This is a genomic window from Bacillus sp. OTU2372, assembly GCF_038440275.1.
Taxonomy (GTDB): domain Bacteria; phylum Bacillota; class Bacilli; order Bacillales; family Cytobacillaceae; genus Neobacillus; species Neobacillus bataviensis_B.
Map to the genome: position 1 here is coordinate 1 of NZ_JASATK010000003.1, position 230686 is coordinate 230686.

The 230686-nt window shown below is 39.3% G+C and carries 211 protein-coding genes, 1 tRNA gene, 1 pseudogene, 1 riboswitch and 1 other annotated feature (1 of these 215 cut by a window edge); of the genes and pseudogenes, 155 read left to right on the top strand and 58 right to left on the bottom strand.

What is annotated here, in order from left to right:
- The first annotated feature begins 298 nt into the window (after nucleotides 1-298).
- The 3 genes from AAHB15_RS07815 to AAHB15_RS07825 all read left to right on the top strand — a co-directional run bounded on the left by AAHB15_RS07815 (nucleotide 299) and on the right by AAHB15_RS07825 (nucleotide 3094).
- On the top strand, nucleotides 299-1339 hold the full coding sequence (locus AAHB15_RS07815) for a hypothetical protein (RefSeq protein WP_342042135.1): 1041 nt from the start codon (nucleotides 299-301) through the stop codon (nucleotides 1337-1339).
- Nucleotides 1340-1722: 383 nt separating this feature from the next.
- The gene (locus AAHB15_RS07820; RefSeq protein ID WP_335574284.1) at nucleotides 1723-2256 is read left to right on the top strand and encodes a DUF1572 family protein; all 534 of its coding nucleotides are present in this window, start codon (nucleotides 1723-1725) and stop codon (nucleotides 2254-2256) included.
- 7 nt (nucleotides 2257-2263) lie between these two features.
- Nucleotides 2264-3094, top strand: a complete 831-nt coding sequence (locus tag AAHB15_RS07825; RefSeq protein WP_335574285.1) for a sensor histidine kinase — start codon at nucleotides 2264-2266, stop codon at nucleotides 3092-3094.
- A 166-nt stretch (nucleotides 3095-3260) separates the two neighbouring features.
- On the opposite strand, the gene AAHB15_RS07830 is transcribed toward AAHB15_RS07825, so the two are convergent.
- The 3 genes from AAHB15_RS07830 to AAHB15_RS07840 all read right to left on the bottom strand — a co-directional run bounded on the left by AAHB15_RS07830 (nucleotide 3261) and on the right by AAHB15_RS07840 (nucleotide 5059).
- A complete protein-coding gene (locus AAHB15_RS07830; RefSeq protein ID WP_335574286.1) occupies nucleotides 3261-3809 on the bottom strand; it encodes a DUF3231 family protein in 549 nt (182 codons plus the stop codon).
- Between the two features lie 10 nt (nucleotides 3810-3819).
- Nucleotides 3820-4374 (bottom strand): DUF3231 family protein, encoded by a 555-nt coding sequence (locus AAHB15_RS07835; protein ID WP_335574287.1) that lies wholly within the window; start codon nucleotides 4372-4374, stop codon nucleotides 3820-3822.
- A gap of 103 nt (nucleotides 4375-4477) precedes the next feature.
- Nucleotides 4478-5059, bottom strand: coding sequence for a TetR/AcrR family transcriptional regulator (locus AAHB15_RS07840; protein WP_335574288.1), 582 nt, complete (start codon nucleotides 5057-5059; stop codon nucleotides 4478-4480).
- Between the two features lie 277 nt (nucleotides 5060-5336).
- Here AAHB15_RS07840 and AAHB15_RS07845 point away from each other — a divergent pair, with 277 nt between their 5' ends.
- A complete protein-coding gene (locus tag AAHB15_RS07845; RefSeq protein WP_342042136.1) occupies nucleotides 5337-6791 on the top strand; it encodes a DHA2 family efflux MFS transporter permease subunit in 1455 nt (484 codons plus the stop codon).
- Nucleotides 6792-6989: 198 nt separating this feature from the next.
- Here the strand turns inward: AAHB15_RS07845 and AAHB15_RS07850 are convergent, their stop codons facing one another.
- The gene (locus AAHB15_RS07850) at nucleotides 6990-7535 is read right to left on the bottom strand and encodes a TetR/AcrR family transcriptional regulator (RefSeq protein ID WP_335571608.1); all 546 of its coding nucleotides are present in this window, start codon (nucleotides 7533-7535) and stop codon (nucleotides 6990-6992) included.
- A 241-nt stretch (nucleotides 7536-7776) separates the two neighbouring features.
- On the opposite strand from AAHB15_RS07850, the gene AAHB15_RS07855 reads away from it, so the two are divergent.
- Nucleotides 7777-10860, top strand: a complete 3084-nt coding sequence (locus AAHB15_RS07855) for an MMPL family transporter (protein WP_335571607.1) — start codon at nucleotides 7777-7779, stop codon at nucleotides 10858-10860.
- Nucleotides 10861-11042: 182 nt separating this feature from the next.
- On the opposite strand, the gene AAHB15_RS07860 is transcribed toward AAHB15_RS07855, so the two are convergent.
- Nucleotides 11043-11189 (bottom strand): BH0509 family protein, encoded by a 147-nt coding sequence (locus tag AAHB15_RS07860; RefSeq protein ID WP_141561112.1) that lies wholly within the window; start codon nucleotides 11187-11189, stop codon nucleotides 11043-11045.
- A gap of 333 nt (nucleotides 11190-11522) precedes the next feature.
- Here AAHB15_RS07860 and AAHB15_RS07865 point away from each other — a divergent pair, with 333 nt between their 5' ends.
- Both AAHB15_RS07865 and trhA read left to right on the top strand, forming a co-directional pair.
- Complete coding sequence (locus AAHB15_RS07865; RefSeq protein WP_335571606.1) at nucleotides 11523-12623, top strand: AI-2E family transporter; 1101 nt, start codon at nucleotides 11523-11525, stop codon at nucleotides 12621-12623.
- A gap of 355 nt (nucleotides 12624-12978) precedes the next feature.
- On the top strand, nucleotides 12979-13617 hold the full coding sequence (gene trhA, locus AAHB15_RS07870; RefSeq protein WP_335571605.1) for a PAQR family membrane homeostasis protein TrhA: 639 nt from the start codon (nucleotides 12979-12981) through the stop codon (nucleotides 13615-13617).
- Nucleotides 13618-13816: 199 nt separating this feature from the next.
- On the opposite strand, the gene AAHB15_RS07875 is transcribed toward trhA, so the two are convergent.
- Nucleotides 13817-14203 (bottom strand): hypothetical protein, encoded by a 387-nt coding sequence (locus tag AAHB15_RS07875; protein ID WP_342042137.1) that lies wholly within the window; start codon nucleotides 14201-14203, stop codon nucleotides 13817-13819.
- A gap of 334 nt (nucleotides 14204-14537) precedes the next feature.
- Here AAHB15_RS07875 and AAHB15_RS07880 point away from each other — a divergent pair, with 334 nt between their 5' ends.
- Entirely contained in the window at nucleotides 14538-15428 is an 891-nt protein-coding gene (locus AAHB15_RS07880) for a diacylglycerol/lipid kinase family protein (RefSeq protein WP_335571603.1), read from the top strand.
- A gap of 395 nt (nucleotides 15429-15823) precedes the next feature.
- On the opposite strand, the gene madM is transcribed toward AAHB15_RS07880, so the two are convergent.
- Nucleotides 15824-16588 (bottom strand): malonate transporter subunit MadM, encoded by a 765-nt coding sequence (gene madM / locus AAHB15_RS07885; protein ID WP_335571602.1) that lies wholly within the window; start codon nucleotides 16586-16588, stop codon nucleotides 15824-15826.
- Nucleotides 16569-16979: a malonate transporter subunit MadL gene (gene madL / locus AAHB15_RS07890; protein ID WP_335571601.1), complete on the bottom strand. Its 411-nt coding sequence runs from the start codon at nucleotides 16977-16979 to the stop codon at nucleotides 16569-16571. The genes madM and madL overlap by 20 nt, the downstream gene beginning before the upstream one ends.
- Before the next feature lie 280 nt (nucleotides 16980-17259).
- Between madL and AAHB15_RS07895 the strand changes: the two genes are divergently transcribed.
- From AAHB15_RS07895 to AAHB15_RS07925, 7 genes are read left to right on the top strand one after another with little or no spacing between them, the layout of a single operon-like run.
- Complete coding sequence (locus AAHB15_RS07895) at nucleotides 17260-17919, top strand: GntR family transcriptional regulator (RefSeq protein WP_335571600.1); 660 nt, start codon at nucleotides 17260-17262, stop codon at nucleotides 17917-17919.
- Nucleotides 17920-17975: 56 nt separating this feature from the next.
- Nucleotides 17976-18911: an ACP S-malonyltransferase gene (locus AAHB15_RS07900; RefSeq protein WP_335571599.1), complete on the top strand. Its 936-nt coding sequence runs from the start codon at nucleotides 17976-17978 to the stop codon at nucleotides 18909-18911.
- A 37-nt stretch (nucleotides 18912-18948) separates the two neighbouring features.
- On the top strand, nucleotides 18949-20595 hold the full coding sequence (gene mdcA, locus AAHB15_RS07905) for a malonate decarboxylase subunit alpha (protein WP_335571598.1): 1647 nt from the start codon (nucleotides 18949-18951) through the stop codon (nucleotides 20593-20595).
- Nucleotides 20596-20610: 15 nt separating this feature from the next.
- Nucleotides 20611-21486 (top strand): triphosphoribosyl-dephospho-CoA synthase, encoded by an 876-nt coding sequence (locus AAHB15_RS07910; protein ID WP_335571597.1) that lies wholly within the window; start codon nucleotides 20611-20613, stop codon nucleotides 21484-21486.
- Between the two features lie 13 nt (nucleotides 21487-21499).
- Complete coding sequence (locus AAHB15_RS07915) at nucleotides 21500-21811, top strand: malonate decarboxylase subunit delta (protein ID WP_335571596.1); 312 nt, start codon at nucleotides 21500-21502, stop codon at nucleotides 21809-21811.
- Nucleotides 21789-23480: a biotin-independent malonate decarboxylase subunit beta gene (gene mdcD / locus AAHB15_RS07920; protein WP_335571595.1), complete on the top strand. Its 1692-nt coding sequence runs from the start codon at nucleotides 21789-21791 to the stop codon at nucleotides 23478-23480. Before AAHB15_RS07915 ends, mdcD begins: the two co-directional genes overlap by 23 nt.
- The gene (locus tag AAHB15_RS07925) at nucleotides 23471-24103 is read left to right on the top strand and encodes a malonate decarboxylase holo-ACP synthase (protein WP_335571594.1); all 633 of its coding nucleotides are present in this window, start codon (nucleotides 23471-23473) and stop codon (nucleotides 24101-24103) included. Before mdcD ends, AAHB15_RS07925 begins: the two co-directional genes overlap by 10 nt.
- 255 nt (nucleotides 24104-24358) lie before the next feature.
- Here the strand turns inward: AAHB15_RS07925 and AAHB15_RS07930 are convergent, their stop codons facing one another.
- The 3 genes from AAHB15_RS07930 to AAHB15_RS07940 form a co-directional block, all read right to left on the bottom strand.
- Nucleotides 24359-24556: an H-type small acid-soluble spore protein gene (locus tag AAHB15_RS07930; RefSeq protein ID WP_335571593.1), complete on the bottom strand. Its 198-nt coding sequence runs from the start codon at nucleotides 24554-24556 to the stop codon at nucleotides 24359-24361.
- 191 nt (nucleotides 24557-24747) lie between these two features.
- Nucleotides 24748-25482 (bottom strand): SH3 domain-containing protein, encoded by a 735-nt coding sequence (locus AAHB15_RS07935; protein ID WP_335571592.1) that lies wholly within the window; start codon nucleotides 25480-25482, stop codon nucleotides 24748-24750.
- A 5-nt stretch (nucleotides 25483-25487) separates the two neighbouring features.
- Nucleotides 25488-26408 carry a hypothetical protein gene (locus AAHB15_RS07940; RefSeq protein WP_335571591.1) on the bottom strand — a complete coding sequence of 307 codons (921 nt, stop codon included), beginning with the start codon at nucleotides 26406-26408 and terminating at the stop codon, nucleotides 25488-25490.
- A 126-nt stretch (nucleotides 26409-26534) separates the two neighbouring features.
- Between AAHB15_RS07940 and AAHB15_RS07945 the strand changes: the two genes are divergently transcribed.
- Complete coding sequence (locus tag AAHB15_RS07945; protein ID WP_335571590.1) at nucleotides 26535-26714, top strand: hypothetical protein; 180 nt, start codon at nucleotides 26535-26537, stop codon at nucleotides 26712-26714.
- 617 nt (nucleotides 26715-27331) lie between these two features.
- Here AAHB15_RS07945 and purF read toward each other — a convergent pair.
- Nucleotides 27332-28711 carry an amidophosphoribosyltransferase gene (gene purF / locus AAHB15_RS07950; RefSeq protein ID WP_335571589.1) on the bottom strand — a complete coding sequence of 460 codons (1380 nt, stop codon included), beginning with the start codon at nucleotides 28709-28711 and terminating at the stop codon, nucleotides 27332-27334.
- 209 nt (nucleotides 28712-28920) lie between these two features.
- Here purF and purK point away from each other — a divergent pair, with 209 nt between their 5' ends.
- The 8 genes from purK to AAHB15_RS07990 all read left to right on the top strand — a co-directional run bounded on the left by purK (nucleotide 28921) and on the right by AAHB15_RS07990 (nucleotide 37794).
- Nucleotides 28921-30048 (top strand): 5-(carboxyamino)imidazole ribonucleotide synthase, encoded by a 1128-nt coding sequence (purK, locus tag AAHB15_RS07955; RefSeq protein WP_335571588.1) that lies wholly within the window; start codon nucleotides 28921-28923, stop codon nucleotides 30046-30048.
- Between the two features lie 72 nt (nucleotides 30049-30120).
- Nucleotides 30121-30840 (top strand): phosphoribosylaminoimidazolesuccinocarboxamide synthase, encoded by a 720-nt coding sequence (purC, locus tag AAHB15_RS07960; RefSeq protein WP_335571587.1) that lies wholly within the window; start codon nucleotides 30121-30123, stop codon nucleotides 30838-30840.
- Nucleotides 30833-31087, top strand: coding sequence for a phosphoribosylformylglycinamidine synthase subunit PurS (gene purS, locus AAHB15_RS07965; protein WP_335571586.1), 255 nt, complete (start codon nucleotides 30833-30835; stop codon nucleotides 31085-31087). Before purC ends, purS begins: the two co-directional genes overlap by 8 nt.
- 11 nt (nucleotides 31088-31098) lie before the next feature.
- Nucleotides 31099-31782, top strand: coding sequence for a phosphoribosylformylglycinamidine synthase subunit PurQ (purQ, locus tag AAHB15_RS07970; protein ID WP_335571585.1), 684 nt, complete (start codon nucleotides 31099-31101; stop codon nucleotides 31780-31782).
- Nucleotides 31769-34057 (top strand): phosphoribosylformylglycinamidine synthase subunit PurL, encoded by a 2289-nt coding sequence (gene purL, locus AAHB15_RS07975; protein ID WP_335571584.1) that lies wholly within the window; start codon nucleotides 31769-31771, stop codon nucleotides 34055-34057. The genes purQ and purL overlap by 14 nt, the downstream gene beginning before the upstream one ends.
- Before the next feature lie 13 nt (nucleotides 34058-34070).
- Entirely contained in the window at nucleotides 34071-35105 is a 1035-nt protein-coding gene (gene purM, locus AAHB15_RS07980; protein WP_335571583.1) for a phosphoribosylformylglycinamidine cyclo-ligase, read from the top strand.
- 2 nt (nucleotides 35106-35107) lie between these two features.
- Nucleotides 35108-35683 (top strand): phosphoribosylglycinamide formyltransferase, encoded by a 576-nt coding sequence (purN, locus tag AAHB15_RS07985; RefSeq protein WP_335571582.1) that lies wholly within the window; start codon nucleotides 35108-35110, stop codon nucleotides 35681-35683.
- Between the two features lie 170 nt (nucleotides 35684-35853).
- On the top strand, nucleotides 35854-37794 hold the full coding sequence (locus AAHB15_RS07990; protein WP_342042256.1) for a bifunctional 2',3'-cyclic-nucleotide 2'-phosphodiesterase/3'-nucleotidase: 1941 nt from the start codon (nucleotides 35854-35856) through the stop codon (nucleotides 37792-37794).
- A gap of 137 nt (nucleotides 37795-37931) precedes the next feature.
- Here the strand turns inward: AAHB15_RS07990 and AAHB15_RS07995 are convergent, their stop codons facing one another.
- Nucleotides 37932-38714, bottom strand: a complete 783-nt coding sequence (locus AAHB15_RS07995; protein ID WP_342042138.1) for a helix-turn-helix domain-containing protein — start codon at nucleotides 38712-38714, stop codon at nucleotides 37932-37934.
- A gap of 237 nt (nucleotides 38715-38951) precedes the next feature.
- Between AAHB15_RS07995 and AAHB15_RS08000 the strand changes: the two genes are divergently transcribed.
- The 5 genes from AAHB15_RS08000 (at nucleotide 38952) to AAHB15_RS08020 (ending at nucleotide 44371) form a co-directional block, all read left to right on the top strand.
- A complete protein-coding gene (locus AAHB15_RS08000; protein WP_335571580.1) occupies nucleotides 38952-40112 on the top strand; it encodes a Gfo/Idh/MocA family protein in 1161 nt (386 codons plus the stop codon).
- 28 nt (nucleotides 40113-40140) lie between these two features.
- Nucleotides 40141-40878, top strand: coding sequence for a ThuA domain-containing protein (locus AAHB15_RS08005; RefSeq protein WP_342042139.1), 738 nt, complete (start codon nucleotides 40141-40143; stop codon nucleotides 40876-40878).
- Between the two features lie 37 nt (nucleotides 40879-40915).
- Nucleotides 40916-42010 carry a Gfo/Idh/MocA family protein gene (locus AAHB15_RS08010; RefSeq protein ID WP_342042140.1) on the top strand — a complete coding sequence of 365 codons (1095 nt, stop codon included), beginning with the start codon at nucleotides 40916-40918 and terminating at the stop codon, nucleotides 42008-42010.
- A gap of 385 nt (nucleotides 42011-42395) precedes the next feature.
- Nucleotides 42396-43412, top strand: coding sequence for a Gfo/Idh/MocA family protein (locus AAHB15_RS08015; RefSeq protein ID WP_335571578.1), 1017 nt, complete (start codon nucleotides 42396-42398; stop codon nucleotides 43410-43412).
- Entirely contained in the window at nucleotides 43409-44371 is a 963-nt protein-coding gene (locus tag AAHB15_RS08020) for a sugar phosphate isomerase/epimerase family protein (RefSeq protein WP_342042141.1), read from the top strand. The genes AAHB15_RS08015 and AAHB15_RS08020 overlap by 4 nt, the downstream gene beginning before the upstream one ends.
- Nucleotides 44372-44675: 304 nt before the next feature.
- Here the strand turns inward: AAHB15_RS08020 and AAHB15_RS08025 are convergent, their stop codons facing one another.
- Genes AAHB15_RS08025 through AAHB15_RS08040 form a run of 4 tightly spaced genes read right to left on the bottom strand, consistent with a single transcriptional unit; the run spans nucleotide 44676 to nucleotide 48695 of the window.
- Nucleotides 44676-45887, bottom strand: a complete 1212-nt coding sequence (locus tag AAHB15_RS08025; protein WP_335571575.1) for a Ger(x)C family spore germination protein — start codon at nucleotides 45885-45887, stop codon at nucleotides 44676-44678.
- Nucleotides 45871-46995, bottom strand: coding sequence for a spore germination protein (locus AAHB15_RS08030; protein WP_342042142.1), 1125 nt, complete (start codon nucleotides 46993-46995; stop codon nucleotides 45871-45873). The genes AAHB15_RS08025 and AAHB15_RS08030 overlap by 17 nt, the downstream gene beginning before the upstream one ends.
- A 6-nt stretch (nucleotides 46996-47001) precedes the next feature.
- Nucleotides 47002-48564, bottom strand: coding sequence for a spore germination protein (locus tag AAHB15_RS08035; RefSeq protein WP_335571573.1), 1563 nt, complete (start codon nucleotides 48562-48564; stop codon nucleotides 47002-47004).
- 5 nt (nucleotides 48565-48569) lie between these two features.
- The gene (locus AAHB15_RS08040) at nucleotides 48570-48695 is read right to left on the bottom strand and encodes a hypothetical protein (protein ID WP_335571572.1); all 126 of its coding nucleotides are present in this window, start codon (nucleotides 48693-48695) and stop codon (nucleotides 48570-48572) included.
- A 209-nt stretch (nucleotides 48696-48904) separates the two neighbouring features.
- On the opposite strand from AAHB15_RS08040, the pseudogene AAHB15_RS08045 reads away from it, so the two are divergent.
- The 40 genes and pseudogenes from AAHB15_RS08045 to pdxR all read left to right on the top strand — a co-directional run.
- Nucleotides 48905-49061: pseudogene (locus AAHB15_RS08045) on the top strand (YdbC family protein); the annotation flags it as partial.
- 310 nt (nucleotides 49062-49371) lie between these two features.
- Nucleotides 49372-50163, top strand: coding sequence for a hypothetical protein (locus AAHB15_RS08050; RefSeq protein WP_335571230.1), 792 nt, complete (start codon nucleotides 49372-49374; stop codon nucleotides 50161-50163).
- A gap of 23 nt (nucleotides 50164-50186) precedes the next feature.
- The gene (locus AAHB15_RS08055; RefSeq protein ID WP_335571229.1) at nucleotides 50187-50744 is read left to right on the top strand and encodes a class I SAM-dependent methyltransferase; all 558 of its coding nucleotides are present in this window, start codon (nucleotides 50187-50189) and stop codon (nucleotides 50742-50744) included.
- A 218-nt stretch (nucleotides 50745-50962) separates the two neighbouring features.
- The gene (locus tag AAHB15_RS08060) at nucleotides 50963-51901 is read left to right on the top strand and encodes an ABC transporter permease (RefSeq protein ID WP_335571232.1); all 939 of its coding nucleotides are present in this window, start codon (nucleotides 50963-50965) and stop codon (nucleotides 51899-51901) included.
- Between the two features lie 14 nt (nucleotides 51902-51915).
- Nucleotides 51916-52830: a carbohydrate ABC transporter permease gene (locus AAHB15_RS08065; protein ID WP_335571228.1), complete on the top strand. Its 915-nt coding sequence runs from the start codon at nucleotides 51916-51918 to the stop codon at nucleotides 52828-52830.
- A 79-nt stretch (nucleotides 52831-52909) separates the two neighbouring features.
- The gene (locus tag AAHB15_RS08070) at nucleotides 52910-54568 is read left to right on the top strand and encodes an ABC transporter substrate-binding protein (RefSeq protein WP_335571227.1); all 1659 of its coding nucleotides are present in this window, start codon (nucleotides 52910-52912) and stop codon (nucleotides 54566-54568) included.
- A 69-nt stretch (nucleotides 54569-54637) separates the two neighbouring features.
- On the top strand, nucleotides 54638-56959 hold the full coding sequence (yicI, locus tag AAHB15_RS08075; protein ID WP_335571226.1) for an alpha-xylosidase: 2322 nt from the start codon (nucleotides 54638-54640) through the stop codon (nucleotides 56957-56959).
- A 142-nt stretch (nucleotides 56960-57101) separates the two neighbouring features.
- Nucleotides 57102-59438: a glycoside hydrolase family 95 protein gene (locus tag AAHB15_RS08080; protein ID WP_335571225.1), complete on the top strand. Its 2337-nt coding sequence runs from the start codon at nucleotides 57102-57104 to the stop codon at nucleotides 59436-59438.
- Between the two features lie 203 nt (nucleotides 59439-59641).
- A complete protein-coding gene (locus AAHB15_RS08085; RefSeq protein WP_342042143.1) occupies nucleotides 59642-61432 on the top strand; it encodes a sensor histidine kinase in 1791 nt (596 codons plus the stop codon).
- Nucleotides 61425-62996, top strand: coding sequence for a response regulator transcription factor (locus AAHB15_RS08090; RefSeq protein WP_335571223.1), 1572 nt, complete (start codon nucleotides 61425-61427; stop codon nucleotides 62994-62996). Before AAHB15_RS08085 ends, AAHB15_RS08090 begins: the two co-directional genes overlap by 8 nt.
- A gap of 553 nt (nucleotides 62997-63549) precedes the next feature.
- Nucleotides 63550-64221 (top strand): ribose-5-phosphate isomerase RpiA, encoded by a 672-nt coding sequence (rpiA, locus tag AAHB15_RS08095; RefSeq protein ID WP_342042144.1) that lies wholly within the window; start codon nucleotides 63550-63552, stop codon nucleotides 64219-64221.
- 76 nt (nucleotides 64222-64297) lie between these two features.
- Nucleotides 64298-65809 carry a glucose-6-phosphate dehydrogenase gene (gene zwf / locus AAHB15_RS08100; protein WP_342042145.1) on the top strand — a complete coding sequence of 504 codons (1512 nt, stop codon included), beginning with the start codon at nucleotides 64298-64300 and terminating at the stop codon, nucleotides 65807-65809.
- Between the two features lie 23 nt (nucleotides 65810-65832).
- Nucleotides 65833-67827 carry a transketolase gene (gene tkt / locus AAHB15_RS08105; RefSeq protein WP_335571219.1) on the top strand — a complete coding sequence of 665 codons (1995 nt, stop codon included), beginning with the start codon at nucleotides 65833-65835 and terminating at the stop codon, nucleotides 67825-67827.
- Nucleotides 67828-67848: 21 nt separating this feature from the next.
- Nucleotides 67849-68748: a phosphogluconate dehydrogenase (NAD(+)-dependent, decarboxylating) gene (gnd, locus tag AAHB15_RS08110; protein ID WP_342042146.1), complete on the top strand. Its 900-nt coding sequence runs from the start codon at nucleotides 67849-67851 to the stop codon at nucleotides 68746-68748.
- 30 nt (nucleotides 68749-68778) lie between these two features.
- Complete coding sequence (gene fsa, locus AAHB15_RS08115) at nucleotides 68779-69441, top strand: fructose-6-phosphate aldolase (RefSeq protein WP_098531475.1); 663 nt, start codon at nucleotides 68779-68781, stop codon at nucleotides 69439-69441.
- A 254-nt stretch (nucleotides 69442-69695) separates the two neighbouring features.
- A complete protein-coding gene (locus AAHB15_RS08120) occupies nucleotides 69696-70688 on the top strand; it encodes a thiamine pyrophosphate-dependent dehydrogenase E1 component subunit alpha (protein ID WP_342042147.1) in 993 nt (330 codons plus the stop codon).
- Nucleotides 70689-70758: 70 nt separating this feature from the next.
- The gene (locus AAHB15_RS08125; protein WP_342042148.1) at nucleotides 70759-71787 is read left to right on the top strand and encodes an alpha-ketoacid dehydrogenase subunit beta; all 1029 of its coding nucleotides are present in this window, start codon (nucleotides 70759-70761) and stop codon (nucleotides 71785-71787) included.
- Nucleotides 71788-71806: 19 nt separating this feature from the next.
- Nucleotides 71807-73030, top strand: a complete 1224-nt coding sequence (locus AAHB15_RS08130; protein WP_342042149.1) for a dihydrolipoamide acetyltransferase family protein — start codon at nucleotides 71807-71809, stop codon at nucleotides 73028-73030.
- A gap of 15 nt (nucleotides 73031-73045) precedes the next feature.
- Nucleotides 73046-74425, top strand: a complete 1380-nt coding sequence (gene lpdA / locus AAHB15_RS08135; protein ID WP_342042150.1) for a dihydrolipoyl dehydrogenase — start codon at nucleotides 73046-73048, stop codon at nucleotides 74423-74425.
- Nucleotides 74426-74678: 253 nt separating this feature from the next.
- On the top strand, nucleotides 74679-76559 hold the full coding sequence (locus AAHB15_RS08140; protein WP_342042151.1) for a sigma-54-dependent Fis family transcriptional regulator: 1881 nt from the start codon (nucleotides 74679-74681) through the stop codon (nucleotides 76557-76559).
- Nucleotides 76560-76680: 121 nt separating this feature from the next.
- Nucleotides 76681-77748 (top strand): NAD(P)H-dependent flavin oxidoreductase, encoded by a 1068-nt coding sequence (locus AAHB15_RS08145; protein ID WP_342042257.1) that lies wholly within the window; start codon nucleotides 76681-76683, stop codon nucleotides 77746-77748.
- A gap of 458 nt (nucleotides 77749-78206) precedes the next feature.
- Complete coding sequence (locus tag AAHB15_RS08150; RefSeq protein WP_342042152.1) at nucleotides 78207-78851, top strand: VC0807 family protein; 645 nt, start codon at nucleotides 78207-78209, stop codon at nucleotides 78849-78851.
- 31 nt (nucleotides 78852-78882) lie between these two features.
- Nucleotides 78883-79482, top strand: a complete 600-nt coding sequence (locus tag AAHB15_RS08155) for a TetR/AcrR family transcriptional regulator (RefSeq protein ID WP_342042153.1) — start codon at nucleotides 78883-78885, stop codon at nucleotides 79480-79482.
- A gap of 73 nt (nucleotides 79483-79555) precedes the next feature.
- Complete coding sequence (locus tag AAHB15_RS08160) at nucleotides 79556-80065, top strand: GNAT family N-acetyltransferase (RefSeq protein WP_342042154.1); 510 nt, start codon at nucleotides 79556-79558, stop codon at nucleotides 80063-80065.
- Nucleotides 80066-80068: 3 nt separating this feature from the next.
- Entirely contained in the window at nucleotides 80069-80725 is a 657-nt protein-coding gene (locus tag AAHB15_RS08165) for a DUF2306 domain-containing protein (RefSeq protein ID WP_342042155.1), read from the top strand.
- Between the two features lie 794 nt (nucleotides 80726-81519).
- Nucleotides 81520-83175 (top strand): ABC transporter substrate-binding protein, encoded by a 1656-nt coding sequence (locus AAHB15_RS08170; protein WP_342042156.1) that lies wholly within the window; start codon nucleotides 81520-81522, stop codon nucleotides 83173-83175.
- A 17-nt stretch (nucleotides 83176-83192) separates the two neighbouring features.
- Nucleotides 83193-84131, top strand: a complete 939-nt coding sequence (locus AAHB15_RS08175) for an ABC transporter permease (RefSeq protein ID WP_098531487.1) — start codon at nucleotides 83193-83195, stop codon at nucleotides 84129-84131.
- A gap of 68 nt (nucleotides 84132-84199) precedes the next feature.
- Complete coding sequence (locus AAHB15_RS08180; RefSeq protein ID WP_342042157.1) at nucleotides 84200-85084, top strand: ABC transporter permease; 885 nt, start codon at nucleotides 84200-84202, stop codon at nucleotides 85082-85084.
- A 19-nt stretch (nucleotides 85085-85103) separates the two neighbouring features.
- On the top strand, nucleotides 85104-86093 hold the full coding sequence (locus AAHB15_RS08185; RefSeq protein ID WP_342042158.1) for an ABC transporter ATP-binding protein: 990 nt from the start codon (nucleotides 85104-85106) through the stop codon (nucleotides 86091-86093).
- Nucleotides 86093-87088: an ABC transporter ATP-binding protein gene (locus AAHB15_RS08190; RefSeq protein WP_342042159.1), complete on the top strand. Its 996-nt coding sequence runs from the start codon at nucleotides 86093-86095 to the stop codon at nucleotides 87086-87088. Before AAHB15_RS08185 ends, AAHB15_RS08190 begins: the two co-directional genes overlap by 1 nt.
- A 143-nt stretch (nucleotides 87089-87231) precedes the next feature.
- Nucleotides 87232-88470, top strand: a complete 1239-nt coding sequence (locus AAHB15_RS08195) for an MFS transporter (RefSeq protein WP_342042258.1) — start codon at nucleotides 87232-87234, stop codon at nucleotides 88468-88470.
- Nucleotides 88448-89293, top strand: a complete 846-nt coding sequence (dat, locus tag AAHB15_RS08200) for a D-amino-acid transaminase (protein WP_342042160.1) — start codon at nucleotides 88448-88450, stop codon at nucleotides 89291-89293. The genes AAHB15_RS08195 and dat overlap by 23 nt, the downstream gene beginning before the upstream one ends.
- A gap of 60 nt (nucleotides 89294-89353) precedes the next feature.
- The gene (locus tag AAHB15_RS08205) at nucleotides 89354-90577 is read left to right on the top strand and encodes an aminotransferase-like domain-containing protein (RefSeq protein ID WP_342042161.1); all 1224 of its coding nucleotides are present in this window, start codon (nucleotides 89354-89356) and stop codon (nucleotides 90575-90577) included.
- Nucleotides 90574-91569: a D-2-hydroxyacid dehydrogenase gene (locus AAHB15_RS08210; RefSeq protein ID WP_342042162.1), complete on the top strand. Its 996-nt coding sequence runs from the start codon at nucleotides 90574-90576 to the stop codon at nucleotides 91567-91569. Before AAHB15_RS08205 ends, AAHB15_RS08210 begins: the two co-directional genes overlap by 4 nt.
- Nucleotides 91570-91722: 153 nt before the next feature.
- Nucleotides 91723-92622: a formyltetrahydrofolate deformylase gene (gene purU / locus AAHB15_RS08215; protein ID WP_335575434.1), complete on the top strand. Its 900-nt coding sequence runs from the start codon at nucleotides 91723-91725 to the stop codon at nucleotides 92620-92622.
- Nucleotides 92623-92777: 155 nt separating this feature from the next.
- Nucleotides 92778-93833 (top strand): acyltransferase family protein, encoded by a 1056-nt coding sequence (locus AAHB15_RS08220; protein WP_342042163.1) that lies wholly within the window; start codon nucleotides 92778-92780, stop codon nucleotides 93831-93833.
- Nucleotides 93834-93921: 88 nt separating this feature from the next.
- On the top strand, nucleotides 93922-94668 hold the full coding sequence (locus tag AAHB15_RS08225) for a hypothetical protein (RefSeq protein ID WP_342042164.1): 747 nt from the start codon (nucleotides 93922-93924) through the stop codon (nucleotides 94666-94668).
- A 167-nt stretch (nucleotides 94669-94835) separates the two neighbouring features.
- A complete protein-coding gene (locus AAHB15_RS08230; protein ID WP_342042165.1) occupies nucleotides 94836-95231 on the top strand; it encodes a VOC family protein in 396 nt (131 codons plus the stop codon).
- 422 nt (nucleotides 95232-95653) lie between these two features.
- Nucleotides 95654-97156 (top strand): malate:quinone oxidoreductase, encoded by a 1503-nt coding sequence (locus AAHB15_RS08235; protein WP_342042166.1) that lies wholly within the window; start codon nucleotides 95654-95656, stop codon nucleotides 97154-97156.
- Nucleotides 97157-97352: 196 nt separating this feature from the next.
- On the top strand, nucleotides 97353-98795 hold the full coding sequence (pdxR, locus tag AAHB15_RS08240; protein ID WP_342042167.1) for a MocR-like pyridoxine biosynthesis transcription factor PdxR: 1443 nt from the start codon (nucleotides 97353-97355) through the stop codon (nucleotides 98793-98795).
- A gap of 35 nt (nucleotides 98796-98830) precedes the next feature.
- On the opposite strand, the gene hemG is transcribed toward pdxR, so the two are convergent.
- Both hemG and AAHB15_RS08250 read right to left on the bottom strand, forming a co-directional pair.
- The gene (hemG, locus tag AAHB15_RS08245; protein WP_342042168.1) at nucleotides 98831-100213 is read right to left on the bottom strand and encodes a protoporphyrinogen oxidase; all 1383 of its coding nucleotides are present in this window, start codon (nucleotides 100211-100213) and stop codon (nucleotides 98831-98833) included.
- Nucleotides 100214-100392: 179 nt separating this feature from the next.
- On the bottom strand, nucleotides 100393-100818 hold the full coding sequence (locus tag AAHB15_RS08250; protein ID WP_335575441.1) for a YfmQ family protein: 426 nt from the start codon (nucleotides 100816-100818) through the stop codon (nucleotides 100393-100395).
- A 543-nt stretch (nucleotides 100819-101361) separates the two neighbouring features.
- On the opposite strand from AAHB15_RS08250, the gene AAHB15_RS08255 reads away from it, so the two are divergent.
- A complete protein-coding gene (locus AAHB15_RS08255) occupies nucleotides 101362-102357 on the top strand; it encodes a hypothetical protein (protein ID WP_335575442.1) in 996 nt (331 codons plus the stop codon).
- A 61-nt stretch (nucleotides 102358-102418) separates the two neighbouring features.
- Here AAHB15_RS08255 and AAHB15_RS08260 read toward each other — a convergent pair whose 3' ends face one another.
- Complete coding sequence (locus AAHB15_RS08260; protein WP_335575443.1) at nucleotides 102419-102889, bottom strand: divergent PAP2 family protein; 471 nt, start codon at nucleotides 102887-102889, stop codon at nucleotides 102419-102421.
- 382 nt (nucleotides 102890-103271) lie between these two features.
- Between AAHB15_RS08260 and AAHB15_RS08265 the strand changes: the two genes are divergently transcribed.
- Together AAHB15_RS08265 and AAHB15_RS08270 are read left to right on the top strand one after the other, a co-directional pair.
- Nucleotides 103272-104666 (top strand): MATE family efflux transporter, encoded by a 1395-nt coding sequence (locus tag AAHB15_RS08265; protein WP_335575444.1) that lies wholly within the window; start codon nucleotides 103272-103274, stop codon nucleotides 104664-104666.
- A gap of 107 nt (nucleotides 104667-104773) precedes the next feature.
- A complete protein-coding gene (locus AAHB15_RS08270; RefSeq protein WP_342042169.1) occupies nucleotides 104774-105484 on the top strand; it encodes a DNA alkylation repair protein in 711 nt (236 codons plus the stop codon).
- A gap of 90 nt (nucleotides 105485-105574) precedes the next feature.
- Here AAHB15_RS08270 and AAHB15_RS08275 read toward each other — a convergent pair whose 3' ends face one another.
- A complete protein-coding gene (locus tag AAHB15_RS08275; RefSeq protein WP_342042170.1) occupies nucleotides 105575-106057 on the bottom strand; it encodes a DUF2798 domain-containing protein in 483 nt (160 codons plus the stop codon).
- Nucleotides 106058-106235: 178 nt separating this feature from the next.
- Here AAHB15_RS08275 and AAHB15_RS08280 point away from each other — a divergent pair, with 178 nt between their 5' ends.
- The 4 genes from AAHB15_RS08280 (at nucleotide 106236) to AAHB15_RS08295 (ending at nucleotide 111046) form a co-directional block, all read left to right on the top strand.
- Entirely contained in the window at nucleotides 106236-107501 is a 1266-nt protein-coding gene (locus AAHB15_RS08280) for a flavin-dependent oxidoreductase (RefSeq protein ID WP_335575447.1), read from the top strand.
- On the top strand, nucleotides 107498-107791 hold the full coding sequence (locus AAHB15_RS08285; RefSeq protein WP_342042171.1) for a Dabb family protein: 294 nt from the start codon (nucleotides 107498-107500) through the stop codon (nucleotides 107789-107791). The genes AAHB15_RS08280 and AAHB15_RS08285 overlap by 4 nt, the downstream gene beginning before the upstream one ends.
- A gap of 344 nt (nucleotides 107792-108135) precedes the next feature.
- Complete coding sequence (locus tag AAHB15_RS08290) at nucleotides 108136-109698, top strand: acyl-CoA synthetase (RefSeq protein ID WP_342042172.1); 1563 nt, start codon at nucleotides 108136-108138, stop codon at nucleotides 109696-109698.
- A gap of 265 nt (nucleotides 109699-109963) precedes the next feature.
- Complete coding sequence (locus AAHB15_RS08295; RefSeq protein ID WP_144565187.1) at nucleotides 109964-111046, top strand: inorganic phosphate transporter; 1083 nt, start codon at nucleotides 109964-109966, stop codon at nucleotides 111044-111046.
- A 77-nt stretch (nucleotides 111047-111123) separates the two neighbouring features.
- On the opposite strand, the gene AAHB15_RS08300 is transcribed toward AAHB15_RS08295, so the two are convergent.
- Nucleotides 111124-111210 (bottom strand) — tRNA-OTHER (locus AAHB15_RS08300).
- 223 nt (nucleotides 111211-111433) lie between these two features.
- Between AAHB15_RS08300 and AAHB15_RS08305 the strand changes: the two genes are divergently transcribed.
- The gene (locus AAHB15_RS08305; RefSeq protein WP_342042173.1) at nucleotides 111434-113584 is read left to right on the top strand and encodes a sensor domain-containing protein; all 2151 of its coding nucleotides are present in this window, start codon (nucleotides 111434-111436) and stop codon (nucleotides 113582-113584) included.
- Nucleotides 113585-113636: 52 nt separating this feature from the next.
- Here AAHB15_RS08305 and AAHB15_RS08310 read toward each other — a convergent pair whose 3' ends face one another.
- Nucleotides 113637-113789, bottom strand: a complete 153-nt coding sequence (locus tag AAHB15_RS08310) for a hypothetical protein (protein ID WP_342042174.1) — start codon at nucleotides 113787-113789, stop codon at nucleotides 113637-113639.
- 165 nt (nucleotides 113790-113954) lie between these two features.
- Here AAHB15_RS08310 and AAHB15_RS08315 point away from each other — a divergent pair, with 165 nt between their 5' ends.
- Both AAHB15_RS08315 and AAHB15_RS08320 read left to right on the top strand, forming a co-directional pair.
- The gene (locus AAHB15_RS08315; protein ID WP_335572163.1) at nucleotides 113955-114455 is read left to right on the top strand and encodes a hypothetical protein; all 501 of its coding nucleotides are present in this window, start codon (nucleotides 113955-113957) and stop codon (nucleotides 114453-114455) included.
- Nucleotides 114456-114468: 13 nt separating this feature from the next.
- Nucleotides 114469-115368: a TIGR01777 family oxidoreductase gene (locus AAHB15_RS08320; RefSeq protein ID WP_342042175.1), complete on the top strand. Its 900-nt coding sequence runs from the start codon at nucleotides 114469-114471 to the stop codon at nucleotides 115366-115368.
- Between the two features lie 22 nt (nucleotides 115369-115390).
- Here AAHB15_RS08320 and AAHB15_RS08325 read toward each other — a convergent pair whose 3' ends face one another.
- Nucleotides 115391-116443: a DUF3231 family protein gene (locus tag AAHB15_RS08325; protein WP_342042176.1), complete on the bottom strand. Its 1053-nt coding sequence runs from the start codon at nucleotides 116441-116443 to the stop codon at nucleotides 115391-115393.
- A 144-nt stretch (nucleotides 116444-116587) separates the two neighbouring features.
- On the opposite strand from AAHB15_RS08325, the gene AAHB15_RS08330 reads away from it, so the two are divergent.
- On the top strand, nucleotides 116588-116950 hold the full coding sequence (locus tag AAHB15_RS08330) for a group I truncated hemoglobin (protein WP_342042177.1): 363 nt from the start codon (nucleotides 116588-116590) through the stop codon (nucleotides 116948-116950).
- A gap of 48 nt (nucleotides 116951-116998) precedes the next feature.
- Here the strand turns inward: AAHB15_RS08330 and AAHB15_RS08335 are convergent, their stop codons facing one another.
- On the bottom strand, nucleotides 116999-117373 hold the full coding sequence (locus AAHB15_RS08335) for an SET domain-containing protein (protein ID WP_335572166.1): 375 nt from the start codon (nucleotides 117371-117373) through the stop codon (nucleotides 116999-117001).
- A 157-nt stretch (nucleotides 117374-117530) separates the two neighbouring features.
- Between AAHB15_RS08335 and AAHB15_RS08340 the strand changes: the two genes are divergently transcribed.
- The 7 genes from AAHB15_RS08340 (at nucleotide 117531) to AAHB15_RS08370 (ending at nucleotide 125066) form a co-directional block, all read left to right on the top strand.
- Nucleotides 117531-117938, top strand: coding sequence for a hypothetical protein (locus AAHB15_RS08340; protein WP_342042178.1), 408 nt, complete (start codon nucleotides 117531-117533; stop codon nucleotides 117936-117938).
- Nucleotides 117939-118033: 95 nt separating this feature from the next.
- Nucleotides 118034-119245, top strand: coding sequence for a threonine ammonia-lyase (gene ilvA, locus AAHB15_RS08345; protein ID WP_144565172.1), 1212 nt, complete (start codon nucleotides 118034-118036; stop codon nucleotides 119243-119245).
- A gap of 296 nt (nucleotides 119246-119541) precedes the next feature.
- Entirely contained in the window at nucleotides 119542-120039 is a 498-nt protein-coding gene (locus tag AAHB15_RS08350) for a TRAP transporter small permease (RefSeq protein WP_342042179.1), read from the top strand.
- A gap of 1 nt (nucleotide 120040) precedes the next feature.
- Entirely contained in the window at nucleotides 120041-121336 is a 1296-nt protein-coding gene (locus tag AAHB15_RS08355; protein WP_098531523.1) for a TRAP transporter large permease, read from the top strand.
- Between the two features lie 52 nt (nucleotides 121337-121388).
- Nucleotides 121389-122414 (top strand): TRAP transporter substrate-binding protein, encoded by a 1026-nt coding sequence (locus tag AAHB15_RS08360; protein WP_342042180.1) that lies wholly within the window; start codon nucleotides 121389-121391, stop codon nucleotides 122412-122414.
- A gap of 97 nt (nucleotides 122415-122511) precedes the next feature.
- Nucleotides 122512-124338: a sensor histidine kinase gene (locus tag AAHB15_RS08365; RefSeq protein ID WP_342042181.1), complete on the top strand. Its 1827-nt coding sequence runs from the start codon at nucleotides 122512-122514 to the stop codon at nucleotides 124336-124338.
- Nucleotides 124335-125066 carry a response regulator transcription factor gene (locus AAHB15_RS08370; protein WP_335572171.1) on the top strand — a complete coding sequence of 244 codons (732 nt, stop codon included), beginning with the start codon at nucleotides 124335-124337 and terminating at the stop codon, nucleotides 125064-125066. The genes AAHB15_RS08365 and AAHB15_RS08370 overlap by 4 nt, the downstream gene beginning before the upstream one ends.
- Nucleotides 125067-125128: 62 nt before the next feature.
- Here the strand turns inward: AAHB15_RS08370 and AAHB15_RS08375 are convergent, their stop codons facing one another.
- Nucleotides 125129-125854 (bottom strand): MurR/RpiR family transcriptional regulator, encoded by a 726-nt coding sequence (locus tag AAHB15_RS08375; protein WP_335572172.1) that lies wholly within the window; start codon nucleotides 125852-125854, stop codon nucleotides 125129-125131.
- Nucleotides 125855-126092: 238 nt separating this feature from the next.
- Between AAHB15_RS08375 and AAHB15_RS08380 the strand changes: the two genes are divergently transcribed.
- Both AAHB15_RS08380 and AAHB15_RS08385 read left to right on the top strand, forming a co-directional pair.
- Nucleotides 126093-127529: a glycoside hydrolase family 1 protein gene (locus AAHB15_RS08380; RefSeq protein ID WP_335572173.1), complete on the top strand. Its 1437-nt coding sequence runs from the start codon at nucleotides 126093-126095 to the stop codon at nucleotides 127527-127529.
- A 293-nt stretch (nucleotides 127530-127822) separates the two neighbouring features.
- Nucleotides 127823-129844: a glycoside hydrolase family 3 protein gene (locus tag AAHB15_RS08385; RefSeq protein WP_342042182.1), complete on the top strand. Its 2022-nt coding sequence runs from the start codon at nucleotides 127823-127825 to the stop codon at nucleotides 129842-129844.
- A gap of 77 nt (nucleotides 129845-129921) precedes the next feature.
- Here AAHB15_RS08385 and AAHB15_RS08390 read toward each other — a convergent pair whose 3' ends face one another.
- Nucleotides 129922-131097: a sulfite reductase subunit alpha gene (locus AAHB15_RS08390; protein WP_342042183.1), complete on the bottom strand. Its 1176-nt coding sequence runs from the start codon at nucleotides 131095-131097 to the stop codon at nucleotides 129922-129924.
- Between the two features lie 445 nt (nucleotides 131098-131542).
- Between AAHB15_RS08390 and AAHB15_RS08395 the strand changes: the two genes are divergently transcribed.
- From AAHB15_RS08395 to AAHB15_RS08410, 4 genes are read left to right on the top strand one after another with little or no spacing between them, the layout of a single operon-like run.
- Nucleotides 131543-132742, top strand: a complete 1200-nt coding sequence (locus AAHB15_RS08395; protein WP_342042184.1) for an amidase — start codon at nucleotides 131543-131545, stop codon at nucleotides 132740-132742.
- A 25-nt stretch (nucleotides 132743-132767) separates the two neighbouring features.
- A complete protein-coding gene (gene ggt, locus AAHB15_RS08400; RefSeq protein ID WP_342042185.1) occupies nucleotides 132768-134423 on the top strand; it encodes a gamma-glutamyltransferase in 1656 nt (551 codons plus the stop codon).
- A 44-nt stretch (nucleotides 134424-134467) separates the two neighbouring features.
- Nucleotides 134468-135049: a chromate transporter gene (locus tag AAHB15_RS08405; RefSeq protein WP_335572177.1), complete on the top strand. Its 582-nt coding sequence runs from the start codon at nucleotides 134468-134470 to the stop codon at nucleotides 135047-135049.
- Nucleotides 135046-135576, top strand: a complete 531-nt coding sequence (locus AAHB15_RS08410) for a chromate transporter (protein ID WP_251570564.1) — start codon at nucleotides 135046-135048, stop codon at nucleotides 135574-135576. The genes AAHB15_RS08405 and AAHB15_RS08410 overlap by 4 nt, the downstream gene beginning before the upstream one ends.
- 54 nt (nucleotides 135577-135630) lie before the next feature.
- Here AAHB15_RS08410 and uraH read toward each other — a convergent pair whose 3' ends face one another.
- From uraH to AAHB15_RS08435, 5 genes are all read right to left on the bottom strand, one after another.
- On the bottom strand, nucleotides 135631-135984 hold the full coding sequence (gene uraH / locus AAHB15_RS08415; protein ID WP_342042186.1) for a hydroxyisourate hydrolase: 354 nt from the start codon (nucleotides 135982-135984) through the stop codon (nucleotides 135631-135633).
- Between the two features lie 53 nt (nucleotides 135985-136037).
- On the bottom strand, nucleotides 136038-137453 hold the full coding sequence (locus tag AAHB15_RS08420; RefSeq protein WP_335572179.1) for an NAD(P)/FAD-dependent oxidoreductase: 1416 nt from the start codon (nucleotides 137451-137453) through the stop codon (nucleotides 136038-136040).
- A gap of 55 nt (nucleotides 137454-137508) precedes the next feature.
- A complete protein-coding gene (gene uraD, locus AAHB15_RS08425; protein WP_335572180.1) occupies nucleotides 137509-138018 on the bottom strand; it encodes a 2-oxo-4-hydroxy-4-carboxy-5-ureidoimidazoline decarboxylase in 510 nt (169 codons plus the stop codon).
- Between the two features lie 18 nt (nucleotides 138019-138036).
- The gene (locus AAHB15_RS08430; protein ID WP_335572181.1) at nucleotides 138037-139362 is read right to left on the bottom strand and encodes a nucleobase:cation symporter-2 family protein; all 1326 of its coding nucleotides are present in this window, start codon (nucleotides 139360-139362) and stop codon (nucleotides 138037-138039) included.
- A gap of 211 nt (nucleotides 139363-139573) precedes the next feature.
- A complete protein-coding gene (locus AAHB15_RS08435) occupies nucleotides 139574-141175 on the bottom strand; it encodes a PucR family transcriptional regulator (protein ID WP_342042187.1) in 1602 nt (533 codons plus the stop codon).
- Between the two features lie 199 nt (nucleotides 141176-141374).
- Between AAHB15_RS08435 and allC the strand changes: the two genes are divergently transcribed.
- The 9 genes from allC to queE all read left to right on the top strand — a co-directional run bounded on the left by allC (nucleotide 141375) and on the right by queE (nucleotide 150143).
- Complete coding sequence (gene allC, locus AAHB15_RS08440; protein WP_342042188.1) at nucleotides 141375-142622, top strand: allantoate deiminase; 1248 nt, start codon at nucleotides 141375-141377, stop codon at nucleotides 142620-142622.
- 15 nt (nucleotides 142623-142637) lie between these two features.
- Entirely contained in the window at nucleotides 142638-143900 is a 1263-nt protein-coding gene (locus AAHB15_RS08445) for a pyridoxal-phosphate-dependent aminotransferase family protein (protein WP_342042189.1), read from the top strand.
- Nucleotides 143901-143994: 94 nt separating this feature from the next.
- On the top strand, nucleotides 143995-144825 hold the full coding sequence (locus AAHB15_RS08450) for a spore coat protein (protein WP_335572185.1): 831 nt from the start codon (nucleotides 143995-143997) through the stop codon (nucleotides 144823-144825).
- Between the two features lie 125 nt (nucleotides 144826-144950).
- On the top strand, nucleotides 144951-145748 hold the full coding sequence (locus AAHB15_RS08455) for a hypothetical protein (protein WP_335572186.1): 798 nt from the start codon (nucleotides 144951-144953) through the stop codon (nucleotides 145746-145748).
- Nucleotides 145749-145933: 185 nt separating this feature from the next.
- Entirely contained in the window at nucleotides 145934-147121 is a 1188-nt protein-coding gene (locus tag AAHB15_RS08460) for a MalY/PatB family protein (protein ID WP_335572187.1), read from the top strand.
- 79 nt (nucleotides 147122-147200) lie between these two features.
- Nucleotides 147201-148139, top strand: coding sequence for a carbohydrate kinase family protein (locus AAHB15_RS08465; RefSeq protein WP_342042190.1), 939 nt, complete (start codon nucleotides 147201-147203; stop codon nucleotides 148137-148139).
- Between the two features lie 146 nt (nucleotides 148140-148285).
- Nucleotides 148286-148948, top strand: coding sequence for a 7-cyano-7-deazaguanine synthase QueC (gene queC, locus AAHB15_RS08470; RefSeq protein ID WP_335572189.1), 663 nt, complete (start codon nucleotides 148286-148288; stop codon nucleotides 148946-148948).
- A 3-nt stretch (nucleotides 148949-148951) separates the two neighbouring features.
- Nucleotides 148952-149434: a 6-carboxytetrahydropterin synthase QueD gene (gene queD / locus AAHB15_RS08475; protein ID WP_342042191.1), complete on the top strand. Its 483-nt coding sequence runs from the start codon at nucleotides 148952-148954 to the stop codon at nucleotides 149432-149434.
- Nucleotides 149427-150143 (top strand): 7-carboxy-7-deazaguanine synthase QueE, encoded by a 717-nt coding sequence (gene queE, locus AAHB15_RS08480; RefSeq protein ID WP_335572191.1) that lies wholly within the window; start codon nucleotides 149427-149429, stop codon nucleotides 150141-150143. The genes queD and queE overlap by 8 nt, the downstream gene beginning before the upstream one ends.
- A gap of 43 nt (nucleotides 150144-150186) precedes the next feature.
- Here the strand turns inward: queE and AAHB15_RS08485 are convergent, their stop codons facing one another.
- From AAHB15_RS08485 to AAHB15_RS08495, 3 genes are read right to left on the bottom strand one after another with little or no spacing between them, the layout of a single operon-like run.
- The gene (locus AAHB15_RS08485; RefSeq protein WP_335572192.1) at nucleotides 150187-150417 is read right to left on the bottom strand and encodes a hypothetical protein; all 231 of its coding nucleotides are present in this window, start codon (nucleotides 150415-150417) and stop codon (nucleotides 150187-150189) included.
- Between the two features lie 55 nt (nucleotides 150418-150472).
- Entirely contained in the window at nucleotides 150473-151042 is a 570-nt protein-coding gene (locus AAHB15_RS08490; protein ID WP_342042259.1) for an FUSC family protein, read from the bottom strand.
- Entirely contained in the window at nucleotides 150976-151140 is a 165-nt protein-coding gene (locus AAHB15_RS08495) for a hypothetical protein (RefSeq protein WP_342042264.1), read from the bottom strand. Before AAHB15_RS08495 ends, AAHB15_RS08490 begins: the two co-directional genes overlap by 67 nt.
- A 164-nt stretch (nucleotides 151141-151304) precedes the next feature.
- On the opposite strand from AAHB15_RS08495, the gene AAHB15_RS08500 reads away from it, so the two are divergent.
- The gene (locus AAHB15_RS08500) at nucleotides 151305-152429 is read left to right on the top strand and encodes an NAD(P)/FAD-dependent oxidoreductase (RefSeq protein ID WP_342042192.1); all 1125 of its coding nucleotides are present in this window, start codon (nucleotides 151305-151307) and stop codon (nucleotides 152427-152429) included.
- 179 nt (nucleotides 152430-152608) lie between these two features.
- Nucleotides 152609-153133: a CBO0543 family protein gene (locus AAHB15_RS08505; RefSeq protein ID WP_342042193.1), complete on the top strand. Its 525-nt coding sequence runs from the start codon at nucleotides 152609-152611 to the stop codon at nucleotides 153131-153133.
- A 73-nt stretch (nucleotides 153134-153206) separates the two neighbouring features.
- On the opposite strand, the gene AAHB15_RS08510 is transcribed toward AAHB15_RS08505, so the two are convergent.
- Both AAHB15_RS08510 and AAHB15_RS08515 read right to left on the bottom strand, forming a co-directional pair.
- The gene (locus AAHB15_RS08510; RefSeq protein ID WP_342042194.1) at nucleotides 153207-154691 is read right to left on the bottom strand and encodes a sodium:solute symporter family protein; all 1485 of its coding nucleotides are present in this window, start codon (nucleotides 154689-154691) and stop codon (nucleotides 153207-153209) included.
- Nucleotides 154691-154894 (bottom strand): DUF3311 domain-containing protein, encoded by a 204-nt coding sequence (locus tag AAHB15_RS08515; protein WP_342042195.1) that lies wholly within the window; start codon nucleotides 154892-154894, stop codon nucleotides 154691-154693. Before AAHB15_RS08515 ends, AAHB15_RS08510 begins: the two co-directional genes overlap by 1 nt.
- A 253-nt stretch (nucleotides 154895-155147) precedes the next feature.
- Here AAHB15_RS08515 and AAHB15_RS08520 point away from each other — a divergent pair, with 253 nt between their 5' ends.
- From AAHB15_RS08520 to AAHB15_RS08535, 4 genes are all read left to right on the top strand, one after another.
- On the top strand, nucleotides 155148-155759 hold the full coding sequence (locus AAHB15_RS08520) for a TetR/AcrR family transcriptional regulator (RefSeq protein WP_335572198.1): 612 nt from the start codon (nucleotides 155148-155150) through the stop codon (nucleotides 155757-155759).
- A 13-nt stretch (nucleotides 155760-155772) separates the two neighbouring features.
- Nucleotides 155773-157587 (top strand): ATP-dependent zinc metalloprotease FtsH, encoded by a 1815-nt coding sequence (gene ftsH / locus AAHB15_RS08525; RefSeq protein ID WP_342042196.1) that lies wholly within the window; start codon nucleotides 155773-155775, stop codon nucleotides 157585-157587.
- Between the two features lie 262 nt (nucleotides 157588-157849).
- On the top strand, nucleotides 157850-162928 hold the full coding sequence (locus tag AAHB15_RS08530) for a rhamnogalacturonan lyase family protein (protein WP_446715850.1): 5079 nt from the start codon (nucleotides 157850-157852) through the stop codon (nucleotides 162926-162928).
- 163 nt (nucleotides 162929-163091) lie between these two features.
- Entirely contained in the window at nucleotides 163092-164042 is a 951-nt protein-coding gene (locus AAHB15_RS08535) for a ribose-phosphate diphosphokinase (RefSeq protein ID WP_255295281.1), read from the top strand.
- Between the two features lie 43 nt (nucleotides 164043-164085).
- Here the strand turns inward: AAHB15_RS08535 and AAHB15_RS08540 are convergent, their stop codons facing one another.
- From AAHB15_RS08540 to AAHB15_RS08550, 3 genes are all read right to left on the bottom strand, one after another.
- On the bottom strand, nucleotides 164086-166398 hold the full coding sequence (locus AAHB15_RS08540) for a thiamine pyrophosphate-dependent enzyme (protein WP_342042197.1): 2313 nt from the start codon (nucleotides 166396-166398) through the stop codon (nucleotides 164086-164088).
- A 17-nt stretch (nucleotides 166399-166415) separates the two neighbouring features.
- A complete protein-coding gene (locus AAHB15_RS08545; protein ID WP_335572202.1) occupies nucleotides 166416-167426 on the bottom strand; it encodes a 2-oxoacid:acceptor oxidoreductase family protein in 1011 nt (336 codons plus the stop codon).
- Between the two features lie 385 nt (nucleotides 167427-167811).
- On the bottom strand, nucleotides 167812-169392 hold the full coding sequence (locus tag AAHB15_RS08550; protein ID WP_342042198.1) for an acetolactate synthase large subunit: 1581 nt from the start codon (nucleotides 169390-169392) through the stop codon (nucleotides 167812-167814).
- 137 nt (nucleotides 169393-169529) lie between these two features.
- Between AAHB15_RS08550 and AAHB15_RS08555 the strand changes: the two genes are divergently transcribed.
- The 6 genes from AAHB15_RS08555 to AAHB15_RS08580 all read left to right on the top strand — a co-directional run bounded on the left by AAHB15_RS08555 (nucleotide 169530) and on the right by AAHB15_RS08580 (nucleotide 173665).
- Nucleotides 169530-170165, top strand: coding sequence for a hypothetical protein (locus AAHB15_RS08555; RefSeq protein WP_335572204.1), 636 nt, complete (start codon nucleotides 169530-169532; stop codon nucleotides 170163-170165).
- Between the two features lie 58 nt (nucleotides 170166-170223).
- Nucleotides 170224-171153 (top strand): aldo/keto reductase, encoded by a 930-nt coding sequence (locus tag AAHB15_RS08560; protein ID WP_342042199.1) that lies wholly within the window; start codon nucleotides 170224-170226, stop codon nucleotides 171151-171153.
- A gap of 211 nt (nucleotides 171154-171364) precedes the next feature.
- The gene (locus AAHB15_RS08565; protein WP_342042200.1) at nucleotides 171365-171745 is read left to right on the top strand and encodes a hypothetical protein; all 381 of its coding nucleotides are present in this window, start codon (nucleotides 171365-171367) and stop codon (nucleotides 171743-171745) included.
- The gene (locus AAHB15_RS08570; RefSeq protein WP_342042201.1) at nucleotides 171735-172229 is read left to right on the top strand and encodes an aminodeoxychorismate lyase; all 495 of its coding nucleotides are present in this window, start codon (nucleotides 171735-171737) and stop codon (nucleotides 172227-172229) included. The genes AAHB15_RS08565 and AAHB15_RS08570 overlap by 11 nt, the downstream gene beginning before the upstream one ends.
- A 367-nt stretch (nucleotides 172230-172596) precedes the next feature.
- Nucleotides 172597-173328 (top strand): TerC family protein, encoded by a 732-nt coding sequence (locus tag AAHB15_RS08575; RefSeq protein ID WP_144565063.1) that lies wholly within the window; start codon nucleotides 172597-172599, stop codon nucleotides 173326-173328.
- 64 nt (nucleotides 173329-173392) lie between these two features.
- The gene (locus AAHB15_RS08580; protein WP_335572208.1) at nucleotides 173393-173665 is read left to right on the top strand and encodes a hypothetical protein; all 273 of its coding nucleotides are present in this window, start codon (nucleotides 173393-173395) and stop codon (nucleotides 173663-173665) included.
- 87 nt (nucleotides 173666-173752) lie between these two features.
- On the opposite strand, the gene AAHB15_RS08585 is transcribed toward AAHB15_RS08580, so the two are convergent.
- The 3 genes from AAHB15_RS08585 to AAHB15_RS08595 all read right to left on the bottom strand — a co-directional run bounded on the left by AAHB15_RS08585 (nucleotide 173753) and on the right by AAHB15_RS08595 (nucleotide 175047).
- The gene (locus tag AAHB15_RS08585; protein WP_144565057.1) at nucleotides 173753-173965 is read right to left on the bottom strand and encodes a hypothetical protein; all 213 of its coding nucleotides are present in this window, start codon (nucleotides 173963-173965) and stop codon (nucleotides 173753-173755) included.
- A gap of 156 nt (nucleotides 173966-174121) precedes the next feature.
- Nucleotides 174122-174418: a hypothetical protein gene (locus tag AAHB15_RS08590; RefSeq protein WP_335572209.1), complete on the bottom strand. Its 297-nt coding sequence runs from the start codon at nucleotides 174416-174418 to the stop codon at nucleotides 174122-174124.
- A gap of 335 nt (nucleotides 174419-174753) precedes the next feature.
- Nucleotides 174754-175047 carry a hypothetical protein gene (locus AAHB15_RS08595; protein WP_335572210.1) on the bottom strand — a complete coding sequence of 98 codons (294 nt, stop codon included), beginning with the start codon at nucleotides 175045-175047 and terminating at the stop codon, nucleotides 174754-174756.
- Between the two features lie 296 nt (nucleotides 175048-175343).
- On the opposite strand from AAHB15_RS08595, the gene AAHB15_RS08600 reads away from it, so the two are divergent.
- Nucleotides 175344-175517 carry a hypothetical protein gene (locus AAHB15_RS08600; RefSeq protein WP_335572211.1) on the top strand — a complete coding sequence of 58 codons (174 nt, stop codon included), beginning with the start codon at nucleotides 175344-175346 and terminating at the stop codon, nucleotides 175515-175517.
- 53 nt (nucleotides 175518-175570) lie between these two features.
- Here the strand turns inward: AAHB15_RS08600 and AAHB15_RS08605 are convergent, their stop codons facing one another.
- Nucleotides 175571-175765, bottom strand: coding sequence for an alpha/beta-type small acid-soluble spore protein (locus AAHB15_RS08605; protein WP_098533645.1), 195 nt, complete (start codon nucleotides 175763-175765; stop codon nucleotides 175571-175573).
- A 155-nt stretch (nucleotides 175766-175920) separates the two neighbouring features.
- On the opposite strand from AAHB15_RS08605, the gene AAHB15_RS08610 reads away from it, so the two are divergent.
- Complete coding sequence (locus tag AAHB15_RS08610; protein ID WP_342042202.1) at nucleotides 175921-177474, top strand: NAD(P)H-hydrate dehydratase; 1554 nt, start codon at nucleotides 175921-175923, stop codon at nucleotides 177472-177474.
- 193 nt (nucleotides 177475-177667) lie between these two features.
- Here AAHB15_RS08610 and AAHB15_RS08615 read toward each other — a convergent pair whose 3' ends face one another.
- From AAHB15_RS08615 to AAHB15_RS08640, 6 genes are all read right to left on the bottom strand, one after another.
- The gene (locus tag AAHB15_RS08615; RefSeq protein ID WP_342042203.1) at nucleotides 177668-178462 is read right to left on the bottom strand and encodes a cytochrome c oxidase assembly protein; all 795 of its coding nucleotides are present in this window, start codon (nucleotides 178460-178462) and stop codon (nucleotides 177668-177670) included.
- On the bottom strand, nucleotides 178452-178970 hold the full coding sequence (locus tag AAHB15_RS08620) for a DUF2243 domain-containing protein (RefSeq protein ID WP_446715852.1): 519 nt from the start codon (nucleotides 178968-178970) through the stop codon (nucleotides 178452-178454). The genes AAHB15_RS08615 and AAHB15_RS08620 overlap by 11 nt, the downstream gene beginning before the upstream one ends.
- Before the next feature lie 82 nt (nucleotides 178971-179052).
- Nucleotides 179053-179835, bottom strand: coding sequence for an aldo/keto reductase (locus tag AAHB15_RS08625; protein WP_335572225.1), 783 nt, complete (start codon nucleotides 179833-179835; stop codon nucleotides 179053-179055).
- 134 nt (nucleotides 179836-179969) lie between these two features.
- Nucleotides 179970-180806 carry an SDR family oxidoreductase gene (locus AAHB15_RS08630; protein WP_342042205.1) on the bottom strand — a complete coding sequence of 279 codons (837 nt, stop codon included), beginning with the start codon at nucleotides 180804-180806 and terminating at the stop codon, nucleotides 179970-179972.
- A gap of 111 nt (nucleotides 180807-180917) precedes the next feature.
- Nucleotides 180918-181805: a 4-hydroxy-tetrahydrodipicolinate synthase gene (gene dapA, locus AAHB15_RS08635; RefSeq protein WP_335572216.1), complete on the bottom strand. Its 888-nt coding sequence runs from the start codon at nucleotides 181803-181805 to the stop codon at nucleotides 180918-180920.
- Nucleotides 181806-181925: 120 nt separating this feature from the next.
- Nucleotides 181926-182104: riboswitch (Lysine riboswitch) on the bottom strand.
- A gap of 188 nt (nucleotides 182105-182292) precedes the next feature.
- The gene (locus AAHB15_RS08640) at nucleotides 182293-183426 is read right to left on the bottom strand and encodes a CAP domain-containing protein (RefSeq protein WP_342042206.1); all 1134 of its coding nucleotides are present in this window, start codon (nucleotides 183424-183426) and stop codon (nucleotides 182293-182295) included.
- A gap of 293 nt (nucleotides 183427-183719) precedes the next feature.
- On the opposite strand from AAHB15_RS08640, the gene AAHB15_RS08645 reads away from it, so the two are divergent.
- The 4 genes from AAHB15_RS08645 to AAHB15_RS08660 all read left to right on the top strand — a co-directional run bounded on the left by AAHB15_RS08645 (nucleotide 183720) and on the right by AAHB15_RS08660 (nucleotide 188406).
- Entirely contained in the window at nucleotides 183720-183947 is a 228-nt protein-coding gene (locus AAHB15_RS08645) for a hypothetical protein (RefSeq protein ID WP_098532058.1), read from the top strand.
- Nucleotides 183948-184080: 133 nt separating this feature from the next.
- Nucleotides 184081-186684, top strand: a complete 2604-nt coding sequence (gene adhE / locus AAHB15_RS08650; RefSeq protein ID WP_335572218.1) for a bifunctional acetaldehyde-CoA/alcohol dehydrogenase — start codon at nucleotides 184081-184083, stop codon at nucleotides 186682-186684.
- Between the two features lie 361 nt (nucleotides 186685-187045).
- On the top strand, nucleotides 187046-187807 hold the full coding sequence (locus AAHB15_RS08655) for an NAD-dependent protein deacylase (RefSeq protein WP_342042207.1): 762 nt from the start codon (nucleotides 187046-187048) through the stop codon (nucleotides 187805-187807).
- A 95-nt stretch (nucleotides 187808-187902) separates the two neighbouring features.
- Nucleotides 187903-188406, top strand: coding sequence for a DinB family protein (locus AAHB15_RS08660; RefSeq protein WP_342042208.1), 504 nt, complete (start codon nucleotides 187903-187905; stop codon nucleotides 188404-188406).
- A 118-nt stretch (nucleotides 188407-188524) separates the two neighbouring features.
- Here the strand turns inward: AAHB15_RS08660 and AAHB15_RS08665 are convergent, their stop codons facing one another.
- Both AAHB15_RS08665 and AAHB15_RS08670 read right to left on the bottom strand, forming a co-directional pair.
- Complete coding sequence (locus AAHB15_RS08665) at nucleotides 188525-189202, bottom strand: YdeI/OmpD-associated family protein (RefSeq protein WP_335572220.1); 678 nt, start codon at nucleotides 189200-189202, stop codon at nucleotides 188525-188527.
- A 47-nt stretch (nucleotides 189203-189249) separates the two neighbouring features.
- Nucleotides 189250-190224 (bottom strand): 2-hydroxyacid dehydrogenase, encoded by a 975-nt coding sequence (locus AAHB15_RS08670; protein ID WP_342042209.1) that lies wholly within the window; start codon nucleotides 190222-190224, stop codon nucleotides 189250-189252.
- A gap of 574 nt (nucleotides 190225-190798) precedes the next feature.
- Here AAHB15_RS08670 and ftsZ point away from each other — a divergent pair.
- The 3 genes from ftsZ to AAHB15_RS08685 all read left to right on the top strand — a co-directional run bounded on the left by ftsZ (nucleotide 190799) and on the right by AAHB15_RS08685 (nucleotide 195089).
- Nucleotides 190799-191968, top strand: a complete 1170-nt coding sequence (gene ftsZ / locus AAHB15_RS08675) for a cell division protein FtsZ (protein WP_335572872.1) — start codon at nucleotides 190799-190801, stop codon at nucleotides 191966-191968.
- 370 nt (nucleotides 191969-192338) lie between these two features.
- On the top strand, nucleotides 192339-193880 hold the full coding sequence (locus tag AAHB15_RS08680) for a DHA2 family efflux MFS transporter permease subunit (RefSeq protein ID WP_335572871.1): 1542 nt from the start codon (nucleotides 192339-192341) through the stop codon (nucleotides 193878-193880).
- A gap of 216 nt (nucleotides 193881-194096) precedes the next feature.
- Nucleotides 194097-195089: a proline dehydrogenase family protein gene (locus AAHB15_RS08685; protein WP_342042210.1), complete on the top strand. Its 993-nt coding sequence runs from the start codon at nucleotides 194097-194099 to the stop codon at nucleotides 195087-195089.
- A gap of 50 nt (nucleotides 195090-195139) precedes the next feature.
- On the opposite strand, the gene AAHB15_RS08690 is transcribed toward AAHB15_RS08685, so the two are convergent.
- A complete protein-coding gene (locus AAHB15_RS08690) occupies nucleotides 195140-195577 on the bottom strand; it encodes a hypothetical protein (RefSeq protein ID WP_335572869.1) in 438 nt (145 codons plus the stop codon).
- Between the two features lie 284 nt (nucleotides 195578-195861).
- Here AAHB15_RS08690 and AAHB15_RS08695 point away from each other — a divergent pair, with 284 nt between their 5' ends.
- The 5 genes from AAHB15_RS08695 to AAHB15_RS08715 all read left to right on the top strand — a co-directional run bounded on the left by AAHB15_RS08695 (nucleotide 195862) and on the right by AAHB15_RS08715 (nucleotide 199901).
- Nucleotides 195862-196686 (top strand): formate/nitrite transporter family protein, encoded by an 825-nt coding sequence (locus AAHB15_RS08695; RefSeq protein ID WP_342042211.1) that lies wholly within the window; start codon nucleotides 195862-195864, stop codon nucleotides 196684-196686.
- 364 nt (nucleotides 196687-197050) lie between these two features.
- Nucleotides 197051-198052, top strand: coding sequence for a VanW family protein (locus AAHB15_RS08700; RefSeq protein ID WP_342042212.1), 1002 nt, complete (start codon nucleotides 197051-197053; stop codon nucleotides 198050-198052).
- Between the two features lie 95 nt (nucleotides 198053-198147).
- Nucleotides 198148-198630 (top strand): PaaI family thioesterase, encoded by a 483-nt coding sequence (locus tag AAHB15_RS08705; protein WP_342042213.1) that lies wholly within the window; start codon nucleotides 198148-198150, stop codon nucleotides 198628-198630.
- A gap of 137 nt (nucleotides 198631-198767) precedes the next feature.
- On the top strand, nucleotides 198768-199154 hold the full coding sequence (locus AAHB15_RS08710) for a hypothetical protein (protein WP_342042214.1): 387 nt from the start codon (nucleotides 198768-198770) through the stop codon (nucleotides 199152-199154).
- Nucleotides 199155-199301: 147 nt separating this feature from the next.
- Nucleotides 199302-199901 carry a branched-chain amino acid aminotransferase gene (locus AAHB15_RS08715; RefSeq protein WP_342042215.1) on the top strand — a complete coding sequence of 200 codons (600 nt, stop codon included), beginning with the start codon at nucleotides 199302-199304 and terminating at the stop codon, nucleotides 199899-199901.
- Between the two features lie 77 nt (nucleotides 199902-199978).
- Here AAHB15_RS08715 and AAHB15_RS08720 read toward each other — a convergent pair whose 3' ends face one another.
- The gene (locus tag AAHB15_RS08720; RefSeq protein ID WP_342042216.1) at nucleotides 199979-200272 is read right to left on the bottom strand and encodes a hypothetical protein; all 294 of its coding nucleotides are present in this window, start codon (nucleotides 200270-200272) and stop codon (nucleotides 199979-199981) included.
- A 169-nt stretch (nucleotides 200273-200441) separates the two neighbouring features.
- Here AAHB15_RS08720 and AAHB15_RS08725 point away from each other — a divergent pair, with 169 nt between their 5' ends.
- The 13 genes from AAHB15_RS08725 to AAHB15_RS08785 all read left to right on the top strand — a co-directional run bounded on the left by AAHB15_RS08725 (nucleotide 200442) and on the right by AAHB15_RS08785 (nucleotide 216667).
- Entirely contained in the window at nucleotides 200442-202001 is a 1560-nt protein-coding gene (locus AAHB15_RS08725) for a spore germination protein (protein ID WP_335572864.1), read from the top strand.
- The gene (locus tag AAHB15_RS08730) at nucleotides 201998-203152 is read left to right on the top strand and encodes a Ger(x)C family spore germination protein (RefSeq protein ID WP_342042217.1); all 1155 of its coding nucleotides are present in this window, start codon (nucleotides 201998-202000) and stop codon (nucleotides 203150-203152) included. Before AAHB15_RS08725 ends, AAHB15_RS08730 begins: the two co-directional genes overlap by 4 nt.
- A 4-nt stretch (nucleotides 203153-203156) precedes the next feature.
- Nucleotides 203157-203381 carry a hypothetical protein gene (locus tag AAHB15_RS08735; protein WP_251570464.1) on the top strand — a complete coding sequence of 75 codons (225 nt, stop codon included), beginning with the start codon at nucleotides 203157-203159 and terminating at the stop codon, nucleotides 203379-203381.
- The gene (locus AAHB15_RS08740) at nucleotides 203378-204478 is read left to right on the top strand and encodes a GerAB/ArcD/ProY family transporter (protein WP_335572861.1); all 1101 of its coding nucleotides are present in this window, start codon (nucleotides 203378-203380) and stop codon (nucleotides 204476-204478) included. Before AAHB15_RS08735 ends, AAHB15_RS08740 begins: the two co-directional genes overlap by 4 nt.
- A 110-nt stretch (nucleotides 204479-204588) precedes the next feature.
- Entirely contained in the window at nucleotides 204589-205404 is an 816-nt protein-coding gene (locus AAHB15_RS08745) for a uroporphyrinogen-III synthase (RefSeq protein ID WP_342042218.1), read from the top strand.
- A gap of 103 nt (nucleotides 205405-205507) precedes the next feature.
- On the top strand, nucleotides 205508-207754 hold the full coding sequence (locus tag AAHB15_RS08750; protein ID WP_342042219.1) for a DEAD/DEAH box helicase: 2247 nt from the start codon (nucleotides 205508-205510) through the stop codon (nucleotides 207752-207754).
- A 51-nt stretch (nucleotides 207755-207805) separates the two neighbouring features.
- Nucleotides 207806-209146, top strand: coding sequence for an FAD-dependent oxidoreductase (locus AAHB15_RS08755; protein WP_335572857.1), 1341 nt, complete (start codon nucleotides 207806-207808; stop codon nucleotides 209144-209146).
- Between the two features lie 85 nt (nucleotides 209147-209231).
- Nucleotides 209232-209441, top strand: a binding site (T-box leader).
- Between the two features lie 52 nt (nucleotides 209442-209493).
- A complete protein-coding gene (proB, locus tag AAHB15_RS08760; RefSeq protein WP_335572856.1) occupies nucleotides 209494-210606 on the top strand; it encodes a glutamate 5-kinase in 1113 nt (370 codons plus the stop codon).
- Between the two features lie 8 nt (nucleotides 210607-210614).
- Nucleotides 210615-211856: a glutamate-5-semialdehyde dehydrogenase gene (locus tag AAHB15_RS08765; RefSeq protein ID WP_335572855.1), complete on the top strand. Its 1242-nt coding sequence runs from the start codon at nucleotides 210615-210617 to the stop codon at nucleotides 211854-211856.
- Between the two features lie 96 nt (nucleotides 211857-211952).
- On the top strand, nucleotides 211953-214229 hold the full coding sequence (locus AAHB15_RS08770; RefSeq protein WP_342042220.1) for an ATP-dependent DNA helicase: 2277 nt from the start codon (nucleotides 211953-211955) through the stop codon (nucleotides 214227-214229).
- A gap of 128 nt (nucleotides 214230-214357) precedes the next feature.
- Nucleotides 214358-214612: a FeoA family protein gene (locus AAHB15_RS08775; protein WP_144564965.1), complete on the top strand. Its 255-nt coding sequence runs from the start codon at nucleotides 214358-214360 to the stop codon at nucleotides 214610-214612.
- Nucleotides 214602-215291, top strand: coding sequence for a FeoB small GTPase domain-containing protein (locus AAHB15_RS08780; protein ID WP_335572853.1), 690 nt, complete (start codon nucleotides 214602-214604; stop codon nucleotides 215289-215291). The genes AAHB15_RS08775 and AAHB15_RS08780 overlap by 11 nt, the downstream gene beginning before the upstream one ends.
- A gap of 2 nt (nucleotides 215292-215293) precedes the next feature.
- Nucleotides 215294-216667 (top strand): nucleoside recognition domain-containing protein, encoded by a 1374-nt coding sequence (locus AAHB15_RS08785; RefSeq protein WP_335572852.1) that lies wholly within the window; start codon nucleotides 215294-215296, stop codon nucleotides 216665-216667.
- Nucleotides 216668-216726: 59 nt separating this feature from the next.
- On the opposite strand, the gene AAHB15_RS08790 is transcribed toward AAHB15_RS08785, so the two are convergent.
- Nucleotides 216727-217023 carry a hypothetical protein gene (locus tag AAHB15_RS08790; protein ID WP_335572851.1) on the bottom strand — a complete coding sequence of 99 codons (297 nt, stop codon included), beginning with the start codon at nucleotides 217021-217023 and terminating at the stop codon, nucleotides 216727-216729.
- 149 nt (nucleotides 217024-217172) lie between these two features.
- Here AAHB15_RS08790 and AAHB15_RS08795 point away from each other — a divergent pair, with 149 nt between their 5' ends.
- The 3 genes from AAHB15_RS08795 (at nucleotide 217173) to AAHB15_RS08805 (ending at nucleotide 218699) form a co-directional block, all read left to right on the top strand.
- Nucleotides 217173-217454, top strand: coding sequence for a DUF1292 domain-containing protein (locus AAHB15_RS08795; protein ID WP_144564953.1), 282 nt, complete (start codon nucleotides 217173-217175; stop codon nucleotides 217452-217454).
- Nucleotides 217455-217562: 108 nt separating this feature from the next.
- Complete coding sequence (locus AAHB15_RS08800) at nucleotides 217563-217811, top strand: hypothetical protein (protein WP_335572850.1); 249 nt, start codon at nucleotides 217563-217565, stop codon at nucleotides 217809-217811.
- A gap of 102 nt (nucleotides 217812-217913) precedes the next feature.
- Nucleotides 217914-218699 (top strand): alpha/beta fold hydrolase, encoded by a 786-nt coding sequence (locus AAHB15_RS08805; RefSeq protein WP_335572849.1) that lies wholly within the window; start codon nucleotides 217914-217916, stop codon nucleotides 218697-218699.
- A 43-nt stretch (nucleotides 218700-218742) separates the two neighbouring features.
- On the opposite strand, the gene AAHB15_RS08810 is transcribed toward AAHB15_RS08805, so the two are convergent.
- A complete protein-coding gene (locus tag AAHB15_RS08810) occupies nucleotides 218743-219282 on the bottom strand; it encodes a helix-turn-helix domain-containing protein (RefSeq protein WP_335572876.1) in 540 nt (179 codons plus the stop codon).
- A 247-nt stretch (nucleotides 219283-219529) separates the two neighbouring features.
- On the opposite strand from AAHB15_RS08810, the gene AAHB15_RS08815 reads away from it, so the two are divergent.
- Genes AAHB15_RS08815 through AAHB15_RS08825 form a run of 3 tightly spaced genes read left to right on the top strand, consistent with a single transcriptional unit; the run spans nucleotide 219530 to nucleotide 221427 of the window.
- On the top strand, nucleotides 219530-220174 hold the full coding sequence (locus tag AAHB15_RS08815; protein ID WP_342042221.1) for an alpha/beta hydrolase: 645 nt from the start codon (nucleotides 219530-219532) through the stop codon (nucleotides 220172-220174).
- 22 nt (nucleotides 220175-220196) lie between these two features.
- Nucleotides 220197-220619 (top strand): DoxX family protein, encoded by a 423-nt coding sequence (locus AAHB15_RS08820; RefSeq protein ID WP_342042222.1) that lies wholly within the window; start codon nucleotides 220197-220199, stop codon nucleotides 220617-220619.
- A gap of 31 nt (nucleotides 220620-220650) precedes the next feature.
- Nucleotides 220651-221427: a dioxygenase family protein gene (locus tag AAHB15_RS08825; protein ID WP_335572846.1), complete on the top strand. Its 777-nt coding sequence runs from the start codon at nucleotides 220651-220653 to the stop codon at nucleotides 221425-221427.
- Nucleotides 221428-221468: 41 nt separating this feature from the next.
- Here the strand turns inward: AAHB15_RS08825 and AAHB15_RS08830 are convergent, their stop codons facing one another.
- The gene (locus AAHB15_RS08830) at nucleotides 221469-221828 is read right to left on the bottom strand and encodes a hypothetical protein (protein WP_335572845.1); all 360 of its coding nucleotides are present in this window, start codon (nucleotides 221826-221828) and stop codon (nucleotides 221469-221471) included.
- Between the two features lie 245 nt (nucleotides 221829-222073).
- On the opposite strand from AAHB15_RS08830, the gene AAHB15_RS08835 reads away from it, so the two are divergent.
- Nucleotides 222074-222358 carry a DUF3219 family protein gene (locus AAHB15_RS08835; RefSeq protein ID WP_335572844.1) on the top strand — a complete coding sequence of 95 codons (285 nt, stop codon included), beginning with the start codon at nucleotides 222074-222076 and terminating at the stop codon, nucleotides 222356-222358.
- Nucleotides 222359-222375: 17 nt separating this feature from the next.
- A complete protein-coding gene (locus tag AAHB15_RS08840) occupies nucleotides 222376-223374 on the top strand; it encodes an LLM class flavin-dependent oxidoreductase (protein WP_335572843.1) in 999 nt (332 codons plus the stop codon).
- 38 nt (nucleotides 223375-223412) lie between these two features.
- Here the strand turns inward: AAHB15_RS08840 and AAHB15_RS08845 are convergent, their stop codons facing one another.
- Entirely contained in the window at nucleotides 223413-224579 is a 1167-nt protein-coding gene (locus AAHB15_RS08845; protein ID WP_335572842.1) for a glycoside hydrolase family 18 protein, read from the bottom strand.
- A 197-nt stretch (nucleotides 224580-224776) separates the two neighbouring features.
- On the opposite strand from AAHB15_RS08845, the gene trhO reads away from it, so the two are divergent.
- The 6 genes from trhO to AAHB15_RS08875 form a co-directional block, all read left to right on the top strand.
- Nucleotides 224777-225730 (top strand): oxygen-dependent tRNA uridine(34) hydroxylase TrhO, encoded by a 954-nt coding sequence (gene trhO / locus AAHB15_RS08850; protein ID WP_335572841.1) that lies wholly within the window; start codon nucleotides 224777-224779, stop codon nucleotides 225728-225730.
- A 155-nt stretch (nucleotides 225731-225885) separates the two neighbouring features.
- A complete protein-coding gene (gene pepF / locus AAHB15_RS08855) occupies nucleotides 225886-227673 on the top strand; it encodes an oligoendopeptidase F (RefSeq protein ID WP_335572840.1) in 1788 nt (595 codons plus the stop codon).
- Nucleotides 227674-227852: 179 nt separating this feature from the next.
- Complete coding sequence (locus tag AAHB15_RS08860; protein WP_342042223.1) at nucleotides 227853-228770, top strand: hypothetical protein; 918 nt, start codon at nucleotides 227853-227855, stop codon at nucleotides 228768-228770.
- A 24-nt stretch (nucleotides 228771-228794) separates the two neighbouring features.
- Nucleotides 228795-229436: a DUF4129 domain-containing protein gene (locus AAHB15_RS08865; protein WP_342042224.1), complete on the top strand. Its 642-nt coding sequence runs from the start codon at nucleotides 228795-228797 to the stop codon at nucleotides 229434-229436.
- A complete protein-coding gene (locus AAHB15_RS08870; RefSeq protein WP_335575732.1) occupies nucleotides 229433-230566 on the top strand; it encodes a DUF4350 domain-containing protein in 1134 nt (377 codons plus the stop codon). Before AAHB15_RS08865 ends, AAHB15_RS08870 begins: the two co-directional genes overlap by 4 nt.
- Nucleotides 230563-230686, top strand: partial view of an AAA family ATPase gene (locus AAHB15_RS08875; protein WP_335575733.1) — the beginning only. The gene runs 806 nt beyond the window's last position; the window shows 124 of its 930 coding nt (coding positions 1-124); the start codon lies at nucleotides 230563-230565; its stop codon lies beyond the right edge, outside the window. Before AAHB15_RS08870 ends, AAHB15_RS08875 begins: the two co-directional genes overlap by 4 nt.

A 230686-nucleotide genomic window follows, 5' to 3' on the forward strand; every position in this document is an offset into this window, starting at 1 on the left:
ACGGGAGTTTAGTTGAAGAGGAATAAGTATCAGACACTACAAGAATCAGAGACGATCATGTTCTTTTGTATTACCGACTTAATCGTAGGTGAAGGCAACTCCCACACCCCCCATCCCATTCACGATGAAAGTAGTAAGGTATGAGGTAGCTGACCATTTAGCGTGTACTACGTAAAGTTAAAATTGTGTTTTTTTATCAGCGAGTTTATCCCATACAAAAAGCTCTCAAACGAATATATTAAAATTAGATTAAAATTACTTTTTTAATCTAAAAAATTTTATATTAGGGAGTTTTTGAATGAAATTACGAAACGACTTTCTATACATTGGTGACGGCTCCGACAACACCGTGAAGACTTTCAACGCAGAAACGGGAAGGTTCCTTGGTAGTTTTGTTCCATCAGGCGACCACGGCTTAAACGGTCCCAGAGGACTGATCTTCGACCATGAGGGTAATCTCCTTGTCACAAACCAAAACGAAGGACAACCTCAGAATGGTGATGTTTTGAAGTACAATGGACAGACCGGTGCGTTTCTGGGTGAACTTGTCAAATCTAATGCACCAGGCGCCCCGTTTGCACCGCGTGGCATCGTCCTCTCGAAACAAAATGTACTGTTTGTGGCGGACATGGGTGACTTCGCCTTCGACACGGGTATAGAAGTGCCTGGAGAAGTGCGGATGTACAATGGCTTCACTGGAGCGTTTATAGGCAACCTCGACCACTCCGGATTCAGTCCTTTCCACCCCCGCGGTTTGGTCTTCGGTCCTGACGGCTTGCTGTATGTCTCTGCCTTTGACTTTTTAGATCCAAATAAAGGCTGGGTGCTGCGCTTTGATACGAAGACAAATAAATTACTTGATGTGTTCATTAGCAACGACGACATAAAAGATCTTCACCGTCCGGAAGGCTTGGTTTTCGGTCCTGACGGTAATCTTTATGTCACCAGTTTCCGTGCAAATGTCAATGACACCGACAAGATTTTAGTTGTCAACCGCCATACACGCAAACTTCTCGACAAGATTGACCTTGATGCTGTCGCACAACCGCGCGCCTTTGCACAGGCAATTCTATTCGGACCCAACGGAAAACTTTTTGTCCCAATTACAGGGAACGGTCCTGACACAGGTTCGGTGCGGCGATACAACATCCATCATCATAAGACATTCGATGTGTTCGTACCACCTGCCTCAGCAGGAGGACCGTTAGGGATGCCGTGGTATCTGACATTTGGCAATACAGACCCCGCGACACTAGATTACGAGGGTGACCGCGAAGAAAGTAGCGACCATCATCAGCATCATCCTCCACATGAAAGTTCTGACGAGAGCAGTAGTTAACTTTTGAATATACAGGAAAGACCGTTACTAGCGTTTTAGAGCGGTCTTTTTTTGGACAAGGTGTTCTAAAAGGGCAGATTCACAATTTTCTTTGATTTGTTTAATAATATTCCTTACAGCGAGATGAGTTCACAAAGCTACGAACGTCACACAGGTCAAGGCGGTTCTTACGAGACTGCTATTCTGTTTTTATTTTTCTTTCATGCAGATTGTGAAGGAATATACTCAAGCTAAAGGGTGATACTTCAAGAAGAAGGTCGCCTTTTTTCTTTTTCCACAAGAAAGATTGTGAAATGTTGTACTTAAACTATCGAAGCAGGTTAGTTCAAGAAAAATTTTTTTCAATAGAATAGAATAAATATAGCAAAAAGAGGTGTAAAGTTATGCTGGAACTAATAAGTAATGTGCTAGAAGATATGGATAAGCAACTCCACCGCATCATTAAGAGTTTGAATCATCTCGATGATGAAATGATTTGGAAAAGATTGAAGGTATCCACAAACAGTGTCGGGAATCTTTGCTTACATTTAGCAGGAAACGAATATCAAAATTTCGCAAGTGCAATCGGTAATAAACCGTTTATTAGAAAACGCTCTCAAGGGGAATTTAATACCGAAGGCGGTATGACCAGAGATGAATTGATAAATCTACTTTTGAGGACACGGGCTGAATCAACTTTTATATTATCAAACTTGTCAGAAGTTGATTTAAAAAGGGAAGTAATAATACGATATGATCTTAATGATTGGAATAGGATGCATCGAGTTAACGCCTCGGAAGATGAAACCTATGATGTAAGAGTAATTAGCCGTCTGCTTATTCAGGTCGGGGCACACTACGGTTATGATAAGTCTACTTATAACGATAATACTGATTGGTTTTACCCTTCTTTCCGTTTACGGCAGGATTTTGGTTAATCCGATATTGAAGCTATCGAGCATTGTTGAACAATTTGCCCATGGAAATCTTAGCGCACGGGTCAATTTCTTTAAAAGAGGGGATGAAATAGGTACGCTTGGAAGGGATATAAACGTTATGGCAGATAATCTTCAAGAAGCGAATAGAAAGATTGAAGAGTTGGATAAAGCTCGACGCTATATGGTAGCAGCTGCTTCTCATGACCTTCGTACACCACTTACAGCAGTTCTTGCCCATGCGGAAGCATTAGAAAATGGAATAACAGAGAATCCGCAACAATCGCTTTCCGTTATCCATAATAAAGGATTATTACTCAAAGGATTGATTGACGATCTATTCGAACTGGCATCTTTAGATGCACATCAAGAAGAATGGGAACGAGTTCGTTTGAATCTAACGGAATTAGTTCGACGGGAAGTAGTGGCAATTTTTCCTAAATTAGAGACGACAGGTGTTGAGATAGATATCGATGTGCCTGAAGAGGAGTATTGGGTATGCATCACTCCAAGAAAGATAGAGAGGGTAATCAGCAATTTTTTAGAAAATGCTCTGAAGTATGGTGAAAGTGGAAATTGGATTATGGTTCGTGTTTGTTCTCAAAACAATTGGGTGCGTGTGGAAGTAGCAGATCGTGGATCTGGTATATCTCCTGAAGAAAGAGAACGGGTATTTGATCGTTTCTATCGTTCCGATACCGCGAGAACAAGTCGAATGGGGGGAAGTGGCCTAGGATTATCTATTGCACGTGAAATCATTCTCCGTCACGATGGGAAAATCGGTGTAGATAGTCCTGAAGAAGGATATACATGCTTCTGGTTTGAATTACCGATGATTTAAAGTGAAAAAGGATTATGTTATGCGTAATCTTCTGGAATAGGGCACTTTTCTGAAATAAGAATTGCGCCCTTTATTTTGGGAAAAGCAGGAACAAAATAATTTTGCAAAACAGAACAGTAGAAAAGGCCGGGTAGTGGAAATATCTAGGTCCTTTTTTTCAGCCTTGTCATTTTATCGGTGCTCCTGGAGCATAGTAGTATGGAGGCACTTTAAGCCATCCCCGTCTTTTCACAAGTGCTTTTAGGGTTGCTCCAAACGTCATATATTCCTGTAAATATTCAAGCCATATCAAGGTAACATCATTGCGCACGGTTTGAATGATTGCATTTGCACAATAGGAAATTAAAATAACGATTTTAATATTAAGACTGTTTGCAAGTTCATCATCCGTTAACTTGACACCCAATGGAACATCGCTTGGGTTAGACTGAGGCTTGGACTCACTTAAGGGCGGAACGGGAACTCCCTCTGATAACATAAAGGTAATAATTCGTTCTTTCTGTGATTTGAACAGCTCTACGGCTTCATGGAAAGCTTTTCTTAATTCAGGGTCCGTTGTACTGTTAATCCCTGCTTCAGAATGAACTTGTTCATCCGATAATTCGGAAAGATAGGACCAGCAGGACATGACTTCCCCCACATGTAATGGTGGTTTGGGTTCATCATCAACAAATGATTGGATAACATTATTAACAGCTTTTATGACATCTGGCATACTCCTCACCTCACTTTTCTGTTTGTGGCAAACCTGCGGGATAATACGGTGGTGGAACCTTAAGCCATCCCCGTTTTCGCATCAATGATTTAAATGTTGTTAAAAAAGTTATGTTTTCTTGTAAAAATACGGCCCACATCAGACTAACATCGCTGCGAAGGGATTGTGCCGCCGTTTCTGAACTGTTTGTAATCGCCATCGATATTTTTTTCTTAAGGCTGTTTGCAAGTTCGTTATCAGTCAGCTTAACACCCAATGGAACACTACTCGGGTCAGAGATTGGTTTCGATTCACTCAGAGGTGGTAGTGGAATCCCTTCTGACCGCATAAATGCCGAAATTCGCTCTTTCTGCGATTTGAGCATGTTAACTGCTTCTTGGAGAGCTTTTCTCAATTCAGGGTCCGTGGTACTGTTAATTCCTGCTTCAGTCTGTACTTGTGTCTCACCAACTAAAGCTATAAATATCCAGCATCCCATAGCCTCGCCAATGTGAAGAGGCGTTTTATTCTCATCTTTAATAAAAGACTCAACTACACTTTTCAACGCTTCCAAAAGATCAGGCACTTACTCCACCTTCCTCTCTTTTGTAAATTTCCCCTAAAGGGTAATTTTAATGCACAGAAATAGTCTTATCGTAATTCGATAAGACCTTTTATGTGTAAATCCGTTATTTTTTACTTGATTGAAAAAGTAAAGACAACTGCTTAGCAAGAAATTGCGGTGTATAGGGCATGTCCTTACGTAACCATGCTGAAATCGTGCCGATTAGAGCCGAGGAACCGTGCCAAATAGCAATATCCCTTTGAATACCTTTAGTAGCGAGCAAGTTACTATCTATTCCTTCCGTTATGGTTCCAGTAATGATATTTAACAAGCGTTCCGTAAAGATTGGAGTTCGTCTGGAACCAAGAACGACTTTATAGAATTTGGCATTCTCGGCAATATACTCAAGCAGGGTGACAAGCTTTAACCATCCAATATCATCAGTGGAATTTTGACTAGTTGTCGTGCTTTTCAAAATTGACTCAATATCCTCGGCCATTTCTTGCGCCATTTTCTCCAGCATGTCTTGAATATCATCGTAATGGAGATAAAACGTAACACGGTTAATAGTCGCGCGTTCTGCAATCCGATTTACCGTTATTTTATTGATTTCCATCTCCTGCAGCAAATCGATTAATGCATCCTTGATTAATTGGCGCGTACGAAGGATTCGAGGATCTACTCGTTGCTTTGTATTATCTTTCATGTCGAATCACTCTTCCTATTATTTGGTAATTTACAAAAACTTTAATTCTGTCTATTATTTTCTGCTTTTACTACAAAATCCAAATAAACGATAACTAATTTACACTTCCTCAGAAATTGTCTGTTGTCAGAACCAACGATCTCATTATAAAGTAATTTATACAATGTTAATTATTAAACATATTGTAAATAAAGTCTACATTCAAAATAGAAAGGATAGAAGAGAATTGACTAATAATCATAAAACTGTCACAAATTCAATAAAAAAAGGGCCTATCATGTTCATAATGATCTTAGGTGCTTTCCTTGCAACCTTAAACCAAATACTCATGAGTGTCGCTACTCCTGAATTAATGGTTGAATTTAAAATCACAGCTGCAACAGCACAGTGGTTAACGACAGGTTACATGCTGGTAAACGGTGTCTTAATCCCCATTACCGCCTACTTTATGCAACGGTTTACCACCCGCCAGCTTTTTCAAGCGTCGATGTTTATCTTTCTAGCAGGGACCATCGTTTCTGCTATTGCAACGGGATTTCCTTTATTATTGACCGGACGCATGATTCAGGCGGCTGGTGCAGGAATCATCATGCCGCTCTTAACGAATGTCATTCTGACCATCTTTCCTCCCAACAAACGAGGCGCAGCCATGGGGATGGTCGGGCTTGCGATTATTTTCGCCCCAGCCATTGGACCTACGATTGCAGGCTATATTATAGAAAACTACAAATGGGAAACAATGTTTTACGGAATGATTCCATTTGCTGTCATTGTTATAGTATTGGGATTCATTTATCTTCGAAATGTATCCGAACCAATCAAGACAAAACTCGATTTCCTAAGTGTTGTTCTCTCTACCATTGGATTCGGCGCATTACTCTATGGTTTCAGCCGAGCTGGAAGCCTTGGATGGTCAGACATAGAGGTAGTAAGTACGATTGCTGTGGGAGTCTTGGCACTTGTTCTCTTTTCATGGAGGGCGCTAAAGTCGCAAAATCCATTGCTTGACTTACGTGCATTCAAATACAATATGTTCTCTTTAACGACAATTATCAATATCGCTGTTACGATGGTAATGTATGCAGATATGATGCTGCTTCCGCTATACCTTCAGAATATCCGTGGTTACACAGCCATTGAGTCCGGTCTTCTCCTACTTCCGGGTGCGATGATCATGGGCTTTCTTATGCCTGTTACCGGGAAGCTGTTTGATCGATTTGGCGCGAAATGGCTAACGGTTATCGGAATGATTATTACCATTGCCACAACCATTGGTTTTACGGACTTAACGGACTCGACAAGTTATACCTATTTGGTTCTCATGTCAACGGGGCGCCGCATTGGGATGGCCTTGATGATGATGCCTTTACAGACTGCTGGTTTGAATCAACTGCCGCAGAGTCTAAATGCACACGGAACTGCCATAAGCAATACCATTCGGCAAGTGGCGGGTGCCGTCGGTACATCGCTTCTTGTTACCGTTATGTCGGACAGAACGAAATCACATCTGCAGGATTTGATTCCTACTGCAGCTGCTAAAGGCTTGACCCAAGCGCAGCTTATTAAGGAATCGACCATACAGGGGATTAATGACGCCTACTTTGTCATAGTTGGGATCGGCATCATCGGATTACTTCTTTCCTTATTTATTAAGAAGGTTAAACAAGCTTCCGAAATAGAGTCCAAAGTCATTATGGAAAAGGCACAACAAAGAAGATTGAAAACGAACTAACTAAATCAACATATTATGTATGTAATATTGTAAAGCATTTTATTAACATTTTTTGGGGATGGATATAGACCGTCGAGATTTATCTTGACGGTTTTTTGATTTTCTATAAGTTTGTAAATGGCTCGGAGTAAAAATTCATAGCGAATATCTGTAACTATAAATGGAAATCCTTCATATTAAAAATAATGTTTTAGAGATTTAGATTATGTACATAGTTTCTAAGATGCATATAACTTCTTCAGCAGGAAGTTTCATATCATCATTTATCCATTTTCGTACGACTTCGATGGTTCCTCCAGTTGTATAAGTAAAACAATATTCTAATTGAGTCTCATTAGCATTTGGAAACCGTCTTTTTTGTTCTTCAATTGTTCTTACATAAACAGATTTCAAAATGGTATTTAGCACATGAGAGCCATTTTTTTCATTGAAAATAATTTTACAAAGCTCTATATTTTCAAGAATCAAATTAAAAATATCATTAAGTATATTTTTGATGGATTCGTCTCCTGAGATATTAATGGTCCTCATCATTTTTTCTATCATTTCTTCCTCGATACTTCTCATTAAATCAAAGGGATCATTGTAATACGAATAAAAAGTTCCACGATTAATATCTGCTTCTTTGCAAATATCGGTAACGGTAATTTTATTTAAGTTTTTTTCTTGAAGCAGCTTTAAGAAAGCATCGATAATTACTTTTTTACTATACAATGTTCTTCGGTTTCCTTTTATACCAACCATGTAATGCTCCTCCTAATGATAAATCAATTCACTTTAATGCGGTTTTTATTGAACAAATTTCAAAAAAATGTCTATTTAATAACACAAGTTTTCAAATTGATTATTGTTACTAAGAATTAGATTTAATATACTTTTTTTACGCCATTAAATCAACAGAGTGTTTGAATAATAACTGGTTGTTTTATTGTAAGTATGAGAGAAAATAAAAATATTTAAATGATGATAACAGGGGGGATAAAAGGTGAGAAAGATCATAAAAGGCCGTTGGGCTATATTCGTAATTTGGCTAATTGCGACGATAGTGCTTACTGTCATTCAGCCAGACATCAATGCCATTCTTCGACAAAAGGGGCAGCAAGGAGCAAATAGCGAAAGCCCCTCAATTATCGCGGATAATATATTAAAAAAGATTGATACCGCTAAAGGAACCAACGACCTTATCGTTTTTTACGATAAAGATAAAATTTCAGAAGATGAAATGAACAAAATTGGTGATGCGCTGAAGGCTATTAGCGAGAGCAGACAAGAGCTAGGTATTACAGATATGATCGATCCCTTTAGCATGCCGGATGCCAAAAGCTCATTAGTTTCTAAAGATGGCACGACTCTATTGGTAAGCTATAAGCTTGATAAGAAATCAAGAGAAGTAGATGAGATAAAAAAAGAACTAGATAGCAAACTTAGTAAAGTACCTGTGGAATACTACTTAAGTGGTGAAGACTTCATCAATAATGATTATCTAAAAGCGTCTCAAGGCGGGGTAGAGAAGAGTGCGGCATTGACCGTTATCTTTATTTTAGTCGTGCTAATCATCGTGTTTCGGTCAGTAGTGACTCCTTTGATATCCTTAGTGGCTGTAGCCTTTTCCTATCTTTGTTCCATGGGGATTGCAGCTCAATTAATTGATAAAGCTGGATTTCCGATTACAAGTCTTACGCAAATGCTCCTGGTACTGATCCTTTTTGGAATTGGTACGGATTACAACATCCTTCTTTTTAATCGCTTTAGGGAGGAATTATCCCATGGCCACTCTATAGAGGATGCGATTGTCAACACCTATAAGACGGCAGGTAAAACGATTGCCTATAGTATACTCACTGTATTTATCGCTTTCCTTGCTCTCGTTTTTGCTGAATCGCCTATTTATAAATCCGGTGTTGTGGTGGTAATCGGCGTATCCATACTATTGCTGCAGATTTTGACCTTAACACCTTTCATAATGAAAGTTTTAGGCCAAAAACTTTTCTGGCCTTCCAAAAATGTAGGTGGTCATAAGGAAAATAAGTTCTGGGGTAAGACATCCTCTTTTGCTACTAAGCACCCGATTTTACCAGTGATCGTTATCCTTTTGATCATTGGACCAATGGTGTATTTACACGAGGAAAAGCTTAACTTTGATACCATCGGAGAACTTGGAAATAAATATCCTTCTTCTAAAGGCATTAATTTAGTTGCGGATCATTTTGGTAAAGGTCAGGCCATGCCTGCTACGGTGGTCATTGAATATAGTAGGGCCCTTGATAATAATGAATCCCTTGCCGTTGTGGATAATATAACGGAAAGACTCAAGAGCATTAAAGGCGTTAAGCAGGTTTCTTCGGTCACACAACCTCTAGGAACGCAAATTGACGATTTTTACGTCGACAGTCAAATGGGGTCCATTACGGATGGAATATCAAAAACTCAAAATGGTGTGGATCAAATAAATGACGGATTAAAGCTGGCTCAAGAAAAGCTTGGATCAGCAGACTTTTCTAAGGTCAACCAAATGGTCGATGGGACAGCAAAGCTTCAAGATGGTATGGCTGCCTTAACCAATGGGTTAAAACAAATCCAAGCTGGTATTGATGATGGGGCAAATAATTCACAAACGATAAGTAATGGAATGGCTTCCATAGAAACGAATCTCTCAAAGATGAGCAACGGAGTAGCTGTGTTAGCTGATAATTATGGAAAAATGCAGGCTGGTTACAAAGAGATGGGAACCCATTACCAAGATGCTGCGCAAGCACTTCTTGGTGTGAAAAGTGCTGTCTCGCAAATGCAACTAATGGTGGCTGCTCTTGGAAATAGTTATGCAGATTCAGAGAGTGATGCTAATTACCAAGCATTAAAGCAAACAATCAATCAATTATCATCGTCTTTAAGTCCAATTACACCTGAAGGAATAAAGGCATTAAATGAAAATTATAATGCGGTAACCGCTGGTTTTGGTACAGCCAATAAAAATCTTGTCACCATGGGCAGCGGTTTGTCCCAAATGGCAGATGGTTTGAAAAAACTTGAAAGGGGCCTTGGGAAAGCTTCCTCAGGAATAGGTACCATTGTCACGAATATGAATAATGTATCCGCTGGGCTTGGCCAAATGAAATCAGGACAGGAGCAGCTTGTAGCTGGTCTCAATGGTTTCAGTACTTTTGGACAAAAGCTATCAGATGTAAACGATGGGTTAAAGCAAATTTCTGACGGACTAGGACAGACAAATGGTTTCTTAACGCAATTTAAAACAAATAAAACCTTCTTTATTCCGAAAGAAGCGTTGACGGACAAAAACTTTAAAAAATCATTAGATGCGTTCATGTCCAATGATAGAAAAATCACAAAGATGACAATCGTTTTGAAAGCTGATCCTTATTCCAAAGAAGCTTTAAGTACGATCAATAAAATAAATTCTACTGTTTCTGATGGACTTAAAGGCACTAGCCTTTCAAAAGCAATTTTTGGTGTCTCCGGACCAAGTGCTACCACAAACGATATGAATAATATTCTGAGCCGGGATCTGAATAAAACAACAGCTATCGTGATTATAGGAGTATTACTTGTACTTTTCTTTGTGATAAGATCTTTCTGGATACCGGTTTTCATAACTGGGTCTCTTGTAGGAGCATACTATACAGCCATGTTCATGATCAATTATATTTTCATAGATATGCTGGGATATGAAGGAATATCTTCTTTCGTTCCATTCTTCTCTTTCATTATCATTGTAGCCTTGGGAGTGGATTATAGTATATTCCTTATGATGCGCTTTAAGGAATATCCTCAATTGTCGCCAAAAGAGGCCATCGTTCTGGCTTCTAGGCAGACTGGCGGGGTCATCATATCTGCAGTTATCATCCTTGGCGGCACCTTTGCTACACTTATGCCTTCCGGAATACTGCTATTGTTTGAACTAGCTATTGCTGTCATTACTGGCCTTGTAGTGCTTTGCTTCATACTACTTCCTGTCTTTTTGCCGGCGATGATCGCACTTCCAGATGCACTTAGAAATTTATTTTCAAGAAAAAAGGCAGATGACTTAAATTTTGATGGAGAAGTAATTTAAGTAAGAGCTAGACCACACTGCACCCCAATTGTTAGACAACTAACAGTTGGCGGTGCATTTTTTTAGTAATAATTAATCAGTAGTTAATTGAAAACGAAAAACCTCTGTCAAAAGTATGTAGACACTACTTTGACAAAGGTTATATTTTTGTTAGTTAATTTTACATTCATTCAATTTTCTATTTACATATAATCATAAACGGAGTCTTCAAAATAGAGCCAGTGATAATATTCAATCTGTGGATCCGTCATGACGGCAATTTCTTTCTCATTGAATTTTTGTTTTTCTAATAAATGCTTCACTTTAAAATCTCGTTCAATTTGGCTCATTTGAAATCCTCCTTATTTATGAGAAGTAGCGAAGAGGCTACAGTTTGAAAACGTTTTCCTTTTTCTTGTTTTGATTATATATCTAAAAACGAGATTAAACCAATATTAATTTTAGATTGATTTCTAGGATTTAATACAACCATTTTATTTATTGCTACTTAAGTTTCGTTACAGCAATAAAAACGGGTAAAAATTTAGTACATTTGTGGTGATGTGTTTCTGTGGCTTCTGGTCCTGATAATGGGGTTCTGAATGAATTAAAGGATAATACTGTATATAATCCCAAGATTTTGTTATACTTTTATGAAATAGGTGAGGGAAGAGGTACATATAGTGTCAAAATCAAAAATACAATTCTGGTTCATTCAAATTTTACTTATCTTAACGATTATTTTCGTATCCACAAAAATTTCATTTATGTTTAAGCCCATTGGAGTGTTTTTCTCGACGGTTTTCTTTCCTATTTTGATAACCGGTTTCCTATATTTCCTTTTAAATCCTTTGGTGAATTTTTTGGAACGTAAAAAGCTTCCAAGGATAGCGGCTATCCTGATCATATATGTTGGATTTGCAGGTTTGCTTGTTTTGGCAATAGGCAGTTTGGTTCCAACTGTGTCAAAACAGGCAACCGAACTTGCTAACAATTTACCGGTTTTTGCCAACAAGACTACTGACTTTTTTAATAATGTAATCCATTCATCACAATTTAAAAACATAATGGTTCAGCAGAGTGAAATCATTGACTCGGTACAACAACGGTTAATGGAATATGCCAATACACTGCCAAACAAACTGACGAACGGAATAAAGGGTTTCTTTGGTGTGGTCACCAATATCGCGATCATTCTCGTCACTGTCCCATTTTTATTATTTTACATGCTAAAGGATGGTCATAAATTTCCAAAAGCCGTATCCAACTTTATTCCGACCGATTACAGCGATGAGGGTCTAAAAATTTTAAAAGAAACAGGGGAGACACTGTCAGCTTACATCCAGGGGCAGGTGTTGGTGGCGCTTGCAGTCGGGACCTTGGCTTTTATTGGATTTTTAATCATTGGTATGCCGTACGCGTTAATCATGGCACTTATTATTTCTTTTACCAATATTATCCCTTATGTTGGACCAATCATTGGCGGTGCGCCCGCAGTGCTTATTGCTTTCTTTGATTCACCAACGAAGGCTTTATTGGTCATAGTCGTTATATTGGTTGCTCAGCAGATAGAAGGGAACTTCTTGTCACCTTTGATCTTAGGTAAAACATTGGATACTCACCCGGCAACGATTATTATTATTCTATTAGCTGCAGGTAATCTGGCAGGCGTACTTGGAATGGTTTTAGCTGTTCCGACTTATGCGGTTTCAAAAGTCATTGTTTTAAACTTAGTCCGATTTTTGAGGGCGAGAAAAGCAGCCAATAAATTAGAAGGAGTTTGAGTCCTGGACTCAGTTTTTCTTTGGGAAATTTAAATTAAATATAACTAATTAGTCCTGCAAAGAGTAATCTGTTGAAAAATTAAATATGATATTGATTTTATTGCTGAAAAACAAGCAAAACACGAATTAAAATTAAATAGAATCAGCAAACAATTAGAAGTCTAAGTTATGGACTTCTATTTTTTTTACGCAGGGACTTTTTATTTTTAATCCGCCAATTTCAACGTTCCAAAGGTATTTGTATATTTCGTTCTTTTTGAAACACTTCTTTGAAATATGACATATGTATATTACATTATTGCTACTGATCTTGTTAAAATTAATAATTATTGATTACATAGGGAGTGAAACTATTATGGCTAACACACACACTTTTAGCAAAGGCGAGGAAGTCGCAAATTCAATTACTCATGGTATAGGTGCTCTTCTTAGCATAGTTGCATTAATATTATTAATTGTATCTTCATCATTATACGGAAACGCTTGGCATATTGTCAGTTTCACTCTTTTCGGTTCTACAATGTTCTTTATGTATACTTCTTCTACACTGCTACATGCTTTCCCTAAAGGAAGCAGAGTTAAAGATTTATTTGAAATATTTGACCATTCTTCTATCTATTTTTTTATCGCTGGAACGTATACACCATTCCTGTTTTTAGTTGTTAAAGGTTGGTTAGGTTGGACTATTTTTGGGATCGTATGGGGACTTGCGATCGGTGGAACTGTTTTTAAATCCTTTTTTGTAAAGAAATTTTTATTCACATCTACTGCGTTATACGTATTAATGGGTTGGTTAATTATATTCGCTTGGGAACCTTTAACCAAACACATGCAGCATTCTGGTTTAACATATTTAATTATAGGTGGATTGTTATATACTTTTGGATCTGTTTTCTACATTTGGAGGGGATTCAAATATCACCATGCATTATGGCACCTTTTCGTCATAGCCGGAAGTATCATGCTCTATTTCAGTGTGCTAACACTTTTGTAATGAAATTAGTACAATGTAAGTAGGGACTTTATTATATTAGTGTCTGAAGAAATAAATAAGCGATTGACCATTGAATCCATTTATAAGGGATTATTAAAATAAATATAATTAAATCTGGCTTAAATAGGATAAAGAAGGCCAATTTGAAAGCCTCTTTTGCTAGTCTTGGAAATCCAAAGCATAGCAAAAGAGGCTTTTTTCATGATACCTCTTCATATTGAAAATACGTAAACAATTTCCTCTGTACATGCTGCTCCCACTCTTCTAAAGGTGCGTCCATTTCCTTCAAGAGATGATAGGCATTGACCCAAGCCTTCATTTCGGCGTTGATCCGATAGGGACGGTTCGAAATCCACATGTCGTAATCCAGGTTCCCCTCGATGTAATCAATTAGATGCCCTGTCTCATGCGCAAGCGCATATAGGTTCTCTTGGTCCGCAACCGGCGGAACCGTCACTGTTAAATCCGGATTAAAGCTCACCCGATTTTCGGTTGATAAGTGTACTCTTCCCCCCATGCTTTCCACTATGTCAATTAATGCGTTCATATACCTATTGATGTCAGGTCTGCCAATTAAAATCTGCATCTTTCTAGCCATCCTTTTTCTCTATTTGGATTCATCTTACCACATTTTAACTGAAATTCTTGATCGTAGTTAAAAAATTATCTGGGTGAAATTAATGATTTTTTTTAAAGAGGACTCCTCTTAAAAACAACTTTGAAGTCTTACTGTAATTTTAAGCCGAAAGGGCAAATATTATGACACAGTTATTGTTTAATAGTCAAAAGTGGGAGGAAATCCCGGGATAAGTTTTTTATCATTGATGTTCCTAGAATTCTTGATTAGTAGAATTTAGAAGTGAAGGATACACAATGAAAGGGTATATACCTTAAAAGAAGCTAATGAGGAAGTGATTGATATGCGTTTCGAACGAGCACTATTAATTTATAACGGAAATGCCGGAAAAAAGGATATTAAACAGGCACTCGGGGTCTCGGTCCCAATACTGTCATCTGGTATTTCGAATTTATTGATTGTACAAACGCAAAAAATCAACCATGCAAAGGAGCTTTGTGAGCTTCATGGACCAAATGTTGACTTGGTCATTATACTTGGAGGAGATGGTACGGTCCATGAATGTATCAACGGATTGTCAAACCTGGATCATCGCCCTATGATTGGTATCCTACCTGCTGGTACCTGTAATGATTTTTCAAGGTCCTTAATGATTGACCAGGATATCGCTATAGCTGCGGATCAAATCATCCATGGTGAATGTAAGCCAGTCGATGTTCTAAAAGTAGATGACCATTACTGTTTAAACTTTTGGGGCACCGGTTTGATTGCAGAAACCTCCAATAATATTAGACAAACGGAAAAAGATCATCTCGGTAAGATTAGTTATATGCTCAGCGCCATTCGGACAATAAAAAATATGGATCCATTTCATTATGTACTAGATATAGATGGGGAGAGAATGGAAGGAGAGGCGCTATTAATTATTGCAGCCAATGGGAATTACATAGGAGCAAAGAAGATGCCATTTAATGCGATCAGTTATAATGATGGACTCGCAGATGTATTTATCATCAAACATACAAACATGAAGTTGTTGAAAGAACTTTTCACCACAGATATTACAATTCAGAATAATGAGTTAAGCCAGGAAATGGACCATTACTCTGGAAAATCTATCACCATTCATACACAAGAAAAACAGGATGTAGATATGGATGGAGAAGTGTATACCAAGACACCAAGTCATATTACCGTTCTTAAACATCATTTTCAAATGGTAAAACCAAATTAGAAACCGTTAGACAAGTGTTTGATCAATGGTCAACTATTTCTACAGAGCAGCAAAGTTGTCTTATGGCAGCTTTTTTTGGATTAACGTGGATTTTAGGGTCCATTGAGCAACACTTGTCTCTTTTATTATTTTGCCGTTTCTAATTGTAGTTATAAATGATAACGGAAAAATTGTTTTTCTATTGATTTTAAAGGTGAATATTTTCCTTGACTAAGGATTTTAAAAAAATAAGCAATCTTAGTCCTGTTAAGTACAGAAATACCAAGATTGCTTAGGAACCATACTGTCTGCATAAAGTCATTTGTTCGTTGATTTATTAAAAGCATGAAATATTTCATTTGGGAGAAAAAATGCTCTAGAAGTACATAGTTTTATGAAGGATACATGTTCTAATTTTATGCAAAAATGGCCTTTGTCAGTAAAAATAGAACAGATGGGGCAAGTAAGCAGCCTAGGCCAGTATAAAAAGTAGCCGTAACGGCTCCATAAGGAACAAGTTTTGGATCTGTTGCGGCCAATCCCCCTGCTACTCCACTCGTTGTTCCCATGATTCCGCCATATACCATGGCAGTACGCGGGTTATTTAATCCAATAAATTTTGCAATAAATGGTGTGCCTATCATGGTCAAGATCGACTTTACCAGTCCTGCTGCGATGCTAAGGGTGATAACTTCGGAACTTGCACCAATGGCAGATCCTGTTACTGGTCCTACGATGTATGTAGCCGTGCCGGCACCAATGGTCGTTAAGCTAATCGCATCTCTGTATCCAAAGGCAAGCGCAATAATGACACCAACGACAAAAGAGAGAACCACGCCTACAAACAAGGATAAGACCCCGTTTACACCAGCCTTCTTTATTTCACTAAAATTGGCCCCAAAGGCTGTAGCAACAATAGCAAAGTCCCTTAGCATTCCGCCGCCCATTAGACCAATTCCAGAAAAAAGGGTAATGTCTGATAACCCTTTTTCTCCTCCGGTAACCACTCCGCCGATGTAAGCGAGGACAAGACCAAGGGTAATAGCAATAGCAGACCCATGGATGCGGCCTCTGGTTAATTTGTTAGAGATAAAATAAGAGAGATACATAGTTAAGCCAACAATGGCAAAAGCAACAATTAACCCATTATTTTGCAGAAGATTACCTAATATTTCTAACACTCTGTTCGCCTCCATTCACATCGATTTCTAGAATCTCTGCCTGGCCACCCTTGCTTAAAAGAGGAACAACGGCCCAGCTAATCACCACTACAGCTACTCCAGCAATAACAGCCAAAAACCCGCCATCTAGGGCCGCAACCACATTTTGCTGTGCTGACATGGCAATAACAATCGGAATATACATTCCACTCCAAAAAGCTAGTCCTTCTTGTGTCTGTTTGTTAAGCTTATCTTTCTTTTTAAAGTACTCCACAAGTAGTATCAGCATAAGCATAGCAAAACCCACACCGCCGACATTTGCGTCAATTCCAAGTATGTGTCCTAAGAGATCTCCAAAAAACACCCCGGATAAAAAGCAAATAGATAATATTGCGACCCCAAAAATAATCATCCAATTTCTCCTTTTCAATTTTTTCTTTAAGCATAAAACTAAAAGCGAACAGAACAATTTTAAGTATGTCTGTACTGAGAAGAAAATTGAAACAAAGGAAAGCGTTTGCAAAAAAAGAGAATCAACAGTCGACTGTATTCCTAAAACTCATAATAAATCGTGAGAAAATAAAATGTCAATCTTTTTTTAATTTTCTAAATATATTGAAATCTACGAGCGCTGGGGCTATAATAAAAATCGACAGTCGACTATTTAAAAAATGATTGGAGGAGACTTCGTCATGAAAACGAATAAATTTACTCAAAATGCATTATCAAATCATATTGCTGAACATATTACAGATCAAATTATTAAGGGGGAACTAATCCCTGGGGATAAACTAATCGAACATATTTATGCAGAAGAGTACGGAACTAGCCGCGCTCCCGTTAGGGAAGCTATTTATCTACTTTCCATAGAAGGCCTTGTGGAAAGAATTCCAAGAAAAGGGGCCGTGGTCAAAGAATATACGGAGAATGAGATATATGATCTTCTTGAAATACGTAACATGCTCGAGACGATGGCCATCGAACGTATTGGCCGAAAAGGAGTAGACCAAACGGACCTGCAAAAAATGGCTGCTATTTTAGAAAAAATGAAGGATGAGGCGGAAGTTCATCAATATACCCAACTAAATCACTCTTTCCATATGACACTTGTGGAAATGAGTAAGAGTGAAACTATTAAAACGATGTATTCAAGGCTCGGATGGCCGCTGCTAAGAATCCAAAGCCTATCGTTTGCGAACGATGGCAATATTGAAAAGTCTGTTAGAGAGCATCAATTGTTAATCGAATTTTTGAGAGAAGAAAACATCAAGGAAGCAGCGAACCTTTTGAAGCGTCATAACGAGGATGTAATTTCAAGTATGCAGAAAAAGCTAGGTTCACAGAATAAATAAGTTTTTTTACAAGGTTATCAGACTAGTTGAGATTACAAACAAGGTGGTGAAAGTTGGTGAAACTCGCATTCTTATTTCCTGGCCAAGGTTCTCAAAAGCCGAATATGCTTCAAAAACTGCCTGAACATCCTGCAGTTGAGGCTGTCCTGCAAGAAGCTACGGAGGTACTCGGAGAAAGCGTTTACAACTTTAATTCCATTGAAGCTTTGAAATCGACCGTATCTGTTCAAATCAGCCTGCTTGTTTCCTCTGTTGCTATCTTAAAAGTATTTGAAGCAAAAGGGATATATCCCAATATTGTGGCAGGCCATTCTGCAGGTGCTTATAGCGCAGCCGTTGCATGTAGGGCCATGGGGTTTGCTGATGCTTTAAGCATGATAAAGCTCAGAGGTCAGCTAATGGAACAGGCCTTTCCTAGCGGCTACGGAATGGGTGTCATTACAGGAATGGATGAACAGACTGTAAAAGAACTAGCAAATTCTTGTTTTACAGAGACAGAACCTGTATACACGGCAAATATTAATGCTCTGGATCAAATCACAATTGCAGGTTCTATTACTGTCCTCAACAAGGTTATTGACCGTGCAGCTACTATTGGGGCAAGAACAGCGGAACTTCTAAATGTGAACATACCATCCCATTGCTCATTGCTAGATCCAGTTTCTAAATCTTTACATGAGGAATTGTTAACAATTAATTTTAAAAAGCCAGTCATTCCATATGCTTGTAACCGGACCGCAAGGCTTTTAAGATCGCCGGAACAGGTTAGGGAGGATCTTGCCTTTAACGTTTCACATCCAGTTATGTGGCATAATATTTCTTCCATTCTTTGTGAGCACGGTACAAGGCTTTTTATTGAGATGCCTCCAGGAAATGTTCTTACCAGTTTATCAAAAAAAGCACTGCCCGGTGCCCGTTCTCTTTCTGTGGATGAAAACGGGTTTGGAAATTGTTTGGTTTTGGCTAGGCGTTTCTGTTCAGAACATTCTTAAGTATAAAAGTTTGATAGGAGAAAGGGGATAGCAGGAAATGCAGGCAATAAAAAAACACGCTTGGAAAAAACGATTAGAGGCAAAAGAAAAGAGAATGGAGAAAATGAAAGGCATAACGAGCAGCCGAATTATCCCAACAAACAAAATTGTTCAGGCTCTTGAAACCTTAATCCAACCTGGTGACCGCGTTGTTCTTGAGGGAAACAATCAGAAGCAGGCATCCTTCCTGTCATCAGCCCTTGCCAAGACAGACCCGGGAAAATTATATGATTTGCATATGATTATGTCGAGTATATCCCGGCCTGAGCATTTGGATCTGTTTGAATATGGAATTGCTAAAAAAGTAGATTTTTCTTACGCCGGCCCGCAAAGTCTTCGGATTGCACAAATGGTGGAGGATGGGAAACTTACAATGGGTGAGATCCATACTTATATAGAGTTATATGGAAGGTTGTTTATCGACTTGATCCCATCAGTTGCGCTGGTGGCTGCTGACAAAGCCGATGCTGTCGGTAATTTATACACAGGACCGAATACAGAAGAAACTCCAACATTGGTTGAAGCAGCAGCTTTTCGTGATGGGATTGTCATTGCGCAGGTGAATGAACTAGTGGATGAACTTCCGCGTGTTGACATACCTGGTTCATGGATTGATTACGTTGTAGTTGCTGACAAGCCGTATCAACTTGAGCCTCTTTTTACCCGTGATCCGCGCCATATTACAGATATACAGGTGCTTCAAGCGATGATGATTATCCGTGGTATATATGAAAAGCATCAGGTGAAGTCGTTGAATCATGGAATTGGCTATAATACAGCTGCTGTGGAGTTGTTACTTCCTACATATGGAGAAAAGCTTGGGCTTAAAGGCAAGATTTGCAAACACTGGGCGTTAAATCCGCATCCCACATTGATTCCTGCAATCGAAAGCGGCTGGGTAGAGAGTGTCCATTGTTTTGGTGGAGAAGTTGGAATGGAAAAATATGTGGCCTCAAGAAGGGATGTATTTTTTACAGGTCATGATGGAAGTTTACGTTCAAACCGGACATTATGCCAGCTGGCAGGGCAATATGCTGTCGATCTGTTCGTAGGATCAAGTCTGCAAATCGACGCTTACGGAAATTCTTCAACTGTTACCCGCGGGAGGCTTGCAGGGTTCGGCGGTGCACCAAATATGGGGCATGACCCAGGTGGGAGGAGACATTCTTCCGAGGCGTGGCTGGACATGAAGACAAATGATGATCCGCTTGCACGTGGAAAAAAGCTGGTAGTCCAGGTAGTAGAAACCTTCCAAAACGGAAATAAACCGGTGTTTGTTGAATCTTTAGATGCATTGGTTGTAAAAAATGATGCAAATCTCGCAACGGCACCTGTCATGATTTATGGTGAAGACGTCACACATATTGTGACAGAAGAAGGGATTGCTTATTTATATAAGGCGAACAGCATGGAAGAACGCAGGCAAGCAATTGCAGCAATCGCAGGCGTTACTCCGATTGGGCTTGAACATGACGTTAGAAAGACGGATAAGTTGAGAATGGAAGGACTAATTGCCCTCCCTGAGGATCTTGGGATTAGAAGAACCGATGCAAAGCGTTCCTTGCTTGCTGCTAAAAATGTAGAAGAGCTGGTGGAATGGTCAGATGGTTTATATGAACCACCTGCTAAATTCCGTAGCTGGTAACAGGGTGCAGTACAAATGGAAAAAATACAATATACAGAGAATCTTGCGTTTTTAGCAGTGCAAGCACTGATTGAGGAGGCAGAATTGACGCCGAAGCCAGGTCTTGTTGACAAAGAAAGCACAGGTTCCCATCATGATATGTCGATTGAATTAATGATTAAATCAGCAGAATCTTTAGAACCGGCGTTCAGAGAAATTGCCAAGGTAAGCTATGGAAGGGTCCCTTCCCAGGAATTAAGGGAAGAGATTGCTGCTATCGGGCGTCAAGGTGAAATCGATATGTTCCAAGCTACTGGGGGCGTGAATACACATAAAGGTGCTATCTGGGCTTTGGGCCTGCTTATTTCAAGCGCAGCCATGAACCCAAGAGAGACATCATTGGACCATATTGCTAAAACCGCAGGAAACCTTGCCCTCTTCCCGGATCGGAACCTGTCACAACAAATAACAAATGGTAAGAGGGTAAAAGAAAAATATGGGGTGAATGGAGCGCTGGGGGAAGCTCAGCAAGGGTTCCCTCATATAAGAAAAATATCACTACCTGTTCTTTATGATTCGAGGGGGAGGGGTATCAAAGAGGACCTATGCAGGCTGAATACCTTAATTGCACTTATGGCAAGTCTTGATGACACATGTATTTTACATCGGGGAGGGGCTCGAAGCTTGACCGCTACCAAGGAACTTGCATCAGAAATCCTACTATCAGGTGGAGTTTGGACACAGACCGGACGGAAGGTTTTAGAGGAGTTAAGCCAATTCTTAATTAAGTACAATGCTTCCCCAGGTGGGAGTGCCGATTTGCTTGCGGCTACATTATTCCTTGATTATCTCTATAAAAATAACACAAGCCATTTATGGGGGTTCAAAAAGGACTCGCTCATTAGAAAATAAGGAGGGTGCCAATTTGGAAAAATTAATGTTTCGTTTTCCTGCAACAAAAAAATTGAATTCAATTTCACATGTGGGTGTGGTTGGATCTGGAGATTTGGAAATTTTGATGGAACCTTCGGAAGGGACATATACAGAAGTAATTGTACGTACAGGTGCAACGGGGTTTAAAGAAACATGGAGCTCCGTTTTAGAGAGATTTTTTTCACAGCATGATGTTTCAGCAATGATTAAGATTAATGATTTCGGTGCAACTCCAGGAGTTGTAACATTACGACTATCACAAGCATTGGAGGTGGCTAACGATGCTCGATACGTTAAAAAATAGCTTTGTTGAATGCGGCGGACGTGATAGGGCACGTGCATTGTTGGATGAAGCCAGCTATAGGGAATTACTGGACCCATTCACAGGTATTGAATCACCACATTTAGAACCTCAGGGCATTGTCCCGCAAAGTGATGATGGTGTGGTGATTGCAAGGGGAGAACTGCATGGTCTTTCATTATTGGTGATTTCTATAGAAGGGAATTTCCAGGGAGGAGGCATTGGTGAGGTCTCAGGTGCAAAAATTGCCGGTGCACTGGAACTTGCTTTGGAGGAAAATAAAGCAGGCGGATCAGTGTACCCAGTCATTGTGTTTGATACAGGGGGAGTAAGGCTGCAGGAAGCAAACTATGGACTATTGTCAATTGCAGAAATTGGGGCGGCCATCGTTGCGCTTAGGGAATATGTACCGGTTATCGGTATTATTCCAGGGAAAATTGGAGCATTTGGCGGGATGTCCATTACGGCAGGTTTATGCAGCATCTTAATCATGACCCGTGAAGGACGGCTTGGATTAAATGGACCTGAGGTTATCGAGCAAGAAGCTGGAATGGAGGAATTCGATTCCATGGATCGTCAGTTAATCTGGAAAACAATTGGCGGGAATCAAAGAAATGCGACGGGATTTGCCGACCTAGTTGTGGATGATGATATTGAAGCTTTTCAACATGCCATTCTATCTGCAGTCAAAAAAGCGGCTGGAAAACCTCCAAGAAGCACCCAGGTTGAAAGGTATCTTATGTTTTTACAAACGGTCGATCCTTCAGAACCCATTAACGCGGAAAAAGCACGCCATTTATGGAAACAGTCAGAGCAAAATACACTAGATGAATATAGCTTTAAGAGGCCTATTCAGGAGAATGGGATAGTAAGCAGAGGGAATAAATGGTTTACTCTCTTAACAAAGGGGTCCCCAACTATCAGTAAAACCCCTTCTGTTCTTTGTGCAGATTCCTTTATTGGAAATGTTCCTGCGCGTTTCCTTGCAGTGGTACCGGATAAATTTAGCCGCTTCCCAAGAGCACGATCCGGTGAATTCGGCCTTGAAGAAGGATGGATGATCGCAAAGTATGTACGGGATGTGATCGAGGAGGACCAGAATCAGGAGAAGCGGGCAATTGTCGCAATTGTTGATGTACCAAGCCAGGCTTACGGCTATCGTGAGGAACTTCTGGGGATTCATCAGGCATGTGCTGCGGCAGTTGATGCTTACGCTTCTGCTAGATTAGCAGGACATCCAGTCATTGCCTTTATACCTGGAAAGGCTATTTCGGGTGCATTTCTTTCCCACGGAATGCAAGCCAGCCGTCTGATAGCTTTAGAGGATGAGGGTGTAAATGTTCATGTCATGTCCAAAAAATCAGCAGCTAGAATTACACAGCGTACGATTGAAGAATTGGAAGAAGCGACAAAGAAAGTTCCTGCCATGGCCTATGATATTCGTTCTTTTGAAAAACTAGGGGCACTATTTGCCCTCATGAGTGGTATAAATGCAGATTCCCCAGGGATTTCCGACCGTGCAGCAGTATTTAGTAAATTAGTTGAAGCCATTGAAGACACAAAAAACAGTCCAAGCAATCTTAGCAGCAGACTCAACACTTCTTTTGCACGAGAAGGTGGGCGGGCAGCTTCGATACTTGTACGGAAGAAGCTTGCAGAACAATGGCGCTAGAACCACATGATTTACTAAAAGTTAATCCTAGGGATATCATCAGTCACTCTTTAATCCCTGAATGGGTCGTACATTCTTTGGAGACAGCCCCATTTGTTGTGGTGCGGAGGGTGTATGCGCCAAAAGGGCAGGCAGCTATTGGTGTTAGGGGCAAGAAAAGAAACGAGAGATTTGGGGCATTTTTATCGAAAAATTGTATTATTAATCAAATAAAGCCTGAAGACCTTTCCCCAAGAGATCAGTGGAAAGATAAACAATCACCTGTTTTCGGAGCAATGGAGTTAGCAAAAGACATATTCAATACTCACAGAATTTCATGGGGGCCCGGAGGAAGTGTCGGTTTCGAGCTTGCCAGTGGTGTGGAAACTGTGACATCAAAAAGTGACCTGGACCTGATCGTTCGTTCACCAGAAGCTTTGGAGGTATATAAAGCAAGGGAGATTGTGGAAGAATTAAAAAAATGCCCGGTAAGAGTAGATGTTCAAGTGGAAACCCCTGCCGGTGCCTTTTCATTGATGGAGTATGCAAGAGGTCCCGGGCAAGTGTTATTAAAAACGATGTTTGGTCCAAAGTTGACCAGTAATCCTTGGGAAGTATCTAATGCTTTTTCCTTATTTAAGTAATAGTCAGTATTCCTGTAAATGTCCCACGCAGTCCCGCTAATTAAAGAACTAAAACAGCTCCAAAAATCAAAAGAAGAACAGGCTCGAGAACTAGTCACTCAGCTAAGGTAACACAATGATAGAATCGAGTATAAACGTAATAATCTCACTTTCTGATGGAAGGTGGGATTTTTCGTTATCAACTAAATTGACACCAATTATTTAACACAATTGGTGTCAATTTCAATAGATTTTTGGAGCGATCGATTGTCATATTTACGTGGTATAGTACTTTCCCGTTTCTTCCAAATCCCTAATCGGAACGATTTGTCTTTCACTATGAATGCCTCTTTCGGACACAACCGCATTGTTTGATGTCTCATCAACGCTCTCAATCCATACAGGAATTCCATGATAGTGTACGGCTACTTCCTGATCAGAAAACATGATTTCCTTCGCACGATCCAAATTCATATGAACACCTCATCATTATCTTTTGCGATAACATAGGATATATTCTTAATTTATAAGAGTTATTTCCATAAGGTCGCTCCAACCTTGCTTGATCATCGGAGTGAGTCATATTATGCTTAAAATGGATATTGGCGATCTTTTGCGTGCAATGTCTGGTGGGTTAGATTCGCACACAGTCATGCCAAAGCTTATTATTTTTCCCTGACAATCAAGGCTGAAATCCAGCCTTCGATCCCGTTTGTGGTTTGAACTTTTAGCCACTTAATTCCTTGGGAATCTACTTGTTCTTCATCCAAAAAGTGCATTATTTCTTCATTTGTAATAGTGTATAACCGGGGCGCTGTTAGTGTGGGAGCTTCACGAATATTTCCGCCATCTTCATATTTCTTATTTAAAATTAATACTTTTTGGTCAGGGGAAGCCCCGGATGCTTGTATATGCACATGTTCTTGGTTTAACCATACCTCAGCTTTCTTCCATTTTTGTGTATACCACTCATTTGGATTGTTCATGTTTTCTGCAGTAAGCAAAATCACTAAAGTGGTGGCAGAATAGAAGGTCCATCTTTTAATCCTGGTCTTATACCTTTTCCGTTTCATAAAGAGCTGAATCATTTTGTCGAAAAAACTTTCGAACAAGGCAAACATTCCTTCAATGATATCAATCCAAACAGATATGCCAGCCTTTCCTGCTTCTCTCCGGCTTCTTTGCATTTTGCAAAGAAGTGCCATGATTGGATAAGAAATGAGATAAAGCATTTTTTTCAACAAACGGCACAATAAGTTTAAGAAGGGTGGAACAATGTACAACAAAATCACCCTTGCAAGCTGCAGGAGCACAAAGAGAGCCAAAAAAAGGCGCAACCATTCCGGCAGGACAGAAATAAGTGACCAGATCCAAAACAGCTGATTTAAAATGGATTCCACAATCGCTAATCTCCTTTATTTAAATAGGATGGAAGTTCTCTCCTTGGACCAGCAATCTGTTTTTTTCTATTGATGTCTTCCAGATTGACGGGGAGATAGGGGAAGAGTTTTTTTAGCTTGGCCAATCTTTGTTCTGCATCAAACTGGTTAATAGAGTGATCGTTGATCAAGTTTAAAAGTTGTTTGTTTACCTCATATTTGAAAGTTTGATTTTGGCTAAACTCCGATTCCACTAGCCGCTTTGCCATTTTATTCTTTTCTCCAAGCTTCCCAGCAGTGATAAAATCACCTGCTTGAAGGGCTTCTTTAATCGAGGCCGAAATGCGGCGCGCTTCCTCCAAGTCCAGAGCCTCTTGATAGGCAGATAGTTCAGCGTTCCGATCTAAATCGGCAATCGCCTCATCATGGCGCTGGTCCCGAATACTTTGCCGGATCAAAACACGAATATTTCGAACAACAATTCCAGCCTCTCTTAACACCTTGACTAATGGCGAGGTTTGAAAAAATTCTTCAATATGCCGAGCAAAGCTCAGATCTTCTTCAATAGGATAAAATCTTGCTTCCGACTCCACCCAGAAGGGCAGATTATTGTTAATAATGTGGCCAATTTCTCCTGCATTTTGTTGAACTAACCGTTCGGGGTGTTCAACGGCAATATCGATAAACAAATTGACAGAAAACCTTCTTCCTCTTGTTGCCGAAGGGACTTCCTCTTTGTAGCTGATGGTTTGCTGCTGCATATTGACTGTATAAACCCTTTTATACTTGCCAATCCGCAATTCACTACGTGACAAACGCTCTCCATTTTTAACTGCATAGTATTCGTTGTGATTATTAACATAGACAAAGGCATAAGTCATAGACGACGCCGGCGGTTTTTCCAAAAAGCTAAATTTCACTTCTTTAACATCTTCAATAAATTGCATTAGGTTATTCCCTCCAGGTTTACTATTTTCATTGAGAGATTACTTACCCTTGTCTACATTCTATGCAGACAATCGGAAGATAAGCCCCCATATCTTTGCAAAATTGGGGATTGAGGGAGTTGAAAAATGTTAATCTACAGCACAATTTTTCAATTAATCTTAAACGCTCAGAGTCTGAAAGATCAAATGAAGCCGGAGGTTTTTTTCAAGGAGGAATTGGTGGGCGAGGGAGTGGCAGGCATGATTGGGGAATTAATCGTTACTGCCTTGATGAACGCGGTGTTCAGGGTGTTATTATTATCATAAGGGTTCAAAATATCAGGTTCTTTCACTTTGGCCTTCTGTCCATTCACCGTTGATAAAACTTTGATTTAACAACCCAACTGCTTGCATGAAAAAACTCCTCCCAACAATAAGCTAATAATTTCTCTAAATATTGTAGCGCTTACAAAAAAGTTGTACATAGCTATGTACAGTTAAACTATTAAAATATTCAACTGAATAGTGGGTATTCTAGCAACGATATTTTGGAAAGTAGACTCAATTGTTGCTATATATGCAACAATGAGAAAAAAATTTAATCTTTGTCTTACAAAATAGTCAATGGACTATTCGTTGTTTTAATCTATTGATTAATAAATGCATTCATCGTGTTGTCTTTGAATAAATTTTATTTCTTATATAAAAGGAGCAGAGGTGTTAACCATGTAATTGAAGAATTGTTTGGTGAGAGAAATGATATTATCCCGAAGGTTAATTATGAATATATAATTGATTCACGTAGATTGTTAAAAAATACAATCGGGGTATCAATAGTGATATGGAGCTAATTTATCCGGAATAGTAAAGGGAATGCACCAAGAGTGTGATTCCCCGAAAAATGTACCATTATGAAATGGTAAAAGCAAAGTGTTAGTAAGGTATTACTTCAAATACAATTTAGTTGGATAAGCCCCACTAAAACAGGCGATACAGCGGCTGCTTGTGTCTGCTAAATCTACATCTACAGCCTCTAATAACCCTTCGGTACTTAAAAAGGCTAATGAATCTGCACCAATCACTTTTCCCATCGCACGTTCATGCTCATGCTTATTAGCAAAAAGTTCCTCTTTTGTTGGCATATCCACTCCATAAAAACAAGGATTTTTGACCATAGGGGAACTTATTCGTACATGGACCTCCTTGGCACCTGCTTGACGAATCAATTGAACAATACGCTTACTGGTTGTTCCACGAACAATCGAATCATCTACAAGCACAACCCGTTTATCCTCGAGAATTTCCCTGACGGCACTTAATTTTAGACGAACGGCCAGGTCCCGCAATTCCTGGGTCGGTTCAATAAAAGAACGGCCTGCGTAGGGGTTTTTGATGATACCCATTTCATAGGGAATACCCGATTGTTGGGCATAACCCATGGCTGCAGGGACACTTGATTCCGGAACGGCCACAACCACATCTGCTTGTGTCGGATGTTCTTTTGCAAGGATTTGGCCTAATTCTTTCCGGATGGATAATACACTTCTTCCATGAATGACACTATCTGGACGGGCAAAATAAACAAATTCAAAGGAACATAGGGAAATATCTCCTTTTTCGGCAAATCGGCCTGTTTGAATACCCTTTTCATCAATGAGAAGCCATTCTCCCGGCTCGACATCCCTCCAAAACTTGGCATCAACCGCATCTAAAGCACAGGTTTCGGAAGCGGTGATAATAGATTCACCAATTTTTCCGAGGCTTAAAGGTCGTAACCCATGTCGATCCAAGGCAACAAGCATTTGTTTATCTGTCATGATAAGCAATGCAAATGAACCATCAATCCGCTTAAGTACTTCAGGTCCAGCTTTTTCAAAATATTTTTTACTGGAACGGGCAATTAGGTGAGCGATAATTTCCGTATCTGTTGTTGTCTGAAAAATGGCACCTTGTTGCTGGAGAACCTTCCGTTCAATAGTCGCATTCACCAAGTTCCCGTTATGGGCTACGGCCAAATCACCCTCACTATATTTAAAGACAAGAGGTTGTGCATTTTGCAGTAAACTAGCACCGGAAGTGGAATATCGTACATGACCAATGGCCATATTCCCACTTAATCCATCAAGAATCTCGCGTGAAAATACTTGAGTAACTAATCCCATTCCTCTGTGATGCCTAAATGACTTCCCATCACTAGACACGATTCCTGCGCTCTCCTGACCGCGGTGTTGAAGGGCATGAAGTCCGTAATAAGTTAAATCGGACGCTTTAGGATGATTAAAAACTCCAAATACCCCGCATTTCTCATGCATTCCTGAATCCATTTGTCTTCCTCCCATACTTTCATTCCCTTATTTTTGGCAAAGAGGAAATTTCTATCCTTTTTTATTCAATTCCTAGTTCGCCTGTTTTGGCTGCTCAAAGCTTAAAAGTTTTCTAGTTATTAATTAAAGGAGGATGATTCAGGATAATCTAAAATCATTAAAAGATTAAAATACACAAGAATTTTTGTTGTTTGAAAGGGGGAAACACTGTGGAAGTAATTAAACCGGGTTCAACCATTGGCATCCTAGGCGGAGGGCAATTAGGAAGGATGATTTCGATTGCCGGGAGAAACATGGGATATCACTTTATTACCTTGGATCCGACGCCGGACTCTCCATGTGGGCAAGCAGCGGATCAACAAATAATAAGTTCCTTTTCCGATCTAAAGGCTGCCCAAGAATTAGCTGATTCCTCAGATGTTATTACTTACGAATTTGAAAACGTCGATTCTAATGTTGCTTCCTTGTTAGAAAATACATCCTTTGTCCCACAAGGAAGTGAACTATTACGAATAACACAAAACAGGATCCGTGAAAAATCTTCCTTGCAGTCTTATGATGTGCCCGTCGCACCTTTCTTGGTCATAGAATCTGAAAATGATATACATAAAGCCGCTGATTGTTTTGGTTTTCCCTCCATAATGAAAACAGCTACCGGGGGGTACGATGGAAAAGGGCAATGGATCATAAAAAGCACGGATGAGATTCCAAATGCGATGGAGATTTGGAAAAATGCGGGGAAAGACATGATTATTGAAAAGTTTATTCCCTTTTCGAAAGAATTATCGGTCATTGTTGCCCGAAATTTACAAGGGCAGACAAAGACTTTTCCAGTTGCTGAAAATATACATGTCAATAATATCCTGCATCAGTCTATTGTTCCTGCAAGGATCACTGCTGAGCAACAAGAGAAAGCGGAAAAAATCTCATTAAAAGTGGCTGAGTCATTACAAGCAATCGGATTAATTGCTATTGAAATGTTTCTTACCAATGATGATGAAATCATCGTGAATGAGTTAGCACCCAGACCACATAATTCTGGACATTATTCAATGGATGCTTGTATAACATCACAATTTGAACAACATATACGGGCCATATGTGGACTGCCTTTAGGAGATACTACCCTCTTAAGCCCGATTATTATGGTGAATATTTTAGGTCAACATTTAAGTGAAGTGCTTACTAAAATCAATCAGCTTCCTCCAACAGCGAAGCTACATTTATACGGTAAAAAGGAAAGTGAAGAAAATAGAAAAATGGGCCATATCAATTTTTTAGGATCTTCAATCGAACAAGTGGACCAGCAAATAAAGGATCTTAATATTTGGACCTAAAGGATCCACATAGTCCGTATTAGTATTTTCTTTTTAAAATTACTAGACAGGTGAATGAAGGAGTAACCCATAATGGAAAAACTAGAACAACTTTATGAAGGTAAAGCGAAAAGAGTATTCAAAACATCTGAACCAGAAACGTACTGGATTGAATATAAAGATGCTGCGACTGCCTTTAATGGGGAGAAAAAAGCACAAATAGCAGGAAAGGGAACGCTAAATAACGAGATTAGTGCTATTTTCCTTAGTTTGCTGAAAGAAAAAGGGGTAGACAATCATTTTATTAAAAAAATTTCAGCAACGGAACAAATCGTTCAACAAGTCGAGATTATCCCCATTGAGGTTGTGGTTCGAAACATCGCGGCAGGATCACTGGCAAAAAGGCTTGGATGGGAGGAAGGAAAGGAACTCCCGAAGACGATTGTGGAATTTTACTACAAAAATGATGACCTTGGAGACCCTATGATTAACTATGATCATATTGACATTCTTGGGCTAGCTGCAGAACAGGAATTAGTTGAAATTCGAAAACAAGCTCTGAAAATCAATGAAATCCTAAAGGAATTCCTACAGAACAAAAATATTATTTTGGTGGATTTTAAATTAGAGTTTGGTAAAACCCCAGCAGGGACCATCATTTTAGCGGATGAAATCTCCCCGGATACGTGCCGATTTTGGGATGCCGATACAATGAAAAAGCTAGATAAAGATCGGTTTAGACGGGATTTAGGCAGCGTCGAAGAAGCATATCAAGAAATATTAAGGAGAATCGGGGGTAGTGTCAATGTTTAAAGCAACTGTATACGTAACGCTGAGAGAAAGTGTTTTAGATCCACAAGGGAATGCCGTTCAGGAGTCACTGCATTCACTTGGATATGAAGAGGTGGGAGATGTACGCATAGGGAAATACATGGAGCTAGAAATAAATAGTGATGATCAAAAAGCGGCAGAAGAACGAGTGAGGGATATGTGTGAGAAGCTATTAGCCAATACCGTGATTGAAGACTTTAGGTTTGACCTCAACAACATGGAAGGATAGGGGGAATTAAGTTGAATTTTGCTGTACTGGTTTTTCCTGGTTCAAATTGCGATATTGATATGTATAAAGCGGTTTTAGATACGATTGAACAATCGGTCGAATATGTATGGCATCTAGAAACGGACCTATCCAAATATGATGCCATTCTTGTCCCAGGAGGATTCTCCTACGGGGATTATTTGCGACCAGGTGCTGTTGCGAGTCTATCTCCCGTCATGGAGCAGGTGAAAATAGCAGCGGAAGAGGGAAAATTGGTCCTTGGTGTTTGTAATGGATTTCAAATACTAACCGAAGCAGGGTTATTGCCAGGCGCTTTAAGAAGAAATCAACGTTTGAAATTTCATTGTGACACCATTGATTTAAAAGTAGAAAACAACCAAACTCCGTTTACATTAGAATATCAGGAAGGCGAAACGATCCGTATTCCCATTGCCCATGGCGATGGAAATTATTATTGTGACCAAGAGACATTGGAACAATTAGAGCAGAACAATCAAATTGTTTTCAGATATAAAGGGACCAATCCAAATGGTTCTATATCTGAGATTGCAGGGGTGACCAACGAGAGAGGAAATGTTTTAGGATTAATGCCCCATCCGGAACGTGCCGTTCACAAATGGCTCGGAACAGATGACGGAAAACGGATGTTTTCATCTATTTTAAGTTACTGGAGGCAACAACATGGTACAGCATAAAGAACCAACTCCCGAGCAAATCGCCCAGCAAAAGGTCTATCGGGAAATGGGATTAACGGACGAAGAGTTCGATAAAGTGATCGAGATTCTCGGGCGAAAACCTAATTATACGGAAACGGGAATATTTAGTGTCATGTGGTCCGAGCATTGCAGCTATAAAAATTCGAAGGTGGTCCTAAAGCGTTTTCCCACTTCAGGCCCGCATGTCTTGCAAGGTCCTGGAGAAGGGGCTGGAATTGTTGATATCGGTGATAACCAAGCGGTCGTGTTTAAAATTGAAAGCCACAATCATCCTTCAGCCATTGAGCCTTATCAAGGTGCTGCGACTGGGGTTGGCGGGATTATTCGTGATGTTTTTTCCATGGGTGCACGTCCGATTGCCTTATTAAACTCACTACGTTTTGGCGAACTTGATAACCCAAAAACGAAATATATTTTTGAAAATGTGGTCGCTGGTATCGCCGGATACGGTAACTGTATGGGTATTCCTACAGTTGGCGGGGAAATCTACTTTGATGCTTCCTATGAAGGCAATCCCCTTGTTAATGCCATGTGTGTCGGGTTAATTAACCATGATGAAATTCAAAAAGGTGTCGCTAAAGGGATTAATAACCCGGTTATTTATGTTGGTGCTGCAACCGGAAGAGATGGTATACATGGAGCAACCTTCGCATCCGAGGAGTTGAGTGAAAATTCAGAAGCAAAACGTCCAGCTGTTCAAGTAGGCGATCCATTTATGGAAAAATTACTGCTGGAAGCGACTCTTGAATTGATTTCCTCAGGTCATGTAGTAGGAATACAGGATATGGGGGCTGCAGGATTAACAAGCTCCAGCTCTGAAATGGCTAGTAAAGCGGGTAATGGAATTGAATTAAACCTTGACCTCGTTCCACAACGTGAAAAAGGAATGAGTGCCTATGAAATGATGCTGTCAGAATCCCAAGAAAGAATGCTGGTTGTCGCCAAAAGTGGAAAAGAAGAGGAAGTTAAAAAGATTTTTGACAAATGGGGTCTTCACTCTGCTGTGATTGGCCGAGTGACAGATGATAACCATCTTCGCTTAATTCACAAAGGAGAGGTCGTTGCAGAAATCCCGGCAGACAAACTGGCAGAAGATGCACCGGTGTATTGTAAGCCCTCGAAGGAGGCTCCTTATTATGAACCATTTTCATCGATAGACACAGCGGCAGCCATTGAAGAGCCAAACGATTATAATTCGGTTTTAAAGCAGCTGCTTGCCTCGCCTACGATTGCAAGTAAAGAGTGGGTATATCAACAGTATGATTATATGGTGAGAACAAATACGGCCGTCATACCAGGATCGGATGCTGCTGTTGTTGCGATCCGTGGAACCCGGAAAGCATTAGCGATGACGACGGATTGCAACGGCAGGTATGTGTATCTTGATCCGTTTGTTGGAGGAGCGATCGCGGTAGCGGAAGCGGCCCGTAATGTGGTTTGTTCTGGTGCGGAACCTTTAGCGATTACAGATAACTTAAATTTTGGGAGTCCAGAAAAACCAGAAATCTTCTGGCAGTTTGAAAAGGCGGCAGATGGCATTAGTGAAGCTTGCAGACAACTTAATACCCCGGTTATTGGCGGAAACGTAAGCCTCTATAACGAGACAAAAGGAGAAGCCATTTTTCCAACCCCAACGATAGGCATGGTTGGGCTAATGAAAGATATCGCTCACATTACAACACAGGAGTTTAAAAATGAAGGCGATGTAATCTTTTTAATTGGGGAAACCAAAGTAGAAATAGGCGGATCGGAATACCAAAAAATGATGACAGGCAAGATCGAAGGCCGTCCGCCGCAGATAAACCTTGATTTGGAAAAGAAGATTCAAGCCTTTACCCTTAAGATCATTCAAGGAGGAATCGTAAAATCTGCTCATGATACGGCAGAAGGCGGTTTTGCAGTTGCAATAGCCGAAAGTTGTATTGGCGGGAAGTTGGGAGCAGAAATTCATTTAACGGATGAATTGCGTACGGACCTAAGTCTCTTTAGTGAGACTCAATCTCGAATTATTGTATCTGTGTCAGAGGAACACGCTGAGAAGATAAAGGAAATGGCCAAACAGCAAGAGGTACCGATAAAAGAAATCGGGAAAGTGAAGGGCAACGAACTTTCTATTTTTCATAATGGAAATAACGTGATCTTACAACCTGTTGCTTTATTGGATGCAGCCTGGCGGAATACTATTCCTGATATTATGCGTTCCGGATTACTAAAAAAGTTTACCATGCAGGAAATCTCTGCAAGTTTACCGTAAAGGAGTGAAACAGATGAGCGACGCATACCGTCAAGCTGGAGTCAATATTGATGTGGGAAATGAAGCGGTTGAAAGAATGAAAAAACATGTAAAAAAAACCTTCCGTAAAGAGGTATTAACGGGACTAGGAGGGTTTGGGGCTTTATTTAAACCAGATATAACAGGGATAGAAGAACCTGTTTTTGTTTCAGGTACGGATGGAGTAGGGACTAAATTGAAGATTGCCTTTGCCATGGACAAACACGATACCATTGGAATCGATGCCGTTGCTATGTGTGTGAATGATGTAATCGTCCAAGGAGCCGAGCCTCTTTTTTTTCTAGACTATCTTGCCTGCGGTCAGATCGTACCGGAAAAAATTGAAGCCATCGTAAAAGGGATTGCAGATGGATGTGTGCAGGCTGGGTGTGCGCTAATAGGCGGCGAGACAGCTGAGATGCCAGGTATGTATCAGGACGAGGAATATGACATCGCCGGCTTTACAGTAGGCATGGTGGATCAAAAACATCTTATTGATGGAACCAAAGTAAAAGCTGGTCAGGTTCTCATTGGTTTAGCTTCGAGTGGTATACATAGCAACGGCTTTTCACTAGTCCGAAAGGTTCTATTAGAGGATGCTAAACTCTCATTAAGTAACTATGTTGATGAATTAGAATCTGAATTGGGAAGAGTGCTGCTTGCGCCAACTAAAATTTATGTGAAATCGGTCCTTTCAACTGTAAGGAAATTTCATGTCTCTGGTCTGGTGCATGTGACAGGCGGAGGCTTCTATGATAACATTCCACGAATTCTTCCCAAAGGCTTGCAGGCTGTAATTAACCATGAGTCATGGAAGGTCCCAAAAATTTTCTCCTTTATCCAAGATAGAGGCAATATATCCGATTATGATATGTTCCGAACCTTTAATATGGGAATTGGCATGATTTTAGTGGTAGATGCTAAAGACACCAAGACCATTTTAGAGCACTTACAAAAGTTAGGTGAAACTGCGTACGAAATTGGTACCGTGCAAAGTGGTACTAATGATGTCGTTATTAAGAAGGAGTAGTTATGAAGATCGCCGTTTTTGCTTCTGGTACGGGTTCTAATTTTGCTGCGATTCTAGAATCAATTCAATCGAAAAAAATCATGAATGTTGAAGTGGTTTTACTAGTCAGTGATCGCCCAAAAGCTCTTGCAGTACAGAAAGCCAGGGATGAACGGATCCCTGTATTTACTTTTAATGCCAAAGACTATCCAAAAAAACAAGTCTATGAAGAAGAGATTCTTAACGAGTTAACAAATAGGGAAGTTGAATTTATCGTATTGGGTGGGTATATGAGACTGTTGGGTCCTGTTTTACTTCAGGCTTATGATCACAAAATCATCAATATCCATCCATCTCTATTACCAGCTTTTGCAGGAAAAGATGCCATTGGTCAAGCGCTTGATTATGGGGTAAAGGTTACAGGGGTCACGGTTCATTATGTCGACGAAGGAATGGATACAGGACCGATCATCGACCAACGAGCAGTCACAATCGATCCGAATGAAACTAGAGAAACATTAATAAAAAAGATTCAAGAGCAGGAGCACCGATTATTGCCAGAAGTAATCCAAAGACTGGCTTCCAGGCATACATTTTAAAAACACTAGAGGTAAGGCATCACACTTAATAAATGGTGTGGTGCCTCTTTCAATCTTTCATGATTCCAAAAATTTAGTAATTTTTCCATTAGAACTAATATTCCTAATTATGGTTACGAATACTAATTTCGTTTGCAGGATTTTTATAAAAGGGAGGAATTTTCCAATTGGTGAAACTGTTTGTATTCTTTGCAGTATTGTTACTTGTGGTATCAGGACAATTTTTTCCTTTACAAGCAATTGCTCAAAAGCTGGATAGTAGGGTTCAATTACGCTTGCTTGAAACGACTGATGTACATATGTTTTTGGCGAACTATGATTATTATCAGACGAAACAGGACGATAAGGTTGGTTTGGTGAAAATCGCAACTCTCATCAAACAGGCACGAAATGAAGTGAAAAATTCAATGCTGTTTGATAATGGAGATGAAATTCAAGGGAATCCTTTGGTAGACTATATGGCAAAAAAGGGGTTAAGGCCTGGTGAGGTTCATCCTGTTTACAGGTCCTTTAATCTGTTGAGATACGATGCCGCCACGGTTGGAAATCATGAGTTTAATTACGGCTTAGATTTTTTAAACGAAACACTCAATGACGCGAGAATGCCTGTGGTCAACGCCAATGTGTTCAAGGCCGGAACCAATAAGCCATTTTTTAAACCGTATGTGATATTAAAGAAAACTGTGATCGATAACGTGGGGAAAAAGCACGCACTCAAGGTAGGCGTGATTGGCTTTGTTCCGCCGCAAATTATGGAATGGGATAAGGGGAATTTAGAAGGAAAAGTGGAAACTAGATCTATTGTAGAGTCGGCAAAGAAATACATTCCAATAATGAAGGAAGAGGGGGCTGATGTAATTGTGGCCCTGGCCCATACTGGAATAAGTGGCGTACCCTATCAGCCTGGCATGGAGAATGCAGGTTATTATGTCACACAAATAAAGGACATTGATGCCGTATTCACAGGGCATCAGCATAACACCTTCCCGGGTCCTCTCTATAAGGATCTACCAAATACTAATCTGGAGAAAGGCACAATTAACGGGAAACCGGTTGTAATGGCTGGGGCTTTCGGCAGCCATCTTGGTGTAATTGATCTTCAATTACAAAAAAAGCGCGGCAAGTGGAAGGTGGTTGACAGTAAGGCTTCATTGCGGCCGATTGCGGATGCAAGTGGAAATTCCGTTGTCCAACCGGACGAGCAATTAATGGCTACCATCAAGCCAGAGCATGAGGCCACGATTAAATATGTAAATCAACCTGTCGGGGAAACGACCGCTCCCATTATTAGCTATTTTGCACTCGTTCAAGATGATCCATCTGTACAGATTGTTAATAATGCCCAAACAGATTATTTGGTGGAAAAACTAAAAGACCCTGCCTATAGTAAATATGCAGGAATACCGGTTCTTTCAGCGTCAGCCCCTTTTAAGGCAGGAGGGCGAGGGGGTCCAAGTTATTATACGGACATTCCTGCGGGAGCATTGGCCATTAAAAATGTGGCTGACTTGTACTTGTACCCGAATACACTTCAGGCAAAATTAATCACTGGTGCACAGCTTAAAGAATGGCTGGAAATGAGTGCGGGGCAATTCAATCAAATTGATCCCGCTATCGTTGAGGAACAGCGATTAATTAACCTAAACTTTCCATCCTATAATTTTGATGTGATTGATGGAGTACAGTACCAAATTGATGTGACCAAACAGGCTAAATATGATGGAAACGGCAATGTGGTGAACTCAGGTTCTAGTCGGATCATCAATCTGACATATCAAGGAAAGCCGGTTGCAGATGGTCAAAAGTTTATTGTGGCGACGAATAATTATCGTGCAACAAGTTCCACTTTCCCTGGGGTTAGTCAAGGTGAGATTGTGTTAAAAGCACCAGATGAAAATCGGCAAATTGTCACGAACTATATACAAGCACACAAGCCGCTTAATCCAACTGCGGATCAAAATTGGTCACTAGCAAAATTTAAAGGCACGGCCATCCTTGTATTTGATTCATCACCAAATGCCCAAAAATATCTAGGACAATATCAAAACATAAAATACATGGGTCCCTCTACCGGAGGTTTTGCAAAGTATTCGATTAACTTAAATCGGTAGCAAATTGAAGTTTTTATTATGCGGCTGCTCAAGGAAAGTTGCACTATGTTCCAAAAAAAAGCTGTCCCAAATATTTTGCGGACAGTTTTTTTTATGGAAAAGTACGACAAATGTTATAAATAGTATCAGGATACAAATCACAATTCGAAATACAGAGAGGTTTGGTTTTCTCTGTATTCTTTTGGTGTAGATAATTTTATCTTAACAAAATTGCGATTGAATGAACGGATGTTTTCATATCCACAAAGATATGCAATCTCAGTAATATTTTTTTCCGTAGTACTTAGCAAATAACAAGCATAGTTGATCCTGGTTTCATTTAGAAAATCGACAAAAGACGTTTTAACATGAGCATTAAAATATTTGGATAAATAATTATAACTGTAACCAAATGTCTCAGCCATACTGTTTAAAGAAATAGATTCCGTAAAGTGTTCCTGTATATAGGTTAAAATGGAATGGAGCAGCTCTGGTTCTTTTTGTACTTTAATGAGAGAGGTTTGTCTCATTAACTCTGATACTAATAAATAAAGACTTGCTTTTTGCTCTAGTAAATTTGAGTTAACCGAAAAAAGCACCCTAGAAATAAGTGTTTTTGCCTCTAGTGATAGGTTGAAAACTGGGTTATCTAGGGAGCTTTTTTCTATCATTCTTTGAAAAGTCGGTACAAAGTCTGGTGAGAAGATACAAATTTTAGCTCGTGATTGTGAATTTGTAATAAATGAATGAATTTCATACGGTAATATTAGTAAAAATTGTCCAGTCTTTAAATGAAAACATCTTTGACTTATTATGACTTCCATTTCTCCTTCTATAACAAATACTAATTCAAAACATCGGTGGAGATGGCTTGGAAAGTTCAAATCAGTCGTCTCATAGTTTGTCATTAAATCATAATGTTGCGCTTCATAGATTAACATTTTATTATTGTTCCTTTTAAAAAAGTTAAATTTTGTCTAGGATTATATAAGTTTTTTCTTGTTATGTCAAACCAAATAATGATAAATTTTTAAATAGTTAGAAAAGTAAAAATAGAATTTAATCGCAAGTTTTTTGGTTGTAATTCTTTGAGTAATGGTATGAGCATCTATAAATGGAATACAAGAGACTATTACTCGCTTAATCTTAGCACAATCAAATATAAAAAGGAGATAAGTATGGAAAATATTAGAATTGGAATGGTCGGCTATAAATTTATGGGTAAAGCACATAGTCATGCATACCGGGATCTTCCTCTCTTTTTCCCAAACACAGTCCATCCTGAAATGAAGGTGATTTGTGGACGTGATCCTGAAGGTGTGGCGACTGCAGCTAAGCAATTCGGCTGGGAGGAATATACCACTGACTGGAAAACTCTCTTAGACAGAAATGATATTGATTTAATCGATATAAATGCACCAAGTGATGTACATAAAGAAATAACGATTGCCGCTGCACAAGCAGGGAAACATGTTTTTTGCGAAAAACCGTTAGCGCTTACATTGGAGGAATCTAGAGAAATGCTTCAAGTGGTTGAGGCGGCTGGGGTTAAGCATATGGTTGGGTTTAATTACCGCTTTGCCCCTGCAGTCATGCTCGCTAAAAAACTTATTGACGAAGGGAACCTAGGAGAAATCTATCATTTCCGCGCTCATTTCTTACAGGATTGGCTCGTCGATCCAAACTTTCCATTAGCCTGGAGACTACAAAAGGATGTTGCTGGTTCAGGCTCTCACGGAGATCTTGGTGCTCATTTGATTGATTTGGCACATTATCTCATTGGGGATATGACGGAAGTAATTGGAATGAGTGAAACATTTATTAAAGAAAGACCAATTCCAACTCAAATGACAGGCTTATCAGCAAAAGGCAGCGATAGTGGTGAAAAAGGGGAAGTAACAGTTGATGATGCAACCCTATTCTTAACTCGTTTTGCGAACGGCGCTCTAGGGAGCTTTGAAGCTACTCGTTTTGCTGCTGGACATCGCTGTACCAATTCATTTGAAATAAATGGCAGTAAAGGTAGTGTCGTCTTTGACTTTGAACGGATGAATGAACTGCAAGTTTATTTCGTCGATGACAGAGATGATGTTCAAGGTTTCCGCCGTGTCTTAGCGACTGACCCTTCGCATGCGTTTGCCGAGGCATGGTGGCCGCCAGGACATACGATTGGTTATGAACATACATTTATTCATGAAGTGGTTGAACTGATGGAGTCTTTCCGGGAAGATCGCCAGCCAGTTCCTAACTTCCGCGATGGCGTAAAGTGCCAAGAAGTGTTAGCAGCGGTTGATTTATCAATTGAAAAACGCAAATGGATCCGAATTTCTGACGTTTAAAATAAAATATCAAAGGAGTGCATGAGCTATGCAAAAAAAGGCATTAATCGTTTGGGGCGGATGGGATGGACATCAGCCAGAGCAGGTAGCCGAAATCTTTAAAGGAATCCTTGAGGAAGAGAATTTCCAAGTAGAAGTTTCCAATTCACTAGACTCATATGCTGACAAGGAAAAGTTAAAATCCTTAGATCTAATCGTTCCTCACTGGACGATGGGACAAATTGAAAGAAAGTATGTCTTAAATATCTCTGAAGCAGTCGCAACGGGTGTTGGTTTAGCTGGATGCCACGGTGGAATGTGTGATTCTTTCCGTAATAATGTAGACTGGCAATTTATGACGGGTGGAAATTGGGTCGCTCATCCTGGTAATGATGGTGTGGAATACACAGTAAACATCAAGCATTCATCTAGTCCGCTCTTAGAAGGAATCTCTGATTTTAAACTCGCTAGTGAGCAATATTACCTTCATTACGACCCAGCTGTGGAAGTATTAGCGACTACTCGATTTCCTGTGTATCATGGTCCGCATTCTGCCAACAAAGCAGTGGACATGCCTGTAGTTTGGACAAAACGCTGGGGCCTTGGAAATGTATTTTATAATTCATTAGGCCATCAGGCAAACATCGTTGCCAGACATGAAGTTTCGCTGATTATGCGACGCGGATTCCTTTGGGCTGCTGAAGGAAAGAAACGGGCTGAAGAATTAGATGTAGATTCAATTTATGGAAATGTGCGTGCCTATACTGGCATGGGAGACAGTCAATAAAAAAGTGTTTAAGACTACTAAACTAGGAGGAGCTATCATGAAAAAGCTAAAGATCGGTATTATTGGTTGTGGAAATATTAGTTCGATTTATATGGAAAACTGTCAGAAGTTCCCTCACCTCGAACTGATTGCCTGTGCGGATTTAGATGTAGAGCGTGCACAATCCCAAGCTGAAAAGTTTGGTGTTCCTAAAGCTTGTTCCGTGGAAGAACTGCTTTCTGACCCAGCGATTGAACTAGTTATCAATTTAACGATTCCAAAAGCACATGCCATTGTCTGTATCCAGGCACTTGAAGTAGGCAAGCATGTTTATACGGAAAAACCGCTTGCTGTTACACGTGAGGAAGGGAGACAAATTTTAGAAACAGCTAAGAAGAAGAATCTCCTTGTTGGCAGTGCACCTGATACCTTCTTAGGTGCTGGTATTCAAACCGCCATCCATTTGATTGAACAAGGTGAAATCGGTGAACCGATTGGTGCTTCAGCCTTCATGATTTGCCGCGGTCACGAACATTGGCATCCAGATCCTGCCTTCTATTATGATACCGGCGGGGGACCGATGTTTGATATGGGACCCTATTACTTAACCGCTTTGGTGGCTCTTTTAGGACCGATTAAACGAATTTCTGGATCCGTTCGGATTAGTTATCCGGAAAGAACGGTGCTTAGCCAGCCAAAAGCAGGTACTAAAATTGAAGTATCAACCCCAACGCATATTTCAGGTGTGATTGATTTTGCATCGGGGGTAATTGGAAATATTACAACAAGCTTTGATGCATTTGGCGGTACATCCCTGCCTCCTATTGAAATTTATGGAAGTGAAGGGACATTACTTGTTCCTGATCCAAATACGTTCGGTGGTCCTGTCAAAATAAGAAAACGTGATGAAAATGAATTTAAAGAGGTTCCTCTTGCATACGGGAACGCGCAAAACAGTAGAGGACTTGGTGTGGCTGATATGGCCAAAGCGATTCTCGAAGGCGGGAATTATCGAGCTAATGGCGATTTAGCGTATCATGTTTTAGAAGCGATGCATGGCTTCCATGATTCCTCGGATAATGGTAAACACTATCTAATGGAAAGTACATGTAGCCGCCCTGAATCAGTTCCTTTTGAATTACAGGCTAAGTAGATCTAAAATTTATTGGTAAATTCCAGAAGCTTCTCTGAAAATATTTATTAAAGAGGCCCATCAATAATTTTTTAGAAAAATGTGTGGACTAACTTGGAAAAATCTACTCGTTTCATTTTGAAATGAGTAGGTTTTTATTAATTTTTAGGCTCTGTTAAACGACATTGTTGTTTTTATACTCTGTTGATTGGAGCGGAAGGCGCTCGACTCCTGCGGGAGTACGGGGCAGGGGAGACCCTACAGGCGCTAAACCGCGGAGGCTCCCCGGCACGCCCGCGGAAAGCGAGCGCCTGGAGCGGAAATCAACAGCCAAATTTAACAGAGCCAATTTTTAAACCCCATTGCTGTTCTCATATTTTAGATAAATCAAAATAGGAGGCTTAGAATGAGTAAATTAAAGGCGATACAAGTTGGAACAGGGGGATTTGGAACCTCTTGGCTTGAAATATTGGATAATTTTCAAGAACTAGAGTTAGTAGCGGTAGTAGATGTCAATCAAGAAAATCTTGAAAATGCGAAAAAGTTTGTTAAGAATCCTTCAGTTGAATACTACACTGATCATTTAGAGGCATTTGCAAAAAGTAAGGCGGACATTGCTGTAATTATCACACCTCCCCAAACACATAAGAAGCTTGCGCTTGATGGATTAGCCAATGACTTACATGTTTTTATGGAGAAGCCAATCGCGCAAACCTTTGAAGATGCGAAAGAGTTACTCGAAAAATCAAAAGTCTACGAGAAATTCATAATGATTAGTCAAAATTATCGCTGGAGACCGGAAATACAAGCGGTTAAAAAGGCAATAGAAGAAGAGGTCATTGGCAAAGTAGAATACGTTGAGTGGAACTTCCGAAGGGCTACCAAGTTCGGAGGCTGGAGGGATCAATATTCCGAAATTCTTATCGAGGATATGAGCATTCATCACTTTGATTTAATGAGATATCTCTTAGATGTCAATCCTTCAGCGGTTTTTGCCAAAAGTATGAAGCCCTCCTGGAGTTGGTTTAACGGTAATAGTACGGCTAGTCTGGTAATGGATTTTGAAGGGATTCTAATTAACTATTTTGGTAGTTGGGTAACAAGAGGGAAAGAAACGCCATGGAATGGTGATTTTAAGCTTGTGGGGGAAAAGGGTATCATTGAATTAATTGATAATTGTCCGACTATTACGTTTGAAAATGGCCAAATCAAACAATTAGAAATAGAGCCAATGGAATATGAGGATCGGGAGTACTCCATCTACGAAATGGTATCAGCCATTAAACAAGGAAGAAACCCAATAACGGATCTTTCTGATAACATCCAAAGTTTCGCCGTAGTGGGAGCAGCTTTACTATCGATTAAACAAAACAAGGAAATTGATGTTCAAGATATTATTGAAATGAGGAGTGTGAAACTATGAAACTGGGTGTATTTGCAGTAGTATTTTCAAAAATGTCTTTAGCAGAAATGTTAGATTACATTAAAGAAAGCGGCTTGGACACCGTTGAAATTGGTACAGGAGGATATGTGGGTAATGCCCATTGTAATCCTAGTGAATTATTAGCAGATCAATCTAAATTGGAACAATTTAAACAGGCATTTGAATCAAGAGGGATCAAGATTAGTGCCTTAAGCTGCCATGGAAATCCGCTCCATCCAAATACGGAAATTGGCTATGAACACCATGATGCTTTTGTCGATACAGTGAAGCTCGCTTCTATTTTGGGTGTAGAAAATGTGGTTACCTTCGCGGGTTGTCCGGGAGAATCCGAGTATTCACAATATCCTGTCTGGATCACGAACCCTTGGCCGGATGACTTTTCAAAGGTGGTTCAGTGGCAATGGGAAAATAAAGTCATTCCTTACTGGAAGAAACAAGCTGAACTATTAGAAGAGTGTAATGTTCGCGTGGCCATTGAACCACACCCAGGATTTGTAGTTTATAATACAGAAACGGCATTACGCCTGCGAAATGAGTGCGGTGATCGAATTGGCATTAACTTTGATCCAAGTCACTATTTCTGGCAAGGAATGGATCCAGTCGCTAGTATTAGGACTTTAGGAGATGCTATTATCCATTTTCATGCCAAGGATACGAAGGTTGATAACCAAAATTGTCTTCTAAATGGGGTCCTCGACACAAAATCATACAAGGATATTGCGAATCGGTCTTGGGTATTTAGAACAGTTGGATATGGTCATGGAGAAGATGTATGGAGAGATATTATAAGTGCTCTTCAAGTGATTGGGTATCAAGGTGCGATTAGCATTGAACATGAGGACGGCCTCATGAGCATTGAAGAAGGATTTAGTAAGGCGGTGTCGTTCTTAAAAGATATGGTAATTCAAGAGGGGGCCAAGGAATTTTGGTGGGCCTAAAGAAAGAAGTTTGAATTGGTGGAAGGAAGAGGATGGAGTTCGGGAAGCGGCCGAGCAATATGGCTGGAATAGCTATGAAACGGATTGGAGAGAATTAAATTGTTACTTTGATGAATGAAATGGAAAAAAGGGGTATCACTTTCTCCAAATTTTGTTGATGGATATATTGCTCAAGCCATTATGGAGGCTGTTGAGAGGTCTTCAGAGTATAAGAGTTGGGACTATATATTGACCAAGAACTGTTAAAGCAAGAAATATATAAGTAATGTGAAGTAAAAATGATGGCTCCAACACGAGGTTGGAGCTATTTACTGGCGCCAAACGTCCCATAATCTTTAATCGTCAATTTTACATTATATTTAATAGGAACGTTACTAAATCTTTCATCCCAATCTTTTTTGATTTTTTCCCATAATTTTGGATGCTCTATTCTTAATTGGTTGCCAAACCCGGCAAGGTCTGTTTGATATTCTTTTTGCATTTTGTTTGTTACATTCTGTACGAGATGCTTTACTTCTTTTTCAGCAGCCTTTTTTGTCCGGTTGAGAAATTTGTTATCAAAAGGATTTCCCTTTGCAACCCAATTTTCGGATAGACGTCCCTCCGATTCGATGTTGACATCAAAGGATATGTTTTCTCCTTTCACATGCGGTATGATTTGGCTATTCATCGATTCTATCTCGTAAATAATGAGTTCTTTTGTCTCTTGATCAAAGCTTTTCACTAAACCGCCTTTTCCTTTCCCAGTAATCCACGTGATCCCCTCTAATTCCTCTTCATTCAAAAAACCAACTAGCTTTTTTGTCTTTCCATTGATCACCGCGGCACCTGCAAACTTAACTTCTCCGTTCGCGGAGACGACATTTTGCAGCAAAAAACTGGATTCCGACTGCATCTTGCCTGTTAATTTAGCCAGCGGCATAGGAGGCAAAATCCTTGTTGTTCTGGATTGACTCTCTGTCGTTTTAACTAAGCTAAACGCTGAAACTTCTCCCGGATTGTTTAATTCAAGCGCCTTACTGGCTCGTCCCTTGCTAATGATGACGAGACAGCTTGGTCTAATCTCATTATCACGGAGAAATTCATTAAGTAATCGGTCCAAGCTATATGTACGCAAAAGTTTCTCACCAATCACGATCACTTTCGTGTGTTGACTGGTAAAGTTCCCCTTTCCGTTCAATGGCAGTTCACGAATGATTTGGTGGATAGAATCTCCCGTATCAGAAATATTAAGGTATGTTTTTTGTTGTGTACCAGTACCTTTATTGCCCGCGCCGGTTGCTTGTGCGTTAATAAATTGGTGGGTCAGGGTGATGATGTTTCTTTTCGGATATCCTCCGCCCTGTTCCTCCAGCTCTTTCTCAGTGGCTGACTCCTTGCCTTTATCTAATGCGATACCGACCTCTAATCGAAGTTCTTCAATTTCGTGACTGCTCCAGCATCCTGTAAGAGACAGGAGTAGAAAAAGTGATAGCGAAACCAGAAGGAATTGTCTGCTTTTAAAGTTTTTCTTCATATTTTCTATCCTTCCATTTTGCGATGATAAGAAGCAGAATAGGAAGTACAGCAAATAAATACAACGCGGCATTCCCGATCATATCCCCGAGTTTAAATAGTTTATTGATCGTTTTAGGCACCATGGAAATGATGTAAATAAGCGGAAGCAAGCCATACATAAATCGATTAATCTTGCTTTGAAATAGTTGAGCCAGTCCCAAGGCAGCCGCATAATACATGATGGTAAAAGTGGCAAACATTTGCATGATCCAGATCACGAGTAACACAGACTCAAACCGTTCAAATAACAAACCGTGGATTTCAAAGCTTCGGATGAGATCAAGCGTTGGCCATGTTCTCGTGGTGACTCCATCGATGGATAGGGCTCCGATGACCATCACAACGGTAATGACGTAAAAGGCTAAGGGGATAGCTGTTCCAACGAGAACCGATTTTACGGCTTTGTTGGGCTGTTGCATAAACGCCAAAACAATCAGCATGATTTCAGGACCTGTATAGGCGAGAGCTGTTGTCTTGATCCCTTTTAGTACCGGTACGACTCCCAGCCCTAATATCGGACGCAGGTTATCAATCTCAAATAATTTAAAGCTTAGGAAGGCGACCAGCAAAAAAAAGATAACCGTAATAGGGAATATAATTTCAAACAGACGAGCAATTGGATTGATGCCGTCCATCATCAGGTAGAGGCTTATCCACATAAAAGGCATGACAATGGCCCAGGTGGGGGTGCCTTCCAGTAAGAAAAAACTTGTCACTTCCGCCATTGAACGAATTTGAAAGCTGGCTGAAAAAATAAAATAACCTATAACGAGCAAACTAAGCAACCCGCCGACCCATTTCCCGACAATTTCCTTGTTGTATTGGTAAAATGTTTTTTCAGGGAATTGTTGGCATAATTTCACGATGATGATAGATGCTATCATCGTCATCAGTCCGCCTAAAATAACGGTGATCCAAATATCAGGTGTTTTTACTTTCTCAACGGCTGATCTCGGCAGGGTAAGAACCCCTGTTGCAAGTATCGTATTGGTGACGATCACAACCGTTTGTGGAGTGGTAATTTGGTCTTTGGGAATGCTCATCTTCCTGGAACCACTTCCTTTCATCGCGAGCTATCCTTTGCGGCCGGCATTTTTTGTATCCATTATTTTTGGACGGCGTTTCATCATCATAAGTGGCATGCGAACCATAAAATCTTTCCAATCCCTTAAGTAATAAGGCACAGGCGGACTGGTATAAGGGGTACCAAAACTCTTCAATTTGACTAAATGACTGCAAAGAAAAAGAAAAAACAGAATAATCCCGTACAATCCAAATATAGCCGCGCAAAACATGGCGACAAAACGGAGAATACGCAGCGTAATTCCCGTGCTATACTGTGGAATGGTAAAGGAGGAAATGGCGGTTACCGCCACGACAATTACCATAATCGGACTGATGATTCCTGCTTGTACGGCTGCTTCGCCAATGATTAGACCGCCGACAATCCCCATCGCGGGGCCAATCGGCTTGGGTAAGCGCAGCCCGGCTTCCCGCAAAATTTCGATGGCTACTTCCATAATCAATGCTTCTATAAGCGAAGGAAAGGGAACGCCCTGCCGCGTTCCTGAGATGGACATCGCCAGCTTGGTTGGGATCAATCCGGGATGAAACGAGATAAAGGCAATATATAATGCAGGGGTAAAAAGAGAAATAAAGGCTGCAAAAAAACGCAATAGGCGGACGAAGGTGCCAGAAATCCAACGTTCATAATAGTCCTCCGGCGATTGCAATAGCATGCTAAAGGTAACCGGAGCGATTAGAGCGAAGGGTGTCCCATCTAACAAAATCGCTACCCGTCCTTCCATTAAGGCACTGATAACGCGGTCAGGCCGCTCTGTATTCTGTATTTGCGGAAAAGGACTGAGATAATGATCTTCGATGAGCTGCTCGATATAGCCGGATTCGGCTACATGATCAATATCGATTTTGTTGATTCTTTTCTTAACCTCTTCTACTAATTGCGGGTCAGCAATCTCCTTCATATAGGCAACGACCAGTTCTTTTTTTGTCCGTTTTCCTACCTGGAATTTTGTTAAGGATAAGTTCTCGTTTTCACCATGACGCCGTAATAGGGCCGTATTATCGCTTAGGCTTTCCGTGAAACCTACCCGGGGACCTCTGACTAATCCCTCTGATACGGGATCTTCAATACTCCTTGTTTTTCCTTTCGCTGTACCAAGAATAAACGCGGCTGATGATCCATCTATCAAAAGAGCTGTTGAACCTGTTAGAACTTTTGTCATCACCTCTTTAATATGATGTGCTTCGTTTACTTCGCTAATGGAAAGAACTTGATCTTTTATCAACTCTGTTAAAAGGGTCCCTTTGTCATAAGCTGGCTGGTGGTTATATTCCTTTGAAAAATCAGCCATCAATGATTTCATAATATGAGTGTCGATCAGTTCCTTATCTGACAACCCCTCTACATAAATGATGGCTGCACGAATGTTTGTACGCCCAATGTTAAATTCCCGAAAATGGACATCATCATGATCATCGAATTCTTTTCTGACAAGTTCCAGGTCATCGTTAATATTACCGGTAAATGGAGCGGATAAATAGGGAGGGATAGTAGATTCCTGGGTATCGGCATTTTTTTTTGTCTTTTTGAACTTTAATTTCCGTGCTCTCATTTCGATCACTCATCCTCAGTTTGACGAATCCATTTAAAAAATCGTGAGATCATGTATGGAATAAAACATGCCATAAAAGCTTGGATAAAAACACTCCAGTCCGGAAGATATGAAACAATTGCTTTCCACATTTCCATTCCCCCGTAAAAAATTCATGTCAACGGATAATTGATGATACTAGAAGCATGTGTCCGTCTAAAATGGTGATTAATTTAAAAGGTTATCATTTATTGGATTGCATGATTGCCCATTCAAGGAATTTTACACCAATGCATATTTTTCCTCAGAATTTCTAATTCATACCTGGTTAATGGCGGAAAATGGTTTTAAATTAGCATAGGGTTGGAAGAAAGAACTTAATCTCATAAGTTGGATCGGACGTGAACCAAAATATGATATCCGTTTAATGGTCAGAGAATCATGAAAAAATGGGAAAAGGGTTTACATTATCTACAGAGGAAATAACCAAGTTAATAGAGAATCTTCAATTACTTTAATTCGGGTATTAAGTTGAAATGGCTGATAAGGCATCCTTTTTGGGTGCTTTTCTTATGTTTAATAAACAAATTCAAGAAAAGTGTAACGAATAATAAAATTATGTAAACTTATAAAAATTTCTTTACAGTAAAGAGGATTTTTAAATTTTATTCCCTGATTTAAACACGTTTTATATAACTAGGAAAATGCATGTACTAATAGTCTTTTTGAGCCATTCACTTTAATCATTAACTCCGATAAGATAAATAATATAAAAAATTCAAGCACGATTGAGTAACTCTTTAACTCAGTGAGGGAAAGGAGATCTTTGTGAACACAGATCAAGCTTTTGATTTTTTAAAAGCCGCGGGAGTTTCAGACGATATTTGTGTTGAAACGGTAAGACGTTGGCTGCGTGAGCGTAAAATTAAATACGAGGCTAAAGGTGCATTTCAACAAACAGACTATATACTTCAAGATACAGATCAAGCGATAAACCTATTAAATGATGCAGGTGTTTCTGCAAGTATGGGTATTCAAGTCGTTCAACGCTGGCTATATGAGGGGAAGATTCAAAAAGTAGGAAACGGAAATCAACTAACCGAATACATATCAAATGTAAAAAATCCTAAGCATTTAATCAAGCCACCTTCAGAGCAAGATAAACTAATCCGGGAATTAAGAGCAAAAGTAAAAGTTCAGGATGACCATATAAAAGAGTTAGAGGAGCTTCATAAATCGTCAGTCAAGACGATCATTCAGCAAAGAAACAAATTACAAAAAGAAATCCTCAACTTAGAGCTTGAAAAAAATGAATTACAAAAGGAAATGAGAAAAGTATTAAAAGAGAATATTGAGCTGAATAGCGAATTGTTATACTTAAAAGAAAAACTTTCTAAACAAGGGAAAAAAGTTCCTGATAGGGCCCAGACCACACCACCGGCACAAAGACTTGATTTTCGCCAAAAATTAGGGCTATCAAAAACGGCGAGTGAAAAGGAAGTTTTAACAAGATATAAAAAACTATTAAAAATAACCCACCCAGATCAAGGCGGCAATGCAGTAGTCTTTCATTATGTCAAAACGGATTATGATCAATTTAAAAATAGTTTGCAAGGATAATGGCCTATAAGATGAGGTTAAATATGGACATTCAATCAAAATGGAACAATAAACACCTGGAACGGATCGAACAACTCACCGAACCTGCATCGAATGCTAGATTAATGAAGCTAGCGGCTTATCTAAATGGGGGCAATGCACTTGATCTTGCCTGCGGTCTAGGAGGAAACAGTTTGTTTCTTTCCCGAAAGGGTTATTACGTACAAGCTATCGATATTTCAGATGTTGCGATCGCTTATTTACAGGATCAGGCTGTAAAAAATAATCTCCCAATCGATGCTCGGATGGCAGATCTTACTTCATTGGACCAAAAAAGCTATGACAACCAATCCTTTGACATGATTGTTGTCACCTATTACCTTGATCGCAGGGTTTTTCCATTGATAAAAAAGATCCTTAAAGCGGATGGTTACTTTTTCATGGAGACCTATTTTCAGGCACCCAACACTGTGAAACAAGGAGTATCTGATCAGTACAAGCTTAAGCCTAAAGAGTTGTTAAATGAGTTCGGGGAATGGCAAGTTCTTTATTATGAAGAAAACGAACACGAGGGAAGGCAAACCATCTTTTGTAGAAAATAATAGCAGTTGGTAGAAGGCACTGTCCTAAGTAGGAGGATGGTGCCATTTTTAGTTTCCAGACAGAATTACCGGTTTTATTAAATTTTTATATGATTTTTGTGTTAATTTGTTAGGTTTTAAGATTCTTTTAATTTCGATAAGATGTAATTAAATAGTAAGGAGGAGGTCAAATGAAAACGGTTTTAAAGAAAGCGGATACATTGGTACTGGAATCCCAAATGGATACGTTGATTCCAAGTAATAAGAAAAGGGGCTTTTGGAATGTGTTTTTGCAGCAAAAATATTTATATATGATGTCCATCCCTTTTGTTATTCTGGTTATCATCTTTAATTACTTGCCATTATGGGGCTGGACAATGGCTTTTCAAAATTACAAGCCTGGAATTTCATTTTCAGAACAGGAGTGGGTCGGGTTTAAAAATTTTGCCGAACTGTTCTCTGACGACAGGTTTTACTTAGTCCTTCGTAATACACTTGCGATGAGTACTTTGGGATTAGTTATCGGATTCGTGTTTCCCATTATGTTTGCTGTTCTATTAAATGAGGTAAGATTATCCTATTTTAAAAGAACGGTCCAAACCATCACTTATTTACCACACTTTGTTTCATGGGTTGTTGTTGCGGGGATTATCACAAAAATGCTCTCCATTGATGGAGGAATTGTTAATGAACTATTAGTAAATTGGGGCATTATTGATAAACCAATTCAATTTATGGCAAAAGGTGAATATTTCTGGGGAATTGTTGTTGCATCTGATTTATGGAAGGAAATGGGCTGGAATGCTATTATCTTTTTAGCAGCGATAGCAGGAATCGATTCACAGTTATACGAAGCCGCAAAAGTTGATGGAGCAGGCAGATGGAGACAAATTTGGCATGTAACCCTGCCTGGAATTCGCCCGACTATTTTAGTTCTATTAATTCTATCGATTGGACATTTAACAAGCATCGGCTTTGAAAAGCAATTTTTATTAGGAAATTCCTTAACGGTTGATTATTCAGAGGTACTTGATCTGTATGCATTAAACTACGGGATTGGCCTGGGACGTTTCTCTTATGGCACGGCAATAGGGATCTTTAATTCAGTGGTTAGTATTATCCTGCTGCTTATTGCCAATGGAATCTTTAAGCGCTTTTCAAATCAAAGTGTTATGTAAGGGGGGAGTGTACTTTGGCTAAGACAGTTTCATATGGTAGACAAAAAAAATACGATCGGCTATTTGATATTGGAAATTTTATTTTTCTTACGGTGGTTGCGATAGTTACAGTTTATCCCTTTTTAAACGTACTGGCTATTTCATTAAACGACTCCATCGATACGGTTCGCGGTGGGATCCATATTTGGCCGCGGGAATTCACATTAGACAATTACCGTGAAATATTTAAATACGATAATTTAATTACTGGTTTTATCAATTCAGCTACTCGGACAGTTATTGGAACGATTCTTGGTGTTTTATCCTCTGCTATGGTTGCGTTTACATTAAGCAGAGCCGATTTTCAGGGCCGAAAAGTGATTTCAATGATAATTGTACTAACGATGTATTTTTCAGGCGGTTTAATTCCCGGCTACATGTTAATAAGAGATTTAGGGATGATTAACACCTATTGGGTTTATATCATTCCTGGAATTGTAAACGCTTTTAATATCATTATTGTACGTTCTTTTATGGATGGGCTTCCTTACTCGCTGCAAGAATCGGCAAAAATTGATGGAGCAAATGATTTTACGATATTTTGGAAGATTATTATGCCCCTTTGTAAGCCCGTACTTGCAACCGTCGCCCTGTTTGTAGCAGTTGGTCAATGGAATTCATGGTATGATACCTATTTATTTAACAGTCAAAACCCAGCCTTAACGACTTTACAATATGAATTAATGAAAATCTTACAAAATACCAATATGGGGGCTACGGATCCAAATGCCATGAAGGGATTATCAAAGGATCAAATGGCTCAGTTTGTTTCACCCGAATCTATAAAAATGGCGATTACTATTGTAACAGTTGTACCTATCCTGATTGTGTATCCATTTGTACAAAAACATTTTGTACAAGGGATGACGATCGGAGCCGTTAAAAGCTAGGGTAATTGAGAAATTTTAGGAATTATTTGTTAACAGAGTATTCTGTAAAACAATAATAAACGATATTAGGAGGTAAAGTATGAAGCGCACTAGTAGATTTATCTTTTTATCAGTCCTCATTTTTATGCTGGTCATCACTGGCTGCAGCAAAGAAACATCCAAAGAAAAAGTAACTAAAAATAAGGATGGACAAGTGGAACTAACATTATTTAGTGCCGATCCAAACTCGCAATGGGATAATATGGAGAGCCCCGTAAGTAAAGTTATTAAAGAAAAAACAGGTGTGACTGTTAAACCTGAATTTGATGTAAACGGTGGTACTCAAAAGATTTCATTAATGGTAGCTAGTGGTGAATACCCTGATTTAATTTTCCCTAAAGGTAGTGCAGGAACGTTAGTGGAAGCAGGTGCCCTAATTGACCTTACAGATTTAATTAACAAATACGCACCAAACCTTAAGAAAATTTATGGTGACTATTTTAGCCGATTAAAGTGGAGCAATGACGACAAATCCATTTATATTTTACCAACAAGTGCGATAGATACACAGTACTTTAGTCCAAGTCACGGTGTAGGACTTCAGAATTCAGTTGTAAAAGACCTTGGTTATCCACAAATCAAGACACTAAAAGATGTTGAAAATGCCGTAAAAGCCTATAAAGAAAAATATCCAAAAATTGATGGACAAGACACAATTGGTTTATCTTTACTTGCAGATGACTGGCGCATAATGATTTCAACCACAAACCCTGCTTTCTGGGCAACTGGTGCATCAGACGATGGTGAATATTACATTGATCCTAAAACCTATAAAGCAACTATGCACTATAAACGTCCAGATGAGAGAGAATATTTCCGGTGGTTAAACCATATGAACGATATTGGTTTACTTGACCCTGAAAGCTTTGTTCAAAAATATGACCAATATATCGCAAAACTATCCTCTGGCCGTGTCCTTGCCATTACCGATGATGATTGGGAGTTCGCAGATGCCCAACGTGCATTGAAGGAACAAGGAAAGGCTGACAGAATGTTTGGTATGTACCCTGCGACTCTTACGGGTGATATGAAACAAGCAAACTTCCAAAGCAGCGGATACTTAGCTGGCTGGGGAATCGGGATTACAAAAGACTGTAAAGATCCTGTAGCTGCTATTAAATTCTTAGATTTCTTAGCTTCAGATGAAGGACAAATTCTTCAGAACTGGGGTATTGAAGGGAAAAACTATACTATTGAAAATGGCAAACGTGTAATTCCTGCTGATGAAATGCAAAAACGTAATACGGATGCTAACTATGTAAAGAAGACTGGTATTGGCGTATTAAAAGGCTGGGCACCTTCATATGGTGATGGTGTAACGGATGAAAGTGGTCAAACTTATACGATCGCATCACCAGAACAAGTAAAAGATTCATACACAGACGTAGAGAAGGAAGTATTGAAAAACTATGGTGTTGAAATGTGGAGAGATCTTTATCCGAAAGCTGAAGAGTTCACTGTAAAACCTTGGGGTGCCTCTTATAATATCCAAGTTGCAAGTGATTCGGAATTAGCTCTTATTGAGAAAAAAGCACTGGATATTGTGAAAAAGCGTATTCCTGAAGCGATTCTTGCAAAACCATCTCAGTTCGACAAAATCTATGATACTTTCCTTAAAGACCTCGATGCTGCTGGAGTAGAAAAAGCAGAAAAAGAGCGAACAAAGTTAATCAAAGATAGAGTTGAGCTCTGGAAATAATCATGTCATAAAGGAGACCCAGCATGCTTGGGTCTCTCTTCAAGAATAAAACGAGGTGTGTGAAGAATAATGAAATTTACAGATGGAAACTGGCAAATTCGTGAAGGCTTTGAGTTAATTTCTGGTGTACAATTTTTCAAAGCCATTCAACAAAATAATAGATTAAAAGTTCTTGTTGGACCAAGGGATCTCTCCGCCCGGGGCGGGCAATTGGATACACCGTTACTAACGGTAGAGTTCTCTTCTCCCCAAGAAGATAGCATCCGTGTAAAAGTTTATCACCATAAAGGTGTTAAAAAACGCGGTCCGGAATTTGAATTAAATGAGCAGCAAGGACCGGTATCCATTTCGGACACAGAAAAGGAAATTATTTTTACTAGCGGTAAAACCAGTGCGATAATAACAAAACAGGGTCCATGGGGAGTCGAGTACCAATATAATGGAAAAAAAATGACGGGCAGCGGCTTTAAAGCTATGTCCCATATAACCGATTCAAATAAAACTACTTATATGCGTGAAGAACTGAATCTAGGAGTGGGCGAATATATATACGGTTTAGGGGAGCGATTTACTTCATTTATCAAAAATGGTCAAAGTGTAGATATTTGGAATAAAGATGGTGGAACAAGTTCGGAGCAATCTTATAAAAACATACCATTTTATCTTTCAAATAAAGGATATGGCGTGTTTATCAATCATCCTGAAAATGTATCTCTGGAGGTTGCCTCTGAAAAGGTTTCAAAGGTTCAATTCAGTGTAAAAGGTGAATCACTAGAATATATCATCATTGGCGGCAAAAATCTAAAAGAAGTCATTAGTAATTATACAAGTTTAACAGGAAAACCTGCACTTCCGCCAGCTTGGTCCTTCGGCTTATGGTTATCAACCTCCTTTACAACAAATTATGATGAAAATACTGTTAATAGTTTCGTAGAAGGAATGAGTGAACGAGATATTCCATTATCGGTTTTCCACTACGATTGCTTCTGGATGGAGGCACTTCATTGGACAGACTTTGAATGGGATAAGAGTATGTTCCCAGACCCTGCCGGGATGCTCAAGCGGTTAAAAGAAAAAGGGCTGAAGATTTGTGTCTGGATTAATCCATATATTGCCCAAGAATCCATTCTTTTTGATGAAGCGGTAGAAAATGGTTATCTATTGAAAAAAGCTAATGGTGACGTTTGGCAATGGGATAAATGGCAGCCGGGAATGGGAGTCGTCGACTTCACGAATCCTGCAGCATGTGAATGGTTTGCTAGTCATTTACGTCGATTAGTGGCTATGGGAGTAGATGCATTTAAGACAGACTTTGGTGAACGGATTCCAACAGATGTGGTTTATTTTGATGGTTCTGATCCAGAAAAAATGCATAATTACTATACCTTCCTTTATAACAAAGTTGTTCATGATGTGTTAAAAGATCAGTTAGGGGAGGGCGAAGCGACATTGTTTGCACGTTCTGCTACGGCGGGTGGTCAGCAGTTCCCTGTTCATTGGGGAGGCGATTGTGATGCATCTTATGAGTCAATGGCAGAAAGCATTCGTGGAGGGCTGTCCTTAGGATTAACTGGTTTTGGTTTCTGGAGTCATGATATTGGCGGTTTTGAAAGTACGGCACCAACAGATCTTTTCAAGCGTTGGCTTGCCTTCGGTTTACTATCCAGCCACAGCCGTTTGCATGGAAGCAACTCATACCGTGTGCCATGGGCATATGACGAAGAAGCATCTGATGTTGCGCGTTTCTTTACAAAATTAAAATGCAGTTTAATGCCATATATTTATAATTCTGCCACAGATTCTGCTGTCACTGGTCTGCCTATGATGAGATCGATGATTTTAGAGTTCCCAAAAGATCCAGCGGTTGAAACGCTTGACAGACAATATATGTTGGGTGACTCTCTACTTGTTGCCCCAGTGTTTAATGAAGAAGGGGAAGCAGCATTCTACTTGCCAGAAGGCAAATGGACTCATTTATTATCAAATGAGCAGGTGGAGGGCGGTACCTGGAGACTAGAAGAAAACGATTATTTTAGTCTTCCTTTATATGTGCGGCCAAACTCGATTGTCGCATTTGGCGGAGTAAATTCAAAGCCTGACTATGATTATGCTGATGGGGTGAACCTTCATTTATTTAATCTAGACGATGAAAAAACAGCAAATTGCATAGTTCGTAATATGTCTGCTGAAGCAGAATTGGAGGTTTCTATAAGCCGCGAAGACAACAAGCTATTTGTTTCTACAAATACTAATGTAGGAAAACCATGGAGTCTAGTGGTTCGTGGTATTAAGGAAGTTTTAGAGGTTACCGATGGTGCGGTTGAAACCACTGAACTGGGTGTCAAAATTACGCCTGAAAGAGGAGTAAAAAGATTTACTATTATTCTATAAAATATAGATAGCATCTACTTTTTTAAAGGTACAATTCAATTAAGTACTTTCCGTTTTTGGTTAGTAAATAACATACAGCCTAACCTCGGAGGTATCCTCCCGAGGTTAGGGTGTATAAAAAACGGTATAAATGGAGGTTAACATGATTACCACCAATCAAAAGATCTGGAAGCTATGGTATGACAAGCCTGCAGCCAGGTGGGAGGAAGCATTGCCGCTCGGGAATGGACGACTTGGCGCTATGATTTTTGGGGGCGTTCAGAATGAACGAATTCAATTGAATGAAGACACCCTTTGGTCAGGGACTGTACAAGATAAAACCAATTATGAAGCTTATGATTATTTACATGAAGCGAGACAACTTATATTTGAGGGGAAATATGCTGAAGCAGAGCAGCTGATAGAGGCAAACATGGTCGGTGAGGATGGTGAGGCTTACCAGCCGCTTGGCGACTTGTATATCGATCATCATTTTAATGGGACAGCTTCAAACTACAAACGAGAATTAAGTTTAAACACTGGGATAGCAAAAACAGAGTACACCGTAGATGAAGCTCATTACACACGGGAAATATTTATCAGTAATCCCCATCAAGTACTTGCGGTGAGGATCCAAGCAAATCAGCCTTCCATTCATATTAGCGCTTATTTAGGCTCATTGCTTCAACATACGATCGAAGAAGCTGAAAATCAATTAACTCTCCGTGGGCGGAGCCCTATATCCGTTAAAGTCCCAAACCAAATAGAATATGACGAACATGACGGAATACAATTTATTGTCTGTCTTCAGGCAATGGCAAATGGGGGGACCGTAACTGTTCAAAATAATAAAATTGAGATTAGGGATACAGATTCTGTCATTCTCTTATTAACAGCCAACACTAATTTTACGAAATTTAATGAAAAACCAGACCCGAATCTTGAAAAAATGACGGGAGCAGCCTATCAATGGCTGAAAACGGCCACGCAAACGACTTTTGTCCAATTGAAGGACCAGCATATCCGAGATCACAGTCAGTTATTTAATCGGATAGACATTCATTTAGGAGAATCCTATCACAATCACTTACCAACGGATGTACGGCTGCAACAGTATAAAATTGAAAAAAATGATCCAGAATTGGAAGCGCTATATTTCCAATATGGAAGATATTTGCTGCTGACAAGTTCCCGTCAGGGCACACAGGCAGTAAACTTACAAGGTATTTGGAACCAATCTGTACAGCCGCCTTGGAATTGTGATTATACAACCAACATTAATGTTGAAATGAATTATTGGCCTGCAGAAGTATGTAATTTAAGTGAGTGCCATCAGCCGTTATTCGATATGATTGAAGATTTGAGCCAATCAGGGGAGAAGACCGCTTCTGAACTGTATGGTGCAAGAGGATGGGCTGTTCACCATAATGTTGATCTCTGGCGGATGTCTACACCTTCGTCAGGACAAGCCTCATGGGCATTCTGGCCGCTCGCCGGGGCATGGTTAACGAGTCACATTTGGGAGCATTACCTCTTTACTCGTGACCATCAGTTCTTAAGAGATAAGGCTTATCCCTTAATGAAAGGGGCCGCTGAATTCTTTCTTGATTGGTTAATTGAAGGTCCAAATGGTTATCTTGTTACGAATCCATCTACCTCACCGGAGAATAAGTTTTTAACAAATGAGGGACAGCCTTGTAGTGTTTCGTTTGCTTCGACGATGGACATGACACTAATTAGGGAATTGTTCTCTAATTGTATCGAAGCCTGCGGCCTGTTATCTATCGATGAAGAGTTCTGTGAACAAGTAAAGGCTGCCAAGAAACGATTAGTTCCCTTTCAAATTAATGATAAGGGACGTATTCAGGAATGGTTTAAGGATTTCCCAGAATATGAGCCAGGGCATCGGCATCTTTCCCATCTATATGGTTTATATCCAGGGAATCAAATCAACCCTAACCAGACAAAGGAATTAATGCATGCGGCAAGGAAATCTTTGGAGGCTCGGATAGAAAAAGGCGGAGGTCATACGGGATGGAGCTGTGCATGGCTGATCAACCTCTTTGCCCGCCTTCAGGACGGAGAACAGGCCTATTTATACATTCAGACCTTATTAGCCCGTTCTACCCATACAAATCTTTTTGATGATCATCCTCCCTTTCAAATCGATGGGAACTTTGGCGGTACTGCCGGTATTGCTGAAATGCTGGTGCAAAGCCATTTAGGAGGTATTGACTTACTACCGGCATTGCCAAAGAAATGGCCTAGCGGTTATATCAGGGGAATAAGGGCTAGGGGCGGATATATCATACATGTAGAGTGGGAGAATCACCGTTTGAAAAAAGCGGAAATTGTGTCGACACGATCAGGAGAGTGTCAAGTACGATACTCCCATGCACCATTAAAAATTTTGAAATCCGACGGTACGGTGTTTGAGCATCCACAAACTTTTTTTATGGAAGAAAATGAGAAGGTAATGATTACGATTCACTCTATGTAGTAAAAGGGAAATATAAATTTGAATTAATAGAATTACCCAGTTAATGCTGCAGCAAACATAAAACAGGAAAACTAACTATAATTCTACAAATGAAGACCTGTTTCGGCAGGTTTTTTAATATATCTTCAACACTATATGAATCTAGTGTATAATTTAATTAATCACCAAATTTACATATTATTCCTCATGGCGGTGGGCCTTTGTTGAAATATTTTATCAAAAAATTTAATGACCGTAATATACATTCAAAGCTGGTGTTTTCATTTTTTGTGGCAGTTATTATTCCGTTGCTTATTGTTGGATTTTATTTGACGCATGAACTTAGGACAAAGGCATTAAACGATGCCATTACTGAATCAGCCGCCAATATTGAGAGGGTAAAGAAACGAACAGCCGAAACATTGGAATCAGCTATTTATGTGGCCAACAACCTAACATTAGACCAACAATTAAAGGAGCTTGTAAATACGAGGTATACCACTAGACAGCAAGTTGTGGAGGCTTACCGAGGGTATACAGCATTCAAAACATCTCTCAATAATTTTAATGAACTTTCTAATATTCGTTTATATGTGGACAATCCCACCATGCTGAATAATTGGGAGTTTATGCCGGCAGATGACTCCATTAAGAACACTTTTTGGTATAAGTCGGCGGACAAGGCAAATGGGCTTAATGGATGGTTTTATATGCCAGATGAGACCAAAAAAAGCCGTAAGTATTTAAGCCTGGTCCGGAAAATTAATTATTTTGATTATAAGACAAGCACGACTTTAGTTATCGATGTCAATACAGATAACCTAAATACCATCCTAAATCAAGAAAGTTCACCCATCATGATTGTCGATGATAACAATAATGTTGTGGTCTCCAACCGGAAAAGTTTTATCGGAAAGAAGTTGGATCATATCATTAAAACGGACCAAAGGCTTATAGGAAATAAGGGCTCCATTCGTGGGAAAGTGAATGGCCAACAATCAGAGATTGTAGTAGATTTATTGCTTCCTGACACAAGTCTAAATGAACTAAAGTTTGTATCGGTTATTCCTAACGATACGATTTTAGCTGATGCTAATAGCTTTGTATACCTTGGAGTTACGGTTATTTTTATTAGTCTTGTAATCGCTGTCATTCTGATTTATCTCTTCTCCCAATTAATTTCTCATCGCATTGTTACCCTGAGTAATCAAATTAATGTGGTTGCAGAAGGGAATTTAGATGAAGTGATACACGTTGAGGGCAGTGATGAGATTGGGTTACTTTCTAACCGGTTGAATCGAATGGTCAGAAATATTAAAGATCTCATCACGGAGCTAGAAAAAATGCATCTTGAGAAAAATATTTTGGAGAAACGACAGCAGGAAATGAAGCTAAAAATGATGGCCAGCCAGATTAATCCACATTTCTTGTTTAATGCTTTAGAATCTATTCGTATGAAGGCCCATATAAAAGGAGAAAAGGAAATTTCCAGTGTTGTAAAGCAATTAGGAAAGTTAATGAGAAAAAGTATAGAGGTTTCTGCCGAAATGATTTATTTAAAGAAAGAAATCGAAATGGTTGTCTCCTATTTAGAAATCCAAAAGTTTCGATATGAAGACCGCCTTGAATATGAGTTAGACATAGATCCAGTATCGGAGAGCCTTTTTATTCACCCGTTGATTATCCAGCCTTTAGTAGAAAATGCTGTCATCCATGGATTAGAAGATAAGGGAAAAGGCGGAAGGGTAAGTGTCATAACCCGGGTCCTGGAAAACCATTTACAAGTCAAAGTAAAGGATAATGGTACGGGAATTAGTAAGGAGAAAATCGAGGCAATTCATAGAACACTAAACAATATCGATGACAGCAAGGAAAACAGAATTGGATTAATGAATGTTCATCAAAGATTATGTTTGACCTTTGGCAATAGCAGCGGACTTGTTATAGAGAGTGAGGTTGGCAAGGGGACATGTATTTCGTTCAGCATACCAAAAGGGGGAAACGAATATGTATAGTGTTTTAATTGTTGATGATGAACCACTGATTCGTGATGGCTTAAAAAGCTTAATACCTTGGTCTGATCATGGTTTCCAAGTAGTGGATACAGCCGTCGATGGATACGATGCACTACAAAAACTAAAAAAACATTCCATAGACTTGATGATTATAGATATTCGAATGCCGGGAATGGATGGAATACAATTAATTGAAGCGATTAGGATGACAAATTCTAACATACATTTTATTATCCTAAGTGGTTATGCAGACTTTGATTATGCACAAAAAGCCATCCGCTTTAATGTGACTGGATATTTATTAAAGCCAATTGATGAGGACGAACTTATAGAGATATTAGGGCCATTAAAAGCTAAGATGGACAAGACTAAAGAAATCATACAATTGCAAAGTCACAACCTTTCCTTTCATAAAGACAACCTGCTTAATGGATTGTTAAATACAGAAGACGCCAGGGAAAATCTTGATGTACAATCTAAAGTTGAACAATTTAAACTAGATTGGAAAAAGTTTACCTTGGTTTTAATAAAAGAACGAATTTCTACTAAACAAGACGTCAATCCCCTAAACTCTCTAAAAGAGAAATTCGAAACTACATTTGAACCGCAAAAAGGAATGGTATTTTCTAGTGAACATTATTTAGGTATTTTGTTAAAGGAATCCATAAAAACAGAAGAAAGTCAAAAAAATCTTTATGAAACCATCTCAAAAACAGCTAATAAGGTAAGTATTATTACTAGCATAAGTGAAGAATTTAGTAGTATCTATGAGGTTAAACATGCGTTTCATGAAACAAAATCTTTATTAGATCAACAATTCTTTTACAAAGAGAGTAGTGTCTTGAAAAAGGATTCCGAATTATTCATAAAGGGAAATCAACCGACTAGCATAGAGATTTTACATAATGATTTCCCTTTACAAGACTATTCTGAAAAAATCTATTATGCAATTGATATTGCTAATAACGAGGCACTTTCAGAAAGGATCCTGGAAGCAGCACAAGTAATGGTCAACTTACATTTTACAGAAGAAGAAATCAAAAAGAGATTTATTCAGTTAGTTACGAATCTTTTAAGTAAATGTTCTGTGGCAAAGCCTGGCCTCCAACGGGTAATAACGGAGGTCACAATAAGTGTGGTCGATATTCAAAATCAACCTAATTTTCAGTCACTTGTTGCTTATATCAATAAAATCTTCAGGGAAATTATCGGGAAATTAGATGTAGGGGATCAAACGGGTCAAATTAAAAAGTTAGTAGATTTTATTCATCGTAATTATCATCAGAATCTAAAGCTGGAAACCCTAGCTGATTTATTTAATTATAATAGTGCCTATTTAGGAAAACTATTTAAAAATTATACAGGGAACTATTTTAATACGTACCTTGACATAGTTAGAATGGAAAATGCCAAAGCCTTACTTTCTCAGGGGTATAAGGTTTATCAGGTAGCAGAACAAGTAGGATATACAAATGTCGATTATTTCCATAATAAGTTTAAAAAGTATATCGGTATGTCACCAACAACTTATCGAAAAAAGGAAAAAACAGAAAACACCTTTTAACTAACTTTTGAAGAGAAGCTGCTCAAAGAAATCATAGAAATGCATAAAAATTATTGAAGAAAGATAGCATGGAGACTAAACAGTGGGTATATAAAATCCACTGTTTTTTATTTCTTTGAATTTACTTAAAGGTAATTCCTTTTATTGTTTATTACTTCCAAATGATGGGCTAACCAATTTAATGGTCACCTAAAAGAGTCGGATAGAACTAGGATTTATTTTCATTATCGAATATCTTTAAAGTGAGTTATTTTTCTTGACGACAAAAAAGGGTGGGAGTATGATGGTTACGTTATTTAATATAGGTTACTTATTGTTACCTTATATAGAAAAGTTTTTTCAATAAATGAACTTTGAGGGATGTGTAAAAATGGTGGTAGTTACTTTGATGATTCATTACAGAGGAAAAAATTAGTTAAAAATGTAATGGTTGAGAAGGGCACACCTGAAAAACAAATTTTACAAATTGCAAAGGAACAAATTAAGAAACAAGGTTAAATTAAGTAGGCAAGTTTGATATCTCCAGGTCTTGAATGAAAGGGGCAAAACTTCTTTGAATGAGAAAAAAGCAGTCGGAGAAAAAGCGGCCGATTATGTAAAAGATGGAATGGTCATTGGACTTGGGACGGGTTCCACTGTATTTTATACAATCACTAAACTAGGAAGATTAGTTCAACAAGGTCTCTCTATAAAAGGCATCCCGACTTCCTTGCAGACAGAGAAATTGGCTAGAGAGTTAGGTATTCCATTGGCATCGTTTAAAGAAATAGACCATATTGATGTGGCGATAGATGGAGCCGATGAAGTAAACCCTGATTTAGCCCTTATTAAAGGCGGCGGAGGTGCCCTTTTAAGAGAGAAAATCATCGCAAAAGCAGCTAATACATTTCTGGTTGTCGCCGACTCACACAAACTGGTCGATACATTAGGAGCCTTCCCACTTCCCGTAGAAGTGGTGCCTTTTGGCATGGAAATGACACGAAAATATTTGGAAGTGCTTGGCGGTTCACCAAAGCTGCGGCAAAACAATGGCCGCCCCTATCAAACAGATAATGGGAATTATATTTTTGACTGCAGCTTCCAAAAGATTACCCATCCTGGGGAGTTAGAAAGAGACCTGAATCTCATACCTGGTGTCGTGGATAATGGGTTATTTGTTGGAATGGCAGACATCGTCATTACCTTAAATAGACAAAAGGAAATTGACATTAATATTCGAAAATAAATCGGGATTGAATTAGGGAAAATAAATCAGTAGTACAATTTATAGATAATTTTTCAATATATGAGGAGAAACAAAAATGGAATCAATGACTTTTGTATTATTTGGAGCAACGGGCGATTTAGCAAAGAGAAAAATATACCCGGCTCTTTATAATTTATATATAGATCAAAAGCTGCCAAAACGCATTTCCATTATTGGACTTGGCAGAGGAAATTTAACACATCTAGATTTTCAAGAAAAAGTAAAAGAATCAATCGTAGAGTTTTCCCGACGTTTAGAGCATGAAGCGAGCCAAATGGGGAATTTTCTAAAGGATTTTCGTTTCAGTACATTAGATGTCAATCAACCAGAGGATTATCAAAAACTGCTCAAATTGATCAAGGAAAGAGAAGAAGAACTGCAAATAGCGGAAAATCGCATGTTTTACCTGTCAGTTGCACCAGAATTCTTCGATACCATTTCGCTAAATATTAAACATAGCGGACTAGGTGCAACCAAAGGATGGAAACGATTGATCATCGAAAAACCATTTGGTCATGACCTTCAGTCAGCTAGAGAGCTTAATGAAAAACTTAGCAGGACCTTCGAAGAAGAAGAGATTTTTCGAATCGACCATTACCTAGGAAAGCCAATGGTGCAGAACCTCGAAGCGCTTGAATTTGCAAACCCCGTTCTACAGTCGATCTGGAATAAAGATCATATTGCGAATGTTCAAATTACTGCGAGTGAAACGGTTGGAGTCGAAAAAAGAGCAGGTTATTACGATCGGGCGGGTGTTATACGCGACATGGTACAAAATCATATGCTGCAAATGCTCATGATGACCGCGATGAACTTGCCTTATAAAGTAAATGCCGCTGAGATCCGAAATGAAAAACGTAAGGTAATGGAAGCCCTCCGTCCGGTAAGTAAAGAAAATGCTCAACTTCACATTGTTCGTGGACAGTACGCTTCTGGAGAGATGGATGGCAAATCAGTAGCGGGCTATCGTGAGGAGCCGGGAGTAAATCCTTTTTCTCAAACAGATACATTTGTAGCTGCACGTTTATGGATTGATAATCCATTTTGGAGTGGCGTTCCATTCTATATACGGACAGGAAAAAGAATGAAAGAAAAGTCAACTCGTATCGTTATCGAATTTAAGAACAGCTTAAAACTTGTTTATAACCAAGATGAACAAAAGATAGAGCCTAATTTATTAATCATTGAAATCAGCCCAGATGAAAATGTTACACTGCAGTTGAATAGTAAGAATCCATTAAACGGGAAAATAAATCCTGTAAGGATAAATTTTTCTTGTGAAGATTCGAAGCACAAGGGATTAGGTATTCCGGAAGCTTACGAAAGACTGATTTATGATGCGGTAATCGGGGATTCTACCTTCTTTGCACATTGGAAAGAGGTTGAATTATCTTGGGAGTGGGTACAGCCAATCCTGAATGCTTTTGAGGAAAACCGATTGCCTCTTCATGAATACCGGGCTGGTTCCTTTGGGCCTGAAGCAGCAGATTCCCTACTAGTAGAAAATGGGTTCAGATGGTGGTTGGACAATATTCAAGAAAGCAAAGAGATAGCACATCAGAATTAAAGAAGCTTTAGGAGGAAAAAGAGATGACACAAAACATTGATAACTTAGCGGTAACAACGATCCGGACATTGTCCATTGATGCGGTCAATGCGGCCAATTCTGGCCATCCGGGTCTCCCGATGGGGGCAGCACCGATGGCCTATGCATTATGGGCGAACCATTTGAATCACAATCCAAAAAATCCACACTGGTTTAACCGTGACCGATTCGTTTTATCTGCCGGGCATGGTTCCAGCTTATTATACAGCATGCTACATGTGTTCGGGTATGATGTATCGATGGATGATTTGAAGAACTTCCGAAAATTGAATAGCAAAACTCCAGGCCATCCCGAATTCGGTCATACCCCTGGTGTTGAAGCGACAACTGGTCCATTAGGACAAGGGATTGCCAATGCTGTCGGAATGGCAATGGCGGAAGCCCATCTAGCAGCCAAGTTTAATAAAGAAGGATTCCCTGTAATTGATCATTATACCTATGCATTAGTGGGGGACGGCGACCTAATGGAAGGGGTTTCCTACGAAGCGATGTCCATGGCAGGGCATATGAAGCTAGGAAAGCTGGTTGTGTTATATGATTCCAATGATATCTCCCTTGATGGTGAATTGAACGTTTCCTTCTCTGAAGATGTCAAAAAAAGAGCAGAAGCTGCCCACTGGGACTATCTAAGAGTTGAAGATGGCAACGATATTGAGGCCATTACAAAGGCGATCCAATCGGCAAAACAAAATACGGACCAGCCAAGTTTGATCGAAATCAGAACAATCATTGGTTTCGGTAGTCCGAAAGTAGCAGGAACGAATAAGGCTCATGGTGCACCGCTTGGTGCAGAAGAAGGCAAAGTGACAAAACAAGCGTATAACTGGCTTTATGAAGAGGATTTCTACGTTCCAGATGAAGTAAAAGCCCATTTTGAACAATTACAGCGTAAGGGAATCGAAACAGAACAAAGCTGGAACCAATTATTTGATTCTTATCAAAAAGAGAATCCAGAATTGGCAGAACAGTTAACTAAAGCGATTTCTGGAAAAGTCCTCATCGATGCCAACGATATATTAACGTTTGATAGCGGCAAAGCGGTATCAACGCGTGTTGCCAGCGGGGAGGCCATTAACCATTTTGTGAAATCCGTGCCAGCTATTTTTGGAGGCAGCGCAGACCTTTCTCACTCTACGATGACTGAGATTAAAGGAGAACAAATTTACGCTGTTGAATCTTACGGTGCTCGTAATGTATATTTCGGTGTCCGCGAGCATGCAATGGGTGCCGCAGCAAACGGGATGGCTTATCATGGCGGATTAAAGCCTTTTGTAAGTACATTCTTTGTGTTCAATGATTATCTTCGTCCGTCTATTCGCTTAGCGGCTTTATCCAAACTTCCGGTTATCTATGTGTTTACACATGATTCCATTGCAGTTGGGGAAGATGGTCCAACACACGAGCCAGTGGAACATTTAGCTGCTCTTCGTGCGATCCCAGGCCTAACTGTGATTAGACCAACAGATGCAAATGAAACAGCAAGTGCTTGGGCCTATGCTCTTCAACAAACAGAAGGACCAGTCGCCTTGGTTCTAAGCCGTCAAAACTTACCGGTATATAATGAAACGCAGGCCAATCTAGATAATGTATCTAAGGGTGCTTATGTATTAACCGAAACCAATTCGAACCCTAATGTAATCTTAATGGCCACTGGCTCTGAGGTCTCCTTGGCTGTTAATGCAAAGACCGAGCTTGAAAAAGAAGATATTTCAGTTCGGATTGTCGCAATGCCAAGCTGGGAATTGTTTAACAAGCAATCAGCTGATTACAAAGAGGCTGTCCTCCCTTCTTCAGTAACAAAGCGTGTGGCAATCGAAATGGGGATCCGATTAGGATGGGAACGCTATGTTGGTTTTGAAGGAAAAATCCTTTCAATTGAGTCATTCGGTGCCTCAGGAGATGGTGCATCCGTCATGAAACATTTTGGCTTTACGACTGAAAATGTCGTTCATATTACCAAAGCCGTTTTAAATAAGTAAAAAAAGCTGGGGGAATATATCATGAAAGTAGGATTAATTGGTCTAGGAAAAATGGGTTTTAACCTAGGACAAAATCTAATCGAACACAACCATGAAGTAGTAGCATTCGATGTAAACCCTAGTGCTGTGGAAGAAATGAAAAAATACGGTGCAGCAGGCGTTTCAAGCTTTAAAGAACTTGTTCAATCGTTAGATCAGCCAAGAATTCTTTGGATAATGGTTCCACACGCACATGTGGATTCCGTGATTGGTGAAATTCTTCCTTTTTTAAATGAAGGAGACATTGTCATTGAAGCAGGGAATTCCCATTATAAAGAATCTACCCAACGTTATAACGAATTGAAGGAAATTGGGGTTCATTTTATGGATGCTGGTACTTCAGGCGGCATGGAAGGTGCACGTCGTGGTGCATGCTATATGGTTGGCGGTGATCCTGAGGCTTGGAAAATCGTTGAACCTCTTTTCAGAGATACATCCGTACAAAATGGATATCTTTACGCTGGTAAAGCTGGGAGCGGCCACTTCCTAAAGATGGTTCATAATGGAATAGAATATGCCATGATGGCTGCGATAGGTGAAGGATTTGAAGTCCTTGAGAAAAGTGATTTCCATTATGATTATGAAAAAGTAGCCAGAGTTTGGAATAACGGTTCTGTCATCCGCTCATGGTTGATGGAATTAACAGAAAATGCTTTCTCAAAATATCCGAATTTGGATGAAATTAAAGGGATTATGCATTCTTCTGGTGAAGGGAAATGGACAGTTGAAACAGCCCTTGACCTTCAAACTGCGACTCCCGTTATTGCTCTTTCATTAATGATGCGTTATCGTTCTTTAGAGAATGACACCTTTACAGGAAAAGTGGTAGCCGCCTTAAGAAATCAATTTGGTGGACATGCGGTCGAAAAAGAGTCAAAATAAGTGGGTATAATATGAATTGGAGGAAATGAAATGAAATTTTTTATTGACACTGCAAATTTAGACGAAATTAAAAAGGCTTATAAAATCGGGGTTTTATCAGGTGTTACTACAAACCCTTCCCTGGTTGCTAAAGAGGGAGTTAAATTTGAAGATCGTATTGCTGAAATTTTAAATGCTGTTCCAGAAGTTGAGTCTGTTTCTGCAGAAGTAACTCCAAACGCTTTAACAGCTGAACAAATGATTGCAGAAGCAAACGAACTCATCAAAATTAATGGCGGAGATAAAAATATCACCATTAAACTTCCAATGACATTGGATGGGTTAGAGGCATGCCGCTACCTTACTAAAAAAGGTGTTAAAACAAATGTTACCCTTATTTTTACTGTCAACCAAGCGTTATTGGCAGCACGTGCTGGCGCAACCTATGTTTCCCCATTCTTGGGCCGTTTAGATGATATTAGCGAAGATGGTGTACAACTTGTTGCAAAAATTGCTGAATTGTTCCGTGTTCAAAATTTAAATTCACAAATCATTGCAGCATCCGTTCGTCACCCAGACCATGTTACTCGTGTAGCATTAGCTGGCGCTCATATTGCAACAATTCCATTTAAAGTAATTGAGCAATTATCAAAACATCCATTAACTGATCAAGGTATTGAAAAGTTTGCTGCTGATTGGAAAAATGCTCTTTAATTATTATTAAACAGTCAAAAGGGTTAGAGATCTTAAAAAGACCTCTAACCCTTTTGCTTTTATTGTATTACACATATCCTTTCTTTTATGATGATTACCTAATCACAAAGAGACAAAACGAGACATCTGTCTCGTTTTGTCTCATTTTTTATTCGTTCATTTTTGTTAAATGTTGAAATGGTCCGGTTTAAATTCTTGGCATGGTTCTTGCAACTATAAAAGTTGTAATCAATTTTTTCAGGGAGGTTGAAATAATGAGAACGTTGGAAAGCAAAGATGTAGCTTTAACTAAGGAAAAAGCACAGTGGATGTATCAAAAAATGTTAGAAATCCGTAAATTTGAGGATAGAGTCCATGAGTTATTTGCCCAAGGAATCTTGCCTGGATTTGTTCACTTATATGCTGGAGAAGAGGCAGTAGCCGTTGGGGTTTGTGCCCATTTAAATGATAAAGATAGTATTACAAGCACCCATCGCGGACATGGGCACTGTATTGCAAAAGGCTGCGATTTAAATGGTATGATGGCTGAAATTTATGGGAAAGTTACCGGGTTATGTAAAGGAAAAGGCGGATCCATGCATATTGCGGACCTTGACAAAGGGATGCTTGGGGCAAATGGAATTGTTGGCGGCGGATTTCCACTTGTATGCGGTTCAGCCCTAACTGCCAAGTATAAAAAGACAGATAATATAAGCGTTTGCTTCTTTGGCGACGGTGCTCAAAACCACGGGACATTCCATGAAGGAATTAATCTAGCTGCCATTTGGAAGCTTCCAGTTGTTTTCGTTGCAGAAAATAATGGTTATGCAGAAGCTACACCATTTTCATACGCATCCAGCTGTAAATCCATTGTGGATCGTGCGATCGGTTATAACATTCCTGGAATTAAGGTTGACGGAAAAGATGTTTTGGCTGTTTACCAGGCGGCGGAAGAAGCGGTTCAAAGAGCGCGGCGTGGTGAAGGCCCAACCCTAATTGAATGTGTGACTTATCGTAATTACGGACACTTTGAGGGCGATGCCCAGAAATACAAAACAGAGCATGAAAAAACAGAGCATAAGCAAGAAAAAGACGCCATTCTTTTATTTAGAAATCATTTATTAAATGAGCAGCTTATGGCTGAAAAAGAATTAATTTCGTTAGAAGAATCTGTCCAAGAAGCTGTTAACCAAGCGGTGAAATTTAGTGAAGAGAGTCCATATCCAAGTCCTTCGGAATTGTTAACCGATGTCTACGTTTCCTATTAATTAATGGAAACTTGCGGAAGGGGAACTAAAAAATAATTTCTGATTTTTCAATTAAAAGGAGGAATCAATCATGACTAGAAAATTGAGTATGTCAGCCGCCATAAATGAGGCGATGAAACTTGCAATGCGTAAGGACGAGAATGTCATTCTAATGGGTGAGGATGTTGCTGGTGGTGCTCAGGTCGATCATTTGCAAGATGAAGATGCATGGGGAGGTGTACTTGGGGTCACCAAAGGGCTTGTTCAGGAATTTGGACGTGAGAGAATACTAGATACACCGATTACCGAAGCAGGTTATATGGGTGCGGCAATGGCCGCTGCATCTACTGGTCTACGACCAATTGCAGAGTTAATGTTTAATGACTTTATCGGAAGTTGTTTAGATGAAGTATTAAATCAGGGAGCAAAGTTCCGCTATATGTTTGGCGGCAAGGCACAGGTTCCAGTTACAATTCGGACTATGCACGGGGCTGGATTTAGAGCGGCTGCCCAGCATTCGCAAAGTCTTTATGCATTGTTTACGGCCATTCCTGGCGTGAAAGTGGTTGTTCCATCCACGCCATATGAGGCAAAAGGATTATTACTTGCTGCGATTGAAGACAACGACCCGGTTATCTTTTTTGAAGATAAGACTCTTTATAATATGACAGGTGATGTTCCAGAAGATTATTATACAATCCCATTAGGAAAAGCAGATATCAAGCGGGAGGGAACGGACGTCACGATAGTAGCTATCGGTAAACAGGTTCATACCGCATTAGAGGCGGCTTTACAACTTTCTGCTAAAGGAATTGAAGTAGAAATTGTGGACCCTCGCAGTCTATCACCATTGGATGAAGGAACAATCCTTACCTCTGTAGAAAAAACAAACCGTTTAATCGTCATTGATGAAGCTAATCCAAGATGCAGCATCGCTACGGATATTGCGGCACTTGTGGCGGATAAGGGTTTCGATTATCTAGATGCACCAATTAAACGCATTACCGCACCACATACTCCAGTGCCGTTCTCTCCTGCACTTGAAGATCTTTATTTGCCTACACCAGAGAGAGTAGTTAGGGTAGTAACAGAGCTAGTAGGTGCACCATTAGAAGTGTAAAGGGAAGGGGAGACAAGAAATGGCAGTAGAAGTAGTCATGCCGAAACTAGGAATGGCCATGAAAGAAGGAACGGTTTCCTTATGGAACAAGGGAGTTGGGGATTCAGTTGAAAAGGGAGAACCTATTGCAAGCGTCAATTCAGAGAAAATTGAAATTGACATAGAATCTCCAGCAGAGGGAACAGTATTGAAAATTACTGTTCCCGAGGGAGAAGGGGTACCGCCTGGAACTGTCATTTGTTTTATTGGGAAACCTGGCGAAGAAGTAGCTGTTGGGCAGGCTCTAGTCCCTGATCAAAAGCCTGAAGAGGAAAATGAGGCTTCTGCAAACAAACCTGCGGAATCAATCATACCAGCCAGAAAAGCAGGGGAACGAGTGAAAATTTCCCCAATTGCTAAAAAGATGGTTGAGGCAGCTAACCTTGATATTGAGGAAATCCAGGGTTCAGGACCTGGAGGAAGGATTACCAAAGAGGACGTTCAGGAGGCATTAAAGAAGTCATCTATTCAGAAGAAAGAAAAAAGTGAAGAAAAACCGGTGGAATTGCAAGAAGAGACACAACGAGTAACTGTCAGCGGAATCCGTAAGGTTATTGCCGCACGTATGTACGATAGTTTACAAAAAACCGCTCAGTTAACCATAAATATGAAAATAGATGTAACTGAACTCATTGCTTTACAAAAACAAACAGCCGAAACCATTAAAAAGCGTTATGATCAAAAATTAACATTGACCGACTATATCGCACGAGCAGTTGTCCTTTCACTTCAACAGTATCAGCAAATGAACAGTGCTTTGATTGACGATAAAATTCATTTGTTTAAGCCTGTACATCTCGGTATGGCTGTTGCGCTGGATAGAGGCTTGGTTGTTCCGGTTATTCGTAATGCCGATACGTACAAGTTGATTGATTTGTCACGAACGATTAAAGAACTGGCACAAAAGGCAAGACAAGGGCAGCTTTCGAATGAAGAGATGCAGGGTTCCACGTTTACGATTAGTAATTTGGGTTCCTATGGTGTCGAACACTTTACACCAGTCTTAAATCCACCTGAAACAGGAATTCTAGGTGTGGGTGCTGTTTATGACACTCCAAGTTTTGTGGGTGATAAGGTAGAAAGAAGAAGCATTCTTCCGCTCAGTCTGACCTTTGACCACCGTGTGCTGGATGGTGCTCCGGCGGCAGCGTTTTTACAAACGGTGAAACAGAACTTAGAAGAGCCAATAACCATGCTTTTATAGAAAGAAGGGATTGTCTTGGCATCGATTGCCATTATTGGTGGTGGTCCTGCTGGATATGTGGCTGCAATTACTGCAGCCCAGCAGGGGCAAGAAGTAACAATCATTGATCATGGACCGCTAGGAGGAACTTGCTTAAATGAGGGATGTATACCCACAAAGTCACTGTTAGAAAGTGCGGAGGTATACAGTAAGGTTAAACATGCGGGTGATTTTGGAATACGGCTTCCGTCTGGTCAATTAGAGATTGATTGGAATGCTGTCCTGCTTCGTAAAAATAATATTGTTTCAACACTTGTACAAGGGATTCAATATTTAATGAGGAAAAATAAAGTAAAAGTCATTAAAGGTGCTGGCTCTTTCGTCACTGAACGTGTTTTAAGGATAGATACTGGCGGGAAACAAGTAGAGGTAACAGCTGACAAGGTAATCATCGCTGCAGGTTCTGACCCCATTTCATTACCATTTGCTCCATATGACGGGAATTGGGTCATTCACAGTAGTCAGGCTATGTCGCTTCCGTCGATCCCATCGTCTTTACTGATTGTCGGCGGAGGTGTAATAGGCTGCGAGTTTGCTAGCATTTATGGCAGATTGGGAACAAAAGTCACCATTGTTGAGATGGCTGATCAGCTGCTTCCAGGAGAAGATGAAGATGTCGCCTTGATCTTACATAAGCAGTTGGAAAGTGATGGTGTAACAATTTATCCTTCCACCTCACTAAAGGAATTGAATTCAGAACAAAAATCAGCCTATTTTGAAAACGAAAATGGTTTACATGAGGTTCAAGCAGATTACGTCCTTGTGTCGATCGGTCGTAAGCCGCGAGTGAATCATTTAGGTCTTGAGAAAATCGGAATTGATTTTTCAAGAAAAGGCATTACGGTTAATCATCAAATGCAAACGAATATTCCCAATATATATGCATGCGGAGATATCATCGGAGGTATACAGCTTGCCCATGTGGCCTTTCATGAAGGAGCAGTGGCTGCTTTAAATGCTTGCGGACTAGAATCTCAAGTAAATTATCGTGCTGTACCCCGCTGTATCTATACATCTCCTGAAATTGCGGGGGTAGGGTTAACAGAAAAACAGGCAAGGGAACAGTATGGCGATATAAGGGTAGGAGAATTTCCGTTTTTTGTTAATGGTAAGGCGCTTATAGCTAACGAACGGAACGGGAAAGTTAAGGTGTTAATTGAACCACAATTTGGTGAAATCCTTGGTGTCTCCATTGTCGGTCCCCACGCTACGGAACTAATTGGACAAGGTACTGTCATGCTCCATGCTGAATTAACAACAGAAACAATGGAAAATTTCATAGCTGCCCATCCAAGTCTTTCAGAAGCAGTCCATGAAGCATTACTCAGTGCAGTTGGCCACGCTGTACATGTTTAAAAGTAAGTTTCTCAGAAATCTCTACGAATTTTGCTAAACTTCGCGTTTGTTGCGCGAAGTTTATTTTTTTAAATTTTCTTTACACTCTGAGTTATTTATTGAAAGCGAATTCATGATTTACTATAATTGAATTGTGCCCTAACCTCATTCTATAAAACTACTTCTTTAACTCCTATCACCTTCGCAAGATGTAAAAACAAGAAATCTATCTCAAATCTAATTCGAATTTTTTGCCATGATTAGAGGAGGTTCCATGAATACTACCTTATATTTAGATGCTTGGAAGCGTTTTGTCAAAGAGGACGTTCTTGATACAGCTCGGATAAACAAACTAATTTTAGAATCTTGGTACCGCTGTAAGGAAGAAAAGGTAAACCCATATTTAAATAGAGGCCGGAATTTATTAACTGAAAAGCAATTACATACTATAAAAAATAAGAATTCTATGTTGATAGAAATAGCATCTCCATATTTAAACAAGATTGATCAAGCGATAAAAGAATCAGGAATGATGGCATTATTGGTCGATCCAGATGGATATGTACTATCATTAACTGGAAATGAAAAAACCTTAAATGATGCCAGGAAAATTAATTTTGTTGAAGGGGTGCGATGGACCGAGTGTGAAGTAGGTACCAACGCGATTGGGACGGCATTACAAACTAAAGAAGCCGTTATTATTAATGGTGCTGAGCATTATTCCGTAGCTTCTCATCAATGGAGCTGTTCCGCAACTCCTATCTTTGATGATAGTAGGAACTTAATGGGGGTTATTGATGTATCATGCCCGATTAATTATTCCCATCCTTTTATGCTTGGGATGGTTACCTCGGTTGCTTATGCAATTGAAAAAGAAATAAGCAGGAGGTACTATCAAAAAGAATTAGAACTTATTCAACAGGCGACTCAATTATCTGAGTCACATCCAAATCAGCTCTTCATCGTATGTAATCAAAAACAAATGATAGTAGCGGCTAGCAAATCATTTCGAGAAAGAAGCCCTCAGTCTATTGGCATGAATCTCTTTGACATTACACATAACGGGTACCAGATTGATTTTGAGATGCCTTTCCTTTCAAAAGAAGGCAATTGCTTATTAGGAAGCTGCTTTTATTTATCAGAGCTGCCAGCTTCTAATCGCCAGACTTTGTTTACTTCCTCTATTCCATCAACTCCCTTTGTATTTAAAGGAGAATGTGGAACAAGTGAGGCTTTTCAAAACACACTAAAAAAGGTAAAACTCGTCGCTCCAACAGATGCGACCGTGTTTATTTCAGGTGAAACGGGGTCAGGGAAAGAATTGATTGCACAGGCAATCCATGACAATAGTCCGCGAAAGAATGGTCCTTTTATCTCGTTAAATTGTGGTGCCATTCCCAAGGACTTAATGGAAAGTGAGCTTTTTGGCTATGTAGAGGGAGCATTTACCGGGGCAAGACGGAAGGGCTATAAAGGAAAATTCGAACAGGCCCATAAGGGAACTATTTTTCTAGATGAAATTGGTGAAATCCCTCATACGATGCAAGTTGCTTTATTGAGAGTGCTTCAGGAAAGAAAGATTACTCCTCTAGGCAGTACGAGGGAAGTTCCATTGGATGTACGTGTTATAACAGCTACCCACCGCAACATATTGGAACTTGTAAAAGACGGGGATTTTCGAGAGGATTTGTACTATCGTTTGAACGTGTACCCGATCGATGTCCCTCCATTAAGAAACAGAAAAGAAGATATCCCAGATCTCATAAGGCATATTTGTCAAAAGAATAACTGGAACAACGTTCACATAGACGATTTAATGGCTAGATTAAGAGACTATGAATGGCCAGGAAACATTAGAGAATTAACGAATATTCTCGAGCGATTGAACATCATGTTACATGATAATCAGGATGGTATGGACATTTTAGTTAACTCGATTGAAGTATTAAAGATAAACTATCCTTCCCTTCCTCTAGCCATGGAACAAGAGGATGTCGAGGACGATGAGAAACAGTTAACCGCACGTGAGAAAATACAAAGAGATATAATGTTGGATGCATTAAAAAAGACAAAAGGAAATGTGACTGCAGCAGCAAAATTAGTCGACACCCCAAGAAGTACTTTTTATAAAAGACTTCAAAAGTTTGGATTGTAAGGTAAAAAATAGCACAATAATGTGTGCTATTTTTTGGGGTTGAAAATATAGATTGACCAAATAATTTTATAACTAGATAGTAGTTATATAGGTTCAAAATTGGAATGGAGGGAAGTAGTTGATGCATCTTGACACAAAACTATGCGAAGTACTCGGTATTACCAATCCTATTATCCAAGCGGGTATGGCTGGAGGTCCGACGACAGTAGAGCTTGTTGCGAGTGTTTCGAACGCTGGAGGGTTAGGAACCTTGGGTGCTGCCTATATGAAGCCAGAAGAGATCAGGGCAGCTATTCGGAAAATAAAGGAGCGAACCTCAAAACCATTTGCTGTAAATTTGTTTTGTACAGATTGGCAAGATCAATATGATGGGGTGGAAGAGTCACAGAAGGTTCTAAATATGATTCGAGAAAAGCTAGGGCTGGGGTATTTGGACAATCAAGTGGAAACCAACAACTTTTTTGAGGAACAGTTTGAAGTCCTAATCGAAGAAAAAGTACCCGTCATTTCTACTGCTTTTGGTATACTTTCTCGAGACAAAATGGCAAAAGTCAAGGAGCAAGGAATTAAGGTTACATCAATGGTCACGACGGTTCGGGAGGCACAACTGGCCGAGAAAGAGGGGGCAGATATCATTATTGCCCAGGGAAGTGATGCTGGTGGGCATCGAGGTACTTTTGAAATTGAAAAAAACACGCTTGGTGCCACAATCGGAACGTTTTCACTTATCCCACAGGTAGTTGATGCAGTTTCAGTCCCGGTGGTCGCGGCCGGAGGAATCATGGATAGCCGTGGCCTTGTCGCCGCATTAGCCTTAGGGGCACAAGGAGTTCAGATGGGAACAGCATTCCTAACGACGGTAGAGTCGGGAGCGCATCCAGTTTATAAGGAAGCACTTGTCAATAGCACGGAAGAAAGTACGGTTATTACTAAAGTTTTTTCGGGTCGTCCAGCGAGGGGAATTAAGAATGCATTTATTCAAGCATACCAAAATGCGAATGTTCGTCCTGCTGATTTTCCAACTCAAAATACGCTATCAAGTGATATTCGTAAGGAAGCCGCTTTACAAAATAATCCGGAGTTTATGTCGTTATGGGCGGGTCAGGGGGCAAGACTGTTACATAATGAGATACCTGCGGAGAAACTGATAAGTGACTTGGTGGCAGGGGCAAAAAGGATACTTTCATAAAGCTGTAGGGAACCTCAATATAAATTTTGAGGTTCTCTTTTTTTTCTAACAAGAAATTATACGGTTAATTGAGGAATTTTACTTTTAATCTTAAGTGGATTTTATAATAAAATAAATAAAATTAGGTCCTGTAGGAGGAATTCAACAAATTGGACGCTGAATTCTACGAAGTCGAGGAGTAATTCTACAATTAATAATTTTTTTCTACAATCAAGGCTTGGATTCATCAAAAATTGGAAAACATTTAACACTTTTATAAATAAAAGGCCTTAATTCAACGTAATACAAGCTCTATTCTACAAAATTCAACGCTAATTCTACAATAAATGGAAATAATTGTTATTCTGGCATGGTTTCCGTCTGGAGGATTTGAAGTAAAAAAACCACTTGACAAACCGACGGTCGGTTTGTAAAATAAAGATTGTAAAATATGGAAATTTAAAAGGAGTGTTCGGAACGTGAAAGTTTCGTCCAAAAGGAAATTAATCCAATTGATTGCTGTCAGTTTGATTGTCAACGGTGCCATACCTGTAATAGTCTATAATCTTCTCACAGACTATTATTCAAGCTTTGTCTCCTTGTTAATTGCAACCTTAATTCCACTAGGGGATAATCTATACCATATCGTGAAATATAAAAAAGCCGATGCCTTTGGGCTATTTATGCTAACCGGCTTCATCTTAAGTTTACTGGCATTTATTCTCGGTGGGAACGAAAGGCTGATTCTATTAAGGGAATCATTGGTCACCGGTTTATTAGGACTCATTTTTATTGCCTCTCTATTCTTTTCTAAACCATTAATTTATCATTTTGCGATAAAATTTACGTCAGAAGATGCATCTCAACAGAAAGGCAAATTTGAGAAAAACTGGGAAACCCCATATTTCCGAACTGTACTAAGAATCATGACAGCTATTTGGGGCGTCGCTTTAGTGGGCGAGGCCATCGTGAAGTCCATCCTTGTCTATAAACTTTCTATAAGCGCCTTTTTAGCCATCTCACAACTTGTTTTTTATAGTATCATTGGGGCCGCGATTTTATTTACCATTGTGTACCGCCGATATGCGAAAGTACAGTTAGATAAATTAACACATATTCAGTAAATACTTCTAGATTAGTAAAGAAGGTAATCACATGACAAATTCATCCATCTACAATAATCAAAGCTTTCAACACATCCTGGCCATCACCGAAGAAATCATACTCGAAAAAGGCTGCCGTAATACCACCTTAAAGGACATTATCGAAAGATCTGGGTTGTCAAAAGGGGCCATTTACCATTATGTCGAGAGTAAGGATGAATTATTTGGGCTCATTCTGAAATCCAAGATTGAAGAAATGAATGAAACCTTTCACCAGGCCATTACGCAATCCATTAAAGACGAAACCACTGAGAATAAAAGTTTTAGTGTGGTCAGTCAATTTTTTAACACCAGGCAAGATCCTCATGATACAGGAAACTTAATTTTTATCTATTTGTTAAGTCAGGATAATGAAAAGGTTAAAAAGATCCTCCAGGATATTTTTAAATATACGAAAGAAATAGGGACCAAATGGATCAAATTGGGCCAGGAGAATGCTGTGATACCAGCAAATATCGACGCTGAAAAAATGTCTACCTTGATGATGACATTTTCATATGGTATACGGGTCACCCAAATCTTATCCGCAGATGAAAAGGATAAGGTGAATATGAATGATATTTTTAAAGTGATAAGTAAGAGTTTAACCTAATCCCCTAGTGATGGGGGACTTATTCTTACAAACATACCGACGGTCGGTTTTTATGATTATTGAGGTGACATTTATGGTCATTCAAGAAATGGGACTGAAAGAGTTGAAAGAAGTCCTTCAATTTTATCGAGAGATTTCATCTGATTTAAGGAAAAAGCGCATCCATCAGTGGGACAGATACTACCCTAACCGTTTTATTATTAAAGCAGATTTAAAGAAAGGAAATCTGTATGGCATCCTATCAGACAAAAAATTAATCGGTGCTGTTGTCGTAGATACAAACCAAAGCAAAAAATATCAAGAACTTAACTGGGAGGATAGGGAGGGGAACCCTTTGGTTATTCATCGTTTAGCCGTTCATCCTTTAAACCAAGGCAAGGGATATGGAAAACAGCTGCTCCAATTTGCCGAAGAATATGCCGTTATAAATGGATATACCTGTATTCGTCTTGATGTCTTTAGTGTAAATGATGGGGCCGTCAAGATGTATGAACGAGCAGGTTATCAAGAAAGAGGAAATGTCCGCTATCCATTCCGATCAGCTCCGTATAAATGCTATGAAAAAATGATAGGGGGAGTATAGAACATGAAAAATGGAAGGTTTACTGTAGGATCGATGTATGGTGTGATTGGTTTGTTTATGATTTATATTTTTTGGATGTTCCTCCTTAATGGGGTTGAGCATGCCCCAATGGTCAAAGGGAAGATGGAAGACCCCCATTTCTCTGTGTCGACGTGGAAATGGTTTTTCTATCCTCATATTCTATTAGGGACGATTTCACTTGCGATTGGGCCGTTTCAAATGACAAAGTTAAGTAGGAAAAAACCAGGGCTTCATAAAGTGCTTGGTAAAGTGTATGCGGTGGCTATTTTTATTAATATTCTAATGGTTCCCTACCTTACCCTATCTGCAACTGGGGGCCTGGGGTCATCGATTGCCTTTCTTGTTCTAAACCTCTTCTGGCTGTGGACGACTTCAATGGGGGTTATTAAAGCGGTTAAGCGAAAAATAAATGCCCATAAGGAATGGATTCTCCGCAGTTATGCAATTACATGGGTGTTTGTCACCTTTCGGATTGTCATAATTCCACTTTCAATCTTTCTAGGTCCATCTTTATCTTTTCCTCTTGCAGTCTACATTGGGATTAGTATTAACCTATTTTTTGTGGAATGGCGAAACCGGAGAAATAAAGACTTACCAAGAAACAGGAAAATCCGAACGGTCGACCCACTTGTTAAATGAATCTTTAATGTTTTAGTCAAAAATACAAAAATTTTTTCAATAAAAGTAGAGTTGTAGAGTAAACTTTTTCTTATGGTATTTTAATATACTCTTTGCCATTTAAGGTGTTTAAAAATAAACTTGAATCCCTATGAACAATTCCATAGGGATTTTTTATGCTCTTTTAAACAGAAACATTATAAAACCTTATTAAAAGCTGGTTCCCTGTTTAGTCCTAGAAAAATAGTCGTGTTAGAAAATGTGACGTTAAAAATAAGAAGATATATATCAGATTTGTTCGGTCAATTTGTTATTTTAGTATAAAAATAATTTGTAAGAAATTCTAACAAAATGTTGAGAGGTGAACGTTTTATTTGAAATTTTGTAAATGTTTTCAATGTAAAAGTGATTGTAAAAAAATATTTTTTTACCATTTTCCTATTTACGAAAGAAAAGACGAGGTATATAATCTGTATTAAGTTAACATTAAGTGGAACGAATGGAAGAAAAAATCAACTAAACCTAACGTTAATGTTAAAATATCTTACATACCTCCTAGAAATTACACAATCTACAGAACCAGCTCAACAAGATCGATTACATTGTTTTACTACTCACTTAATTTCTCACCCCTATGTATGAACGAAAACACACTCTTAATCCCAGTAACAGATCTGCCAACGGTTTTTAACTTCTACCAATTTATATGGTAGAAGATCTTTGTAAATATCAATCCACTTAAGGGGGTGAGAGGTAAAAGATAATTTTATATATATCTGAATATTAAGTAAATTAAAAAACAAGGGGGCAATGTGATGAGGGGAAAAGCTAGTATTTTTAAAAGTTTAGTAGCGATGTTGGTATTAATTTTAGTATTAAGTGCCTGCAGCAGTGAATCTAGTACGACCACTTCAACTGAAGAAGCCTCTACAAAGGAAACGGGAAAGCCTACATACGGTGGGACGTTAGTCAGAGCAGATATATATGGTGATCCACAAAACTTGGATCCGGCTATTCGCTCACATGGAACGAATACTTCGATGATTACTTGGAACATATTTGAACCTCTTGTACGCTACGATGCTGTAAAAGGTAAGTTCCTTCCAGCGAATGCGGAAAGCTGGGACATTAGCTCAGATGGAAAGGTCTATTCCTTTACCTTAAGAAAGGGAGTGAAATTCCACAACGGACGAGAAGTTACCGCTGAAGATTTTAAATACACATTAGAAAGAGTGCTTGCACCCAAAACAGCTTCACCAAATGCCGGTAGTCTGACAGGAATTGCAGGCAGCAAAGAATTTATGGCTGGAACCAGTAAAGAAGTAACAGGGATTAAAGTGGTTAATCCTACAAAGTTAGAGATTACTCTTTCAAAACCAGATAACACCTTCTTAACGATCATGTCCTTACCATTTACAGGTGCTGTGCCAAAAGAAGTGGTCGAAGAAAAAGGAGAGAAATTTGGTCAGGAGCCAGTTGGCGCAGGACCATTCAAATTCTCGAAGTGGGTAAGAGATAGCGAGATAGATTTAGTAGCAAACGAGGACTATTACGCTGGTAAGCCTTACTTAGAAAAAGTTGTTTATAAAATCATGATGGATCAAACGGCCCGCGACAACGCGTTTGCTTCCAACCAAATTGATATGATGGTTTTAGGTGATGCACAGTATAAGCGTTATGCGACAGACCCGACATTTAAGTCCCAAATTGTCGAAGTGCCAGAATTATTTACTCGAAATATGAAATTTAATCTTGAGAAAAAGGGACCTTGGCAAGATGTTCGAGTCCGTCAAGCTATTAACTATGCGATTGATCGTGACACGATTATCGGTTCTGTTATCCAGGGCAAAGCCTATTCTGCTCTTGGAGTACTTCCAACTTCGATTCAAGGCTTTAACAAAGGGGTTACAACTTATAAATATAATCCTGCAAAGGCCAAAAAATTGCTTGCAGACGCTGGCTACTCTGGTGGTTTCACATTAAATATCTTAACCACTTCACATCCAGCTTTTGGATTACCAGCTGTTGAAGCATTAAGCGGATATCTAGAAAAAGTAGGAATTAAAGTGAAGACAGAGCAAGTTGATTTTGCTACATTAACCGATCGATTAAATAGCGGTGATTATGAAGTGGCGATGTCCTCAAACGGCGGTTCTACCAATCCAGTTGAATATTTAAGCCGCTATTTCCATTCGAAAAATGATGGAGCCTCTGGAAATACGAGTCATTATAACAACCCTGCGGTAGATGTTTTACTGGATAAAGCTAGTGAGACGACTGACGACAAGGAAATGATTACCGACATCCAAAAGGCGGAGGATTTAATCGTCAAGGATGCACCGTGGTGGTTCTTTAACTACAATAAAGCCGTTATTGTGCATCAGAAGTGGATTAAGGGCTTGCAGCCTGTACCGACCGATATCGATTATCAAGATCTGACAAAGGTGTGGGTAGATGAAAGCCAAGAATAATTGAGGGAGGAAGCAGAATGTTGGGATATACGGTTCGCCGCTTACTAGAAGCCATTCCAATCTGGATTGCGATTACGCTGATTGTATTTATCTTAATGAATATTATCCCCGGCGACCCGGTTGCGCAATTAATGGATGCACGCTCAGGTGCCTTGGATAAACATGTGATTGAACAAATAAGGGAAGAGTGGGGTCTGAATGACCCTCTCGCCCTTCAATATCTGAATTTTCTAAAAGGAGCAGTTGTTGGGGATTTCGGTACCTCTTATCAAACACGCAGTGGAGTTACTGAGTTATTGTTGGAACGTATTCCTGTAACAGTCAGTATTACGGTATTGGGTTTACTCATGGCGATTGTGGTGGGAATTACGATTGGAGTCATTGGAGCTTACAAACGTGGTACTTGGATCGATTCTCTCGTGAGTTCTTTCTCCGTTTCGGGGGTCTCTATTCCTTCCTTCTTTTTAGGATTGATCTTAATGTATATCTTTGCCGTAAAGTTTAAGATCCTGCCGTCTTCGGGGTACCAAGCAGGAGAATTAAAATTTTTAATCCTTCCGGCTGCGACCCTTGGATTGGCAGTAAGTGGTGTGATTGCTCGCATCACCCGATCGTCGATGATTGATGTATTGAAGCATGACTTTATCACCACAGCTTATTCCAAAGGAATCTCATCACTAAGAATTACGGTGTTGCATGCGTTGAAAAATGCACTGCCACCCATCATGACGATTATCGGTGTTCAAATGGGACTTTTGCTTTCAGGTGCCGTGATTACCGAAACGATTTTCGGTCTCCCAGGGGTTGGCCGCCTGATGATTGACAGCATTTTACAGCGGGATTTGCCAACCGTCCAAGGCTGCGTTGTCTTTATTGCCACCGTCTTTTTACTAGTAAACTTATTGACAGACCTTTGTTGCCGCTGGATTGATCCGAGAATTAAGATTGAAGCTTAACTCCACATGACCTCCATCGCTCTTTAGTAGAGATGGAGGACTAAAACAAGACTAAAGGAGATGATTGTATGGAAACTATTGAAACAACAGTTTTAGAGCAAACGTCCACTTTTCCAAGGCAGAAAGCAAATAAGAGAAGCATGAGGCTTTCGTTTTCTATGGTCGGGATTGGTTTTTCCGGAATGATCTTATTAGGTACAATTACGGCTCCTCTTATTACACACTATAATCCGAATACCAATGACCTGACGCAGGTGTTGCAGGCCCCAAGTGCAACCCACTGGTTTGGTACCGATCATTTAGGGCGTGATTTGTTTACCCGAGTATTGTATGGCGGTCAAAAATCATTACTTATTGCCGTTGCAGTGCAGCTGATGGCAGTGCTGATTGGAACGATGTTAGGACTGTTTTCTGGTTACTTTGGCGGGAAAACCGATAAGGTGATTATGGCCATTACAAATATCATATTTAGTTTCCCAGGACTATTGTTCGCCATCGCGATTATGGCAGCGCTTGGACCAAGTGTATTTAATCTGATTCTTGCTTTGGGGTTTGTCAGCTGGCCAGAAATATGCCGGTTAGTTCGCTCACAAACACTTTCGTTAAAGGAACGGGAATTTGTTGAGGGAGGTCACGCCCTTGGTGCAAGTGTAAGCCGGATTCTTTTTCGGTATATCCTGCCAAACTGTTACGGAAATATAGCGGTGCTAATGACACTTGGCATGGCGACAACCATTCTTGCTGAATCTAGTCTAAGCTTTCTTGGGCTAGGAGTGCAGCCGCCAGATCCTAGCTGGGGTTCCATGGTCAATCAAGGAAAAGATTATATGTTCTTTGCCCCGTGGTATTTGTTTACTCCAGGTATTGTGATGTTTGTCACGATTTTAGGGATTAATTTACTTGGCGATGTTCTTCGTGATTATTTTGATCCGAAAATGAAATCATCTAAATAAGAAAGGGGTCGGATCTACTATGTCTACTCTCTTAGATGTCCGAGATTTACGTGTCGGTTTTCAGAAAAATGGTGAAATCACTGATGTATTAAAAGGTGTTAATTTTTCACTTAAAAAGGGGGAAAGTCTTGGAATCGTAGGAGAGTCGGGCTGCGGTAAAAGCATTACTTCCTTGGCAATCATGGGCTTGTTAAAAAGCAAGGGTTTGATTGCAACAAAAGGCGAAATTTTATGGGAAGGAGACAATCTGTTAACTAATACAAATCAAGACTGGAGGCGTCTGCGCGGGAATGACATCGCGATGATTTTTCAAGAACCGATGACGGCTCTAAACCCGCTAATAACGATTGGCAAGCAAATTACCGAACAAATTCTTGCTCATCAATCGATCAGTAAAAAGGAGGCGAATGATAAAGCCATCGAGATGTTGAAGCTTGTTGGGATTCCATCTCCTGAACAGAGAATGAAAGCCTATCCGCATGAATTATCTGGAGGGATGAGGCAGAGGGCGATGATTGCGATGGCGTTATCTTGTGAACCAAGGTTACTGATTGCGGATGAACCAACAACAGCCCTCGATGTAACGATACAGGCGCAAATATTGGACCTTTTATCTTCGATTATGAAAAAAATGGATATGTCGTTGATTTTGATTACACATGATTTAGGAGTGGTCGCCAATTATTGTAACAAAGTCATTGTGATGTACGCCGGAAAGGTAATGGAAGAAGCGACTAAGGCTCAATTATTTGCTGAACCGCTTCACCCGTACACCAAAGGCCTTCTTCAATCGGTTACGTCCATTGAGGAACAAAGTGAACGGATCTATTCGATTCCAGGCCGAGTTCCATTACCGGATGAGCAGGTAAAAGGCTGTGTGTTTCATGATCGCTGTACATACGCGATCCATCAATGTTCTAGCCAAGAACCACCGCTGATGAGCTTAGAAGATGGACGAAAGGTCAGTTGTTTCCGCCATAAAGAAATCCTGGAAGGGGGAGGTGTGTAATGTCTACAGTTGTAGCTGAAAAAGAGCCTTTAATGGAAATTAGTCATCTTAAAAAATACTTTCCTATTAAACAAGGATTGTTTAATCTCATCAAGGGTCAGGCACCTCCGGTTGTAAAGGCCGTAGATGATGTGAACTTTACCATTTATAAAGGAGAGACTCTGGCACTTGTTGGGGAGTCCGGCTGTGGAAAAAGTACTACAGGGCGCTCCTTATTGCGGTTAATTGAACCAACCGATGGCAAAGTGCTGTTTGAAGGGAAAAATATTCTTGAACATTCAAGTCAGGAACTAAAGAAAGCTAGAAGGGAAATGCAAATTGTCTTTCAAGATCCTTATGCTTCCCTTCATCCTCGGATGACAGTGGCTGAAATCATCGCTGAACCCCTCCATATACATAAGGTTGGGACAATGGCGGAACGGGAGAAAAGAGTCGAGAGTTTAATGGAAACCGTGGGTCTTTCTTCGAGGATGAAGAATCGGTATCCACATGAATTTTCAGGCGGACAAAGGCAGCGAATTGGCATCGCCAAGGCCCTGGCACTTCATCCGAAGCTTGTCATTTGTGATGAGCCAGTATCTGCTCTTGATGTATCAGTCCAAGCACAGGTCATTAACCTGTTTCAAGACCTCCAGAAGGAATTCCATTTAACGTACTTATTTATTTCTCACGATCTAAGTGTTGTAAAGCACATTTCTGATCGTGTGGGCGTTATGTATCTAGGGAAGTTGGTAGAAATCGCTAAAACAGAGGATCTTTTTAATCGGCCTAAACATCCTTATACCAAAGCGCTATTATCGGCAAGACCTATGATTCATGATAAGGATCAAATGGAGCGGATTGTACTTGAAGGGGAGCTGCCAACCCCTCTGAATCCCCCAAGTGGCTGCCGTTTCCATACACGTTGTCCTTTTAAAACGGAAAGATGTGTGGTTGAGGAGCCTAACATTAAAGATAATGGAGACGGTCATCAACTTGCTTGTCATTTAATATAAGAAGAGAATTTTTTTAGGTTAATAGTACACTTTCAGGAGGTCTAAAGGTATATATCGGCGGTTCTTTAACGGATATCGGTTATTTCAAACGGGATATCAGCGAATTCTAGTATTTTATCAGCGAAAATAAGAATTTATCAGCGATTTCGGCAAAAAGCAGGCTTAATAAGAAAGGATCAACTATGACCAGAAAGTCGTTTTATTTATTATCTTTCATTATGTTCCTATCAATGACAGGGTATGGTGTCGTTCTTCCAGCATTGCCATATTTGGCCGACAACTTAGGGCTGAGTTCCTTTCAAATGGGAAGTTTGATTACTGGCTGGGCGTTAACTCAATTCCTTGTGGTACCGTTTTGGGGGAGGCTTATTGACCGCATCGGCCGAAAACCTGTATTGCTGATTGGTTTGTTTGGATTTGGGATTGCCTTTTTATTGATGGTCTTTGCTGAATCTTACGGGCAGCTCCTTATTATTCGGATCATTGGTGCGATGTTGTCGAGCGGAACACAGCCTGCTGCCCTGGCATTGGTAATTGATACAAATGAAAAGGAAAAAAGGGGCAAGGCCCTTGCCATCATGGGAGCTGCAAATGCCCTTGGTTTCTTTTGCGGTCCAACCGTAGGCGGGATTTTTTCCCCGATGGGATTGCATGCGCCTTTTATTGCAGCCGGAATACTTAGTCTGATTACCATTCCATTTGTACATTTTCTCTTGCGTGAACCGGAGCAGAAAAACCAAAAGCTAAACGAGCTTTCCTTTAAGGATTCGTTAAAGCATATGGTGAAGCCGGGCTATCGTAATCTGCTGCTGATTACCTTTGGTTTAGCCGTTTCTACTTCTAGTTTGTTTGGGGTCTTAGGCTACTTTATGATTGACCGATTTCAATCCACTGCCAGCGATACAGGGCTAGCTTTTAGTGCTCAATCGTTGTCATCCGTCGTTATTCAAATGTTTTTCATGGGTTTCATTCTCTCGAAACTTCGTGAATTATCAATTACGAAAATAGGGTTAATTTTAGAAACTTTCGGATTTGCCTGTATTGCATTTTCTGTTACCACTTGGATGGTTTTTGCCGGTTGTCTATTGATTGGAGCAGGGCAGGCCATCGCAAGACCAACGATTATTTCACTCTTATCAAAGCAGGAATCCGTTGGGCAAGGTACGGTGATGGGATATCAGCAATCCATGGATAGTTTCGGCAGAAGTGTTGGACCGCTTTTTGCCGGCTGGATCTTCTTGTTCCACCCTTCAGCACCGTTTGTCATTTCATCTTGTATTTGCTTGTTCCTATTTGTGTTTATCGTACTCAATCTCAAAAAAGAAAGTCATTTTTATATACGAGAAAAGGAGACGGGAAATGATTATCTTGCTAAACAATAAGATCGTTCCAAGAGAAAGCTTTACAGTAGACTTAGAGGATCGAGGCTTTCAATTTGGCGATGGGATTTACGAGGTTATTCGAATCTATGATGGAGTCTTTTTTGAATGGGAGGCCCATCTTGAAAGGTTAGTACGGAGTGCCAAAGAACTGATGATCCCACTGCCGGCATCCATTAATATACTCTATCAAAATCTTCAGCTGCTTGTGAAAGACAGTAAAATTACCAATGGTACTGTCTATATCCAAGTGACTCGCGGTACGGCGCCCAGGTTCCATGCATTTCCGCAAAAAACAGAGCCAACGTTAGTGGCGTATGTACGCGAAATGCAGCGGCCACTCGAACAAATGAGAAGCGGAATAAAAGTCGTTACTGCTGAGGATATCCGTTGGTTAAGAGTAGATATCAAGAGTCTTAATTTACTAGGCAATGTTTTGGCTAAACAAAAAGCAGTTGAGCAGGGTGGAGCGGAAGCGATTCTAATCCGGGACGGGATTGTGACAGAAGGAAGCAGCTCGAATCTATTTGCAATCAAAGGCAAGCAATGCTTTACACACCCTGCCAATCACTTGATTTTAAATGGAATCACTCGGCAAGTGGTGCTTCGTTTGCTGAAAAATACCGATTTAATTTTACAAGAAACTCCATTTACTTTCGATGAATTATTAGAAATGGATGAGGTGTTCATAACAAATACGGGCCAGGAAATATGCCCTGTTATTCAAGTTGACGAGTATAAAATTGGTAAAGGAACACCTGGAGTATATACCCGTCTGTTACAATCCGTCTTTGAAGTATTGTTAGGTTCTGTAATCTCTATCTAACAGGTAGATTGACTTGAATAAGTATTTGAAATTGACAACTTACTTTTAGGAGGTATTATTTTGACAACCTTAAAAGAATTTACCTATTCAAAACGATTTCCCAATCTACCTTTAATCGCGGCTGCTTTTGCGGATCAGCACCCTGACTTAATTCCTCTCGCTTTTGGTTTGCCTGCGAAAGAATCTTTTAATCTCTCGCTTATTGAGGAGTCTTCTGTTGTGGCCATCCAAAAAGGAGGAGTAAAGCCGCTTGAATATGGAGGCGGAAATGGGCCAAAGGTGGTTGCTGAATGGATTAAACAAAGATCGCTGTTACGTTCGGTTCGTGCCGAGACGAATGAAATACTCGTTACAGCCGGCTCAAGTCAGGCCATTGATATCGCCACAAGGTCATTAACCGATCCGGGTGACCATATATGGGTGGAAGGGCCATCCTTTTTTGGAGCCATTCGGCAGTTTTTATTGGCGGAAACAAAGTTAACATCGTTCCCGGTTGATGAAGAGGGCTTAAGGGTAGATATAGTCGAGCAAAAGCTCTGGGAAACTAAAAGAAATGGCGGCCCTATGCCCAAAATGATTTATGTTATGCCAAACTATCATAATCCGACAGGGGTTAGTCTTTCTCTTGAAAGAAGAAAAAAACTGGCCGAGTTGGCCTATGAATATAACTTTTATGTGCTTGAGGATGACGCCTATGTAGAGTTAAGTTTTACGGGGGAATATGTCCCTTCCATCTATTCTTTTGGACCCGAACGTGTGATTTATTTAAGTACCTTTTCCAAAATAGTAGCCCCAGGTATCAGAATGGGCTGGGCCGTTGCGAGCGAACCGTTAATTAATAAAATGCGGATGTTAAAATCGGACGGTTCGACGAGTGTGTATGTTCAAGAAATCGTTTCGCAATTTTTAACAACGATTGATTTTGATCAGCATGTGGATTTCCTGAACTCTATCTATCGTTCAAGGATGGAAGCCATGGTGGTGGCGATCGAGGAAGCATTTGATAGAGACGTCTCTTATATTGTGCCAGAAGGGGGATTTTTCCTATGGTTAACCTTTCCACAAGGTACTGATACGAGTATGTTTATGCAGCAATCACTACAAAAGGGTGTCAGCTATTTAGACGGGGCACATTTTTATTTGAACGCAGATGAAAAGAATCATATCCGCCTCGGTTTTACCTACTGCAACGAGAAAGAAATTAAACGGGGAATTAAGCGTTTGGCGGAGTCCTATCAAGAACACAAGCAAAAAAATTTCGTCTTAGAGGGGGTAAAAGAATGAAGGTAATGACCCCAAAAGTGTCACCTTCTATATATATCCGCTACAACCTTCCGGAGGTGTACCTTAAACAATTTAAGGAGATTTGCCCTAATATTGTGGTGGAACCATGGAATTTTGATGAACCTGAACCAGAGGTATCCGTCGATTTATCAGAATGCGAGATTCTTTTAACCTTAGGCATGCGTGATAACCTGAATATTCTCAAAAAGGCTAAAAACGTAAAATGGGTTCATTCCATTAGTGCTGGATTGGATGCGATGCTCACCAAAGAGGTAAAAAACAGTGACATCATCATTACCAATGCCAAAGGATGTACCTCTGTTCCAATCGCAGAACACACGATTGCGTTAATCTCAGCATTTGCTAGGGATATACCGACGATGGTAAAAAAACAAAGAGCGCAGGAATGGTGCAAAATGCTGCCAGTTAGAACTCTCGCAGGCTCTACAGTGGGGATTATTGGGTACGGAGAAATCGGCTATGAAATTGCCAAACGTTGTAAAGGTTTAGAAATGAAGGTGATTGGCTGCCGCAGAAACCCTGATAAGAAAAACAAGAAACATGAACCAGCAGATGTAGTGGTCGGTATGGACCAAGTAGATGAAGTGCTCACGAAATCAGATTATGTCGTAGTGGCCCTTCCTTCCACAAAAGATACCATCCATTTTATGAATAAAGAGCGTTTTAGTAAAATGAAAAAAGATAGCTACTTGATCAATGTCGGACGTGGGAATACAGTTGCCGAAAAGGATTTAGTCGATTTCCTGCGAAACGGCAAAATCGCTGGGGCAGGGCTTGATGTGTTTGAGGTCGAGCCGTTACCGAAAGATCATCCGTTTTGGTATATGGACAATGTGATTGTCTCGCCGCATAATGCCTATAACTCGAGTAATCATTCAGAACGTGTTATGAAGCTGATTTTAGAAAACCTTACGCGTTTCTATAAGGGGATCCCACTTCTTAACGTCGTTGATAAAAAATTAGGTTACTAAGATAGTTTTTTCTAAACAATAGTATGAGATCAAAGTGCCAGGTTCAAAGTGGAACCTGGTATTTTTTAATATATTAAAGAATTTTCAAATAATTATTAACTAATAAGTATTTTTCATGTATAATGTTTCAAACAAGATAGTGAGGTTTAAGATATGAATGCATTTATTAAAGAGCAAATTGAATTATTTCAAGAACAAAATAAAAATCGTGGACGTCTTCTAGTTAGTTGTCCGGACCAACCAGGAATTGTTTCGGCGATATCAAAGTTTTTATTCTCCTATAACGCAAATATTATCGAATCCAGTCAGTATTCTACCAATCCTGAGGGAGGCATCTTTTTCATTCGGATTGAATTTGAATGCCCAGGCCTAAAGGATAAAGCAAAAGATATGGATACACAGTTTTCTGATATTGCTGAGAATTTTTCAATGGAATGGAAATTTACGCATGTTTACAATCTTAAAAAAGCTGCCATCTTTGTCTCTAAAGAACTACACTGCTTGCTCGAACTTTTATGGGAATGGCAAAGCGGAGATTTAATGGCTGATATTGCCCTTGTCATCAGTAACCATGAAAACGCGAGGGAGGTTGTTGAAGGACTTAATATTCCGTTTTACCATATTCCGGCGAATAAGGATATTCGTCAACAAGCAGAAGCCGAGCAGCTTAAGCTTTTAAAAGAGTATGATATTGATTTCATCGTATTGGCACGTTATATGCAGATCTTAACGCCGAATTTTATTAAGGAAAATCCTAATAAAATTATAAATATTCACCATTCTTTTTTACCTGCCTTTGTGGGGGCAAGACCGTATGAACGTGCCTTTGACCGCGGGGTAAAATTAATCGGTGCGACTTCACATTATGTAACCAATGATCTTGATGAAGGACCGATTATCGAACAGGATATTAGCAGGGTAGGTCATCATGATAATGTGGATAGTCTTAAAAAGATTGGCCGGAGAATTGAACGAAGCGTGTTGGCTCGTGCAGTAAAATGGCATATCCAGGACCGAATTATCGTTCATCAGAATAAGACGATCGTTTTCTAATAAACAAAGAAACCAAGCCGCTATTCGGGATTACTGATTACGGCTTTTTTCTTTTTAAGTTTCAATTAAGAAAGTTATACTATACTCTTACTAGCTAGGTATTTAGAATTTCAATGCCAGTCAACCTCAAATTTGAATAGAAGAGAGGCGATACTATGAGTAAGAGATTAGATTGGTTAGATATCGGGAAGGGATTAGGAATGCTGCTAGTGATGTTAGGGCATGCAGATATCCCAACTCCACTTAAAACATATATCTATACATTTCATATGCCGTTATTCTTTTTCCTATCGGGATATTTATATAATAAAGAAAAGTTTCCAAGCCTAAAAGTGTTTTTTAAAAAAAGGACAAAGTCATTAATCCTCCCGTACTTGTCTTTTTCATTTATGGCATACCTATGGTTTTTACTATTAAATTATATTGGACTGGTGAATTATAAAAAAAATCTATTAACCCCGTTATTAGGTTCTGTCATAGCTGAAAGAAAATCGATCTGGACCGTTCATACCGGTGCTTTATGGTTTGTTGCCTGTTTATTTTGTACGGAATTACTTTTTTATTTTATTGCAAAAATAGGACGGACGGAAAAGGCAATCGGATTCTTTTTACTAGTCATGTCAGTTGTTGGATGTTTTTATAACAAGATGGTTGGACAACCGCTGCCTTGGAATATAGACGTGGCCATGATTAGCGTTGGTTTTTATGGAGCAGGTTATTTATTCAAAAAATATAATAAGTATTTGGAACGGTTTAATCATCTAAAAGCTCTTGTCCTTTTATTAATCGTTAATCTCTTCACAGGTTACCTTAATTATGTACTTACAGGAGAAAGAGTAGACTTTTATAATAGCAGCTTAGGAAATATAGTTTTATTCTATCTATCAGCATTTTCTGGAATTGGAGCCTTTGTTATTTTAATTAAACATATGAAGAAAAATAAGGTTCTGCAGTATATTGGAAAGAATTCATTCATTTATTTAGCTTTCCACCAAAAAATCGTGTTCTTTGTCTTTAGTTTACTGATTCAAAAATCGATTTTTAATTTTGAAAGCATAATCAATCATCCCATAGTAGAGGGGGTACTAATCACATTTATAACGGTCGTTATTTTGATACCCGCCGTTTATACCATTAATCATTACTTCCCGTTTATGTTGGGAAAAACAACAAGAAAGAGTATGAGAGAAGTTTCATTGAATGCATTTTAATTTAACACTTTGTTCATAATTTGGTCATAATTCATGGGCATCCTACCATCTGTAAAACTTAAACCAATTTTTAGGAGGAAGTTACAAGATGAGAAAGATGCTGATGAATTCTTTTTTTGCCTTTGCATTACTGATTGGAGTTTTTGGACCAATCCAAGCGTTTGCAGGTGCACAGCCAAATGAACAAAATCATTCCTCAGAGGTCCATGGACATGGTCATGGTCACTTCAGACAAAATCCTGAATTTATTAAAAAACAGGCAGAATCGCTGGGGATTAAAACTGATGGCAAAGATACAGAGACGCTTGCAAAAGAAGTTAGGGAAGCCATGATTAAAAATAGAGCGGAGGAACTTGGGATTAGTACGAAAGGGAAAGAGATTGATTCACTAGCGAAAGATGTCTTTGAAACTACCATTAAAAATGAGGCCAAAAAGTTGGGGATTTCAACAGAAGGAAAAGACCTTCGTGATGTAGCTCGAGAAATTCAAGAAACCCAAATAAAAAAAGCGGCGAAAGAGCTGGGAATTTCGACGGATGGGAAGGACCTCCGTGATGTAGCCAAAGAAGTTCGTGAGACCCAAATAAAGAAAGATGCTAAAGAACTAGGGATTTCAACTGCCAATAAGGATTTTCATCAAATAGCCCATGAAGTCCGAGATAAAAAGATCTTCCAAGCAGCAGAAAAGTTGGGAATAGATACAAAAAATAAATCTGCGGACGAGCTTTTCAATGAAATCATGACTAAGCATGCAGATAAGGTGAAGGAATTAGATCTCTTTCCTCATAAAGGACGCGAAATGCATTTTTTCTTTAAAGGACCAAAAACAGAATAACACCAGTAAGAGAATCAAATTTAGAGGCGTGTCATTGGGAGACAGCCTCTCTTTTGTGCGAAAAACATTGATAAAAATTGTGTTTTATTCCATATTTATAATAAAATTAAGGGACAAACTGGAAGTTAACGTCTTAGATAAGATTAATTATAAAATCGGAGGTAATCATGGGAAGATTAGTACATTTCGAAATTCATGTGAATGATATGGATCGGGCAAAAAATTTTTATGGTGAGGTATTCGGTTGGTCTTTTCAAGATTGGAGTGAATATGCAGGAATGCCTTATTTTGGGGCAGTGACGGGCGATGAAAATGAACCTGGAATCAATGGTGCTTTAATGCAGCGTCAAAGTGCTCCTCCGGAAACAAACCAATCATTAAATGGATATGCTTGTACAATGGGTGTAGAAAACTATGATTTAACGGAAGCGAAAATTATTAAGAATGGCGGCAAGGTGGCATTGGCCAAATACGCTTTGCCTGGAATGGCGTGGCAAGGATACTATCAGGATACAGAGTGCAATATTTTCGGAATTCATCAACCTGATGTGAATGCAAAATAGAATCCATGATTAATAATATGAAATCACAAGAGGCGGCCGAAATGCTTGAAAATGTCCGCAAAATCAATCGAGGAAAGGCGGAATAATCTGCCTTTTTTTGTTTGAAGAAAAGAGAGTATAATGAAGGTGATCCTTCCTTTAACCAATCAAGCTTCGTATCTATAAATGTTTATTAATATTAAGATAGTTTAAATTATTGCAAGAAACTAGGTGTACTTTTTAGGACTTGTGGACTGAATTTATCACTTTTTACTATATTTTAATACAATTTATAATTATAATATAATAGTAGATATTTTAATTTTATAAATAATTGTAATAGATTTATTATTGAGACAGAAGGGTGTTTGATTAGGTCGTCCCTTAGTTCGGTGTGAGACCTGCATCTATTCTGAAAATTTAAGGGGAAAAGGTTGGTAAAAATGAACAACGGAGAAACTAAAACAGACGTCATTTTAATTGGTGCCGGAATCATGAGTGCGACGTTAGGTACACTCTTGAAGGAATTAGTACCGGAATGGGAAATTACAGTGTTTGAGAAGCTCGAAAGCGCAGGTGAGGAAAGCTCTAACGAATGGAATAATGCGGGGACGGGACATGCGGCACTGTGCGAGCTTAACTACACGGTCGAAAAACCAGATGGTTCTGTAGATATTAGTAAAGCGATAACAATTAATGAACAGTTTCAGCTTTCAATGCAGTTTTGGTCTTATCTTGTAAACAGCAAGCTGATAGACAATCCACAGGATTTTATCATGCCATTACCTCATATGAGCTTAGTACAAGGTGAACAAAATATAACGTTTTTAAAGAAGCGTTTTGAAGCATTGTCAAACAATCCACTATTTCAAGGGATGGAATTTTCCGATGACTCGGAAAAACTGATGGAATGGATTCCACTTATCATGGAAGGCCGTAAATGGAATGAACCAATAGCGGCAACAAAAATAGACTCTGGAACGGATGTTAACTTTGGTGCTTTAACGCGCATGTTGTTTGACCACTTAAAGAGTAAAAACGTCGAGCTAAACTACAAGCATAGTGTTGAGGATATAAAACGAACAAGCGACGGCTCGTGGGAAGTGAAAGTACGGAATCTCGAAAGTGGTACGGTCGAACGCCATACTGCAAAATTCGTCTTCATCGGAGGTGGAGGAGGAAGCTTGCATTTACTACAAAAATCCGGTATTCCTGAAGGAAAACATATTGGCGGATTTCCGGTAAGCGGTTTATTTATGGTATGTAATAATCCGGATGTGATCGAGCAGCATCATGCAAAAGTATATGGCAAAGCTAAGGTTGGTGCTCCGCCAATGTCTGTTCCACATCTTGACACAAGATTTATCGACAATAAAAAATCGCTGCTATTTGGACCATTTGCCGGCTTCTCACCTAAGTTCTTAAAAAATGGTTCCATGTTGGATTTAGTAACTTCCGTAAAACCGGATAATCTCGTCACGATGTTGGCGGCAGGTGCAAAAAATATGTCATTGACTAAATACTTGATTGAGCAAGTGATGTTATCGAAAGAACAGCGCATGGAAGAGTTACGTGAGTTTATCCCCAACGCTAAGAGTGAGGAATGGGATTTAGTCGTAGCGGGCCAACGTGTGCAAGTGATTAAAGATACGGAAGCTGGCGGCAAAGGAACACTTCAATTTGGTACGGAAGTGATAACTGCAGCTGATGGATCAATCGCAGCTTTACTAGGTGCTTCTCCAGGTGCTTCTACTGCTGTTCACGTTATGTTAGATGTATTCAAAAAATGCTTCCCGCAATTTATCAAAGAGTGGGAACCGAAAATTAAGGAAATGATTCCTTCTTATGGTTTGTCACTAATGGAAAACCCAGAGCTTCTGGACAAAATTCATACTTCAACTGCACAGACGCTTGGCCTGCGTGAAAAAGAGCTGGTCTTTAGTTAATTTGTTGAATGCAGAAACCAAGGTATTAATTGGAAAAAGCAAGTATAAAAAATTTTTTAAGGAATTGAGTAATAATTGAATATCAATGGAAATAAAACACAGAACCTTTGATCTAACTATGGATTAAAGGTTCTTTTTTTAAAATTAGCAAAATGATAAAATAGAGAGAGTTAAATTAAATTAAAGGAAGTAACAAATGGATTGGAAACCTGATCGAATATCAAAAACACCGATTTACAAGCAACTTGCTATATATATCGAGAACGGAATTGCTGATGGGACTTTTCCGCCCGATAAACCTTTACCCTCGGAAAGAGGCTTGGCGAAAGAACTTGGAATCAACAGAAGTACGGTAATAGCTGCCTATGATGAGCTGGAATCAAATGGACTCATAGATCGAAATAGGGGCAGTGGAACCACCGTCAGTAAAGACATTTGGGGAATTACCAAGAAACGGATACCAAGTTGGAATAGGTATATTGAGGCAGGTTCCTTTTTGCCTAACCTGCCTGTAACACAAAGAATTCATAAAGAAATGGCAGAGCATAAACTCATCAATCTAGCCAGCGGGGAATTGTCTCAGGATTTATTTCCATTATCCTCACTTAGAGAAATTACATCGAATAGGTCTTTTAATGGATCGTTAGGGTACGACCATCCGCAAGGAAATGCGATTCTCCGGGAAACACTTACCAAACATGTTAAACAGTTTCGTGAAATAGAAACGGACTCATCTTCGATTTTAGTAACATCAGGGGCACAGCAGGCATTGCATCTTGTCGTTCAATGTTTGTTAAAACCAGGAGATTCAGTGGCGATTGAAAATCCTTCCTATCATTACAATCTGCCAGTTTTTCAATCAGCAGGAATTAAAACTTATTTTTTAAAAGTGAATAAGGACGGAATAAACCCAGAGGAAATTACCGCTTTATATAAAAAACATAGAATTAAAATGATTTTTTTGTGTCCCATCTTTCAAAATCCTACTGGTACTCTATTGGACTTGGAAAAGCGGAAAAAGGTACTTGAAATATCATCTGAATATGGCATTCCTATAGTGGAAGACGATCCGTACAGTTTAACATCTTTTTGCGGAGAAAAGATGAAGACACTTAAATCACTGGATCATAATGGGAATGTTTTATATATTAGCTCATTAACAAAAATTGTGGCTTCCGGATTAAGGATAGGCTGGATTATAGGACCCAGAGCGGTGATTGAAAGGTTATCAGATGCAAAGCAGCAAGTTGATTTTGGACACGCCAGTTATAGTCAATGGGTTGCCAATGACTTTTTAGAATCACGTGATTTCACATCACATATCAAGAATTTGGCTAAACAGTTAGAAAGCAGAAGAGATCAAATTGTTGTTAGTCTTCAGTCCTTTTTAAAGGAAGAGGTTGATTTTACGATTCCTAATGGCGGCATTCATATTTGGTGCAGGTTAAAAAAAGCGGTGAATGAGATTCAATTATTAGAAGAGTCCATTAAAAGGGGCGTGATTTTTGTCCCGGGTTCCACAATGGGTTCTGAGAAGGGATTTGTCCGATTTACCTTTTCTAGGGAGAATGAAGAAAATATTCATGAAGGAATTAAAAGATTTGCGGATGCCCTTTATGCAATAACAAAATTAAGTTAAAAGGATAGCTCCTAATAGGCGGCTATCCTTTTCTATTATAACGTTTGAATGATTTTCCTTGCTGAATCTATCCCGTTTTGGATACAGTCTGGGATACCGACTCCATAATAGGAACAACCGGCCAGGATGATTCCTGAGTAATCGGCAGCCATTTTGCTTTCAAGCGCCTCTACACTTTTAGGATGGGAAATCAAATAATTGGGCATTTGATCGGCCCATTTCGTGACCTCACTGGCAACTGGGGTGGCGCTAATCCCAAGACTTTTATGAATATCGCCCAGTGCAATCTTAAGCAGTTCCTCTTTCTCCATTCTCTCTAATGAAGCGTAGGAAGGATGGCTGTTTTTATAAAAGAGTCTAACAAGCAAGTTGCCAGATTTTGAGGTATGCTCCCATTTCCGGCTTGTCCATGTACAGGCGTTGCAGGACAATTCATCTGTATTTGCAGTAATAAACCCCGTTCCATCTGCGGGAAGTACGCTGTCAGGTACGTCAAAGCCCACATAAACACTAATTAGTGAACTATTTTTGAATCTTGAAAATTCGTTTTTTAGATCCGGATCATCGATTAAGTTTTCGGCAGCTGTATTCGGAATACTAAGTACTACGAAATCTGCTTCGATGATTTCCTGATTGTTAAGAAACACTTGATATCGACTGCTGTTTTTTTCAATATTGGTCACTTTTGTATTTTTTAAGATTTCAGCATCAGCAAGCTTTTCTTCCAATGCGTCAATCACTGAGCCTAAGCCATTTTGAAAGGAAAGAAACTTTCTTTCTCCGCCTTTAAATTTCTGTTTATTCGCTTCGAGCCCTTTTATGATGCTTCCATATTGTTCCTTATAATCGATTAAATATGGAAGGGTTGATGCCAGTGTCAAGTCACTGAGTTTCCCGGAATAGACGCCGGACAGGACTGGGGCAATTTGTTTTTCCACCAATTCTGTTCCTAGAAAATGCTCAAGAAAGGAACCGATGGAATCATTTTTGGTGAACGTTTCATTTTTTGTATAAAAATCCTGCAGTGCCGCCACTTTTCCTTCTGCAGACACGAGTGTACTCTTCGCCAGCGATTCAATGCTTGCAGGGATTCCAAAGACAGCATCCTCCGGGATTAGCTTCAATTGTCCATCTGAATATATAAAGGAACGTCCAGTCGCATTGTAAACAACTTCCTTTCCTAGACCAAGTTCTTCGAATAATGTCATTTCTTCCATTTTACGGGCAACAATCGAATCCGCTCCGGCTTCCATGACAAAATCATCTTGTATTATGGTTCGAATTTTCCCTCCGAGTTGATTGGATGCTTCTGCCAGAACTAGCCTGACGTCTGTTCCATTGGAATTCTTCCATTTTTGTAACTCATACAGGGCAGTTAATCCTGTAATACCGCCACCAATCACTAAAACTGTTTTCAATCTTGCCACCTCTTATGTAATCTCATACTTTGTACCTTCTAGTGTACCATACCATGGAAGGTGAAATCATATAGATAATAAAAAGCATGAAAGTATAAGAAAAGGCTCAGTAAACTGAACTGAGCCATAATTTCTTCTGATAGATATTGAGCCGGTTTATATCTTCCTCAGTCTTTCGATTAAATAGAAGACTTTTGAAGACTCTCGGACATGAGACTATACGCAACCAATTTCTTTTTAAACTGCTTTACTACATCAACGCGATCTTTGTATCGGTACACAAATAACTTCAAATCTTTATTGCCTCTTATAGTTTCAATCACAATGGGACTGTCACTGTTCTCAGGATTTAAATATAATTCCTCGGTGCCTGGAAATATATAGTGTTTCTTTAGAAATATTGCTTCGTTAAAGTCATTAATCACCTTCGTTTTGTCGTCACCTTCGAGACGTCTTCCGTCAATGATCAAGGTGATATTCTCATCACCAAGTTTTGAATGGGTTTCGAATTTCCTGATTAACCATTCTACTGGACCGGTTGGGAGGCAAGTAACTAATATTTTTAATAGACTAATGAGGATTATTGAAATAATTGTCCATGTCATATCGAATCATCTCCGTTTAACATCATAGCATATTATTAAATTATTTTTCACTAGGTTAACCAAATGTAGATTCCTAGTGAAATTAATGCTAGAAAAATAATGACAACATATATTAAAGTCAAATTCATCGTATTTCTTTTTGTGGAACTGCTGTAGTTTTCATCTGACTTCCCAGTTAATAGTATAGTAGAAACTACAGCGAAAATTAAAATAAGCGTAACCAAAGCAAGCATTATATTCATGATACACCTCGATACAGTAAATTTATTAAATCAATATAGTTTATAATAATAATAACGCATCTCCATTCTTAAATAACCATCCAATTATCCTGAAATTATACCATCCACTTTAAAGTTTTTTATTAGGAAGTTGGGTGGACAATCTCTTTTTTTTACGGTTGAATATGTTATTCAGATTTCTGATTAGATTTTATGTGAATTAATTCACATAATGTTCAAAAATGGTCCGGTTACGGGACTATTTTATCATGTATATTAACACTATATTCATATTGTTTATGTTATCAAGGGGGATTTACAGATGAAAAAGATATTTCAGATTCTATTAATGTTGGGCCTTATTATGACTCCTTTTTTTGCCGATGCTCATGTGAAGTGGTTCACAAATGTTGAGCCGCATAAGGAGTCAATCGAACATATCGTATCACCGGCGTTTATATTTTTAGCAATAGTGGCAGCCGTTGTGTTAGCTTCTTTGACGTTAATTATTCCGAAAATGGCTGACTGGGGACCAATGAAAAAGTGGGAAGACCGTCTCTCTAGTTTAAGAAAATATTCACGTTATATACTAAAATATGGAACCGCCGCAGCACTGACCATCCAGATGGTCAATGGAACATTATTTGCACCTGAGTTTCATATTCATAATACTGCAGCTGTCGTCTTAACATGGATGACGATTGGATTTTTATTAATCCCACACCATATCTCGACGAAAATGGGTGCAACTTTATTATTAGGATTATTTATTTATGTAACAATTCACCATGGCATTTTCTATATGTTAGACTACGGATTCTATGTTGCCATCATTGGTGTCTTATTGGTAGGAAATACAAGGCTGGAAAAAGTAGGTTTTCCTTTTTTATATTTAGGAACTGGTTTATCGCTTAGCTGGGTAGCGGTTGAAAAATGGGTTTACCCAGATATGGCCTTAGATATTGTCATTCACCATCACGTACCTACGTTTGGTTTTGCACCAGATCTATTTGTGGTGATGGCTGCGTTTATAGAATTTGTCGTAGGTTATTTATTAGTTGTCGGTATTTTAAATAGAGTATTAGGATTTGTTGTAACAGGTATTTTTATCTCTACCACCATGTTATTCGGTATGACTGAAGTGATTGGTCATTTTATGATTCATATTGTGTTATTAATCTTTATCATTGAAGGTGTATCATTCTACAACCCGCCAATCAAAATGCATAAAACAAAAATTGATCAATTTATCTTTGTTTTCTTGAATTTTATATTTGTCCTTGCGACTTTTTTATTGATTTATTATCGATTCGCTTAAATCATTATTTACTAAAGCAATCCACCGTTGAATTACGGTGGATTGTTGATGTGTTTTAGATTTAGAACGGATATAGATAATAGGTAACCATACCAATGATGATGCCTGTGATGGCTCCACCAAAAACCTCTATTGGCTGGTGACCTAATAATTCTTTTAACTTCTCTCGAGACTCGGGCATTTTTATATTTGGGTTCTTTAATGCTTCGATTAGTTTATTGAAATCAACTAATAAAGTGTTTAAAATTTCGGCATGGTAGCCTGCATGTCTGCGAACACCAGTCGCATCATGCATAACAATCGCAGACACAACAACACAAATCGCAAATTCATTTGATTTGAATCCAGCAATTAATCCAATCGCTGTCGTTAAGGAGATTATGGTAGATGTATGGGAGCTCGGCATTCCGCCGGTGCTAAACATCAAATTCCATTTCCATTCCCTTGTTGAGATAAAATGAATCGGTATTTTTACAAATTGCGCAATCAGCATCCCTAAAAGTGCAGCCAAAACGGGACAGGATAAAAACATAAAATAATCCTCCTTATCCTCCAATTAAATTTATTACAAGCCCTTTCAAATTCCATATGGAGAAGTGAGCTTACGTATCCACTAATTTTATTACCCTTCATTTTATTAATATAGACCATTTAAAACAAGAAGTGGTATTTTTTTTGAAAAATATGACTTTTAATCACATATTTTTGCCATTTGAAATCAGATAATAATTATCTGAAGGATTTCATATAGATAAGAGCAGTGTTTTATTCTTTGGATTTGTTTTTAGTTAAAAATATTATAAGATACAAAAAAAAAAAATCCCTTATCTCTTCCATAATTAGTGCTATAATAGTCCATATTAATTTGACAATTATGATTGATTACATAACAAATCGAAAAGAAGTGTAGCGGTATGAATAAACTCGCAGTGAGAATAAAACCTAGAACTGTTTTTTTGTTGGATAAGTATTTTACTGGAGAATCGATCGATTACAAGAAATTATTTGCAATCATAATGCCTATTTTTGTTGACCAGGCATTCTTGATCATTATGAGTCTGTTAAATACAGCCATGGTTAGCTCTGCAGGGGTTGCTGCGGTTAGTGCTGTGAGTATGGTAGATTCATTGAATATCTTCTTAGTGAACGTCTTTATTGCGGTCGCAACAGGAGGTACCGTAATGGTTGCCCAATATAAGGGCAGTGGAAATGCGGAGATGGTGTCCAAAACAGCCACACAAGCTATAACAGCTGTTACTTTATTTTCAGTTATTCTTAGTGCACTGGTAATTAGTTTTCATACACCAACATTAAACCTTTTGTTTGGTAAAGCAGAGGCAGATGTCTTTTATAATGCCCGAATTTATTTAATCGGCAGTTGTCTTTCTTATCCGCTTATTGCCATATTCCAAGCTGTAACGGGGGCATTAAGAGGAGTCGGCGAGACCAAACCATGCTTGAATTTATCTTTACTAATGAATTTAACCAATACCATTCTTAATGTTTTACTGATTACCATTTTTGATATGGGCGTAGAAGGTCTTGTGATTTCCACCATTTTTGCAAGATTATTAGGTGTAGTTGCTTCTTTAATCTATATCATTAAATACAATGATACAATCCGATTTAAGTTGAAGAATGCGGTGCATATTGATGTTGCTATTTTAAAGAAAGTAATGTTTATAGGGCTTCCATTCGCGGCGGAGCAGTTATTTTTCAATGGTGGTAAGCTGTTAACTCAAACATTTATTGTGCAATTAGGAACCCTTGCTTTGACGTCTTATGCCATTGGGAATTCGATTGCCTTGCTATTTCAAATAGGACCCAATTCATTAAGTATTGCCATCGTAACGGTTGTGGGACAATGTATTGGAAGAAGGAACGTCCAGGATGCTAGGAAATTTATTATGTCCATGATTGGACTTGGCACGATTCTGTTTGTGCTGGCGGATGCCGTGTTACTACCTTTGTTTCCATTATTAATCAAACTGTTCAGTCCGCCGGCTGAGATTATCCCAACCATTTTTATGCTTATTTTAATCTCTGCAGTCGGTCATCCATTGTTGTGGCCAGCAAGCTTCATTATGCCCTCGGCTTTAAGGGCAGCAGGGGATTCCACTTTTACATCGATTGCATCCTTGCTATCGATGTGGCTATTGAGGGTAGTCCTAGGATATTTATTGGGGATTACTTTAGGATTTGGAATTATCGGTGTTTGGGTGGCGATGAATATTGAATGGGGGATGCGGACACTGATCTTTGTTTGGCGATTTAAAGGGAAGAAGTGGTATGCGCATAAGCTCGTGTAACGATAGGGAAATTATCTTATAAAAAGCTGCCAAATTTTGGTGCAGGGTTCCGTATTCGGGTGCTACAATCAAAATGATATGTTTATTAATGAAGGAAGTGCAAAACGATGGATTTTGAAATGGTTATGCAGGAACTAGAAGCGCTCGGCAAGGAACGAATAAAAAAGACTTACTTAAGTAATGGTGCACACGAGCCGCTTTTTGGAGTGGCTACAGGCGCCATGAAGCCGCTCGCAAAGAAAATCAAAAAAAATCAGCGATTAGCCGAGCAGCTTTACGCCACAGGGAACTACGATGCCATGTATTTTGCCGGCATCATTTCGGACCCAATGACAATGACTGAGGCTGATTTTGAGCGTTGGATGGATGCGGCGTATTTTTATATGCTGTCCGATTTTGTGGTTTCAGTAACTTTGGCTGAAACCGAAATTGCGCAAGATGTTGCTGATAAATGGATCTCAAGCGGTGAAGAACTTAGAATGTCGGCAGGCTGGAGCTGTTACTGCTGGCTTTTGGGTAATCGCCCGGACAGTGAATTTAGTGCAAGCAAGATTTCCGGTATGCTTGATCAGGTAGAAAATACGATACATAATTCTCCTGATCGGTCAAAATCCGCTATGAATAATTTTATTTACACTGTTGGGATTTCCTATTTGCCGCTCCATGATAAGGCGGTTGAAACCGCAAAGGCAGTTGGACCAGTCGAAATCAGGCGGGACAAGAAAAAAAGCAGTACTCTGCTTGCTTCCGAAAGTATTCAAAAGGAAATAGATAGAGGGAGGAAGCTTGGTTTCAAACGCAAATATGTTAGATGTTAGCATCGATTAGAGTGGAAATAAAAAAATGCCTAATTTCTCAATTAAAATAAAGAGGAATTAGGCATTTTATATTTACCGTTGCACATTTTCCTATGCAACTCTCATGGGTTTCTTACCCTTTACAAAATTAACGAACAAATACCGAACAACCGGTCCCATAATTAAAAGTTGTAGAGGGAAAGCAACTATAAAATTCTTAACTACTATGGATAAGTAGTCTGTAATAATCGCTGGGCTTAGTCCGTTTACTAGATAGGCAGTTGCTAATCCATACAGGGACATAAACAGAACCATTCCTACTACCATGCAAAATGAGATTGCAAGAATGACATAGATTTTTTTAGATTTGCCATAAGGAAGCATGAAGGCTACTTTTTTAGCTACTGGACCAACAATAAATAGATCTAAAAGCAAGGCAATGACAAATCCAATGATCCCTTCGACAAACATTTCACCTACTGGTATTTCACCAAACAATCCATTTAGTAATAAATTATAAACCGTCATAACTAAAACCATTCCAAAACACATCATTGTACCAAATAAAATACTTTCTTTCCTAGTTGATGGCAATACACTATCATCCTTTCTATTTTATCTTTCGTATTATAGCTGTAGTTTTTATTTTCTCGTAAGTGAAAATTTTGTGAACATTGCTTCGAATCTCGTATTTTTTATTATTGAAATATTTATTATTTATGTAATAATTAAGAATAATCAGCAAGTTTTTGCAGAACAAGGAGAGATTCATATGACTAATATCAAATCAGCCATGATAGTTGGCGGTGGTATTGGCGGGCTTGTGACCGCCTTGAAACTTCACCGCGTTGGCGTGTCAGTGCGTGTCTTTGAAAGCGTAGAAACGATTAAAGCTCTAGGTGTTGGGATTAATCTTTTACCACATGCAGTAAGAGTTTTAACCGAACTAGGTTTAGCGGATGAGCTAGAAAAGATTGGCTTGCCTACAGCCGAGCTTATTTATGTTAACAAATTCGGTCAAAATATTTGGCGTGAGCCGCGAGGAATAGAAGCGGGGTACCACTGGGCGCAATATTCCACCCATCGGGGAAAGCTGCATATGCTGCTATTAGAAGCGGTCAAAAAAGAACTTGGGGAGAAGTCGGTGTTTACTGGACACCATTTAAAATCCTTCCAAACCTTTGGTGACATAGTGGTAGCTCAGTTTGAAAATCGAAAGACAGGCGAGAGTCTTGGGACCCACCATGCTGACATCATGATTGGTGCGGACGGTATCCATTCTGTTGTAAGGAAATTTTATTATCCGGATGAAGGTATACCTAAATTTAGCGGCCGTATATTATGGCGTGGTATTACAGAATCTACACCTTTCCTAACAGGAAGATCGATGATTATGGCAGGCTACCAGGATCAAAAATTTGTTGCCTATCCCGTTTGCCCTGATACAGCTGCGAAAGGAAAATCGCTTGTTAACTGGATTGCGGAACTAGCTGTCGGTGACGAAATGCCTTCAAGGGCAGATTGGAATCGGAAAATTGACAAGGAGATCTTTGCACCGGCTTTTGAGTCATGGGATTTTGGCTGGCTGAATGTACCAAAGCTGATCGAAGAAACAGATGCTGTTTATGAATTCCCAATGGTTGACCGTGATCCCCTGCCGCAATGGACCTTTGGGCGGGTAACCTTATTAGGTGATGCGGGACACCCAATGTACCCAATTGGATCGAATGGTGCTTCACAAGCGATCCTTGATGCTGATGCATTGGGAGAAGCGATTTTGGAATATCGGGATGCTGAGCTAGCATTGAAGGTCTATGAAGAAGCTAGGTTAGAAGCAACAGCAAATATTGTTCTATTAAATCGGAAGAATGGTCCAGAAGTGGTGATGCAAATGGTTGAAGAACGTGCCCCTCATGGTTTTATCGATTTAGAAGATGTGGTTTCCTATGAGGAATTGGAGGGAATTTCTAATCGATACAAGCAAATTGCCGGTTTTGATAAGGAAAAGTTGAATCGTAAACTAGGAGTCACATCATGATTGAGCATATTGTCTTACTAAAGTTTTCACCAAAAACGACCGAAAAACAAAAAGAAGAATTAATTCGCAGGACGTTATTATTAAAAGATGTGATACCTGGGATTGTAGACATTCAGCAGGGGGCCAATTTTTCAAACCGAAGTCAGGGTTATGAAATGGGCTTGACGATCCGCTTTGAAGACAAAACTTCCGTAGTAAACTATGGGCCGCATCCAGCACATCAAGAAGTTTTTAGCTACTTGAAGGAGATTGGCTTGGAAGATACTATTATTGTGGATTTTGAAATTTAGTTATATTTTTTGAATAAGTACTTTAACACTGTAACACGTTTTTGCTTTTTGGTAATAGGAGAAATCAGTACATGGTACTGATTTTCTCCTATTTTTTTTATGCCGAGATTATAAATGGTGCCAGGCACCATTTGTGTTGGGGGAATATCAATTATCTAGTTAATACATCCTACGATTAAGTGAACTTCGATGTTAAATAATTTACATTCAAATTCAAAGTGGTATTATAGTATGTATATAATTTTTAAAGGCTTGTACTATTACTAGGTACTAATTCTCAAAATGCACAAAATTTTAATTAACAATATGTGTGTTTTAATTTAACTGATTGGAGATTGACAACCGTGGATTTAAAATCATTAATTGCACCAGAACACTTTAATTTAGCAAGTGAAATCTCAAAGCATGTATCTGAGAAAATTGCTTTGAAATGGGTAAATGAATCCGGTGAAACTCAAACAATTACTTATGATGAACTCAATAAGAAAGCGAATAAGTTTGCAAATGGATTAACGAAATTAGGACTAGAGAAAGGCGATCGTGTAGTTGTCATGACGACTCGTTTAATTGAGTCATATGTGATTTATTTAGCCTGTTTAAAAGCAGGGATTGTCATAAGTCCATCTTCTGAATTGCTTCGGGCAAAGGATTTATTATATCGCTTGAATCACTCAGAGGCAAAAGCTGTTATTTCTTATTACAATTTGGTCAAAGAATTTGAAAATATAACAGAGGAAACACCATTTCTTCAATTTAAGATTGCCTTCGGTCAGGAGGTACCTAACTGGCTTTCTATGGAAGCATTAGCTGAGGATGAATCAGAAACCTTCACCGATGCGGATACCTTGAAAGAAGATGTAGCCTTCCTGGCATATACATCTGGAACAACCGGGCAGCCAAAAGGTGTTGTTCACAGTCATGGATGGGGTTATGCACATTTACGAATTGCTGCCTCAAAATGGCTGAATATTAGTGGGTATGATCTTGTTTGGGCAACAGCTGCACCAGGCTGGCAAAAATGGGTTTGGAGTCCGTTTTTATCGATTTTAGGTTCCGGTGCAACTGGATTTGTCTATAATGGCAGATTCCAGCCTCATAAATATTTACAGCTGCTTCAGGACAATAAGGTTAATGTATTATGCTGTACACCTACCGAATATCGGATGATGGCAAAATTAGATGATCTTTCAACCTTCGATTTAGCAGCTTTACATACTGCTGTTTCCGCTGGTGAGGCACTGAACCGTGAAGTTATTGACGTTTTTAAAAATGAGTTTAACATCCTTATTCGTGACGGGTACGGCCAAACCGAAAGTACTTTATTGATAGCTAATTTAAATATTGATGAGAGTAAATTAGGTTCAATGGGCCAGCCATTAATGCCAGAATATATTGAAGTTGTTAACGAAGAAGGCCAGCCTGCTCCCGTAACGGAAGTTGGGACAATTGCGATTAAAAAGGATTTCCCAGCCTTATTTCAACACTATTATAAAAATCCAGAATCCACTGCCGCATCCTATCTTGATGAATATTTTCTAACGGGAGATAGAGCATATAGAGATGAGGAAAACTATTATTGGTTCCAAGGAAGAAAAGATGATGTCATCATCAGTTCCGGCTATACGATTGGACCTTTTGAAGTGGAAGATGCGTTAATGAAACATAAAGCAGTAAAAGAGTGTGCTGTCGTCCCATCTCCGGAACCTGTTAGAGGAAATGTTGTAAAAGCCTGTGTGGTATTAAAAGATGGGATTGACGGTACACCTGAGTTAACAAAAGAATTGCAAAGCTTTGTAAAAAACTTAACTGCACCTTACAAGTATCCGCGTGTTATTGAATATATGGAAGCACTGCCCAAAACCGATTCAGGAAAAATTCGCCGCGTGGCATTAAGAGTGCAACATTAGAGTTATAAATATGATAAAGAATGCTATAGCCTTAGTGGGTTATAGCATTTTCTGCTTTATAAACTTTTAAAAGACTTCACATCAAACTAGCTTTAATAAGAAATATTTAAAAAATTCCGTGACATAAGTAATTTGGATGTTGCTTATTATAAAAAAGAATTGTATAATATAAAATTAATCCTACCTGAATAGTATGAATTGAAATTTCGGAACATTGCGAGATTTATTCTGCTAGATAGATAGACATACATAAGGAGAGATTGATATGTTTTGGACGTATTTAGCTTATATCATAGCATTCTTCTTCGCGATGAATATTGGAGCAAGCGGAACGGCCGCATCAATGGGGTCAGCCTATGGTGCAGATGCGATCAAGAATAAATGGCTTGCTATGGTGTTAGTAGCCATCGCCGCTTTTTTAGGTGCCGTTCTTGGTGGCGGAGAGGTTGTAAAGACGATTGGAAGTGGAATAATTCCTTCAAAAATACTTACAATTGAACTAGTGGTTCTTATTCTGGCAGGGGCAACCCTTACATTGTTTATAGCAAATCTAATGGGAATTCCATTATCGACTAGTGAAGTTACCGTTGGTGCCATTGTAGGTGCCGGAATTGCTTTTAAAAGTTTATTCATTAATAGTCTAATAGTTATTATTGCATTTTGGGTCATAGTTCCAGTTGTCTCATTTATCATTACATTTATTTTTGGTAAGCTCATTGCCAAATCCGAAAAGCGCTGGCCAAGTTTGACAAAGCAAGGGAAATGGAAAAAATGGCTGGGGCGAATCCTTGTCTTGGGGGGATGCTTTGAAGCCTTTTCTGCAGGGATGAATAATGTGGCCAATGCGGTGGGACCGTTAGTTGGAGCAGGGATGATTTCTACATCTAAAGGGATTTGGATCGGAGGATTATTTGTTGCATTAGGTGCGATTCTCTTGGGGGGCAGGGTGATCGAGACCAATGGGAAGAAAATTACCAAACTATCTTTATTAGAGGGTAGTGCTGTTTCTTTTACTGGTGGAGCATTAGTTACGATTGCCTCTATTTTTGGATTGCCGATTCCTTTAACACAAGTAACCACATGTGGGATCTTAGGAATTGGGGCATCACAAAAAGGGATTGGTTTTTGGCAAAAAGCGGTAATTAGAAAGATTTTGAAGGTATGGCTGATATCACCATTAGCGTCACTGGTGATTTCTTATACTTTAATTAATCTATTGATCAAGACTAATTTTTACAATATTATCGTTATCTTAAGTACTTTAATCGCTGCTTTAGGGACATTAAGCCTATATGCCAACATCCGTAAAGAAAACAGCACCATTCATGACGAGGGTGGCGGGATATAATCGGTTCCAAATACACGAAAAAAATAGCTCCTGGCATCATCTATTTAACGATGATGTCAGGAGCTTCTTCATTTAATAGGACTTGGTGGGATTCAAACCCACAAGATACGTTACAGTCTTCATAGGATGACTGCAAGTTGCTCTATCACTTGAGCTACAAGTCCTATCTATAAAATGCCCTTAATTAGATATTTTATACGGGTACCCACGCTCGCGCTTCATTTTTTTCTTTCATATTCATAAATCGTTCTTAAATCAAAAAAGTGAGCAAATATTCCTATTATATAATGTTATATAATAGAAATATATGTAATCAGTTTTTACAAATCAAAAATCAACTACTTTAAATAAAAATACAAGATCCTATCTATTTTGAGGAGGGTATAGATGAACGTTCAGTCTATTCAGCAAGCAATCGAATTAGAAAAGCTGCGTTCACAAGTCGCTGAACTTGAACGGCAAAACCAGAAGCTCTCAAAGCAAATTCGCGTAAATGAATCCTTATATCTTAGTATACTGGATGCATTACCAATAAATATCTTTTTAGAAGATCCGGAAGGGCGCACCATCTATGCTAACAAGCAAGTTTGCCTTTCGAATGGGGTAAGTTTGGATAAAATCGTTGGAAAAACGATCTTTGATTACTTTCCCCTTGAAATCGCCAAACTTAATCGAGCTTATGACCTTGAAGTTTGGAAGAAGCGGCAGCTAATCACCAGGGAATTTCCAAGTGGATACAAAGGTGAGGAACATCATATGTTTTCTGGAAAAACCATCATCCACATTGATGAATCTGATGAGGACTTTTTACTGGGTTTTGCATTAGAGATAACCGACCGTGTCAGAGCTGAAAATCGCTTAAAAGAAAGTGAAGAGAAGTTCAGAAGCTTAACAGAGCAAGCCGCGGATAGTTTTTTCTTAATCGGAACAGACGGAATGTTTACAGAAGTCAATCCAACTGCTTGCGAAGTTTTAAACTTTTCCAAGGAAGAACTACTTAGGATGAGTACTGAAATGGTTTTTTCCAAGCTTCCTGAAAAAATAAAACACTTAAAAATTGATTCTAAAGAGCAGGCCTCTAGTAATTTCGAAGATTTAATGACGGGGAAAGACGATACTCAAATTCCGGTTGATATCAATATTCGCCTGATTCATATTGGTGAAAATCAAATGTATTTTGCTCTATGCCGAGATATTCGTGATAAAAAAAGAGCTGAAGCACAAATCAAACATATGGCCTTTCATGATGCCTTAACGGATCTGCCTAATCGATGGGCAATCCAGTCCATTATAGAGGAGCATATCACCCAAAAGAACGTATCCTCTAGCATATTGGGTTTTATTTTACTTGACTTGGACTATTTCAAGGTCGTAAATGATAGCTTGGGACACGAAGCGGGCGATTTGCTGCTAAAGGAAGTTTCAAAAAGGCTGCAAGCCGCGACAGATCATAGAGAGGTTAAACTGGCCCGGTTTGGCGGGGATGAATTTATCATTCTTATCCCTCAATTATCTAGTGAAAAAGAAATTACTGAAATCTGCGATCGAATTATGGAAGTGATGGCAGCCCCTTTCCTGATTAAGGGACAAAAGCTCAATATCTCAACCAGCATGGGGATTAGTTTTTATCCAAAAGATGGGACAGACCTTAATTCTCTCATTAAAAATGCTGACCTCGCGATGTATGGTTCGAAGGAACTAGGAAGAAGCTGCTATAGTTTATACCATCCTGATATGAAACATCATGCTAATAAACGGATGGACCTAGAGATTCTGTTAAGAAAAGCATTGGATGAAAATGAATTTATCCTTTATTACCAACCTAAAGTAAACTTACATACAGGTGAAATAAACGGGATGGAGGCTTTAATTCGATGGAAAAATAAATTGAATCAAATTATTCTCCCAGATGCCTTTATCCCTATCGCCGAAGAAACGGGCCTTATTAACCCTATTGGGGAGTGGGTATTGCGAGAGGCCTGTAGGCAGTGTAAAGAATGGCAGGATTTAGGCTTCGGTGATTTAACGATTAGTGTCAATTTGTCACCAAAACAATTTCAAAGACAGAACTTGGTTGGAATGATCATCTCTGTTCTTGAAGAGACAGGGTTGTCACCTAACTCGCTGGAATTGGAAGTGACAGAAGGAATTGTCATGAAGAATCCAGAAGAAGCAGTGATTGTTTTACAAGAATTAAAACAACTAGGGATTAAGATATCGATTGACGATTTTGGAACCGGGTTTTCTTCACTTAGCTATTTAAAATTTTTCCCAATTGATATACTAAAGATTGACCGCTCCTTTATCGTTAATATCGAAAGGGACGACGCAGATGCAAAGATTGCCTCTGCTATTATCTCCTTGGCCCATAGTTTAAAAATTAATGTCGTTGCCGAGGGCGTGGAAAATGGGGAACAGTATGATTTCCTTGTCAATAGAGCTTGCGACTATGCTCAAGGAAATTTTATTAGCAAACCTGTTGACCCAAAGGAAGTAAAAAGTCTGCTTGTGAACGATGAAGCCTTTATTATCACTTAAATTCGAAAAGGAGAGCGGCTTTTTTGACCACTCTCCTTTTGGATGTATAAAATTAATTCTCCCTTGTATTTTGATGCTGAACACTTTCCGCAATGTCTAACACGCCCCAATTCATCGGACTTTTCTTTTTAATATCATCTAACGTTTTTTTGTGCTGTCCCGTTGTATTGTCATCAACACTCTGATTATTTTTTTCGTTTACCATCAGTAAACACTCCTTTTTTAGTTATGATTTAGTTTTTACTTCAGTAATCGAACTTATCCCAGACCATTTTTCATCCTCAAAAAGCTCATTTGGTGTTATGATGATAGATAATCCAATACATATTTATTACTATTTACGAAGAAACAACTTTTTGGGGGAACCATTATGGCAGTAGTTAAATCAGTGAAAATTGATGGAGAAAACATCCACGTATTTAAAAGTGCGATCTATGTTTTTGCAGCAAGTTCAGGATTCACTTTAGAGTTGGACATCATCGTCAGTGAGGTTGTCGTAAAGAAATATAAAAAGGAAGATAATCTCATTATTGAAATAGAATTAGAAGATGGCAGAGTGCTTCATTCGATTATGCATGTAAAAGTCTTAGCAGGGGGTTTGCCGCAGCTTAATTTATTTAGTGAACTTAATGACCCTGATGACTATTATTTTTTGGAACAGGTGAATGAGAATGATCCTTGGTTTCCGAATATCGAAGAAGGCATCACTTTAGAAGAAATTAGAAAAGTAGAGATGCCGGATGAAGATATTCAATTTAAACTAAAACTGCCGATTGATCAGGTAGAATGGTTGAAAAATCAAAAAAAGACACAACTCAATGAATTGTTTAAGGAATTCATTTATAATCATTGGAAAAAAATAGATGAATGATGGGAGGGATAAGATGAAAATTGTTATCGCTGGTGGTTCAGGATTTATCGGCCAAAAATTGACCAACTTCCTTTTAAAAAAAGGGCATGAAATCATTATATTAACAAGAACGGCACATATGCCATCTGGAAAAGCTACATATGTGAATTGGCTGACCGAAGGGGCATCACCTGAGGATGAAATACGAAGTGCAGATGCATTTATTAATTTAGCAGGTGTTTCGATCAATCAGGGTAGATGGAATAGGAGTCATCAAGAGCAAATATATGACAGCCGGATGATGGCTACAAAGGAACTGATTCGGATTATCAACGGATTGGAAAAAAGGCCCAATGTTCTTGTCAATGCAAGTGCCATCGGAGTATACCCAGCGTCCCAAAATACTGTTTATACGGAAGAATCTAGAGAAATTGCCGATGATTTTTTAGGTAGAACGGTTCATGACTGGGAAAAGCAAGCGGAGCAAGTTGAAGCAGCTGGTATTCGGGCAGTTTTTATGAGATTTGGAGTCGTGCTTGGCCGAGAAGGCGGGGCACTTCCATTGATGGTAATGCCATATAAATTGTTTGCTGGAGGAACTGTTGGTTCTGGTGAGCAATGGGTTTCTTGGGTACATGTGACGGATGTTATTCGGGCGATTCATTATGTTTTAGATAAACCATTGCATGGGCCGGTCAATGTCACAGCACCTGCTCCAGTTAGAATGAAGGAGTTTGGTCAAATGATTGGATCCGTTTTACACCGCCCGCATTGGCTGCCGGTACCAACCTTAGCAATGAAATGGGTACTTGGGCAAAAGAGTGCACTTGTATTAGAAGGACAGCATGTTATTCCGGAAGTTTTGAAGGGAGAAGGCTTTGAATTCTCCTACCCATTACTCCAACCCGCTTTAGAGGATTTACTGGTAAAATAATCATAATAAAAGCATCCAATAACTAAGATTTATTGGATGCTAAATCGGATCGATCGGCCGCTTTCGGAGGCTCCTCCATCCAGCCATTCTCAATCAATATATTGGCTCCATCTTCAACGTAAACCAACATTTCTGCAAGTGATCGCATATACATGGACCCAATATCTCTTCTTCCATTTACCGCTATTGAATTTCCAAACGACCTTATCTTCATCGAGAACATATCAACCTTGTGAAAGACCATTAATTTATCGGAAAATGGTGAAAAGGTAGATTCCGTTATTAAATGGTCTAACTGAGAGGGGAAAGGTAAATTATCCTTTTGTAATTTTTCACTATATTGCTTCACGGATCGGTCTGTTATTTCACGGCCGCGAATGAGAAATTGTTGAACTTCTTCATTTTTTGCAACCTGGCTAAATGCAATTAATAAGGCTTTGCTGGTTGTGTTATTTTCAATGTTATCGTAAAGATGTGTGACTTCCAGTGCGTGGAGTGGGCGAACTTCTCCCAAAAATCCTTTTAAGTAGTTTTGTTTTTTTATAAAATCTACTTTTTCGGGTATGGGCAGTATTGGAGGTTTTATGATAAGACCTTTCATCATTAAAACATCGTTCAACTGACCGAGAAAAGTAATCGTAGAGACATTACAATAAACAAAAAAGTCTCTGATATCTTCTCTTAGCACTAAAGGAATCGCCACATTATATAAACTTAGCCCTGCTTTTGCTACATACTTTAAATAGTGAACGTAAAATTCATCTTGGAATAAACGAGGAGCTCCAAGATTTACATCGTCTTTTGTAAAACCAATGGGAGTAGGAAAGTTCTCTTTTGAAAGGATTTGCTCGATTCTCTGCATAAAATCCTCAGATAAACTTAAGCCGTTTTCCAAGATCAATCTAATATCATCATCGTCCACATGTTTAAGAAAGTACCTTAATATCCAGGCTGACATACTATTGCCAACATAAGTTGCCCAGAGTTTTCCCATTTCAGGTGCGGTTAACTTTGCATCCGGTTTTAAATTATTTGGGCTTAATTTTAACGGTTTAAGGATCTTATTAGTTTGCATCTGAAAATACCCCTTAACTAATTTTTTCTTATCTTTTTCTAACGATAGAAATTTATTCAATTGACGAGGTTTCGTTAAGTGTGTATATTAACAATTTTTCTGAGGAAAATAGTTTTGTACTTAACAGTATAGGAGTGAATATTCATGGAACAAAGTCTTTATGAAAAAATTGGCGGGCAAGAGGCAATTGGAAAAGTGGTCGACTTTTTTTATAATGAACTGGTGTTAAAGGATGAGACTGTCAATCAATTTTTTGAACACACCGATATGGAAAAACAAAAGAGTCACCAAACCAAATTTATCAGCTTTGCTCTCGGTGGACCAAAACAATATTCTGGTCAATCCATGGCGAAAGCTCATCAAGGGATGAATTTGCAGCCTGAACACTTTAATGCAATTGTCAACCATTTACATAAGGCCCTTGCTCATTATGGTGTAAGTGAAGCTGATATTGATCAAGCTTTAACAAGAGTCGCATCCTTAAGAGATGATATCCTTTACCAGTAAGAACATAAAAGGGACCTATTAGGTCCCTTCAATCTTTATATAGGAGTTTTAAAGAACATCAAACCATACCGGCTTATCATTTCCGGGATCACCATTGTAATTAATCATGATTTCTTCGCCTTCTTTAATATCGGTATAGGCATAAAAGTCAATCGTTTTCTGATTTAAGTTGAGCTTATATAATGCATTTGGTGTATAGGAATGGTTAAATAGCGAACCATAGCCTAATGCCAGTGCACATTCCTCTAAATTTTCGCCCCACCAAAATACATACTCGACAAATATCGTCTTCTTCAAATTTTTGTATTCGTCGCTGGGAGAAATAATAACTGGGGCCTCATGTATCAGTTCACCCTTGCTAATATTTCTAGTTGCAAAGATTCCCCTGCCGTATTTACACTCTTTTACTTCTAACAATTTCATTCACCGCCCATTTTTATCATGTGTTCAGACTTTTTATTACTCTATGCGAGGCGGGGGAATTTTGACTAGGTCTCTTCCTATTAAAAAATCCATACACGATTGTAGTGGTTTATCATAAAATAATTCAAATTTGTGTTCTGAGGGGGGAGTAAGCAAGGTGCCTAAACAAATGAATGATACGAAAAGCGAGCATAATGAAAACGAATACGAACAAAAAATTTTACAATTGGAAAAAGAGGTTGCCCTAGGGCTCTGGATTCAAGTGATCGGACAATTTATTGAGTTAAAAGGATTATCCGAATTATTCCATTTAGAAGAAGACGCCAATCGATTGGGTGAACAGCAAATATTATCTGGTGCTTGGATTCGGACAATCGGTCAGCTATTAGAGGCTTTATCTGTACAAAGCCAACTTGGTGAAACCGATAAAATCAAACTGATCCAAGAACAAAAAATGGCCATTACAGGTGATTTCCTTGTATCGGTTGGTTCTGCGTATGAAGTAATTGGAGGTCTTCGTGTACTTGAAGAGGAGACCGTCCAGCCACCGCGGATTGTTCCGTAGGGAACCAGTTAGCTGCAGTTAATCATTGCAGTAGTATAGATCGCTTATCCAAGCACATCCTAACAATAAGAAAGTGGGATGTAGGAGGTATTGTATTGATAACCCTAGATGATATTATCCTTGCTCGTGAAAAAATGAAGGGAATTGTCCACACAACTCCACTTGATTTTTCACAAACCTTTAGCAGTATTTCAGCTAATAATAAGGTCTATCTAAAGTTGGAAAACCTGCAGAAAACAGGTTCTTTTAAAGTAAGAGGATCCTATAATAAAATGATTTCTTTAACGGAGGCGGAATTGCAAAAAGGGGTTGTGGCTGCCTCCGCCGGAAATCACGCCCAAGGTGTCGCCTATTCAAGTCAAATGTTAGGAATTCCCTGTACGATTGTTATGCCGAAGGGAGCCCCGCTAAGTAAGGTGTCTGCGACCAGACAGTATGGAGCGGAGGTTGTGCTGCAGGGACATACGTTTGATGATGCCCTTGCATACGCTTTGGAATTAAAGGATCAGATGGGGGCGACTTTTGTCCACGCCTTTGATGATGACGCGGTTATTGCTGGACAAGGGACGGTTGGTTTAGAAATACTAGAGCAACTTCCAGATGTAGAAGCAATTATGGTTCCAGTTGGGGGAGGTGGACTCATTGGTGGCATCGCATTGGCTGTTAAGGAGAAAAATCCTCATGTTCGTGTTTATGGCGTTCAAGCCATGGCTTGTCCGAGTATGAGACAATCGTTAGTTGAACATGAGCCTGTAAGGGTGGAGTCTACGCCGACAATGGCAGATGGAATTGCTGTTAAGAAACCGGGATTACATAATTTCGCATTGGTTGAAAAGTATGTTGATGATATTATTTGTGTGGATGAAATGGAGATTGCCAGAACCATGTTGCTTCTGTTAGAACGAAATAAGCTGCTGGTGGAAGGGTCAGGGGCTGTATCGTTAGCTTCACTTTTATATCAGAAGGTGAATTTTAAAGAGAAGAATGTGGTTGCGGTTATCAGCGGTGGGAATGTGGATGTGAATTTTATCTCGCGGATTATTGAGCGTGGTATGGTGGAGTCGGGACGGTATGCTAATTTTTCTATGATTGTAAAAGATAAGCCAGGTGAAATGCAAAGGGTGTTGGGCTCGATCGCTGAGTTGGATGCCAATATTCAATCAGTTCATCTTGATCATGTTGGCAAGGATATTTATCCTGGCTATGCCCAGTTAGAGCTCGCGTTAGAAACGAAAAATCAGGACCATATTGAGGAAATTAGGGGAGTTTTAAAAAATAAGGGATATGTGGTTAAGGATTCGGACTAGGCAGCTCGGTTTCCGGTCGACGTGTCTAAATCACCTACGAATTTAATTTGGAACCATTCGAAAATGATTCTCTGTTCTTTTTGTATAGAAAAGGGCAGAGAATCTTTTATTTGGAGGCTAGTTGAATGAAATCCATAAACATGTTAAGTTTAAAATAATTAATTCGTTTACTAGACTAACAAAAAACATCCAACCTAAAAAAATCACAAATTATCCTAAAAAAACAACATTTTAAAACATTCATAAGGTCCGTAAAATGAAGGATAAGAAAACGTTTTCAAGTTGGAGGAAGGCTTATGAATGTAATCAAGAAGATAGGTCTAGTAATCGATGGAATTTTTGAAAAATTCACTTTACTGTCGTTAATTGCCCTAATCTTGGTCGTAACCACCCAGGTTATGACACGAAAATTATTTAATTTTGTTTTCTTTTGGTCAGAAGAAATTACGCTTCTGCTGCTCGCCTGGTTTGCCTTTATGGCCATCGCAATAGGATTTCGTGAGTATATCCATATGGGAATCGATTCGTTTACCAATCTATTTCCAAAGAAATTTAATACGATGCTCGATAAGATGATCAGTGCATCCACGTTTGCCTTTGGTTTATATCTAGTCATTCAAGGCTGGGACTTTACGGTATTGATGCTGGATTCTACCCTGCCGGCAACAAAGCTGCCAAGCAGTATAACCTACGCTGTCATGCCGGTTACTGGAGTGATGATTTGTGTCTATTCTCTTCTCCAATTCTTTAACATTAATACCAATCGTCATAAAGACATAGAGGAGGGATTGTAACTTGGACACAAATACAATTGGCATCATTATCTTACTTTCGAGTTTTGTTCTTTTAATCTTATTTCGATTTCCGATTGCCCTGACACTTATTGCTTCATCCTTACTAACCGTTATTTACCTAAAGATCCCTCTTCCTGTTGTGGGGCAGCAAATGATCCAAGGAATGAATTCCTTTTCCTTGCTAGCGATTCCTTTCTTTATCCTGACCGGACAAATCATGAGTGAAGGTGGACTGGCTACAAGGATTGTGAATTTTGCCAGTTTAATGGTCGGTAGAATCCGTGGGGGACTAGCAATGGTCAACAGTGTGGCCGCCTTGTTCTTTGGAAATATCTCCGGTTCTGCTGTCGCCGATGTATCTTCCGTTGGTTCTGTAATGATTCCAATGATGAAAAAGAAGGGGTACGAAGCAGACTATGCAGTTGGTGTTACTATCGCTTCTGCTATTCAAGGGGTAGTCGTTCCGCCGAGTCATAATCTAGTTTTATACTCCTTAGCAGCAGGCGGCGTTTCGATTGCTAGTTTATTCATGGCAGGGATTGTTCCTGGATTTATCATGTTAATTTCCTTGATGATTACAGGTTATATTATTGCAAGGAAACGAGGCTATCAAAAAGCAGACCCCGTACCTAGGGCTGAAATAGGCGGTATTCTTTTACACGGCTTATTATCACTAAGCCCTGCGGTTATTATCTTAGGCGGAATCTTGACTGGATGGTTTACCGCAACGGAGTCTGGTGCTCTTGCTTGTTTATATTCTTTTATTCTAGCGTTTGTCGTTTATCGCGAAGCAAAATTAGCGAATCTATGGAAAATCTTAACCCGGACGATGCGAACAGTATCGATGGTGTTTTTCTTAATTGCGGCTTCCGCTTCATTTGGCTGGATCTTAGCCTATTTAAAGGTTCCTGCGATGGTAACCAATTTATTCTTAAGTATTTCGGATAATCCACTTATTATTCTCTTAATTATTAATATTTTGTTGCTGCTGCTTGGGGCACCAATGGACATGGCACCCATGATTTTAATTATGACGCCTATCCTGCTTCCAGTGGTTACGAATTTTGGAATGGATCCAGTACACTTTGGTATTGTCCTCATTTTAAATGCAGGGATTGGTCTATTGACACCACCGGTAGGAACCGTGCTGTTTGTCGGCTGTGCGATCGGCAAGGTCTCGATCCAGCAAGGGACAAAAGCGATGATGCCATTTTTCTATGCGTTACTTGTTGTTCTTTTAATTATTACCTATATTCCTGAGGTTGTGTTGTGGCTGCCACATTTGTTAGTCAAGTAACCGAAGGAAAGGTAACAATAAATTTTTATAAAAATATCAAGGGGGTTATTAGATGAAGAAAAGAAAGATTACTGGGGTTTTAGCAGCAACTTTATTGATGGGGACCATCCTCGCAGCTTGTGGAAAAGAAGAAGCATCAAGCACAAAAAGCGGAGGGGCTAAGCAAGAGGGGACAAAATACACCTTCCGTTTGGCAGACAATCAGCCGCCTGATTATCCAACAGTTGTTGGTGACAAAAAGTTTGCTGAATTAGTAGAGGAAAGAACGAATGGCCGAATTAAAATTGAAGTTTTTCCATCTGCCCAATTAGGGGATGAAAAATCCGTACTAGAACAGGTTCAGCTTGGCGCGATTGAATTTACTAGAATCAACTCCAGTCCGCTTGCTGAGTTTAATGATCAGTTTACCGCACTTGGACTTCCATATGTTTTTGAAAGCGAAGAGCATTTATGGAATTTTCTTAACGGTGAGATGGGAACCAAATTGTTAGATGGATTAGAGAAATCCAAAATGAAAGGGCTTGCTTACTACGATTCCGGTTCACGCAGTTTTTACTCTACTAAACCATTAAAGAGTGTGAAAGACCTAAAAGGTCAAAAGATTCGTGTACAACAAAGTAAGATTAATATTGATTTCATGGAAGCTTTAGGTGCAAGTGCAACACCAATGCCATATGGAGAGGTTTTCAGTGCCCTGCAAACAGGAATTATTGATGGTGCAGAAAATAATCTTCCAAGCTTAGACTCGTCCAATCATTATCAAGAGGCCAAAAACCTTATTTTAGACCATCACCAGCGGATTCCTGAAGTATTGCTTATTAGTAAGACTGCATGGGATAAGCTCTCAGAAAAGGATCAAAAATTGATTAAACAAGCAGCGCTTGATTCTGTTAAAACACAAAGAGAAGAGTGGGATAAATGGGAAGAGCGTTCCACTAAGAAGCTTAAAGATGCGGGTGTAGTCTTTACAGAGGTCGATGATATTCAACCATGGAAAGATGCCGTTAAATCGATGGTAGATTCCTATTCAAAAGATTATAAAGAGGTCATGGATGCAATTGAAAAAGCCCGTCCATAAACTATAGCAGCACGCAGTAAACCTAGTTGGTAAATGTTTCCTTTGCCAACTGGGTCTTTTCTGTTTAAAAAATATTACCGGTGGGGAATGAAAACTAATGAGGAAAATGGCAGAATTTATTAAACGGTTTATTCTTTTAAAAAATCAATCCTTAATGATAAAACTCTGCGTTTTTTCTAGTTTTCTCGTTATTTTTCCTGTCCTTTCAGTAGGAATTTTCTCGTATAAACGTTCATCTGCTGAGCTTGAGAATGAACTTAGACAATCAAGCAGACAAGTCATTGATCAAGTACAAACACATATTGAATATTATTTACAGGATTTTGAAATCACCAGTCTCAAAATCATTAATTCTCCAGAATTATCCAGTCTTTTAAAATCAACAATATCCGATCATAGACAAAGTATGATTGATGCTACTCGAAATACCTTAAAGGCGGCAGAGTATTCAAGGGCAGATATCAGTAATATCACGATCCTATTAGATAACGAACAAGTCATTGATACCCTTGGGGCAAGAAATTTTTATCCCGCGACTAAAATCAAAGAGGAGTATTGGTATCGGTTAGTGCCACTAAACGGGATGAGTATGTTAGTAACGAGAAAATTGACATTAGCAAATAATGAGCAGCCTGTTATTTCACTTGTCAGGCGACTCTATAATCCACGAACACTTCTGCCTGTCGGAATGCTCATCATTGATATAAATTTTAGACGAATTGAAGAAATCTCAAATAAGGTAACGATTAGCAAAAACGGCTATTTTTTTATCTTGGATGCAAATGGGCATTACATCTACCATCCTGATTATACGAAGCTTGGAAAAAAGGTAGAATACAAGCAGCTTGTTACCTTAAAAACAGAGGGAAGCCATACAGAGATATTAGATAATCAGCGAAAAGATTTTGTTACGTTTACTTTTTCGCAAAACCTTGGCTGGCGGTTTCTAACCGCTGTTCCCTACCGTGATTTAACCGGCGGGATTATCCAGATTGAGAAAACCATTTCTACCACGATTATCGTTTCGTTAATTTTGGCTTATCTAATCGGTTTCGGCTTCGCCACTAGCATTATACGGCCGATTCGCAGGTTGCAGCATTTTATGAAGGAAGTAGAGACGGGTCATCTTGAAGGCAGGGTCCGTGTGGATTCAAATGATGAAATCGGTCAATTAACGGCAGGTTTTAATAATACGGTTGAAAAACTAGCTAATTTACTTGAGGAGGTATACGTATCTAAATTAAGAGAAGCTGAAATGTCGCTCAAGCAAAAAGAAGTAGAATTAAAAATGCTTCAATCACAAATGAATCCTCACTTCCTCTATAATTCACTAGAGACGATTAGGGGAATGGCGTTGGAGGAAGAACAGGAAAATATTGCTGTTATGTCCTATTCGCTTGGAAAATTGCTCCGCTATAATTTAAATAATCAATCTTCCACGGTTAGTCTGCGTGAGGAAATAAATTTTTGCGAAATGTACCTTAAGATTCAAAAGTTTCGCTTTGAGGACCGTTTTGATTATCAGTTTGATATTCCCGAATGGGCAATGGAACTTAAGGCCATTAAGTTTTCCCTACAGCCATTGGTTGAAAATTGCTTTGTACACGGTCACGATGCCGGAGTTAGAAAAATCAAAATTGTAATTTCTGTTTACCGTTATTCTGAATCATCATATGTCATCAGTATTTGTGATAATGGGAAGGGAATAGAGGAAAGGAATTTAGAAGAAATCAGGAAAAGAATAAACCTATTAACACCAGCCAAAGACGGGAAGAATATCGGGATTTTAAATGTGCACCAAAGGATTCATTATTTGTTTGGTTCGGAATATGGTATCACAGTTAGAAGTAAATTTGGTTCCGGGACAAAGGTATTAATCCATTTACCGATTTTGGACCAGCATATGGAGGGGGATAAACCATGAGAAAAACGATTTTGTTGGTTGATGACGAGAGATGGGTTCGTACAGCCCTTAAATGGACCATTAATAAGTTGAATCTTCCATTGCAAGTCGTACACGAATGTCAAAATGGCTTGGAGGCACTCGATTGGATAAAGCAAAATAATGCGGATCTAATCATATCAGATATCCGAATGCCCATCATGGATGGACTTTCATTTGTTAAAGAGTTGAGCCACTTGAAAAGGAAGCAGGAAGTGATAGTGATCAGTGTGCATGACGAGTTTCAGTTTGTCCAGCAGGCGCTGCGAACAGGAGTGACCGATTATCTGCTCAAACCAGTCGAAGAAACGGAACTAAAAGCATGCCTAGAAAAGTGGCTGGAAAAATTAGCTAAGGACTTGAATATCCAAACGGTAGATGAAAGTCTTCCTTCTTCAACGATCGAAAGAGTATTACAGTATTTAGAAAAAACTCCTTTAGACCAAATCACACTAAAAGATGCAGCCGAAAGTGTACATATGAATCCTAGTTATCTTAGTCAATTGTTCAAGCAGCAATTAAATAAAAAATTCGTTGATTATCTAACGGAGCTGCGGATTGAGGAAAGTAAACGGTTATTACTTAATACGACTTTACGAATGTCAGAAATTGCCGAGAGAGTGGGCTACGCTGATTTAGCGTATTTTAGTAACAATTTTAAGAGAATTACAGGCTGTTCACCATCGGAATTCCGGAAATCAGCGATTTGAAAATTTAGTCATTGAAGCTATAGCTGCCAAGATAGGCAGCTTATCTTTTTAGTACTAGGCGGTTATTGATTTAGTTGATAGATTTCACGGGCCATCGATTCAAGAATATAAACAACTGGCACTTGTGTGGTAATATTCGCTTCTTCGATGAATTCTTCCGTTGCATAGTAAGAAATATTGAGGTCAGAAATTTTTGCCACGGTTGAGAGTTTGTTGTTGGTAATACTAATAATTTTACTACCTTCTTGTTTCAGTTGATGGAGATGTGTGATAGTGAAATTTGTTTCTCCTGAGACTGATAGTGCAATAATGGCACTGTTCGTCCGGAGCTTGGAGTGAATTGGAAAGTGGGGGTCTTTTATATACATTGAAAATTTACCTAAACTTGAGAAGTATCGTGCCCCATATTCCGCCAGAATCCCTGAGCTTCCAATCCCAATAAAAATTACATTGTCCGCTTGGGTAACGATATTTGCAGCATTCTTGATTTTTTCCTCTAATTCCCCTTTTAATGTCCGCTCAAAAAATTCGACTAACGAATGTTGGGGACTTTTTATAATTGTTTTTTTCTTCTCTTCTAAATGCATTTTAAGTTTTACTTTAAATTCAGAAAAACCCTCGCAATTTACTTTTCGACAAAAACGTAAAATGGTCGCTGTTGAGACATGGGTTTCATCTGCAAGTTCACGAATTCGCATGTAGGCCACTTTATCACTGTTTTGAATGATGTAGTTGTATAAAGAAGTTTCTAATTCATTGAAAGACGCAATTATTTCATTTGAAAACATTTAAGTTGGTTACCCCTTTTTTAAAAAGATCGTAATTCATTTTAACATAATAATTCTAATGTCACATAGTGTTACATCTTTGTCACAAGTGACTTCCAGTGTGATTAAGAACTAGATCACGTTAACTTATTTACTATTTTGCAAAATATCGTTACGATTCCTAATGAAGAAAAGAGATTAAATTCAAACAACTTAACAAATATTAACTACTATGGAAAAAATATCAGGGGGTAACCAAATGGAAAATTATCAATTCCCAAAAGGATTTTTATGGGGAGGAGCCACAGCAGCCAACCAAATGGAAGGCGGATATAAAGAAGGAAATAAAGGATTAAATATTGCCGACGTCCTACCGGGAGGAAAAGAGAGATATAACATTCTATTAAATCCAGGGTTTGATTTTGAAATCCACCCAGAAAAATACAGCTATCCAAATCATGAAGCGATTGATTTTTATCATCGCTATAAAGAAGATATTGCCTTGTTTGCGGAAATGGGCTTCAAGGCATTTCGGATGTCGATTGCCTGGACACGAATTTTCCCAAATGGTGATGAATTAGAGGCAAATGAAGAAGGTTTAGCCTTCTATGATCGGGTGTTTGATGAATTGCACAAGTATGGAATTGAGCCTGTTGTCACCATCTCACACTATGAAATGCCTCTTCACCTTGTAAAGGAATATGGCGGCTGGAGAAACCGCCAAGTGGTGACTTTCTTTGAAAGATATGCAAAAGCCATTTTCAATCGTTATAAAAATAAAGTGAAGTACTGGATGACTTTTAATGAAATCAATAGCGGCTTGGTGATGCCCATTCAAGGTCTTGGTTTCTCGATTCAAAAAGAAGAAGATAAATTCCAGCCAACCTTCCAGGCGTACCATCATCAATTTCTTGCTAGTGCGATTGCCGTTAAAGCGTGCCATGAGATCATTCCAAATTCGCAAATCGGCTGTATGATCCTCTATGCCCCTGTCTATGCTTTTGATAGTAATCCAGAAAACGTACTGTATTCCCTTCAGGAAGAACAGCTGTTCAATTACTTTTGTGGAGATGTCCAAGTGCGCGGGGAGTATCCAGCTTTCATTAATCGCTATTTTAAGGAGCATCAAATTGAACTAGAGATTCAAGATGGCGACCTAGATATAATTAAGGAAGGTAAGGTTGATTATATCGGCTTTAGTTATTACATGTCGAGGACAGAAAAAAAGGTGAAGACAGATGAAGAAGCTTCACAAGGAAATATTATTGGCGGGGTGAAAAATCCATTCCTAAAAGCAAGTGATTGGGGCTGGGAAATTGACCCTGTAGGGTTACGGATTTCTCTCAATAAACTTTATGACCGTTACCAAATTCCACTCTTTATTGTGGAAAATGGTTTAGGGGCATATGACAAGATAGAAGAAAACGGTTCGATTAATGATGACTATCGAATTGATTATCTTCGTGAACATGTCAAGGCAATGGGTGAAGCCATTGAAGATGGAGTCGAGCTGATGGGCTATACGACTTGGGGATGTATCGATATGGTGAGCATGTCTTCAGGCGAGTTCTCCAAACGTTATGGTTTCATTTACGTGGACAAACATGATGATGGCAGCGGGACATTGGAACGCAAAAAGAAAAAGTCTTTCTACTGGTATAAAGACGTTATTTCGGCAAACGGTGAAAAACTATAATAAATTTATTAAGGGCTACTTCGGTAGTCCTTTTTCTATTATAAAAAAATAAAAAATGACTTTGAGAATTGTCCAGGGGCTCGGGGTCATAAGCCCCTGGACAAGGCGCTTCCACTTTTCTATAAAAAACACAAATTCTCCTAAAAAAATTCTCTACTAGATATGAAATGAAAGATTATAAAATGAATAGGAGATGGAAGCGCTTTCTTGAATAGTGGGGTGAATGAAGGTTGTAGGTTATTTAGGTCTTTTTTTTTGAAAAATTTTATTATGTAAAAGGGGGAGAAAAAGATATGAAACGATTCTCGAAAAGAACAGCATCTTTAACACTTGCCGCCTTGATGCTATCATCGACAGTCATTTCTTATGCAAGTGCGGAGCAGGGAAAATCAAATGGTAATAAACAAAATGCACCTAAGATTACAGTGACGACCAAAAACATTCTAGTACAGGGTGAGAAGAAATTCAAAGACTTAAATAATAATGGCAGGCTCGATCCATATGAAAACTGGCAGCTTCCAACCGACGTACGTGTAAAGGATCTTGTCAAAAAGATGACACTTGAGGAAAAAGCGGGGATGATGCTGATTACAGAGTTTCCGAAATTTACAAATAACAAGTTAGTCTTGCCAAATAAATTAATTGATCAAAATACACGATACTTCATTTTCCGGCAAACCCCAACTGCTGATGTTATCGCTGATTATAATAATCAGCTTCAAGAGGCAGCAGAAGGATCAAAATTAGGAATCCCAATTGTCATCACATCAAATCCACGAAATCATGCATCAACGGATTATACGAATAGCAGCGAAGGGGCAGGCTTGCATTCATTTTGGCCAGGTCCATTAGGACTTGCGGCAACCCGTGATACCAGTCTAGTCAAGGATTTTGCTGAAACCGCGGCGAAGGAATGGAGAGCGGCAGGGATTCGCAAGGTATATGGATATACAGCAGATATTGCGACCGATCCGCTTTGGGCAAGAATTGAAGATACATTTGGCGAGCAGCCTGCACTTGCTTCAGGCATGATTTATAACGTCATCAAAGGTTTCCAAGGGGATGAACTTGGGAAAGACAGTGTTGCGATTACCGTTAAGCATTTTCCGGGCGGCGGAGCACGAGACAATGGCTTAGATCCACATTTTCCAGAAGGAAAATTCAATCCATATCCAACTGATGGAAGCTTGTTAAAATATCATATTCCAAGCTTTAGAGCCGCTATTACGGCTGGCGTGTCTTCCGTGATGCCTTATTATGCTTATCCAAGCAATACGAGTGCTGACCAAGGGTTACCATGGTTTAGTCCTACGCAGCAATTTGAGGAAGTAGGCTTTGCATTAAACAAAGCGATTATTACCGATCTCCTCCGAGGCCAGCTTGGTTTCAAGGGGTATGTTAACTCTGATACAGGCGCAGTCGGCAATAATGCCTGGGGTGCAGAAGGGTTAACGCCTGAACAAAAATTTGCAAAAGCTATTAATGCTGGGACAAATATTATCTCTGGCGCATCTGATCCAGCTCCTATCATCGATGCGGTAAAACATGGCCTACTTAAAGAAGAAAAAGTAGATCAATCTGTTTCATTTTTACTGTCAGAAATGATGAAATTGGGTCTTTTTGAAAACCCTTACGTAGATAAACAGAATGCCCTAGATGTTGTTAATAATCCTGAATCACAAAAAAAGGCGGATGCAGCACACAGGAAATCCCTTGTTCTTATGCGTAACGATAAAATTAATGGTGAGAATGTCCTTCCATTGAGTGATGGAAAAATTGACAATGTTAAGCTTTATGTTGAAATGTTCCCAGGTGGAAATGACGCGGCGGCGACGAAGAAATTAAGAGAAACCATTCAAAAATATGACCCATCGATCACAGTAACAGATAATCTTGCTGAAGCCACACATGCATTCGTATGGGTTCGACCTGTTCAATCGAACTGGGACAATAACCCACGGATTTCAGTAGGTCCTGAAACAGGCATCACGAATGTCGACCGGATTATCGAAATTCAGAAAACTGTACCGACCATTACGACCATTAATTTCACGAATCCATGGTTAATAGACCAAATTGAACCGAATGCAGCAGCAGTGGTTGCGACGTTTGGAACGAAGGCAGAGGCAATTGTTGATGTCATTCGCGGCAAATTCAATCCGACAGGAAAACTTCCATTCACCATTCCAGCTAATAAAGCAGCTGTAGACGAAGAAGTTGGAGATATTCCTGGATATGAAGAAGATCCCTCATATGTTTATAAAAATAAGAGTGGGGACAAGTACGGATTTGATTTTGGATTGAATTATAAATAAGTAGTTTAAAAAAGAGTGACCCATAACAAGTTTATGGAGTCACTCTTTTAATTAGATTTATTTAAAACCCATGTATTTTAATATACATCCCGCAGGTAACGTCCTTGCTCTTTCATAGCATTTAGATAGACTTCAGCTTCTTCAGGGGTCTTTGAGCCTTCTTTTTCAATAACCGTTAATAGGGCGCTATGAACATCTTTCGCCATATATTGCTTATCTCCGCAAACATAGAAGTATGCTCCATTTTCGAGCCATTCGAAGAGTTCTTTACTGTTTTCAAGCATTTTATGCTGTACATATACCTTTTTCTCGCTATCACGGGAGAACGCAGTTTCTAATCTCGTCAATACGCCCTCTTGCTGATATTTTTCTAACTCATCTTGATAAAGGAAGTCTGACGCTGCATGCTGATCCCCAAAAAATAACCATGTGCGACCGTCTGCTTTTGTTACTGCCCGTTCTTCGATAAAGGAACGGAATGGTGCAATACCTGTTCCAGGACCAACCATGATAATATCTTTCTCTTGCGATTCTGGCAGATGAAAGTGTTTATTTGGCTGTACAAATACTGGAAGTATTTCGCCCTCTTGAGTACGTTCCGCAACTAAAACAGAACAAACACCTTTACGATCGCGTCCGTGCGCATTGTAACGAACTGCACCGATGGTTAGATGAACTTCATTAGGATGGGCTGCCATGCTGCTAGCAATGGAGTAAAGACGCGGTGTCATTTTTCTTAATAGAGAAACAAACTCTTGGGCAGAAGCCTTCCAAGGACCGAAATCACGTAACATATCAAGTAAATCACGACCGTTGGTATATTCTTTTAGCTGTGCTGCATTTTCAACTAAAACAAGGTTTTTTAGCTCATCATTTTCTGTGAATTCTGCTGACGCTTGGAGAATCTTTTTCGACAGTAACGTGATTTCAAAGTAGTCGGTTAACGCCTCTTTTAATGGAAGTGTGTCGCCTTGCTTATTAATGGTTACGGCGGTTTTTTCATCCCAATGCATTTCTTCTAGAAGTGAAGCTACAAGTTCTGGATCATTCTTTGGGACAACACCAAGGGCATCACCCGGGATATAAGAAAGACCTGACCCTTCCAATGATAGCTCAATATGCCTTGTTTCTTTACTAGAGCCTGCACCATTTAGATTGACGTTTTTAAGAACCTTCGCTTCAAAAGGATTTGTTCTTGAATATGCGGTCGGAACCTTTTTGTCTCCATTTTTGTTTACAGTAAGTTGCATCATCTTCACCTCATAATTGTAATATTTACTAGTTATTGGCTTGATTAGTTGTGTTTTTTTCTCTTTTACATCTTCCATTATATCTAAATAATATTAAATTTCCCTTAAAAAAGGCTTATAAAATTTTTTAATTATTAAGATAAAATTAAGAATTTAATTTTATCATAAAATCTATCCTGAAAAACAGGAAATTAATAAAATTTTGAGAGTTTTAGCATTTTTGTTCAGAAAATCAGTTCCTTTTCACGGAGCTGATTTTTTTATTATTTATTTGTGTTCAATGATTACCCAGTATAAGGTTTTCTCGATAGACAAAGTTGTTACTACAGGTAGATTGTGTTTAGTCAATTTAACCAAAATCGCTTTTATCTTTAGACAGAATACCAATGACTCGTTTGAATTTTCTCATTATAATAATCTATAAAACATAGAGTCGTGGAGGTAAGGTATGAATGAGCATTGGAATGCCTTTATGAATAACAATTTGAAGATGAGTCCGACTGGTTCTGGTAGTTTAAATGGACGGACATTTGCGGTTAAGGATGTATTTGATCTCAAAAATTATCATTCCAGTGCCGGAAATCCAGATTGGCTGCGAACCCATAATCCTGCAACACAAAATGCACCCGTGGTGGATCTGTTATTGGAACAGGGGGCATATCTGAGGGGAACGACCCATTCAGATGAATTAATGTACAGTTTGAATGGGGAAAATTTCCACTATGGGACACCCATAAATCCGCGTGCAGAGGAGCGGATTCCAGGTGGTTCCTCAAGTGGTTCTGCGGTAGCAGTTGCTGCAGGACTAGTCGACTTTGCTCTCGGAACGGATACAGGAGGATCGATTCGCATTCCATCTTCCTATTGCGGGCTATTTGGAATTAGGCCAACACATGGGCTTGTGAATATCAAGGGCGTGATACCACTCGCTAAATCCTTTGATACGGTAGGGTGGATGACCAAAAATCCAGAACTATTGCTGGCGGTCGGTGAAATTCTCATTAACCAGGAAGAGACATCTGAAGGGTTTGAATATGTTCTTTTTGAAAAAGAAGCATGGTCTTTGGTAGAAGCAGAAACAAAGGAATGCTTATTACAAGTTGCTTCGATTTTACAAGCGTTATTTACTAACACCAACTCGGACTACATATCAGTGGAAGGGCTGTCAAAATGGGCAGAGCTTTTTCGATCCATCCAAGGCATAGAGATTTGGATGGAACATGGTGCCTGGATTGAAGCGGTAAAGCCAACCTTTGGACCGGGGATTAGGGAACGATTTGAATGGGCGAGTACCCTGAATGTAGTTGAGCTAGGTCCTCTAAATAACAGAAGAGAAAAAATAAAACAAAGTCTGTCGGGTTTATTAAAAACAAATGGATTATTGGTGATTCCAACTGCTCCGGGTGAAGCTCCCTTACGCCAGTTATCAATGGAGGAAATGGAGTTGTATCGTACAAGAACGCTGCAGCTTACGTGCATCGCAGGATTAACTGGCTTTCCGCAAGTGACCATTCCTTTGATGAAAAGGAATGGAATCCCAATCGGGCTGTCGTTTATCGCGAATCAATTCCAAGATATAAAGTTACTAAAATTCATCCAGCGTCTGTCGGAGATATTGCTCGAAAGAAATGTGAAAATTGCAAATTAAATAATTTATGGAAGGATGTAAGGTCATGAATAATCAAGCATTTTGGTCATACCGCCCAACCACCATGTCTCCCAATGTGATGATTACAACTCCGCATTATTTGGCCTCGCAAGCCGGTATGAAGGTTTTGCAGGAAGGAGGAAATGCCGTTGAGGCGGCGATTGCGGCAGCGTCAACGATTGGGGTGGTCTATCCTCATATGAATGGAATTGGCGGCGATAATTTTTGGTTAATCTACAATTCTAACGATAAAGAGTTAAAGGGGTTAAATAGCAGCGGCCGATCTGGAGAATACGCAACGATTGACTTTTACAAAAAACAGGGGCTTGGAACAATTCCAGCTCGGGGGCCGCTTGGGGCAAATACCGTTCCCGGGGCCGTCGCCGGTTGGGAAAGGGCCTATGTGTACTCAGTTGAAAGGATGAAGGGAAACATTACATGGGAGCACATATTGCAATCGTCTATCCATTATGCAAAAGAGGGCTTCCCGGTTACCCCGAGCCAAGAATATTGGACCAATATAAACTTAGATGAAACAAACAATCAGTTTCGAAATTTACAACGATTTTCGGAATTTAAAAAGATTTTTACAAAAACTACTGGCTTTTCCTATCATTCTGGTGAAATAATGAAACAGAAAGATTTAGCTATAACTCTAGAACGACTGTCAAAAGAAGGAAGCCGCCTATTATATCAAGGGGAGGTTGCAAAGATCATTGTGGAAGATCTCCAATACAATGGAGGCTTATTAACATACGATGACTTTGTTTCCCACCGTTCCGACTGGGTAAAGCCTCTTTCGGTCGACTACCGAGGTTATGGCGTTTACAACTTACCTCCGAATACTCAAGGATTTGCTTCCCTATCCATTTTAAATATATTGAATCAGTTTGATGTACCAGAGATTGAGGAAGGGTCTGCTGATTATTATCATCTATTGATCGAGGCTACTAAACTAGCATTTGAGGATCGTGATCAGTATTTAACGGATCCTGATTTTTCCCATATTCCTCTAGAAGAGCTAATTTCTTTAAAAAGAGGAATGGAGTTAGCGGCCCAAATCGACTATACCAAGCCGATCAATCTTCAGAAACAATTGGATCCAAAAGGAGATACCGTTTGGTTAGGGGTAGTAGACCAGTATGGGAATGCGGTTTCGCTCATCCAAAGTATTTATCATGAGTTTGGGTCTGGGTTCATCCCAAAAGATACAGGGATTGTGTTGCAAAATAGGGGCAGTTTTTTTTCGCTAGATGAGAACCATGTAAATTGTCTGCTGCCTAAAAAACGAAGCTATCATACGTTGAATCCTGCGATGATCTTTAAGGGCGGTGAGCCTTATTTGGTGTATGGTACAATGGGAGGAGAAGGGCAGCCTCAAACTCAAGCAGCTCTTGTGACAAGAATACTTGATTACCATATGCCGATCCAGGCAGCGATAGAGGCGCCAAGGTGGTTATATGGCCGAACTTGGGGTGCTGAATCCAATAGCGTTAAAATCGAAGGAAGAGTACCGAATGAGATTACCGAATCGCTCCGAAAAAGAGGACATCAAGTGGAGATTGTCGAAGACTTCACGGATGTGATGGGCCATGCCGGTGTCATCAAAATTGATCCTGATAGCAACATTAAATTTGGCGGTGCAGATCCAAGAGGTGATGGAGCAGCGCTAGGATTCTAGATTTTTAATCTTAAAAAGGCAAACATGAAAAAAGGTGAATATACGTGAAACTTCAACGAGATTTATTTATTGGATTTTTCAGATCCGGGCTGTTAGGCTTTGGCGGTGGACCATCCGCCATCCCACTCGTACATAAAGAAGTAGTGGGTACGTTTAAATGGATGAATGACCAAGAATTTAGTGATATTTTGGCCCTCGCCAACACGCTGCCCGGACCTATCGCAACAAAGATGGCTGGGTATATCGGCTACCGGCTAGGTGGGATATTAGGCATGATAAATGCTATATTGGCTACTGTTTTACCAACCATTCTAATGATGCTCGTCTTATTAACTTCTTTTAATCAGTTTAAGGATAACCCAAGAGTTCAAGGGATGACTGGTGCAGTGGTGCCAATTGTGGGTGTGATGATGGGAACCTTAACATGGGAGTTTTTGAAAAAATCAAAGAATGGCTGGGGCTGGAAGAAGGGGATTCTCCTCTTGGCCGGTAGTTTTGTTGTGATGGAGATCTTCCATGTACATCCAGGTATTGTCGTAGGAATTCTACTGGTTGCGGCATTAGTGATTCCTGATAAAAAAGAAAAGGTCGAAATGACCATGAAGGAAAAAAGTGAGAGCCTATGATTTATATTCAAATATTTATCGCATTTTTTATTCCAAGTATTGTTGGATATGGGGGCGGCCCGGCATCTATTCCTTTAATCGAACATGAGGTAGTCAGCCGCTACGGTTGGGTCACTACTGGTGAATTTAGTGAGATTTTGGCCTTAGGAAATGCTTTGCCAGGACCAATCGCCACCAAAATGGCCGGCTACATTGGTTTTGAAGTGGGCGGGGTGTTAGGAGCTGTCATTGCTGAATTTGCAACCATCGCCCCGTCCTTAATCTTAATGATTGTTCTTTTACAGTTAATCTTCAAATATAAAGATTCACCAAGAGTAAAAAGATTGTCCAAGATCGTAGTGCCAACTGTGGCGATTTTAATGGCGGGTCTTACTTATGACTTTATTAAAACATCCTATACCTCTAATGGATTAGTACAAACCATCATAATCGCTGTTGTAAGTTTATTATTATTGGAAAAATGGAAGGTACATCCGGCCTTTGTAATTGTAGGAGGATTGGCCTATGGTGCATTATTTTTAGGGTAGCTCATAAAAAACGTCATTCTATCACAGAAAAACAGATAGAATGACGTTTTTTAATTAACTGCCCCGGTAGATTTGATAGCCGTAAGGGGATATAAGCAACGGGACATGATAATGACTGTTTAAGTTTGAAATACCAAACCGAACCGGAACTTGGTCTAAAAAAAGAGGATCCGGGAGCGGCATGTTCTTACTTCGAAAATAATCTCCGATATGGAAGTTAAGTTCATAGGTGCCCATTTTCATTTCTTCTGCTGAAAGAAACGGCCGATCTAGTCGTCCGTCAGAATTGGTTATTGCGGTCTTTATTAAATACCATTCCTTGTTTGATAAGTAATATAGCTCAATAGTCACATTTCCCGCAGGCTGACCATGTGTTAAATCGAGAATATGTGTAGTTAAACCAGACATTGCCGCCACTCTCCATTTAGTAAAATAAAAGCACCACCGAGAGCTAGCAGGGGCTAGCTCTCAATGGCAGTTAAATCGGCGATAAATTCCTGCTCTTGATAATTAAAGTAATCATCAAGAATTTCTTCAGAATTATCCAAAAAAAGTTGATCTGCTACTGCTGAAACCAGTTTTGGAATCCCAAATCTCATCCCTGAAAGGGCAGAGGCTAAAATCCCGCAGCTGATTAAAGCGGAGTAGTTGTATGCAAACAGGCCGTATAAGCGATTTTTACCTTCCTTATCCCGGCTTTGGAGAGCAAAACCTGGGCTGAGATAGGGGTGCGAATCAATCAAAGGATTGGCTATGTCAATTGGAGCATTATAACGGTCACTCCAGCGGGCAATGTGTTTTTCAACTAACTTAAGCTCTGGCCGTAAAGCGGGATCCGTCACTAGACCTGTGCTAATAATTAAGAAATCAAAGGAGAATTTTCCTTGAGGTGTTGTCACTACAACCTCATCACTTTTAGCCTCTACATCGAGCCATGGAGAACCTAAGTGCAGTTGAAAACCAGGCCGCGAGGATGCACGTTCAAACGTATCATTGGTGGGGGGCTGACTATGTCTAAAGAAATGAGACATCACCTTATATTTATTTTCGTCTGATAAAGTCTGAAAGCGTTCAATCAGTCCAGAACCCTCCATCTGGCGGATGGGGTTAATTCGCTGTATCTCATTGCGTCGAACAAAGACATGGGCTTCTGCCACTCCTTCTGATAAAGCAAAATGGGCATTATCAAAGGCGGAAGCACCTCCTCCTAAAATAGCAATCTTTTTACCTTTTAAGGCCGGAAAATCGATTTTCTTTGAAGTATGCGCATAGAGATGGGAAGGGAGTTTTTCAGAAATTATTTTAGGGACGTGCCACTCACCTCCGCCTTGGATACCTGTTGCTAAAATGACTTTACGGGCTAAAAGTGTTGAGGTCTCAGGGGTATTCAGGTGCAGTTTGTAAATACCCGCTTCTACAGGCTCAAGCAGATTTAGTTTTACCTCATTTCTAACTGGAAGCCCGAGCACCTCCCGATACCAGCGAAGGTAGTTCATCCAGTCGCCGCGTGGAATCTTATCAATAGCTTCCCAGCTCTTTTCGCCAAATTGGGCCTCCCACCAAGCACGAAAGGTGAGGGAGGGGATGCCAAGATCGATAGAAGTTAGATGTTTTGGTGTTCTTAACGTCACCATCCGGGCGTAGGTTTCCCAGGGTCCTTCAAACCCCTCGCAGTTTTCGTCAAGAACAAGGATATTTGTAACACGATCCCGCATAAGTCCAAAAGCGGCGGCTAAACCGCTTTGGCCGCCGCCGATAATAACTACATCATATACATGTCCTTCAGGATGTTGGAGAGGGTGCACCCAGCCTGAACCGCCGAATGAAAGATAGGAAAGATCTTTTTTAACTTGCTCGTTTAATGCTTCTAGGCTCATAAAATATCATCTCTTTCATATGTGTATTCTCTTTTTTAGAATTAAAACCCCATTTTTACAAAACTGTACTGTCAGTAATTTTCTCCTCTAAACGAAGTAAGGCAATTTTATAAATCTCATAAAGGGCTGTTTCAAACTCCTTTTCTATTGAATGGTGAATCCTTTCTTTCATCACTTCGTAAATCTGCTCTTTGTTTTTTCCGCGGACAGCTAAGATAAAAGGAAAACCGAATTTCTCCATATACTGTTGATTCATCGAGATAAATTGGTTGTATTCCACAGGTGTAAGGTTCTGTAGACCGGCTCCTTGTTGTTCCTGAACCGAATCAGCCGTCATCGCTGCCCGGTCTCCTAAGTTAGGGTGGGCTTTAATCAGGGCTAATTTCTGTTCAAGTGATGAGTTTTCAACAATTTTAACCATTTCTTGATGTAAGTGATAAAGAGAACTGAATGGTTTTAATCGTTCCGCTTGTTCTACGATCCAAGGTGAATGCTCAAAGATACCGCCTGTAATTTCGATAAATTGTTCATAAGTGGTATCGTTTAACTTCGTAATTGTGTACATGGTGTTCCAATCCTTTCCTTACAAGCCTTTTGCATTGGATGCTAATGGTGAATCTGGTACAACGTTTAAGGAAGCTTTGGTTCGCTTTGTTAGCACTAAATTTAGAAGGATTGCACATATACTGCCTGTAATAATTCCATCACCTACAAGAATTCTGAGGGTTTCTGGAAGCACTTTAAACAACTCAGGAACCACTGTGGATCCTAGGCCTAATGAAATGGAACAGGCAATAATTAATAGATTGTTATTATCAGAAAAGTCGACACGGCTCAGCATTTTAATCCCAGAGGACACCACCATGCCAAACATAATGACTGTTGCTCCACCGAGGACAGCAGTAGGAATAATCGTTGCTAAGGCGGCAATCTTAGGAACAAGGCCTAAGCCGATTAAAATAATACCTGCTGCAATGGTGACACTTCTATTTTTGATGCCTGAAAGTTGAACAAGACCGACATTTTGTGCAAAAGTACTGTAGGGGAAGGCATTAAATAAACCGCCAAGGGTAAATGCAATTCCTTCTGTTCGGTAGCCGCGGATAATGTCTTTTTCAGAAAGTTCTTTACCAGTAATTTTACTTAAAGCAAGGAAGGCGCCTGTTGATTCGACGAGGATGACGGTTCCGACAATAATCATTGTTAACATAGGGACAATCTCAAAAGTTGGAACACCAAAATAGAATGGAGTCGGGATACGGAACCAAGCAGCATCTGCGACAGCTTGCAGGTTCACTTTTTCCATAAAAGCAGCAACAATCGTTCCAGCGATAATTCCGAGCAATACCGAAATGGCACGCATGAAGCCTTGAAAGAAACGATTCATCAATAATATGAAGGCTAAGACACCAAAGGAAAGGATCAAGTTTTCGGAAGAGCCAAATTCAGGGCTTGAAGCGCCGCCGCCCATATTCCTAATCCCAGTAGGTATGAGGGATAGGCCGATAATGATAACCACTGTTCCGGTTACAACTGGCGGGAAGAGTTTTAATAGTTTTCCATATACATTGGCAAATAGGATAATGAATATTCCAGCAGCGATGATCGATCCATAAATGGCTGTAATCCCATAATTGGTACCAATCGTAATCATTGGAGATACAGCAACAAATGAAGTTCCTAACACAACCGGAAGGCCAACTCCAATATATTTATTGTTGATGGATTGCAGTAAGGTTGCGAGTCCACAAGTCAGCAAGTCAATGGCAATCAGGAATGCTTGCTGATGAGGAGTGAATTTTAATGCGCCGCCAACGATAAGTGGTACAAGAATGGATCCTGCATACATAGCAAGTACATGCTGTAAACCCAATGAGAAAATTTTTGGCTTTCCGATTTTTTCGTTCATGAGTAAATCCTCCCTTAAATAAGTTCAACCCCTAATGTCATAAAAGCTAACATCATATGTAATGATTAGTTACATAATAATCAATTAACCAATAACTGTCATTGTGTAAACTAACTAAAAATTCAGATTTACACTATACATTTTGTACAATAATAATAAAAAACCCAAGCCGCTCTATGTGACGTGTCGGCTTAGGTTTTTATAAAATCCATTAGCTTTCTAATAATGATTTGATTCTTAACGCTAGTCTGATTTGTAGGGTCGTTTCGGAATCCTTTAAGCTTTTCCCTAGAATCTCCTCGCATTTTTCAATTCGATAAACCACTGTATTGCGATGAACAAACAATCTTTTTGCTGTTTCTGAAATCTGACAGTGTGTTTCTAAAAAGACCGATAATGTTTCCAGCAAGGATTGTTCTTCTTCTATCTTTGTCGAGCTAAAACCGTTGAGGGTGAAGGAATAAAAATTTTTTAAGTCCTCAAGAGGGATCTGCCGCAGCAATTCCATAATGTCTTTTGTATGGTAGGTTTGTATATATTCTGTTTTCTTTGAAAGTTTACCTTGTGATAGAGCGTCTGCAGCCTCAGTATAGCCGTCTTTAGTATGTAAGAAATTCTGACATAAAGTACTTACACCAAAAGAAATCGTATTGCCTAAATATTTAGATACCTTTTCTTGAAGTTGTATTAAGCAGGTCTCCACATAAACAATCGGGGAATGGTCGTGATCTTGAACTTCAAATAACAGGATGCAAGAATCAGCTTTCTTGAAAAAGTGAATCTTTTGTGTGTAAGCTGAAAATTTGCCTTCAATAAAATCAAAAACATCATCCTCCTTCTCGTGGCGCTGAGTGTAAGTAGGGTGGAGAAGATTTCCGTCAATTTTGCCGACTGCACAAATATACATCTGTTTATGATGTAGTGAAAATTCCTCAGCTCGGCCAATGATTTCCTCCTGGGAGGCGAAGGTACCGTTTAAAAAGTGCAGAAAGAAGTCATTGCGGATACTTCGATCATGTTGTTTAAGAGCATTTTCCTTCATTAATGCAAATGAAATAACATTAGCAGCTTGTTCTATCGTTAAAAGGGTTAATTGATCATTTCTTTCTATTTCTCCGATAATCATTAGAAATCCGTTTTTCTTTTCACTGATGTTGACAGGGAATAAGGTACAATTTTGTTTTGTGGATAAGAAAGAAAAAGTAATCGGAAATGAACTGGCTGCAGGAATCGAAATCCCGTCAAATAATGAAGAAAAGTCCATGTTCATGATTGGCTGAGAAATAGGTTTGAAATGCTGGTCGATTAATTGAACTGGCCGCTTGATCATCTGGGATAAATCCTGAAGTAAGGATTGGACTCCTTTTCCCTGCATAATGATATTTGTGAATTGCTTATGGGTTTCGAGCACTAATTTTAACTCGGCAGCTCTTTTATCAAGGATCGTATGAAAGGTTAGATTTACGATTTGTCCAAGAGAGAGATCTAAGGGAAGTTCTATGATTGGTAAGGATAACTCGTTAGCAAGGGAAATCACTTCATCTGGGATTTTGTCTAAGAAACGTTTAGTCTTGATGCCCAAACCTGCGCAGCATTGTTCAGACATTGCTTTTACTAGTTCGGATAGCAGGTGAGGGTGATCTTTAAGATGATAAGCGGTGGTGATTAGAAATTCGTTTTGGTTTAAAAATTGAATGATATCAGGTGCATCCATCATATTGACTGATTCCACTTCGTTCTCTTTTCCGGACTCTCCTGCAATGATTTGCATTCCTTCTAAATGAGGAATGGTCAAAAGTTCATACACTTTCATCGAAAGCACTCCTTATGATAGAAAATATAACACTTGAAGTTATGTAATTGGTTTTTATTGTAACAAACTTTTTAGTTATTTTGCATAAAAGATTTAGAAAATTTTTACGAATTAGCTAATGTAGTTCATTTGTTCTGATTGTAAACTATTATTATAACTATATATGTTATTATATGTAACATTTGAAGGAGAGAAGAAGATGGCCATTCAAGTAAACAAACAGTTTTTAGATAAAGACCAGGTTGGAAACATGATTGAATGGCTTGCTGCATTTGGGCAAACCGAACATGGAGGAGTAACAAGACTTTTGTATTCACGTCCTTGGCTGGAGGCACAGCACGCATTAAAAAATAAAATGGACCAAATGAAATTACAAACGCATTTTGACAGTGTAGGAAATTTATTTGGAAGATTGCCAGGAACGGATACAAGCGAGAAAACCATTCTGACAGGCTCGCATATTGATACTGTCGTAGACGGAGGCAAATATGATGGGGCATATGGTATTATTGCTAGCTTTGTAGCTGTCTTAAGGTTATTTGAAACATATGGATACCCAAAAAAATCCATTGAGGTTGTCTCTTTATGTGAAGAGGAGGGAAGTCGTTTCCCGTTAACCTTTTGGGGATCAAGGAATATTTGTGGGGAATATACTCTTGACCGTGTAAAGGATATAAAGGATGCTGAGGGTATAGAATTTTTAGATGCCATGAAATTTGCTGGTTTTGATCCGCATGCCTATACATCCCCAGTTCGGGGAGATATCGAAAGTTTTATTGAAATTCATATCGAACAAGGAATGGTTTTGGAAAAAAATCAGAACCAGGTTGGGATTGTCAGCCATATTGTCGGACAACGCCGCTATACCATCCGAATTAAGGGAGAAAGTAACCACGCTGGTACAACACCCATGCAATATCGGAAGGATGCGGTGTCGGCTGCATCCCGGCTGATTTCTTTTTTAACTGAAAAAATAAACGAAGTGGACTCAGGATTGGTCGCAACGGTTGGCAGGCTGCAGGTTAAACCTAATGTTCCAAATGTAGTGGCTGGTGAGGTGGAGTTCAGCTTGGATATTCGACATCATCAGGAAAGTGTCATTGATCAATATTGCGGTGAGATTTTTGCCGAGTTTGAACGAGTTACAAAAAACCAGGAAATGGAACTTTCTATTTCTCAGTGGATGGATGTGAAGCCGGTTCAGATGGACGTACAGATGGGAGAGCTGGCACGAAAAATAGCGGAGAAAAAAAATATCCGTTATCAACCCATAATCAGCGGTGCAGGACATGATGCCCAAGTTTTCGGTGATGTCTGTCCGACCACTTTATTATTTGTACCAAGTCAGCAGGGAATTAGTCATTCCCCAAGTGAATTCACGAGTCTAGATCATTTAGAAGTAGGAATTGATTTATTAACCGAGGTTTTATATAAATTAGCTTATTAAAGGGAGATGGAAGATATGTTATTTTCGGAGTTACATACACCAAAACGGACAATTATGACCCCCGGGCCGGTGGAAGTGGATCCGCGTGTATTACGTGCGATGAGTACACCTATTTTAGGACAATTTGACCCTGCTTTTACAAATATTATGAACGAAGTTATGGAAATGCTCCGCCAGGTTTTTCAAACGAAGAATCGTTGGGCCTTTCCGATTGACGGGACATCACGTTCTGGTAATGAAGCGATTTTATGCAGTATTATTGAACCGGGTGATAAGGTGCTTGTCCCCATTTATGGCAGATTTGGACATTTATTAGTAGAAATTTGTGAGCGGTATGGCGCCGAGGTGTATACGTTGGAATGTCCTTGGGGAGAGGTTTTTGAACCACAAGTTTTGATTGCTGAAATCAAGAAAGTTAATCCAAAAATAGTCGCCATTGTTCATGGTGAAACCTCAACGGGGAGAATGCAGCCGCTTGCAGAAATTGGTAAGGCTTGCCGAGAACGTGATGTTTTGTTCGTGGTCGATGCGGTTGCCTCTATTGGGGGAGTGGAAGTCAAAACGGATGAATGGTACATTGACGGTTTAATTGGCGGTACACAAAAGTGCTTATCCGTTCCTTCTGGGATGGCGCCCATCACGTATAATGACCGGATTGAAACCATTTTGTTTGCTCGTAAAAAAGTCGAACGCGGGATTGCGACAGAAGAAGACTTGCGTTTTATCCGCAGTAAACATGTGATTAGCAGCAATTATTTTGATTTAAGTATGCTTCAAGATTATTGGGGTCCTAGAAGACTCAATCATCACACAGAAGCAACTTCGATGATTTATGCTCTGCATGAAGGCTTGCGGCTTGTTTTAACAGAAGGGCTTCAGCCGCGATTTGATCGCCATATGCTGCATGAAAAAGCTTTAATTGCTGGACTCGAGGCGATGGGGTTAAGACTATTTGGCGATTCAAGATATAAGCTGCCATGTGTTACTTGTGTTGAAATTCCAAATGGGGTTGATGGTGAATCTGTTCGAAAAATGCTGCTTGATGAATTTAGTATAGAAATCGCCTCCTCATTTGGCCCTTTACACGGAAAAATCTGGCGGATTGGGACGATGGGGTATAGCTGCCGAAAAGAAAATATCCTTGCTGTTTTAGGTGCATTAGAAGCAGTTTTGATTCGTCACGGCGTGAATGTTATTCGCGGAGAAGGATTGCAGGCCGCTCTTGATGATTATAAAATACCACGTTTAGCAGGCATGGCGGTGGAAAAACCATCCTAAATTTACCATTTAGCAGAGGGCGATGATACACATATAAGAGAAGCTTCGTGAAGATAATACCTTTGTTACAGAAAAACAAAAGGGAGTGTTATCCATGCCATTCGGTGCACATGAAGCAATGGAAGTCCATGAAATATTAACAGAAAAAATAAATATGATTAATCATTTTAATCTCTATGCACAACAAGCGAAAAACCCTCAGTTAAAAGAAATGATTCACCGTCACCTGCAGGAAGAGATTAAATCTTATGATACGATCGTTTCTTATACACATGATTATCAAAATTTCGCTCCTATGTCGCCAAATACGAATGTTGGTTCCGTTAAACCAGACCAAATCCAATATGGACTTGATAATCCAAGTATGTTAGCTCCAGAGTCTAATACAACCTTCAATGATTATGAAATCGCAAGTGCCTTGCTCATCTGTCATAAAAATGGCGCTGCGAATGGAGTAAAAGCTACTTTAGAAATTGCCGACCCAAATCTTCGTCAAGTACTTTTAAACGGTGCTGTTAATTGTGTAAATCAGGCGTATGAAGTATTTTTATTTATGAATCAGCAGGGACAATATCAAATCCCAACGATGAGAGATCATACGGCGAAAACATATTTACACACTTTTCAACCTGTCAGTGAATCTTTAAAAGCTCAATACGTTGTAAATCCTATTCAAGCTCAGGGCGCTGACCAAGGGATGATGTTAAATGCGATGGGTGGTACTCAAATGAACCAGCCAACACATGTTTCAAGATCAGGTCAAAATATAATGCCGATGGGTCAAACCATGCAATCTCTTAGTGGTATGGCAGCTAGTGGGAACATGCAACAGCAACAGCCGCAGCATGTTCAAAACCCAATGTATGGTCAGATGATGGGAAATCAATCCAATATACAGCAAGGCACTCAGCATTATAATCATTAAGCATTTATTAGTGGACGTGGATAAAACCATGTCCACTTTTGTTCTAGCAATATTTTCAATCTTAGAGCTTTGTCCCATTCCATTTCTCGGCCAGCGAATATGATTAATTAAGGCAGGTGAGAGAGATGTATTTAGTTGGTTTTTATTCGCCAAAGGCAAAATCAGGGGTTACCGAATTGTCTGTTTCAATTTATCATTGGTTAAAAACAAACACTACTTTATCTGTTGCATTCATTTCCTATGGCTCCTTAGAAAGAGAAAACACATCAAATGAACTAATCCATGAATTTTCTAAGTTGTCGGTTACCGAACAAAAGCGGAAAGTGAAACAAATGAAAAAAGCCCATGACATCACCATTTATGATGCTTCGAGTCAGTTATCAGAAGGGGTATTAAAGCTGTTACCGATTGTCGACCGTTTGTTTGTAGTTGGGGAAGAACATAATGAATTCGCTTACAAGCTTCAGCAAATCATCCAATTTGATAAAATTTTTGATAAAAACGTAAAAAGTTTTATTGCTCATTTACGGGGAAATAAAACGTTTATTCTTCAGGAAAATAAGGACAACCATGTGATTGGATTTAATTATTCCAAGCAGGAGACAAATGATATCGGACAAATGATCTATACCGATTATGTAACACATTACTTAAATGAGAAGTTAATTGATAATAATGAAAAGGTCTTTAGAAAGATCAAGAAGATCCCAAAAGAAGATTTATTTAATGGCCTCTATGAACTAGGGATTGATTTCGAGAAAGCTATGCTTTATGAAAGATACGTAAAATTACGAGAACTCATGGGGCAAACCTACGAAGATGCGCTAGAAGACCTCTTTCCACTCTTCATGCACACCCCCTTCCCACAAATTCTAGACAAACTCCAAGCCGAACTCTATGTGATTTCCAAACTCGATTTCTAACTTTCGGTGCCTGTCACCATTAGTACTGCCAGGATGTTAGAATATGTCTTGGTAGTATTTATCTTAAGTAAGAGAATTAATGGAAAATTTGGCTGCAATAGGTTACCATTTGAGTAAGATGTAAATTATATGTAATGTCTCATTACAAAGTTCAACCATCTATTCGACGACGAAGGGTGATATTCATGAAATACAATTTTGATGAAATTGTTAATCGGAGAGGGACTTATTCCATTAAATGGGATGGAGGTGACATGATTAAAAAGATTGGGCTTACGGAAAGGTATGACGAAGAGACCATTCCGTTGTTTACGGCAGATATGGATTTACCTGTGCCTCAACCCTTAATAGATGCCTTACATAAGACGGTTGATCACCGGATTTTCGGTTACTCCATTTTTCCGGATGAATATTTTGAAGCCATCCAACATTGGTTTAAAAAGAGACATGATTGGGACATCAAGAAGGAAGAAATTATATATAGCCCTGGAACTGTCCATGCCTTAAACATTGCAGTCAGAGCATTTACTAATCCTGGTGAAGGAATCATTATTCAACGGCCTGTTTATCCTCCGTTTACGGCAGCGATTGAAGCTAACGGCAGGGAACTCCTTAATAATGCTCTTAAATGTGATGAAAGAGGATATTATCATATTGATTTTGCGGATTTTGAGGAAAAGGCTAAAGATGATAACACAAAAATGTTCATTTTATGCAATCCGCATAACCCAACCGGAAGGATATTTTCCGAAGAAGAACTACATAAATTATCGGATATTTGTGCCGCCAATAATGTCCTAATTGTTGCGGATGAAATCCATGGAGATTTAATTCGTCAGAATCAAACTTTCCTGCCAATCGCTAAAATAGCAGAAAATGCCGACCATATTATCTCGTTTACAGCTATCAACAAAACGTTTAATCTTGCTGGGCTTCACTGTACCAATGTGATTATCTCAAATCCTAAACATCGAAATACGTTCATTCGTGTAATGGGCAACCATTTACCGTCGCCGTTCACCGTTTCAGCCTTAATATCCGTCTATCATGATGGTGAAGAATGGCTCGAGCAGTTAAAAGAATATATTGACGGTACAATGGAATGGGCGGTCCAGTTCTTAGCGGAAAGGATGCCGAAAGTAAAGGTGAGAATACCTGAGGGTACTTATATTATGTGGATGGACTTTAGCGGATACGGCTTAACACCTGAAGAGGTTCATGACCGCATATATAATAAAGCAAATGTCATTCTTGAAGACGGAAAACTGTTTGGTGAAGAAGGATTGCACTATCAAAGAATTTGCATTCCATCTCCTCGCCCATTAATCAAAGAAGCATTTGAGAGGATTGCCAGGGAATTTTCTAATCTTTAAATATTTGAGAAACCCATTCTTACATGTACTATTATAAGGATGGGTTTTTATCATTATTTGTATATAAAGGAGAAGGATCTTGGGAAATCAAGGAGTCATTTCACTAGGCGATGCATTTGTCGACTATGTATCAGTCGATTCCACAAATACGAAATTCCAGCCACTGCTTGGTGGGGCAACTGTTAATGTAGCAGTGGGTACTAGCAGGCTTGGAATTCTTACCTATTATTTGTGTAAATTAGGTAAGGATAAAATCAGCACATTTGTCGAGCAAGAATTAACGAAAGAGGGCATTAATACTGATTTCTCTGTTCAAACGGCAAGTAAAAAAATTTGTGGTGTCTATGTTCATACAAATGAAAGCGGCGAGCGTTATTTTCACTCTTACATAAACGAAACACCAGATGAAGTATTAACAGCAAATGAAATTAAGAAAGAAGTTTTTGACCATGCGAAGGTTTTTTATTTCGGTTCAGGAACTCTTTTCCACGAAAAATCAAAAGAGGCAACAGAAACTTCAATACTATATGCAAAGGACTGCGGTAATTTGATCGCGTTTGATACGAATATTCGCTTAAAACGTTGGGAGAGTGAGGAACAATGCCGGCAAACGATAATTTCCTTTTTAAAAAAAGCCGATCTTGTAAAAATCGCGGAGGATGAGTTATATTTTTTGACTAAAACCAATTCTTTTGAGGCCGGATTAGAAGCATTATCAGTTTGGAAAATTCCTTTCCTATTTGTTACAATGGGGGCTAAAGGTGCTTACGCTGTGATGAATGGTAACAAGGTATTCTCGTCAGCTCCGAAAGTAGAATCGGTTGATACCACTGGTGCGGGTGATGCTTTTATGTCGGCACTTTTATACTGTTTTCACGAAAAAGGGAAGCCCACTCATCAATCCCAATTAATAAAGTACCTTCAATTTGCCAATCATGTTGGGGCTGCAGCAACGACAATGATTGGTTCTTTGACAGCCAATTTAGATTTTTGTGAATTAAAAAAACAACATCTGTAGGTACCCTTTTTCAATTCTTTATGATATTATTCTAGTATTGAAATTTTAGAGTAGAGGTTCTAGTCCCCCTCGTTAAAAAAACTAAGATGAAGCAGTACTTCTATCTTGGGGTGCTGTTTTTTCTATTTGAAAGGAGATTCCTTAGTATGTTAAAGGATGAAAAAGCAGTTGTTGTATTCAGTGGCGGCCAAGACAGCACCACTTGTTTATTTTGGGCTTTAAAACAATTTAAAGAAGTAGAAGTTGTTACTTTTGATTATAACCAAAGGCATTCTTTAGAAATTGAGTGTGCCAAAAATATAGCGAATGAACTTGGTGTCAGGCACCATATTTTAGATATGTCTTTATTAAACCAATTGGCACCCAATGCATTAACCCGGAATGACATCGAGGTGAAAGAGGGCGAGGATGGCGAGCTTCCATCAACCTTCGTTCCTGGACGGAATCTTTTATTCATCTCATTTGCAGGCGTTCTGGCGAGCCAGGTTGGAGCAAAACACCTTGTAACCGGTGTGTGTGAAACGGACTTCAGTGGTTACCCAGATTGCCGTGACATTTTTATAAAATCCTTAAACGTGACCCTAAACCTGTCGATGGATACGGAATTTGTCATTCATACTCCATTAATGTGGCTGGATAAGGCTGAAACTTGGCAGCTTGCCGATGAACTTGATGCCTTGGAATTTGTAAGAGAAAAAACCCTAACTTGTTACAACGGAATTATTGCCGACGGCTGCGGGGAATGTCCTTCCTGTCTATTACGAAAAAAGGGCCTTGAGAATTATTTATCAACAAGAGAGGCGTTATAAAAAATGTATGGTTTCCGCATTGTCGATAAACTTCAAAAAATTAAAGAGGATATCCAGCCGAACCAATTAAAATACCATCACAAAAGGGTGATGGTCAGTAAAGAATTCACTTTTGATGCCGCACACCATCTGCATTGCTATGAAGGAAAATGCAAAAACCTCCATGGTCATACCTATAAAGTAATTTTTGGCTTAAGCGGTTATGTAGATGAGCGGGGCCTGATGATGGATTTCGGCGATATTAAAGAAATTTGGAAAAATGAAATTGAAATCCACCTTGATCACCGTTATCTAAATGAAACCTTACCTCCGATGAATACAACGGCTGAAAACATGGTGGTATGGATATACGAGAAAATGGCTGAGGCGTTAAAGCAAGCAGAACGGCAAGAAAAATATGCAGGGGCAAGGGTAGAGTTTGTCCGTTTATTTGAGACACCAACAAGCTATGCTGAAGCAAGACGGGAGTGGATGGAAAATGAGTAAAATTCCCGTAATGGAAGTATTCGGGCCTACCATTCAAGGTGAAGGGATGGTCATTGGACAAAAAACGATGTTTGTCAGAACGGCCGGATGCGATTATTCTTGCAGCTGGTGTGATTCTGCCTTTACATGGGATGGTTCGGGAAAAGATGATATCCGGATGATGGAAGCAGAAGAGATATGGACCGAATTAAAACAAATTGGCGGTGACAATTTCTCTTTTGTGACTATTTCTGGAGGTAATCCTGCTCTTTTAAAAAATCTCGATACGTTGATCGATATTTTGAAGGATCATCATATTAAAATTGGGTTGGAAACTCAAGGGAGTAAGTGGCAGGATTGGTTTTATAAGATTGATGAATTAACGATTTCACCGAAACCGCCAAGCTCCAACATGGTAACTGATTTCCAAGTGTTAGATAAGATTATTGATAACCTGAAAGAAAGTAATGTGAGCTTAAAAGTCGTCGTTTTTGATGATCAGGATTATGAGTATGCAAGAAATATTCACCTCCGCTACCCTGACGTTCCTTTCTTTGTGCAGGTTGGGAATAATGATATCACAACCCCAGACAATAAGGAGCTCCTATTGTACCTATTAAACCAATATGAACGCCTTATTGATAAGGTGATGCTTGACTCAGACCTTAATGATGTTAAAGTTCTACCGCAGCTGCATACGTTTTTATGGGGAAATAAAAGAGGAGTTTAACCGAGGTCTGACCTACACAGCTAATTAGTGTTAAAGTGATGGGTCAGCCCTCGTTTTTATTTTCCTTTAATTTTTCTAATAATTGATATGTTTGGTTAAAGATGGTTAATAGGTGTTGATGTTTCTCAAGTTCAGCGGGAATGGAAATGGTTAATAGATTACTTTGTTCCATAACATCAGCTTTTTGATTGTAAAATTGAGCCAGTGTGGTTAGTTGTTTTGCAAAAACTATTCGGTCTATCGTATTTATGTCGGCTTCTTTTGACCAAGTCATAAATGTTTCTATTATAATTTTTATGTAAATAAATCCTTCTGATAATAGTGTAATTCTATTGCAAACTTTCATTTTCATCTTTTAGCACAAATTTACAAAGTTCAAGCTCTTGTTGGAGATTCTTGAGTTTGTTTTGTATTTCCTTTTCCTTTGTGTTGTCAACTCCATTTTCAACCCATTGTGCTGTATTGGTAAATGTACTTGCTAGGGTGTTGGAATACTCCTCGGATATTTTTAAGGCCTGTTTTAAATAATTAGGTGGATGGATGATCATTTGGATGATCACCGCCGTAATTGCCCCAATTAATGTATCCCGAAACCGGTCAATCGGATAGCCACCTGATTTATGGCCTAATACAAATACAAGCAGTACGGTTAAGGCGACTTGGTGTATCGCTGTTTCAGCGCGTTTTAACCATTTTGCCATAAAGCAGCCAATGATAATCAGACCTCCAAGTGTCCACCCATTAACTCTCAAATAGGGCTCAAATAAAACGACTACGATGATTCCAATGACGGTTCCTACCATACGGTGGTAGGAGAAACGGATGGAACGGTTTATAGTTGTTTGTAAACAAAGAATAACCGAATAGGAGCCAAGTATGGATGGGTAGAACCTGCTAATTTGGCAATCTCCCATGATAGTGCCGAGGCAGCCCCGATTTTCCAAATCAAAACCGTTTTATTTTCCATTTGTTTTTTTAATTGCTTCTTTGATTTCATTAAACATCCTCTTATTTAGTCTAAGTGAATACCACAAGGATAGTTTTACCGAGGTAGATTTTATTATTCGATATCAGATTAACCACAATGTTTCCTACTATTAGCTATTTTTGTTACTATTAAATTTGAAAATACATATTGAAAAAATACTTAAAAGGTGACTTATGAAAAAAATTATCGTAATAGGTGCGGGAATTCTGGGAGCATCAACAGCATATCATCTTGCCAAGTATGGCTCAGAAGTTGTTTTAATAGACCGGCATGACCCGGGCCAAGCCACCGATGCGGCAGCGGGAATTGTTTGTCCTTGGCTCTCACAGCGGAGAAATAAAGCCTGGTATCAGCTGGCAAAAGGGGGAGCACGCTATTATCCCGAGTTAATTGCTCAATTGGAAGCAGATGGAGAAACAAAAACAGGTTATAAGCGTGTCGGCGCAATTAGTCTTCATACTGATCCTGAAAAACTTGAAAAAATGGCTGAGCGAGCAAGAAAACGGCGGGAGGATGCGCCTGAAATAGGCGAAATTACCATTTTGAGTCCTTCTGAAACAAAGAGTTTATTCCCGCCGTTATCGGAAGAATATGGATCTGTATTTGTAAGCGGGGGGGCCCGCGTTGATGGCAGAGCGATCCGTGACGCCTTGATGAGTGCTGCACAAAAAAATGGAACTACTTTTATTAAAGGAAACGCTGCTATTGTTTCCGAGGGAAATCGGATTATTGGGCTTAACATGGAGGGCACCTTTTTGCCTGCAGACCAGGTAATTGTAACTGGAGGGGCTTGGTCTAAAGAGCTATTAGAGCCGTTAGGGGTTGAGTTTTTAGTGAAGCCGCAAAAGGCACAAATCATTCATCTTGAATTGCCTAATGGAGATACTGGTTTATGGCCAGTGGTCATGCCGGTCACAAATCAATATCTCCTTACTTTTGAGGATGGACGGGTCGTCGTGGGTTCCACCCATGAAAATGAGGCTGGCTTTGATAACCGCGTAACCGCAGGCGGCATACATGAGATTTTGAATAAGGCTTTAGAGGTGGCACCAGGACTTTCAGATGGTACTTTTGTTGAAACGAGAGTAGGGTTCCGCCCTTTTACGCCAGGCTTTTTGCCTGTGGTAGGGGCATTGCCTGATTTCGAAGGGATCTATGTTGCAAACGGACTTGGTGCCTCGGGGCTTACGAGCGGTCCGTACATCGGAGCTGAGTTAGCTAAGCATGTCGTAGGGAAGCCAACAGAAATAGATTTTACTCTTTATGATGTGGCGGGTGCGATTGGCAAACTAGAGTAATTCGTGGCTAGTGTGTTTGACCATGCGGACAACAAAGGTTCAAAAAGATGTAGAACGAGAGACAATCTGTCCTCAATAAAAGGTCAATAAGAAAATTTTTAAAAATAAGGGATAACTCTTCCTACATTGACTTGGAAAAATAGGAAAAACTAGAGAAAAAGTATAACGGAGTGTAATGAATGCTCATCGTTTATGTAGTAATTTTCCTATTGGCTGCAATTATATGGGGTGACTGGCGAAGATGGCGTCTTTATTATTCAACCATTTTATTTTTTATTGTCGGTGACCTTTTGAAAAACTTTTTATTTTATAACTACTGGTTATGGACTTACCAAGAGACCATGTTTGCAAAAAACATCCTCAAGAATCACACGATTATTAGCATTATGATCATGTTCATTGGCTATCCATCAACGATCTTGCTTTATTTAGGACGTTATCCGCAATCGAAATGGAAACAAGTTGGGTGGGTAACCTTTTGGATTTTTCTTTATTCAATATTAGAATACATAAATCTACGTTACTTGGATTTAATCAATCATCATCATGGCTGGACTATGACATGGTCAGTTTTATTTAATATTGTTATGTTTATCATGTTTAGAATACACTTTAAAAACCCCCTATTGGCGTGGGGGTTATCTATCATTTGGATCCTATTTTTGTTATATATGCATCCAATTCCGTTTGAGAAAATGAAATAGAGTATAAGCTGCAAGCAGTAAAACAAAAAAAGACCTAACTTTTCTGTAAAGAAAAGAAAGGTCTTTTTCGATGTTAAGCGTCCTTCTTCAAATGATTTTGATGTTGACCAAATAACTGATCTAGAATAGGGTTATTTTTAATCCTAGAAACAAACAACGGATTAAGTACAACCGTTACAACCACATTGGCCAACAATCCCCAGAATCCTTCATAGATACCGAAAGATTTTCCAGTCGCATAAACAGTGAAGGTAACCACTAAACCAACTAGTAACCCTGCTGTAGTGGCTTCTTTGGTTTGTTTTTTCCAAAAAAGACTAAACACAATTGCTGGGAAGATTTGGACCATACCGGATACCCCTAGTAATTGCAGCGATACGAGTGCGGAAGGGAACACCATTCCAAACACTAATGCTAGTCCAATAACTACAAACACCATACAACGAGTGACTAAAGTAAGTTTTGCCGGCTGGACGTTCGGATTAATTAAATCACGGTAGATGTTATTGGCAAACAGATTCGAAGCTCCGATTGCCATAATGGAACACGGAATCAGAGAGGCAAGGGCAATCGTTGAATAGGCTAAACCTTGGACGACGCCTCCATAAGAAACCTGAATCAAATTTAATAGAGCAAACCTTGGGTTCGTGCCCTCTGGAAGGACATGAAATGCTACAAAGCCAAGGAAAATCAGCAGGATTAAAACGATATTATATAATGGTAGAAATACAGCATTCTTCCGAAGCGCATCGGCACTTTTTGCAGTGAATACACCAGTGGCCGCATGGGCCCACATAAATAAGGCAAGCCCCGATACTAGTGAAGCCGTTAAAAACCATGGAATGCCTTTAGGACCTGATGTAGGGATCGTTAAGAGCTGTGGTGAATCGGTCGAAACCTTATCAATCATCGCTCCCCAGCTTCCAAAATGAATAATAGGAAGATTGACGACTAGAAATAACATGATAACCCAAACTAAAATGTCTTTAATAACGGCTGTATAGGTTGGACCCTTAATCCCACTGAAAAATGTAAATAGTGCTACTAAAAGGAAAGATACAATGACGACAACTTTTACATTGATGAATCCAGTTCCAGCAACCGTTAACGTATCTTGAATCCCTGCTAATTGCAAATCTATGTAAGGAATGAGCATTAACACACCTACAACAGCGATTAAGAAGGATAAAAACTTACTATTAAAACGCACCTTCGCATAATCGGCTAGAGTTGTGATTTTATGATTCTTTGAAAACTTCCAGAGTTTAGGAAGGAAAAAATAAGAAATAAAGTACGCGATAATGGTATAAGGAATGGCGAAGAAAGCAAGACTTCCGCCAGTATAAGCCGTACTAGTTAAACCTAAAAAGGTATAAGCTGTATAAAGGTCGGCGCCGACTAAAAACCAGACGAGTAAGGTCCCAAACCGTCTTCCGCCGACAGACCATTCTTCGACCGAGCTCCTGTTCGTTTTATCTCTCCCTGATAAAAAACCGATTAAGACAACCCCTAAAACGATGATTCCTGTGATTAACAAAGCTGTAAGATTTCCCTGCATTACTCAGCACTTCTTTCTGATTTTTGTAATTTGTAAATGGTAAAGGTACATAAAGGAGTGATTAGCATTCCGAAAAATAACCAAAACGCCAGGAAAGGTAGTCCAAAAATAATTGGTTGGATTCGGTTAACGAATGGAATTGCCGCTAGCATGAAAATAAACGGTACAACGGATAGTAAAACAATGATGGACTTTTTGCCCATTTTTATAACCCCCTGTCAATAAATTTTTTAACGAAAATAATAGTATCAATAATATCCAATTAAAACAACAAATTTTTAGAAAATAGGTAAAATTCATTTATATTGAAATACTTATTTTTTCTCACTAATGACCAAGCGGCATTCTCAATCATTGACAAGTGACACTTTGTCATATAGAATAGTTTCATAGTGACAGTTTGTCATATTAAATGTATCTACCTATAAATTGTGGTTACAATTGGAGGAGTAGCCTTTGCCCAAAATCACCTTTATAAATTTACCGGAAGAAAAAAAACAGACCCTGATCACAGCAATGAGAAAAGAGTTTTCAAGAGTTCCGTTATATGATGCTTCTATCTCCAATATCGTGAAATCTGCCAATATCCCACGCGGCAGCTTTTATCAATATTTTGAAGATAAAGAAGATGCCTTTTTCTTTCTATTAAATGATCTAGTCATTCATATTCGGAATAACTTTATTGTTTTACTAAAAAAATATGACGGGGATTTATTTCCAACCATGATTGAGTTCTATCAGCATATTATTATGGAAGAAGAGGATGTTCATTTTTTAAAAAATGCGTTCTTAAATATGACCTATAAAATCGAGTTATCTTTTTCAAAAATCTTTAAGGGCCAAGAACATAGTGGCAGCTTAAGTGATTTTCTTTTTAATCTTAATATGAATAACTTGAATATTACCAATCAAAAGGAATTGTTTCATCTCTTGCAAATCGTCTTTACCATCACACTAAGAAATGTCGTTGAAAAGTTTGCCAAGGATCTATCGAATCAAGAAGCTTTGGCTAATTATAAAATGGAAATGAATCTTCTAAAAAGTGGACTAATTCGGAAAGATTCATAATGGAGGAACAAACGTGAAACAAGTAAAACCACCAAAGAAGCCACTGATATTTTATTATGGAATAACAATTTTCATCATACTGCTATTAAATTCATTCATTTTTCCATTGATCACGAACCACTCAGTAAAGGAAGTCGATTATGGTACCTTCTTAACCATGGTGGACCAGGGCAAAGTGAAACAAGTCGAAATTGAAGATAACACGATAACGTTTAAATCCACTGGTTCAAAGCTTTATAAAACAGGGACGATTGAAGACCCACAATTAGTGGACCGTTTGCATAATGCAGATGTCAAATTTACAAAGGTAATTCCAAAAGAAACTTCGCCACTGTTAAATTTCATCCTGTCTTGGATTCTTCCATTCGTCATTTTTATTGCGATTGGACAATGGTTAATGAAAAAAATGCAAGGGAAGATGATGGGCGGCGGCGGTCCTTTATCCTTCGGAAAAAGCAATGCCAAAGTGTATGTTGAAACTGAAACAGGCATCACGTTTAAAGATGTCGCTGGGCAGGATGAAGCGAAAGAGGCGCTTCAGGAAATCGTTGACTTCCTTCATAATCCGAAAAAATATAAAGAAATTGGAGCGAATATTCCAAAGGGAGCGCTGTTAGTAGGACCTCCAGGAACAGGTAAAACACTCCTCGCCAAGGCTGTTGCAGGGGAATCTAAGGTTCCATTCTTCTCAATGTCGGGTTCTGAATTTGTCGAGATGTTTGTCGGTATGGGGGCTGCTAGAGTAAGAGACTTATTTAAACAAGCCCAAGAAAAAGCCCCATGTATTGTGTTTATTGATGAAATAGATGCCATCGGGAAAAGCCGTAATTCCGGTATGGCAGGTGGAAATGATGAACGGGAACAAACCTTGAACCAGCTGTTAACAGAAATGGATGGATTTGATGCCGATAAAGGTGTCGTTATTCTAGCCGCAACGAATAGACCGGAAACGCTTGATAAGGCGCTATTAAGACCTGGCCGATTTGACCGAAGAGTACCGGTTGAATTGCCTGACTTAAAAGGTCGTGAATCAATCCTTTACGTTCATGCCGCTAAGGTGAAATTAGCTGATGATGTTGACTTTAATGTGATTGCTAGGGCGACATCAGGAGCATCTGGTGCGGATTTAGCTAATATTATTAACGAGTCTGCCTTAAGAGCCGTGAGATTAGGACGGAATAAGGTAACTCAAAATGATTTAGAAGAGTCTGTTGAAGTAGTTATTGCCGGTTATCAGCGAAAAAATGCAGTTATTTCGATGAAGGATAAACTCACGATTTCTTACCATGAAATCGGCCATGCCTTGGTTGCGGCCAAACAGAGTCATTCGGCACCCGTTCATAAAATAACAATTATCCCAAGAACGTCTGGTGCTTTAGGTTATACCATGCAGGTAGATGAGCAGGAAACGGTCTTGATGTCGAAAGAGCAGGCCTTGGATAAAATCACTACTTATATGGGAGGACGTGCCGCTGAGGAAATAATTTTTAAAACGGTCACATCGGGGGCTTCGAATGATATTGAGCAAGCAACCAAGATTGCCAGAGCGATGGTTACTAGATTTGGTATGAGTGATGAATTTGATATGATGGCTCTAGAAACTGTCAATAATCCGTATTTAGGCGGAGATACTTCGTTAATGGTATCAGCGGAAACCGCAGCCAAAGTGGATGCCGAGATCCTTAAGATTATCAAATCTTGTCACCAAAAAGCGATTCGAATTTTAGAGGAAAATAAAGATAAACTGCATGAATTGACTAAATATCTATTAGAAAAAGAAACCATCACCGGCGACGAATTTATGTCGATATTAACGGTAAAGTCTTGATGGAAATGAGCCAAGGTAGAAACAACTACCTTGGCTTTTTGCGTATGGAAGCAGGATAAAAAGACTAGCTGAAACCAGTAGTATGTACTTATTTTTGTTTGGACCACTGATTTTTAAATTGAATAGTCTGAATTTTGTATATTCAGAAGGAAAAAGTTAGTTGTAAGATTACTATTGGAAGTGCTGCCAGAAAAAGGGGGTGGATAAATGAGTGAGTGAATGCATCAACACTAGTCTTGAAAGGAGAAAAGGAGGAAACTAGTTGACTATCAAAAGAAATGAAATGAAAAGGATGATGGCCATTATCCTTAGTTTTTTACTGATATTGGCATCTATCCCAGCTACTGCTCTACAAGTATCAGCAGCAGAAACCACATTATTGAAAAAGTTTGATTTTGGGACACCTTCTAGTCCAGTGAAAGAAGGTTACCTTCAAGTTTCTTCAGAGACTGCCTACTCGGCTGAAAAGGGGTATGGCTTTGCCGACCCCACTAAGGTATCTTCAGTCGACAGAAATACAGGGGACGAGGTAAAGTCTGACTTTATTACCACAAAGGAAACGTCCTTTAACGTGGATCTCCCAAACGGAGATTATACGGTTACTGTTGTTGCAGGAGATGAAAAGGAAGGAACCGAAGTCGGGATTAAGGCAGAAAATATTCAAAAGGTTCAAAATGCCACGATAGCAGCCGGCGAATATATGGAACGCAGCTTTGATATTGCCCTCGTTGATGGTCAATTAAACATCGATTTGACAGGAACGAATCCAAAACTAAATGGTTTGACTATTGAAAAACTTCCTGAAAGAGCGGCCGGAGAACTTCCAACGGTTTACATAGCGGGGGACTCAACGGTCCAAACCTATGATGAATATTGGAGACCGCAAGCTGGCTGGGGACAAATGATCTCCCGTTTTTTCAGCTCTGATATCACATTTAAAAACCATGCCATTGGAGGCCGAAGCACAAAAACTTTCATTAATGAGGGCAGATTGGATACGGTCTTAAGAGAAATTAAACCGAACGATTATTTCTTTATCCAGTTTGGTCATAATGATGCGACCATTAGTGTTCCAGAGCGGTATGCATCGGTTCCAGATTATAAAAATTATCTAAAAACATACATTAACGGTGCCCGCCAGCGCGGTGCGATTCCAATCCTTGTGACGCCAATGGGGAGACGTGACTTTAATCCAGACACTGCTAAGTTTAACGTCAGCTTCCCCGAATATGTACAGGGTATGAAGGAAGTAGCGGAAGAACTGAACGTTGATCTAGTGGATTTAAGCGCTCGAAGCGTAGCGTACTATGATTCCATTGGTCCTGAAGGCTCGCTTTCTGTTTTCCTTCATCTAGATTCAGGGATCTATACAGCATTTCCAAATGGATCCCAAGATAATACACACTTCCAAGAATATGGAGCCATCCAAATGGCACGGTTAATTTCGGAAGAAGTGAAAAAATTGGATATTTCTTTATCTTCTTATGTAACCGGGATTGAACCTCCTGCTAATGTACCTGCTAAACCTAGCAAACTGGTTGCAAGCAGCATAAGTAATGCCGGAGCATTGTTAACCTGGAACGTGGTTGAAGATACAGATATCTATAAGGTATATCGCAAGCTATCCACTTCAAGTGAATATTCGTTAATCGGCACTTCCACCATTCCTCGACTAAATGTTACAGGAATGGAAGAAGGAAAAACCTATGATTTAGTTGTATCTGCGGTGAATGGAAAAGGTGAATCGGAAAAATCAGATGCTGTACAGGTGACTACCAAAACAGCAACATTAAAATACGACTTCGGCTTAGCCGGTAATCCGATTGCGGAAGGTTATACTGGAGTAAACCTTTCTACTAAATATACAAAAGAAAAAGGCTATGGAATCGTCGATCCTACTGGTATGATCGGACGGGACCGGGGTACCGGGGGAGATCTGCTTCGAGATTGGCTAGGCTACTTTAATGTTGGCTGGAAATTTAATGTCGATCTGCCTAATGGACTTTATGCTGTAAAAGTATATGTGGGAGATTTCTCAGGCAGTGCTAGAACAACTCTTGGGATTGAAGGCCAGGATTATGGTACGATTTCTGCCCCTAAACAAAACTATACGACTAAGGTTGTTTCACAAGTATCTGTAAAGGATGGACAGATGAATTTTAGCTTTGGCGGTGCCACAGGAATTGTGAACGGTGTGGATATTACACCGATTTTACTGGCTCCATCAGAACTAAAAGTCGAAGAGCAGTCTTTGGATGTTAACCAGCCGATTGTAACCCTCTCATGGAAAGGCGCCCAGGATGCGGTAAAATACAATGTTTACCGTAAGATTGCCGGTACAAAGGATTTTGTGTTATTAGGCAGCACTAACAGTAATTCCTATAAAGATACTACGGTTGATGTAGGTTTAGAGTATCAATATGCAGCAACAACGATTGACAATGCCAATGTTGAAACAGTCCCTTCCATGCCACTAGATGTACGAATGATAGATCCATCGCAGCCAGTACCAGCTAAACCTAGCAATCTTAAGGTTGGAAAGGTGAATAAAAATGATTTGACTTTTAGCTGGGATCAAGTTGAGAGTGCGGTTAGTTATAATGTATATCGTTCGAAAAAGCAGGACGGCACGTACCAACTAATTGGTAAATCGAAAGGTGTTTCTTATAAAGATGAAACCGTTTTGACGACGATTCCTTATTTTTATAAAGTGGCAGCCGTGAATGCAGGAGGTATCTCGGAACTCTCTGATATTCTTGAAACCCCAGCAGTAACAGTATTAAAGCGGCAAATGGAAGATATCGACCGGGCCCCAGTATCCATTAAAACAGATGATGGAGTCTATGTAAGCTGGAGAATGCTTGGTATTGATCCTGCTGACATTAGCTTTAACGTCTATCGTGACGGTAAAAAAATTAATGTCAAGCCAATTACTTCGAGTACCAACTATGTAGATAAAGATGGTAAGGCTGATTCTGTTTATGAGATCCGTGCAATTGTAAATGGTAAGGAAAGAAAATCACAGGAAAAAACGAAGGTTCTGAATAAAAATTACATGGATATCCCGCTTAAAAAACCACAGGATGGTGTTACACCACTCGGTGATCCCTATACCTACCGGGCAAATGATGCGAGTGTAGGGGACTTAGACGGTGATGGTCAATATGAATTAGTTCTAAAATGGGATCCTTCCAATTCTAAGGATAATTCCCAATCAGGCTATACTGGAAATGTATATGTGGATGCGTATGAGATGGATGGTACCTTTAAGTGGCGGATTGATTTAGGGAAAAATATTCGTGCCGGGGCTCACTATTCACCATTCTTGGTGTACGATTTTGATGGAGATGGAAAAGCGGAGGTTGTTTTTAAAACGGCTGATGGAACCATTGATGGAAAAGGAACCGTTATTGGCAGAGAAGACGCGGATCATCGCAATAGCACCGGTTATGTTCTCCAAGGTTCTGAGTATTTGACTGTTTTTGAAGGAGAAACAGGAAAAGCCTTGACTACAACTGATTATGATCCGCCGCGCGGTGATGTTTCCTCATGGGGAGATTCCTATGGGAACCGTGTCGACCGCTTCCTGGCTGGAGTCGCTTATTTAGATGGTGAACATCCAAGTATTATTATGGCACGCGGTTATTATACAAGAACCGTTCTTGCTGCCTATACTTGGAAAAATGGAAAGCTGACAAAGCAATGGGTTTTCGATTCCAATGATGAAGGTAATGGCGATTATGCCGGTCAGGGATACCATACTTTAAGTGTCGCAGATATTGATAAGGATGGTAAGGATGAAGTTGTTTACGGTCAAATGGTTGTAGATGATGATGGAAAGGGCCTATATACCACTGGTTTAGGTCATGGCGACGCCCTTCATGTCGGGGATTTCATTCCTGATCGTCCTGGACTTGAAGTTTTCGGAGTCCAAGAACATACAGATGCCCCATATGGCTATGATATGCGTGATGCGGAAACTGGCCAAATCCTTTGGGGAGTCAAAACGGGTCAGGATACAGGCCGTGGTCTTACAGCTGACATCGACCCTAGATATAAAGGTGAAGAGGCATGGGCCATTTCTGGTGAATGGAACAGTCGTGTTGGTGGACTTTATTCGGCAGAAGGTGAAAAAATATCCGAAAACATCCCAACGAGCAACTTCGCCATTTGGTGGGACGGTGACTTACAACGTGAATTAGTGGACCATAAATGGGATGCAGACAAAGGAACGGGTGTGGGTACGATTGATAAATGGGATTATAAGAATAATAAATTAGTAAATCTGCTTACCGCGGATGGAACACTCTCCAATAATTCAACTAAGGGAAATCCTGTGCTTCAGGCAGACTTATTTGGTGACTGGAGAGAAGAGGTTATTTGGAGGACTGAGGATAGCGGCTCATTACGCGTTTATATGACATCGGAAGAAACCGAACATAGAATATACACCTTGATGCATGACCCACAATATAGACTATCCGTTGCATGGCAAAATATCGGTTATAACCAGCCGCCGCATGCTAACTTCTTCATCGGCGAAGGTATGGCGCCACCGCCGGTTCCAAGTATTGATGTGGTCGAAAGAAAAGATGCTACAGCCCCGGAAACTGAGCATGAAGTGGTTGGCGAAGAAAAGGACGGCTGGTACAATAAGCCTGTAACCGTCAATCTGTCTGCTGACGACTATGAGTTCGGTTCTGGCGTTGGCGCAACTTATTACTCACTAAATGGTGCGGCACAACAGAGTGGTACAACTGCAAAAATTGAAAAAGACGGCAAGTATATTTTACAGTACTGGAGTATTGATAAGGCAGGAAACATCGAGACGAAGAAATCGGTAAGCATTAATTTGGATCAGACTGGACCTGAAATCAACTTCTCCGTGAAAGACGGCACCGAGTTTGGAGTTGACCAGCAAGTCACGGTTAAATGTGAAGCATTAGATCCTTTATCCGGTAATGCAACTTCTACCTGTAAGGATGTATCTGCCCCTGCTTATGAGCTGGGATTAGGAAATCATTCCTTTATTGCAGAGGCTGCTGATAAGGCTGGTAACGAGTCTAGCAAATCCATTAATATTACTGTTTTTGTTAGCTATGATAATTTAGGAAACTTAACAGACCAGTTCCTAACTGAAGCAGGCGGAAATACCGATATTGTCACTTCTTTAAAAACAAAACTGGCTGCTGCCAAAGCATCAGAGGAAAAAGGAAATAACGTTGCTAGAAATGGACAGATGCAAGCTTTTATCAATGAGGTGAAAGCGAAAGGAGAAAAAGATTTCACAGAGAAACAAGTTCAAATCCTAGCGAAATTAGCAGAGTCTTTAATGAAATAAACTAAGTTTGTTTTGCCCAAGGGTGCTGTCTTTTTTCAGTGCTCTTGTTTTTTTTCTATTTTTTTTAAGTACAAAATCTACCCTGATCTCATTTATTCATGTAGAATAGGATAATGGACATGCGTTAATAATGAATCAATAAACAAATTTTGGGGGATCAAAGGTGACATATCAACTGAAGAAGAGCTTTAAAATGTTTTCATTAAATTCGAATCGTGAGTTAGCTAATGAGATGGCTAAGCTTTTGGGCTGTGAACTAGGAAAGAGCTCTAGCACTCAATTTAGTGATGGTGAAATTCAAGTTAATATTGAAGAAAGTGTTAGGGGTAATGATGTATTTTTGGTGCAATCAACTTCACAACCCATTAATGACAATATTATGGAGCTTCTCGTAATGGTGGATGCTTTGAAAAGAGCTTCAGCCGGTATGATCAACGTTGTTATACCTTACTATGGCTATGCTCGTCAAGACCGTACAGCTAGACCGCGTGAGCCTATTACAGCGAAATTAGTTGCAAGACTTTTAGAAACAGCCGGTACTACTAGAGTCCTGACAATGGACCTTCATGCGCCGCAAGTACAGGGATTTTTTGACATCCCGGTTGATCACCTTATAGCCAATCCAATCCTAGGAAATTATTTTGAGAAAAAAGGCTTAGAGGATGTTGTTGTAGTTGCTCCTCATAATGGTGCCGTTATTAGAGCTAGAAAGTTAGCGAGTATTTTAGATGCTCCAATTGCCCTAATTGATCGAAGACAGGAAGAATCTGGGGAATCTGAGATTATGAATGTTATTGGGAATATCGAAGGTAAAAATGCGATAATTGTCGATGATTTAATTAATACGGGTGGAACTATTACTTTGGCTGCTAATGCTCTAATGGAGAGAGGAGCAGAGACGGTTTATGCATGCTGTACTCATCCTGTATTCTCTGCGGATGCGATTAGTAAGATTGAGTCTTCTCCAATTAAAGAATTAGTCGTAACCAATACGATTCAAATGCCGGAGGAGCAGCGAATCGATAAAATCACCACTTTATCCGTTGCCCCATTGTTAGCGGAAGCTGTTGAACGGATTCATAATGAAAAAGCAGTAAGTCCGTTGTTTGAATAGAAAGATCCCGCTGTGAGAGAGTTCACAGCGGGATCTTTTAAGTTTACAGATATGGACTTTCGTGCTTCGCCTTTAGTTTCATCCAGCGGCGTTCTACTTCTTCATCAAACATTTTCAATAAGTCTTGGCTGTCTTCTTTTAACAGATGTTTGGTTTTTCCCATCAACTTCAGCCAATCAGTAACAGGTAATCGTTTGTTCTTAGCCTCAGGATCGTAGGTGATCGTGGTAATTCCGTTTTCAACCTCATAGAGAGGGAAGAAGCAGGAATTAACCGCAGCCTCGACAATCGACTGGCCTAATTCATCTTTCGATTTCCAGTTTAAAGGGCAGGTAATTAAAATCTTTCCGTAAACTAAGCCTTCATTATTGGCATACCATTGGGCTTTCGCAGCCTTTTTTAAAAGATCTCGGTCAAATGCTTCCGTTCCCGTGAAGACATATGGGATATGAGTCGCAGCCATAATTTGCGCTGTGTCCTTGTGGTGGAAAGGTTTTCCTTTTTGGAATTTCCCAACACTTGAAGTGCTTGTCATGTGACCCATAGGCGTCGAATAGGATAACTGGCTGCCTGTATTCATATAACCCTCGTTATCGTACTCAAGAATAATCATTTTATGATTTCGAAGTGCCGTTCCGATTGCAGGGCCCATCCCGATATCCATTCCTCCGTCACCGGTGACCATGACAAAGGTAAAATCGTCAGAGAGACCCAGTTCATCTAATTCACCGCGGCGTTTTCGCTCATGGAACATTTCAACCAGTCCAGATAATGTTGCCGAACCATTTTGAAAGAGATTATGAATATAGGTTGCTTTGTGAGAACTGTAAGGGAATCCGGTTGTTACAACCATCGCACATCCTGTATGGAATAGCGCCACGATATCTCCTTCAATTCCTTTGAAAAACAACTCTAATCCTGAGAATATTCCGCATCCTGGGCATGCTCCGTGTCCCGAAGCCAAGCGTTTCGGTTTTTTCGTTAAGCTCCTTAATGGAGGGATTTTTACTTTTAATTCTCCTGTTTTTTCGTCAGGAGTTACGGTTATAAGACCTGTATTAAGGTCTTCTTTTTTCATTGGATTTAAGACGCGTTTTGGAGCAAATTCCAGTTTACCTGGATTATGGCCAAAATAGTCGAATGGCTTCTCAACGAAACCTTTTTCAGCAGCCTCTTGAGCTAATTGGAAAAAAGTTTCAGCTTCATCTGCATAGAAGTCTTTGCCGCCCAATCCGTACACACGGTTTACTACTTTCGTATGGCTGTTTCCAACGGTTTGAAGTGCAGCTCTTACTTCGAGGGCCATATTTCCGCCATGTGCACCGTAAGAATCTGCACGGTCACCAACTGTAACCGCTTTAACATTTTTTAGTGCTTCGGCTAACTTTTGCTGCGGGAATGGACGAATCATATTTGGGGAGATGACCCCAGCTTTGATTCCTTGTGCACGAAGTTTGTCAGCCACATCTTTACATACTTCAGCAGCTGAATTCAGCATGAATACGGCAAGCTCCGCATCATCCATTCGGTACAAATCTAGAACAGGATATTCCCGGCCGGTTAACTCCTCATATTCGTGGGAAATTCTTTCGAAAACCTGCTCTGCCTTATACATCGCTACTGACTGTTGATAGCAGTTATTTATATAATCAGGTTCATTCATATAGGGGCCGATTGTGACAGGATTCTCACGGTCCAACGCATGAGGGAAGTTCCTTGGCGGCTCGCCAATAAATTTTTGAACATCCGCTCTATGCTTCACGACCTGAACCCGCCGTTTTTGGTGAGAGGTGAAATAACCGTCGAAAGAGACGATGACCGGAAGGCGAACTTCAGGATCTTCTGCTAGTTTAATAGCAATAATGTTCATATCATAGACGATTTGAGGATCACGGGCCATTAAAATCGGCCAGCCTGTATTTAAGGCGAAATAAAGATCGGAATGATCGCCATGAATATTTAAAGGGCCAGACACAGAGCGGTTGACCAAATTCAATACCATTGGAAAACGGGTACCGGATTGAACAGGGAGCTGCTCTAACATATATAAAAAGCCATTGGCACTCGTCGCGTTAAATACACGTCCGCCCCCAGTTGACGCACCGTAACAAATACCTGCAGAGCCATGTTCACCGTCAGCAGGAATTAACACGATATCATGTTCACCTTTTGCTTTCATTCCATCAAGGAACTGTGCAACCTCGGTCGAAGGAGAGATCGGATAATAGCCCATTACATGATAATTTATTTGATGGGCCGCATAGGCCGCCATTTCATTACCAGATTCAAACACTATACTTTGTTCAATTGTTCCTTTTGGAACGGTTATATTTTCTTGGTTTATTTCGATGGACATAAATTCCCGCCCTTTCCTTAGTTTCGAATCGCTAGATCAAATAAATGAGGTACACGGTTTTTGTCTGCGTAGCCGTCATTATATTCCCGCTCACTTGATAGAGCGTCAACAGGACAAGCATGAACGCACTTTAAGCAGCCCTTACAATATTGATAATCAATCCCTTGCAGGAACATTTGCGGCCGGCCCCGTTTATCTTCCTTTTCTTCCCAAACAAAACAAAAGTCAGGGCAAGCGGTATCGCAGGCTGCACAATTAATACATTTATCTTCATGAAAATGTGGCAGCATTCCGGCACGGGATATACTCAAGTCCTTTAAGATACTGTTTCCTGGATTGATGATCGTCCCGCCAATTGTCTGAGTTTCGTAACCGAGCAGTGGTTCTGCGCGTTTAAATGGTTTTAGGGTTGTCTTTTCATCTATTAGGTAGGTTTGGAATTCAACTTCATTAAAACCACGATCAAAGGTACGAATGTTTGGTTCGACTAAGTGTGGGTATTTCTTTTCGAAGGTGCGGTGAATGGTCTGTCTCATCGACTCTGGGTCTAAGAAATTCAAAATTCGGTAGAGTGCCCCTAACATGGCAGTATTGGCTTTGGTTTGTTCTTCGAGGGCAATCCCTGTTGCATCAACGATAGCGATGGTTCCGCCAGGGATTTTCATTGCATGTTTGAGTTCGTCAGGAGTTTTTTGTGAGTTCACTAAGATGGTGCTATCGGGGTAAATCCCACTGGTACAATCAATGGTTTTGAAAAGGGCATCATGGAAAATGCCGACTACATGTGGACGTTCAATTGGTGTCGTGTCCCGTATATTCGTTTCTGGGTCACAAAAACGAATGTGTGCTTTTACAGGCGATCCTTTTTTCTCGGATCCATATGATGAAAAACCGACTCCATTGAGTCCGTTTCCAACAACTCCATCCTCAGAAAGCATCTTTCCGGCCAAATTGGCTCCTAAACCGCCAATGGATTCAAGTCGGATTTCAAAGAAACCTAATTCATTCACTTTTGGTAATCTTGACAACAAGCACTCCTCCAATCGGTTAGAACACCAACAATTAGAATTTTATAAATTTTCTATAAATTCTATGATTTTATTGTAACAGGATGCAAAATTAGTTACAACAGAATTTTTATTATAAAAATGTAACAGGCTTTTCTTGGCGATATAGTCAAGAAAAGTAAGAAAGTTGTAGGAATCAGTTACAATTTTCTGAACCGTTGATATAGTACAGTTTAGTTTGTTCTATAACAAAAAAGCAATACCTGTAACCGACATGGTTATGAGTACTGCCTTTTTCTTGTTTATTTGTTTTGTAACTTTGTAACTTTCCAAAATATAAAAAGTTACATTCCCTAAGATAAGACTTTCTATCTACATATTCTGGGAAGTATACCATATTCCAGGCTTACTGGGGATTTTGTGTGACAAGGTCGATTAGCACGATTTCTTGTTGCGGTTCTTTAAGAATGATTTCCAGTTCGGCTAATGTTTTAGGCCTGATTCCTTTAACTCCGAAGCTTTGGGCGAGCTGGACAAAATCTGGGTTTTGGAAGGTTACTCCGTAGGTGTTCCCAAACTTTTTGTTCATTTGTTTTACTTCAAGTTTTAACATCGAATCGTCCAAAACAATAATGGTAAACGAGAGACCCAGACGCTTAGCGGTCTCGAGTTCAGCAAAATTCATGAGAGCGCCGCCGTCACCGGTAATACATATAACAGGGTCATTAGTGCAGGCCAGTTTTGCCCCGATTGAACCTGGGATGGCAATCCCCATGGTGGCCAGTCCATTTGACATGATTAACCGGTCCGGTTTTTTAGGCTGATAGGTTTTGGCGATAGATACTTTATGGGCACCGACATCGGAAATGACAATCGTGTTCTCGGGAGTATATTTTTCAATTAGGTGAAGAACATTCTCAATGTTCAGTGATTCTTGTTGGTTTTGGTTTATTTGATAGGTTGTTTTAATTTGAGCTTGCAGGTCACCTGATGGCAGCCAGGATTTAACCGTTATTTCTGCTTGGTTTAGGGCTTCAAGTGTCTTCTTTATATTTCCGACAAGCTCACACTGAACCGGGTAATATTCATTTACTTCTGCTGGCAATGGATCAATATGTAAAACTGGGAGTTTGTTTTTATTCCAAGCATTTGGCAGCTGTTCGACAAAATCAAAGCCGATGACAATTAAAAGGTCGGCTTCATTTATACCAGCAAGAACAGCGTCGTTTTCTTTGAACCCGAATGTGAAAAAATTCTGTTGGTGTTCTGGTGGTAAAATCCCTTTTGCCATAAAACTGTGAGTGGCAGGAGATTGAAGGCTGTTGTTAAAGTTTATAAGCTCTTGGACAGCCTCTTGTCGGATTACACCATTTCCTATAATAATGAAGGGTTTAGTATATTTTTGAATAAGTTCCTTGGCAGTGTTTAGTGATTCTGCATCCGGAACTGTTTCAGGTGTTGGCGTAACCGGTAAAGGCGTATTTGCAATCTGTTCGGCCGCAAAGTTTTCTGGCAGGGTGATCGCAACTGAACCTGGTTTCTCCATAAGTGCAAGTCTGAAAGCTTTTCGGATCACCGCCGGAACCATTTTGGGATCTTGGATTTGTGTGCTCCATTTTGTTGCAGGTTCTAGTAGTTTGACAATATCCATATATTGATGTGATTCACCATGCTGGCGTTCAATCCCAGCCTGACCAATTAAGGCTACTAACGGGGAATGGTCAAGTTGAGCGCTTGCGATGCCTGTAACGAGGTTAGCAGCACCTGGCCCAAGTGTTGATAAACAGACGCCTGCCTTTTTTGATAATCTTCCGTAGACATCAGCAATAAAGGCCGCGCCTTGTTCGTGCCTGACATTAACATATTGTATCTTTGTTGATTTTGAAAGGGAATCGGCTAGATCGAGTGTCTCGGTGCCGACTATTCCAAAAATGTATTCAACCCCTTCATTTTCTAAGCATTGTACAAGTGTATCGGTTAGTTTCATGTTGTCCTCCTAATAGAAAAGGAATTAATATAAGTAGTTTTAGCTAAATTGTGAGTAATCATAAGCTGTGAGCCAATATCGTACAGCCCGATTAGTGTTACAATATAAGGAAAAAGGGAAGAAAGGCTGGATAATTAGTGAACAAAAATTATGTCTGGTATGCAAGTTATGGTTCAAATATTAATACTGATCGTTTTTTATGTTACATAAAAGGGGGTAAACCAGAAGGCTCTACAAAGATGGAGACAGGATGCAAAGATCCCTCGCTTCCAGTAGCTTCGTCCACTTTTACCATGAATTTTCCCCTTTACTTTGCAAAAGAGGCAGCAAAATGGGAATCACAAGGGGTGGCGTTTCTTGGGTTAACCCAAGATCCCAGTTATGTTACATATAGTAAGAAATACTTAATCACTTTGGAGCAGTTTATAGATGTAGTTAGTCAGGAAAATAACGGAATAGATTTTATGGTTGATTTAAATGAGGTTATCAAAAAGGGTTCGAAAGTATTCCGCCGCAATGCCTTGTACGGGAACATTTTATATTTAGGGGAGGAAAAGGGTTATCCAATTTTTACGTTTACTGCATCGTGGGATGTCAATGATATCGAATGCAAAAAGCCTTCACATGCTTATTTAGCAACGATTATAAAAGGTTTAAAAGAGGATTATTCCAATGAAGAAATCTATCTTTATTTTCAAAATAAACAAGGCATTAAGGGTAAATATACTGAGGCTGAATTAAGGAGTCTGATTTTTTTAAAGTCTTTCACTTAGTCTATTTATCCAATGTTTGTTATCATAAAAATATGTAAAATAAGGAGATGATTGGTAAATGTCAAATCAAGTTCGTATTGGAAAAACCGATTTATATGTCAATCCGATTGGTCTGGGCACCAATGCTGTAGGTGGTCACAATCTATTCCCAAACCTTGACGAAGAAGCGGGCAGGGAATTAGTTCGTAACGGACTCGCGAACGGGATTAATTTCTTGGATACCGCTTTTATCTACGGTCCAAAACGTTCTGAAGAGATTATTGGGGAAGTTGTAAAAGAAAACGGCAGTCGTTCGGAGATTGTCATCGCTACTAAAGCAGCCCATAAATTCGTCGGAAAAGACATCGTCCTTGATAATTCTCCAGCCTTTTTAAAACAAGCCGTTGAAGAGAGCTTACAGCGGCTGCAAACAGATTACATAGATTTATTTTATATCCATTTTCCTGACCAAGATACACCGAAGGATGAAGCGGTAGGGGCATTAAAACAATTGAAGGATGAAGGGAAGATTAGAGCCATCGGGGTTTCTAATTTTTCCATTGAGCAGTTGAAAGAGGCCAATAAGGATGGATATGTTGATGTGTACCAAGGTGAATATAATTTACTAAGCCGTGAAGCGGAGAGGGAATTGTTTCCTTACGTCAACAACAATCGAATCTCCTTTATCCCGTACTTCCCCCTCGCCTCTGGTTTATTGACAGGTAAATATGATAAGAACACGAATCTAGAAGAAAAGCGCGGGAAGTTTTTCAAAAAGGAGTTTTTCGAAGATACACTTGAAAGAGTGGAGCGCATTCGCAAAATTGCCAATGCAAAGGGGGCAGAAGTAACACATATTGTTCTTGCGTGGTATTTGACCCGCGAGGCTATTGATGTTATCATCCCAGGAGCAAAAAGGGCAGAACATGTACTCCATAATCTTAAAACATTGGAGATCCAGTTAACTAATGATGAAATTAAAGAAATTGACCAAATTTTCCAATCTTAAATAATTAGTGATGAGATTTTTGTCTCATCACTTTTTTATTTGTCGCAATGTAATTACTAGAGGTTGCTATTATTAGACAGAAATATTTCCTGGTTCTCCGTAATATGCCAAATTTCTACGACTTTAGCCGTATTTTGCAGTTAAAATAGGCAAAAAAACTAGATTGGTTGTATAATATATATTTGTTATAAACTATTGGAGGGTATTAAAAATGATGGTTTGGACTTTAGCCGGATTATTCGGGATTTCTGTTATATTACTAGTAATTTCAATTTACAGGACATCTCAAGCATCAAAGGCAGAACATAAGCAAATTGATTTAATTCATATCTCTACTATGAAGGAAATCAATGCAATTCAAGATGCAATTAGGAACATTGAACTTGATATCGAAGTCGTCATGAGGGAAGCAGGCGTTCAACTTACTTCTGAAGATAAAGTCTTCATTCGTGAGGTACTCGATTTAGCGAACCGCAATTACTCAACCGAAAGCATTGCCGATATGAAACAAGTAAGTGTAGAGAAGATTGAACAAATGCTCGCTCCTTACCGGACATTAAAGGAAGGGAGAAAGGTTGCAAATGAAAATTAATTTACTTAGCAGTTTTGCAGCCGGTATGCTGATTACCACCACGATTTGTGGCGCAATTTATCTTTCGGGAAAAAATGATGTTGCCAATTCAACTGCTAAATCATCAGTCACTACATCAACTGAGAAGGTTCAGCCATCTGATGATGAAATGAAATCACAGCTGGAAGCAAAGGGCTATGTCGTCCAAACGAAGGCTGAAAATGATAAGCAAGTGCAGGATGCCAAGGCATCAGTTCAAACAAAAGCGGCTCCTGCAGCTACCGATGCAGCTAAAACAGAAACACGTGTTGTCATTAATGTAGCAGACGGAATGACCAGTATTGATGTAGGAAGAATCCTTGTATCCGCGAATATTGTTAAGAACGCCTTTGATTTTTCAAAGGATATCGAGGCAAAAGGGCTTGAAAACAAATTACGCCCAGGTGTTTTCGTGGTCGACAGTAAGATGACATACGACCAGGTTGTTGCCACTATTTTCAAATGATTAAAAAGCCGGTTTCTAAAAAGAAATCGGCTTTTCTTAAAGATAAGTATAAAATTCGACTTCGAGAATTGTCCAGCTCCACGCGCCTTCCGCTTGTCTTACTAGTGCAAGCAAGAAAATTGAATTTTTAAATTATTATTTCTATAATCAACTTATTACATAGGAAAAAGTCGTTGAGCGGTTTATTGGCTCGATTAAAGAATAAGAACTAAGGCCTGTACTCCATTACTTTCTAGGAGTACAGGCTTTTTTATGTTAAAGAATGCCAGTCATATATTCATAAGCCATTCATACATTTAAGTAAGGAGACAAACCTGTTAAATTGGGACAAACATTACTGGAATGGGAAAGGGAGAAATAAATCCAGATGGACTTCTTACAAGGTATATTAAATAGTTACAGTACGATTTTTTCACTGGAGGCCTTTAATGAGGTATTTACGAATCCAGCCAGCTGGGGAGTAATTGGTACCTTGATTATCCTAGAGGGCCTGCTGTCTGCTGATAATGCCCTTGTTTTAGCGGTGATGGTCAAACATCTTCCGAAGAAACAGCAAAGGAAAGCCTTATTTTATGGGATATTTGGGGCTTATTTTTTTCGAATAATAGCAATTGGGATTGGCGTAACTCTAACAACTATCCCTTGGATAAAAATAATCGGCGGTCACTATCTGCTTTGGATTGTATTTCAAAACTTTTTAACTAAAAATGAAGAGGATGACGAAGTTCAAAGTCGAAAGAAAGGCTTCTGGCGGACCGTGTTAACGGTAGAACTGATGGACATAGCCTTTAGTTTTGACAGTGTCATTGCCGCGTTTGGTGTCTCAAATCAAGAGTGGATTTTACTGCTTGGTGGAGTCATCGGAATTTTGATGATGCGGGGAGTCGCGCACCTTTTTCTTGCTCTTATCGAAAAAGTGCCCGAATTCGAGACAACAGCCTTTATCCTTGTAGCGATTATTGGGGTGAAAATGATTGTTTCGGCTTTTGGATTCCATATGGATGAATTTGTGTTTTTTAGTATCCTAATTGGAATTTTCTTAAGTACCTTCCTTATTCATTTCATTCGAAAATTAGTTGGAAAAGAAACTACCATGTAATATTTAAAGAGGGAAGGCACTTAAAATAATGGGTTATACTAATAACTAATAAGGAGATGAAAAAATGGAAGAAGATTTTTATTTTTCAAATAAACAATTTATAAAAGGTTTGATGATGCCGAAAAGTATAGATGGTTTGATGATGAAAAGAGGTGATGTCTCACTCGCAAAGATTAATGGTGAGTGGAAAAAATATACAGAATCTGTACCAAGAGGAAGAAAACCGATATCAAGTCACGATGATCTAGTTTTGATTGGCAGCGGAAAAGATATTGAGATTGATCGTGAGCAACTTTCACAAAAACAAATAGATGCTTTGATTAGAAATGAAAATTAATGATTAAAAAGTTAAAGGTCAACTTTTGTTGGCTTTTTCTTTTGATGCTATTAAGACATTAAGTCCGATCTTGCAAGCAGCACCGGATTATTCCGATGCATACTTTATTATTCCGTGTAAATAAATTGAGTCTTCTCGCTGTACACATTCTCTCAACTTGATTTTTCCTTCACTCTCTAATTCTCCAACCCATTCTTCAATCTTTTTTTCATTCTCGTTAGATGCCTTAGGAATCTCTGTTGAAAAAAAATTACCTCGACTGGCATTGCGAAGATTTTTTAGTAAATCCACTTTATTCATTGGGTCATCCCCTTTATCTATAATATTTTCGACATATAGGATGTTTTTTCCTTTAAATTCGCATTAATTATTTCAAGTTTTCTTTATTTTGTGCATGAGTTTAAGAATGTGGGGCATGTATAAAAAGTTATGGTCTTTAGAACAAAAAAAGAAGCATTATAGCTTCCAAGGCGGAACGTTAATATCTTGTTTTTGCTTCTCATAATTTTGCATTCTAGAATATGAGTTAGCTATTTTAGACACTATGAATCCTTGTGGACTTGAGGTGATGACATGACCTTTTAATTCTTGAATTCTACTTTTTGCAAAGATATTTGCTACCTGAGCTAAATTTTCAATAGTATCCATTAATTCGGGGTTATCATTGTAATTAGATTTAGCTATAGAGTAAATATAATCAAGTTTATTCTCAATTAATTTAAGTATCTCGATATCAAACTTCTCATTTTGCATTAGTTTTCACTCCCCATTATTAAGCGTATGGAATAAAGGCTAATAAAGAACGTAAAAATAAAAAAACTTATTTTAATGTTAAAAAACGGTACCAACTAAATGTGCAGTAAAAGATAATGGGCTTGTTAAACTTACGGAGGCGTTAGTAAAAGAAAGCTTCGAAATTAAATTTTGAAGCAGCTAAGTTCAATTATGTCTGAACTATTTTTATTCACATTCAAAAAGCACCACATTTGTGGTGCAAGTTCATTTGCATTTTATATTTTCAGGTACAAGTTCACGTATTCCGATAGATTAGGAACCCGTTACACTTATAATGCTCCCTTTTTTCTTTGTTAAGATTGAAAATGAACGTTTCCATTTTCATCTATTTCAATCGTATTATAGCTTTTAAAGACATCCATGTTTGTAATTTCATGTTTCACCTCATGAGAAAAACTTTCCATATATGGCTGATATATCTCAGGATTTTTCACAAGATGATACATGGTGACTTTTGTTCCCTCGCGAATATCTGTTCCTCTTAGTAAAAACCGATCGCCGTAAAGGTTTTTGAAATAAGTGCGTGCTTCTTCATGACTTTTAAAGTTAGGCATCTGTTCGTGATTGATTGAAAAATCCTGATTCATAAACACGTTCACCGCTTTCCCATAATATAATAATCATAAACCGGTTTTTGCCAGTTTACATAGTTTACAACCAGTTTCACAACTATTGTTCCCTATTTTAAAAAAATAATGATTCTTGCCTACTATGATTGGACTATACAGATTTTAAGTTCTTGCATAATTTATTAAAAAGGGATTATTCCAAATCTCGTTTATGATTTTTCGCCGTGTTTGCGGTCATCCTATTTTAAATAGTCGAGATTTTGGACATGATGGATAAAAGCAAAGGCGATTAAGAAAAGGAGGAGAAGAATTTGATGAATACCCCTTTTGATTATCCGGAAATTTTTTATAACGAAGTGATTATGTATTTAGAAACAAAATGGAACCGCCGTTTAACCGATCATGAACGACATGTGCTAATTGAAGGATATCGGTTTGGCAGGATGGTGGAGGCAGAGGGCGAAATCAAAATTCTGTTTGCCAATTAAATGTTGATAAAAGAGGGTGTCCAAATAAGGACACCCTTTTGAAATCGCATAGGTTATTGACCTTGCTGATTTCGCAATGCTTGCTCAGCGTATGCGACCAAACGTTTGGTCATTTCGCCGCCGACTGAGCCGTTTGCTCGTGCGGTCGTATCAGCACCAAGTTGAACTCCAAACTCGTTGGCAATTTCCTCTTTCATTTGATTAAGGACATCGCCTGAACCAGGAACCAAAAGTTTGTTTCTACCCATGATACATCACTCCCGACGATTTTTTTTGAGCAACTAAACAGTTGCTCGTATATAATTTAACCTATTTGTTTTTTCAAATTCATGTGGATCTAAACTGTCTTGAGCTTGGGTAAGGTTTATAATAAGGGAAAGGACTGGAAGAAGGAGCGAGTATAATGTTTATAGCAGGTCAAAAAGAAATGCAGCAAATGGACCAATATACGATGGACAAGCTTGGCTTGCCGGGAATCGTCTTAATGGAGAATGCTGGAGCAAGGGTAGTGGAGGAAATTATTTCGGGTTCTCCTTGTGAGAATCCTCGTATTTTAGTGCTCGCAGGGGGCGGGAATAATGGCGGGGACGGATTTGTTATTGCAAGAAGACTGTGTGATTTGGGATATGATTTGCAGTTAGGTTTGGTAGTACCCCCTGATAAGATTAAAGGGGATGCGAAGGTACATTTTGACGTCTATCGGACCCGGCAGTTACCGATTCTTTTTTTACATGACAGTACGCTTGAATTGGTTCAGTCGGAAATGGAACAGGCCGATGTGATTGTTGACGCACTTTTAGGGACTGGTGTAATTGGGACTGTTAGGGAACCTTTCGGAGCCATCATATCCATGATAAATGAACAGGCAGGGAAAAAACTAATTGTCTCTGTTGATATACCTTCTGGTGTTAACAGTGATAGCGGAAGGGTAGAGGGGACAGCAGTCAAAGCTTCAATGACAGTGACGTTTGTTTTTCCTAAAAAAGGGTTCTTTTTAGAGGATGGTCCAAAGTTTGTGGGTGAATGGAAGGCGGTTGATATTTCCGTGCCGCCATCAATAGTTGAGGATTTGGGTATAAATTTACCTCGTTTAATTACGGAGGATCTAGTTGCTAATTCGGTTCCGGTAAGGCCAAAGGATGGTCATAAGGGGACATTTGGTCATGTTCTGGTTGTTGGGGGATCCAAGTTCTATGTTGGTGCACCGATTTTTTCGGCAAAAGCAGCGCTCAATTCTGGTGCAGGCCTAGTCACATTAGCGGTACCGGAGAGTATCTATCCAATGGCTGCCGCACAAAATCCTGAGTCATTATATTTGCCGTTGCGGGATGAGGAAGGACATTTTTCTATCAAGGCGATTGATCAACTTTCATCTTTACTGCATCAATTTACGAGTGTGGCGATGGGTCCGGGGATTAGCCGATTTCCTGGTGGTGAGGCTTGGATGAAATCATTGATATCGTTATTGACTACCCAGCCGGTTGTGGTTGATGCAGATGCTTTGTATTTGCTTCGGGACGAGTTAAATTTGGTACGGCAATATAAAGGGGATGTCATTTTTACGCCCCATCCTGGCGAGATGGCGAGGTTGTTAAATAAGACGGTGAAAGAAGTGGAAGAGGACCGAATAGGGATTGCGAAGACTTTTGCGAAAGATTACGGTGTTTATTTGTTGTTAAAGGGACACCGGTCGGTTATTGCTACCCCAGATGGAAATGTGTTTATTAATCCGCATGGCCATGATGCGCTTGGCAAGGGTGGGAGCGGTGATGTGTTGACGGGGATGATTACTTCGTTTTTAGCGCAGGGGGCTTCTCCAGTTGAGTCGATGGTTGTTGCGAGTTATCTGCATGCCAGAGCAGGGGAAGAGAAGTCCGTGATGCTTTCTAGTTACGGTGTAGGGCCTTTGGATTTAATTGATGGGATTAGGGAGCAGCTGCGGTTGTTGTGGAATTAAAATGAATCGGTCGCGTCATTACCCAAGAGAGACAGTTTTAGTTTAGGACAGTCAATGGAACGGTTCGTCATTGACCAAGACAACCAGTTTTTGCTTAGTACGGTCAATGAGGCATAACTTCATTAACCGACGGGGAGCCGATTCCGTCCTAACGGTCAATAAACTCTTATCTCATCAAGGAAAACCCACCGATTCATCGGACTCCGTATAATTGATCCACAGCCTTAGCAGGTCTCGAAGACTTATACCACTGATAGCAAAAGATAATAATCAAAACAAGCTCAATAACATCACCGCCATAATACATAACCATTCCGGCCATCTTAGCCTGTTCCGCACTCACTCCAGCTGGAGGATGGGCATATATAAATTTGGCTAAAATCCCATGCCCCGATAAAGCGGTCGCAAACACCAGCCCTCGATGCAAGAAGCTCAATCGATGCGGGGCAGGGTCAATATAGATGATCGACAAAGTAAAAACATTTCCTGCCAGAAAAATATGCATATGTATCAGCAAATGCAAAAAAACATTTTCCTGCATCACATTATACAGGCTGCTATAATAAAGCACCCATAGACCCCCGATATTCAAAACAGAAGCAATCATTGGGCTGCCTATAAATCGAAAAAATTTGTTTTTTAAAATCAAACAAAGCCGGCGAGCCAACACCACATTAACTGTTCGTAAAATCAACGTCATCGGTGCCGCTAGAACCATAAGTAGAGGGGCAAGCATACCTAGCAATAAATGTCCGATCATATGTACTGTAAAATCGGCATGGGCCCGTGCACCTATTGGTCCAGTTACGGCCCCAAGAGCACAGAATACACCTAGTACCCACCAGATCACACGGTAAAGGGGCCATGTTTTTCCTGAAAGAACAACTTTAACTACCGCCCCCAGATAAGCCAATAAGGAAAAAGTAAACGGCACCATTAAGAGGAGGTGGAAACTGAAGCTATACCCTAAATGATGACTATTGTGCATTTTCCGAAACAGCTCCTGTTTTCTTAGCAAAACGCACTAAAAGAACAATGCCGATCAGCACTATAAAAACAGAGGTAATATGCCAAACCATATCATAAGGGACAATATCCACATGATAGCGGATCTGATGGAGCCGCATCAATTTATGCTGAATTATCCCATCATATAATTGAAAACCACCTGCCCCAAGGAGGACCCCGGCGACCCATTTCATAGGCTGCCAGACCTTACGGCGCCGGATATCAGCCACCATAAATAATCCGCCAACAGTCAAGAACCAACTAAACGCATGAAAAAATCCGTCCGAAACCAAACCTATTGCCGTCGTAGCTGTATCATAGAAATGATGCCAATGAAGGAGCTGATGGAATACAGTCTCATCAATAAATGCGACTAGTCCGATTCCAAAAAATATCCCTGACCGGAGATTTTTCTTCAACTGAGTTGAAAGATCTTTACTGCTTCTAGATTGAACCAAACTCTTCACCTTCGAACATTTATTTTTCATCATTCACTCTACCCTTAAAGGACTATCATTAATCAAATAAATCTAAAAAAGACTGTCCCAGGGAGGACAGTCTTACCGATATTTAGAAATTAAAATTATCAGGATCAGCCCCAAAGCGTTGATTTTCATTAAGGGCATTAATTTTTTCCATATCACTTGAAGATAACGTAAAATCAAAGATATTGGAGTTTTCTTTAATGCGGCTTTCTCTAATCGATTTTGGAATCGTCACGATTTCATTTTGGATATCCCAGCGTAAAATCACTTGGGCAATTGATTTATGATGGCCCGACGCAATCTCTTGTAAGACAGGGTGATCAAGCAGTCTGCCTTGTCCAAGCGGTGCCCACGCCTCAATTTGAATCTGTTGTTTTTTACAGTAATCGCGCAGCTCGGGCTGCGAATGGAGAGGATGTAACTCGACCTGATTTACCATAGGCTTAATTTCGGCCACAGACATCAGGTCTTCAATGTGGTGGATGTTGAAATTGCTTACCCCGATTGACCGAACACGTTTCTCTTTATATAACTTTTCGAGAACCTTCCAAGCTTCTTTATATTTATCCTTTACTGGCCAGTGGATTAAGTACAAATCAACATAGTCAAGACCAAGCTTCCTCAGGCTTGTTTCAAATGCTTCCTCAACGGAATCATTGCGCAGGTCCTCATTCCACACTTTTGTTGTGATAAAGAGTTCCTCACGGGGGACACCAGACTCTTTAATTGCTTGACCAACACTTTCTTCATTTTCATAAAGTGCAGCCGTATCAATGCTTTTGTAACCGGCTTTGATCGCCATTTTCACAGAATCAAGGGCAACCTCACCCTCAGGTACTTTGTAGACACCAAGGCCAAACCATGGCATCTTAACACCATTATGTAGGGTAGTACTAGACTGTAAGCTGTTCAATGCATTCTCCTCCTTATCACTAATTCAACCATTAGTATAGTCTCTTTAATATGGAAGAATCAACCAAACAGATTTCATCCTATTCATTTTTAAGATTTAAGCCTTTTTAATACGGCTGTTTCAAGTAGTTTCCACGGCAGCGTCTTTTTAAGGAATAGATTCATTTTTACTCCTTTGCCAATCGGATAACGAAGGTCAGGTGTACCAAGATCAGAGGCAATTTGGGCTGCTAGTTTAGCTACATCACTAGGGTCGCCATAATTTGCTTTCCCATTATTTATTTCTTTTAAAAGGCTATCGATAAAAAATGCGTAAGGTGATTCCGGATTGTTTTCGAGTTGATCAACACTAGTCCAAATATTAGTTTGGTAAGATCCAGGTTCTATTAATGAAACATCAATCCCAAAAGGACGGAGCTCGAGCCTTAAGCTCTCGCTATATCCTTCAAGCGCATGCTTGGAGGCGGTATAAGCCGATAAGCCTGGAAACCCGAATCTACCACTTATACTGCTCATATTAATAATTCTGCCTTGCTTTCTAGCCCTCATGATCGGCAGAACAGCATTGGTCACGGCAATCACGCCAAAAAAGTTGGTCTCAAATTGCTGCCTATAGTCATCTATAGAGAGCTCTTCACTAAAACCACCTGCCGCAAACCCGGCATTGTTTACCAACACATCAATTTGAGAATAATTTTCTAGGAATATTTTAAAATCATGAATAGATTCAGTTGAGGTAACATCCAGTGAAGTGATATGAATAGAATTATCTATTTGCTTTTCTTTAGCCAGGTCTATAAGCTCATTCGCTCTGTTTGTGTTCCTCATGGTGGCAATCACTGTAAATCCTTTTAATGCCAGTTCAATTACACACAGTAAACCAAAGCCGCTCGACGAACCCGTCACTATTGCTGTTTTTCCATTCATTCTGCTTCTCCTTTCAAGGCCCATATCTATTATTAAAAATGCATAAAGGAAAGATATGTATAGAAATAACTAAAAAAATAAGGCTGACCTAAAAAGGCAGCCTTATTTTATTTAACTTACACTTACAAGTTTGTCAGTTGGCAGCAGCTTTTCCAACGTTGATATTTCTTCATCGGTTAATGGTACCAATGGTAATCGTACATTACCGACACGGATGCCCGTCATATTTAGAGCGGCCTTTACTGGCGTAGGGTTAGGAGCAGCAAATAAGCCCTTCATTAGCGGAAGGAGGTTGCGATGTGCAGCCGCTGCTTCCTCGAACTGTCCATTTTTAAATTTTGTGACCATGTCCTGCATTTCATTGCCGATAATGTGCGAAGCAACAGAAACCACTCCAGTCCCGCCAATGGCTAAAACTGGAAGAGTTAACCCATCATCCCCGCTATAAAGAGAGAAATGATCTGGGGTTTTACTGATAATTTCAGCCATCGCATCTAAGTTGCCGCCCGCTTCTTTAATAGCCACGATATTGTGAATCTTTGAGAGACGAACAACGGTTTCAACAGACATGTTTACACCACAGCGGCCAGGGATATTATACAGCATGACTGGTAGAACAGTTGCTTCGGCAATTGTTTTAAAATGTTGATAGATTCCTTCTTGCGATGGTTTGTTGTAATAGGGAACAACTAGTAAAATACCATCAACACCAGCTTCTGCAGCTAGTTTTGTTAAATGGATGGAGGCCCGTGTATTATTTGAGCCAGTACCAGCGATAACTGGAACTCGGCCTGCGGCTTCCTCCACAACTAACTTAAATAATGCAACTTTTTCTTCTGTTGTTAAGGTAGGGGACTCACCAGTTGTACCTGACACAACTAACGCTTCAGTGCCATTTTCAATTAAATAGTTAACTAACAATCTTGTGGCATTAAAATCAACATCACCATTTTGATCAAATGGTGTAACCATTGCGGTTAATACTTGGCCAAAATTCATTTTTTCTCACCCTTTGTAATTTTTTATAAATTAGAGGGGTAAGGCCATTCTGATGTCAACGCAAAAAAGCAGCAACGAGGGTCGCTACTGCTGTAGAAACATCAAAATATAAGTTCCTATGCGTGAGATAGCCCTCCATATAGTTTCCTATATGACAATTCTGTGCTTATTCAACACAGAACCAGCTTCAAGATCAATGAGACTCTATCCGCTTCGGCAAATTCCCCTTTCCACAATCATCATAGGACCTCATTTTCCTCAAATAGTGTACTGATGGTCTTTGCGCCTCTATCCTCACTTCAAAAGGTATTGAAGTAAGAGAATATGTAATTACTAGTAATATAGCAAATTTTCCGTTTCATTACAAGGGAAACCAACTGCAAATTTTTGAATAAATGAAAAAATCACAAAATGAATGGGACTAAAGTTCACCTTAACAAAAGAGACTCGCCGAAGCCAATGTTCAGCGAGTGTTAGTTCTTCTCACTTATTTTGCATAAAAATTTTCCGTATAATATGGCTGTGACTCATTATTAAAGGCAACGCCTACACCTAGAAACGTGTACCCCTTACGCAGGATATTTTCCCGGTGCCCTAGTGAATTCATCAATCCCTCATGGGCAAAAATACTACTGAATTGGCCGTAAGCCAGGTTTTCACCCGCCAGCTGATACACGATATCATCCGCTGCCATTCGGTCAAACGGTGATTGCCCCTTTAGATTGGTGTGGTCAAAATAATTATGAACGGCCATATCAGTACTATGCTTTCGGGCGGTTACTTGTACATGCTCATCCCACGTAAGGATCGGAAGCTGGTGTTCAACCCGGGCAGCGTTGGTTAAGTCAAATAACTGATACTCAAAGCCTTCTTTTAACTGCGAGCTTGGTTTTGTATAAAAGTCTACTTTCTTATTTTCTTGGTCTTTGCTGATTAATTGAACAGCTGTAACGGTATTGCCTTCATGTTTATCATAAAAAACAGTGACATAGGTATTATCTATCAAGAAAATATCATAGTCCTCCTGTTCAGGTAATTTGTAAAGGACAAGCCCTTTTTGAATACTGGTTAGGGGATTACCAAGCAGGTTACGAACTGTTCCTTTTGCTGTCCCTAATTTGATTCCTTTTTTGGAGGCAATTAAGTCTTGGTTGGAATATAAGCCAGCCACCTTATTTTCATTATTGTACATGACCATGAAGAAATTCTGGTAATTATCATGATAGGTATTCCAAGTGGTCCCATATTCATTAAGGGTGGAACGGTTAGGCGTCCCTAAGTTTTCGACAACGTCATCTTTACTATCGCCCAGTTCAATGTTAAAAATAGAGAAGTCCTGTTGTGCAGGTGTATTTAATTCTACCTTTGACTCGTTATTTGATTCAGTTGATTGTTGATTCTGTTTAGTACTATCATCTAATAGTACGCCAAGCTGTTTCAAGGCAGTTTGGATTTCATTGTATATGTTTTGAATGGTTGTTTTGACTTCAGGGTTGTCTTTTAAAGTATTCACTTCTGAAATACTATTGGTAAGGCTTGTATTGTCAAATTGTTTTTCTATAAAAGGCCAAGAAGAATGTATTAAAAAAATAGCAATTATAATCGTTAGAAAACGCAACATCGATTTTCCTCCATTTCTATTAGAATTTTAACCAAAAATCTTTAATAATATAAGTAATATGCTTGTAGTAGTCATTATTTACCATTGATATATTAATATAATAATTTAATTGAAAACGTTTACATTTATTTAAACTCAATAACAATTCTCTGTTATCGAAAAATGGATTATTAGTGCTATAGAACTAAAATTAGTAAAAGCAACCAATGTTCAAAGATTGTTCAATATTTCACAAACTATTATCGTTTTTCCGTGTTATGATGTAAACATAAAGAAACAAGGAGTGATAAGACATGATGATTTGTGAATGGCAAACCTTCTCAACAGATGCTGAAACTTATACCCAAGACCTCTTCGAAGAAATAGTCGGTGACCCATTTGAAGCCATGCTGATGAAAGAAAATGAGGAGATTCCAAGTTGTATTTGGACAGTAAATTATGTAGTCATTGTTAAAAAATACTCCAAAGTATTAACAGAAATTTTATTTGAAAAAATCCCGCGTAATCCAGTGTGTGAATAATCATTTCCTAATTTATTAAACTAGTTTGTGAAGCGATTCACAAACTAACAATTCAATTTATGCTAAATTCGTAATCTAATTTTTATAAAAATATGTGAAATAATTCACATAGACGATAATTGGAGGGAATATCATGGCAGTAGTAGAAAAGTCAGTAAAAGAAAAACAGAATGTAACAGACATGATTAATGGCTTAGTTGAAAAAGGTTTAAAAGCATTAGAGGTATTTAGAGGCTTTGACCAAGAAATGATTGATGAAATCGTTAAGCAAATGGCACTAGCAGGTCTTGATCAGCATATGCCGTTAGCAAAACTTGCTGTCGAAGAAACTGGAAGAGGCGTTTACGAGGATAAAATTATTAAAAACATGTTTGCAACCGAATACGTCTACCACAACATTAAATATAACAAAACAGTCGGCATCATTAATGAAAACGAACATGAAGGCATGATTGAAATTGCTGAGCCTGTGGGCGTCGTTGCAGGGGTAACACCAGTCACTAATCCAACATCAACAACGATGTTTAAAGCGCTCATTTCCATTAAAACACGTAATCCGATTATCTTTGCCTTCCATCCATCTGCCCAAAAATGCAGCAGTGAAGCAGCTAGAGTGTTAAGGGATGCAGCTATTAAAGCAGGAGCGCCAGAGAATTGCATCCAATGGATTGAAACACCTTCTTTAGAAGCGACACAAGCATTAATGAATCATAATAAAATTTCGATGATCCTTGCCACTGGCGGTGCGGGCATGGTGAAATCCGCTTATAGCTCAGGAAAACCAGCTTTAGGAGTTGGACCAGGTAACGTTCCATGCTACATTGAAAAAACAGCCAATCTTAAACAAGCGGTGAATGATTTAATTCTTTCAAAAACTTTCGATAATGGTATGATTTGTGCTTCCGAACAAGCCGTTATTATCGATAAAGAAATTTACAACGATGTTAAAAATGAGATGATCACTAATAACTGTTATTTCTTAAATGAAGAGGAAAAAGAAAAAGTAGAAAAGTTAGTCATTAATGAACATTCTTGTGCGGTTAATCCTGAAATTGTCGGTATGGCCGCCTATAAAATTGCTGCGAAGGCGGGAGTGACAGTTCCAGAAGGCACAAAAATCCTTGTAGCAGAATTGAAGGGCGTCGGTCCTAAGTATCCGCTATCTAGGGAAAAATTAAGCCCAGTCTTAGCCTGCTTTAAGGTGAACTCAACTGATGAAGGTATTAAGAGAGCGGAAGAAATGCTTGAATTTGGCGGGTTAGGACACTCTGCAGTCATCCATACAAACGACCAAACCGTTATTAACAAGTATGGCATCAGGATGAAGGCAGGAAGAATTATTGTTAATGCTCCATCATCACAAGGTGCGATAGGGGATATTTACAATGCCTATATGCCATCTTTAACACTTGGCTGCGGCACATATGGTGGTAACTCTGTTTCTACGAACGTAGGGGCTGTACATTTAATTAATATCAAAAAAGTAGCTAAAAGGAATGTGAATATGCAGTGGTTCAAGGTTCCGTCTAAAATCTATTTTGAGAAAAACTCAACTCAATATTTAGCAAAAATGCCGAAAATCTCTAAAGCCTTCATTGTTACTGACCCAGGCATGGTGAAATTAGGATATGTAGACAGAGTGCTATACTATCTTCGTAAACGTCCGGATTATGTGCATTGTGAAATTTTCTCTGATGTAGAACCAGATCCATCTATCGAAACCGTTATGAAAGGCGCGGAAATGATGGCTAAGTTCCAGCCAGATGTCATTATTGCGCTAGGCGGTGGGTCTGCGATGGATGCTGCAAAAGGAATGTGGCTGTTCTATGAATACCCAGACGCTGAATTCTTTGGCTTAAAACAAAAATTCCTTGATATTCGCAAACGGATTGTAAAATATCCTCATTTAGGTCAAAGAGCACAATTTGTTGCGATTCCAACTACATCCGGAACTGGCTCTGAAGTAACATCTTTCTCTGTTATTACAGATAAACAAGCCAATATTAAATATCCGTTAGCTGACTATGAATTAACACCTGATGTTGCCATTATTGATTCGCAGTTCGTTATGACTGTTCCAAAACATATTACGGCTGACACTGGTTTAGACGTGTTAACTCATGCAATTGAGGCTTATGTATCTTGTATGGCGAATGATTTTACAGATGGGTTAGCCATGAAAGCTATTCAGCTTGTATTTGAATTCCTACCTAGAGCTTATCGAAATGGAAATGATGAAGAAGCACGTGAGAAAGTTCATAACGCGTCTACAATTGCGGGTATGGCCTTTGCGAATGCATTCTTAGGAATTAACCACAGCCTTGCGCATAAACTAGGAGCTGAGTTCCATATAGCTCATGGACGTGCAAATGCTGTTCTATTACCGCATGTTATTCGATATAATGCAACAAAACCGAAGAAGTTTACTGCATTCCCTAAGTACAATCACTTCAAAGCTGACAAGCGCTATGCAGAGATTGCAAGAACTTTAGGATTACCTGCTGCTACTACTGAAGAAGGTGTAGAAAGCTTAGTTCAGGCGATTATCCGCTTAGCTCTAGAATTGGAAGTTCCGATGAGTCTTGCAGCAAACGGTATTGATCAAGCAGAATTTGAAAGTAAAGTAGACTTACTTGCTGATAGAGCATTTGAAGATCAATGTACAACAGCAAATCCTAAGCTTCCGTTGGTAACTGAATTAGCAGAAATCTATCACTTAGCATATAAAGGAATCTAATGAAATAACAACAAAAAACTCAAGCCACTAGGTTTGAGTTTTTTTGTTGTCTCAAATAAGCTCATTAGAAAAACGATTTGACAATTTCTTCATGTTTATTACATACCGTACAGGTATACTCTATTTCTAGGGTATCTTCACGTACCATGTGTTCGGTTTCCTTTTGGCATTGCTCACAATACAGGTTTCTTGGAATTTCAATCATCTTGTCAACATCCTTTATGTTTTATTCTAAAATCGTTCATTATAAGATTAATATCCCAGATATTAGTTGAAAAATTCTAAAAGGACATATAATATTTAAATCGTTTAAGTTAGATTTCTAGCAACTGTATGGGAGCCTTGGAAGGAGGAATTTTACATGGACAATAATACACTAGAAACATGCACCAAAATTTTGAAACATGCCAAGAACATTGTTGTGTTGACTGGTGCGGGTATAAGTACAGAGTCTGGAATCAAAGACTTTCGTTCGCAAACAGGGATTTATAAACATGCACCAGAATACATACTTTCGCTCGATTATTTTTATAAACACCCAAAGGAATTTTATCAATTTGCAATTGAAAATTTATACCACCCTGACGCTGTACCAAATAAAGGACATCAAATTCTTGCTAAGTGGGAGGAAGAAGGCAGGGTTGGATCTATTATTACGCAAAATATCGACGGGCTTCATCAAAAAGCAGGCAGCAAAAATGTGATAGAGTTCCATGGAACAATTAAAACAGCCACGTGTCAAAACTGCGGAAAGAGATATTCTACTAGTGAGATGATTAATCGTATCGAAACCCTGGAAGACTTTTATTTGTGTAATCATTGTGAGACAAAGCGGAAAGAGGACCGCTTTATTAAACCGGATGTGGTTTTGTTTGGGGATACCGGTGAATGGTTTTCGATGGAAGGTTTTAACCATATTCTTAACTTGATTCGCGGAGCAGACTGTTTATTGGTATTAGGGACCAGTTTAAAAGTAACGCCTTTCTCCACCTTCCCGCAATATAAAAGTGCCGGTGTCCCGATCATTATTATTAATAAGGGAGATACACCTTATGATTTCGCACCGAATACCTTTGTTATTCAAGAATCAATTGGGTCGACACTCACGAGGATCGTGTTTTAATTTAACTTTGTCTTTATTTATGTGCATGATATACTTTAGTTGCCAATATTTGGCGAGGAATGGACAAGATTAAAGAAGTCGGAGGGAAGTACATAATGTTTACTTCTATTAATGAATTTAGCCAGGAATGGAACCAAGAAGCGGTTTCTACCCAAAAGGTTTTGGATGCCTTAACGGACGCGTCACTCCAACAAACAGTTTCCTCGGAAGACAGGACATTAGGGAGAATTGCCTGGCATATCGTGGCAAGTACGCCAGGCATGATTAATGAGTTTGGGATTACGATGAACAATGTGGAAAACGCAGACAAAACCCCTGGAACTGCACAAGAGATTGCTGAGACTTTTAGAAAGGTCAGTGCGGATGTTGTGGAACAGGTAGAGAAGCAGTGGACAGATGAGTCATTAACGGAAATTCAAAATGTGTTTGGGATGAATATCCCTAAAGCGGCCACTCTTTCACTATTAATTAAGCATATTATTCATCATCGCGGCCAAATGACTGTTTTAATGCGTCAAGCAGGTTTAAAGGTTCCAGGGATATATGGTCCGGCAAGAGAAGAATGGGGCCAAATTGGCATGGAAGCTCCGGCCTTATAGAAATGAGTTATCACCAGTTTATAAATCAAAACGGTGATATAATAATATTATGTAAACTTAAAATGAACAAAAAAGATGCCTGGTTGATTACAAAACCGGGCATCTTTTTTTGAACGAATTATCTTTTAGCCTGTTTATATAATTCAATTGTTTTATAGCCTTCGCCTAAAACTGTCTCCATCTCAAGCTGGCGTTTTTCTTGTGTCTCTTTTCTTTTTGCACTATAAATATACCGGGCCCAATCCTTTTGGTAGCCTGGAGTTAAATCATTGTATTTTTTTAAAATTTCTTCATCTTTTTGCAAGTATTGCTTTATATCTTCAATATTGTTAATGTAGTCATCCACACATTGGCTACTTTTATTGGTAGAAGATTTTTGCGTCTTCTTTGGAGTAGATTTTAAACCAACCACCGTAAAGACATCATTTAAGCTCACCATTCTTGCAAACTTGATATTGCTGTTAAGTACATAACCATCCTCATCGGAAGGCAGGGCACTAATAAAACTGTCACGGTCTATGTATTCTTTATATACTTTATTATTCTTTTTGGGATAAGCAAAGTATAGATAGCCGTTGTCCTCTAGCAGTTGTTTCTCAATTACATTTTGAAGTTCATTTATGAATTCCTCTAAGCTAAAAATGAAACTCATGATAAGTTCATATTTGTCTCTTATTATAGACGAATCATATTCTAGTTCTTGAAATTCATCGACTTGTTCTGGTTTATGGAGGATAAGTTTGTTCTTGTATTTCTGCAAGTTTAATTTTTCAATTATACTCTTCGGGGCGGCCATAGTTTGTACTCCTTCACGCTCTTATTAATGTGATAATCTCTTTCATCTTAATTCAGCACTTCAGGATTAATCAAGTTTTTAGGGCGTTTTCCTGTTAAGCCTGCAAGTAAATTTTCGACGGCAAGTTTGGCCATTTTTAGTTCTGTTTCATAGGTGGACGAACCAATATGTGGTGTCGTGACTACATTTGGAAACTGCAGCAAGGGATTATCCAAATTAATCGGCTCAATTTGGTATACATCTAAAGCCGCGCCATGAATTTCCTTATTTCTTAGGGCTTGGATTAATGCTGTTTCATTTACCGTTCTACCACGTGAGCCATTGACAAATATAGCGGATTTTTTCATCAGTTTAAATTCTCGTTCGCCCATTATGTTTTCTGTCTCAGGTGTGAGCGGTGTCATGAGGCAGACAAAGTCTGATTCTTTTAGCAGGGTATCAAGGTCGCAATAACTGGCGTTATATTTTTCTTCTGCCTGTAAATTTCGGTTGCGATTATGGTACAAGATATTCATATCAAATCCTAGGTTAGCACGTTTTGCAATTGCAGCTCCGATTTTCCCCATCCCAATAATCCCCAGAGTTTTATGATGAACATCTATTGCATATTCTGCAGTAGTTAAATGGCCTTTCCAATTTCCAGATTTCACAAAGTGATCCAATTCAGCAATCCTGCGGGCTGAGGCTAAGAGGATTCCGAAAATAGCATCCGCTGTAGTATCTTCGAGGACGCCGGGCGTATTCGTTCCCATCACACCGCGTTTTGTCATCTCTTCAATGGAAAGGTTATTATAGCCGGTGGAATTATTCGATACAATTTTTAAATTTGGCGCCTGGTCAAGTAGTTCTTGATCGACCGGAAGAGCGAGTCCGACAATCCCTTCCACATTTTTTAGCGCCTGTTTAAAAACAGGATCTGTTTTAGGATTAATGCTATCAAATACGTGTACCTCAAACTGTTCGTTAAGTTTTTCAAGAGCTTCTGTTAATTCAAAGTTATAAGCAATGATTTTTCGTTTCATGGTCTTAATCTCCTCATAATAGGAAGTCATGTTTATACTTTTTAAAGTGACATAAAGTGATAAAACAGTCAATAACTCTTAAAACAATACTTAAATAAATAGATCTTAATAGATAGTGATTTGTTTAAGTAGTAGGCCCCGTTTAATTCGGAAAGAATGGAAGAATCTTTCGATAGAATGATAGTAAAACTAAAGCCATCTCTATAGAGAAGCGGTCCATTATCATAGTGCTAGCAAGGAGATTTACAATTGCTATCAGATAGATAGCGACCGTTCTTTTCCCACTAGCATTCATTTTTTATACATCCTATAATTCGACACAACTAGCCTTTCACCCGCCAATAGTCCAATATATCCAAATAGACCGTTGTATAAAAAAGTTCAAAATAGCTAGAAAATGCCCTCATTTTTGAGCTTTTTTAAAAATTTTTTGTTGAAATGAATACGTCGTACTATACAAACAAGCCTATTATTTTGCTAAAATATTAAGTAGAATAATTGGGAAAAAAGTACTTTTTGCATTAAAGTTAATTTTCTGAATTATAAAGTAATAGTGGTTTAGGAGGAGTAGCGAATGTGGGATCTTGACATGAATATAGATCAAATTGCTAGAATAAAAGTTATTGGTGTTGGCGGCGGCGGAAATAACGCTGTTAACCGTATGATTGAGGATGGAATCCAAGGTGTTGAATTTATTGCTGTCAATACAGACGCACAAGCTCTTAATCTTTCAAAAGCGGAGATTAAAATGCAAATTGGTGCCACATTGACAAGAGGACTCGGCGCAGGGGCAAACCCTGAAGTCGGTAGAAGAGCAGTAGAAGAGAGTAGAAAGCAGCTGCAAGAGGTACTAGAGGGAGCCGATATGGTATTTGTCACCGCTGGTATGGGTGGCGGCACCGGAACAGGGGCTGCACCTGCTATCGCGGAAATTGCCCGTGAACTTGGTGCGCTAACGATTGGGGTAGTTACACGACCGTTCGGATTTGAAGGAAAACGTCGTGCAGTTAATGCTGCCAGTGGAATTGACCTAATGAGAGAAGCGGTGGATACGTTAATTATTATCCCTAATGATCGCTTACTGCAAATTGTCGACAAAAAAACGCCAATGCTCGAAGCTTTCCGTGAAGCAGACAATGTTCTTCGTCAGGGTGTTCAAGGGATCTCTGACTTAATTGCTGTACCAGGATTAATTAACCTGGATTTTGCCGATGTCAAAACCATTATGACAAACCAAGGGACTGCTTTAATGGGAATCGGGGTAGCCAAAGGCCCAGACCGTGCTGTTGAAGCAGCAAAAAAAGCGATTTCAAGTCCTTTACTCGAAACATCGATTGATGGTGCTCAAGGTGTGTTAATGAATATCACAGGCGGAAGTAATTTAAGTCTTTTTGAAGTCCAAGAGGCCGCTGACCTAGTTGCATCAGCGTCTGACCATGAATTAAATATGATCTTTGGTTCCATTATTAATGATAATTTAAAAGATGAAATTATGATTACAGTTATTGCAACTGGTTTTACAGATGAATATAGTCCGTCCCAAAGACCGGCAGCATCTCCTATAAAGGAAACTGTATCACAGCAAAATCGATTAGAACGGTTTGAACCAACAATTCAGCAGGAGCATAGCGGACAAAGAAATTACCACGATGAGCCAAAACATGACTATGATGGTTCATATCAGGTACAAGAGGACTCACTCGACATTCCAACATTTTTACGTAATCGGAATAGAAGACGATAGTTTATAGCAAACACTCCCATTCATATTATTTGAATTGGGAGTGTTTTATTTTGTGAGTGATAATTTAATTCTTATGTCAGAGAGTCCTGATATGGATTATTTTAACCATTTTAAAAATAACGATTAATAATCCTGTTTTAGATGAAAAATAGTTATAAAAATAGGTCTTTGCTCAAGGGTAATGGATAAATGGTTGATGTCGAAATGTTGTACTCCCTGTATAAAAGTATGGGTTAGGGATGATTTGAATCATATAAAACTCCGGATTAATAAGTATTTTCCAATTGCAATAATTGAACTAAAGGTATAAGATAGACTTTATGCAAATTAATGTACAAAATGACAAACAAAGCGTCAAGGGGGAAACTAAATGGAACAAACCAAACAACAACATACAAATCGTCCACCTTACGGTATTATTGCTGTATTAATGGTCGGTGCTTTTATCTCATTTTTAAATAATACGTTACTAAACATTGCACTGCCTTCTATAATGAAAGATTTAAACATTGAGGCATCAACTGTTCAGTGGCTTACAACAGGCTTTATGCTTGTAAACGGAGTTTTAATCCCGATTAGTGCCTATTTAATTCAAAAGTTCTCCGTTCGCCATATTTTCTTAGCAGCTTTAGGGTTATTTACCGCCGGAACTGTTCTGGCTGGATTTGCTCATGTTTTTCCGGTGTTGTTAGGCGGAAGGATGCTTCAGGCTTCTGGTTCTGCTATTTTAATGCCGTTGTTAATGAACGTAATGCTCGTAAGCTTTCCAATTGAAAAAAGGGGAGCAGCAATGGGAGTTTTTGGTCTAATTCTAATGTTTGCTCCAGCGATCGGTCCTACTTTATCAGGCTGGATTGTCGAGAATTATGACTGGAGAATGCTTTTCCACTTTATTACACCAATTGCGATTATAGTTTTCTTGATCGGATTATTCTTGCTTAAAGATAAAAAGGAAAAGGTTAATCTTCGTTTAGATTTCTTATCCGTGATCCTCTCAAGTATAGGATTTGGCGGTATTCTTTACGGCTTTAGTTCTGCCGGAAGTAAAGGATGGGACAGCCCAGAAGTTTATGGAACAATTATGGTTGGGATTATCTCCTTGTTCATCTTTATTTGGCGACAAACAAAGCAAGAAGCACCACTGTTAAATTTCCGTATTTATAGGTATCCAATGTTTGCTTTATCATCAGTCATTTCTATGGTTGTAAACATGGCTTTGTTTTCCGGGATGATTCTTCTACCTATTTACACGCAAAACCTGCGGGGAATTTCTCCAATGGATGCAGGATTATTGCTAATGCCTGGGGCTATCTTGATGGCGTTCATGTCACCAATTACTGGGAAACTATTTGATAAAATAGGCGGGAGAATTTTAGCTGTCACTGGTCTAACCATTATTGTTGTGACGACCTATGCTTTTAGCAAATTAACCCTTCATACAACCTATACACATTTAATTATTATCTATTCTGTACGGATGGTAGGAATGTCGATGGTTATGATGCCAGTATCGACAAATGGTCTAAATCAGCTTCCAAAACGTCTTTATCCGCATGGAACGGCGATGAACAATACATTAAACCAGGTTGCTGGTGCCATCGGAACAGCTCTAATGGTTACAATTATGTCAAACCGTGCTGAATCAGAGGCTAAAGAACTAGGTAAGGCAGCCATGCAGCATTTAACTGCACCGCCATCAAAGGCAGCTTTAGCAGAAATGAAACAGCATATCATGATGCAATCGATGTTAAATGGCATTAACTTTTCATTCTTAATCGCAACGTTTATTGCAGCTATCGCACTTGTGTTATCCTTCTTTATCAAACGCTCTAAACAAGCCGAAGACCTTGAAGGAAAAAGCCAAGCAAAACCTAGCGATAAGAAAATATCGCCCAAACTTGCAGAAAACTAAGGTGGCTGACACCATTTGTGCTATAATTACGTTGTTAAAACTCATTTCTTTTAGGAGAAATGAGTTTTTTTATTTAGGAAGTTATCGAAAATTAAGGTTGAATTGAAATATTAAAGTTAAAAATGATAGCGTTTTATTTCGAAAAATTCACAAAATAAGTTTTAATGAAAGCGTATGCTATAATGAAAATAAAACTATCAGCAAGGGGAAATCGCAATGTTGAAGGATCTTTTCATTGGTTTATCACAAAATCAATTTTTAAATAGTGCCGCTAAAAAGTATGGATTAAAAATGGGGGCACAAAGTGTTGTCGCCGGGACTAATATACCGGAAGTTATCAAAAGTATTAAGGAACTTAATGCTCAAGGTATATCTTGTACCGTTGACAATTTAGGGGAATTTGTCTTTAAAGAAGAAGAGGCGACATCTGCAAAAGAACAAATTCTTAAAGTTATTGAGGCCATTCATGAAAATCAAGTGGATGCACATATTTCATTAAAACCAACACAAGTTGGATTAGATATTGATTATACCTTTTGTTTAAATAATATTAGAGATATTGTCCACCAAGCGAGCCGATATGATATGTTTGTCAACATTGATATGGAGGACTTCAAACATTTGGAGTTGACCTTTAATCTGTTGGACGAATTATCACTTGAATATGATAATGTGGGTACAGTGATTCAGGCCTATTTTCATAAAGCGTTAGAATACTTGGAAAGATATCAAAACTACAGAATCCGGATTGTAAAAGGTGCTTATAAAGAGTCAGAAGAAATCGCTTATCAAGATAAGAAGGATATTGATTCAAACTTTATTAAATTGATTGAATGGCATCTCTTGAATGGAAAATTTACTTCGATTGCGACGCATGACCATCGGATTATTAATCATGTAAAAGAGTTTGTTAACCAAAACAATATTCCACATAACCAGTTTGAATTCCAGATGCTGTATGGTTTTAGAAAAGAACTTCAATTAAGTTTAGCCAGTGAGGGATATAATTTCTGTACGTATGTTCCTTTTGGAAATGATTGGTATGGTTATTTTATGAGACGTTTAGCAGAAAGACCACAAAATTTAAATCTTGTAGCTAAACAAGTATTTAATAAGAAAACTAACACTATCATAGGTGTCGCCGCAGGGGCGTTCTTATTAGGAAGATTAACCAAATCTAACAAAAAAAATAACAACAAAAGAAAATAAAATTATTGATATACCAAGAGCCAGGTTGCAAAAGAACCTGGCTCTTGGTGTCAGGCACCATTTGTAACAGCGTTGTAGGAGTAATTGCTGTCGTCCCATTGGTAGATTCCTTCTTGGAGTTTGATGATGGTGTCAAAAGGGCGGTTGACATGGTTAGTGTTTTCTGCAGGATGAGCATCCTCGTCCAGTACTTCATTATGGCTCTTTTCGTAGATTAAATGTTGTTTTAAGGTGAGCATATCTGATTTGGATGCGATGCGGATGATCTTATCTAGTGTGATTTTCTTTTCGCTGATTCCATAGCTGTTACAGATGCTTGTCTGAAAGCTTTTGTTATATTGAAGCATCATGTGTAAATCATTGATACAAGCAACGCCAAAAACATCTTTAATAACATCCTCATAACGAAGCTGCGTGCCAGTCGCAAATTTAATAATGTTTTTCTCCGGATTTTCTAATCGATAAACCGTCTCAATTGTATTTTCCATGGTAACACATCCATTCAATTAATAATTACTATATCATGAAACCAAAGCAAATAGGATTAAGCGATGGTGATAAGTGTTTTACTAGTGAAATTTTACACCTGTATATATTATAACACATAATTAATCGCAAAATGTGACAGTAAAATCAGTCTGACGAAAAATTTGTCGAATGAAAACGCTTTATAATTATTAAAGAAATATTCACAGGTTTCTGGATGAAAATGCTATAAAATAATAATATGTTAAGTATTTCACAAATAAAAGAAATTGAAGGTGTAGAGATTATGGGGTTTAGTAAACCTGATCAAATCATGGCCATTACGGTCGAAAACGGAGTTAAAAAAACCAAGTATGCACCACTTCAATCCATCATATTAGGTTTTGAAGCAGGAGCATTTATAGCCCTTGGTTACTTGTTATTTATCCGTGTAACCGCTACGTTAACCGGTAATTTAGAAGGATTAGGCAGTTTGATTGGTGCGAGCGTATTCCCGATCGGTCTTATTCTGACGTTATTGGCAGGCGGGGAACTTTTGACTGGGAATATGATGGCGGTGCCTTTAGCAAGGATGGCAAATAGGATCAGTACGGGAAAGGTACTATATAACTGGTTCCTGGTAACCATCAGTAACTTTTTAGGAGCCATTTTTGTTGCCTATTTCTTTGGACATCTTGTCGGCTTAACCGAAGCAACTCCTTTTTTAGAAAAAACCATTAGTATCGCAGACCACAAGCTGGAAGCAACCTTTCTCCAGGCGTTCATTTCCGGGATTGGCTGTAACTGGCTGGTTGCATCTGCTGTTTGGCTTTCATATGGTGCTAATGACATGTCTGGAAAAATCTTAGGTATTTGGTTTCCAACGATGGCGTTTGTTGCCATCGGATTCCAACACGTTGTGGCTAATATGTTTGTCATTCCTGCGGCCATCTTTGCTGGACATTTTACATGGATAGAATATATTCGTAATTTTATCCCGGTCTTTTTAGGCAATGCCGTTGGCGGAACGATATTTATTGCTATGGCTTATTGGCATACCTATAAAAAATATCTGCCTGTCTTAATAGAGGCAAAGGTCGTTAAGCCAATGGCGAAAACTGGCACAAGATAAGAACAAAAGCGCAAGCGCCTTGAACAGCCCCGACAAGCATAAGACGCTTAGGGAAAGAAGGCGTTCTTTGCCTTCATTCCCTGAGTGGCTGTAGACCATCGAGGGGCTAGGTGCTGGAGCTGGACGTCAACAGTCCTTTTTTAACAGTTATCCACAAGCGATAATTTTATAATTTCCTAAAAGATAAATAATCCTCTAAGAAGCTTTGAACCATTGTTCGGGGCTTCTTTTTTAATAATCTTCTCTTTTACTAGCTTCTAACAAGTAATAATGCTTTCTTCAGGAGAATAAAATGGGTGAATGGAGGCAATCCGTTTGCGAATTTCACTGAATCACTTTAGAAAAAGAGGAGTAGTTGGGAAACATGGTAAAGAGAAGATGGGCCATATCAGTTTTATTAATTGGGAGTTTACTAGGTTTAGCAGGATGTACGGGGAAGGCAGCCACTAAAAAGCCAGACCATGAAAAAGAAAAAGTGACAGAATCACAAAAGCAGCCAGTTCAAAAGCCACAGGAGCAACCGCAAAAGGAAAAAGAAAAGAAACCAGTTGTCGTCAATGTTATGGATCCCAATACCAAAAGTATTGTTAAAACTTTTTTACCAGAAGAATTAGGGTATGCAAGTAATCCAGATTCATATAAACAGGAAATAAAACAGTGGGCCAAAGACCTAGCAAGAGGAACAGATAAAACAGCGGGATATGATCAACGGATGGTCCTTGATAAAATCGATGCAAATGGGCAAATCATTAAAGGAAAGCCTTTGATCATTTTAGATGAAGCGGAATTAGTGAATCGAGTGATGACCGCATCAGCTATGGGCGGTGATGTTGAACTTCCAATAACAATTACAGCAAGCGGCTATAAACCGGAAGACACTGCCCATTTAAATGAAGTGGTGGTTGGTTCCTTCACGACTTATTTTAACAGCGGGGTAGTGGGCCGTTCAAAAAATATCGAGCTGTCAGCAATGGCGATTAATAATGTTATTGTTGGCACAGGCGACATTTTTTCTTTTAATACAACAGTCGGACCAAGTGATGCTTCCCATGGTTACCAGCCGGCAAAAGAAATTGTTAATAAAAAAATGGTGATGGGTATCGGCGGCGGAATCTGTCAGACTTCGTCGACGTTGTTTAATGCGGTTAACCAGGTTGGGGTTAGTTATGTCGAAAAGCATCATCATTCCTTATCTGTTGGCTATGTTCCACAGGGAAGAGATGCAACGGTATCCTATGGTGGTCCGGATTTTCGTTTTAAAAACACAACCGGTGTTCCGTTTTTAATTAAAACGATATATGCCAAAGGTAAAGTAACGGTGGAAATTAGAACATCTGCAGCCTATCAAAGTCTTATAAAAAAATAAAAGTAAAGGATGCTGCTAGGAGATTTAGCAGCATCCTTATAAATTTTCATAAGTTATCAAACATGCTATAATTTTCTGGAAAAGGAGGTTTGACAATGGAGGAAAAGATAATAAAAGCAATTCAAGATGAATATCCAGATGATTTTGCCTGGTGTTATGGCTGTGGCCGCTTAAATGATGCAGGCCACCATTTCCGAACTGGCTGGGAAGAAGATAAAACCGTAACGGTTTATACACCGAAACCGGAACATACGGCTTTGCCTGGATTTGTTTATGGAGGACTTATTGCTTCGTTAATTGATTGTCATGGTACAGGATCTGCTTCCTTGGCCTTACATCGGAAAAATGGTTTTGAACCTGGTGAAGGAGAAGATCCGCCTCGTTTTGTAACCGCTTCCTTAAATGTAGAATTCTTGAAGCCGACTCCACATGGCGTCCAGTTAAAAGCAATAGGTAAGGTTGAGGAAATTCATCCAAAGAAATTTAAAGTAGTGGCTGAAGTATTTGCTAATGATAGTCTTTGTGCTCGTGGAGAAGTAGTTGCGGTCGTCATGCCAAGTAGTTTTTTAAGGAAGTGAAATTTAGTAGAATGATAGTGGATCCACTCTTTTAAAAAGAGCGGTTCAATTGTAATAAAAATGTAATACTTCCAAATGAAACCAATTGCACCCCTGGGTCGTCATATGTATTGAAGGTTTTTACAGGGGGGAAATGGATGAGCTGGCTGAAAAAAATGTTCATCACTTTGATATTTAGTTTGACACTCGCAGCTGGACTTTTTATCGGGTTCTTGGGTCCTGTCTTATTTCAGGAAGGAAACCCTGTACCCCTGTTAGTATCTATCCTTAAATTAAAAACCACCGATTCTAACTACGTTCAATTTCTTAATTCAGAAAAACAAAGCATGTATTTAGCCGCAAATCAAGGGAAGAACCCACTTTTCGAGGTTAAGGAATTTATGAAGTCAAAAGGGTGGAAATTTGAGGAGCAGATGGGTTCGGGATTAATCTTTCTAAAGGACAAGAATGAAGCAATTGTGTTGACAAGACAGTATTCTAAATACTTTGTTATTTGGGATGTTTCAAAAAGTGTTGTAAGATAATACTCATTATTAAAACTCCCTATTCCGCTAGGGGGTTCATTCATTTATATTATTAAAATGTCCTCCTTAAATTTGATGATTCTTTCGGTTTGCTTTTTTTGAAAAGTGATTTAATATTAACACATGTAGCTACATAGGAGGGTAAGTATGTTAAAAGAAAAGATCAAAAAGTACATATCGGAAAAAGAAAGCCAATCAACTACTGAAGGGGTTGTTCTCTTTAGAGAGGAAATAGAATTCGCAGAACAAAACCAACTTGCTGGTGAGAGTCATTTAGTCGAAAAGGATGCAAATACTCGTTTTGCCGATGCTTATATTGAACGTTGTGATAAAGAAACGGAAAATATGTTAAAGATTGAAACATCAGCGTTTTTGTCTGAACCACTTGATTATTTCAAGAAGCATAAAAATGAGTTTATATATTTCGAGTCGAAATGGTTCGATTTTGTCAATGTGGATGCGATTTCACTTGAAGTAGACGATGTATTCGGAACCTATGACGTCATGCTGGGGTTAAAGTTTCAGAAGAAATATGATAAACAGCTTAAGGAATATTTAAATGTGCATTTATCAGGTGAGGAGGCAAAATTTGATTTAATGTTTAGTAATGAAGACGGGTTGTGGAATTTAAACTTTGCCCTGAATTATGTAGAAGGTTTTCGAGAGGAAATGACAGTGGGAGAGGCCTTCCAGTTAATCTATCATTTCTTATTTAAATTGGTAGAAGCGGTAGAACCCGCGCAATAGGGAGGGAAACAAGAAATCCTAATCAGCTTTGTAGACTGATTAGGATTTCTTTGTGAAATGCCCTAGTGCATAGACGCCTAACTTAGTGACTGTTCTGTAATTGAAATGGCTGACCCCGTCGATGTATGTTCGTTCACCCAGCCTAGTGAGGTTTCAGATACAGCCTGCCAATTTGGGATTTCCTCTTTATGCTGTTCTACCCAGCTCATGCAATATTGCGGATCAATGTTATATTCCATACATTGAGTGAGAAACGATTGAATCGTATCCTGATTGCAATTTTCCCAGGACCTGCAGGTATAGCCCCATATATTTTCCATTTTTGCATGAATAGATACCTCATTAATAAAATCACTAAATTGACCTGACATTAACTCCACTCCTTCTGCCGATAAATTCTTCAACACTAATCAGTATGTCCAAGCTTATCAAGTCAAAATTCAGGGACAAGAGGAATATTTTAGAATCATTGGAGCAAATTATTAAAAGAAATCTTGGAAATTGAATGTCTAAAAAAATTTACCCAATCGGAGTTTTTCGATGAGAAAAATTAAAAAATTTCTTAAAGACGACAAGAAGTCATTACCTAGTGAAAAAACAGAAAAGGAAATCGAAGCTGATTTATCCATTAACATTCACCGATTAAAGCAGCTTTTTGAGGACTGCTCTGATATCGTCTTTCGGCAAATTATTGCTGGAGAGGTAGAAGCCTGCCTGTTATTTGTAGATGGGCTAATTGATACCAACAGTATCCAGCTTCACGGAATCAGCCAGATGTTGAGGGAAGTCGAGAGAGAGCGTGTAACGGCAGACTTTATAATTGAAAGGATTATTTCGGTTAGTTCTGTTACTGAAATCACTAAGCTTGATGATGCTGTCAAAAATATTCTGAAAGGGAATACCGTTCTTTTAGTCGATAAAGTGAGCACCGGCATTGTTATTGATGCAAAGGGCGGTCAACGAAGAGGAGTAACAGAACCTGAAACAGAGTCTGTTGTTCGTGGACCCCGTGAAGGTTTAACGGAAAGTCTCCGAGTAAATACAGCGCTTGTCAGACAAAAAATCCGCTCTAACCGTCTAAAAACGATTGCAAAAGATGTAGGCGAGGAAACGAAAACCGGAATCGCAATTATGTATATCGATGGTTTGGTTTCTCCCAATCTCTTAGAAGAAGTTCAAGCACGGCTTGACAGGATCAAGATAGACGGTGTGTTGGAAAGTGGTTATATTGAAGAATTAATTGAGGATAATCCTTGGAGTGTATTTCCGCAAATCCAAAATACAGAACGTCCGGACACGATTGCCGCTAATCTGTTAGAAGGAAGAGTGGCAATTATAATCGATGGGACCCCGCTCGCTCTCGTCATGCCAGCAACCTTTTGGCAGTTTCTTCAAGCAAGTGAGGATTATTATCATCGTTATCACATATCTATTTTTCTTCGTCTGCTTCGTATCATCTTTGTATTTATTGCTCTAACCTTACCAAGTATTTATGTAGCCGTGACTACCTATCATCAGGAAATGATTCCAACAAACCTGCTGTTTAGTATTGCATCAGCGAGGGAAGCCATCCCATTTCCAGCTTTTGTCGAGGCTATGATAATGGAGATTTCCTTTGAGGCGCTCCGGGAAGCCGGGGTACGGCTGCCTAAAATTGTTGGTCAAGCTGTAAGTATCCTTGGGGCACTTGTGATTGGGCAGGCCGCTGTTGAGGCAGGAATTGTTTCGGCTCCTATGGTCATTGTCGTTTCCTTAACGGGTATCGCTTCTTTTACTATCCCAAGATTCAATATGGCGATTTCTGTTCGGCTCCTTCGTTTTCCATTTATTGTTCTTGCAGGAATGTTCGGTTTATTTGGGATTGTCTTGGGTATCTTAATTATCCTAACACATTTATCCAAATTAAGATCCTTTGGTATTCCTTATTTATCTCCCGTATCTCCCATGTCGATGAAAGGACTTAAGGATGTATTTATACGGGTTCCATGGTGGTCGATGAATCAACGTCCGAATCAAACCGTTAAAGTGGATATGACACGAGAAGGGAAAGGTTTAAAACCAAGCCCCGGAAAAGGCAGTGAAGAAGGGAATGAGTCATGAAATTTATCCGTCTGCTGTTAACTTGCCTAATCGCCCTCATTTTATTGACAGGCTGTTGGGACCGCTCAGAGATTAACGATATTGCATTTGTTGTCGCAACTGGTGTAGATAAAGGGGAAAAGAACAAATTCCTTTATTCCGTACAGATTCCGCTCCCAAGCTCTATGGGCGGAGCAGGATCAAGCGGCGGCGGCGGGGGAACAAGCGGTGAAGGGCCCTTTTTAGTCGCTCAAGGACCTGGTGGTAATGAACGGCAAGGGATTGAGGAAATACAAACTAAGTTGTCCAGGAGGATCTACTTAGGACATAGAAGAGTCCATATTATAGGGGATTCCCTTGCTAAAGAGGGGATTAAGAAGTCCTTGAATGCCATTTTTACACAGCCCCGGTCAAGGATTTCAACCTTTTTGCTCATCTCTAGGGGTGATGCAGTGAAACTATTGAAGACACAGCCGAGAATGGAACAATATTCGGGTGAAGGAATGAGAGAAATGTCTAAAAACAGTATTAATATGACAGCCCGAGAAGCCCTTCAAGATTTGTATCGAGATGGGAAAGACATGATCATTCCAATCGTTAACGCTGCTGGTACAACGAAGGACGATAAAAACAAAAAAGAAGTTCAAATGGAGAGCTTTGCTGTTTTTAAAGATGACAAGCTTGCCTTTTCTTCTAATAGTAATGAAAGTGAAGGCATATTATGGTTATTCGAAAAAATGGAAAAAAAATCGGCATCTTTTCCGGCTGCTAAGGATGAGGAAATTTCGGTGCAGATATTTGAGAATCAGACGGAACCCACTTTGAAGATTGTCGATGGAAAACCCACATTCCTCCTGACAGTCAGGGCTGCAGGTGTATTATTTGAAAATGAGCCAAACTATCGAATTGAGGATCCCAAAACCTATCGATTGATCATTAGTAAAATGGAGAGCCAAATCAAAGAACAAATTCAAGCAGTTTTAAAGCATGCTCACTCACAGGGTATAGATGTTTATGGGTTTGGCTGGTACCTTTATAAAAATAAACATCAGGCGTGGGAACAAAATTGGAAGAATGACTGGCGAAAAACTCTGCCAAACTTAAAAGTAACTGTCAAAGTAGATGCGGATATCCAAAGAACAACGAATATAGGGATCATTGAAAAGGAATGACAGTATGAAAATAGGGATGATTGTTGTATGGTTATGTCTCATGCTCTATGTTTTATTTGTCTTTAAAAAAGAAATTATCAGTAAAAAAGAACGAAAATGGGTTTACTTATGGGTGGGGATAGCTTTTGCTATGTCCATCTTGGATTTATTTCACCTATCACTCAGTACCGTCACTACATTTTTAAATGTAACATTTGAAGGCATTTCGAGAATGGTTGTGAAATTATGAAACAAAAAATATCTGATGTCCAATTGGCCCTCTTGGTTGCCAATTTAATCTTTGCCGGGCCTGTCATAAGCCTGCCACAAATTATTTTACAACAAGGTGATCAAAATGCTTGGATAGTGCCGATTATCATGTATCCCATATTAATATCTTTGATTTTTATTGTTTTTGGGAAAAACAAAAATATCGAATGGTTACAAAACGTTCTTTTAATTGGTAGTAAAAGTAAATGGATTGAAAAGGTCTTTATCATGCTCTTCCTTCTGTTTGTTATTTTCACCATCGTCAGGGATTTAAGAGGAATGATAGACTTTGTTGCAACAGTCCTTTTACCAACGACACCAAATGATATCTTAATGGTTCTGTCCATGTTAGTAATTGTTTATATCGCAATTTCTGGGCTTGAGGTGGTAGCTAGAGTCACCGGGATCACTTTTTCAATATTATTTATCATTGTGGCCATGCTGCCGTTCTTACTATTGAATGAATGGAATTTCGGAAATCTGCAGCCCCTGTTCGGATGGGAATCTATTCCGGCGATTCTAAGGGCCTTTTATGTCACCTTCTCTTGGATGGGGGAGATTTTATTTTTTTTAATCATTATCTCCAACATCAATCCAGCTAAAAAAGCACGACGAGCTGTCATTATTGGAACAGGGCTTGGATTATTTCTTTTCTTTGTGGTACTGTTTTCGTCCTTGGCGGTTTTAGGTACAAGAATCATCCGCGAATCTACCTATCCAAGTCTTATGCTTATTCAACAAATTAATATTACCGATTTTCTTGATCGGCTCGATTTGGTAATCACGGTAGTGTGGCTCCCAACAATTTTTACAAAGGTTGCTTTTCTTCTTTATGCAATCAATCATTGCTTTAGCTATCTTTACAAGGGAAACACGAATAAGTTCTTATTCCCTATTGCCTTTATTATTGGGTATTTATCGATCTTAATGTTTAAGAATACCATGGATCTTTTACGTTTTTCTTTCTATACTTGGAATATTATCGGTCTTATCTTACAGCTGATGTTACTCTTTATCTTCCTTTTTGTTAAAAGAAATGTAAAAATGAGGGTAGAACATAATGAGGCTAAAACCTAGAAAATTAAAGTTGTAGAAATTTGATTACTAGTAAAAGAAAAAATGAGGGAGAGCCACTTCTCCTTCATTTTTTATGTTACATTATAATAAAAAAATTGTGAGGTACAGAAATGGAAAAGGGTCTCTCAGGAAAACGAATTGTGGTTGGCGGTACACGCAAGCTTGAAGAAATCAGTACATTAATTGAAAAACAAGGCGGAATACCTATTATACGTTCTCTGCAGGGGACCGTATTTTTAGCTGAAAAGGAAGTTGAGCCGGATGTGCTTGAATTTATCGAAAACGGTGCTGACTGGGTTATTTTTACAACAGGAATTGGGATAGACACCTTGGTTAATATTGCAGCGAAGCTGGGATTAGAAGAAGCTTTTATCGAAAAAATCCACAATGCAAAGGTTGCTTCTCGTGGGTATAAAACGCTGGCAGCTCTGAAAAAATTAGCAATCAAACCGCTTGCTGCATCTGATGACGGGACAACAAAAGGTTTAGTTCGTGCCTTTGAAGGAGTTGACTTTAGCGGAAAACGAGTCATGGTTCAGCTTCATGGAGAAACAGCACCTGTTCTAACTCAATTCCTTGAAGACCAAGGTGCAGTGGTTCAAAAAATACTGCCATATCAACATATTGAACCAGAAGTGGAAACAGTAAACACTTTATGCAAGGAACTTATCGCCAATGAGTGTGACGCAGTTTGTTTTACAACTGCTGTTCAGGTTCGTTCCCTATTCGATTATGCTAGGAAAATTAATAATTATAAAGAAATCGTTGGAGCTTTTAAGGATCAAACACTAGCCGTTGCTGTTGGAAAAGTAACTTTAGAAGCCCTTAAGGAAGAAGGAATTGACCGCGTTCTAGCACCAGAAAATGAACGAATGGGTGCGATGATCATTACTCTTGCGAATTATTATTTGAAGGCAGACATTTAACTTGTAATCTATCAAAGCATTCGTTTGGATTCGGATGCTTTTTTCTTTTTCAAACTAACATGCTATAGTATCTAAAGGAATTGTCCTTAAAGGAAGAGAAATAATGACAACAGTAGTTTCTTATCTAAAGGAGTGGCAGCAGGCCCTCCAGAATGAAATCAATTATTTAATAAAGTTCGGCAGCAACAAATACTTGGTTAGCAATGGCCGGCTGTTATCAACGGAAGGCTCTTTTTGTTATTATTTTGAAACATCGACATCATTACGGATACCAGTTGGTTCTACCATTAGACTCGAGTGGGGTGGGATGTCCCAAAATGGACGGATCCTGTCTTCAGAAGGAATAGGGGTCATCATAGCGCTGGAACAATCATTTGGCGACTTAATTTCAGAAGCCACTTTGTATCATGATCCGTGGGAATTGCTGGAGCAGTTGATAGAACGACTCGATGAAATCAAGAAAGATAAACAAAAGCGGCTGCGGGTCAGGAAATTAATGGATCCCTCGATGCCAGCCACCCATCCTGTTGAAAAAATAAAGAGCACTGTCCATGAGCTAGTTCTGCGTTCCAAATATAATCCGGTCACCTTTGTATGGGGGCCGCCTGGTACTGGCAAAACCTATACACTCGCGAGAACGGCTGCAAATAAATATTTTCAAGAAAAGCGGGTCCTTATCTTATCACACAGCAACCAGGCAGTGGATGTTCTGATTGGTGAACTTACCGATTTTATTAAAAAGAAAAATCGGTTTCGAGAAGGCGATGTCCTTCGCTATGGATTTGGTACAAGTGAACAGCTTGCCGATCGGGAAGCAGTTACGACAAGCGAATTACTTGAAAAGCAAGATCCGGGTCTTGCCGAAGAAAAGGTGATTTTACTCGAAGAGCGGAAGCATTTAAAGCAGGACATTGCTCGCTCATTCAGCAAAAGGGATACCAATCAACTATTAGAGCTTGAAACGAAGATTGCCAGAGTACTTGATAAGATACGTCAAAAGGAGATTCAATTTGTTGAAGATGCCTTTGTAGTCGGGACAACCCTTGCCAAAGCGGCCAGTGATCCGGTGATTTTTGAAAAAACGTTTGATGTGGTGATAGTTGATGAAGCGAGTATGGCCTATGTCCCACAAGCGGCATTTGCTGCAGCACTTGGAAAACGGGTAATTATCTGTGGTGATTTCAAACAGCTGCCGCCAATTGCAGCCTCAAGAGACCCTTTTGTGACGAAGTGGTTGAAAGAGGATATTTTTCACCGCGCCGGTATTGTGGATTGGGTAAAGGATGGTAAGCTGCACCCCCATCTATTCTTACTGAAAGAACAACGCCGGATGCATCCAGATATCTCCGCCTTCACAAATCAATATATCTATCAATCGCTAGTAGGCGATCACGAAAGTGTCTGGAAGAGCCGGAATAAAATTGTAGAAAGTGCACCATTTCCGAGCAGATCCTCGGTCCTCGTTGATACCAGCTATACAGGCGCACATTGTATAACGGAGCGGACCTCACAATCAAGGATGAATATTTGGCAAGTGCTGTTATCGTTTCAGCTAATTCATGAATCCTATGTGAGTGGGCTGCGGTCGATTGGTTATGTGACTCCTTATCGCGCTCAAGCCCAGTTAATGGAGTTGATTCTTGAAGATTTATATGAAAAAGAACGTAGACTCGCGGATATTATCGCTGCCACGGTGCATCGATTTCAGGGTAGCGAGCGGGATGTAATGATCTTTGATACAGTCGAGGGGGTGCCGCAAACTCGGGCAGGTATGCTCGTAACTGGTAAGGATAGTGAACGGTTAATAAACGTTGCTATTACTCGAACAAGAGGGAAGTTCATCCATGTCAGCAATCAAGCCTTTATCCGTAAGCATGTTTTTCAAGGAAAAACATTGAGACAGCTTGTGGACCATCAGGTTAAGAAACAGCAATTGGTGGAAACAAAAGATATTGGAACGTGGATTAGACATCAGCATCCTCAACTACAATGGATGCACGCTCGCAGGCTAGAAAAAGTATTCCAGGATTTTGATTCTGTAAGGGAATCAATCGTTCTATCGTTGCCAGCACAAACTAGACTTACCGCAGAATGGGAAGAGAAGCTAAAAAGTCGAAGCAAATCAGTAAAATTAACCGTGGTTTCAAACGAACAATGGCAAAACCTGCAGCCTGAGCAGAGAATGGCTGAGAGTTTGCCGTTTCCATTCATCATAATTGATGAGGCTCTTTTATGGCTGGGTTTGCCGTTAGAAGGAGCAAAGGAAATCCAGCCGCCCTACGTGGCAGCAAGACTTGAGTCGGTAAAGGTTTCTAATTATCTTTTAAGCCAAATTATAACAAAAGAGTAATGATGGACTTGCTATAGCAAATAGACAGACAAAAAAGGGGAAAGACGAAAATTGAAGCGAGAACAAGCAATTATTATCGGCGGGGGGATGGCAGGAAAATTGATTGCCGCGGCAATATCCCCCTTTTTTCATCATGTTCAAATCCTGGAGAAGGATCCTCAGCCTGAAAATAAGAACACTGTTAGAAAAGGTGTTCCTCAGGCCCACCACATCCATGCCCTCCTGCATGCAGGTGACCATGCATTAGAAAGGCTATTTCCTGGGTTTCAAAAAGATATGGTAAAACGAGGATCGATTAAAATAGATTCACTTCGGGATCTGGCGTGGTTTCATCATGGGGTTTGGAAACTGCGGTTTAAAAGCGGTGATACAACACTCTTACAGACAAGACCATTGCTCGAAGCATATGTCGAGGAAAGGGTTAAACAGATCCCAAATGTCTCCTATTCATATGGTATAAAGGTCCAATCGTATTTATTAATGAACAATGACAGCAAGGTCTGTGGTGTTGAAGTTCTCGAGGAAAATAAAATAAAAAAGATAAATGGAGATTTAGTGATTGACACTAGTGGCTCCGTTTCGTTTACAAAAGGATGGGTGGAGAAGCAAGGGCGAACGGTACCGGAGGAAAAAGTTGACATAGGACTTTGTTATGCCACACGAAAATTTACACTGCCGGAACCTCCAAATGATTTTAAAATTAAACTTATTTATCCAAATCCACCTGAGCAAACCTTAGGTGGTGCACTATCAATGGTGGAGGACAACCAGTTTATCGTGACACTCATCGGTTACTTGAATACTCTTATTCCAGGAGAAGTAAAGAATTTGGAAGGATTTAAAGAAATGGCTGCAAAGTTACCTCTTCCAGATATTTATCAAGCACTGCAAAAAGGAACATCGATAACAGAAACAGCGATTTATCAAGTTCCACAAATTAAGTGGCGTCATTTTGAGAAGATGGCATTACCTGACGGATTATTAGTAGCGGGAGATTCAATTTGCCGGATTGATCCAGTGTTTGGACAAGGGATGAGTATCGCGGCTTTAGAAGCGCTAGCAATCAGGGATTACTTTGCGTCATCTTCCCAAGTTGATCAATTAAAAAAACTACAAAAACAATTGGCTAAGATAATCGCTCCTGTTTGGTCAATGGTTCTTTGTGAGGATTTTCGCTATAGCGAGGTTAAAGGAAAAAAACCATTCGGACTGATTCTTCAACAATGGTATGTTAAGAAAATATTTTTGTTATCAGCTAGTAACAAAGAAATCTATCAAGATTTTGTTAAGGTGATGAATCTCGTTAGATCTGCTGCCATTCTATTTAAAACAAATACAGTAAAAGAAGTTTTAAAACATAAAAATGACGATGTCGAAAAGGTAGATTCATAATAGTTGGAAAAATAAAAAATATCTTGCTTTTTATTCGTTTTCCTTCTTGACAATTTGCTAATTTCTATAGATAATCAAATAAATAAAAATAGTAAATGGTATGGGATTAGTAAATCATTGGAATGTGTTAGAGAGTGAAACCCAAAGGCTGGAAGGTTTCTCACAGAAAGATGGTTGAACCTGCCCTTTGAAAGCTGCTTATGCAAACATAAGCCGTCCCCCTCGTTACGGGTTGAAGAGGATGCATATGCATCAATAAAGGTGGTACCGCGGAAACGATTTTTCCGTCCTTTTTTAAGGACAGAAGAATCGTTTTTTTATTTTTAAAAATGAAAGGTCGTACTAAAATGAAAAAACAGCTGGTGGTCGTAAAAATTGGAAGCAGTTCATTAACAAATGCTAAGGGAACCATTTCCAAAGAGAAAATGCGTGATCATGTCGAGGCACTTGCCTGCCTAAAAGCACAAGGACATGAAGTCATTTTGATTTCATCCGGTGCTGTTGCAGCAGGATTTGGCTCACTAGGCTATCCGACTAGACCCAAAACGACAGCTGGGAAACAGGCGGCCGCTGCAGTCGGGCAAGGGCTTTTAATGCAGCATTATATTGAACTTTTTAAAGAGTTTAAGCTGATGCCTGCTCAAATGTTATTAACAAGAGAAGATTTTTACAGCCAGACAAGATTTCAAAATTTATTTTCAACCATTCATGAGCTGCTCGGGCGAGGCGTTTTGCCAATTATCAATGAAAATGATTCCGTTTCGATTGAGGAATTGACCTTTGGTGACAACGATTTGCTATCTGCGCTCGTCAGCGGCTTTTTACATGCTAATGCCTTGATTATATTAACAGATATTAATGGGCTTTATGATGGGAATCCCAACGTATCAAAGGATGCTAAAAAGTTTAATTTCATCCCGGAGGTTTCGGATGAGCTGCTCAGTTTTGCTGGGGAAAGTGGTTCATCCGTCGGCACTGGCGGGATGAAATCAAAATTGCTGGCTGCGAAAAAGGCTCTATCCCTTGGGGTCAGCGTTTTTGTTGGTACCGGGAAAGGGAAGGAAAAGCTTGCTGATATACTTGCGGGTAAAGGGGATGGAACCTATATTGGCGGACCCTTCCATACACAAATGCAAATGAGGAAGCAGTGGATTGCTTATCATTCCCAAGTCGGCGGAGTGATTGAAATCGATGATGGGGCGGAAGATGCGATTCTTTTCCATGGGAAAAGTTTATTACCTGTCGGAGTAACCAACGTGAATGGGGACTTTAATGCCTTGGATGTCGTCGAAGTTAGAAATCAAAAAGGGAAATTAGTCGGTAAAGGACAGGTTTTTTATTCATCTGAGGATTTAGTGAGTGTTAAAGGCTTACCTAGTGAACAGGCGAAAAGTTTTTCTATCAATAAAAAAGCTGAAGTGATCCATCGAGATAATTGGGTCAAATTACCAAAGGAGTGATTGGGAAAATGGGCGAACTGTTGGAAAAAGCAAAGAAATTAAAAAAAGCGTCAAAACAATTAGGAATGATATCAACGGTTGAAAAGAATGATGCACTATTGAAAGTAGCGGATCATCTTTTAACGGAAAAAGATTTCATTTTGAGCGAAAACGCAAAGGATCTTGAAGCAGGAAAGGAAAGAGGACTTTCGACATCCCTTCTTGATCGTTTACTTTTAACAGGGGAAAGAATCGAACAGATTGTGGATGGTGTGAGACAATTAGTTCAGTTAGATGATCCGATTGGTGAAACAATTGAAGCCTGGGAGAGACCAAACGGGTTACAAATTGAAACGATTCGTGTCCCGCTCGGAGTGGTAGGTATGGTGTACGAGGCCCGTCCAAACGTAACGGTGGATGCCGGAAGTCTTTGTCTAAAAGCGGGTAATGCTGTGCTATTGCGGGGTAGTTCTTCAGCAATTCATTCCAATAAGGCCCTTGTTCAGGTAATGCGTGACGCCTTAAAAGGGACGGCTATTCCAGAGGATGCTGTTCAATTACTAGAAGATACGAGCCGCGAAACAGCTGCTGAAATGTTTACATTAAATGAATATCTTGATGTGCTCATTCCACGCGGCGGGGCGGGATTGATTCAAACAGTTGTTCAGAATGCGACTGTACCTGTATTGGAGACAGGTGTTGGAAACTGCCATGTTTTTATTGACGAAACCGCCGACAAAGAAATGGCGATTGAAATTGCAATCAATGCGAAATTACATCGTCCATCCGTTTGTAATGCGGCTGAAACGGTCTTAATTCATGAAAACTGGCCTTATACTTCAGAATTATTAAGTCGTTTGCAAGAAAAGCAAGTTGAACTGCGTGGTGGTGATTCGTTAGTTTCAGCTTATTCGTTTGTGAAACCAGCTACCGAGGAAGATTGGGCCAGTGAATTTTCAGCCCCTATTTTAGCAGTGAAACAAGTTACCGATGTAAGAGAAGCGATTAACCATATTGACCAATATGGAACAAAGCATTCGGAAGCGATCATAGGTGAAAATGCGGAAAATGTCCGTTTGTTCTTCCAAGCTGTCGATGCGGCCGTACTTTATCATAATGCCTCTACTCGTTTCACTGATGGTGAACAGTTCGGTTATGGAGCTGAAATCGGCATCAGCACACAAAAACTTCATGCCCGCGGCCCAATGGGTCTTAAGGCGTTAACAACGACGAAGGCTATTGTCCGGGGAACAGGACAAATCCGATCATAAATTTTAGCTAATAGCGCAGAAATGCGCTATTTTTATTTGACCTTTTGGTATAATTAAATACAAACGTATATTCTCATATAGTAAGTTGGTGAATTTTTGTCAGAAGACATTCAAATATCGGTAAGAGCACTTGTAGAACATGTTTTCAAGAGCGGCAGTATTGATGCTCGTTTCCGCTCGCAAACTGCAATGATTGATGGGACAAGGATCCATCAAAAAATTCAAAGGACCTATCAAGAGGGTGACCAAAAGGAAGTATATTTAAGCACCGAGATTCGGTATGAAGGTCTCACCTTCTTAATTGATGGAAGATGTGACGGGCTTTTATTTCACGATGACAAAGTAATCATAGACGAAATTAAATCCTTTTCCCAGCCGCTGGAGCAACTAGTGCCAGAAGGCTACCCTGTACACTGGGCCCAGGCTAAAATGTATGCGTATATAGTGTCAATAGACAGGGATCTGGAAGAAATCGATGTTCAGTTAACCTATGTCCACGTTGATACGGAAGAGAAAAAATCACTTATCCGGAACTATACATTTTCTGAGCTTGAGAGCTTTGTATGGGATGCTATCAAAGGCTATTTTCCCTACGCCAAACTACTTCACGATCATCGTAAGAAACGAGATGAAAGCTGTAAGGAACTAGTATTTCCGTTTAAATCGTACCGCGATGGGCAGCGGAAATTGGCTGGAGCTGTTTATAAGACGATCGTCGACAATAAAAACTTATTTGCGAAAGCCCCAACAGGGATTGGAAAGACCATCTCCACGCTCTTTCCTGCTATGAAGGCAATTGGTGAAGGGCAGTTAAACCGTGTTTTCTATCTCACTGCCAAAACCATTACCCGTACGTCAGCGGAAGAAGCGTTTGCCCGTATTGGTTCCTGCGGATTAATTGCCAAGACGGTTACCATTACAGCAAAGGACAAGGTTTGTTTTCAAGAGGAAACCAAATGTCAAAAAGAGTTTTGTGAGTTTGCGAATGGTTATTTTGATCGGATTAATGAAGCCATACTGGATATTTTATCAAATGAAAACAAGCTAACCCGTGAGGTGATCGAGAGCTATGCACGGAAACATAAAGTTTGCCCATTTGAATATTCCATCGATCTCGCCTATTCTGTGGATGCGATTATTTGTGACTATAATTATATCTTTGATCCGCGGGTCTCATTAAAACGGTTGTTAGAAGAGCAAAAGAAGTCAACTGCTTTATTAGTGGATGAAGCACACAATCTTGTCGACCGCGGCCGGGAGATGTTTTCTGCTTCCTTAAACAAGGAGCCGTTCCTTCAATTAAAAAAAGACTTTAAGGGAGTTAATCAGACCATTTATGATGCTGCCAGCAATATGAATGCCTGGTTTATTCAAATGAAGAAGATGAACGAGAACCAAAAGGAGTTTGTGTTGGAACAGCTGGAGGATGCTTTTTTAGAACAAACTCGCCAATTTGCTATAACTGCGGAACAAATTCTCCAATTAGAAACCTCACCATTATTACTAGAAACATATTTTATGGTCAATCAATTTTTAAAAATAACTGAACTGCTCAATGAACATTTTGTCATTTATGCAGAAAAAGATCGAAACGATCTAAAAATCAAGTTGTTTTGCATTGATCCATCGTCGCTCCTTCGTCAAATGATTAAAGGCTACCGCGCCAAGATCTTTTTTTCGGCCACTCTTTCCCCGATGCTCTATTATCAGGATATTCTTGGCGGTAGTGCAGGGGATTATTCGCTAAGCATACCCTCTCCGTTTAATGAAGAGCAGGTGGATGTCTTCGTCAAACCATTGTCAACACGGTACCGTGATCGGGAACGGACAAGGGATGAGATCATTTCGGTTATTCAATCCATGCTAAAGAAACGTCCAGGGAATCACCTGATTTTCTTTCCATCCTATCAATATTTACTGGCCGTTTACGAGCGGTTCAAACAGTTCGATGGTAACACGCTGACACTCATTCAAGAACCAGGTATGACGGAGGGTAAAAGAGAAGACTTTTTAGCCGCATTTAAACCGAACCAAACAGAGACATTGCTTGGATTTGCCGTTCTAGGTGGGGTTTTTTCAGAAGGTGTTGATTTAGTGGGTGATCGTTTAAATGGAGTAGTAGTGATTGGTGTTGGCTTACCACAGGTATGTTTTGAGAGAAATATCATCAAGGATCATTTTTCCTCCCAAGGGAAAAACGGGTATGACTATGCTTATGTCTATCCAGGGATCAATAAGGTATTACAAGCAGGCGGGAGATTGATTCGCTCTGAACAGGATCACGGGACGATTGTTTTAGTCGATGACCGTTTCTTGCAAAGGAAATATCAACAATTACTGCCGAGTGAATGGATACAATTTACGATTATATAATGAACTTTTTAAAGGCGGCCAAAAAAAGGCTGCTTTTTTTATATTTTACGTGACATTATTCTTAAAACTTTCATATAATTAAAGAAAAAGTTGCGCACGGGAAAAACTTTAGAAAAGGGGAAAGAGAGATGGATAAACCTAAAAAAATCAAATTAGTGAATGGGGAAAAAGGAAATGTAATTAAAATTACGTCTTTAAACTTAGAAGGTGTAATGAGAAGAAGATTATTAGATTTGGGATTTGTTTCAGGAGCATTAGTAGAAGTGGTCCGGAAAAGTCCATTGGGCGATCCGATTGCCTTCCGGGTCAGCCAAACGACGATTGCCCTCCGGAAAGAGGAAAGTTCACGAATTGAAGGGGAGCTGTTGTCAAATGGGGAATGAATACAGAATCGCCTTGGCAGGTAACCCGAATACAGGCAAAAGCACCTTATTTAATGCCTTAACAGGCCTTAGACAGCATACTGGAAACTGGGCAGGAAAGACGGTTACCCTCGCGGAAGGCAGTGTTCCGTTTAAGGATAAAACCTTCCATTTAATTGATTTGCCAGGGACCTATTCCCTGTTCTCAAATTCAACAGATGAAGAGGTTGCTAGAAATTATATTGTCTTCGAAAAACCGGATGTTACTCTTGTGGTTTTGGATGCAACCTCATTGGAGCGGAATTTCAATCTTGCCTTGCAGGTGTTAGAAATGACCAAAAATGTAGTGATTTGCATTAATCTCATTGATGTCGCAGAGCAGCAGGGAATTCACATCAATGAACGGCTGTTCACTAATCGGTTAGGGGTACCGGTTATAAAAATTTCGGCGAGAAATAAAAAGGGCTTTCCTATGCTACTTGATACGATTGATCGAATAGTAACAGGAAATATCGAATGCAATCCCGTACAGATGAAATATCCGGATGAAATTGAAGAAAAGATAAACATCATTGAACCAAAGGTCCGTGAATTGGTTGGTAATCACATATCTTCTCGCTGGGTTTCATTAAGATTACTAGATGGCGATGAGACACTTTTAAATGAACTCACTAAACGATTGGTGCCGGAGGTGGTATAGTCATGAGTATTCAGGAGCTTTATACAGAGGCACAGGCCTTATCGACGTCCAAATTGCGGGATGACATTGTCGAGCAGCTTTATGATCGCAGCCGCCAATTATGCAATGAAGGAATCTCCTATACAAAATCCAAACAGGATACCCGGACAGAAAAACTTGACAGCATTTTCACTTCGCCTATCTTTGGCTTCCCGATTATGATTACTATGTTGGGTGTATTATTTTACTTAACCATTGCTGGAGCGAATATTCCATCTTCTTTGATCGCAGAATTATTTGGCTGGATTGAAGGGCAAATAACAACCTTCTTCCATGCAATTCATGCACCAGATTGGCTCCACGGTGTCTTAGTGTTAGGTTTATACCGGGGGACAACATGGGTAATTAGTGTGATGCTGCCACCAATGGCGATCTTTTTCCCCGCCTTCGCATTATTGGAAAATTACGGCTATCTGCCAAGGGTTGCTTTTAATATGGACCGACTGTTTAAACGGGTCGGAGCTCACGGGAAGCAATCGTTAACCATGGCCATGGGGTTTGGCTGTAACGCCGCCGCCGTCATCTCGACCAGAATCATAGAATCACCAAGGGAAAGAATGCTTGCCATATTGACCAACAATTTCGTTCCTTGTAATGGACGCTGGGGGACCCTGATCGTATTAGCTTCCTTATTTATGGCTGCCAATTTTACAGGAGGATTAAAATCATTGGTTACCACAGCGGTGATCGTAGGGATTGTCTTATTTGGGATTATCGTGACCTTCTTTGTCTCTTGGACGCTGTCGAAAACAGCCCTTAAAGGAATACCTACTCATTATACGTTAGAGCTGCCGCCTTACCGAAAACCTAAAATCTTGGATACAGTGATCCGTTCTTCTTTAACAAAGTCCTGGTCCGTCTTGATGCGAGCGGTTAAAGTCGCTGCTCCAGCGGCTATTCTGACTTGGGTATTTGCTAACATTTATATTGGTGACACTAGTATCCTTATGTACGCCGTGAATTTTCTAGATCCGTTTGGAAAAATGCTCGGTCTTGATGGTTATATTATGATGGCGTTTATCTTAGGGCTTCCGGCCAATGAAATTGTTCTCCCGATCCTTTTAATGGGCTACCTATCAACCGGCTCGTTAACGGAAGTTGATAATTTAGTTGATTTAAAACAAATTTTCCTAGACCATGGCTGGACGTGGCTTACCGCACTTAACATGATGTTATTCTCCCTTCTTCATTATCCGTGCGGAACCACGCTATTAAATATCTATAAAGAAACGAAGAGTAAGAAATGGACATTCTTAGCCTTTCTGATTCCAACTGTCATTGCCATCTTAATCCCATTCATCATTACCCAGGCTGTTAGAATGTTTGACTTAGTATAAATGATAACAGGAATTTTAAAAAATACCCTCAAATTGAAATTTGAGGGTATTTTTGAGCATTATTTTCTCTTTTGTATTTCCTCTGTAACGACAAAGGCAAGATCATCGTTTCCGAATAAGGAGAGTACACCAAGCAGTGTTTGGTCAGCAATTTCCCCTGCTTCCTCTTTTGGCACAGTCAATTCTATCGCCTCCCTTAATGAGGGATTGGACGATTGGCTCGGATAAGCCCGTAAATATAATTCTTCAGGGTCTAGGTCATGATTTACACACCACTGGGCAAAGACGAGAATCATCATTTTTTCTTCACCTTGGTAATGCTGGATTATTTTTTCTTCTAATTCTTTTGAATTCATTTTAAAATTTCTCCTTCAAAGCTTTTATAAATTTAAAATCAATGCTCAATATCTTTTATACTAACATAAAAATGGGTACAATTTGGTATGGACATGCTTTTATGAGATACTGTCTTAAGGATTTATTTTTTAGTAAAGGGGAGTTTAAGGTGAGTAAAATTGAAGTAGGCGAAATCTTTACCATTAGTGATGAAAGTAACGAAGAGCAGGAAGTAGAAGTATTAGGTGTCATGACGATTGAAGGCAATGACTATGTTGCCGTTGCATTTGCCGATGACGTTAGACAGGAAGAAACGGAGGAAGATATCGATATCTTCTTTTTAAAGGTAGATGAAGATGGTGATTTCACGGCCATCGAAAGTGATGAGGAATTTGATAAAGTTTCCGCTGCCTTTGATGAAATGATGGATGAAGAAGAAGAGGAAGAATGATTTATTAAGAGAGGACTTCATGCCTCTCTTTTTTTTTGGAAAAATAATGTATGTATAAAAATAGGAATTGGCATACTAACATAGAGAATATATTAAAGGAGTTCGTACATGTTAATTGAAGAAGGAAATAAGTTTCAAATTTCGCAAAATGCAAAAGGGTTTTTCAACTCTGCCGAAACAATGACGGTGAAAAGCAATAATGGTGTCACAATCCAATTTATTCTTGGTGACAGTAAAGGTCATGGTTCAATGCCAGTTGAGCATATGCAGTACTTATTGAAGAAATCAAACTTAACGGTGATTCCTCATAAAAGATCTTTATTGAATCATGAGTTAAATGAAGAGCAAATAGGGTAAACATAGGGCATTGCTTCTATTGGAGAAGTAATGCTTTTTATTATTGATTTCATTTGGGATATTATAAGATAAATAAAAAGAGCGAAAGGGTGGATTTATTTTATGGAAACTAAAAGTGCTACTTTAAAAAATTCAACGATCACATATGTCTACGAAGGAGAGGGCGAGCCGATTGTGCTGCTTCATGGGTTCTGTGGAAGTTCAGCATATTGGACAGAAGTCATACCTGTGATTTCGAAAAATTATCGGGTTATCGCTCCGGACCTTCCGGGACATGGAGGGTCTACAACCGCTTTAAAGAACTATTCAATTTCAGATATAGCTGAAATGATCAAAGAGTTTTTAGATAAATTGAATTTAGATAAAGTAACGATGTTCGGCCACTCATTAGGCGGCTATATTACACTTGCTTTTGCGGAGAAGTACAGTGATACTTTAAACGGTTTTTCGCTTGTTCATTCCACTGCCTTTCCTGATTCAGAAGAGGCCAAAAAGGGTAGAAGTGCTAATATTGAGAAGGTTAAGCATGAGGGTATTAAGACGCTTATTGATGGACTTGTTCCTAAGCTTTTTTCACCGGATCACCTTGAAGAACAGTATGTAGAATCGGCAAAACAGATCGGCTATCGTACACCTCCAGAAGGAGCTATCCATACATTAAGTGCCATGAGGGACAGACCGGATCATAACAGTGTGCTCGAGTCAACTTCATTACCTGTGTTGTTAATTGCCGGGGATCAAGATCAAATTATCCCTGTAGAAAAAACCTTTTCTGTGAGTAAAGAAAACATTAAACAAACGGTCATCAAAGATTCCGGTCATATGAGCATGTATGAAAATTCAAGCGAACTTATTGCAGCGATTAAAGACTTTATGGAAAATATGTAAGAAGGTAAAAAGGAGGGACGTTTTTGGGTTCCTCCTTTTACAGTTAAAACAAGTCACTCAATTCGGTGTTGGAATAAACGGCAATCAGCACGACCGCTTTTTCCGTACCAATATTTTTAACCGTATGAGGTACACTCGCATTCCAGCTAAAGGAATCCCCTTTTTCCAAAACAAAGGAATCTTCCCCTTGTTCTGCAAGAACCTTTCCTTCCAATACTAAATGACATTCTATCCCTTCATGTGAATGGGCATCACCAATCGAGGCTCCGGGTGGAAACTCCACACTCCTTAGCCATAATCCTCCCTTTGAAGCGATTTGCTCGATTTTCAAACTATTCATAGTAGTATGGGTTCTTTCCTCTTTTCTGACAACCTGCATATGTTCTTTTTTTTCTAACAGCAGGTAAGGAAGCGGAACACCTAAATAGGTCGCAATGGTCTGCAGTGTGTTGATCGATGGGGAAGTATTATTATTTTCAACATTGCTGATAAACCCTTTGGATAATCCCGTTCCTTCACACATTTGGGCAATGGTGATTTTCTTTCTATTTCGTATCGCTCGAATCTTTGCGCCGATATCCAAATTATCCACCTCGATAGTTTCCTAATATAGAACATATTTATATATTAGCAAAAAAGCAATTGACAATCTACTTCGATAGTTGTTATCCTATAGACAACAAAGGTTCATATTTAAAAACAAATAAATAATTTATTTTTTTGCCTGCGTGTCTTCTTATATGAATCTTTTTATTCTATTTGAATATGTCTGATACCTTAAATTAAGGAAAGACTAAAATAATCAACCACATAAGAAAGGGATGTTAACTATGACGGCACCAATGATTTATGAGCTCCGCCGGCCAGCAAAAATGGAGATAGGTAAAACCTATCCAGCATTATTTCTCCTGCATGGTATTGGCAGCAATGAACAAAATATGCTGCCATTGGTGGACGGTTTAGAAAACCAATTTTTCATTTTCAGTATCCGCGGTCATTTACCACAGCCTCCTGGCTATGCCTTTTTTACAATAGAAGGGTATGGGAAACCACATCGGGAAGTCTTCGATGAGGGAGTGAAGAAACTGACCAGCTTCATTGACTATGCCTGCGGTCAATATCCGATTGACGAGCAACAATTATTTTTACTCGGATTCAGTCAAGGAGCGATTCTGTCGATGACTTTAGGATTAACATTAGGCAGCCGAATTAAAGGTATTGTAGCATTAAGCGGTTATATCCCTGCTTTTGTAAAGGAAGAGTACAACATTAAACCTGTTGACCGTCTATCCATCTTTATTTCACATGGGGAAATGGATCAAGTGCTTCCTTTTGAATGGGGAGTGGCTAATGACGAGTACTTCCGTAAGTTAGGCGCAAATGTTACCTTTCGGACCTATCCAGTGGGGCATACCGTATCAATAGAGAATCATCAGGACTTTATCAGATGGATATCTGAACAACTAGAAAAATAATATTTTTAAGGAGAGTTAGAAAATGTTAAAAAGATTTGAAGCAAGTACATTAATTTTACGTGTTATTTTGGGAATTACGTTCTTTGTTCATGGGGTTGTTAAATTCCAAGGGGGAATTGAAAATATTGTTGGCTGGTTTGGAGCGATCGGCTTACCAGGATTCTTAGCATATGTGGTCGCAACAATCGAAGTTGTCGGCGGAATTGCGTTAATCCTTGGTTTAGGGAGCAGAGTGGTTGCAGCCTTGCTTGCATTATTAATGGTCGGTGCAACCTTAAAGGTAAAGCTCGCTGTTGGCTTTTTAGGTAATGGAGAAATGGCCGGATATGAACTGGATTTAGCCTTACTAGCTATGGCTGTGTTTATTGCCATTAACGGCAGTAAAATGTTTGCTCTTGACCAGGTTATTTTTAAAGGACAAAAGACGGAAACTAAATCCTTTTAAACTATTACATTGAAAATAGGGGGTATATAAAATGATGCCATCTTTATTTATTGCGCATGGTGCACCGTTGTTAGCAATTGAAAATAATGAGTACACCCAATTTTTGAATGAGTTAGGTAAAAACATGCCGCGCCCGAAGGCGATTGTGTTATTTTCTGCCCATTGGGAATCACGGGCTCAAAAAGTGAGCAATGTTGATACTTATAATACGATTTATGATTTTGGCGGATTCCCTCCAGAGCTTTATCAGATTAAGTATCCTGCTCAAGGGAATCAACAAATTTCGGATGAAATCCAGGATTTGTTTAAGTCAAACGGTATACCGTTTGAGGTTGAAACCGAACGCGGGTTGGACCATGGTGCTTGGGTGGTTCTGCGGTTATTGTATCCGAATGCCGATATTCCAGTGATTGCGATGTCAGTAAATCCTAAGCTTTCAACTGAAGAACAATATAAGATTGGTAAGTCTTTATCTTCTTTAAGGGAAAAAGATGTTTTAGTGATTGGAAGCGGTGGAACGGTTCATAACTTGAGAGCAGTAAAATGGGCCGATCATGAAATCGATCAGTGGGCACAGGAATTTGATGATTGGTTGGCTGTCCATTTAACCAATTGGGATTTGGAGTCATTATTTAAGTATGAGTCAGTTGCTCCAAATGCAGAATATGCGGTTCCTCATTATGGAAATGAGCACTTTATTCCGATTTTCTATGCGATGGGGGCGGCTGATGATGCGAAAAAGGCAAGCTTGCTGCATCGCAGCTACCGTTATGGAAACCTAAGTCATAGTGTTTGGCAGTTTGGATGATAAATAAAGATCCCCAATTCTATTGTTGGGGATCTTTTAACTTACTCTCCTTCCAGTGGGTTATGTCCCATAAAATGTCCATTTATAAAAACGGCCATTTCGATGGATCCATCTTGATTATAAAAAGGTACACCAATCATAAGTGCATCTTCATGTGTATGGTTAACGATTACTTCAATATTTTTGACGCCTTTCCAACTAAACCCTTCATTCTTTATAGACTGCTTAGCTTCTTTAAACTCTAGACTGCTGATTAAATTAGCAACGATTTTATTTTTTTCTGCTCCTAATATGGGTGAAGTGTCACAACCACACTCTGAGGCTTTAGCCGTATTCCCAGATGTCACAAACAAGGATCCTGCAATGACTAATCCACCAATAATGGTTAATAATTTTTTCATTTTCTTCCTCCTCTTTTTAATTCTTCTTTAATTCATTCGCTTTCTTTCGACAATCTCCTTCAAAAAACTCGGGAAAATATTCGACAATTGCCAAATTCTGTGTCAAAAACGTGTCATTACTACTAATAGAAGTTGTATTTCTTTTTACCTAAGAATTAAAATGGAGATTCTCCCTAAGATACTAAATTTGATTGAAATATTTTCGAGTGCTATGCTTTTAGTAAACGAAATGAGGAGACGATTTTTTGGTAAATGAATTAATTTTAAATGATACAGCTATTAAACTTGATCATTACGACGAAGAAAAGATCAATAATTTATATAGAATAACGGTTACCTTCAAAGTAACAAGTGCGGATTATCATGATATCACCACCTTGCTTTATAAAGGTAGTTTTGATGTAAAAATTCCGGAAAGAAAACTAACGTTTAAGGGAGCGATTCAACAATATTCCACATCAGTCACTAACCTATATGAAAAAGACCAAGTTGGGGAATTTAAGCTTAGTTTGCTGGAAACAAGCCATTAAGAGAGGAGTGTTTTTTAGTGAGACTTAGCATTTTAGATCAAGCACCGATTTCATCCAATCAAACAGCTCATGAGGCACTAAACGAATCGATGAAACTGGCCCAAATGGGTGAAAAACTCGGATATACCCGCTATTGGATTGCAGAACATCATGATTTGCCTGGACTTGCTTGTCCGGCCCCGGAAGTGATGTTAAGTTATATTGGCGCCAACACCTCTACTATTCGTATCGGTTCAGGTGCGGTCTTGCTGCCACACTATAAACCTTACAAAGTAGCAGAAGTCTATAACATGCTTGCGACGTTATTTCCTGGCCGGATTGATATCGGGATTGGCAGGGCACCAGGCGGTTCAGCGGAGGCTTCTAATGCCTTGTCGGAGAACTTTTTACAACAAGTTTGGAATATGCCGAAATCGGTAACAGAATTGCTCCACTTTTTAGCAAATGACTTTCCTTCCGATCACGAATTTAAAAATTTATCAGCTTCTCCCATTCCACCAGTTCCGCCTGCCCCATGGCTGCTCGGAACAAGTAAAAAAAGTGCCTTACTGGCAGCAGAAAAGGGCATGAGTTACGCCTTTGGACAGTTTATGAGTGAGAACAACGGACCAGAAATTATTCAAAAGTATCTTGATACTTTTCAACTAAGAATGCAGGGGCAAAAGCCTGAAGTGATTTTAACAGTGAATGCTATTTGTGCGGAGATGGATGAAGAGGCCGAAGAGATTGCATTAAGTGCTATAATATGGTCCATACAGAAAAGTAAAGGTGAGGGAAATGGGGTTCCTTCCATTGCTGAAGCAAAGCAATATCCTTTAGATGACAAGGACCTGCAAACGATAGAAAAAATGAAGCAAAACATGATCATTGGCAACCCCAAGAAGGTAATTAAAAAGCTAAATGAGCTAGCCTCTTTATTTCATGCAAATGAAATCATGCTGGTAACGATTACCCACTCACCAGAAGATCGAGTGAAGTCCTATCAATTGATTGCTGAAGAAGCGTTCCATATATAAAAAGGCTGTACTCTCATCAACGAGTGTACAGCTTTTTATTATTGCGCATTTACAACGGCATAGTATTTTACAGGAGTGTTCATCGAATTTTCAATTGTTTCAGATATGGAGCTAGTTAAGCTATTTGACCCTTTTGCATCAAGTCCAAGCTCCCAAATCATCATTCCGCCGAAACCATGGTCTAAGGCTAGTTTAGTTTTCTTTTTCATGGTTGCTGCACCATTGTAATAGTAAGTGGTTCCATTCATATTAACGGTGTCACTATTGGCATTGGCAGGGTTTTGATTAATAATGGCTCCGTAGGATACCTGTTTAATCTTAGGATCCTTTGGCTGAGCATAAAATGGTACTCCAAGCACCAATTTTTCTTTTGAAATATTTTGATCTTCAAACAATCGGGTCCAATAATTGACGATTTTCTCTGTAAATGGATACGGTGATAAATTAGCCGCATTGTAACCGCCGTCCCATTGCCCGTCATATGCCATGATATTCACATGATCTACATCTTTAAACATGGACGGCTGATACTGAACAAAGCCAATTTCAGTTAAGGTAACAGCATGTATTTTTGAATAAACAGCGACAGACAGCTCTTTCTTTCTTGGATGAAGCTGTGCACTTAATTGCTTTGTAAAAGCGGCAAGATTTTCTGCATCCGCTTTTGAGTGGGGATGTTCAAAATCAATATCGATTCCATCTAGATTCTCACGGTCTGCTAAACTAGTAAGCTCGTTCACTAGCTTTGTCCGTGTGGCCGGATTTGAAATTGCAGCTTTAAAATAGGGATAGGATTCCCCGCCGTTTATATGAAACCATCCACCGACAGCTAATATTACTTTTGTATTCGATTTTTTTGCATTTACAACGGTGGTCCGCAGGTTTTTTAAAGCGGAATCGCCATTTAGTAAAATTCCACCGTCTTTTGTCGGATGGGCAAAAGAGAAGATGACGTGTGTTAATTGACTGTAGTCAACTTGGTTTGGATCACGGAAATCCTGTATATAACCGATCAGTACTTTTGATTTTGTTTTTTCAACTTTAGGTAATGCTTTCACCTGCGGCTTAATTGCCGACTGTGGCGCTTTTCCAGATTTAATTGGTTTTTCCTGTGGCTTATTCGAAGAGAATTGTATCCCTGTATAGATTCCTCCAAGGAAGGTAAGAACGATTACCATTGCAAGGAGGAGTTTACGTTTTTTCATGGAATGTTTCCTCCTTCTTTTTACTTTAAAATTGTAACAGATTAAACAGCTAAGATTGATTGGTAATATCCACCTTTTCAGCCGCTAATTATTTACCTGGGTAAATAGATTTGAAAGTAAATCCTGTTTCTGATATAATCATAAGGTTAATATTTAAAACAAAATTATTTTAGATAAAGATTTAAAGGTGGTTAACAATGAATCAAGAATATAGAGTATTACTTTATTATAAATATGTCTCGATTGAGAACCCTGAGGAATGCGCAAATGAACACCGTCAATTTTGTAACGACGTAGGCTTAAAAGGCCGCATTATCATAGCTGCAGAAGGGATCAATGGGACGGTGTCAGGCACCATTGAACAAACAGACGCTTATATAAAATATATGGACGAGCATCCATTGTTTGCGGGAACCATTTTTAAAATTGATGAAGCATCAGAACATGCTTTCAAAAAAATGAAAGTCCGTTACAGACCAGAGCTTGTCACACTTCGTTTAGAAGATGATGTTGATCCTAACGTATTAACCGGCAAGCATTTGAAGCCAAAGGAATTCTTTGAGGCAATGCAAAGGGAAGATACGGTTGTGATCGATGCTCGAAATGATTATGAATATGATCTTGGCCATTTCCGAGGAGCAGTCCGCCCAGATATATTGAACTTCCGCGATCTACCAGAGTGGATTAGAGAGAACAAAGAGGAATTTGAAGGCAAAAAAATCCTTACTTATTGTACCGGCGGGATTCGTTGTGAAAAGTTCTCCGGCTGGCTTCGCAAAGAAGGCTTTGAAGATGTATCACAGCTTGAAGGCGGAATTGTTACTTACGGGAAAGACCCTGAGGTTCAAGGCGACCTATGGGATGGACAGCTTTATGTATTTGATGAGCGCATTAGTGTACCAGTTAACCGCATAGAACATGTAGTTGTCGGCAAGGATTACTTTACCGGCGAGCCATGTGAACGTTATGTTAATTGCGCAAACCCTAAATGTAACAAAAAAATCCTTTGCTCAGAAGAAAACGAGCACAAGCACTTACGAAGCTGTTCACATGAGTGCCGAGTTCACCCAAGAAACCGCTATGTTGCTGAACATGGTTTAAGTGAAGAAGAAGTAAATAAAAGACTTATGGCGTTAAGTCATAACAAATAACAATGGAAGCAGGTCATCATCATGGCCTGCTTTTGCTTTATGGTACTTAATTTAACATAAAAAAGGATAATCGTTGATACATATGGAATATACTTGTGAAGGCTTTTCTATTTAAAAAACAAAATATAACTGAATACCTTGAAGGGAGTTTATCCATGAAGACATATAAAAATAGAAATGAAGTTCCCGTCCATGAAAAATGGAATTTATCCGATATCTATCCTACTATCAGTAAATGGGAAGAAGATTACCAATTAATTGAAAACATGGGAGCCAACCTTAAGCAATTTGATGGAAAAATAAACGATGGCCATTCCTTATATGAATATCTTAAACAAAGAGAAGAGCTGTCCTTCCATTTGAATAAAGTCTATGCTTATGCGATGCTAATGGTCGATGAAAATACGCGCGAGTCTCTCCCGCAGTCCTACTTAGACAAGGCGAAGCAGCTTAGTGTGAAAATCAGTGCTGCCACTTCGTTTTTTATGCCCTATTTACTTAGTTTAGACGAAGAAACTTTAAAGGGATATATCAATGAAGAGGAAAAGTTAACATACTTTGAAGAAGATTTACTTGATTCATTCCGCTACAAAAAGCATGTCTTAAGCAAGGAACAAGAAGAAATTCTGTCCCAATTAGGGGAAGCTTTGTCGGTTCCTGGTCATACCTTTGGAATGATCAATAACGCCGACATTAAATTCGGCGAAGTCACGAATGGAGATGGTGACCGGGTTGAATTAACACGAGGCATGTATTCCAAATTAATTGAAGATGAAGACCGCGAAAAGAGAAGAGAGGCTTATAAAGCCTATTATCAGCCGTATGTTCAATTAAAAAATTCCATTGCTTCAACCCTTTCAGCAGCAATCAAAAATAACGTAACATTGGCGAAAATTCGTCAATATCCATCCGCGCTTGAAAAAGCACTGTTTGGTGACCAAGTACCGCGCGAGGTTTACGAGAATCTTATCCAGACAACAAAAGACAATATTGCACCGCTTCACAAGTATACAAAAATTCGCAAAGAGAAATTAAAACTCGAAGAAATCCGTCAATACGATATGAGCGTCCCGCTTGTCAGTGGTGTAAAACAACTGATTTCTTATGAAGAAGCTTTTGAAACCATGCTGAAGGCTTTAGCTCCTTTAGGGGAAGATTATATTAACATCCTTAAAGAGTTTAAGGACTCAAGGTATATTGATGTCCGTGAAACACCTGGAAAACGATCTGGAGCTTATAATTTGGGCGTTTATGGTGTCCATCCATTTATACTTTTAAATCATCAAGATGATTTGGATAGTTTATTCACCTTGGTCCATGAATGCGGCCACGGAGTTCACAGTAAGTTAAGCTCACAGTACCAGCCGCAAATTACGGCCGGATACAGTATTTTTGTGGCGGAGGTAGCTTCAACTGTTAACGAGGTACTCTTAATTAACTATTTATTAAATAATGAAAAGGATCCTGAAGTCCGCAATCATTTGCTCAATCATTTTATAGACCAGTTCAAAGGAACCTTTTTCACGCAGGTCATGTTTGCGGAGTTTGAAATGAAAACACATGACATGGCCGAGAAGGGAATCCCATTAAATGTTGAAGTATTCAACAAGACCTATGAAACCTTGTTTAGGGAATACAATGGAGATGAGGTTGTCTTTGACGAGGAAGTGAAATTTGGCTGGTCAAGAATCCCGCACTTTTATCGTCCATTCTATGTGTATAAATACGCGACAGGCTTTGCCTCAGCGATCCATTTGGCGACAAAGATTTTAGAAGGAAACCAAGAAACAATCCATTCTTATCTAGAATTTCTGAAAAGCGGCAGCATTGATTACCCACTGGAATTATTGAAAAAGACTGGGGTGGACTTAACAACCCCAGAACCAATCCAAAATGCCCTGAAACGATTTGGAGAACTTGTTGAAGAATTTTCGCAAATTTAGACCAAAATCCGAGGCAAGGAGTCCTGATTTAGGAGTGAAGAGGGAGGAGAGCTTAACCGTAAAAAATGGCCTTACTCATACTAATCGAGTCTGGCCATTTTTTTGTATTTTTTTACAAGTTTTTACTCTAAAGATTTGTTAGAATATAGTTTATAAACCTATTTTAGGAGGATAATGATTTGGATTCTAAGTTTAAAAAACCAAAAGCGTTTGGAGAAATACTGGATCATACCTTTAGTTTGAGCAAGAATCGGTTTAAGGAATTTTTTATGATTTTAATCGTTTTTATGGGACCCGTCTATTTACTTCAAGCGATTATACAAATGGCAACCGGGACCAGCTTTTTTCGGGATACAGGGACAGGGGGACAATGGTATGAACAAATACTTTCAAACTTGGACAGTTCCGCCGGCTCGTTTGATTCTAGTAGTTTAGGTGCTGATATTGGTTTAATCGTCGTTGGGGTAGTGAGCTTCCTGCTTTTTCCGGTTGCTGAGGCCGCTATTTTATTTGCCATCCAGCATATTAAGAACGAAGAAGAGTATACGGTTAGCTCGGTCATCAAAGAAGCATTTCTCCGCTTCTGGCCAATGCTGGGCAGTTCGATTTTATTTGGAATTATACTGTTAGGAATAATCTTGATTCCTATTCTAATTGTCGCTTTTTCAGGCGCTACTATAGCAGCTGCTGTCCATCCTGTTTTAGGGATTTTGGTCGGAATTCTGTTGTTTATTGGGTTTGCGATCGGTGTGGGTCTTTTAATCACACGCTGGAGCTTTTATTTTGGATCGGTTGTACTTGATAAAGTTACACCGGGTTTTGCACGAAGCTGGCGGCTGTCGAAGAAGCGGACTTGGGTTTTGTTTGGTCTATATATTGTGTTTTACTTAATTGTTTCCATCATAAGCTTTGCCGTCCAGTTGACTTTTGGCGCGTTTTTAGGGGACAGTGTTTTATTGGGTCTTATTTCGAATCTGGCATCATTATTTACAACGATGATTTTCTCCGTCGGCTATGGGGTTATGTATCTTGATTTAAAAACAAGAAATGATGCGGAGGATTTAAAGGAATTGATTGAAGATTATCAGTCTATCTAAAAACCTAAATGTTAGGTGATGGTTATGTTAAATGCAAACAAAGCACGAGACGATATTGAAGAGATTTTACAAAAACAGGAGTATCAAGTTTATTATGATCATTCTAATGGGTTGCTCGAAACTTGGTGGGAAAAGGCCAAAGAGTGGATTGCCTCACAATTGGAGAAATTGTTCCCTTCCATTAAATCGGCAAGTGGCGCTTCCAGTTCCATTTTAATCACGATTATTGTTATAGTCATTTTATTGTTAGCTTTCGCAGCCTTTATTGTGATTCGAAATACAAGACGGAATCGATTGCTGCAAAACCAGAAGCCACTTCAATCATTAAAAGAGAGAAATTGGACGTACGTAAGGCATTTAGAAGAGGCGGAAAAACTGGAATCCCTTGAAGAATATACAGAATCAACAAGGCACCTCTTCTTAGCCATGCTTTTTTATTATCATGAAAAGGGATGGCTAGAGGCAAGGATATGGAAAACCAATTGGGATTACTACGATGAATTAAGAAAAGTGGGTCAGCAAAATGCTGAAGAATTTTACGAACTTGCCCACTTCTTTGAGGGTGCGGCCTATGGGGAACATGAGGTAAGTCCCGAAGAATATAGACCGTTTCGCACTAAAATCAGAGATATATTGGGAAGTAGGGGGGTGGAAAGTATTCGATGAATGCATCAAAAATACGTGGATGGATTTGGTTTGCCGTGCTTCTCCTTCTCTTTATAGGAGTTAGTTATTTCGCCTTTACACCCAAACCAAAAATTTATCCGGATTATGTCACCAACTCTCCTTCTCCAACTGGGATTAAGGCATTATATACATATTTAAAAAAGGAAAAAGACGTAAAAAGCTGGAACCATTCACCCGATCTACTCCCTAAGGGGGACAAAAACCAAATGCTTGTAATGGTCGGGCCTTCTTTTACACCTGAAAAAGAGTTGATGCAGGCATATGAAGATTATATGGATGCTGGAAATACGATCTTGTTATTACAAACAAACCCAAAAGGGATGTTTGATCTTGAAGCGGACTTTACTGAAAAGAGTACCTCTCAAAGCGAAAAATGGCAGACGGTAAAGGATCAGAACCATAAATCTTTCAAAGCAGAAGTGAATTCAGATGTTCGAATCCACACGATCAAGGGCGATGAACTGTTGCTGTCTGATCAGTATGGTCCGATCGCAGTAAAAAGAACCTATGGGAAGGGAAATTTAATCGTTGCCATTACCCCTGAGTGGTTGACCAATGATAAACTACTGAAAAGAGACCATCTGCCTCTTAGTTTTCAACTATTAAATCGAGGGAATCCTGACACCCTTTTGTTTGATGAATATACGCATGTTGGGGAAAACGAATCGTCCATTTTAGCGGTTTATCCAATGTGGTTTTTGGCCCTTATTTTTCAAGGGATTTTCTGGGGTTTTCTCTGGCTGTGGTACAAGGGGAAACGGTTTGGCCCATTGTTAAGCCCGCGGGAAGAGTGGGTCCGCTTTAGTGATGAAGGAATCCAGGCGATTGCCGCCTGGTATTTAAAAGGCAGACGTTATCAAGATTCTCTCCATATCCAAGCAGATTATGTAAAGGTTCTGCTGCAGGAACGCTGGCATATTCCTTATCATAAGGATTGGCAGGACCTTAGTCCTTATTTTGAAAGAAAATGGCTAAAAATGCCTGCCCGTGAAATAAAAACTTTCTTAAACGGCTTAGCCGCCATCTTAAACCAGGAAAAGATCAATAAGCAAGAATATCTATTGTGGTCGAGAAAACTAGAGGAATTACGAAACGAGGTTGAATCATGAAGACAGAATTAACATCTTTTTTAGAGAAATATGAAGAGCGGATCTTAGGTCAGAACCTTAATCTTAGACTCCTGCTTTCAGCCATTCTATCAGGCGGACATGTCCTTTTGGAAGGAGTTC

What these genes read in the sequence shown, in the direction of transcription:
- AAHB15_RS07815 (WP_342042135.1), top strand. Translation starts at nt 299, where the DNA reads ATGAAATTACGAAACGACTTTCTATACATTGGTGACGGCTCCGACAAC.
- AAHB15_RS07820 (WP_335574284.1), top strand. Translation starts at nt 1,723, where the DNA reads ATGCTGGAACTAATAAGTAATGTGCTAGAAGATATGGATAAGCAACTC.
- AAHB15_RS07830 (WP_335574286.1), bottom strand. Translation starts at nt 3,809, where the DNA reads ATGCCAGATGTCATAAAAGCTGTTAATAATGTTATCCAATCATTTGTT.
- AAHB15_RS07840 (WP_335574288.1), bottom strand. Translation starts at nt 5,059, where the DNA reads ATGAAAGATAATACAAAGCAACGAGTAGATCCTCGAATCCTTCGTACG.
- AAHB15_RS07845 (WP_342042136.1), top strand. Translation starts at nt 5,337, where the DNA reads ATGTTCATAATGATCTTAGGTGCTTTCCTTGCAACCTTAAACCAAATA.
- AAHB15_RS07850 (WP_335571608.1), bottom strand. Translation starts at nt 7,535, where the DNA reads ATGGTTGGTATAAAAGGAAACCGAAGAACATTGTATAGTAAAAAAGTA.
- AAHB15_RS07860 (WP_141561112.1), bottom strand. Translation starts at nt 11,189, where the DNA reads ATGAGCCAAATTGAACGAGATTTTAAAGTGAAGCATTTATTAGAAAAA.
- trhA (WP_335571605.1), top strand. Translation starts at nt 12,979, where the DNA reads ATGGCTAACACACACACTTTTAGCAAAGGCGAGGAAGTCGCAAATTCA.
- AAHB15_RS07875 (WP_342042137.1), bottom strand. Translation starts at nt 14,203, where the DNA reads ATGCAGATTTTAATTGGCAGACCTGACATCAATAGGTATATGAACGCA.
- AAHB15_RS07880 (WP_335571603.1), top strand. Translation starts at nt 14,538, where the DNA reads ATGCGTTTCGAACGAGCACTATTAATTTATAACGGAAATGCCGGAAAA.
- madL (WP_335571601.1), bottom strand. Translation starts at nt 16,979, where the DNA reads ATGATTATTTTTGGGGTCGCAATATTATCTATTTGCTTTTTATCCGGG.
- AAHB15_RS07895 (WP_335571600.1), top strand. Translation starts at nt 17,260, where the DNA reads ATGAAAACGAATAAATTTACTCAAAATGCATTATCAAATCATATTGCT.
- mdcA (WP_335571598.1), top strand. Translation starts at nt 18,949, where the DNA reads ATGCAGGCAATAAAAAAACACGCTTGGAAAAAACGATTAGAGGCAAAA.
- AAHB15_RS07910 (WP_335571597.1), top strand. Translation starts at nt 20,611, where the DNA reads ATGGAAAAAATACAATATACAGAGAATCTTGCGTTTTTAGCAGTGCAA.
- mdcD (WP_335571595.1), top strand. Translation starts at nt 21,789, where the DNA reads ATGCTCGATACGTTAAAAAATAGCTTTGTTGAATGCGGCGGACGTGAT.
- AAHB15_RS07925 (WP_335571594.1), top strand. Translation starts at nt 23,471, where the DNA reads ATGGCGCTAGAACCACATGATTTACTAAAAGTTAATCCTAGGGATATC.
- AAHB15_RS07930 (WP_335571593.1), bottom strand. Translation starts at nt 24,556, where the DNA reads ATGAATTTGGATCGTGCGAAGGAAATCATGTTTTCTGATCAGGAAGTA.
- AAHB15_RS07940 (WP_335571591.1), bottom strand. Translation starts at nt 26,408, where the DNA reads ATGCAATTTATTGAAGATGTTAAAGAAGTGAAATTTAGCTTTTTGGAA.
- AAHB15_RS07945 (WP_335571590.1), top strand. Translation starts at nt 26,535, where the DNA reads ATGTTAATCTACAGCACAATTTTTCAATTAATCTTAAACGCTCAGAGT.
- purF (WP_335571589.1), bottom strand. Translation starts at nt 28,711, where the DNA reads ATGGATTCAGGAATGCATGAGAAATGCGGGGTATTTGGAGTTTTTAAT.
- purC (WP_335571587.1), top strand. Translation starts at nt 30,121, where the DNA reads ATGGAAAAACTAGAACAACTTTATGAAGGTAAAGCGAAAAGAGTATTC.
- purS (WP_335571586.1), top strand. Translation starts at nt 30,833, where the DNA reads ATGTTTAAAGCAACTGTATACGTAACGCTGAGAGAAAGTGTTTTAGAT.
- purL (WP_335571584.1), top strand. Translation starts at nt 31,769, where the DNA reads ATGGTACAGCATAAAGAACCAACTCCCGAGCAAATCGCCCAGCAAAAG.
- purM (WP_335571583.1), top strand. Translation starts at nt 34,071, where the DNA reads ATGAGCGACGCATACCGTCAAGCTGGAGTCAATATTGATGTGGGAAAT.
- purN (WP_335571582.1), top strand. Translation starts at nt 35,108, where the DNA reads ATGAAGATCGCCGTTTTTGCTTCTGGTACGGGTTCTAATTTTGCTGCG.
- AAHB15_RS07995 (WP_342042138.1), bottom strand. Translation starts at nt 38,714, where the DNA reads ATGTTAATCTATGAAGCGCAACATTATGATTTAATGACAAACTATGAG.
- AAHB15_RS08000 (WP_335571580.1), top strand. Translation starts at nt 38,952, where the DNA reads ATGGAAAATATTAGAATTGGAATGGTCGGCTATAAATTTATGGGTAAA.
- AAHB15_RS08005 (WP_342042139.1), top strand. Translation starts at nt 40,141, where the DNA reads ATGCAAAAAAAGGCATTAATCGTTTGGGGCGGATGGGATGGACATCAG.
- AAHB15_RS08010 (WP_342042140.1), top strand. Translation starts at nt 40,916, where the DNA reads ATGAAAAAGCTAAAGATCGGTATTATTGGTTGTGGAAATATTAGTTCG.
- AAHB15_RS08015 (WP_335571578.1), top strand. Translation starts at nt 42,396, where the DNA reads ATGAGTAAATTAAAGGCGATACAAGTTGGAACAGGGGGATTTGGAACC.
- AAHB15_RS08020 (WP_342042141.1), top strand. Translation starts at nt 43,409, where the DNA reads ATGAAACTGGGTGTATTTGCAGTAGTATTTTCAAAAATGTCTTTAGCA.
- AAHB15_RS08025 (WP_335571575.1), bottom strand. Translation starts at nt 45,887, where the DNA reads ATGAAGAAAAACTTTAAAAGCAGACAATTCCTTCTGGTTTCGCTATCA.
- AAHB15_RS08030 (WP_342042142.1), bottom strand. Translation starts at nt 46,995, where the DNA reads ATGAAAGGAAGTGGTTCCAGGAAGATGAGCATTCCCAAAGACCAAATT.
- AAHB15_RS08035 (WP_335571573.1), bottom strand. Translation starts at nt 48,564, where the DNA reads ATGAGAGCACGGAAATTAAAGTTCAAAAAGACAAAAAAAAATGCCGAT.
- AAHB15_RS08040 (WP_335571572.1), bottom strand. Translation starts at nt 48,695, where the DNA reads ATGTGGAAAGCAATTGTTTCATATCTTCCGGACTGGAGTGTTTTTATC.
- AAHB15_RS08055 (WP_335571229.1), top strand. Translation starts at nt 50,187, where the DNA reads ATGGACATTCAATCAAAATGGAACAATAAACACCTGGAACGGATCGAA.
- AAHB15_RS08060 (WP_335571232.1), top strand. Translation starts at nt 50,963, where the DNA reads ATGGATACGTTGATTCCAAGTAATAAGAAAAGGGGCTTTTGGAATGTG.
- AAHB15_RS08070 (WP_335571227.1), top strand. Translation starts at nt 52,910, where the DNA reads ATGAAGCGCACTAGTAGATTTATCTTTTTATCAGTCCTCATTTTTATG.
- yicI (WP_335571226.1), top strand. Translation starts at nt 54,638, where the DNA reads ATGAAATTTACAGATGGAAACTGGCAAATTCGTGAAGGCTTTGAGTTA.
- AAHB15_RS08080 (WP_335571225.1), top strand. Translation starts at nt 57,102, where the DNA reads ATGATTACCACCAATCAAAAGATCTGGAAGCTATGGTATGACAAGCCT.
- AAHB15_RS08090 (WP_335571223.1), top strand. Translation starts at nt 61,425, where the DNA reads ATGTATAGTGTTTTAATTGTTGATGATGAACCACTGATTCGTGATGGC.
- zwf (WP_342042145.1), top strand. Translation starts at nt 64,298, where the DNA reads ATGGAATCAATGACTTTTGTATTATTTGGAGCAACGGGCGATTTAGCA.
- tkt (WP_335571219.1), top strand. Translation starts at nt 65,833, where the DNA reads ATGACACAAAACATTGATAACTTAGCGGTAACAACGATCCGGACATTG.
- gnd (WP_342042146.1), top strand. Translation starts at nt 67,849, where the DNA reads ATGAAAGTAGGATTAATTGGTCTAGGAAAAATGGGTTTTAACCTAGGA.
- fsa (WP_098531475.1), top strand. Translation starts at nt 68,779, where the DNA reads ATGAAATTTTTTATTGACACTGCAAATTTAGACGAAATTAAAAAGGCT.
- AAHB15_RS08120 (WP_342042147.1), top strand. Translation starts at nt 69,696, where the DNA reads ATGAGAACGTTGGAAAGCAAAGATGTAGCTTTAACTAAGGAAAAAGCA.
- AAHB15_RS08125 (WP_342042148.1), top strand. Translation starts at nt 70,759, where the DNA reads ATGACTAGAAAATTGAGTATGTCAGCCGCCATAAATGAGGCGATGAAA.
- AAHB15_RS08130 (WP_342042149.1), top strand. Translation starts at nt 71,807, where the DNA reads ATGGCAGTAGAAGTAGTCATGCCGAAACTAGGAATGGCCATGAAAGAA.
- AAHB15_RS08140 (WP_342042151.1), top strand. Translation starts at nt 74,679, where the DNA reads ATGAATACTACCTTATATTTAGATGCTTGGAAGCGTTTTGTCAAAGAG.
- AAHB15_RS08145 (WP_342042257.1), top strand. Translation starts at nt 76,681, where the DNA reads ATGCATCTTGACACAAAACTATGCGAAGTACTCGGTATTACCAATCCT.
- AAHB15_RS08155 (WP_342042153.1), top strand. Translation starts at nt 78,883, where the DNA reads ATGACAAATTCATCCATCTACAATAATCAAAGCTTTCAACACATCCTG.
- AAHB15_RS08160 (WP_342042154.1), top strand. Translation starts at nt 79,556, where the DNA reads ATGGTCATTCAAGAAATGGGACTGAAAGAGTTGAAAGAAGTCCTTCAA.
- AAHB15_RS08165 (WP_342042155.1), top strand. Translation starts at nt 80,069, where the DNA reads ATGAAAAATGGAAGGTTTACTGTAGGATCGATGTATGGTGTGATTGGT.
- AAHB15_RS08170 (WP_342042156.1), top strand. Translation starts at nt 81,520, where the DNA reads ATGAGGGGAAAAGCTAGTATTTTTAAAAGTTTAGTAGCGATGTTGGTA.
- AAHB15_RS08175 (WP_098531487.1), top strand. Translation starts at nt 83,193, where the DNA reads ATGTTGGGATATACGGTTCGCCGCTTACTAGAAGCCATTCCAATCTGG.
- AAHB15_RS08180 (WP_342042157.1), top strand. Translation starts at nt 84,200, where the DNA reads ATGGAAACTATTGAAACAACAGTTTTAGAGCAAACGTCCACTTTTCCA.
- AAHB15_RS08185 (WP_342042158.1), top strand. Translation starts at nt 85,104, where the DNA reads ATGTCTACTCTCTTAGATGTCCGAGATTTACGTGTCGGTTTTCAGAAA.
- AAHB15_RS08190 (WP_342042159.1), top strand. Translation starts at nt 86,093, where the DNA reads ATGTCTACAGTTGTAGCTGAAAAAGAGCCTTTAATGGAAATTAGTCAT.
- dat (WP_342042160.1), top strand. Translation starts at nt 88,448, where the DNA reads ATGATTATCTTGCTAAACAATAAGATCGTTCCAAGAGAAAGCTTTACA.
- AAHB15_RS08210 (WP_342042162.1), top strand. Translation starts at nt 90,574, where the DNA reads ATGAAGGTAATGACCCCAAAAGTGTCACCTTCTATATATATCCGCTAC.
- purU (WP_335575434.1), top strand. Translation starts at nt 91,723, where the DNA reads ATGAATGCATTTATTAAAGAGCAAATTGAATTATTTCAAGAACAAAAT.
- AAHB15_RS08220 (WP_342042163.1), top strand. Translation starts at nt 92,778, where the DNA reads ATGAGTAAGAGATTAGATTGGTTAGATATCGGGAAGGGATTAGGAATG.
- AAHB15_RS08225 (WP_342042164.1), top strand. Translation starts at nt 93,922, where the DNA reads ATGAGAAAGATGCTGATGAATTCTTTTTTTGCCTTTGCATTACTGATT.
- AAHB15_RS08230 (WP_342042165.1), top strand. Translation starts at nt 94,836, where the DNA reads ATGGGAAGATTAGTACATTTCGAAATTCATGTGAATGATATGGATCGG.
- AAHB15_RS08235 (WP_342042166.1), top strand. Translation starts at nt 95,654, where the DNA reads ATGAACAACGGAGAAACTAAAACAGACGTCATTTTAATTGGTGCCGGA.
- pdxR (WP_342042167.1), top strand. Translation starts at nt 97,353, where the DNA reads ATGGATTGGAAACCTGATCGAATATCAAAAACACCGATTTACAAGCAA.
- AAHB15_RS08250 (WP_335575441.1), bottom strand. Translation starts at nt 100,818, where the DNA reads ATGACATGGACAATTATTTCAATAATCCTCATTAGTCTATTAAAAATA.
- AAHB15_RS08255 (WP_335575442.1), top strand. Translation starts at nt 101,362, where the DNA reads ATGAAAAAGATATTTCAGATTCTATTAATGTTGGGCCTTATTATGACT.
- AAHB15_RS08260 (WP_335575443.1), bottom strand. Translation starts at nt 102,889, where the DNA reads ATGTTTTTATCCTGTCCCGTTTTGGCTGCACTTTTAGGGATGCTGATT.
- AAHB15_RS08265 (WP_335575444.1), top strand. Translation starts at nt 103,272, where the DNA reads ATGAATAAACTCGCAGTGAGAATAAAACCTAGAACTGTTTTTTTGTTG.
- AAHB15_RS08270 (WP_342042169.1), top strand. Translation starts at nt 104,774, where the DNA reads ATGGATTTTGAAATGGTTATGCAGGAACTAGAAGCGCTCGGCAAGGAA.
- AAHB15_RS08280 (WP_335575447.1), top strand. Translation starts at nt 106,236, where the DNA reads ATGACTAATATCAAATCAGCCATGATAGTTGGCGGTGGTATTGGCGGG.
- AAHB15_RS08285 (WP_342042171.1), top strand. Translation starts at nt 107,498, where the DNA reads ATGATTGAGCATATTGTCTTACTAAAGTTTTCACCAAAAACGACCGAA.
- AAHB15_RS08295 (WP_144565187.1), top strand. Translation starts at nt 109,964, where the DNA reads ATGTTTTGGACGTATTTAGCTTATATCATAGCATTCTTCTTCGCGATG.
- AAHB15_RS08305 (WP_342042173.1), top strand. Translation starts at nt 111,434, where the DNA reads ATGAACGTTCAGTCTATTCAGCAAGCAATCGAATTAGAAAAGCTGCGT.
- AAHB15_RS08310 (WP_342042174.1), bottom strand. Translation starts at nt 113,789, where the DNA reads ATGGTAAACGAAAAAAATAATCAGAGTGTTGATGACAATACAACGGGA.
- AAHB15_RS08315 (WP_335572163.1), top strand. Translation starts at nt 113,955, where the DNA reads ATGGCAGTAGTTAAATCAGTGAAAATTGATGGAGAAAACATCCACGTA.
- AAHB15_RS08320 (WP_342042175.1), top strand. Translation starts at nt 114,469, where the DNA reads ATGAAAATTGTTATCGCTGGTGGTTCAGGATTTATCGGCCAAAAATTG.
- AAHB15_RS08325 (WP_342042176.1), bottom strand. Translation starts at nt 116,443, where the DNA reads ATGCAAACTAATAAGATCCTTAAACCGTTAAAATTAAGCCCAAATAAT.
- AAHB15_RS08330 (WP_342042177.1), top strand. Translation starts at nt 116,588, where the DNA reads ATGGAACAAAGTCTTTATGAAAAAATTGGCGGGCAAGAGGCAATTGGA.
- AAHB15_RS08335 (WP_335572166.1), bottom strand. Translation starts at nt 117,373, where the DNA reads ATGAAATTGTTAGAAGTAAAAGAGTGTAAATACGGCAGGGGAATCTTT.
- AAHB15_RS08350 (WP_342042179.1), top strand. Translation starts at nt 119,542, where the DNA reads ATGAATGTAATCAAGAAGATAGGTCTAGTAATCGATGGAATTTTTGAA.
- AAHB15_RS08360 (WP_342042180.1), top strand. Translation starts at nt 121,389, where the DNA reads ATGAAGAAAAGAAAGATTACTGGGGTTTTAGCAGCAACTTTATTGATG.
- AAHB15_RS08365 (WP_342042181.1), top strand. Translation starts at nt 122,512, where the DNA reads ATGAGGAAAATGGCAGAATTTATTAAACGGTTTATTCTTTTAAAAAAT.
- AAHB15_RS08370 (WP_335572171.1), top strand. Translation starts at nt 124,335, where the DNA reads ATGAGAAAAACGATTTTGTTGGTTGATGACGAGAGATGGGTTCGTACA.
- AAHB15_RS08375 (WP_335572172.1), bottom strand. Translation starts at nt 125,854, where the DNA reads ATGTTTTCAAATGAAATAATTGCGTCTTTCAATGAATTAGAAACTTCT.
- AAHB15_RS08380 (WP_335572173.1), top strand. Translation starts at nt 126,093, where the DNA reads ATGGAAAATTATCAATTCCCAAAAGGATTTTTATGGGGAGGAGCCACA.
- AAHB15_RS08385 (WP_342042182.1), top strand. Translation starts at nt 127,823, where the DNA reads ATGAAACGATTCTCGAAAAGAACAGCATCTTTAACACTTGCCGCCTTG.
- AAHB15_RS08390 (WP_342042183.1), bottom strand. Translation starts at nt 131,097, where the DNA reads ATGATGCAACTTACTGTAAACAAAAATGGAGACAAAAAGGTTCCGACC.
- AAHB15_RS08395 (WP_342042184.1), top strand. Translation starts at nt 131,543, where the DNA reads ATGAATGAGCATTGGAATGCCTTTATGAATAACAATTTGAAGATGAGT.
- ggt (WP_342042185.1), top strand. Translation starts at nt 132,768, where the DNA reads ATGAATAATCAAGCATTTTGGTCATACCGCCCAACCACCATGTCTCCC.
- AAHB15_RS08410 (WP_251570564.1), top strand. Translation starts at nt 135,046, where the DNA reads ATGATTTATATTCAAATATTTATCGCATTTTTTATTCCAAGTATTGTT.
- uraH (WP_342042186.1), bottom strand. Translation starts at nt 135,984, where the DNA reads ATGTCTGGTTTAACTACACATATTCTCGATTTAACACATGGTCAGCCT.
- AAHB15_RS08420 (WP_335572179.1), bottom strand. Translation starts at nt 137,453, where the DNA reads ATGAGCCTAGAAGCATTAAACGAGCAAGTTAAAAAAGATCTTTCCTAT.
- uraD (WP_335572180.1), bottom strand. Translation starts at nt 138,018, where the DNA reads ATGTACACAATTACGAAGTTAAACGATACCACTTATGAACAATTTATC.
- AAHB15_RS08430 (WP_335572181.1), bottom strand. Translation starts at nt 139,362, where the DNA reads ATGAACGAAAAAATCGGAAAGCCAAAAATTTTCTCATTGGGTTTACAG.
- AAHB15_RS08435 (WP_342042187.1), bottom strand. Translation starts at nt 141,175, where the DNA reads ATGAAAGTGTATGAACTTTTGACCATTCCTCATTTAGAAGGAATGCAA.
- allC (WP_342042188.1), top strand. Translation starts at nt 141,375, where the DNA reads ATGGCCATTCAAGTAAACAAACAGTTTTTAGATAAAGACCAGGTTGGA.
- AAHB15_RS08445 (WP_342042189.1), top strand. Translation starts at nt 142,638, where the DNA reads ATGTTATTTTCGGAGTTACATACACCAAAACGGACAATTATGACCCCC.
- AAHB15_RS08450 (WP_335572185.1), top strand. Translation starts at nt 143,995, where the DNA reads ATGCCATTCGGTGCACATGAAGCAATGGAAGTCCATGAAATATTAACA.
- AAHB15_RS08455 (WP_335572186.1), top strand. Translation starts at nt 144,951, where the DNA reads ATGTATTTAGTTGGTTTTTATTCGCCAAAGGCAAAATCAGGGGTTACC.
- AAHB15_RS08460 (WP_335572187.1), top strand. Translation starts at nt 145,934, where the DNA reads ATGAAATACAATTTTGATGAAATTGTTAATCGGAGAGGGACTTATTCC.
- queC (WP_335572189.1), top strand. Translation starts at nt 148,286, where the DNA reads ATGTTAAAGGATGAAAAAGCAGTTGTTGTATTCAGTGGCGGCCAAGAC.
- queD (WP_342042191.1), top strand. Translation starts at nt 148,952, where the DNA reads ATGTATGGTTTCCGCATTGTCGATAAACTTCAAAAAATTAAAGAGGAT.
- queE (WP_335572191.1), top strand. Translation starts at nt 149,427, where the DNA reads ATGAGTAAAATTCCCGTAATGGAAGTATTCGGGCCTACCATTCAAGGT.
- AAHB15_RS08485 (WP_335572192.1), bottom strand. Translation starts at nt 150,417, where the DNA reads ATGACTTGGTCAAAAGAAGCCGACATAAATACGATAGACCGAATAGTT.
- AAHB15_RS08495 (WP_342042264.1), bottom strand. Translation starts at nt 151,140, where the DNA reads ATGAAATCAAAGAAGCAATTAAAAAAACAAATGGAAAATAAAACGGTT.
- AAHB15_RS08500 (WP_342042192.1), top strand. Translation starts at nt 151,305, where the DNA reads ATGAAAAAAATTATCGTAATAGGTGCGGGAATTCTGGGAGCATCAACA.
- AAHB15_RS08505 (WP_342042193.1), top strand. Translation starts at nt 152,609, where the DNA reads ATGCTCATCGTTTATGTAGTAATTTTCCTATTGGCTGCAATTATATGG.
- AAHB15_RS08510 (WP_342042194.1), bottom strand. Translation starts at nt 154,691, where the DNA reads ATGCAGGGAAATCTTACAGCTTTGTTAATCACAGGAATCATCGTTTTA.
- AAHB15_RS08515 (WP_342042195.1), bottom strand. Translation starts at nt 154,894, where the DNA reads ATGGGCAAAAAGTCCATCATTGTTTTACTATCCGTTGTACCGTTTATT.
- AAHB15_RS08540 (WP_342042197.1), bottom strand. Translation starts at nt 166,398, where the DNA reads ATGTCCATCGAAATAAACCAAGAAAATATAACCGTTCCAAAAGGAACA.
- AAHB15_RS08550 (WP_342042198.1), bottom strand. Translation starts at nt 169,392, where the DNA reads ATGAAACTAACCGATACACTTGTACAATGCTTAGAAAATGAAGGGGTT.
- AAHB15_RS08560 (WP_342042199.1), top strand. Translation starts at nt 170,224, where the DNA reads ATGTCAAATCAAGTTCGTATTGGAAAAACCGATTTATATGTCAATCCG.
- AAHB15_RS08565 (WP_342042200.1), top strand. Translation starts at nt 171,365, where the DNA reads ATGATGGTTTGGACTTTAGCCGGATTATTCGGGATTTCTGTTATATTA.
- AAHB15_RS08570 (WP_342042201.1), top strand. Translation starts at nt 171,735, where the DNA reads ATGAAAATTAATTTACTTAGCAGTTTTGCAGCCGGTATGCTGATTACC.
- AAHB15_RS08575 (WP_144565063.1), top strand. Translation starts at nt 172,597, where the DNA reads ATGGACTTCTTACAAGGTATATTAAATAGTTACAGTACGATTTTTTCA.
- AAHB15_RS08580 (WP_335572208.1), top strand. Translation starts at nt 173,393, where the DNA reads ATGGAAGAAGATTTTTATTTTTCAAATAAACAATTTATAAAAGGTTTG.
- AAHB15_RS08585 (WP_144565057.1), bottom strand. Translation starts at nt 173,965, where the DNA reads ATGAATAAAGTGGATTTACTAAAAAATCTTCGCAATGCCAGTCGAGGT.
- AAHB15_RS08590 (WP_335572209.1), bottom strand. Translation starts at nt 174,418, where the DNA reads ATGCAAAATGAGAAGTTTGATATCGAGATACTTAAATTAATTGAGAAT.
- AAHB15_RS08595 (WP_335572210.1), bottom strand. Translation starts at nt 175,047, where the DNA reads ATGAATCAGGATTTTTCAATCAATCACGAACAGATGCCTAACTTTAAA.
- AAHB15_RS08600 (WP_335572211.1), top strand. Translation starts at nt 175,344, where the DNA reads ATGAATACCCCTTTTGATTATCCGGAAATTTTTTATAACGAAGTGATT.
- AAHB15_RS08605 (WP_098533645.1), bottom strand. Translation starts at nt 175,765, where the DNA reads ATGGGTAGAAACAAACTTTTGGTTCCTGGTTCAGGCGATGTCCTTAAT.
- AAHB15_RS08610 (WP_342042202.1), top strand. Translation starts at nt 175,921, where the DNA reads ATGTTTATAGCAGGTCAAAAAGAAATGCAGCAAATGGACCAATATACG.
- AAHB15_RS08615 (WP_342042203.1), bottom strand. Translation starts at nt 178,462, where the DNA reads ATGCACAATAGTCATCATTTAGGGTATAGCTTCAGTTTCCACCTCCTC.
- AAHB15_RS08620 (WP_446715852.1), bottom strand. Translation starts at nt 178,970, where the DNA reads ATGAAAAATAAATGTTCGAAGGTGAAGAGTTTGGTTCAATCTAGAAGC.
- AAHB15_RS08625 (WP_335572225.1), bottom strand. Translation starts at nt 179,835, where the DNA reads ATGCCATGGTTTGGCCTTGGTGTCTACAAAGTACCTGAGGGTGAGGTT.
- AAHB15_RS08630 (WP_342042205.1), bottom strand. Translation starts at nt 180,806, where the DNA reads ATGAATGGAAAAACAGCAATAGTGACGGGTTCGTCGAGCGGCTTTGGT.
- dapA (WP_335572216.1), bottom strand. Translation starts at nt 181,805, where the DNA reads ATGAATTTTGGCCAAGTATTAACCGCAATGGTTACACCATTTGATCAA.
- AAHB15_RS08640 (WP_342042206.1), bottom strand. Translation starts at nt 183,426, where the DNA reads ATGTTGCGTTTTCTAACGATTATAATTGCTATTTTTTTAATACATTCT.
- AAHB15_RS08645 (WP_098532058.1), top strand. Translation starts at nt 183,720, where the DNA reads ATGATGATTTGTGAATGGCAAACCTTCTCAACAGATGCTGAAACTTAT.
- adhE (WP_335572218.1), top strand. Translation starts at nt 184,081, where the DNA reads ATGGCAGTAGTAGAAAAGTCAGTAAAAGAAAAACAGAATGTAACAGAC.
- AAHB15_RS08655 (WP_342042207.1), top strand. Translation starts at nt 187,046, where the DNA reads ATGGACAATAATACACTAGAAACATGCACCAAAATTTTGAAACATGCC.
- AAHB15_RS08660 (WP_342042208.1), top strand. Translation starts at nt 187,903, where the DNA reads ATGTTTACTTCTATTAATGAATTTAGCCAGGAATGGAACCAAGAAGCG.
- AAHB15_RS08665 (WP_335572220.1), bottom strand. Translation starts at nt 189,202, where the DNA reads ATGGCCGCCCCGAAGAGTATAATTGAAAAATTAAACTTGCAGAAATAC.
- AAHB15_RS08670 (WP_342042209.1), bottom strand. Translation starts at nt 190,224, where the DNA reads ATGAAACGAAAAATCATTGCTTATAACTTTGAATTAACAGAAGCTCTT.
- ftsZ (WP_335572872.1), top strand. Translation starts at nt 190,799, where the DNA reads ATGTGGGATCTTGACATGAATATAGATCAAATTGCTAGAATAAAAGTT.
- AAHB15_RS08680 (WP_335572871.1), top strand. Translation starts at nt 192,339, where the DNA reads ATGGAACAAACCAAACAACAACATACAAATCGTCCACCTTACGGTATT.
- AAHB15_RS08685 (WP_342042210.1), top strand. Translation starts at nt 194,097, where the DNA reads ATGTTGAAGGATCTTTTCATTGGTTTATCACAAAATCAATTTTTAAAT.
- AAHB15_RS08690 (WP_335572869.1), bottom strand. Translation starts at nt 195,577, where the DNA reads ATGGAAAATACAATTGAGACGGTTTATCGATTAGAAAATCCGGAGAAA.
- AAHB15_RS08695 (WP_342042211.1), top strand. Translation starts at nt 195,862, where the DNA reads ATGGGGTTTAGTAAACCTGATCAAATCATGGCCATTACGGTCGAAAAC.
- AAHB15_RS08700 (WP_342042212.1), top strand. Translation starts at nt 197,051, where the DNA reads ATGGTAAAGAGAAGATGGGCCATATCAGTTTTATTAATTGGGAGTTTA.
- AAHB15_RS08705 (WP_342042213.1), top strand. Translation starts at nt 198,148, where the DNA reads ATGGAGGAAAAGATAATAAAAGCAATTCAAGATGAATATCCAGATGAT.
- AAHB15_RS08710 (WP_342042214.1), top strand. Translation starts at nt 198,768, where the DNA reads ATGAGCTGGCTGAAAAAAATGTTCATCACTTTGATATTTAGTTTGACA.
- AAHB15_RS08715 (WP_342042215.1), top strand. Translation starts at nt 199,302, where the DNA reads ATGTTAAAAGAAAAGATCAAAAAGTACATATCGGAAAAAGAAAGCCAA.
- AAHB15_RS08720 (WP_342042216.1), bottom strand. Translation starts at nt 200,272, where the DNA reads ATGTCAGGTCAATTTAGTGATTTTATTAATGAGGTATCTATTCATGCA.
- AAHB15_RS08725 (WP_335572864.1), top strand. Translation starts at nt 200,442, where the DNA reads ATGAGAAAAATTAAAAAATTTCTTAAAGACGACAAGAAGTCATTACCT.
- AAHB15_RS08730 (WP_342042217.1), top strand. Translation starts at nt 201,998, where the DNA reads ATGAAATTTATCCGTCTGCTGTTAACTTGCCTAATCGCCCTCATTTTA.
- AAHB15_RS08735 (WP_251570464.1), top strand. Translation starts at nt 203,157, where the DNA reads ATGAAAATAGGGATGATTGTTGTATGGTTATGTCTCATGCTCTATGTT.
- AAHB15_RS08740 (WP_335572861.1), top strand. Translation starts at nt 203,378, where the DNA reads ATGAAACAAAAAATATCTGATGTCCAATTGGCCCTCTTGGTTGCCAAT.
- AAHB15_RS08745 (WP_342042218.1), top strand. Translation starts at nt 204,589, where the DNA reads ATGGAAAAGGGTCTCTCAGGAAAACGAATTGTGGTTGGCGGTACACGC.
- AAHB15_RS08750 (WP_342042219.1), top strand. Translation starts at nt 205,508, where the DNA reads ATGACAACAGTAGTTTCTTATCTAAAGGAGTGGCAGCAGGCCCTCCAG.
- proB (WP_335572856.1), top strand. Translation starts at nt 209,494, where the DNA reads ATGAAAAAACAGCTGGTGGTCGTAAAAATTGGAAGCAGTTCATTAACA.
- AAHB15_RS08765 (WP_335572855.1), top strand. Translation starts at nt 210,615, where the DNA reads ATGGGCGAACTGTTGGAAAAAGCAAAGAAATTAAAAAAAGCGTCAAAA.
- AAHB15_RS08775 (WP_144564965.1), top strand. Translation starts at nt 214,358, where the DNA reads ATGGATAAACCTAAAAAAATCAAATTAGTGAATGGGGAAAAAGGAAAT.
- AAHB15_RS08780 (WP_335572853.1), top strand. Translation starts at nt 214,602, where the DNA reads ATGGGGAATGAATACAGAATCGCCTTGGCAGGTAACCCGAATACAGGC.
- AAHB15_RS08785 (WP_335572852.1), top strand. Translation starts at nt 215,294, where the DNA reads ATGAGTATTCAGGAGCTTTATACAGAGGCACAGGCCTTATCGACGTCC.
- AAHB15_RS08790 (WP_335572851.1), bottom strand. Translation starts at nt 217,023, where the DNA reads ATGAATTCAAAAGAATTAGAAGAAAAAATAATCCAGCATTACCAAGGT.
- AAHB15_RS08800 (WP_335572850.1), top strand. Translation starts at nt 217,563, where the DNA reads ATGTTAATTGAAGAAGGAAATAAGTTTCAAATTTCGCAAAATGCAAAA.
- AAHB15_RS08805 (WP_335572849.1), top strand. Translation starts at nt 217,914, where the DNA reads ATGGAAACTAAAAGTGCTACTTTAAAAAATTCAACGATCACATATGTC.
- AAHB15_RS08815 (WP_342042221.1), top strand. Translation starts at nt 219,530, where the DNA reads ATGACGGCACCAATGATTTATGAGCTCCGCCGGCCAGCAAAAATGGAG.
- AAHB15_RS08820 (WP_342042222.1), top strand. Translation starts at nt 220,197, where the DNA reads ATGTTAAAAAGATTTGAAGCAAGTACATTAATTTTACGTGTTATTTTG.
- AAHB15_RS08825 (WP_335572846.1), top strand. Translation starts at nt 220,651, where the DNA reads ATGATGCCATCTTTATTTATTGCGCATGGTGCACCGTTGTTAGCAATT.
- AAHB15_RS08830 (WP_335572845.1), bottom strand. Translation starts at nt 221,828, where the DNA reads ATGAAAAAATTATTAACCATTATTGGTGGATTAGTCATTGCAGGATCC.
- AAHB15_RS08845 (WP_335572842.1), bottom strand. Translation starts at nt 224,579, where the DNA reads ATGAAAAAACGTAAACTCCTCCTTGCAATGGTAATCGTTCTTACCTTC.
- trhO (WP_335572841.1), top strand. Translation starts at nt 224,777, where the DNA reads ATGAATCAAGAATATAGAGTATTACTTTATTATAAATATGTCTCGATT.
- pepF (WP_335572840.1), top strand. Translation starts at nt 225,886, where the DNA reads ATGAAGACATATAAAAATAGAAATGAAGTTCCCGTCCATGAAAAATGG.
- AAHB15_RS08865 (WP_342042224.1), top strand. Translation starts at nt 228,795, where the DNA reads ATGTTAAATGCAAACAAAGCACGAGACGATATTGAAGAGATTTTACAA.
- AAHB15_RS08870 (WP_335575732.1), top strand. Translation starts at nt 229,433, where the DNA reads ATGAATGCATCAAAAATACGTGGATGGATTTGGTTTGCCGTGCTTCTC.